We start from the raw sequence: 199,989 nt of genomic DNA on the forward strand, positions 1-199,989 counted from the left end.
GTGCGAAGGCCGCCAGAGCCCCGCGTAGCGCCGCGCGGCAGGCCACCAGCAGAGCCACCTGGTGGGCCTGCATGTCGCGGTAGGCCCGTGTGACGAACATCTCGGCGGACACCTGCCCCAACTGCCCGGCACCCAACAGCAGTCCCAAGGCTGCGCTGACGTCGACGCAGTCTTTAAGCGGATCGGGACTCTGGAGCGGTGTATGGGTAAGTGATAGATTCAACTCGCGTTTAAGCTCATTGCGAGTACTCAGGCTCTGTTGCAATCCCTCCGTCATTTGCCTGAGCAGCCCCGCCGCCTTTATCGCCAACACCTCTCTTCCTGGCTCATCAAGGGTGTCCAGATCGATACCCAGGGCCTGCGCAAACGCAGACCAAAATGGCTCTGAGCCTTGAGTTGGAAGTGGCGATGGAAGGCTCGGCCCCACCCTGCGGGCAGGCTCCACAAGTTCGGGAACCGTCAGATGATCCCGGTCTGCCGCTGCATGGTCCGTCCACCGCAATGCCTCGTGATTGGCCATGGTCAGCGCGGCCAAGTCTTGCGACTCGTCCTGAAGCTGTCGTTCGCCGGCCAGTGCCTGCACCGGATCCAGCTCAAGAAATGCATCATCGGGAATCAGCGTGGGCAATCCGTCATGTTCCGGCACCGTCGTCGGGCTGACCAGCCGTGCGCGAATACTCAGCGGCCCCAGCTGAAATATCATGCCGTCATCTACCGGATACTCCTGCCCCTCCCGCAGACGCTCGGCGCTGCCTGCCAGGCGGGTTCCATTACTGCTGATGTCCGTCAGGAAGTAACGGCCGTCGCGATAGCTGATCACCGCGTGACGACTGGAAACCTGGCGGCTGGCGTCAGGAAGGGCCCAGTCACAACTGGCCCCACGGCCTACGACGCCGCCAACGCCGTTAAAGGTTTTGCGCAGGGCCGGCGCCCGTCCTTGCCCTGCAGGGCATACCTCAAACACTAGTTGCATGTAGGGCTCCCCTGCGCTCACTGGCCACGACCGGTAGACTGGGGATCGCCCAGCGGGCGGTAGTCACCGTCGTCAAAGACATGGTTGGTGTTACAGCCACTCAGCAAAAACAACACAAGCATCAGGGCTTGCCACTGACTAACAGGCATCAGATATCTCCCGGAATTTAAGGGGCGCGTCATTCAGCACTCCCCCTTGACGTCGCCAAAAGGAATGTCCAGGCGTGCAAGGCGGTACAGCAGCGTGCGCCGGGCGACACCCAACTCACGGGCCGTGCGCGTTCGGTTGCCACGGTTTTTGCGCAGGCAGTCGATCAGGACAACCCGCTCGACCCGCTCCATGCGCTGGCGCAGCGTCGCGTCAACAGCCGGCGCAGTCAGGCCAGGCGACAGCGACAGGTGCGGCGGCAGGATGACTTCGTCGTCGCACAGCAGCACCGCCCGCTCCACCATGCATTTAAGCTCGCGCACATTGCCGGGGAAGCTGTGGCTGGACAGTTGATCCAGCGCCGCACTCGACCAGCCCACCGGCGCTCGACCCAGCATTGCGCAGGCCTTGTCTGCGAAATGCCGGGCCAGTTGCAGCACGTCACCCTCGCGCTGGCGTAGCGCTGGCAACTCGATAGGAAATTGCGCCAATCGGTAATAAAGGTCTTCGCGAAAGCTCCCTTCAGCCACCATGCGGGTGAGGTCCCGATGGGTCGCCGCGAGGATTCGTACGTCGACCCTGTGGGCCGTATTGGCACCCAATGGGCGAATCTCGCCTTCCTGCAGCACCCTTAACAACTTGGCTTGCAGTGACAGCGGCATGTCACCGATTTCGTCGAGCAGCAGCGTGCCGCCGTGGGCGGTGTCAAACAGACCGGCGTAGTCTCTTTCGGCCCCGGTGAACGCGCCTTTGCGGTAACCGAACAATTCACTTTCGAGCAAGCCCTCGGGAAACGCAGCGCAGTTTTGCACCACAAATGCTTTGTTGCTGCGCGGCCCGGCAGCATGAATGGCCCGGGCGACCACTTCTTTACCTGTGCCGGTCTCCCCTCGCAGCAATACGGTGTAGGGGCTATTCACAACCTTGCCGATCAGACGGCACGTCTCGTCCATCGCCGTGCTGTTTCCTATCAAGCCATAGGCACTGGTGCCGGGCGTGCTGCGAACCACTTTCAACGCACCGGGAGCCCTATGCATTCGCCGCAACATGGCCAACTGATTCAAGGCAAAACTACCCAATTGGCCCAGGGAGGGGCCGTAGCCAGCCAGTTCCGTCGTGCGTTGGCTGGCACACAACAGCATTCCGGACACCTGCTGGTGCTGCCCGAGCAGTGGCACGCACAGCAGTGATTGCCAGGGCGATGCGGCCGCCGGCAGAAATCCCGTGTCATACAGGCTGCCACGCAGCTCGGTGAGGTGGAGGACACGGTTGTGTTCCAGAACGTATTGCAACAGTTGCTCGCTCTTGAAGTCCGCTCCCGGGTTCGCAAGGTCACCGGCCGGCAATACACCCGGCAAGTGCTGGGCAACCAGATCGAGGCGGCCATTCGCTTGATCGAGCAGGTACAACTGGCTCAGCTCGCAACCGCTCAACAACGCGGTGCCTGCGGCAAGGTTTTCGGCCAATGTCGATTCGTCGCTATCAATACCTAATCGGGTGAACCACCCCAGCAAGGCCGCGGCGTAATCCAGCGGGTTCGGCAACTGGGTAAACAGGTTGTCCGCCATCAGCTGAACTCACAAACGACAGTGCCGCTGGGATCAAGCCTGGCATGAGCGAACTGCAGCGACTTGCCAACGGCCATCGCATTCAGCAACCGATCCACCACCTGCGGCAACAGGTTTGCCTCGATCCATTGATCGATAAACCTCGCGCCACTTTCGCCGTGGCTACAGCGCTCGGCCATGTGTGCGACCAGTTCCTCTGCGTGACTGAACGTCAGCTTGCGCTGAAGCAGGCGCGCACCCAGGCGCTGAAGTTTGTTTTCAATCAGTTGATGCAGCACCACGCCCGCCATCGGGTAATACGGGACCACGCGCATACGGGCCAGCAACGCCGGTTTGAAATGAGCGGTCAGCACCGGCCGGATAGCGGCGTGCAGGGTCTCGACCTCCGGTTGTTGCCCTTCGGCGCAGAGCTCAGTGATACGTTGGCCGCCCAGATTGGAAGTCATCAGGATCAGGGTGTTGCGAAAATCGATTTCACGCCCTTCGCCGTCATTGGCTACGCCTTTGTCGAACACTTGGTAAAACAGGTTCAAGACATCCGGGTCGGCCTTCTCGACCTCGTCGAGCAGCACCACGGAGTAGGGTTTTTGCCGCACGGCCTCCGTCAGCACGCCGCCCTCTCCATAGCCCACATAACCCGGCGGTGCTCCGATCAGTCGGGACAGGGAATGTTTCTCCTGGTACTCAGACATATTGATCGTGGTGACAAACCGCTCACCGCCGTACAACAAGTCAGCCAGGGCGTGGGCCGTTTCTGTCTTGCCTACGCCGCTGGGGCCTACCAGCAGGAATACACCTACGGGAGCATCCGGCCTGTTCACACCGGCGGCGACAGCGCGCAGGCAGCGATCCAGGACCTGCACGGCGCACTCCTGACCGAGGATGCGACCGCGTAAATCATCGGCAAAACTCAGGACCTTCGCACTGTGTTCACGGGCCAATTGTTCCAGTGGAACGCCGGTCCAGGCGCTGATCACCTGTGCCACCAGCCGTGGGCACACTTCAAAACTGACCAGCCGCTGCTGGTGCTGTATGGCCTGCAACGCTTGGTGGGCCTCAGCCAAAAGCCGTTCAATGGCTTCAATGTTTTCGCCGCTGTTACGAGCGTCGACCAGTTGCTGGCGCAGCGAGAGCATCTTGTGGGCCAGGTCGCATTGGCAGGTCCAGCGTTGTTCAAGCCGTGACTGTGCGACCTCGACTTCTTCCAGTCTCTGTGTGAGTCGTTGCAACGCCGGTTCATCGATGGCCAACCCCGCGTCGGCGTCCCGGCGCACGGCGAGTTGCTGACGCCTGCCCTCGGCCAGCTCGGCGCGCAGGCGCTGCAGTTCGTCTGGCGCCGTCACCAGGCTGATGCGCACCCGGGCACAAGCGGTGTCCAACACGTCCACGGCCTTGTCAGGCAACTGGCGTCCGGCCAGATAGCGAGCACTCAACTGCGCGGCGGCAACCACGGCATCATCGCGTACGTAGACGCCGTGACTGGCCTCATACACCGGGGCCAACCCACGCAAAATGGTCACCGCCTCCTCTACTGTCGGCTCGCGCACCAGCACCGGCTGGAAACGCCGCGCCAACGCAGGGTCTTTCTCGAAGTATTTCTTGTACTCCGACCAGGTCGTGGCAGCGATGGTCCGCAGCTCACCCCGCGCCAATGCCGGCTTGAGCAGGTTGGCAGCATCGGAGCTACCGGCCTGGCCGCCTGCGCCAACCAAGGTGTGGGCCTCGTCGATAAACAGAATGACCGGTTGCAGCGAGACGTTGACCTCGTCGATCAGGCCCTTCAGGCGCCGTTCAAACTCACCCTTGATGGTGGCACCGGCTTGCAGCAAGCCCATGTCCAAGACCAGCAGACGCACGTCCCTCAGCCCCTCTGGCACTTGCTCACTCACGATTCGCAGGGCCAGGCCCTCGACTATTGCGGTTTTTCCGACACCCGCCTCGCCCACGAGAATGGGGTTGTTCTTGCGCCGCCGCGCAAGGGTATCGATCATTTGGCGAATTTCGTGATCGCGACAGAGTACGGGGTCGAGCTTTCCGTCCCGAGCCTGGCGCGTCAGATCATGGGTAAAGCGCTCCAGTAATGAACGCCCCACTTCAGCGGGAGGCATCCGAGGGCTGTCACTCAAGAGAAAATCGAGCACGCGTTGCGCATCAAGCTTGCTCAACACCGCCTGATAACGGCTGCCCGCGTGCTGCAGCGGGTGGCGCAACAAAGCGAGCAACAAGGCACCGTGTTCCACTTCGCTTCGCCCAAGCTCCAGGTGGGCGACCAGCAAGGCTTGTTGCAACCATTGCACCAAGGCGGGTGAAAACACCGGATTACGGGAGGCGCTCTGGTCAGTCCTGGGTTGCAGCACTGCATGCAACTCGCCCACATCCACGCCCGCATCCTGCAGCGCACGCATCAGTACAGCCTCCGGATGCTCCAGGAGAGTCAACAGCAGGTCTTCCACCAAGACCTCGCCGCCGCCGCGAGTGACACAACGTTCGGCGCAGCGTTCCAGATCGCGCCGTGTGGACGCCGTCAATGCCTGGATAAGTTGTTGCAGGTCCACATTCATCATATTCATCAATCCCTAATGAGTTTTACTGGCCAAGGTGACCACACCGTCGGCTCGCTCATGCCCCAACCAACTGGTCCAGCCCAAGCGGCAGACGTTGTGCTCACCAATGTGCAACGGCCGAACCTCTCCCTCTGCCAACACCAATCGCACGTCGTACTCCAAGGGGTCCCGGACGGCGAAACGCACCAGCGCACACAGCGGTTCATAACCTGACCCGGTGGGCAAAAAATCATGAAACCGCTCCCACCCCAGTGCCAGCACATGGACCCTGAACATCCCGCTGCGATCGATAATCCGGTCGCCCAGCACCAGGTCAGAACCCAGCGTGCTATAGCTGCGACCAAGGTCATTACGCTGCTCTTGGCCGATTACCACCGTGCGCTTGACCCATTGCTCGATGACCAGCCGACTGTGCTTGAAGTAATAACGCAGCACGGTCTCGATCAGTGCGGCGGAGTGCGCACGCAGACTGAGCAGTCCCAGGTAGGGCAACAGACGCTTCCAGTTCAGTTGGGCGCCGCTGCGAATCGCGCTGCCACCCAGACCTACCAACGCGAACATCTGCTCGGAAAATGGATCGCAGGCGCCCGTTTGAAAGCTCGCCTGATAACGGTATTTCCGCCAGATCGGCACTATCAACCGGTGCAGGCGATGGTGAAAAAGATCCAGGAAATCACGCGTCGAATTACCGCCCACTGCGTCGGCAAAGGCTTGCTCACCATAGAACGCTGGCAGCGGTGACCCCGTACCAAACAGCCCCAGCACATTGAGACGAAGGCGTGCCCGCAAATGGCCGTGCTCGACAAAAAACTCCACGCGGTCAATATCGTTGCCGGGAAACCCGAAGCCAGGATTGGCCTGGAACTCCAGTTGGTCGTACAACGCTTCCTCGTCAAGCGAGGGGTGCGCCTCGCGCAAACGCTCGATGATCTGCGCGACCGCCTGAAACACCGAGTACTCGCGAATCATTCGGGACAGTGCGGTTAAAGCAGGGGCTGCTGGCCCATGCGAGGTGGCCATAGGTACACGTCTCCTTGTGTGCTGATCACTCGCAGTTCGTGATACGAGTTGAGGCTGGCGTAAAGTGCAAAGAACTCATTGAGTACCGAGGCAAAAACAAACACGTCGCCCTCCCCCAGGTAACCTTCTGGATCGATGGTGAGATCAACCCGCAACCCGCGAAATGGCAGGCCTCGGTGCAACCGGTCCACAGGCTGGTGACTGATCGACTGGAGTGCGCCCAACCGTCTCCGGCTGACCTTCTCAACCTGGCGGTCGTGATAACGCGGCAGGTCGTAGGTTTCGAGGATCACTCTCAAGGCGTTGATATCGGTCAATGACAAATAGTTGAGCGACATATTGCTGATCAGTCGCCACAGGAAGTCGCTGTCCAGAGGAGGCGAAAAACTGGGCGTTGCGGCTGTGAGGTTGCGAAACGTCAGAAACTCGGGCGTCTGCTCGCAGGCCTGGTTGATATCCCCCACCTGTAACAGGCGCGGCAGGTTGTGGTTGGTACAGGTCAGCTCAACCGACAGGGTTTCCTGATCATGCCCCTGGCGTTGGTCGAAACTCAGCCAGGTGTCCATTCCGGTATGTTGCAGTGAAGGTCGCAGGCGAACGCCATAGCTGGGCGACCCGCTGCCAAAATCATGTTCAAACGACTCGAACGGTACATATTCCTGATAACCCAGGCCTCCCGGCCGCCATCCTGTGACTTTGTCGATGGAAAATATGCCGCAGTTACCCCGGGTGTATTCGCCAGGCAACAGCAGGTATTCGTCCTGCCTGCCGTCCAGGCGTATTGGCACGCTATCGTGCTTGAACAGATTGACGATGGGCGTGCAATACAGCTTCACGTTGTCCAGGGTCGGCGTCAGTCGTTCAAGGCCGCGGCCACGCATGCTGAAGCGTAGCGCCAGGCCGTGCACCTGCTTGAGCAGGTCAACGGGCAACCCTTTGAGCACATCCAGACCACCTACATCGACAAACAGGTATTTGTCGGGGAAGGCGAAATACTCCTGCAAATGGCGATAGCCACGGAAGGTATTCAACGGGTAAGGGATCAGTCCCTCCTCTTCGGAAAAGCCGACTGGGCTGATCGCGTTACTGGACAGACGCAATGAGGTAGCCTCGCCATCAGCGCCGATAACCGGCTGCCCGTCGCGTCCCAAAGGCACTAACTCGAACCCGTCCAAATGACGCAAAAGCCCAAGGTAAAGCGCCTGGCTGAGGGGCTGCTCCCCCGCTAGATGCAGACGCAAGCAGTCCAGTGCCAACTCGCTGAAGTTACCCTCGGCCGTCATTTCCAGACGCAGGCACAGCAAAGCGCCCTCGCCCTGTACCGAGTACTCCAGGGCCGCCAGTTGCAGCGGTAAAACCTGCGTCGGGTAACAGGTACGAAAACGGCAACGCTCACCGTTGATGGCAATGCTTTCCACCGGTGTATCCCGCTCGACCCTGATGGCAGGCCCTGCCCGCTTGAGCGGGTCAAACTGCAGCATGCTGAACGCTGGCAGCGGCCGCATATAGTTGGGCCACAGCAAATGCATCAACGAGTGGCTCAACTCCGGCAACTGGTCATCAAGCTTCTGACGCAAGCGACCCGTGAGGAATGCAAAACCCTCGAGCAACCGCTCCACATCCGGATCCTGTCCGGCCTCCCCCAGAAACGGTGCGAGTGCCGGGTTACGCTCGCAGAAGCGTCGCCCCAACTGCCGCAGCGCACTCAGCTCTCCCTGGTAATAGCGATTAAACGACATCCGGTTTGACCTCAACCTGTGCGCCGTGAGCCAGGCTTGCGCAGAAAGCGACTGTTTGCGTCAAGCCGTCGACCTCCATTGCACCTTCGATGGAAAACGCCAGGGTCAACGGATCACGGTCCTGAGGTATTGCCCTGACACATACATCCTTCAGACGAGGTTCATAGGCCTGGATAGAGCGCTCAATCAGGAAACGGGCCTGGATCAACGCGTCATGCAGGCTGAGGCGCATGTCGTTCAGATCAGGCAACCCGTAGTCCGGGAGCGTCAGTACGCTGCCCACACGGGTGCTGAGCATTTTCGCCAAGTGGCTTGCCACGGACTCCACGGCACAGCCCTGCGGGCTGCGCCCCACGCCGGAATCCAGGCGTTCGAACAGGCTGCGGTTTTGGGTAATCACGTGGCTACGGCTCATTCTTTGTCGAGCTTGCCGACGAGAGACAATGTGAAGTCCGCCCCCATGTACTTGAAGTGCGGCCGAACGCTCAGGTTGACGCGGTACCAACCGGGCTCTCCGTCGACATCGCTGACTACGATACGTGCCGCCCGAAGCGGGCGGCGTCCACGCACTTCGGCGCTGGGGTTATCCTGATCGGCTACGTATTGGCGAATCCACTTGTTGAGTTCCAGTTCGAGGTCGGTGCGTTCCTTCCACGATCCCAGCTGTTCGCGCTGCAGTACCTTGAGGTAGTGGGCCAGTCGATTGACGATCATCATGTAAGGCAACTGGGTGCCAAGCCGGTAGTTCAGCTCCGCGACCTTGCCCTCGGCGCTGATTCCAAAGGACTTGGGTTTCTGCACCGAGCTGGCGGAAAAGAACGCCGCATTGTCGCTGCCCTTGCGCATGGTCAAGGCGATGAAGCCTTCTTGCGCCAGTTCGTATTCGCGTCGGTCGGATACCAGCACCTCGGTAGGAATCTTGGTTTCGATCTCACCCATGCTGTGAAAGTGATGCAGCGGCAAGTCCTCTACCGCGCCACCACTTTGCGGGCCGATAATGTTCGGGCACCAGCGAAACCGGGCGAAGCTGTCCGTCAAGCGGGTGGCGAAGGCATACGCCGTGTTACCCCACAGATAATGCTCGTGGCTGCTGGCCACATTTTCCTGGTAAGCGAAGGTCTTGACCGGGCAATCAATGGGATCGTATGGCGTCCTCAGCAGGAAGCGCGGAACGGTGAGGCCGATGTAACGGGCATCTTCGCTCTGGCGAAAGCTCTGCCATTTGGCAAACTGCGGCCCTTCGAAGTGGTCCTTCAGGTCCTTGAGGTTGGGCAGGCCGGTGAAGCTCTCCAGGCCAAAGAACCCTGGGCCGGCGGCCGCGATGAACGGTGCATGGGCCATGCAGGCAACGCTTGAAACGTACTGCATCAACCTGACGTCGGGCGCACTGGGCGAGAGGAAATAATTGGCGATGATTGCCCCTACGGGCTGACCGCCGAACTGACCGTATTCGGCACTGTAAATATGCTTGTAGAGGCCAGACTGGGTAACTTCCGGTGAGTCTTCGAAGTCATCCAGCAGGTCCTGGCGAGAGACGTTCAGCAGTTCGATCTTGATGTTTTCACGAAAATTGGTGCGCTCAATCAGCAATTGCAGGCCGCGCCAGGACGACTCCAGCGCCTGGAAATCGGGATGGTGGAGAATCTCATCCATTTGCTGGCTCAGCCGTGCGTCAATCTCGGCAATCATCCGGTCAACCAGGCGCTTCTTGACCGGTTCGCCCCGGTTCTGCGGCTTGATCAGTTCCTCGATAAATGCCGAGACCCCGCGCTTTGCGATGCCATAAGCCTCATCGTCGGCGCTGAGACGGGTTTGGGCAATGATGTCGTCGAGAATGCTGTATTCATCAGTTGCGGGAGCGTGCAACGGGCTTTGGCTGGTAGTCATAGTGTCAGTGTCCTTTTACTGAGTGAGTCATACGGCTGGGCTGCCCAGCCCCAATTCCGCCAATACCCGGGTGCGGGACTCGTCATCGGCGAGGGCGTTTTCAATGGCTTTTCGAAAGCTCGGTGTGTTGCCCAGCGGCCCCTTCAGCGCCACGAGTGCATCACGCAGTTCCATGAGCTTTTTCAGCTCGGGTATTTGCTCAACCAGATGCGCAGGGTTGAAGTCCTTCATGGAGTTGATCCTGACCTGGATCGCCAGCTCATCGGGTTCGGTAGAATCCTGGAGCCGATTGGGGACGCTTAAGGTCAAGCTCAAGGCTTGCTTGGCCAACACCTCGTCAAGGCTGTTCTTGTCGATGCCGACGGGCTTGCGGTCTTCGAGCTGGCGCGGGTCTTCGCGCTGGGTGAAGTCGCCAAGCACCAGCAGTTTCAACGGCAGCTCCACCTCTTCCTGCGCGTTGCCGACGGCGGGTTTGAACGTGATATTGACGCGTTCCTTGGGGGCTACCGAACCTTCTTTCGCCATGGTATTTCTCCTTTTTTTCGGGTGGCTCGAAAGCCTATTCAAGTACCGCTTCAAGATCGAAGTGGCATAGCCTGCGATGGACATCTTCCTTGCGCTCACGCACAGAATGGCTTTGCGGCAACACGTCACAACAGCCATGCAGGAGCTGAAGCACTTCAACCGCGAGTTCGGGCTCCCAGCGCTGCAAGCCTGATTGCTGCAGTTCGTGGTCCAGGTGCTCAAGCTGGACTTTGGCAAGGTCATGCTTGCCCGCCAGCACACATAACCTGGCCTGGCCTAGCCGCCAATGAAATCGGGCACGGTCGCCTGCGGCGCTTTGCAGGCCTTGCTTGAGCGACCGAACGGCCGCCTTGAAGCCATCCTTGCGCAGCACGGGCATGACGTCGTGTAATGCTTTGTCCCAAGGGGCAGCTTGGGCATCAAGTGCAGTCTTGGGTGACACCGGACCTTGCAGATGGCGGGTAACCTGCGTGTTGATCCAGCCCCGGGTGACGGAGTCGGCGAACGGTGTTCCATCGTGAAAGCGCAACTGCACGAGCCCAGGCAATCGTTGGAGCAACAAGGCGAAGTGCACTTCCAGCTCGGTCATGGCCAAATCGGCCTGAAGTGTCTGCAGGCACTCCCACACCCTATACAACCCGTCAAACCAGAAAGGAGCGCAAGCCAGGCTGACCTCAAGCTCCAACAACAGGTCGGCGTACTGCCCTTGGACAAAGCGCTCCTGGTAGCGCTTGAGCTTGTCCGGCGCCGGGCCTCGCAAAGGCGTGACCTGCTCGTTGTCACAGTCCGGGAGGCTGGTGATCGTCAGCCAGGTCAACGTTCGGTTCAGACGTAGCGCGCGCAGGTCGGTAGCATTCTGGCGCTGCCACCAGGCAGACAAAGGCCGGGCATTCTCCTGCAGCGTACGCAGCAGCTTATGGGCATCCCTTTCGTTATCCACGACCGGCTCGGGCGCCAGCAGTTGAGTCGCTACCTGTGTGATCTGGGCGATCCCTGCTGCGATAACACTCGGTGGATCGCTCTCGGTTGTCTGCTGCAACCCGTCCGAGAGCCGCCTGCGAATCGGTAGCAACAATGGCGCATCTCCGCAGAGATGTTGAGTCCATAACTCATCCAGCCGGGTCAGGTGTTCGAGCATGCAGTGGAATAAGGGCCGTTGGTCCTTGAACGAAAGATTTTGCGCAAGCATCTGATCGAGGCGAGGGACCAGCCAACCAAATGCTGCACTGCGGGTGCGCGGTTTGCTTGGGTATACGACCGCCCAATGATGCTCACAGAGGTAGCGCAACAATCCGAGGCCTGCGAGCAATCCGGGGAAGGATTCGCGCTGATGCAATGCCCAGGTCAACCAGACCGCGACTCGCAAGTCCTTGGACTGTTGGCGTAACAAGGCCTCACTTTTTTCCACGACCCATTGCCAGTCAGGCTGACTGTTACCGTGCATTGAATGCGCCTTGCCCAGTTCGGTTTCAAGTGCCTCGTACTCAGTAGAAAAACGCATATCGGCGCCCGCAAAACTCTCTGTCGAGTTGGGCGTCTGCGCAAGTTTCAGGTAGAAATCGGAAAGCCTGTCTGAATAAACCATTATGGGCCGCACTCTACTTCCCTGGACACATGAGTGAACTAACGGCAATTTAAGCAAACGTCAGAACACTGCTTTAAGTTCGTCTTCCCGGCGAGAAGAGTACGAACCTTATCCATGCAAAAGGCAATGTTCAAGCCACGAAGTAACGGTTAAGGAATTTCCTACAAAAATAAAAATTCGCCGGTGCGCAACAAGTTGCGCAACCCAAATAACGCGTACGACTATGTTTTATGTATCGCCCCGGCGAACAAGCCACGTATCAATACGGCGCAACTAACTGCACACCTCTGCGCAAACAAATACAACTAACTTCAGCTACAAACCAGCATCACGCCATAAAAGAAAACCAATAAAATCTTAACTCCCAGATTTCATTAGCTTTTGGACTTTCCGGCACGCTTCTTGATATCGAGTATTACCCAGTCGGCAAATCAGCCGACTGGGGCGACCTCATTTATCAGGCAAGGAAACCACTTATGCCAACACCCGCGTATCTATCCATCACCGGCGCCAAGCAAGGCTTCATTACGGCAGGCACGTTCACTAAGGACTCGGTCGGCAACATTTATCAGGAAGGCCACGAAAACCAGATTCTGGTGCAGGGGTTCCAGCACCAGGTGATCATTCCCCGTGATCCACAATCCGGCCAACCCACCGGGCAGCGCGTGCACAAGCCGCTGATGATCAGCAAGATATTCGATAAATCTTCGCCGCTACTGTTCAACGCATTGACCTCCGGGGAAATGGTCAAGTGCCGCCTTGACTTGTACCGCACCTGTTCAGTCGGCAACCAGGAGCACTACTTCACCATCGAGCTGGAGGACGCGATTCTGGTGGACATCCAGTCACGGATGCCCAACTGCCAGGACCCGACCAATGCGCACTTCACTCACTTGGAGGATGTGTATTTCACTTACCGAAAAATCCTATGGACCCATAAGGCATGCGGTACCACGGGCTCTGATGACTGGCGCAGCCCGGTAGCCGCCGGCTAAGCACCCACCGAAACAGACACGGCAACGCCATGGACGGCGCCGTTTCTGTCGGTTACTAAACCATCGCCAATGGGTGCTTGCGCTTCGGCGCACCAAAAACCCGGTCAATCGCATCCAGGTCGTGCTCATCCAGCACCAGCTTTGCCGCCGCGGCATTGAGCCGAACATGCTCGGGCGTCACGGCCTTGGGAATGGCGATCACACCGTCCTGGCGCAATACCCAGGCCAGGGAAACCTGGGCGGGTGTGACCTCATGGCGACGGGCAATTTGCTTAAGGGTTGGGCTGGCCAACAGCTCGCCACCCTGGGCAATGGGGCAGTAGGCCATCAATGGCAAATTATGCTGCTGCCACCAAGGCAGCAGATCGAACTCTATGCCGCGCTCTTCGATGTTGTAGAGCACCTGATTGGTGGCACAGACCGGGGACGCCAGTTCCTGCAGGTCGGCCACATCAAAGTTGGACACGCCCCAGCGACCGATCTTGCCCGCCTCACGCAAGCGCTCGAAGGCTTCCACCGTTTCTTCAAGGGGATATTGCCCACGCCAATGCAGCAGATACAGGTCGATGTAGTCGGTGCCGAGACGCCGGAGACTGGCTTCACAGGCTAGTGGAACGCCTTTGCGACTGGCATTGTGCGGGTACACCTTGCTGACCAGGAACACCTGGTCGCGCTTGCCGCGAATCGCTTCGCCGACGACGTCTTCGGCGCCGCCTTCGCCATACATTTCAGCGGTATCGATCAGGGTCATGCCCTCATCAATACCCAATTGCAACGCGGCGACCTCGGCGCTGCGTTGGCCGGGATTTTCGCCCATGCGCCAGGTCCCCTGGCCGATAACAGGGACGGGAACGCCGGCCAGATCAATCGTGCGCATGACAACCTCCTGATGAATTCGCGAATTAACAGTGTGGCACCGACTGGACAAAAGGGTTCAATCGAAGGATCGTGGCCCTTTCCATCCCAGCCAAACAAAGGACGCGCAATGCTGTTTGTGGTCATGCTTGGGGGCAAGCACCCCCGGGCGAAAATCGAAGTGCATGACGTAGTGTTTGCCGTGGCCGACACCCTGGAAGGCGCCTACCCGCAACTGCGCGAGGGCTGGTTTGGCAGCCCGAAAGGTGTGCATATCGATTCCTGGATGACGGTCGACGGCGTCGACGGCTGGAAAGTCCAGCTCAGCCACCTGGCGCCTAACGCCGGTGCGCCGCGCCTGTACTTCATCAATCTGGGCGGTTATGAATCGAACATCTTTGGCGAAGCCCACCACTACCTGCTGGTGGTTGCGCGCACGGCCAAGGAAGCTGCTGCCCAGGGCAAACGGCAGATGCTCCCGCACTGGACGCAATCTCATACCGACGGTGTGCTGGATATCGATGACTGCCTGCCCATCGACCTGGTAGACGGACGCTATATCCACCTGGAGCAAGGCGCTCACCGCCCGGTCGTCACGCGAAACGACTACATCGTACTGCCCTGACGCCTCCTACCCGAACGGGGTATGGCGCCCACCCGCTACCTGCCTGAAAGTGCAATCAGCCCCTCGGCCTGACAACAAGCACAATTTCAAGGTGGGTCCGCCATGCATAAAGCTGTTATCGCCCTGTTCAGCGCTGTCTTGCTTGCATTCACGTCCCTCAGCCAGGCCGCTGACGACCCGGGCAACACCTTGCGCATCTGCAACTGGGCCGATTACATCGGGGAACACACCCTCGCCGACTTTGAGAAAGCCACCGGCATCAAGTCGGTCTACGACACCTACGACTCCTACGAAACCGTGCAGGGCAAGCTGCTCTCGGGGCGCTCGGGTTATGACTTGGTGGTGCTCAACGCGTCACTGGTGCCGCTGCTGATCAAGGCCAAGGCCTTCCAGCCCCTCAACAAAACGCTGCTGCCCGACTGGAACAACCTAGACCCGCTAGTGCTGAAAAGCCTTGAAACCCATGATCCGGGCGTGACCTATTCGGCGCCCTACACCTGGGGCAGTAACGGCGTGACCTACAACATCGACAAGATCAAGGAACGCATGCCGGATGCGCCTATTGGCTCGCTGGCGATGATCTTCGACCCCAAGGTCATTTCGCGCTTTGCCGACTGTGGCATCACCTTCATGGACTCCCCTACTGACATGATCCCGCTGGCCCTGACCTACCTTGGCCTCGACCCCAACAGCGTGGCGCCCAAAGACCTCAAGGCTGCCCAGGATGTACTGATGGCCGTGCGCCCGTACATCCGCAAATTCGATTCCAGCGGCTTTATCAACGGCCTTGCCAACGGCGAGCTATGCATGGCCACTACCTGGTCGGGCGACTACGCCACTTCCCAGGCCCGGGCGGCGGAAGCCGGGGCCAAGGTCAACCTGGGTTACTTCATTCCCAAGGAAGGCTCGCTGATCTGGTTCGATAACTTCTACATCCCGGCCGACGCCCCGCACGTGGCGAATGCCCACACGTTCATCGAGTTCCTCCTGCAACCGCAGGTCATCGCCGGCGTCAGCAACACCATTCACTACGCCAACAGCAACCTGGCGTCCAAGCCCTTTGTAAATGCGGAGATACGCGACAACCCGGCCATCTACCCGGACGCGGCGACGATGCAGCGCTTGTTCACCCAGAAAAGCCAGTCCCAAGCCGCCGTGCGCCTGATCACCCGTACCTGGAACGCCGTGAAGACCGGCAAGTGAAACCCAGCCATTGAAGGTAAATGCCATGACTCTGCCAAATCCTGCTTTTTTCGCCCAGTTCGACCACGAGCAACTGGACGCCGCCGACAAGGCGCATTACATGCACGGCTTCCATATGTTCGATGAGCACCGTGAGCAAGGCTCGCTGAACATCGCGGCCGGTGACGGTGCCTACATCTACGACACCACCGGCAACCGTTACCTGGATGCCGTCGGCGGCATGTGGTGTACGAACATCGGCCTGGGCCGCGAAGAAATGGCCGACGCCATCGCCAACCAGGTGCGCCAGTTGGCCTACTCCAACCCGTTCTGCGACATGGCCAACGTCACCGCCATCGAACTGTGCGCCAAACTTGCCAGCCTGGCCCCCGGCGACCTCGACCATGTGTTCCTGACCACCGGCGGTTCCACGGCCGTCGATACCGCCTACCGCCTGGTGCAGTTCTATCAGAACAGCCGCGGCAAGCATGAGAAGAAACACATCATCTCGCGCTTCAGTGCGTACCACGGCTCGACATTCCTCACGATGTCCATCGGCAACAAGGCCGCCGACCGCGCCCCCGAATTCGACTTCATGAGCGACCTGTTCCACCACATCTCGTGCCCCAACTATTACCGGGCGCCGGAGGGCATGAGCGAAGCGCAGTTCCTCGATTTCCTGGTGGATGAGTTCGAAGACAAGATCCTGACCATCGGCGCCGATAAAGTCGCCGCGTTCTTTGCTGAACCCATCATGGGCTCGGGCGGCGTGATCATTCCGCCGAAGGGTTATCACCGGCGCATGTGGGAAATCTGCCAACGCTACGACCTGCTCTACGTGGCGGATGAAGTGGTGACGTCCTTCGGCCGGCTAGGAAAATTCTTCGCCTCCGAGGAGGTGTTCGACATGCAGCCGGACATCATCACCACCGCCAAGGGCCTGACGTCAGGCTACCTGCCGTTGGGCGCATGTATTTTCTCGGATCGCATCTGGCAAGTGATCGGCGAGCCGGGCAAGGGCCGTTGCTTTACCCACGGGTTCACCTACAGCGGCCACCCGGTGAGTTGCGTGGCGGCGCTGAAGAACATCGAGATCATCGAGCGGGAAAACCTGCTGGCGCACGTCGAGGATGTCGGCGTGTACCTCGAACAGCGCCTGCAAACCCTGGCCAGCCTGCCGTTGGTGGGCGACGTGCGCTGCCAGCGCTTGATGGCCTGCATTGAGTTTGTCGCCGACAAACATACCAAGGCGCTGCTGCCGGACGCGGTAAACATCGGCGAGAAGATCCACCTGCGGGCCCAGGCCAAAGGTTTGCTGGTGCGGCCCATCGGTCACCTGAATGTGATGTCGCCGCCGCTGATCATTACCCATGCCCAGGTGGATCAAGTGGTGGAAATCCTGCGCCAGTGCATCCTCGACACCGCCGAAGAGCTGCGCCAGAGCGGCGAGTATCAGGGCCGATGAGCCTGGGCGCCCCGGTGCTTTTGCCGGGGCCCTGGCCGGCGGGTAGACTGGCCGGCATGAACCAGAATGCCGATCACTGCCCTGCCCCGTCCTTCCAGGTGCTTGAAGCCTGGAATGGCGCGTTGGCCCACGCTTTCGTCAGCGTTGACGAAGCGACCTTCCTTGAACACCTGGCCCGCGCCCTCAGCGCCCTGACACCCATCGAATCGATGATGATCAGCCTGGAGCGCCAGGGCCAGGCGCCGCACTTGCTCTACCAGCAAGGCATCCCCCGGCCGCACTATGAAGAAATCATCAACCGCTACTTTTCCCGGGGCTACCTGCTGGACCCCTTCTGCCTGGCAGTAGACAAAGGCCTGGCCGAAGGTTTCTACCACTTGGCGCAAATCGCCCCGGACGATTTCTTCAACAGCGAGTACTACAAGACCTACTACCTGCGCAGCGGCGGCGCCCAAGAGAGCTATTACATCGTCGACCTGTGCCCCAACAGCAAGATTTCCCTGTGCATGTTCCAGGGGCTGAGTGCCGGCCAGTTCAGCGATGAACAATTGGCGCTGCAACGAACCGCCCAACCGATCGTGCGTGAACTGCTGCGACGCTTCGGCACCACCGGCGGGCTGTGCAAGGTGATCAGTGATGAGGCCTTCACCCAGACCCAGGTGCACCAGCAGATAGAAGCGGCGTTCATGCATTTTGGCAGCGGTGTATTGACCGTGCGCGAACGGGAGATCGCCCACCTGATATTGCGCGGGCACTCGGTGAAATCCACCGCCCAAGTGCTGGGCATTTCCCCGGAAACCGTGCGCATGCACCGCAAGCATTTATATACCAAGCTTGAGATCAACTCCCAGGCGGAGCTGTTTGCGCTGTTTATCGATTGGCTGACCCACAGCGGCGTAATGGCCCGCCACACCTGACCTACCATCACCCCCCGTAGCAGCTGTAGAGCCCCAGCGAGGCTGCGTTGGGAGCGACCCGGTCATGTGCCTGGCGCAACAGCGGCGGCGCGGCTGACGCAGCCTCGCTGGGGCTCGACAGCTGCTACGGGCGACGGCGCTCCTAAGGCTACGGTTCATTCTTGGGGAACTTTGCCAGGAAATAACCACCTGAATCCGGTACGCTCACCGTTTTTACCCAAGGAGTTATCCCTCATGGCCAAAGCCACCGCCCGTCACATCCTGGTTGCCACCGAAGACAAGTGCAACGAATTGAAAGCACAGATCGAAGGCGGCGCCGATTTCGCCGAAGTTGCCAAAGCCAACTCGTCCTGCCCGTCCAGCCGTCAAGGCGGCGACCTGGGTTCGTTCGGCCCGGGCCAGATGGTTAAAGAATTCGACACCGTCGTCTTCAGCGCCCCGGTCAACACCGTGCAAGGCCCAGTGAAAACCCAGTTCGGTTATCACCTGCTGGAAGTGACCAGCCGTCAGGACTGATTCGGTCCGCGCTAATGTTTAAAACAGCGGCCCGCCTTTTGGTGGGCCGTTGTGCATCTGTGACAGTGTGATAACTGGCGAGGCGCACGCGCATAGCGTACAAATCCCTTTACCTCTTCACCCGGCGCCCAAGGCTGATAATGCGAGTCGCTTTTTCTACCCTGTTTTGCTCCACCCTGGCCCTATTGCTGGCCAGCACCGCCGTGATCGCCGCGCCGCAGTCGGCGCTGACCGTATACGGCGAACCGGCCAAATACCAACCCGGCTTCACCCATTTCGACTACGCCAACCCCAATGCCCCCAAGGGCGGCAGCTTGCGGCGTTCGGCGATCGAAATCGGGCGCTACGACCATGTACTGCCCTATGGAGACAAAGGCATCGGCGTCAGCCAGGTCGACGGTTGGCTGTATTCGCCCCTGGCCCAGCGCTCCCTGGATGAGCCCTACACGGTCTACGGCCTGGTGGCGGAAAAAATGGAGCGGTCGGACGACGGTCTGTCCCTGCGTTTTTACCTGAACCCCAAGGCGCGCTTCGCCGATGGCCAGCCGATCACCGCCGAAGACGTGCGCTACACCTTCGACCTGCTGATGACCCAAGGCAGCCTGCGCTACCGCACGCTGTTCGCCGACGTCAAACACGTCGAAGTCGAAGGCCCGCGCCAGGTGCGCTTCGATTTCTCCAGCAACGAAAACCGCACCCTGCCCCTGGATGTCGCCACCCTGCCGGTATTCCCCGAACATTGGTGGAAAACCCGCAACTTCGCCGACGGCGGCGGCTACGAGATTCCCTTGGGCAGCGGCCCGTACACCATCAGCAAGGTCGATGCCGGCAACACCATCACCTTCAAGCGCGACCCGAACTGGTGGGGCAAAGACCTGCCCATCAGCCGCGGCCTGTACAACTTCGATCACCTGAGCCTGGAATATTTCGGCGACACCGAAGTGGCGCGCCAGGTCCTGCGGGGCGGTGCCTACGACTTCAACCGCGAATTCTCCGCCACCGGCTACTCCATCGGCTACAACGGCCCGGCCCTCGACGATGGTCGCCTGCAGCGCGCGCACCTGGCCAAAGAGGCGCCGCAACCGGCCCAGGGCTATGTGTTCAACGTGCAAAAGCCGATGTTCAAGGACCGCCGCGTGCGCCAGGCCCTGGCCATGTTGTGGGACTTCGAATGGGCTAACCGGCAGATGATGCGCAACATGTACATCCGCCAGCAGAGCTTCTTCTCCAACAGCCCGCTGGCGGCGACCCAACTGCCGGACGCCCAGGAGCTGGCGATTCTGGAACCCCTGCGCGGGCAGATTCCCGACGAAGTGTTCACCCAAATATTCAAGGCGCCGACCACCGACGGCAGCGGGATGATCCGCGACAAGCAACTGCAAGCCCTGGCGCTGCTGGAGCAGGCTGGCTGGAAACCCAACGGCGACAAGCTGGTGAATGCCGAGGGCGAGCCGCTGGAATTCACCTTCCTCAATGCCCAGAACGGCCTTGAGCGCTTGCTGTTGCCGTACAAACGCAACCTCGCGCAGATCGGCATCACCCTCAATATCCGCCGTATCGACTCCTCGCAATACGTCAACCGCCTGATGGCCCGGGACTACGACATGATCGTCACCGGCTTCCCGGTCACCACCTCGCCGGGGATGGAGCTGTACAACTACTTCGGTTCCGCCGCCGCGTTTGATACCGGCGCCAACAACTACATGGTGCTGAAAGACCCGGCCGTCGACAGCCTGATCAACGGTCTGGTCAAGGCCAACACCCAGGCGCAGATGCTCAGTTATGCCCACGCCCTGGACCGCGTGCTGCAATGGAATTACCTGTGGATTCCCAACTACTACCCGCCGGGCACCTCCGCCGCGTGGTGGAACCGCTTCGGCCGCCCGGCCGTGGAGGCCAAAACCGATGAGGCCTTGGAAACCTGGTGGGAAATCAGCCCCACGCCACTGACCAATGAACAGATGAAAGCCGAACTGACCAAACGCCCGGGAGCCCGCTGATGTTTGCTTATATCGTGCGGCGCTTGCTGCTGATCATTCCCACCCTGGTGATTATCCTGCTGGTGAACTTCGTTATCGTGCAGGCCGCGCCCGGTGGGCCGGTGGAACAGGCCATCGCCCACCTGCAAGGTATCGGCGGCGGTGGCGTCGGCGGTTCGTCTGCCGAAAGCCTCAGCAGCGGCTCACGGGCCAGCCGTGGCCTGGACCCGAAGCTGATCAAGGACATCGAAAAACAATACGGCTTCGACAAACCCGCGCCGGAACGCCTGTGGCTAATGCTCAAGAGCTACGCCCAGCTGGACTTCGGCAACAGTTTCTTCCGTGGCAAAAGCGTGACCGACCTGATCCTGGAAAAGATGCCGGTGACCATTTCCCTCGGTCTGTGGGCTACCTTGATCACCTACCTGGTGTCGATCCCGCTGGGGATTCGCAAGGCGGTGCGCCATGGCAGCAGCTTTGATGTGTGGAGCAGCACCGCGATCGTCATTGGCTATGCAATGCCGGCGTTCCTGTTTGCGATGTTCCTGATCGTGGTCTTCGCCGGTGGCACCTCGTTGAACTGGTTCCCGGTGCGCGGGCTGGTCTCGGAAAATTTCGACCAATTGAGCACCGTCGGCAAGATCGCCGATTACTTCTGGCACCTGGTGTTGCCGGTCAGCGCCCTGGTGATCGGCGGCTTTGCCACCTTGACCATCCTCACCAAAAACTCGTTCCTCAATGAAATCACCCGCCAGTACGTGGTCACCGCCCGGGCCAAAGGCTTGAGTGAACGCCGGGTTCTTTACGGGCATGTGTTCCGCAATGCCATGCTGTTGGTGATTTCGGGGATTCCCCAGGCGTTTATCGCGGTGTTCTTTGCAGGATCGCTGCTGATCGAGGTAATTTTCTCCCTCGACGGCCTGGGCCGCATGAGCTACGAAGCAGCGGTTTCACGGGACTATCCGGTGGTGTTCGGCTCGCTGTTTATCTTCACGCTGTTTGGCCTCTTGATAAAACTCATCGGTGACCTTTGCTACACCCTGGTGGACCCGCGTATCGACTTCGCCGCGAGGAACGCCTGATGCTCAAGCTCTCTCCCGTGGCCCGTCGGCGCTTTGAACGCTTCAAGAAAAACCGTCGCGGCTGGTGGTCGCTGTGGCTGTTTATCGGCCTGTTTATCCTGACCCTCGGCGGCGAGTTGATCGCCAATGACAAACCTTTGGTGCTCAGCTACCAGGACGAACTGTATTTCCCGGTGTTCAAGCGTTACACCGAGCAGGAGTTCGGCGGGCAACTGCCATTCCAGGCGGATTACCGCAGTGAGTACGTGCAGAACCTGATCAAGAAGGACGGCGGCTGGATGCTGTTCCCGCCGATCCCGTTCAGCGACGACACGCCCAACTATGAACTGACCCGCCCTGCCCCCAGCCCGCCATCGGGCGTGAACTGGCTGGGCACCGACGACCAATCCCGCGACGTACTGGCACGGGTGATCTTCGGCGCACGGGTGTCGATCCTGTTTGCCCTGGCCCTCACCGCCATCAGCGCCGCCATCGGCATCGCCGCCGGGGCCTTGCAGGGATACTACGGTGGTTGGGTCGATTTGCTTGGGCAACGAATATTGGAAGTGTGGTCCGGCCTGCCGGTGCTCTACTTGCTGATCATTCTGTCGGGGTTTGTCGAGCCGAATTTCTGGTGGTTGCTGGGGATCATGGCGCTGTTTTCGTGGCTGGCCCTCGTAGACGTGGTGCGCGCCGAGTTCCTGCGGGGGCGCAACCTGGAGTACGTCAAGGCCGCGCGGGCACTGGGCTTGGGGGACGGCAAGATCATCCGCCGGCATATCCTGCCAAACGCAATGACCGCCACATTGAGCTATTTGCCGTTCATTTTGACCGGAGCGATTTCTACCTTGAGTGCCCTGGATTTCCTCGGATTCGGCATGCCCGCCGGCAGCGCGTCACTGGGCGAGCTGATCGCCCAGGGCAAGCAAAACCTGCAAGCGCCATGGCTGGGGCTGACCGCGTTTTTCACCCTGGCGCTGATTCTGTCGTTGCTGGTGTTTATCGGCGAGGCGTTGCGTGACGCCTTCGACCCACGCTCATGAAGGCCGTTGAGATGACTGAAAACCTGATCGAGATTCGCGACCTGAGTGTCGCCTTCAACGGCCAGACCGTGGTGCGCAAGCTGTGCCTGGACGTGCGCCCCGGCGAGTGCCTGGCGCTGGTGGGCGAGTCGGGTTCGGGCAAGTCGGTGACCGCCCATTCGATCCTGCAACTGCTGCCCGAGGCCGGCACCGAAACCACCGGTTCGGTGCGTTATCGCGGCCAGGAACTGCTCGGCGCCTCGCCCGCCACCCTGCAAAAACTGCGGGGCAACCGGATCGCGATGATCTTCCAGGAGCCGATGACCTCCCTGAATCCGCTGCACAGCATCGAGAAGCAGATCGGCGAAACCCTGCTGTTGCACAAGGGCCTGGGCGGCAAGCAAGCCCAGGCGCGGATCCTTGAATTGCTGGAACTGGTGGGCATCCAGAAACCCCGGGAACGCCTCAAGGCCTACCCCCATCAACTCTCCGGCGGCCAGCGCCAGCGGGTGATGATCGCCATGGCCCTGGCCTGTGAGCCGGAACTGTTGATCGCCGACGAACCGACCACCGCGCTGGATGTGACGGTGCAGCGCAAGATCCTGCTGCTGCTCAAGTCCCTGCAACAACGGCTGGGCATGTCGCTGCTGCTGATCAGCCACGACCTCAACCTGGTGCGCAGCATTGCCCAGCGGGTGTGCGTGATGAAGGCAGGGGAAATTGTCGAACAGGCGGATTGCGAAACCCTGTTCTGCGCCCCCAAGCACCCTTACAGCCGCCTGCTGCTGGATGCTGAACCGGCAGGCATCGTCTTGAATCACGAGGCGCGGGAGACCGTGCTGCAGGTGGATAACCTGAGCGTGCAGTTCCCGCTGGGCGGCGGATTGTTCCGGCGCAAGCAGTACCTGCAAGCGGTGGACGGCATCAGCCTGACGGTGCAGCGCGGCAAGACGCTAGGGATTGTCGGCGAGTCCGGCTCGGGCAAATCCACCCTGGGCCAGGCGATTCTGCGGCTGCTGGATTCCAGCGGCGCGATTCGCTTCCAGGGCGAGGCCCTCGACGGCCTGACGCAAAAGCAGATGCAGCCGTGGCGCAAGCAGATGCAGGTGGTGTTCCAGGACCCGTTCGGCAGCCTCAGCCCGAGGATGTCGGTGGCGCAGATCATCAGCGAAGGCCTCGAAGTGCACGCCCCGTGCAGCCTCAAGGACCGCGAAGCGCAAGTGATCCGCGTGCTGGAAGATGTCGGCCTGGACCCGGCCAGCCGCCATCGCTACCCCCACGAATTCTCCGGCGGCCAGCGCCAACGCATCGCCATCGCCCGGGCTTTGGTACTCAAACCGGCGCTGATCCTGCTGGATGAACCCACCTCGGCGCTGGACCGTACCGTGCAGAAACAAGTGGTCGCCCTGCTGCTTGAGTTGCAGGAAAAGTACGGCCTGACCTACCTGTTTATCAGCCATGACCTGGCGGTGGTGCGGGCCCTGGCCCACGACATGATCGTAATCAAGGACGGCAAGGTGGTGGAGCGCGGGCCGAGCGATGAAGTGTTTGCCGCGCCTCAACATCCCTACACCCAGGAACTCCTCGCGGCGGCGCATCCATGAACACCACCGGCAGCCTCAAGGATTACCAATACGTTCGTGGCCTGGCGATCCAGTCGTTGTTCGAGATCATCGAGCAGTCCAGCGAAGGCACAGTGATTGTCGACGGTGACGCGAATATCGTCTGGATGAACGAGCGTTACGCCAAGCGCTTCGGCCTGAAAAGTGCCGACGAAGCCATCGGCCAACCGTGCGAGCAGGTGATTTCCAACAGCCTGCTGCGCCAGGTGGTACGCAACGACCAGCCGATTCTGCTGGATATCCAGGACACGCCCAAAGGCCCGCTGGTGGTGATGCGCCTGCCGATCCATGACGACGCGGGCAAGGTGATCGGTGCGATCGGGTTTGCGCTGTTTGATGAATTGCGCAACCTGTCGCCGCTGATCGAACGCTACCTGAGCATGCAGCAGGAATTGGCTTCCACTCGGTCGCTGCTAAGGTCGCGGCAGAGCAAGTACAACTTCGCGCACTTTATCGGCACCAGCGCGGCCAGCCTGGAAGTCAAACGCCGCGCCCGGCGCAGTGCGAGTGCGGAGTCCCCGGTGTTGCTGCTGGGGGAAACCGGGACCGGCAAGGAGTTGCTGGCCCAGGCGATTCACGGTGCATCGCCTCGGGCGCACAAAGCCTTTGTGAGCATCAACAGCGCGGCGATTCCCCATGATTTGCTGGAAGCCGAATTCTTTGGCACGGCACCGGGCGCGTTTACCGGCGCAGACCGCAAGGGCCGCCCCGGCAAGTTGCAGATTGCCCAGGGCGGCACGCTGTTTCTCGATGAGATCGGCGACATGCCCCTGCCGCTGCAAAGCAAATTGCTGCGGGTGTTGCAGGAGAAAGAGTTCGAGCCGGTGGGCTCCAATGAGATGATCCACAGTGATGTGCGGGTGATTGCCGCCACCTCCATGGATCTGGAAGCGGCGATCAAGCGCGGAGAGTTCCGCGCGGACCTGTATTACCGCCTGAATGTGCTGCCGATCCAGGTGCCGCCGTTGCGTGCGCGGCTGGATGATTTGCCGGCGTTGAGTGAGGCGATTCTGGAGGAATTGCGCAGCCAGCATGAACTGGACCGCGAGGCCTTGGCGTTGTTGGCGCAGCATGCGTGGCCGGGGAATATCCGCGAGCTGCGCAATGTGCTGGAGCGGGCGGCGTTGTTGAGTGATGACCTGGTGCTGGATGCCAGTGAAATTCGCGCGGCAATTGGTACGTTCAGTCCGGTAGAGCACAGCTCGGTAGAGACCGTTGAGGGCGAGAGTTTCAGCGCGGCCAGGGAACGGTTTGACCGGCAGGTGATTGGGGCGGCGTTGAAGGCGTGTGAGGGGAATGTGGTGGAGGCGGCGAAGCGGCTGGGGCTTGGCCGGTCGACTTTGTACAAGAAGATGGTCGCGCTGGGCATCGCCTAGTCTCCAAACAGAGACTAAATTCCTAAAATAAAGACAACCCTCTGTAGGAGCGAGCTTGCTCGCGAAAAACCTGAAGGCGCCGCGCTTATTCAGGATACCAGCGTCATCGTTACCCACCTTCGCGAGCAAGCTCGCTCCTACAAGGGGCCAATGCCAGTCTCAATAATGAGAACAACGCAGCAAAATTGATTTAAACCAAATAGAATATTTATATATTTCAACAAGTTAACCACTTGGCACACATCTCGCTATAGCCCTTCCCCACCGCCTCACCCCACAAAAATAACAATCAGATGGAGACACACCATGAGTGTGATCATTGCCCTCGCAGCCCTGGCGCTGCTGATGCTGGCCGCCTACCGTGGCTACAGCGTCATCCTGTTCGCCCCCATCGCCGCCCTCGGCGCTGTGCTGCTCACTGACCCTTCCGCCGTCGCTCCCGCCTTCACGGGGGTGTTCATGGAGAAGATGGTCGGCTTCCTCAAACTGTATTTCCCGGTATTCCTGCTCGGCGCGGTGTTCGGCAAGCTGATTGAAATCTCCGGCTTCTCGCGCTCCATCGTCGCCGCCGCGATCCGGTTGCTCGGCACCCGCCAGGCAATGCTGGTGATCGTGCTGGTGTGCGCCCTGCTGACTTACGGCGGCGTGTCGCTGTTTGTGGTGGTGTTCGCGGTGTACCCGTTTGCCGCCGAGATGTTCCGCCAGAGCGATATTCCCAAGCGCTTGCTGCCGGCGACCATCGCCCTCGGCGCGTTCTCGTTCACCATGGACGCCCTGCCCGGCACGCCGCAGATCCAGAACATCATCCCCAGTACCTTCTTCAACACCACCGCCTGGGCCGCACCGTGGCTGGGGCTGATCGGCACCATCTTCGTGTTCTGCGTCGGCATGCTGTACCTGGCCCGCCAGCGCAACAAGGCCCAGCGTGCGGGTGAAGGCTATGGCACCAACCTGCGCAACGAGCCGGAAACCGCCGAAGACATCAAGCTGCCGAACCCGTGGATCGCGCTGTCGCCGCTGCTGCTGGTGGGCATCATGAACCTGCTGTTCACTCACTGGATTCCGCTGTGGTACGGCAAGACCCACACCCTCAGCCTGCCGGGCATGAGCGTGCCGGTGCAGACCGAAGTCGCCAAGCTCACGGCGATCTGGGCGGTGCAGGCAGCGTTGCTGGTGGGGATCATCGTGGTGCTGGTGTTCGGCTTCTCGGCGATTCGCAGCAAGCTCGCCGAAGGCAGCAAGAGCGCAGTCAGCGGTGCACTGCTGGCGGCGATGAACACCGCTTCGGAATACGGTTTTGGTGCGGTGATCGCCTCGCTGCCGGGCTTCCTGGTGCTGGCGGACTGGCTCAAGGGCATTCCAAACCCGCTGGTCAACGAAGCGATTACCGTGACCCTGCTGGCCGGTATCACCGGTTCCGCCTCGGGCGGCATGAGCATTGCGCTGGCGGCCATGTCGGAGAGCTTTATTTCAGCGGCCCATGCGGCCAATATCCCCCTTGAAGTACTGCACCGGGTCGCGGCCATGGCCAGTGGCGGCATGGACACCCTGCCCCACAACGGCGCCGTGATCACGCTGCTGGCGGTCACCGGGCTGACCCACCGCGAAGCCTATAAAGATATTTTCGGCATCACGATCATCAAGACCCTCGCGGTGTTCGTGGTGATTGGTACTTTCTACGCCACCGGCATTGTGTGAGGTTGATATGACGACATTGAACGGCAAGACCGCCCTGGTCACCGGTTCCACCAGCGGCATCGGCTTGGGCATCTCCCTGAGCCTGGCCAAAGCCGGCGCCAACCTGATCCTCAACGGCTTCGGCGACGCCAGCGCGGTGATCGCCCAGGTGCAGGCCTTCGGTGGCAAGGTGGGGCATCACCCGGCGGATGTCAGCGACCCGGCACAGATCGCCGAGATGATCGCCTACGCGGAGCGCGAGTTTGGCGGCATCGACATCCTGGTGAACAACGCCGGGATTCAGCATGTGGCGCCGGTGGACGAGTTTCCGGTGGAGCGCTGGGACTCGATCATTGCGATCAACCTGTCGTCGGTGTTCCACAGCACGCGGTTGAGCCTGCCGGGCATGAAGGCCAAGGGCTGGGGGCGGATCGTCAACATTGCCTCGGTGCATGGGCTGGTGGGTTCGGTGGGCAAGGCGGCTTATGTGGCTGCCAAGCATGGGGTGATCGGGCTGACCAAGGTGGTGGGCCTGGAAACCGCCCAGAGCAATGTCACCTGCAACGCCATCTGCCCGGGCTGGGTGTTGACGCCGCTGGTACAGAAACAGATTGATGATCGCATCGCCACCGGGGTTGACCCACAGCAGGCGCAGCAGGATTTGCTGGCGGAGAAGCAGCCGTCCCTGGAGTTTGTGACGCCGCCGCAATTGGGGGAACTGGTGCTGTTCCTGTGCAGCGAAGCCGGCAGCCAGGTGCGGGGCGCGGCGTGGAATATCGACGGCGGCTGGCTGGCGCAGTAAACGACGATTCCCAAGACACCGGAGATCAAATGTGGGAGCGGGCTTGCTCGCGAATGCGGTGTATCAGTTAACACATCTGGAACTGACCCACCGTATTCGCGAGCAAGCCCGCTCCCACATTTTGAACGGTGTCGCTTGATAGATCAGATAATAAAAAAGAGATTTCCTTATGTCCGAAATACTCTGGCAACCCTCCCCCGAACGCATCCACAACACCCGGATGGATCAGTTCCGGCGCTTCATCAATGATCGCCATGCCTTGCAGATCAGCGACTACCCGGCCCTGCACCAGTGGAGCATCGACCAGCGCCCGGATTTCTGGCAGTCCATTGTCGAGTTTTTCGAGGTGCAGTTCCGCACGCCACCCAGCGCGGTACTGATCGAAGACGCCGAGATGCCCAGCGCCCAGTGGTTTCCCGGAGCCACTCTGAATTTTGCCGAGCACCTGCTGCGCCGTCGCGACGATCATCCCGCCGTGGTCGCCATCAGCGAAGACGGCCAGCGCGAACAACTGACCTACGCCGAACTGGCCCACCACGTCGCCGGCCTGCAACGCAGCCTGCGGGCGGCTGGTGTGGGCGTAGGTGACCGGGTCGCAGCGTGCATGCCCAATACCTGGCAAACTCTGGTGGGCATGCTCGCCACCACCAGCCTCGGCGCGATCTGGTCATGCTCCTCGCCCGACTTCGGCACCCAGGGCGTGATCGACCGCTTCGGCCAGATCGAACCCAAGGTGCTGATCACCTGCGCCGGTTATCGCTACGCCGGCAAGGTCATCGACCAAAGCAGCAAGCTCAATGAAATCCTCGAGCGGCTGCCGTCCCTGCAACAGCTGATCATCGTGCCGTACGCCCGCCCGCAAGCGCGTCCCGAGGATTATCAGACCCGGGCCAACGTTGCACTCTGGGACGACTTGTACACCCCCGGCGGCGAACCCGATTTCGTCGCCGTGCCCTTCGATCATCCGCTGTACATCCTCTATTCCAGCGGCACCACCGGCGTGCCCAAGTGCATCATCCACGGCACCGGCGGCGTGTTGCTCACCCACCTCAAGGAACACGGCCTGCACGCCGACCTGTCCCGGGATGACTGCCTGTTCTACTACACCACCTGCGGCTGGATGATGTGGAACTGGCTGGTGTCGGTGCTGGCCATCGGCGCCACGGCGGTGCTGTATGACGGCTCACCGTTTCACCCGGGGCCGGAACGCCTGATGGACCTGATCGACCAGGAAAAAATCAGCGTGTTCGGCACCAGCCCGAAGTTCCTCGCCACCCTGGAAAAGGCCGGGCTGCAACCGCGGCTGAGCCATGACCTGAGCAGCCTCAAGGGCTTGATCTCCACCGGCTCGCCGCTGTCGCCACAGAGCTACGACTACGTGTACCGCGAGATCAAGTCCGAGCTGTGCCTGTCGTCGATGTCTGGCGGTACCGATATCGTCTCCTGCTTCGTGATCGGCAACCCGGTGCTGCCGGTGCGGCGTGGCGAGATGCAGTGCAAGAGCCTGGCGATGGCCATCGAAGTCTGGGACGACCGGGGCCGCCCGCTGGTAGGCGAAAAAGGCGAACTGGTGTGCACCCGGCACTTCCCGGCGATGCCTATCGGCTTGTGGAATGACCCGCACCAGGAAAAACTGCGGGCTTCGTATTTCAGCCAGTTTCCCGGTGTATGGGCCCAGGGTGACTACGCCGAACAACGCCCCAATGGCAGCCTGCTGATTCATGGCCGTTCAGACGCCGTGCTCAACCCCGGCGGCGTGCGCATCGGCACCGCAGAGATTTATCGTCAGGTGGAAAAAGTGCCGCAGGTGCTGGAAAGCCTGGCCATCGGCCAACGCTGGCAGGATGACGTGCGGGTGGTGCTGTTTGTGCGGCTCAACGACGGCGTCGAACTGGATGACGCCCTGAAGCAACAGATCCGCGAGGTGATACGCGCCAACACCACACCGCGCCATGTGCCGGCGAAGATTCTGGCGGTGACGGACATCCCGCGCACCATCAGCGGCAAGATCGTCGAACTGGCGGTGCGCAACGTGGTGCATGGCGAAGTGGTGAAGAACACCGACGCCCTGGCCAACCCCGAAGCCCTGGAGCAGTTTCGTGATCGCCCGGAGCTGGCAGAAAGATGAAACGTTTTAGCGCTTAAGCACTCATTTGAAGACAAAACCCTCAAGCATGCTATTTTTCGAGGGTGGAAAGCCGATCTCTCCTCGCGGGATAATCGGCTTTTGTCATTATTCAAGCGTTACGCGCAGGGCATTTACATGAACGTATCACCCACCGGCAGCGAGGCCGCGGCACTGATTGCGCGGCTGGACTGGGCACGAAGCCCTCTCGGTGACGCCATTGATTGGCCGCAAAGCCTCCGTACAGCCGTCGACATCGTGATCCATTCACCCATGCCGATGCTGTTGCTGTGGGGCGCCGAACTCACTCAGATCTACAACGACGGCTTCGCCCTGCTGGCCGGCAACAAGCACCCTGGCGCCTTCGGCCAGCCTGCCGACTTGATCTGGCCGGAACTGAAGCCGTTTACCGATCCGATCTACAGCGCCGTCTTCGCGGGCCAGGTGCGCACGTTCACCGAGCAGCGTTTTGTGCTGCAACGCAACCACCGCGACACCGAGATCTGGCTGGACCTGACCTACAGCCCGATTCGCGATGAGCGCGGTGAGGTCGCCGGGATCCTGATCACCGCCATCGAAACCAACGAGCGCCGGCGCATCGCCCTGGAACTCCAGCAGCGCACCGAAAACAGCCTCAAGGCCCAGCGCAACACCGAGCAGCGCCTGCAACTGGCCCTGGCCGCCACCGACGCCGTGGGCACCTGGGACTGGGACATTGGCGAAGACCGGTTTATCGCCGACGCACATTTCGCCCAACTGCACGGGGTTGATCCCTGCGATGCCGGCCTGCTGCCCATCAGCGACTACCTGCAAGGCGTGCACCCCGAAGACCGTGGCATGGTGGCCCGCAGCATCAAGCATTGCATCACCCACGGCACCGAATACGCCGAGGAATATCGCCTGCTGCAAGCCGACGGCGAAGTGCGCTGGGTGTTTGCCCGGGGCCGTTGCTACAAGGACCATCATGGCCGACCGGCACGGTTTCTCGGTGCCGCCCTCGACCTGACCGAACGCAAGCACACCGAACAGGCCCTGCGCCAAAGCCAGACCGAGCTGCAACTAATCATCAACGCCATGCCGGTGCTGATTGGCTATGTCGACCACGAGCAGCGCTTTCGCCTGAACAACAGCGCCTACCTGGACTGGTACGGCATGACCCCGCAGGAGCTGTACGGCAAGACCATCCGCGAAGTCGTGGGCGACGAAATCTATGCCGGGCGCGTCGACAAGATCGAGGCGGCGCTCAAGGGCAAGGCCTGCAGTTTTGTCACCGTCACGCCACACCATGACGGCCGCCCCCGCCACGCGCTGATGAAGTACCTGCCGCGTTTCAGCGCTGACGGTTCAGTCAACGGTTTCTACATTTTTGTGATCGACGAGACCGAGCGCAAACTGACCGAAGAAGCCCTGCGTCACCTCAACGAAAACCTCGAAGAGCGCGTCAACCAACGCACCCAGGCCCTGGCCGAAGCCAACCAGCGCCTGCAAAACGAGATGTTCGAGCGCGAGCGCGCCGAAGACGCCCTGCGCCATGCCCAGAAGATGGAAGCGGTCGGCCAACTCACCGGCGGCATCGCCCATGACTTCAACAACATGCTCACCGGGATCATCGGCAGCCTGGACCTGATGCAACGCTACATCGCTGCCGGACGCAGCGACGAGATCGGCCGCTTCACCGACGCCGCCGTGTCCTCGGCCCATCGTGCCGCTGCGCTGACCCACCGCCTGCTGGCGTTCTCACGCCGCCAATCCCTGGACCCCAAGCCGGTAGATCCGAATCAGTTGGTGGCGTCCCTGGAAGACCTGTTCCGCCGCACCAAGGGCGCGCACATCGAACTCAAGGTGCAACTGGGCACCGACATCTGGCCGGTGAACACCGACGCCAGCCAGTTGGAAAACGCCCTGCTCAACCTGGTGATCAATGCCCGGGATGCCATGCCCGACGGCGGTCAATTGTGCATCGAGACCGCCAACAGTTACCTCGACGGCACCGACATCACCACCCTGGAGCCGGTCAAGGCCGGCGATTATGTGATGCTCGGCGTGAGCGATAACGGCGCCGGCATGACCGCGAAAATCCTCGCCAAGGCCTTCGACCCGTTCTTCACCACCAAGCCCATCGGCCAGGGCACCGGCCTTGGCTTGTCGATGATCTATGGGTTTGCCCAGCAGTCCGGCGGCCACGTGACCATTCAGAGCGAGCCGGGCCAGGGCACTTGCGTGCGCCTGTACTTGCCGCGCCTGCATGGCACCGCGCTGGAAAGGACGGTGCCCGCCAGTCAGGGCGAAGCCCCGGTAGCGCTGGAAGGCGAAGCTGTGGTGGTGGTCGAGGACGACCCGGCGGTGCGGATGCTGGTGGTGAATGTGCTGGATGAGCTGGGTTACACCGCGCACCAGGCGGCGGATGCACGGGCGGCGTTGCCGCTGCTGGAGTCCGACCTGCGGGTGGATTTGCTGGTGACCGATGTGGGCTTGCCGGGGATGAACGGCAGGCAACTGGCAGAAATCGCCCGGCAACACCGGCCGGAGCTCAAGGTATTGTTCATGACCGGATATGCCGAGAAAGCCGCCGAGCGCCAGGGGTTCCTGGAGGCAGGCATGGACATGGTAGCCAAGCCGTTTTCGATCGATCTGCTGGCTAACAAAATCCGTAGCATGATCAGCTCAGAGGCCTGACTTCAGGCATAATCGCGCGCCGTTTCACATCAGGACCGATCAATGAAAGCCCAAGCCCGTCACATTCTGGTGAAAACCAGTGAAGAAGCCGAACAGCTCAAGCAGCGTATTGCCAAGGGCGAAGCGTTTGACGTGTTGGCCAAGAAGTACTCCACCTGCCCTTCTGCCAAGCGCGGCGGTGATTTGGGTGAAGTGCGGCCGGGGCAGATGGTGGGGGTGATTGATGCGGTGATCTTCAAGAAGCCCGTGAAGGTGGTTCATGGGCCGATCAAGAGCAAGTTTGGGTATCACTTGGTGCAGGTGTTTTACCGGGATTGATGGCTTTTTTGTGGCGAGGGAGCTTGCTCCCGCTGGGCTGCGTAGCGGCCCCAAAAAAGCCGGGAGCGCTTCGCACTCCAGCGGGAGCAAGCTCCCTCGCCACAATAGATAGCGTTAGTCTCGGGGAATGAGTGCACCCGGCACCTGAATCACCCGGCTCGCCAGCCGATGCCCGGCCAAGGCTGCTTCCTGCGGCGAGCCGCCCTTGAGCCGACTGGCCAGGTAAGCCGCACTGAACGAGTCCCCCGCCGCAGTCGTATCGACCACCTTCTCCACCACCAACGCCGGCACGTCGAATCGCTCGCCTTCACAGCGAATCAAACACGCATCCGCGCCACGTTTCAGCACCACCTCGGCAATGCCCGGATACGCCGCAAACACCTGCTCGCTGTCCTCATAACCAAACAATGCGCGCTCGTCATCCTCGGTCAGCAAGGCAATATCCACCTCGGCCAATACCCGGTGATACGCCGTGCGCGCAGCTTCCACGCTGGCCCACAAGCGCGGCCGGTAGTTGTTGTCGAACACCACCTTGCCACCGCGCTGGCGGGTTTCGACCAGGGTTTCCAGCAGGCGTGCACGGCCGACTTCGCCCAATACCGCCAGGGTGATGCCGCTGAAATACACCACGTCGTATGCCGGCAGCGCCGCCAGGATCGGCTCGGCCGCCGGCGTGGTAAAGCAGTCGCGCACGGCGGCTTCGTTGCGCCAGTAGAGGAATTTTCGCTCGCCGTTGGCATCGGTCTGGATGCAGTACAACCCCGGCAGGCGATCAGGCAGGCGTTGGACCATGCTCAGGCCCAGGCCTTCTTCGGCCCAGTGCTTGCACATGGCGTCGCTGAAGCTGTCATCGCCCAGGGCGGTGACGTAGTCGACGGTGCTGGGTTCACCCAGTTCGCGGCGCAGGTAGACGGCGGCGTTCAGGGTGTCGCCGCCGAAGCTTTGTTGCAGGCTGCCGTCGGCGCGGTGTTGCAGTTCGATCATGCATTCGCCGATGAAGGCGATGCGCGGTTGTGTGTTCATGCCAAGGGGTCTCTCGATGTACTGGAGGGCCTCTTCGCGAGCAAGCCCGCTCCCACATTTGATTGCATTTCAACTGAAGGAACTCGGTCGAATGTGGGAGCGGGCTTGCTCGCGAAGGGCACGATTAGGTCTAGAAGCAGGTATGCAGGCTTTCGATCACCTGCAACTGCTCATCCACCAAATTACCCACTTGCCACTTGTCGAAGGTCAGGCACGGATGGGAAGTGCCGAAGGAGATGATGTCGCCAATGCGCAACTCAACCCCTGGCGCGACGACCATGAACGCATGCTGGTCCATCACGGCGGTGACCTTGCACGCGGTCACATCATCACCCTCGGCCGGAAGCACGCCCGCCTTGTAGCGCTTGAGCGGCACCGGCAGGCCGGCGTCGTAGGCAACGTCGCGCTTGCCCAGGGCGATCACCGCGAAGCCTGGCTCCGGCAGCGACTGCACGTGGGCCCAGACTTCCAGCGCCGGGCGCAGGCCTTCGTTGAGGTCGCTGCGACGGTCGAGTACGCAGCACTGCGCTTCTTTGTAGATGCCATGGTCGTGAGCCACGTAGCTACCCGGGCGCAATACGCTGAGGAAGCGGCCAGCGGCGTTCTGGGCTTCGAAGGATTCGGCGATCAGGTCGTACCAGGCGGAACCCGAGGCGGTGATGATCGGCTTGCCAAGGTCAAAGGCGCCGCTGTTTTGCAGGTCGACGGCAAGGCGTACCAGGGAGGCGGCGAATTCGCGGATGCCACTGATGGCGTGCTCGCCGTGGATCACTCCTTCGTAACCTTCGATGCCGGTGAGGGCGAGCGCCGGCTGGGCCTTGATTGCCTTGGCCAGGTCGAGCACCTGCTGTTCGGTGCGGCAACCGCAACGGCCGCCGACCACGCCGTATTCGATCATCACGTTCAGGCGCAAGCCGCGGGCGGCAAAGAACAACCCCAGGTCGGCCACATTGTCCGGGTGGTCGACCATGCAGTGGAAGTCGAATTCAGGGTCGGCCAGCAGGTCGGCGATCAGCGCCATGTTCGGCGCGCCCACCAGTTGGTTGGCCATCAACACCCGGCGAACCCCACCGGCGTACGCAGCGCGGGTCTGCACGGCGTTGGCCAGGGTGATGCCCCAGGCGCCCTGCTCGATCTGCCGCTGGAACAACGCCGGCATCATGCTGGTCTTGCCGTGGGGCGCCAGTTGCGCGCCGCTGTTGCTGACGAAATCCTGCATCCAGCGGATGTTGTGCTCCAGGGCATCGCGGTGCAGCACCAGGGCCGGCAGGCTGACGTCACGGACCAGGTGCGCACCGACCGGGGCGGCACCTTTTTCAACGGCATTGAAGGCAGACATAAGGGTTTCCTATTCGTTGATGCGACGGGCCAGGTTGTTCGCGCTGTCGATCAGCACCCGGCGATAGTCGTTGTAGTTTTTGATGGCATCGGCCCGTGGGGCGACGATGCACAGGGTCGCAATGCTGATGCCTTGGGCGTCCCGAACCGGGGCGGCAAAGCAATGGGTAAAGGTGTCGGCGACGCTGTCGAAGGAGAAGAATCCGTCGAGGGTGGCCTGGCGGATTTGCCCAAGGAAGGTTTCCAGAGGCAGGCGCTGACCGTCCGGGAGGATGAAGTCGTCGTTGTCGATCAGGTCGATGATTTGCTGGTCGCTCAGGTGGCCCAGCAGCAGGCGGCCGGAGGCGGTCCAGGGGATGGGCGCGTTCTCACCGATGTCTGAGGAAATGCGGAAATGCCGCTCGCCTTCGCGCATCAGGGCCACGGTGTATTTGCGGCCATTGAGCAGGCACATCTGGGCGGTTTCGTGGGTCTGGCTGACGATTTCCTGCAGGGCGTGGTCGGCTTCGCGGGTCAGGTCGAAATGGCGCAGGTGGGCCTGGCCGAGGAAGTACAGCTGACGGCCGAGGTAGACGTGACCGTCCTTGCCGACGGTTTCGAGGATGCGCCGTTCCAGCAGCGAGGCCACCAGTTCGTAGACCGTGGATTTGGGGCTGCCGATGCCGCTGGCGATATCATTCGGGCGCAGGGGTTGGCCGATTTCCTTGAGGAAATCGAGGATATCGAACGCCCGGTCGAGGCCTTTGGCGCGGCGTTTGATGGTGTCTTCGGTCATGGCAGTTTCGGGTCCCGTCAAAGGCTTAAAATTGCAGCAGATGCGTCCTCTGTGGCGAGGGAGCTTGCTCCCGCTGGAGTGCGAAGCGCTCCCTTTTTTTGGGGCCGCTACGCAGCCCAGCGGGAGCAAGCTCCCTCGCCACAAACGAGTTTCATCACTGCAAGTTGCGGTCGATCATTTAGCCTTTTTTCTTGTAGGCCACGCAATCAATCTCAACCTTGCAATCGACCATCATGTTCGCCTGCACACACGCCCGCGCCGGGGCATGTTCCGGGTTGAAGTATTCGCCGAACACTTTGTTGAAGCTCCAGAAGTCCCGTGGGTCTTCCAGCCATACACCCACGCGCACCACGTCTTCAAGGGCGTAGCCGGCTTCTTCGAGAATCGCTACTACGTTGCGCATGGTCTGGTGCGTCTGCTCGACGATGCCGCCGGTGATGATTTCACCGTCCACCGCCGGCACCTGGCCCGACACGTACAACCAGCCATCCGCTTCCACCGCGCGGGCGAAAGGACGAGGCTGGCCGCCGCCGGCCGTGGCGCCGGTGCCGTAACGAGTAATGCTCATAATGGTTCTCCTGAAGTGATGATTTAAAAACGAATGTTCTTGAGAAATTCCGCCAGTCGCGGCGATTGCGGGCGTTCGAAAATGTCTTTCGGCGGCCCTTGTTCTTCAATGCGGCCCTGGTTCATGAAGACGATCTTGTCCGAGACTTCATAGGCAAACCGCATTTCGTGGGTGACCAGCAACATGGTCATGCCCTCTTCCGCCAAACCTTTGATCACGCTGAGCACTTCGCCCACCAGTTCCGGGTCCAGGGCCGAGGTAACTTCGTCGAACAGCATCAGGCTCGGGTTCATCGCAATCGCCCGGGCAATCGCCACGCGCTGTTGCTGGCCGCCCGACAACTGGCCCGGAAAGTGATTGCGGCGCTCCAGCAGGCCGACACGGTCCAGCCATTTTTCCGCCAGCGCCACCGCCTCGTCCTTGCCCATCTTCTTGACCTTTAGCAGGCCCAGGGTGACGTTCTGCAAGGCGGTCAGGTGCGGGAACAGGTTGAACTGCTGGAATGCCATGCCGGTCATCGCGCGGTGCTGGGAAATCACGCGCTCCGGGTGGCGCACCCGCTTGCCGCCGACGTCGCTGTAGCCGATGGATTCACCGTCGAGGGTGATCTGGCCGCCCTGGAACTCTTCCAACAGGTTGACGCAGCGCAGCAGCGTGGTCTTGCCCGAGCCGCTGGAGCCGATCAACGTTACGACGTTGCCGCGCTGCATGCTCAGGTCGACGCCCTTGAGTACTTCCACCGGGCCGTACTGTTTACGCAGGCCGCTAATGTTCAGGAGTGGCTGGCTTTCTTTTGAGAGTTGGTTCATGGCAACGCCACCCGCTTTTCAATGTAACGCCCCAACAATTCGATGGCGTAGTTGATGACAAAAAACATAAAGCCTGCGAACAGGTAGAACTCCAGGGTCATGAAGGTCCGGGCGATGACCTGTTGGGTACTGAGCAGCAATTCAGCCACGCCGATCACCGACAGCAAGGTGGACGCCTTGACGATTTCCGTGGACGAATTGACCCAGGTCGGCAGGATCTGCCGCAGGGCCTGGGGCAACAGCACGTAGCCGAGGGATTGATAGAACGTCAGGCCGATGGCCTTGCCGGCTTCCAGTTGCCCCTTGGGAATCGCTTGCAACGCACCGCGCACGATTTCCGAAACGTGAGAGCCGCAGAACAGCGTCAAGCCCACGGCGCCGGCCTGGAACGCAGTGATCTGCCAACCCAGTGCCGGCAGCATGTAGAAGCATGCCAATACCAGCACAAACACCGGTGTACCGCGGATCAGGTCGACGTACAGGCGAAACGGCGCACGCATCCAGAATTTGCCGTAGGTCAGCACCAAGCCGGCGACGATGCCGATCAGAGTGCCGAAGATAATGGCCAGGGCCGAGCAGTAGACGCTGGTCTGGAACCCCGCCCAGAGGGTTTCCCGGGCGATCCACAACTCATGCAGCCAGCTGGGGGATTCGTACATGGGCGCTCCTTAGCGGCGAATCGCCAAACGCTGTTCCAGGTAACGGAGCAGCATGGCGATGAGGTAACAGGCAGCCACGTAGAGCGCGGTCGTGACCATCCAGGTTTCAATCACCCGGTAGCTTTCGACGTTGATCTTGCGGGCGTAATAGGTCAGCTCCGGCACCGCGATCGCGGCCGCCAGGGAGGTGTCCTTGAACAGCGAGATGAAGTTGTTCGACAGCGCCGGCAGCACGTTGCGCAGCATCACCGGCACGGTGATGTACGCGCGAATACGCCATTCGCCCAGGCCGATGGCCAGGCCCGCTTCACGCAACCCCTTGGGAATGTTCAAGAGGCCGGCGCGGAATACTTCGGTCAGGTAGGCACCGGCGTACAGCGACAGGGTGATGATGAACGAGGGGATCTTGTCCAGCCGGATCCCCAGGCTGGGCAAGGCGAAGTAGATCAACAGGATCAGCACCAGGATCGGGGTGTTACGGATCACCGTCACATACACCGAGGCCCCGATGCGCAGCGCACGGTGTTTGGACAGCATGGCAAACGCCATCAACAGGCCGATCACGCAACCGATGGCGATGGACAGTAGTGCCAGTTCAAGGCCGAGGCCGAGCCCCGCCAGCAAGCTGGGGAAGTCGCGCCACACAGCGGCAAAGTTCAACTGATAGTTCATGGTCAGCAGTACCTGATTGGGGCGCCGTCAGCGACGCCCCAGTGTTTACGGATTACTTGAACTCAACCGGGAAACCGATTGCAGGCTCTGGCAGATCCACACCGAACCATTGCTTGAACGAGGCCTTGTACATCGGGAACTCCACGCCGGTCATGGCTTCATGCAGCGCGGTGTTGACGAAGTTCAGCCAGTCCTGGTCGCCACGCTTGACGGCGCACGCGTAGGTTTGCGGGCTCCAGGCGTAGCTCGGGCTGCGGTAGCGGCCCGGGTTTTGCACCATCAGGTACTTGACCGAGGACTGGTCGGTGGCGGCGGTGTCGGCACGCCCGGAGTTCACGGCCTGGTACATCAGGTCGACGCTGTCGTACTGGTCGACCTTGGCTTTAGGCAAGGCCTGGTGCACCAGTTCTTCGGCGTAGACGTTCTGCAGCACGGCCACGGTGACGCTGTCGCCGGCGGCTTGCAGGTCTTCAATTTCCTTGTACTTGCTGTTGGCTGGCAGCAGCAGGCCCACGCCTTCGCGGTAGTACGGCAGGGTGAAGGCCACTTGCTGCGCGCGGCTGGCGGTGACGGTGATGAACTGGCAGCTCATGTCGACCTTGTCAGTCAGCAGGTTGGGAATTCGAGCGTCGGAGGACTGCACCACGTATTCGACTTTGCTCGGGTCGTTGAACAACCCTTTGGCCACGATGTGGCCGATGTCGATATCAAAACCTTGCAACTTGCCATCCGCTCCCTGGAAGTGCCACGGCGCATTGGTACTGCCTGTACCCACGATCAGGTGCCCACGCTTGAGCACTGTATCGAGCTTGCTGTCCGCCGCTTGCACTGCTGCTGCGAGGGAAGCCGATGCGGCGAAGAGAAAAACACACGCTTTGAACACGGAAGGTCGGTGATGCATGACAAGCACTCCAGGGGTTGTGTATTCCGCTATACCGGAACTTAGTATGTAACAACGGAATAGACAGCAGAAAGTGTGCCATACGCGGTAACAGAAAAATATTGCGGGATTAATTTCTTTTTAAATCAACGGGATAAATTTGTATCGGCGATGAGGCGCTGGGCCATCTGTTGAAATCAGGTTGCTACCGTTGGCTACACGGCGAGGTGACAGGCCACATTTGGGTGCGGGTGCGGTTCGTTACCGGGCACGAAAGCGGTGCGGTGCTGGATGGAAGAATCCTGTGGCTGGGCTAGGCTTGGCAGATGATCGGCCCTCCCCAAGGAATGCGTTCAGATGAAGATCAGCCTTGTCCTTATGTTGTTGTCGCTGGTGTTTGCCAGCACTGTGTTCGCCAAGGATGACCGTCGTGAATGCAAGGCCGAGTTGGCCAAGCTGAAGGCGGCGTTTGCGACCGACTATATGAGTCAAAACCATCACGGTTATCGCCGGGCCAAGGACGCCAAGGAGAACGGGGATTACAAGCAGTGCGTGGGGCTGGCGAAGAAGGCTCGGGAGCGGGCGGAGCGCTGAAAGCCTTGGGGCTGCTGCGCAGCCCAGCGGGAGCAAGCTCCCTCGCCACAATGGCCGGTTAGACTGCTTGGAGGTGGGTACCTGTTAGTTTTGACAGTAGACCGTTTTGATCGCCGGGCTTAGCGTGGGCCATGCCCTTTTGCCAAGGAGATCATTATGGGAATTGCAACGGCGGTGATTGCCGATGCCGAGGCGTATCAGCAGGTACTGAAGTCGCATGAAACGGTGTTCATGCTGTTTGTTTCGCAGCATTGCCCGGCCTGTGGGGAAGCCGGGCCACTGTTTGAACGCTTTGCCAGGAAATACGGTCGCACCGTGAAAAGCCTGGTGCTCGATACAGCCCAAACCCCGAGACACCCCGAGGTTACCGGCACTCCCACCCTCCTGGTTTTTCAGAATGGCAAGATGATCAATAAGCTGAAGGGCTTCGACGAAAAAACTCTGAGGAAGACGTTCGCCGAGACCAGAATCAGTCCTCCAACATCAACCGCGCCGTGCCGGAAACACGAATCGAGGCACCCTTCTCATCGGTGATCTGCGCCTGCAAACGCGAGCGGCTGCCCATGTCCTCGCCTTGAATGATGTTGATGCACCCGTTGTGCGGCCAGCCCAGATCCCGCAGATAGCCGGCAAATGCGGCCGTCGCGGAGCCTGTAGCCGGGTCTTCGTACACACCGCCCACCGCAAACGGGTTGCGGGTGTGGAACAGTGTCGGGCTTTCGGCAAACACCAGCACCACGGTGCCCAAACCGGCGTCGGTCATGTAGCGGCGACCGGCCTCCAGTTCATAGTGCATCTGGCTGAGCTTGGCGCGGCTGTCGAGGGCCAGCACCAGGTGGGAGAGACCAGCATGGACGATCGCCGGCGGAATGCTGGGGTCCAGGTCATTGCGGGTGTAGCCGAACAACGTCAGGCCCGCGTCCACCAGCGCATCGTTGGCCGGTGCGCTACGGGTTGGCGGGGATTGCAGCGCGGCTTCGATCAGGTCGCCTTCGCTGCGGCCACTGACGGAAATATCGCCGTTGTTCAAGGTCAGGTGGAATTCACCGTCGCCCAGCGCCAGGCTCAAGGCCGCGCCGAGCGCGATGGTGGCGTGCCCGCAAAACGCGACTTCGGACTCCGGCGCGAAGTAGCGCACACGCCAGCCGTCATCCTGCGGGCAGGCGAATACGGTTTCCGAAAACCCGACTTCGTGGGCGATACGCTGCATTTCTGCGGCTTCCGGCAGGTTGTCACCGATCCATACGCCTGCCGGGTTACCGCCCTGGTTACCGTCACAAAATGCAGAAATCTTAAGCACGTCCAAAGTCATTCGGGCAACCCTTACTTAACGGTTCAGTGAGCGGCGATGCTATCCAGCTAAAGCGGCGCCAGCAATACCTGCGTGACCCGCCGCTCTTCCACCGCCGCCACGGTCAGGCGCCAGCCTTCATGCTCCAGGCTGTCGCCCACCACCGGCAGGCGATCCAGCAGGCTCATCACCATACCGGCCAGAGTCTGGTAATCCTCCGTCGCCACCGCCTTGAAGCCGGTGCGCTGACTGATCAGGTTAAGGTTCAAGGCACCATTGACCCGGAAGCCACCCTCCTCCTCAACGATATCCGGCCCTTCGACTTCACTCGCATCCGGCAACTCACCGGCGATGGACTCAAGAATGTCGGTCATGCTCAACACCCCGATAAAGTCGCCGAATTCGTTGATCACGAAGGCAATGTGGGTGGATTCCTGGCGCATCTGCTCCAAGGCATTGAGGATCGAAAAACTCTCCAGCAGGTTGATCGCCCGGCGCGCCAAGTGCTCCAGATTTGGCTCGTTTCCGCCCAGGTATTCCTTTAGCAACTCCTTCTTGTGCACGAAACCCAATGGCTCGTCGACAGCACCGTTGCGGATCAAGGGCAGTCGCGAGTAAGACGAATGCATCAGTTTAAGGCGGATAGTGTCGGGATCGTCCGACAGATCAATATAGTCCACCTTCGCCCGAGGCGTCATCAGCGTGCGGATCGGACGTTCAGCCAGTTGCAGCACGCCACTGATCATCACGCGTTCACGCCGGTCGAACAGCGGCCCGCCGTTGGCATCGGGGTTATCCAGCAGGTCGGCGACCTCGTCACCGACCTCTTCCACCGCCAGGTTACGCCCGCCGAGCAAACGCATCACCGCATGGGCCGTACGCTCACGCACCGGCAGCGTGCCCTGTGCCGACTTCTTGCGGCGTGCCCGGGCGATCTGGTTGAACACCTCAATCAGGATCGAGAAACCAATGGCCGCATACAGATAGCCTTTAGGAATGTGGAAGCCCAGGCCTTCGGCGGTCAGGGCAAAACCGATCATCATCAGGAAGCCCAGACACAGCATGATCACCGTCGGATGGGCGTTGACGAAACGGGTCAGCGGCTTGCTGGCAACGATCATCAGGCCGATGGAAATGATCACCGCGATCATCATCACCGCCAGCTCATCCACCATGCCCACGGCGGTAATCACCGCATCGAGGGAGAACACCGCATCCAGCACCACAATCTGCGCAACGATCGGCCAGAACATCGCATAAGCCACGTTGCCAGTGCGCTGAGCCACATGCCCCTCAAGCCGCTCATGCAATTCCATGGTGGCCTTGAACAACAGGAACACACCACCAAACAGCATGATCAAGTCACGGCCCGAGAAACTCTTGTCGAACACCTCGAACAGCGGCTGCGTCAGGGTCACCAACCAGGAAATACTTGCCAGCAAGCCCAGGCGCATCAGCAATGCCAGGGACAAACCGATCAGACGCGCACGGTCACGCTGCTCCGGCGGCAGCTTGTCCGCCAGGATCGCGATAAACACCAGGTTGTCGATGCCCAGCACCAGCTCCAGCACAATCAAAGTCAACAGGCCGAGCCAGGCCGTTGGATCCGCTAACCATTCCATTTTTCAGTATCTCTTCAAGTTTTTCAGAATGCCGGGCACGGCAACGCACGGTCGAGGGACCGGGTAAGGGTAGGCAATCGGAAGACGGGATGCTTGGCCTGAAGGCAGGCGATCAGCGGGAACGGCGACAGTGCATGTCTTGGGGAAAGACGACTGGGAGGCTCCGAGAGGGTGTTCATGTAGGTCCTGTTGTGGAAAAAGGACTTGAATCGTACAGGCGAAATAAGAATTTCTTACAATCTAAAATTATTACAAGATCTGTAATAGATAGCGTGTCGACGATTGCCTTGCATGGGTTGAAGGGCAGCGCTTATAGTCCGCCGGTCGCCCGACATGGCGATCGGATTTGGCGATCCGTTGACCGTATGCGAAAGCGCTCTGCTTGATTGCAGGCACTTTCGCACCCGCAAAGCTGCTTTATGGCAGCTGTGCGCGGGAGACCTTCGGGTCTGCCGGAACTCGGTCCCGGTTCGCCAACCTGCGTACAGCTGTCACCCATTCGTTTGGCGACGATAGGTGACAGCCTCAATTAATTAGACCGAGGCTTTACCATGAATCGATACATGCCCCTTACAGGCAACGATTGCGACATCCCTTCCCTGCTCATCGACACCCAAGCGCCGCTCGACGTACTCCACCAGGCTGCCGCTTACCGCATCAACGCTGTGACCCAACTGCTGGAAAATATCGCCTTCCGCGAAGAAATCAGCAGTGACGCCGTCGTGCTTCACGACTTTGCACGCCTGCTCGCCATTCCTCTACGCGATGGCTGTGACCTGATGGACGTAATAGGCCGCCGGATCCAACCTAGCAACGCCTGAACAAAGCACACCCTGCTTCTGTAGGAGCAAGCTTGCTCGCGATGGACGTCAACGATAACTCGGGACGCCTGACACCCAACGGCGCTCTCAGGTTTTTCGCGAGCAAGCTCGCTCCTACAGTAAGCGGCCGTTCAGAACGGTCCTTTCGTCATCACCCGCTCATCAATAAAGCTACGCAACATCGCAATACGCTGCGTATAGGTTTTGCTCAGGCAACTGACTTGGGCACCGCACGTATGCCGTTGCTTGAGCCAGGCAGCCTGATCATCCATCAACGAACAGCGCCCTCCCATGGCCATGAAGTGCCGGTTGAGGTCATAGAGCAGCGCCATTGTCACATCCTGATCATTCAGGGAGCGCGTGGCACAGATGGTTTTCTCGTCAGCCGCCTTCGCCCGGTCACAGTCAAAACTGGCCGCCAGGCTTGCAGGGCTTAGCCACAACACGGAAAACCCGGCGAGCACTGCGAATACCGCCGGTTTAAACAAACGAACTGCCATGGAAATATCCTCCTGTTGATCGTCTGTCTGACACTCAGCGGCGTTCTCAGTTTCTTCGCGAGCGATCAGCACAGTGTCCGCTGCAGTGCTTTTCTCCATTCGCCATATCGCGCATCCATGGCGGCGTCCACAGCCGGCTCAAACCGCTCCCGCTGTCGCTCCAACCCCACCAACGCCGCATCACTGGCCCAGATGCCCAACGCCCGGCCTGCCAAATGCGCAGCCCCCAGCGCCGACACCTCCGGCGACAGGCTTCGCACCACCGGCCGCTGCAACAGGTCCGCCAAAAACTGCATCAGCCAGCGATTGCGCGTGGCGCCACCATCCACCCACAGCTCTTTCAACGGGCTGCCAATATCCTGCTGCATCGCCTCGAACACATCCCGAATCTGATAGCCGATGGACTCCAGCGAGGCCCGCAAAATATGTGCACCCGACGTGGCTTCAGTCAGGCCACAGATCAACCCACGTGCGTCGGCCTTCCAGTGCGGAGCACCCAACCCAGAAAGCGCCGGGACAAAGTACACGCCACCATTGTCGGGCAGTTGCGCCGCCTGTTCGGTCAACGCATCCAGTGACTCACCCGCTACCAACCGCGAAGCCCATTGCACCGCCGCACCGGTGTGCACGATGTTGCCTTCCATACCGTAGGTCGGTGCCGAACCGTCATGCCACGCCAATGTCGTCGACAAACCATGGGTGGACGCAATCGGCCCGCTCATGGGCGTCATTAATGAAGAACCCGTTCCGAGGGTGGCCTTGACCAGCCCCGGCGCAAACCCACCCTGCCCGTACAACGCGGCATGGGAATCACCCATCATCGACATCACCGGAATCCCGGCAGGCAAACGCCCGAAACCTTTGGTCTGTGCAAAGAACCCCGCACTGGGTTGGATTGGTGCCAGCGCCGCCGCCGGAATGGCAAACAGCGCCAGCAGCTCCGGGTCCCAGGCGCAGGTGTGCAGGTTGAACAGTTGCGTACGTGACGCGTTGGAGTAATCGGTGGCGAATACGCCGCTGAGCTTCCACAGCAACCAGCTATCGACCGTGCCCAGGCAGATTTCACCGGCAGCCGCCCGCGTATGGCCGTTTTCAAGGTTGTCCAGAATCCAGCGAAACTTACCCGCCGAAAACATCGGGTCCAGGGCCAGGCCGGTCTTGGCGAGGATGGTTGCTTCATGCCCCTGCTCGTGCAGTTGCGTACACAGCGCCGTGGAGCGCCGGCACTGCCAACTGATGCACGGCGACAGCGGCTCACCGGTGTGACGGTCCCAGGCCACCACCGATTCACGCTGGTTACTGATGGCCAAGGCCGTAATCGGCCGATCAACCTGGGCCAGGCACTCGTCAATCGCCGCCAGGGTATTCGTCCATATCTGCAACGGGTCCTGCTCGGAGAATCCGGCCTGGGGATGGCTGATGCTCAAGGCCCGCGAGCCTCGGGCAATAACCTGCCCACGTTCGTTGACCAGCACCGCCTTGGCGTTGCTGGTGCCTTCGTCTATCGCCAGGATCAGCGGAGTATTTTCAGTCATGTGATTCACCGCAACCGAGTGGCTGCCGCCACAATCCCAGCCGCGTCGATGTTATGCAAGGCACGGGTCGGTTCACGGGCGCCGGCAGCGGCGTATTCGCCATCGCCGATGCCCAGGCGGATCAGCGGGATGCCCAGTCCGGCCTCGGCCAGCACTTCGGCCACCAGGCTGCCGAGGCCGCCATTGATGTTGTGCTCTTCGACGGTGATCACACCGCCCGTCACACTGAGGGCACTGAGCAATGCATCACGCTGCAACGGCCGGATCGACGACAGGTTGATCACTTGCGCCTCAATCCCCTGCTCCGCCAAAACGCGGGCAGCGTCCACCGCTTCATGCACCACCGATCCCAACGCGACGATACTGACGTGCGCCCCGTGGCGCAGTACATCGACCTGCCCCGGCACAAAGCGATAATCATCGCCATGCACGTCCGGCAGGGCTTTGCCATCCAGGCGGATATACACCGGGCCGTGGTAACGCAGGGCATAATCGACAATCTGGCGGCATTCAATAGCGTCGGCCGGAGCAAAAATCTGCACGTTGCCAAAACCGCGCATCACCGAAATGTCATCCAGGCTGTGGTGAGTGCTGGCCAGCGGGCCATAGCTGGTGCCGGCATTCAGGCCGAACATCTTGACGTTGGCCTGGTTGTAGCAAACGTCCACCTTGATCTGCTCATTCGCCCGGGAGATCAAAAACGGCGCGGCGTTGCACGTCGCTGCGATCTTGCCGCCCAGCGCCAGCCCGGCCGCGACACTGACCAGTGACTGCTCGGCAATGCCCACGTTGATCAAGCGCTCGGGAAAACGTTGCACAAACGGCCCGATCTTGGCCGTGGAGGTGGAATCGCTGACCACCGGCACCACGTCGAGCCCGGCGTCGACCGCCGCAATGAAGGCTTCCACCATGACGCTCGCCAAATGTTCACTCGCCATGACTTAACTCCTCCAGTGCTGCGTTGATTTCATCACCCTTGGGCACGCGGTGGTGCCATTCGGGGCGGGCTTCGATAAAGGACACGCCTTTGCCTTTGATGGTGTGGGCAATCAGCACTTGAGGGGCGCCTGTGTGGGTCTGCATGGTTTCCAGGGCTTCGATCAGTTGGCCGACGTCATTGCCGTCGCACTCGCTGACGCCGAAACCGAACGCCGCCCATTTCACGTCCAGCGGGTCCAGCGGCATGATTTCCGCGGTCAACCCCGCCAGTTGCAGCTTGTTCTTGTCGACGATCACAAACAGGTTATCCAGGCCGTATTTGGCGGCAGCCATGGCCGCCTCCCAGTTGGAGCCTTCCGCCAGCTCGCCGTCGCCGGTGAGCACATAAATGCGTTTTTTACTGCCGGACATTTTTGCTGCCAGCGCCAACCCCACCGCCACGGGCAAGCCATGGCCCAAAGCACCTGTGTTGAGTTCGATACCGGGGGTTTTCTGCCGCACCGGGTGGCCCGGCAAGTGGGAGTTGAAGTGTTGGTAGGTGGCCAGCCATTCCTCTGGAATGTAGCCGGCTTGTGCCAGGCAGCAGTACAACCCGCCCACGCCATGGCCTTTGCTCTGGATGTAGATATCGCGCTCGGGGTCTTCGGTACGTTCCGGGCCCGTGTTGAGGATGCGAAAGTACAGGGTGGCGAGGATGTCGGTTTCCGAGAGGTCAGCACCGGTGTGGCCGCCCGCCGGTGAGTCGGCGTTCAGGCGGATAACGTGGCGCCGGATCAGGCGGGCCTGTTCTTTTATCTGGCGGGCGTCGTACTGGAAAGCATTCATGCAGCGGCTCCTTTGAGGCTGACCACGCGAGGTGAAAGTGTCCAAGGCTGCCTTATGAATATTTATTCAGCCATGACAATATATTTCTATTTAGACGCCGATCCGCCAGCAGGTCAAGGGAGCGAACGGCTGAAAAATGAAATAAAAGTCGCAAATACCCCTCGGACAGACGGCGAAAAACCTTCGCGCACTCGTCTATCGCGCTGGTTTCAGGGCGGCAAAAACGCAGGTTAGGGAGGACTCAAGAAAATTAAAGCGCTTGACTTTGACACCGTGTCACTAGAATCTGAATTAACAGTCAGGCATGCATAAATATTCACACCACCTGACGAACTCCAAAAAAAATAAGTCAGGAGAACAACGTGGACGCCAAAGCCTCTGTCCATCACCCGGCCGACCTCAAGCCGACCCGCCGCCCACGCCTGGTGAAACTGCTTCCCAGCAATATCGGCGGCCCGCTGATCGGCCTCGTGCTGCTGGTGCTGGTTTTCTCCTTCAGTTCCGAATTCTTCTTTTCCCTGCGTAACGGCCTGAACATTCTGGATCAGGTCACCGTGCTGGGCATTCTCGCCATCGGCATGACCGCCGTGATTGTGATCGGTGGGATCGACCTGTCAGTAGGCTCGGTGCTTGCCTTCTCCATGATGATGCTCGGCTGGTTATATCAGGACCAGGCCGTGCCGCTGGGCCTGGCGATTCCGATCTCGATCGGCACCGGCATGCTCGCAGGCCTGGTGTCGGGCGGGCTGATTACCTACGCCAAGCTGCCGCCGTTTATTGCCACGCTGACCATGATGTCGGTAGCTCGCGGCCTGGCGAACATCCTGACGGAAGGCCGGCAGATTGTCGGCTTCCCCGACTGGTTCACCAGCCTGGCCACCGTACGCCACTTCGGCTTTCTGTCGGCCACTGTCGGGTTGTTTTTGGTGATGCTGGTGGTGGCGTGGGTGTTCCTGCGCTTTCGCGCCGGCGGTCGCAACCTTTATGCGATTGGCGGCAGCCCGGAAGTGGCACGGCTGTCAGGCATCAAGGTGCGCGCGATTACCCTGTGGGTGTACGCCATCAGCGGTGCTCTCGCCGGCATCGCCGCCGTGACCCTGGCTGCCCGCCTCGACTCCTCGCAACCGAGTGCCGGCCTGAGCCTGGAGCTGGACGCCATCGCTGCGGTGGTGATCGGCGGTGCCAGCCTGAGCGGCGGCGTGGGCAGTATCGGCGGCACCCTGGTGGGTGTGCTGATCATTGGCGTGTTGCGCAATGGCCTGAACCTGCTGGGCGTCTCGCCCTTTATTCAACAAGTGGTGATCGGCGTGGTCATCGCCCTCGCCGTGACCATCGATACCCTGCGACGCCGCTCCAGCACTGCCCGTTAAACCTGTTCGACAGTTGACACCCTCCAACAATAAAACCAGGAGTCACCGACATGTTCAGCACCAAGAAACTGCTACTGGCTACCGCCCTCGCCGCCGCCACTTTAGCCACTGCCGGCACCACCTGGGCCAAGGACCTGACCATCGGCCTTGCCGTGGCCAACCTGCAGGCCGACTTCTTTAACCAGATCAAGCAATCGGTGGAAGCCGAAGGCAAGGCCAAGGGGATCAAGGTGATCACCGTGGATGCCCAGGGCAACTCCTCGACCCAGGTCAGCCAGATTGAAGACCTGATCACCCGCCAGATCGACGTGCTGATCTACATCCCGGCCGGCGCCACTGCCGCCGGTGTGCCGGTAAAAGCCGCCAAAGCTGCCGGCATTCCAGTGATCGCCGTAGACCGCAACGCCCCTGACGCCCCCGGCGATACCTTTATCGCCAGCGACAGCGTGGCTGGTGCCAAGGCCCTGGCCGAATACGTAGGCAAGGTCACCGACGGCAAGGGCCGCATCGCGGTGCTGCAAGGCCAATTGGGCACCACCCCGGAAAACGACCGGGCCAAAGGTTTTCAGGAAGGCCTTAAAGCCTTCCCCGGCCTGAAGATCGTTGCCGAACAACCGGCTGAATGGGCCCAGGATAAAGGCTTCGCCGTGGCCCAGGACCTGCTCCAGCGTGACCCGAACATTACCGTGTTCTTCGGGCGTGCCGATGCCATGGCGCTGGGTGCAGCCCAAGCGGTCAAGGTCGGTAACCTGGATCACAAGGTGGTCGTGGTGGGCTTCGACGGTGACGTCGCCGGTCTCAAGGCGGTGGAAAGCGGCGTGCTGAATGCAACCATGACCCAGCAGACCCAGAAGATGGGCCGCCTGGCCGTGGCATCGGCAATTGACTTGAAGGCCGGCAAAGACGTACCCAAGGAGCAACTGCTGCCTACCGTGCTGACCACCAAGGACAACGTCGCGCCTTTCCTGCAACAGCACCCGTAAGCCCCGGAGGTCTTCATGCAAGCAGCTCTGGATAGTCGCCAGGCACAACCGGAAGCGGTGCTGTGCCTGCGCAATATCGGCAAGGCTTATGGCCCGGTGCAGGTGCTGTCGCAGATCAACGTCGACATTCGCCCCGGCGAAGTGTTGGCGTTGCTCGGGGAGAACGGCGCGGGCAAGTCGACGCTGTCGTCGATCATTGCCGGCCTGGTGCAACCCGAGGCCGGAGGCAGCATGACCTGGCTCGGCGAACCTTACGCGCCGGCCTCTCCGGGTGCTGCATTGGGCGCAGGTATTGGCCTGATCCACCAGGAAATCCGCCTGCTGCCGCAACTGTCGATTGCCGAAAACATCTTCGTCGGACGCCTGCCCATGCGTCACGGGCGGGTCGACCGCGAGTACATCGAGGCCCAGGCGCAGAAGCAACTTGAGCGCCTGGGGTTGAAGGTCCCGGCGTCGCACAAGGTTGAAGGTTTGAGCGTCGCGGCCCAGCAACTGGTCGAAATTGCCAAGGCGCTGACCCTGAATGCACAACTGCTGATCCTCGACGAACCCACCGCGGCATTGGGTGGCGAGGAAACCGAGTTGCTGTTCCAGCAGGTCGAGCGGCTCAAGGCCGAAGGCGTGTCGTTCATCTACATCAGCCATCGCCTGGAAGAAATCGCACGCATCGCCGACCGGATCCTGGTGCTGCGCGACGGTCGCCAGATCGCCCTGCACGCCAGCGCCCAGGTGCCGGTGCGCGAGTTGGTGGAGCAAATGGTCGGGCGCAGCCTGGAGCGGATTTTTCCCGCCTTGCAGCCGCCACAAACGCGGGTGATGTTGCAGATCAAAGACCTCACTTGCCGTGAATTCGCCTTGCACGGAATCGACTTCAGCGTGCGCGCCGGTGAGGTGTTCGGCATCGCTGGCGTGGTGGGCGCAGGCCGTACCGAGCTGGTGCGCACCATCGCCGGTGCGGCGCAGGACATCAAGGGCCATATGCTGCTGGACGGTGAAATCCGCCGCCTGCGCTCCCCTTCCGAAGCGATCCAGGCCGGCGTGGTGCTGGTGCCCGAAGACCGCAAGCAACAAGGCGTGGTGGTCGAGCATCGCATCGAAGACAACATGATGTATGGCAATACCGACCTGCTGGACAAGCGTGGCTGGGTACTGCCCGGCCGCCTGCGGGAGTTTGCCCAGGCAGCCGCGACACGCCTGGGTGTGAAAGGTGCGCCGCAGCAACGCATCTCCAGCTTGTCCGGCGGCAATCAACAAAAAGTGATCATTGCCAAATGGCTCGCCCGTAACCCGAAAGTATTCATTCTGGATGAGCCGACCCGAGGCATCGACGTCGGCGCCCGCGCGGCGATTTATGAAGTGATCGCAGACCTGGCGGCCAATGGCATGGCGGTGATTGTGGTCAGCTCCGACCTGGATGAAGTGCTCGGCCTGTCGCACCGGGTGATGGTGATGAGCCGAGGGCGGCAGATGGGGATTCTGGAGCGCGGCGCGGCAACCCCGGTTTCAGTCATGGAAATGGCTACGGCTTAAACAATTCGACGTGGAGCAACCCATGCAACTTTTCAGTCTTAAAGATCAGGTCGCCTTCGTCACCGGCGCCGGCAGCGGCATCGGCCAGGCCATCGCCGTGGGCCTGGCCGAAGCCGGGGCCGATGTGGCCTGCTTCGACCTGCCCGGCAGCCCCGGTATCCGCAGCACCGTAGAACGCATCGAAGCCCTTGGCCGTCGCGGCCTGGCCCTGGCCGGTACCGTTACCGACCGCAATGCCCTCGACGCCGCCATCGCCCGCACTGAAAAAGTCCTGGGCGACCTCAGCGTGGCCGTCAACTGCGCCGGTATCGCCAATGCCCAGGCCGCCGAAGACCTCGAACTGCAACGCTGGCAAGCCACCCTCGACATCAACCTCACCGGGATTTTCCTGAGCTGCCAGGCCCAGGCGGCCGTGATGCTGCCCCGAGGCAAAGGGGCCATCGTCAACATCGCCTCGATGTCCGGCAGCATCGTCAACCGTGGCCTGCTGCAAGCTCATTACAACACCTCCAAGGCCGGGGTGATTCACCTGAGCAAAAGCCTGGCGATGGAATGGGCCGACAAAGGCCTGCGGGTCAATTGCATCAGCCCTGGCTACACCGCCACACCGATGAACTCGCGCCCGGAAGTGGCCGACCAGGTGAAGATTTTCGAACAAACCACGCCCATGGGGCGCATGGCAAGCGTTGAAGAAATGGTCGGCCCGGCGATTTTCCTGGTCAGCCAGGCGTCGTCTTTCTGCACCGGCGTCGACCTGTTGGTCGATGGCGGTTTTGTGTGCTGGTAACTCACTGGAGCCCTCCAAATGTCTCAACGATTCAGCGGTAAAACCGTAGTGATCACTGGCGCCTGCCGTGGCATCGGTGCCGGCATTGCCGAACGCTTCGCCCAGGAAGGCGCCAACCTGGTGATGGCCTCCAATGACCTGGAGCGCGTGACCTTCACCGCCGAGCATCTGGCCAAGGAATACGCGGTCAACGCCCTGGCTCTGGCCATTGACGTGACCAGTGAAAGCGATATCGAGAAGCTCTACAGTGAGGCGCACGCGCGCTTTGGCAGCATCGACGTATCGGTGCAAAACGCTGGCATCATCACCATTGACCACTTCGACAAAATGCCCCGCGCCGACTTCGACAAGGTGCTGCAAGTCAACACCACCGGCGTGTGGCTCGGCTGCCGGGAAGCCGCCAAATATATGGTCAAACAAGGCAGCGGGCGCCTGATCAACACCTCTTCCGGGCAGGGTCGCCAGGGTTTCATCTATACCCCGCACTACGCCGCCAGCAAAATGGGCGTGATCGGCATTACCCAAAGCCTGGCGCTGGAACTGGCGCGGCACAACATCACGGTCAACGCGTTCTGCCCCGGCATCATCGAAAGCGAAATGTGGGACTACAACGACCGGGTGTGGGGCGAAATCCTCAGCACCGACGAAAAACGCTACGGCAAGGGCGAGCTGATGGCCGAATGGGTCAAGAACATCCCCCTGCGCCGCGCCGGCAAGCCCTCGGACGTGGCGGGGCTGGTGGCGTTCCTGGCCTCGGACGACGCGGCTTACCTCACCGGGCAGGCGATCAATATCGACGGCGGCCTGATCATGTCGTAACGAGCGGCGCCGGTTTGGTATCCTCACCGGCTATTGATGTCATTGACTGAGACCGTCATGAGCCAGATCGAAGAACAACGGCTGATCACCAAGATCGCCAGCCTCTATTACGAAGAAGGTCTCAAGCAGTCCGAGATTTCCGAACAGCTGGATTTGTCCCAATCCTTTATCAGCCGCGCCCTGCGCCGGGCGCTGCAGGAAGGCGTGGTGAAGATCACCGTCATGCGCCTGCAGGGCCTGCACCTGGAGCTGGAAACCCAGTTGCAGCGCCGCTATGGCGTGCGCCGGGTGATCGTGGTCGAGGCCACCGAGCCGGGCGTTGATGAGAGCATCAAGCAAGCCATTGGCTCGGCCGCCGCGCACTATCTGGAGACCAGCCTCTCGCCCCAGGACCACATCGGCATCTCGTCGTGGAGCAGCACCATTCGCGCCATGGTCGGGCACCTGCACGCCCAGCCCGGCAAACAGGGCGCCCAGGAAGTCGTGCAACTGCTCGGCGGTGTCGGCAACAAGGGTGCGTTTGAAGCCACCCTACTGACCCAACGCCTGGCCACCCTGCTCAACTGCCCGGCATTCCTGCTGCCGTCCCAAAGCATCGAGCAATCGGTGGAGAGCAAGCAGCGCATCATCGAGATGGAAGAGGTCAAGGAAGTGCTGAACCGCTTTGACAGCATCACGTTGGCGATTGTCGGGATTGGCGACCTGGAGCCCTCGCAACTGCTGCGCAACAGCGGCAACTACTACACCGAAGACATGCTGCGCCTGCTGGCCGAGCGCGGCGCGGTGGGCGATATTTGCCTGCGCTACTTCGACGCCGAAGGGCGCCCGGTGCTCGAAGAGGACGAGGAATTCGTGGTGTCCGTGGCCTTGCCGAAACTGCGTTCGATCCAGCGGGTGCTGGGCCTGGCGGGGGGGCCAAGCAAGGTCCAGGCGATTCGCGGCGCGCTCAAGGGCGGTTATCTGGATGTTTTGATCACGGATCTGGACACTGCCCAGGCGTTAAATACACCTGGGTAATCTGATAACCAGCGGGGCCTTCACATTTTTCGCGAGCAAGCTCGCTCCTACAGAGGGGCGCGCGCCACGCCTTGCCCAAACCGATGAATCGCCAGGCAATACCCGATCAGCGCCACCGCCGCCAGCAACCCGCCCGCCGCGCCGATCCAGGCGAAGCCAAAGTGACTGCCCACCCAACTGCCCATCAACGCCCCGCCGCCGATGCCGATGTTGTAGATCCCGGAAAACATCGCCATGGCCACATCCGTCGCATCCGGCGCCAGCACCAGTACCTTCGATTGCAGCGCCAGGCCAAAGCCCATGATCGCCATGCCCCAGAACACACTCAGGGTCACCAGGTACGACACCTCGCCACTCAACGGCAGCAGCAACGCCAGGCACAGCGCGAGGATGGTCACGGCGGTGATCAGGAACCGATGCGGGTTAAAGCGGTGCACCAGGCTGAACAGCAGCGAACCGATGATGCCCGCGCCGCCGAACACCAGCAGGATCAGGGTCACGGTGTTGCCACTCATGCCCGCAACGCCTTCAACGAACGGTTCAACATAGCTGTAGGCCGTGAACTGCGCCGTCACCACCATCGCCGTCAGCACATACAACGCCACCAGCGCCGGGCGCTTGAACAGCAGTGGCAGGCTGCGCAACGAACCGGAGTTCTGGCTCGGCAGCAGCGGTAAGGTGCGCGCCAGCCAGAACACCAGCCCGGCGGCAAACGCGCCGATCACCAGGAAGGTGGTGCGCCAACCCATGGCTTCGCCCAGCAGGCGGCCCAGCGGAATACCCAGCACCATCGCCAGCGAAGTACCGGTAGCCAGCAAGCCGAGGGCCTGCACCTGCTTGCCCTCCGGCGCCAGACGCACCGCGAGCGAGGCCGTGATCGACCAGAACAACGCATGGGACAGCGCAATGCCCACCCGGCTGAGCATCAGGATGCCAAAGCTGGTGGCCACGCTGGACAGGATATGGCTGGCGATAAACATGCCGAACAGCACGATCAACAGCTTGCGCCGCTCGACGTTGCGGGTCAGCAGCATCACCGGCAACGAGGTCAGGGACACGATCCAGGCATAGATGGTCAGCATCAGGCCGACGCTGGCGATGGGCATGTCGAAGCTAGCGCCGATGGCACTCAGCAGGCCGACCGGCACAAATTCGGTGGTGTTGAACACAAAGGCGGCCAACGCGAGGGCGAAGACCGGTTGCCAGTTGGCTTGAGGTGTTGCGGCGGAAATGCTCATTTACAGGTCGTCGTACTCATGTGCGCGCGGATCTTGCCGGCCCGATGCCGGCCCTTGAGCCGCGCGCAAAAAATAGTAACACGACGGTTCAGGGATCGACTTGCCCCATCAGCTCGGGAATCGATTCCGGACGCTTGGCATAGCGCTGGGCCAATGCCGCGCAGACCATCAGCTGGATCTGGTGAAACAGCATCAATGGCAGGATCAGCACGCCCATGCTCGCCCCGGCAAACAGCACCTGGGCCATCGGCACGCCGGTGGCCAGGCTTTTCTTCGAGCCGCAGAACAGGATGGTGATCCGGTCTTCCTGGCTAAACCCGAAAGCCTTGCCCAACACCGTGGACGCCACCAGTATCAGGGCCAGCAACACACAGCAGGCCACCACCAGGCCACCCAGTTCCCACAGTGGAATCTGGTGCCAGATACCTTCGTTGACCGCTTCGCTGAACGCGCCGTAGACCACCAGCAGGATCGAACCCTGGTCGACGAACTTCAGCCAGGACTTGTTACGCCCTACCCACTCGCCGATCCAGCGCCGGGCGATTTGCCCGGCGATGAACGGTAGTAACAACTGCACGCTGATTTTCAGGATCGCATCGATCGTGGAGCCGCCGTCGCCATGCACATTAAGCAGCAAGGTCACCAGTAACGGCGTCAGGAAGATCCCGAACAGGCTCGACGCCGCCGCGCTGCAAATCGCCGCCGGGATATTGCCCCGGGCCAGGGAAGTAAAGGCAATCGCCGACTGCACGGTGGCGGGCAATGCACACAGATAGAGCATGCCCATGTACAGGTCTTTGCCGATCAGCGGCGACAACACCGGCTTGAGCGCCAGGCCCAGCAGCGGAAACAGCACGAAGGTCAGGCTGAACACCAGCAGGTGCAGACGCCAGTGCCCGGCACCGGTGACGATGGCCTGGCGCGACAGCTTGGCGCCATGCAGGAAAAACAGCAGCGCGATGGCCAGGTTGGTCACCCAGCCAAAGGCCACGGCGGTCTGGCCGCTGGCGGGCAGCAGCGACGCGAGGATCACCGTGGCCACCAGGGTCAGGGTGAAGTTGTCAGGTAAAAAGCGTGGGCGGGTCATAAGCCAATCTTCCGGGGGTTGCCAAGAGCATCATCGCGACTCTAACGTAACGGCTTGTTACCGACTAACGCCAATGAGCCAGTAAATGCCGCCTAAAGGACATGACAAAACCGTGCGCCGCAGCGTGCCCGGGCTTTCCAGGCTGCCGCGGCCGGTGTATGGCCGCACCGAATCCCTGCCCAACCGCGCACTGACCCGCCGCCACAGCCACCCGTGGGTGCAGTTGTCCTACGCGATTTCCGGGGTGCTGGAGATCCAGACCAGTGCAGGACGCTTCGTCGCGCCACCCCAGCGGGCCGTGTGGATCCCGGCCGGCATGCCGCACCGGGTGTTCAGTTCGCCCCATACCGAGATGCGCAGCTTGTACCTCGATTGCAGTGTGACCGGCTGGGCGGCCGAGCGCTGCCAGGTGCTGGCGGTGAGCAGCCTGTTGCGGGAGTTGATTCGCAGCTTCAGTGAATTGCCGGTTGAATATGCCGAGGACGGCCCGGATGGGCGGCTGGCCCAGGTTGTGCTGGACCAGTTGGCCGCCGCCCCCCAGGTCGACCTGATGTTGCCGCTGCCGGCCGACAGCCGGTTACGGCAGATTTACCGCAGCCTGAACCTGCACCCCGAGCAGCAAACCACCCTGGGGCAATGGAGCCAGAAACTGGCGGTGAGCGAAAAAACCCTCAGCCGGCTGTTCCTGAGCGACACCGGCCTGACCTTCCGCGCGTGGCGCCAGCGCCTGCGATTGTTGAGCGCCCTGCCCGCCCTGGAACAAGGTGAACGGGTGACGGATGTGGCATTAGCGTGTGGCTATGAATCCACCTCAGCTTTTATCAACGCGTTCCGCCAGCAGTTCGATGCCACACCGGGGGAGTTCTTTCGCTGATCATCAGACAACAAAGACCCAAAATGAGAACGGGATCCCCTGTGGGAGCGGGCTTGCTCGCGAATGCGGTGGATCAGTCGATACATGTGCTGGCTGACCCACCGCATTCGCGAGCAAGCCCGCTCCCACATTTTTGTGTGCGTTTCAATTCAGGATAGAGTCAGCTCCCGTCACCGCCGTGGGCCTCTTCAAAGAAGTAATCCTTCCAACTCCCCGCCTTGTTCTTCAGTACCCCCAACGCCTGCAATTTCTCCGCATAAATATAGGTACGCTGCGGCACGATGGTGAAGTCGATTTCCGGGTCCTGGACAATCTTCTCCACCAGCGCCAACGGCAGCTTCGATTGCTCGACACGAATATATGCCTGGGCCGCTGCCGGTTTGTCAGCCTTGATAATCTTCTCCGCCTCGGCCAACGCGTCATAGAACGCCTTGTAGGTCTTGGGGTTTTCGTCGTGGAATTTCTCGGTGGTGTACAGCACGTTGAACGTGGCCGGGCCGCCGAGGATATCGTAGGAACTCAGCACCTTGTGCACCTTGGGATTCAACAACTCCTGGTACTGGAACGGCGGGCTGGAAAAGTGCGCGTTGATCTCTGAACCGCCGGCAATCAACGCAGCAGTAGCGTCCGGATGCGCCAGGCTGATGGAGATGTCGTCGAACTTCTTGTAGTTGGCATCGCCGAATTGCTTGGCGGTTTCAATCTGCAAGGTGCGCGACTGGAAGCCCACGCCGGCAGCCGGCACGGCGATGCGGTCTTTCTCGCTGAAGTCCTTGAGGGTCTTCACGTCCGGGTTATTGGTCAGCAGGTAATTGGGCATCGACCCCAGCGAGGCAATAGCCTTGACGTTCTGCTTGCCCTTGGTACGGTCCCACAGCGTCAGCATCGGCGGCACACCCGCCGAGACCACGTCCAGCGCACCGGCCAGCAGCGACTCGTTCATCGCGGTGGCGCCGGAGATGCTGTTCCACTCCACCTTGATGTCCAGGCCCTGCTCCTTGCCGTGTTTCTCGATCAGGTTCTGGTCGCGAACCACGTCGAGGATCAAGTAGCCAATGCCGAATTGCTGGGCGATGCTGATTTTGCCTTCGGCGTGTACACCAAGGCTGAGGAGCACACTGGCTGCTGCCAGGAGGGTCAGGGTGGGTCGTTTTATTATCATGAGAACGCTGCCGCGACATAGAGAAGGGCTGCGAGCGTAGCGATCCGCGTACGGTGCGAAAAAGAATATCGAGATCTATGGATATACGAAAAACACTGCCCGCGGGCGCTTTCGGCTGGTATCGTCCCGCCCTTGAAAAAACCGCTGCGAGGAAATCGACCTTGAACACTGACGAAAAAATGACCGGGGACCTGTTCGAGGTGGACAAGCGCCTGTCACTCAGGCCCGTGGTGGACTTCAACAACTACCTGCGCGGCGCGTTCGGCGATGGCCCCTGCACCTGTATCCGCTGCGTCGCCAGCGAAGGCAGCGAGGCCGGTTACGAGTTCCAGCACACGTTCGATTTCGACGCCAAAAAAMCCCACCGCCGCTTCGCCTCCACCGCCGGCAGCGACGTGCTGCTGATGCTGAAAAAGGCCTGGCTGTCCTACACCAAGGCCGAGCTGCCGCTGAGTGGCGCGCTGGCACTGGACACGGTGAAAGAGTTTGTCGAGCCGCAGCTGCACAAACGCGTGGCACCGCTGTTTCTGGCCAGTGGGTTGGTCAAGGATGTGGAAGGCGAGTTGCGGATGCAGCCGCAGGTGGCAGGCTGATCGCGTAAGGGACACCCCCGTCATCAAACACCAGGGAATGAATTTGATGAATCAAGAAAGCATCACCCGTTACTGGCATGCCGTCGAATTGCTACAGCCCCAGTCGGCACCAAAAATCGAGAAGCGCGACAGCCTGCCGTCGTCATTTTTTCACGACATCAATGCCGGGCGGCCGGTGATGCCTTGGTCGGAACAAAGCCCGATCGCCCGGCAGCCGATTGCCGAGAACCGAATCTGGAGCCATACCCTCTTTGCTCATCTGTACGACAGCAAGCTTGTCGCAGAAAAGCTCAAGGCGCTTTACGGCGCCGACCAGGGTTACCGGGAACAACCCAAAAGCCGCGAGTCTGCACTGTTTGCGCTGAAGTTCACCGCGCAGGGGATGATGGTGCAAGACAGCCTGGTGCTGTCCAGCGAAGCCTGGTTCCTTGGAAAAGCGCTGACAGGGAAAGATTGGAAAAGAGGCTTCGACGAGGATCAGAACGCCCTGCGTGAAGACATCAAGCCGTTGATGGGCGGACAGGTCGACGCCGCTGCGTTGCTTGAGTTGACCACCAGGATTCGACGCTTTCTGGGCGTGGATGAGTTTTTCCAGGAATTGGCGCTGTTTCGGCACCGGTTTCGCTCCACTCCCGTCAAGGAGAAAAAGCCGGAACCGGAAGACGACCCGCTCAACAGCTTCCTGCTGTCAGACCTCGCCGATGTGTCAGACAGCCTCAGCAAAGGCTGTACCAGCAAGGCACTTGATCAATACCTCAAGCGGCACAGCCCCGAGAACCGCCTGCACGTCGATGAAGACGATGCCTCGGCGCAGTTGATCGAGCGTCTGACCCCGAAATATTACGCCCCAGGTTGCTGGCCCGCAGAGCGCCACCTGGGCCTGGTGCACTCGCAGCAGTTGGCGGTGAACACCATCATCGACACCCTGGCTGAGGGTGAGGGCCTGATTGGCGTCAACGGTCCTCCGGGAACAGGCAAGACCACCCTGCTGCGGGACCTGATCGCCGCCGTCGTCACCCGACGCGCCGATGTACTCGCCAGCCTGTCGCGCGCCTCCCAGGCCTTCGTCGAGGGCATGCCCGAAAAAGTCGGCGACGGGGCTGATTTTCAGAACATCCACAAGCTCGACCCGGCCCTTTTTGGCTTTGAAATCGTGATCGCGTCTTCGAATAACGGCGCCGTTGAAAACGTCACGATGGAGCTGCCTCAACGGAACAAAATCGACGAAAGCTGGCTGCCGGAGGCCGACTATTTCGGCGAACTGGGTGAGTTGGTCAGCGGACAACCGGCCTGGGGACTGATTTCCGCGGCACTTGGCAGCAAAGCTCGGCGCAAAGCCTTTGTCAGCCGTTATTTTTACGGCCAGGCACCCGAAAAACCCAAGGCTGGCAACAAGGCCGATGAGGCAACCGAATGGCTGCCCGCCCTGGATGCCGAAGAGCTGGATGACGAACCTGAGGCCGCCGACAGCGAATCCGGCGAATCGCCTGACGAAGACATCAGCACCCCGCGTGGCTTCCTCGGCTGGCTCAAGACACGCGCCGATACCACCCGAACAACAGCTCAGCGCCAGGACACCTGGCGGCAAGCTGTCGCTGCCTACAACGCAGCAAAAGCTCGCGTTGAGCAACTGAGTGCCGACGCCAACGGCATCAATGCGCAGCTCCTCGCGTTGAACGCCTTATCCCAACAGGTCACTGAGCAATCAGACGCTCTGCGGCAGTCAAGCCAAAACATAAAGGATGTTGAGGCGCAGCTGACGCAACTGGATGAGGTCGAGTTCAAGCCTGCCCGGCACCTGTTGCAAGAGTGCCTGCTGGAACTGCAACGCCTTCAGCAGAACAAACCCGGATTTTTGGCCAACCTGTTCAGCTTTTGGGGTGCCCATCGCAACTGGAGCACGCAGCGGCGACTGATCAGTGCCAGGCACCTGATCGCAGAAGAAGACTTCGAACGCATCAAACGCAGTACGCTTCGCCTGACCGCTGAACGCACACGGCTCGATGACCTCAGTCGCGCAGCACACCAAGCCCTGACGCTCCTCCAGGAACGCCAGCGTCAACACGTTGAACACGTCACACGCTTGGCGCAAACCGGCAAGGCCGAGCATCTCCTGGCCTGGCTGCGTCATGGGATCATTGGCCGTGGCGAGGCAATCGAGCTGGTTGAGCCCTGGGCCATTAAGGGTTGGCGAGAGGCACGGGCCCAGGTATTTATCCAGGCGCTCAAACTGCATCAATGCTTCTTTGAACTTGAAGCCAAACGGATTCGCGCCAATCTGTTCTTCATCAACAGTGTGCTGCAAGGCGGTCGATTCCAGGGTGTCTCACGGGATGCCATTCGCTCAAGCTGGGCCTCGCTGTTCATGCTCGTGCCTGTGTTGAGCAGCACCTTCGCCTCCTTTGCGCGGTCGTTCGGCTCCCTGGGTGTCGGTGAAATCGGCTGGCTGCTGGTGGATGAGGCCGGTCAGGCAACCCCACAAGCTGCCGTCGGTGCCCTTTGGCGTGCGCGTCGCGCTGTACTGGTAGGCGACCCCTTGCAACTCAAGCCCATCATTACCGTCTCCGATGCTGTACTCGAACACATGCGAACCCGCTATGCGGTTGACCCCCACTGGCTACCCAACCGCCAATCCGCCCAGACCCTGGCCGACGAAGCCACTCTTTGGGGGCGAATGATGGGGCCTGCCCAAGACAAGCGCTGGGTTGGCCTGCCCCTCGTGGTGCACCGACGTTGTGACCGGCCGATGTATGCCTTGGCTAACCGAATCGCCTATGACGGTGTCATGGTATTCGGCACCCTCAGCCCAAGCCCGGAGAAGGAAACCACTGCTGGCCTGCCGACCGGCTGGATTCAAGCGAGCGGAGCTTCCACCGGCAACTGGGTCGCCGCCGAGGGCGCCGCGCTGCAGTCCTTGCTGGGCAGGTTGCGTGACGAGGGGGTGAGCATTGCTGATATCTCGGTCATCACGCCGTTCCAGGCCGTCAGGGAACGCATCAAACAGCTGCTTCCGCGCAAGATGGTGTTTGGCACTATCCATACCATGCAAGGTAAAGAAGCCGCTGTGGTGATCATGGTGCTGGGCGGTAGCAGCGAGAACCCGGGCGCGCGCGACTGGGTAGTCTGCGAACCCAACTTGCTGAACGTCGCCGCGACACGCGCCAAGCGGCGGTTCTACGTGATTGGTGACCGCAACGACTGGCGCCATCGGTCGTTATTCTGTGATGTGATGGACTTACTGCCACTGCAACAGCTTGAGCTGCCCGTTTCGTCGTGAGCGGGAAAGGGTTGGCCTTGACGTAGCATAAACCGCACCGTCAAGGCCCTGCCCTTTGCTAAACCAGGGTTGCACCCTGCCCCTGGTACACCGGGGTCATTTCTTCCAGCGGCTCGGTCAAAGGCCGGTTATCCGCCCCGGGTAACAGGATCACCTTGCGGCAATCCTCTTCGCACTTATCAAACAGTTCATAACCGCGCGCCGCCTGTTCCAGGGACAGCCGATGGGTGACGATCGCCTCCGGGTTCAGGTGCCCCAGTTCGATATGCTCAAGCAGCTCGGGAAGAAAGCGCTGCACGTGAGTCTGGCCCATCTTGAACGTCAGGCCCTTGTCGAAAGCATCGCCGAACATAAAGCCATGGATAAACCCCGAGTACACCCCCGCCACGCTCACTGTCCCGCCCCGGCGCACCGCGGCGATGCATTGACGCAAGGCTTTGCCGCTGCTGCCTTCGAGCTTGAGGGTGGCGAGGATGGTTTCAGTCGTGCTGCCCTTGGCTTCGAACCCTACGGCGTCCACCACGCCATCCACACCGCGCATGCCCTTGGTCTGGCGAATGATGGTGTCGGCAGGGTCATCGTCGTCCTCAAAGTTAACCGGGATCACACCGTACATTTGCTGGGCGTACGCCAACCGGTAGGCGTGCTGGTCAACCATGAAAATCTGCTCGGCACCGAGCATGCGTGCACACGCAGCACTCAGCAGCCCCACGGGCCCGGCGCCGTAAATCGCGATGCTGGAACCTGCGCCGATACCCGCATTGGTCACCGCCTGCCAGGCGGTGGGCAAGATATCGGAAAGGAACAACACTTTGTCATCCGCCAAGGTGCCGGGCACTTTGAATGGCCCGGTATTGGCCTTTGGCACCCGCACCAGCTCAGCCTGGCCACCAGGAACGCCACCGTACAGACGGCTGTAGCCAAATAGCGCCGCACCCGGTGGAATGGCTTTTTTATTCAGGATCGCCCCGCGCCCATCGTTGGTGGTTTCGCAGGCAGCGAACTGTTGCAACTGGCAGAAGAAACAGTCGCCACAGGCAATTACGAACGGAATAACCACGCGGTCACCGCGTTGTACCTGGGTGACCGCCGGCCCGGTTTCCTCGACGATACCCATGAACTCGTGGCCGAAAATATCACCGTGCTCCACCGTTGGAATCTTGCCCCGGTACAAGTGCAAATCGGAGCCGCAGATAGCAGTGGCCGTCACTCGCAAAATGATGTCGTCGGGTTGTTCGATAATCGGATCGGGAACGGTATCGACCTGTACTTTGTGGGCGCCCTGGTAAGTCATCGCTCGCATGGCCTGCACTCCTGTTGTTGAGGTGATTACCTAATTAAGGGGTGCAAGCACGGCTGCGGTTCAGTTGAACAGCGACGCCAACCGATAAGTGGTCGGAGGGATGGAGTGGCTTACACGTCGATAATCGCGGTGCCCGCGATGGTTTCGGCAAACCCTACATCCAACACGCGCCCCGGCGTTGCGAACCCCGGTTGGCGTTCACCGGCCAACACCCGACGCGCGGCTTCCACCGCCGCCAAGGGCGGTATAGCTGTCGCGTCCGGTGTAGTCCGTGGCGCCATAGATCATTAAGGTTTTCATTGGCCGTGCTGCCAGTTCTTGTAGACAAATTCCAGGCTGTAGCCGTCGGGGTCCAGCACGTTGGCCGCGTAGTAGTTCGGGTCATAGTGCAAACGTGCACCCGGTGCGCCGTTGTCGACAGCACCGGCATTGATTGCCGCCAGGTAGGCCGCATCGACCTCGGCCCTGCTGCTGGCGACAAACCCCACATGCACCGCCCTGCCCTCGACCACACCCTCGCGCAACCAGAAGAATATCCGCCCATTGGCGCCAAACCCTTTGAGGTCCGGATGGCCGGGTGGGCCAGCCTTGCCGTCGTAGTCGTGGCGCGTGGTGATGCCCAGCGGGGCCAGTGCGGCCTGGTAGAAATCGATGGAACGTCGAACATCGCTGACCGACAAAAAGACATGATCCAGCATGCTGTAGCCTCGCTTTTCAGATGATGTAACCGCCCGCGACCTCGATCGTCTGGGCATTGATCCAGCGGCCTTCTTCAGACAGCAACATGGCGATCACGCGCGCCACGTCCTCAGGCTCGCCCACTCGGCCGAGGGCCGTTTGGGAAGCCAGCAGCGCTTCGAACTCGTCATTGAGCCCGCCGCCCAGTTCGGTGCGGATGGCTCCCGGAGAGACGGCATTCGCACGGATCTGCCGCTCGCCAAACTCCTTGGCCATGTAACGGGTGAGTACATCCAGCGCGCCCTTGAAGGCTGCGTAAGGCGCGACCCCGGCGGTTGCCACGCGAGTCGTGGCGCTGGTGAGGTTGACGATGCAGGCGTGGGCTCGCAGCAGCGGCAACGGGTTTGAGTCAGGAAAAACGGCCCTTTGAGGTGCACATTCAGCAGGCCGTCGAACTGGGCCTCGGTGACCGATTCCAGGGGATTGAACAGGCCATAACCGGCGTTATTCACCAGCCCACTCAGGCCGCTCACACCAGGTCGCCGATAACGCCCGTGTTACCGCCTCGGCAAAACCCTCGAAGGAGCTGACGTCAGCCACATCCAACGGCAGCGCCAGCGCCTTGCCGCCCGCCGCCTCAATCTTCTGCACTACTGCGTGTGCGGCCTCTGGATGGCGGTTGTAGGTCAGGATCACGCCCATGCCTTGCCGGGCACACAGCTCTGCAGTGCTGGCACCAATGCCACGGCTACCGCCGGTGATAAGGATAACGCCCATGTGTGGCTCCACTGCTTGCTCAAATGAGTCACCACAGTAGGCCAGCGCGCCTGCGCCGGCGCAGCGGTTCCTGCTCGAAACCTGCCTGTTTCTGCTTTTTGCTTGCACATGACACGCCTGGGCGCTCAGCATGCCCGGCATGAACACACAACTGATCGAACTGCGTGCCTTGGCCGCCAAGGCCGAAAACCGCCGCACTGAAACGGGTATCCCGCGGGTGGCCATGGTCCAGGGCGCGATTCCCGAGCATATGCTGGCCGCGGTGTATGACCCGATGATCAACCTGATCCTGCAGGGCAGCAAATCCATGACCGTGGGCGACCGCACCCTGCGGTACGACCCGGCGACGTATTTCGTGATGTCCATCGAGCTGCCCGCGGTGGGCACCGTGCACCCGGCGGCGACCGGTGAACCCTACCTGGCAGTCAGCCTGACACTGGACCCGACGGTGCTCGCGACGCTACTGAACGACTTGCCCGAACCTGCCGGGCGCTACGAACACGATGCCGGCTTTTCCGTGGCCGCCGTCACCCCGGAGTTGATGGACGCCTGGCTGCGCATGCTGCGGCTGATGGGCAACCCCGAGGCGATCGCCGCCCTCGCGCCGGTTTACGAGCGCGAGATTCTCTACCGCGTATTGCAAGGCCCCCACGGCTGGATGCTGCGTGAAATCGCCGCGCCGGACACCGCCATGGCCCGGGTGAGTCAGGCCATCCAATGGATTCGCCGGGACTTCGCCGAACCGATCCGGGTAGAAGCCCTGGCGCAGAAAGCCGCGATGAGCGTGTCGGCCTTCCACCGGCACTTCAAGGCCGTCACCAACCTGAGCCCGTTGCAGTATCAAAAACGCGTGCGCTTGCTGCAGGCCCGCACGTTGATGGTGGCCAGCGCCAAAAACGTCACCAGTGCCGCCTTCGAAGTCGGCTATGAAAGCGCCACCCAGTTCAGCCGCGATTACGCTCGGGCATTCGGCCTGCCACCGGCGCGGGATGCGGCGCGAATCCTGGGGGAATCCCGGGGCCCGAAGGCGAACTGACAACAACGTGCTAGCCTGCCATCCCACGCCCCACGACAAGGAGTTGCCGATGGCCGAGCCAAGCAAGAAGATGAGCCTGATGGGCCTGACCACCCTCGTGGCGATCAACATGATGGGCTCGGGCATCATCATGCTGCCCGCCAGCATGGCGCAGTTGGGCGCGATCTCGCTGTTGTCGTGGCTGATCACCGCCGTGGGCTCGATGGCGATCGCGTACTGCTTTGCCCAGTGCGGCCTCTTCTGCACCCGCACCGGCGGCATGTCGGCCTACACCGAAGAGGCCCACGGCAAGTCGGGGTTCTTCCTCTGTTCGTTCCTGTATTTCCTGTCGCTGATCATCGCCAATGTGGCGATTGCGATTTCGGCGGTGGGCTATCTGTCGTCCTTCATCCCGTGGCTGGGCAGCGGGCCGATCCCGTTGTTTATCGGCACCCTCGCGCTGATCTGGCTGACCACCGTGGCCAACTTCGGAGGCCCGCGCCTCACCGGCCGGATCGGCGTGGTCACCGTGTGGGGCGTGATCATTCCCGTGGCGGGCTTGAGCGTGTTCGGCTGGTTCTATTTCAAGGCCGAGGTGTTCAGCGACGCCTGGAACCCCAACCAGTTGCAACTATGGGACGCCATTGGCGCGAGTATCCCGCTGACCCTCTGGGCGTTCCTCGGCATGGAGTCCGCGGCCCAGGGCTATGACGCGGTGGAAGATCCCAAGCGCACCGTGCCGCTGGCCTGCCTGCTCGGCACCCTCGGCGCGGCGCTGGTGTATGTGCTGTCGACCACGGTGATTCAGGGCATCGTGCCCAATGCCGAACTGGCTGAGTCTTCAGCGCCGTTTGCCTTGGTGTATGCGCAGATTTTCACGCCGCTGGTGGGCGATATCATCATGGCGCTGGCGGTGGTGGCGTGTATCGGTTCGCTGCTGGGCTGGCAGTTCACCCTGGCGCAAACGGCCAAGATGTCGGCGGACCAGCGTCTGTTTCCGCGGTTCTTCAGCCGGGTGAGCCGCGCCCAGGCCCCCGTGTGGGGGCTGATTGCCTGTGCGGCGTTGCAGAGCCTGATTGCCTTGTCGACCATCTCGCCCACCGCCAGCGCCCAGTTCGGCAAGCTGGTGAACCTGGCGGTGGTGACCAATTTGATTCCCTACGTCACTGCGCTGACCGGGCTGCTGGTGATGATGCACAAGGCGCGGGTGGCGGCGGTGGTGTATGCACGCAATACCACGGTGTTGCTGATTGCCGTGGGGTATTCGCTGTATGCGATTTATGCGTGTGGTGAGGAGGCGGTGTTTGGTGCGACGCTGGTGTTGGCGTTTGGGTATCTGCTGTATGGGTTTTTGGCGCGGCGGTTTATCACGGCCGGTGGTGGGTGAATATCCGTTAATTGGGTGATGGCTTAGATTGGTTCCGCTCTTACAGCGGGTCACTTTTGAAAAGAGCCCAAAAGTAACCAAAAGGCTCTTGCCCCACCACTCGGCACCTCGCTAATGCTCGGTGTGCCCTCAGCTCCGGCAGCACGAAGCGGGCCGCCGCGACGGGGCGTCCCTGCCCCGTCGCGGCTAAACCGGCGTCCTGCCGGTTTACCCGCTCCGTACTGCCTGCGTTCGGCCAGCGTGGTTTAACGGGGCGCCTAAGATCAAGATCAAAAGCAGATCAAGAGCACAGCGGCCTCCCGGCCGGCTTGAGTGTTAAAAGCAAAGACCAGAGCGAAAGCAGACCTGCTTTTCTGTGGGAGCGGGCTTGCTCGCGAAAAACCTGAGACCGCCGCGTTCATCCAGAATGCCAACGTCATCGTTAACGACCTTCGCGAGCAAGCCCGCTCCCACATTTGGACCGTGCCCGCTTTAGCTTTTGCTTTTGCTCTTCAACACTCAAGCCGGCCGGGAGGCCGCTGTGCTCTTGCTGTTGATCTTGACTGACTGCCCCATTCAGCCCGAGGCCGAACGCAGGTATTGCGCAGCGGGTAAACCGGCAGGACGCCGATTTAGCCGCGCCGGGCCATGGATGGCCCGTCGCGGCGGCCCGCGGAATCGGGCCGGAGTGCGGGCATGCCGAGCCCAAGCGAGGCACCGAGTGGTGGGGCAAAGACCTTTTGGTTACTTTTGGGGCGTTTGCCAAAAGTGACCCGCTGTAAGAGCGGAACCCTAAGCCGCCGTTACCGCAGCAACGGATATGTACCCCATCAATCAAACCACTCCCCCCGCTCAAGAAACGTATTCCGAATCATCTCCACCACCCACCCCACCTCCTGCGGATGCCGCACCTCAGCACTCACCCCCATCCAAACCTGCCGCTGCATCCCCTCCAAAAACACCCCATCCAACGCCGTCAACCCACGATCAAAACAACTCATATACCGCGGCAACAACCCAATACACGCACTGCAGCGAATCATCTCCAGCATCAACGGATACGCCTGCACCTGCACCACCCCCGCCAACCGCTGCTCCACCAGACTGTTCCACGGCCGCAACGCCTCCACCTGCCGGTCCGGCTGCCACTGCACCAACATATAATCCGCCAGGTCCTCGATACTGTCGGGCCGCACCGCCAACCGCGAATACCGCTTGGCAATATGCGGCGAATAATCCAGCCGCGCCAACACCTCAGGCGCCCCAATGGCAAAGCTCGGCCCAGCCCCCGGCGACTCCATCCCCGACAACCACACCACCACATCCGCATCCAGCGCCTGCAACCCCAAATCGCTGTCGATGGAAATAATCTCCAACCGCACACTCGCATTGCGCCGCAGCAACGCAATCAGGTCGCGCCCCAAAATGTCATGCAGGATCGACTCAGCAACCGCCAGCCGAATCAACGGTTGCTCCAGCACCGGCACCCGTCGTTCATGGGCCAGAGCAATCAGTTGGGCCTGCAACTGCTGCCCATCACGACTCAGGGCCAGGACATTACCCTGATAGCTGAACAACGAACGCCGCAGTTGCTCTTCCAACTGCGCCAGGCGCTTGCGCAATTGCGTGGCCTTGATATTCAGGCTGCGGGCCGCCTGCATGAAACACCCACAGCGGGCGCTGATCAGGAAATACTGCGCCACCTCGGGTTCAATAGTGGCAGCCAGGGCCAGCCAGGCCTCGCGGGACTCAGTCAGCCCGCGATAGGGCGTGGTGCCGTGGGGTACAGCCGGGTCAAGAAATACCATGGGAGACTCCCTGTCTTGTGGGTACTGTGCATCCAATGCGGTGAGACGTTTTTTACTCGAGCACCTTGTTCAGCTCGGCACCGTCGATGCTCAAGGTGGCGGTATTCAGCATGCCTTCCAGGTAGGCCTTGGCGATTTGCTCCTGGCGTTGCGCACGCAGGGCTTCGGTCAGGCGGCCCCGCAGTTCATCCAGTGTGGCGGTGCGCGCCGGTTGTTGCCCGGTGAGCTTGAGCACGTGAAAACCCGCCGCACTTTGCACCGGCTCCGACACCGCGCCCGTCTTGAGCCGCGCCACCACACCGCGCATTTCGGGCACCAGTTGTTGCAATGGCTGCATCCCGGAATCGCCACCGCGCCGGGCGCTGTCGGGGTCCTGGGAATATTGGCTGGCCAGGGTGGCAAACTCGCCCGGCGAGGCCTGCGCCTTGCGGCTCAACTCCTGGGCTTGGCGCCGCACCGTGTCGACGGTTTGCGGGTCGGTCACGGCCAGGAAAATCTGGCTGACCTGGTACAACGGCGGCGTCACCCATTGCGCCTTGCCGCTGTCATAGGCTTGCTGCAATTCGGCGGCACTGGGGTAATCGGCCGGCACTTGGCTGACCGATAACATGTAGTCGCGAAACACGATTTGCTCGGTGGCGGCGCGGGTTTGCTGTTCCACTTCCGGGCGCTGGCGCCAGCCCTGGGCATCGGCCTGTTCAAGCACGGCCTTTTGCGCCAGGCGTGAACGCAGCCAGGTTTCCAGGGCGCCCCGGTTGCCACGCAGTTGCTCGCGGGTTTCCGCCGGCAAGGCGGCCAGCACCGACTTGAGTTCAAGCAGGTCGATCTGCTGATTGCCCAGGCGCGCCACCGCCGGCCCGTCCTTCACGGCCACCGACGCCGGCTGCTGGGCTGCGACCGGGTCACTGCCCGGTCGCAGGCTCAACCCCACCGCGACCGCCAGCACCACCAGGGCGCCGGCGCCGACCACCAGGGTTGGTTTCTTCACAGGGCAGGCGCCTCTTCACGGGCATCGACGGCAGGCGCGGCGTCGGCCTGGGCCTGAAGCTGAGCGGCCTGCTGGCTGTATTCACGCAGGTAGACGATGAATTCCTGCAGCAGGCGGTCCCACAATTCCAGCTGGTTGCGCAGGTACGGGGCGCCCACGCCGGCGGCCACCACGTCCATCTCCATCAGCAGGAACTCACCCTGCAACGACAAGCGGGCAAAACGCCGGGAAGCATTCCACACCTGGGCCAAACCCTCGGGCAACTCGCCCTGCACCCGCAACGCGCAGCTGTAGGTGAAATCCACGTAGCTGCCCTGCTCTGCCGCCGGGTTGCCGAAACGCACGGCAAAGCCGATGCCCTGGCTGGCGCTGAGCAATTGCACGATGCCGTTCTGCTCGGTCTGGTTGACCCGGTAGCCGGCTTCCTGCAGCAGCTCGGTCAGGGATGGCGGGGTCACGCTGGTGATCAGTTGTACGTCGCTCATAGTGGTCTCTTCCTTGTTGATCAATGATTAGTGACGGTCTGTGGGGCATCGAACCGATTAAGGTATAGACCATCACCAAAACCCTGGGCGAGTTCCTCGAACTTGACCCGGGTGCTGCTGGCGAACGGTTGGCGGATGCTCATCACGTCGGCCACGTCGATTTTTTCGTAGGCCGTCAGCAATTGCTGGGCCACGCCGTACATCTGTTGATTCTTGACTGAACATTGCTGCACTTGTGTGTCACGTTCCGTGAGTTGCGCCTGCAAACGCGCCCGCTCGGTTTCTTTGCCCCGGGCGATCACCAGCAAGTCTTCATAGGCTTTCTTGAACTTGCCCACCTGCTCGTTGCTGGCGGTCACCTGGGCCTGGGCCTGGCTGTGCAGGTTCTGTTGCTGGCCGACCAATTGCTCAGCCACGCCCCGGGTCTTTTCCAGCTCGGCGGTCAGTTGCTTGATCTGCGCCTGAGCCTGCTTGGCCTGGGTTTCGGCGGCGATACGCGCGGCACTGGCCTGGGCCTGCTCGCTTTGCAGCGCCTGCAACTGCTGGGTGGTGCTGCGCAGTTGGGTGCGCAGGCGCTCCTCCATGCCTTCAGCCGAAGCGCCGGTGGTGACGAGCAGCAAAAGCAGGCCGCAAATTCGCGTGTTCATGAGCTTTCTCCGGCGCATCAGAAGCGCGTGTTGAGTTCCAGTTGCATGACATCCACTTCAAACGGCGCGCCATACACTTCGGAGGCACTGAGCCAACGGGCACTGGCGTAGATGTTCTTGTCGAGGCCGTAGTTGGCGCCAATGAAATAGCCCTTGGCATTGGTGCCGCCAAGGTGGAACGAGGAGTCGTTAAAGCCGTCCGGCAAGGCATCCGGCTGGATGTATTTGTAGCCAGCCAACACGTTCCAGTCGCCCTTCCTGCGCATCTCCAGCGCACTGCCGAGGGTGAACTGCACCAGCAATGCATTGCCGCCGCTTTCAAACTGGCCGTCGCTGTTGATGTTGTTGACGATCTGGCCTTCGCTGCGTTTGAGCATCTCGCCCTTGTCGTAGGCCAGGTTGTGGATGAAGTTGGTCTGGCTACGCAGCTTGAGGTCTTCCGGCAGCTCGCTGTCCCACGCCAGGTTGAGGTCGAGCACGTTGAACTTGGATGCCAGGCCGACGAATTGCGGTTGCGGCGTCAGGCCAGGCGTCGCCGGATTGGGGGCGATGTCTCGCAGCAGGAACAGGCTGTTGCCCTTCTGCATGAAGGCCAGGCGCGTGCCGTCGGTGTCGCACGCCGGCTGGCCGGCCCACGGCGAGCAAGGGCTGGAGCGTTCGCCCTGGATGTCACCGAAGTGGTAGTAGGCCATCGAGCCTTTCAGGCTGTTGCTGCGGTTGATCTTCCAGTCGGCGCCGATCTGCCCGCCGAACATCCATTTGTTTTCACTCTCGTCCTTGTCGAAACCGTTGGTGGTGGCGGTGTCGGGGCTGTACTCCACCGGGAACGCGCCGAGGGTGCCGAACAGGCCCCAGTCGCTATTGAGTTTGTGGTTAAAGATCGCCGCCACGCCGTCGAAATTGAGGTCGCCGGAATACATCATGTCGGTGGAGTAGAACGGGTTGGCAAAGCGCCCGGCGGTCAGGGTCATGTAGTCGGTGGTCTTCCAGGTGAGGTAACCCTGGTCGAGCCAGATGTCTTTCTTGCCAAAGCCGCCGCCCAGGGTTTGGGTGGTGGACACGGGGTTGTTGTCGTTGCCGGTGCCGAGGCGAATGCCGGCGGTCCATTCGGGTGAGATCACGGCCTTCATGCCCAGGCGGGCGCGCAGACGGAACAGGTTCTCGCGGTCTTCGCGGGTGTTGAGCAACGGCGGCAGTTGGGTGTTGGTGTTCTTGTTGACGTCGTAGGGCCCGTTTTGATTGAGCTTGGCGTAATCGACGATTTCGTTGCTGTTGTTGCCCGAGAAATAGCGCGACTCATCCCGCAGGCGGATGTCGCCGTCGAAGCTGATACGCGAGACCCAGTCCGGAAAGGTGTTGGGCTGGGCCCAGTTTTCCTGCTTGGCGGTGGCCATGACCTCGGCCTTGACCTGGTCGCGAATCTGGTCGCGCACCGCTGCCGGCACGTACTGCACCCGCACATCGCCGGGGGCCGCCGCAGGGCCTGCCGCTACCGCCGTGGCGGTACTGCCCTGGCGTGCCTGCTGTGCTTCTTTTTCAGCCTGGGCGATCAACCCTTCGGCCTGTTCCTGCTTGAGCACACCTTGCTGCACCAGCAGGCGGATCAGGTTGATCGTGGCGTTTTCCGAAGGCGCGGCCGTGGCTGCCGTCGCCTGGCCGACCAGGGTCGCAATGACCATGCCGACCGCCAGGGTCAATCGATTCACGTGGGAAATCATCTGCACACAACTCCTGTAGAAAACTGCAAAAAAAGGGTTCGATCAATCCGGGCGCCGGCCCTTGAGGGACAGGCGTACCGGCAGGGTCAATGACGCGGGTGCGCGCTCCTTCAGGCGCGGTGTGGCGCGCAATGCGGCCAACACCTGAGCGTCGGTCTCGGCGTCGCCGCTGGACTTGGCCAACTCCACGCGGGTCACCTCGCCGTCGGCGCTCAGCCACAGGTCGGCCTGCACCGTGTAGGCCTTCTTGCGCAGCTCCGGGTCTTCCCGCAGCAGGCGCTGGAACACCCCGGCCAGGTACTGCTTGAACGTCCCGGTACCCAGGCCGCCACCGCCAGAACCGGCCATGCCGCCGCCCTTGCCGGCACCGATGTTGAAACCGTCATTGCCGGACTGCGTATCGCCGTCGATCTGCATCGGGTTGGCCAGGTCGTCCACCGGTGAAGGCGGCGCTTCCTCCTCGGGTTTGACTTCGTCGGGGGTTGGGGTGGGCTCCGGCTCGGGGACTTTCTCCTGCACCTCGGGCTCCGGCTCCTTGGGTTTTTCCGGCGGCGGTGGTGGCGGTGGCGGCAACGGAATAATCGTCGGCACCTTGGGCGCTTCACGGCGCACGCCACTCATGTCATTGGCCCACTGCCAGAGAAACCAGGCAGCCACGGCCGCCAGCAGCAGGCCAACGCCCCACTTCAGCGGGCGCAACGGCGGCTTGTTCTTGAGCGGCGTCGGCGTGATCGGCATCTGTGCGGTCATGGCTCAGCCCTGGCTCGGTTTGCCGGTGACCAGCCCGACCTGGGACAGCTCCAGGCGACGCAACAAGTCGAGCACTTCGATGACCTTCTGGTACTGCACCATGGCGTCGCCGCGCACGATTACCGGGAAGTCCGGGTTCAGCGCTTTCTCGATGCGCAGGCGTTCCTCCAGCTCCGGCAATGTCACCGGGTAAGCGTCGAGAAACACCTGGCCGCCATCGTTCACCGAGATGGCCTTGGTCTTGGCCTCGGACAACGACACCGAAGCGCTGGCCTTGGGCAGGTGGATCTGGATCCCCGAGACCTGGGCGGTGGCGGTGAGGATAAACATCACCAACACCACCATCAGCACGTCCACCAGGGGCGTGATGTTGATGCTGTCGACGGGTGCATCATCGTCATCGTCGTGGGAGGCATTCACGGAAGCCATGCTGATTCTCCTCAGGCCGGTACGTGGGCGTGGTGGTCGCGACGGTGCGCCGCTTCGCTGTGCTGGCTCTCGCCATGCATCTCCGCCAGGCGGGTGATGAACTCGTCAACGAACACGCGCATGTCGGCGCTGACTTCCTTGTTGCGGGTAATCAGGCGGTTGTAGCCAAACAGCGCCGGGATTGCGACAAACAGGCCCATGGCCGTGGCCAGCAAGGCCGCCGCCATGCCCGGGGCGATGGCGTTGATGTTCACGTCACCGGCCATTGCCGTGCCGAGGAACACCACCATGATCCCCAGCACCGTGCCGAGCAGGCCGATATACGGGCCACCGGCGATGGCGTTGGACAGGGTCGACAGCTTGGCGCCGAGCTGCTGGTTTTCCCGGGTGCGCACGCCGTCCATGGAGCAGCGGATGGCTTCGATGGTGGCTGCCGAGACCGACGAGGTGTCGGCGCCCTGGGCGCGGCGAGTGCGGATTTCCTTGACCGCTACCCGATACAGGCGCCACAGCGAGGAATGGGTCAGGCGCTCAGCCAGCACGGCATCGTCGTAGTACATCTCCAGGCGCGTACCGATCTGCGCGAATTGCTCACGGAAGATATCGTTGGCGGCACTCACGCGGCTGACCTGGCGGTTCTTGCGAATCATGATGAACCACGACTGAAACATCATCCCCACCAGCACCAGGATGATCACCCAGGCGTCCACCGGCACGGCCTTGAGCAGGAAGCCCAGGCTGCCGAAACCGAAGCCCGACTGTTCTTCATCCACGCCATACGCCACCAGTTTCGACTCGGCGCCCTGGGCTGTGGCATCGGCCAGTAACAGAGCTGCCGGGCGCGCCACTTTGGACAGGCGCAGCTCGTCCATGGCGCCGGTAAACGGCAGGTGACCGCTGGCGGCTTCCGGCAAATCGGCACCGATCGCCAGTTGCGAATTGAACGCCGGCATTGCCACTGCAAGGGTCGCGGTCTCGCGGCCATTGACGTACAGCGAGACCTTGTCGCCCTCGGCGGTGAATGCCAGGTGCTGCCATTGGCCCGGGTTCAGCGGCTGGGTCGAGACGGCGCGCTGGCCGTCGATTTCAATAAACGGCATGCCCTGGTTCAAGCCCAGCAACAGGCTATGGGTGCCCTCGCGACGGGCCATGACCAGTTGCTCGCCGCTGGCCTGGTCCAGGCGCAGCCAGGCGCTGAAGGTAAACGCACCGCCCGCTGCGTGTTGCAGCGACGGGCTCGCCGGCAGCAGCAACGGCTGGCCACTGAACTGCAGCGCGCGGCCGATCACCCCGTCGATGCTCGCACCGGTGGCGTTCACGGCGGTGTTGCCGTAGGCCGTGGTGTCCCGGGGCGGCGTGCCGTTGGCGCCGTCGAAGTGGTAGAGCGCGGTGTAGTTCGGGTCGAAGGTCAGTTGGCCGTTGGCAGTGGCCGGAGCCTTCTGGTTGCCGTAGTACATCCACAGGTCCTGGCGCTGGCCGCCTTCGACCTTGGGCACATCCACCCAGATCAGCGCCATGCCCATGAGCGGGTCGAAACTTTCGATCTGGTGGTTGAACACGGTCTTGTCATCGGCGCTGACAAAGCGCAGGTCGGCACCGTCGTCCTTGACCCCGTCAAAGGTGAAATTGCCGGTGTGCAGGCGCACCAGCAACGCGGTGCGGCCCAGGGCCTGGCTGATGGCCGCGCCCTGGGAGGGGGTGTCCACCGTGATCTGTTTACGGTAGTGCCAATCGTCCTGCCACCAGGCATGGGCGGTGGCCGGGAGCGCGAAGCCCAGGCAGATCAACAGGCTCAGAAATAGGCGTTGCATGTCAGCAGTCTCCGAAAAAAAGGGTCAGAAAGTCGCCTGCACACTGAAGTGCAGTCGCGAGTCCTGTTTCTGTGTGTTTGGGCCGTCGAGCAGCGGGTAGCCCCAATCCAGGCTGCCGGACAACCACTTGCTCAAACTGGCACGGGTGCCCAGGCCGACACTGGCCAGGCTGTATTCGTCTTCCTGCTCGGGCAGCGGGTCATGCAGGCGCAGGCGCGCACCTTCGGCAAACGCGTAGAAGCGCCACTCCTGCACATAACTGCCGAGGAACTTGGCCAGCGAAGGCGTACGCAGCTCTTGGGACAGCAGGTAACCTTCATCACCGGTGCGCTCGGCGGCGAGATAACCGCGTACCGACGTGGCGCCGCCGGCGGAATATTGCTCGTTGGACACCAGCGGCCCCGAAGCCAACTGGAAACCGGCCTTCGACGCCGACTGCCAGTCATTGCCGAAGGTGTAGGTGTAATTCAGGTCGCCCTTGAGCACCGCAAAGCTCGGGCTGGCCTGGTCGCGTTTGTACTGGAACTCTTCGGCGTCGCTGCCGTAGCCGAAAAACGCACGGGTGCCCACCACCAGGCTCAAGCCCAGCCCCAACTGCGATTGCTCGGTGTAGCGATAGCCGTTGTAGCCGAAGGTCAGCGGGGCGTACTTGAGCGGGATATCGTCCGTGCTGCCGCCAAACTTCATCTGTTCCTTGAAGTCCTTGAAGTCCACACCGGCCGAGAACGAGTTGGCCCAGTTGCCGCTGGCCGGCAGGCTGTAGATCGCCGATACACCGTAAGAATGGCCCTTGCCCAACACGTTGCTGCCGCCGATGGTGGCGATGTTGCTGTCGGACTGATAACCGGAAAATTGCAGGCTCCAGCGATCACTCAACGGCGCGGTGTAGGAGCCCGACCAGACCTTGGCGTTGTCGCTGTCCTGGGGCGCCGTGAAGTAGGTCAGGGAAATGCTGTGGCCCAGTTGCCAGAGGTTGTCGTAACCCAGGGTGGCAACGCTGCGCAGTTCCTTGGTGTCGGCGCTGTAGTCGTTGTTCAGGCCGAGGCTGGCGTGCCAGGGGTTCTGGTCTTCCACCTGCAGGTCGACGTCCATGGTGCCCGGGCGCTGGCCTTCGCGTACCAACGGCGTGACCTGGCGCCCTACACCACGATTGAGGCCGGCGAGTTGGGTTTGCACGCTGGCGAAATCCGGGACTGCGCCCTCCTTCAGGCCCGGCACTTCCTCGCGGATTTCCACCGGTGAATAGTGCTTGGCGCCTACCACGCGGACGCGGCCGACCTTGGTTTCGCTGACTTGCAGGTAGACGATACCGTCATCGACCTTCTGCTCCGGCAGCTCGACAAACACCGACTGGTAGCCGCGTTCCTGATAGATCTTCTGCAAGGCATCCCGGGCGCCTTCGATATCGGCGAGGGTCTTTTGCGGGCCGAGAAACGGGTACACCGCCTCTTCGATGGCGCGGGCATCGAGCACGGTATTGCCGCGCACGAAGTACTCGTTGACGTCCACCAGCCGCGCCGGAGTTTCGGGCTGTGCGCCCTGCTCTTCGGCCTGCACGGGTTGCGCCAGTGCGCCCAGCGTCAGCCAGCACAGCGCCAGCGTTGATTTGAACAGATGCTCCACACCGCCCCCTGGTTTACTAAGAATGAGTGCCGTCGCCGTTTGCCCGGCGTTTGGCCTGTTCAATTGCTGGATATCGAGGTGTTGCCGTGCCGGGCGAGCCAGGTGTGCAGCAGGGCGAAGTTCAGGGAGAACTCCGGCATGTGCAGCAAGGCGCCACAGAACACTTCACCGATGATTTTCTGGATCAGCTGCACCGCCTGCGGGTTATTCAGGAACGTGGCGATGTCGCGTTGCAGGAGGTTGATGCCCCAGACTTTCTGGTTCAGGTCGAGGCCGACGAACCAGCGGAACAGCAGGTTGTAGTTGAGTTGTTCGTGCAGTTGCTGTTCGTTGGGGACCGAGTACAGGAGTTGCAGCAGCAGGATCTGCAAGAGGGTCTGGGGGGCGATCTGGGTGCCGGGTTCGGCCTGAAGCAGGTCGCGGTGGTGGTCGAGGATTTCGTCGATCTGCGGGCGCAGCAGGACCAGTGAATGGCCTGCGGGAATGTAGCTGGAGACTTCCTTGAGGGCGCCTTGCCAGTCGTCCTGGGAGACGATCCATACCCACGGTGCGCCATAGCGGTAGACCGAGACCGGTTTTTTGCGCGCGGCTTCGACGATCTTTGACAGGCGCTGGTCGAGCTCCTGCATGCCGACTTTCGAGTAACGTTCCATAGTTCCCATTCGCCCCACTCCTGGCATCCTGCTTGCGGCTCTGAAATCGCCTGTTTGGCGGTGTTGAGCGCGTTACATAGCCAAGACTGGGGGCACCGGGGGCTACCGAACTTTTGTCATAAAAGCTTCTTTTTTGGGCGGGGGGGGGTTGGGGGTATATCCGTTGGTTTTGTTACGGCTACTATTGGTTCCGCTCTTACAGCGGGTCACTTTTGAAAGGAGCCCAAAAGTAACCAAAAGGCTCTTGCCCCACCACTCGGCACCTCGCTAATGCTCGGTGTGCCCTCAGCTCCGGCATTACTCCGCGGGCCGCCGCGACGGGGCGTCCCTGCCCCGTCGCGGCTAAACCGGCGTCCTGCCGGTTTACCCGCTCCGTACTGCCTACGTTCGGCCAGCGTGGTTTAACGGGGCGCCTGAGATCAAGATCAAAAGCAGATCAAGAGCACAGCGGCCTACAGGCCGGCTTGAGTGTGGTGAAGCAACAGCAACAGCAGAATCAAAAGCTAAAGCGGGCACGGTCCAAATGTGGGAGCGGGCTTGCTCGCGAAGGTCGTTAACGATGACGCTGGCATTCTGGATGAACGCGGCGGTCTCAGGTTTTTCGCGAGCAAGCTCGCTCCTACAGAGAAGCAAGCCGGCCGGGAGGCTTGAGTGTTGTAGAGCAACAGCAAAAGCGAACGCGGTTCAAATGTGGGAGCGGGCTTGCTCGCGAAGGTCGTTAACGATGACGTGGGCATCCTGATTCAACGCGGCGGTCTCAGGTTTTTCGCGAGCAAGCTCGCTCCTACAGAGAAGCAAGTCGGCCGGGAGGCTTGAGTGTTGTAGAGCAACAGCAAAAGCGAACGCGGTCCAAATGTGGGAGCGGGCTTGCTCGCGAAGGTCGTTAACGATGACGTGGGCATTCCGGATGAATGCGGCGCCCTCTGGTTTTTCGCGAGCAAGCCCGCTCCCACAGAAAAACAGCTCTGCATTCGCTCTGGCTTTTGATCTGGCTTTTAACACTCAAGCCGGCCGGTAGGCCGCTGTGCTCTGCTTTTGATCTGCTGTTGATCTTGATCTGACTGCCCCATTCAGCCCGAGGCCGAACGTAGGTATTGAGGAGCGGGTAAACCGGCAGGACGCCGGTTTAGCCGCGCCGGGCCATGGATGGCCCGTCGCGGCGGCCCGCGGAGCAATGCCGAAGTGAGGGAACGCCGAGCCTAAGCGAGGCGCCGACAGGCGGGGCAGAGCGTTTTGGTTACTTTTGCGCTTTTCAAAAGTGACCCGCTGTAAGAGCGGAACCATAGGTGGCCGTTACCTAAATAACGGATATACACCCGATCACAGCACCGACAAGGGCAACGGCAACTCATAAGACTTCTTAACCGTCCTGACCACCAAAGTAGACGAATAAGTACGAATCGGAATATCCCGATAAATGTCTAAAAACCGATAGATATAATCAGTGTACTCAGTGGCATCCCGAAACTTCGCCACCATCACAAAATCAAACTCCCCGGTCAGCAAATAACAGTCCTGGATCTCCGGATGACTCGCCAGGATATGCTGCATCTTGCGGTCGATATCATTACTGTCCCTATCAAGCTTAATCAAAAAGAACGCCGTCACCTGAATCCCAAGCTTGCGCTCATCCAGCACGGCCACTTTCGCCTTTATGATCCCGACACTCTCCAGCCGCCTGATACGCCGGTAACAACTGGTCGACGACAGCCCCACACTGTCACTCAACAACTCCAGACTCTGGCAGCAATCCCTTTGCAACTTCCCCAGAATCTTCAAATCCATGGCGTCTGTCATTTTTTCCATATCTTCCTTGAAAAAACTGCAATGAATCCACCGTAAACACCCGCCAATTTGCACAAATCCTGCGCAGCGGCGCACTAACATCAATCCAGCTTAGCAGCCCAGCCAAATCAGGCACTGGGGCGGCATGAGAGGGATCTTATGATAGTCGCGAAACCGACATGGGCCACCGACATCCACGGCCTCTTCAGCGCCCCATACTGGATACCGCCCGCCCAACGCGCCGCCGTCGCCGCCTCATGGGTGGGCTGCATGAACGCCTACTTCGTATTCCTCGAAGACCCCGCCTCGGTCAAGACCTGGTCCGAAACCATCTACCAGCACCTGGCCTCCCGCAGCATGCCGCTGACTCTCGACCAGCAGCAGTTCTGGCCCATCGACGCACTGGAAACCTTCAGGCTGTGGGTCAACCAGGGCTGGCGCCTGACCCCCAGCTCGCCGTTCGATGTCGCCGAGCGCATTCCCCCGCCCGACCTGCCCCACCCGGTCAAACGGGTACGTCAGGACATTCGCGCCCTGACACAGGAACAACTGAACCTGTACCGCTCGCGCCTGGATGATGTGATGCAAGTCGCCGACCCCGACAGCGGCTCGCCCTGGCAGCGCTACGCCTACATCCATACCAACTGGTGCCTGCATTACCAGGAAGCGTTTGCCCTGTGGCATCGGGCCTATCTGCTGTACCTCGAAGCGCTGATCGACTGCGCGATTCCCTATTGGGACTGGATGGCCGAAGACGCCAGTGTCGACGGCAGCCCCCAGGCCGGTTTGCCCCAGGCGTTTCTCGATGAAACCTACGTACACCCGCACACCGGTGAAGTGCGGCCGAACCCGCTGCGCTATGCGGCGGCCAAGGACGGCAGCTCGAAGGTGTGTGCCAGGGGTGATGTCAACGGCGTGGACTGCCGCTTCGTGCAGCGCAACCCGCTGTTCTATACCCAAGGCGAGCCTTTCCGCCGTGAGCGTACTGAGCTGTATGCCATGAGCCGGATTTTCCAGCAGCAAGTGGTCGATGCGCTGAAGTTCACCTCGTTCAGCCAGCCTCAAGGTGTACCGGGTTATCCATGGGCGAATATTCCGGTGTTTGACCCGCCGCAAAAAGACCACCTGTACCCCAACCGCGCCCTGAATTTCGATGGGCTCTACGAGCAGCCCCACGACAACTATCACGGCTGGATCGGCGGTGACATGGCCGACAACGCCTACACCGCATTCGACCCGGTGTTCAGTTCCTACCACGCCAATATCGACCGGATGCTGGAAGTGTGGATCCGTGCCAACCCGGCGGCGCAGTACACCACCCAGTGCCTGCTGCAGCCGTTTGCCGGGAGTGGGGCCAGCACCGTCACGTTCACCAGCGCGGATGCCTGGCGCTATACCACCTTGGGCGATATGGCCCAGGACAGCCGCCATATCGGCTACGACTACGGCACGCCCGTCGCCCCACAGTTTGGTGCGACCAAGGCCGCTGCGAAGGCGTGCTGCCCACACAGTTCGGTACCCGCCCCGGCCACCGGCAACGCGGCCGGGCTCGGGCCGTGGGTGGTGTTCGACCATGTGCGCTGCACCCACGACACCTACCTGATCGACGTATTCCTCAACCAGCCCGACGCCACACCGCAGCAGGTGAGTGCCGACAATCCGCACTATGTCGGGCGCTTCAGTCGCATCGGCATGGGCCTGGTGGATGACAAGGGCCGTTGCATCACCCACGGCGTGTCCCGCGCGTTGAATGCCGCGCGCAATGCCAGGGTGCTGAACCTTCTTCCCACCGACACTACCCAGTTGTCCGTGGTTGTAACCCATCTCGATAGTGCCCGGGTGTTGACGCCGCAAGAGTACGCGCCGCTGCCAGGCTTTATCGCCCAACTGGTGTGGGACGACCCGCGCCAGGCCATGACCGGCCCTGCCCCCAGTGCCGGTTGCTGCGCTGCTTCCACCCACACAACACCTGGAGAATCGCCATGAGCACGCCCTTCAAACAATTCACCTCCCCCGCCGGGCAGGCACCCAAGGACTACAACAAGCTGGGCCTGGAAAACCAGTTGCCGCAGTTTGAAACCGACTGGAACAACGACCTCACCGGCTGGACCCAGTCCGCGATCATCGGCAACCCGTGGTCGGGCCTGTATGACGCGCCGCGCTCGGGCTATTACAACCCGCTGGTGGAAGGCTACGGCCCCACCACCCTGCCGGCGATCACCTGGGCGCCCTTCCCCAACCGGCTATGGACGTTTTTCTACAACAACGGCACTGCGGTAATCCCGCAATTGGGCGGCAAGGCCATGACCCTGCAACAGGTGATGGAGCTGACCGACAACGGACAGATCACCCTCAACAACACCCTCTACACGCTCTACGATCCGAACAAGCAAGGCACCCTGTTGCAATTGCCCGCCACCCGTTGCCCCAGCATCGACTGGCAAGGCAAGTACAAGGATTTCTCGCCATCTGGCCCGCGTGGCTGGCTTGACGAATACTGCGAGTGGTCCATCGTGCGTGATGCCGACGGCAACATGCGCAAGATCACCTTCACCTGCGAAAACCCGGCGTATTTCCTGGCCATGTGGCGCATCGATCCGAATGCGGTACTGGGGCTGTATCGCGACTACATCGACCCGCAGGTGCAACTCGAAGACCTCTACCTGCGCTACACCGCCGACTGCCCGACCGGCAAAACCGGCGATCCGGTCATCGACCCCACCACCGGCCAACCGGCTTACGACACCGTCAACAAATGGAACGCCGGCACCGCCTGCGTACCTGGCCAATACGGCGGTGCGATGCACCTGACCTCCGGTCCCAACACCCTGAGTGCCGAGGTGTACCTGGCCGCCGCCGCGACCATTCTGCGGCCGGTAAGCAGCAGCCAGAATTCCCAGGCGTTGATCTGCTGCGCGCAATACGGGCAGAACTACCGCAACTCCGACCCGCATATCGGTTTCTCGGCCAACGGCGTGGCGGTGAATAACCGGCTGTCCCTGACCAATCCCATCGGCCTGTACCTGCAACAACCCACCGACTTCTCGGCGTGGAAAGGCCCGCAAGGCCAGGACGTCAGCCAGTACTGGAAGATTACCCGTGGTGCCGCCAAATCCGCCGTCAACGGCTCCGACCAGATCCTGCAAGCAGTGTTTGAAGTGCCGGTCAGCGCCGGGTTCTCGATCAACGACATCACCATCAGCGGCCAGTCGATCGACTATGTGTGGGTGATTGCCCAGCAGTTACTGGTGGGCCTGAGTGTGACCACCACGCCGATCAGCCCGACGCCGGATTCGTGCCCTTGCGTGACGGATCGGGTCAACGGCGTGCAACCCTGGCCGGTGCAACTGCTGCCGGTGGATCTGTTCTACGGGCAGTCGCCTACCGACTTGCCGGCCTGGCTCGCTCCCGGCACCAGCGGGCAGTTTGCCCTGGTGGTGCAAGGCGCCGACCTCAAGACCACCGCCGAGACGGCGCGGGTGCAGTTTTCCAATCCAGGGGTGACGGCGCAGGTCACCCAGTTCCTGCCGGATGCCTCGGCCATCCCCGGGCAAACCAACTCCGGTGGCACCCAGGGCTACCTGCTGACCATCACCGTAAGCCCCACTGCCGCACCGGGGCTGGTGACGGTGCGCGCGCTCAACCCGGGCGAAGCCGATAACCCAAGCGCAACGGAACACCCATGGGAATCCGGATTGGCGCTGGTGCCTGGCGCCTGACTGATACCGCCCATCAGCCGCCCCCCCAAGGGTGCGGCTTCACCTGCTTGCAAGGAACGCGATGATGTCCAGGTTACGCTTGAGTGTTTTATCGCTGCTGACCAGTGTGGTGCTGAGCCTGTTCGCCATGCAGGCCGCCTACGCATCCCCCACTTCCGACGCCGACGCCTGCGTGCAGCAACAGTTGGTGTTCAACCCGAAAAGCGGCGGATTCCTGCCGGTCAACAACTTCAACGCCACCGGTCAGAGCTTTATGAATTGCTTTGGCTGGCAGTTGTTCATTGCCCTGAACTGGCCGGTGAATCCCGGTTGGCCCGCCACGCCCGCCCTCGCGGGTGAGCCGGACATGAACAGTACCCCGGCGCAATTCGGTGTACCGCCCGCCTCCGGCCAGCCAATGAGCGTGGCGCCGGTATGGGCCAGCTACAAGGACGCCAACGATATCTTCCTGCCGGGCGCGCCCGCGCCCACCGGCTGGGGCGTGCAAACCCTGGTGCCGTCCAATTGCAGCACCCAGGGCAGCCTCAAGGCGATGTCGGTGGGTGCGCGCAAGTTCATGACCGCCACCTCCGAAAGTGCGATCAACGCCCGGCATGGTTTTCACTTGTCCAGCGGCACCCTCGCCTCGATTCCGGACCCGATCATGGAAGCCTCCGGCGGCTGGCTGACGGACCAGTCGCAGAACCTGGTGTTTTTTGAACGCAAGGTGGGCAAGGCCGAGTTCGACTACATCGTCAGCAAAGGCCTGTACGACGCAGCCAACCAGCTGACAGTGGCGCAGAACCTCAACAACCAGAACCCGGGCGGGCTTTCCCTGCCTATCGGTGAACCCATGCGCTCGCTGCCGACCAACCCGGTGCCGCAGGAGCAACTGGGGGCCTTGGAGGTCAAGGCGGCGTGGCGGATCCTCACTGGCAAACCCGAGCTTTACGGACGCTACCTGACCACCGTCGCCTGGCTGAAAAACCCGGCCACCTTGCAGTGCACCCAGCAAGTGGTGGGCCTGGTGGGCCTGCACATCATCAACAAGACCCAGGCCTCACCCAACTTCATCTGGACCACCTTCGAGCAGGTGGACAACGTGCCGGAACCCAACCAGGTGCCGCCACAACAGACGCCGCCCGACGGCTTTGCCTTCAACAACCCCAACTGCGGTACCGGCCCCGAATGCACGCCAAACGTGGCGCGTATCCAGTGCAAACAGCAGCATCCCGACCGCGACTGCACCGAGCCGTTTCCACGGGATGCGCCCGTGCAGACCACCCGGGAACATCCGCTGCCCACCGCACTGCAGGCCCTGAACGGCGCGGTGCAGGCCAACTTCGCCCAGCAGAGCCAGGGCAAGTCGGTGTTCCAGTACTACAAACTGATCAACGTACTCTGGACCCTCAGCCCCAACCCGCCCATCCAACCGGAACCGGGTGTCGGTGCGCCGGTGCCGCTGTCCTACGGGCCGTATATCAGCGAGGGCAACGTACCGGTGGCCAACACCACCCTGGAGACCTACGTCCAGGGCGATAACTGCAACGCCTGTCATCAGTACGCGACCATCGCCGGCAGCTCCACGCTGGCCTCGGACTTTTCGTTCCTGTTCAACAGCGCCGACTCGGCCAGCAAGAAAAGCCTGGTCAAGCGCGTGAAAGCCTTCCAGACCCTCAAGGACCAACCCTGAAGGCCTTCTGTAGGAGCGAGCTTGCTCGCGAAGGTCGTTAACGATGACGCTGGCATCCTGATTCAACGCGGCGCTCTCAGGTTTTTCGCGAGCAAGTTCGCTGCTGGGTGTATATCCGTTATTTGGGTGATGGCGGGTATTGGTTCCGCTCTTACAGCGGGTCACTTTTGGAAAAGAGCCCCAAAAGTAACCAAAAGGGCTCTTGCCCCACCACTCGGCACCTCGCTTGGGCTCGGTGTGCCCGAACGAAGGCTTTGGAGCCTGGTTTAACGGGGCGCCTAAGATCAAGATCACAAGCAGATCAAGGGCACAGCGGCCTACAGGCCGGCTTGAGTGTTTTAGAGCAAAAGCCAAATCAAAAGCGGGCACGGTCCAAATGTGGGAGCGGGCTTGCTCGCGAAGATCGTTAACGATGACACTGGCATCCTGATTCAACGCGGCGCTCTCAGGTTTTTCGCGAGCAAGCTCGCTCCTACAAAGACAGCCAATAAAAAAGGGGCGATCAATGATCGCCCCAAATACAACGAGAGGTCCGTTTCTAACACTACAAACTGATCTGCTGACGCTCCTCATCGGTCAACCGCGCCCGCGCCTGGTCACTCAATGGCCCGGCACCGAGCACCTGCACCGGGCTGTTGGGGTTGTAGCCCGAGGTCTTCTGCTGTTCCTGGGGCCCGCGCTGCACCGGCTCACTGCCAAAACTCAACACCTCCACCGTGACAATCGACGCCCGGCCCTGCTTGGCCGCCGCCTGCTGGCTGCGCGCCGCATCCTCCGCCGCCTGGGACGCCGCTGCGCCGGCCGCACTGGCGGAACTCATCGCCCCGGTATTCACCGCCGCCGACACCGGCACCCCGGATGACTTGCCCTGGGTCTGGATGTTCGCCGCGTTCACCACCCGCAACGCGGCGATGTTGATGTTGCCCGAGACCCGAATCCCCGCCTCGCCCGCATCGATGGTGCCCAGCGGCGCAATCAGGTCGATATCCCCCGCCGGCACTTCCGGGATCGGGTTCAACGTGGCAATCCCCGCCCCGGTACTCGGCACCGCCGGCGACAGGGTCACGTTGCCCCAGTTGTCATAGACACGCTTGGGCGGCGTGTACACCACGGTGGTCTTGGAACCGCGACCGGCGTTGATATCGCCCTCGCCGGACCAGCCCATGATCGAGCCGCCAAAGGTGGTCATGATGCGGCTTTGGCCCAGCAGGATGCTGCCCAGGGAATACAGCTGAATGTTGCCCGTGCCCTGGGTAATGACGCCCGCCGAAGCCGGCGGTGCCACGCCTTCGATACCGAAGGTCTGGCTACCGCCCGGGGTGAGCATCTGGATCGAACCACCGAAGTCGGTGTGTACACCCGCCCCGCCAAACAGGCGGATATCGCCCTGGTAGGTGATGGTGTTGCCGGCCACGTCCTTCTCCGGGAACAGTGCCGCAATCGCTGCCCGCCCCCGGGCATAACTGCCTTGCCGTACACCGCCACTCTCGTTGTACTCGCGCCCGCCCGCCTGCAGTTCGGCGAAGTACACCTCACGGGCAAACACGCGTTGCTGCTCGGCGGGCAATTGCATGAAGTACGCCAGGGCCTGCTCGCTGTCACCGGCAAAACCGAAGCGCTCGACCAGCCACGCCACCAGTTCGTTTTCGTAGGTCTTCGCCACCTTGCCGCCCGATGCCGACAGCGGTTCACCCACGGCAATCAGGTTCGCCGGGTTGAGGTAAGCCGCCACAAAGCGCCGGTAATCCGCACCGTTGGCACCTGCACCGGCCTGCATCACGATGCTTGCGCCCGGACGCACGTCGCCGGCGATGATCGGGCCGAGACTGGTCACGCTGACCTTGTCGTCCATCACGATGTTGCGCCCGGCCGTGATCTCCAGTGCGCCAGGCCCTGCGATGTTGAAGCTGCTGTAGATAATGTCGCGCCCGGCGGAAACGATGGAGAGGTCGGTCTTGTTGTTGTGGACGAACAGGTTGCCCGTGGCGAGCACACCCGGATTGATCTCGCCGTTGTCGTTGGGGTTGGCACCGCTGCTGACGATATCGCGCCCGGCCATCATCCACACCGGCCGGCTGCCTTCGTACCAGGTCTCGCCGGCATGGGGCAGATTCGCGTTATTGAAACCAATGATCCGGCCGCTGCTGACGCCAACCAGATCCCCGGTCAGGGCGTAGAAACGTGACGGATCAGCGGTGTTGCCCAACGGCTCAGACGCTGTACCCGGGCCGAAAGCGAACAGCGACAGCCCCTGATTGCCGTAGGTGTTGTAGTTGCCCGTGCTGGACGTATTGCCGTAGTTCTGCGTGCCGAGGGTGGCAACAATGGCTGGATTCCAGGGGGTGGCCATGCTGCTCGGTGCCGCACCGGATTGGGTGACGGTAAAACCACCGGCGTAAATCGAGTCCTGCGCCAGGAACTGCAATTGCCCGTTTTGGCCGGGGGCCAGGAGCAGCGGATAGCGATAACCGGCGACATCATTGAGCGTGGCGGCCTTGCCGTAGTAAAGGCTGCCACTGGCCGCAGTCGCCCTGACGATCGATGGATAGACCACCGCCAAATCCGTGTTGGTCACAGCGCCGACAAACGGCGTCAGGTTGCCGCCTTCGGCGTACAGATCGATGGCGGTGTTGGGGGTCCACAACGTGAACCAACTGCTGGAGCCGCCATTCACCCCGTCACGGCTGAAGGCCGAGCGGTTGTACTGGCGCACACGCCCGGCATCTTCAACCGTCTGCAGCACCAGGTCGTCCAGGGTATGCAAGCTGAACGTGGAATCGCCTGCCACCAGGGTCAGCCCACCTTGTGGCGTACTGCGGTTAGAGCGCAGAGGCTCAACCGCCCTTACCTCGCCGGGCACCTGGTTAGTGGTGCTGTACTGCAAGTCGATACGCCCGATGCTGGCGGCCTGCACTTGCACATTGCCGCGAGTATTCACCAGCACGCCGTTACGGCTGTCGGGAACCTCCAGGGTAGCGACAGGGTTGAGCGCACCTCTGACGCGCACCCGCATGTCACCGCCACCGGTCAGTTGCAGGGTGCCGTCGCTGCTTACCCGGCCGGTGCTGCCGACTGCCAGCACCAGGCCCTGGGTACGTTTGTTGGTGACGTCCCCCACAAAATTCGGGATTTTCAACGAGCCCGCATCGCCGCCCACGTTTACGTCCAGGTCGCCCCCGCCCAAGGTACCGAAACCGGTGAAGCCAATCAGGTTGTCAGCGGCGATGTTGGTGTAGGTGCCAAAGTTGATCCACCACGCCGTAGGCTGGGCCTGCCCGCCGGTTGCCAGATTGCCGCTGCCCTGGCGCCACAGCCAGTTGCCGACATCGGCCGTATTGCTGCCGCCGTCATAAGGGTCTGGGCGCGAAGGGACTGAGAGACCACCGGCATCCAGCTGGCCGGTCAGGTTGCCACCGACGTTCAGCGTCAGGTTACCGCCCGCCTCCGGGTACCAGGCGCGGTACAGGCTCTGGCTGCCACCGTTGACGAACTGTTCGAAGTAGCTGTTGGGATCCTTGAGTACCGTGGTGGTGCCCGCCAGGGCTCGCGGTTGGTTGAAAGGGTCACCCGCCTCAGTGGTGGTGGACGAGGTGCCCGCCGTGTACACACCGTAGGTCGAGTTCACACTCAGGTTGCCTGCGCTCAGCAGTTCCAGGTCACCGGTGCCGGTACGCACCACGCTGAACAGCGAGTTTGATGGGGTCGGCGCGTATTCCTTGGCGCTCAGGGCCACACAGAACGACGGTGTATCCAGGCAAAATTGCGCCACTGTCTGGCCTGTCATCTCCAGCATCCAGGCGTCATCCATCGCCGTTCCGGCCTTAACAATAATGTTTTGCTCAGCCAGCGCTGTTTCAGCCTCCTGACTCCACGCAAACCCCGCTTTGGCCGAGCAATATTCCGGGCTACTGCTACAGAAATCGGCAACCGAACCCAGGCCAAATTGATCGAGGATCGCTTGATCCACCGGGTCGCCTTCCTTGACTTCCACGCCGTTATTGGCAAGGTCTTCGACCGCAAAAGCGGTCCACACCAGCACGCCTTTGGGCGGTACTTCCTTGGCGAACATGCCGTAGTGGCTGTCGGCCAAGCGCAGCGTGCCGCTGCTCGGGTCAGGCTGGAGCAGGCGACTGTCCGCAGCCTCGGTGTCAGCCCCCGCCACCAGACGCAATGACCAGGATTGCGAACCTTCGGCCAGCATCGGCGCAATGGCCCAGAGTTTCCCCTGGCGCCCGGCCACTTCAGGGCGCAACTCGATCGAACCCACCCCGCCCACCAGCTTGACGTCGGTGCCCACCGGAATCAGCGCGCCACGCGCCAGGGCAATGTCGCCATCAAGGGTGACGACATTCTGGCCACCGTCCAGCGCCCCGCTCAACCCCGGCAACGGCACGCCTTTGGGCCAGGTCATGGCGCGCAGTTGGGTGGCCTGGGTCAGCAAGCTACCGGCTTCCAGTTGCACGCCCGCTTGCAGGGCATAGGGTTGGTTCAACAGCGTACCGGCCGCCAACAGCACATTGCCTGAAGCATCGAGGACCGCTGCCGCGAGCACGGTGCCTGCGGGCAAGGTCAGGTCCTGGGCCAGCGTTGCCCGTGTGGGCAGGCGAGTGCCGGCGACGACGGTCATGCCTTTGATCGGCAAGTCGTAGTTCAGCACCGAGCCGCCCAGGTAGGTGGTGCCATCGGCCAAGACCACACCATTGCCTGGCACGATGATCTCGCCGCCGGCAAAGTCCCGGCCCGTTAACAACAGCCAGCCCTTGTCATTCATCGTTTCCGGTGGCGGCGAGAAGCCGTCGTTGATGCTGCCATAGATGTTCAGGTCGCCGCCGGCCCGCAAGGTCAGGCTGCCGGACTCGCCCGAGCCGTACACCGAGGTTTTCTGTGTGTTGGGGTTGAGGCTGGCGTAGCGATAACCGGAAAGGTCGACATCACCCTGCACCACCAGGTCGCCGTCCGGGGTCTTGCTGATGATCTCCACGCCCGGGCGCAGGTGGAAAGCGTCGGCGTAAGTGGCGTTGTTCAAACCCGCCAGCTTGTTGCTCAGCAGGTTGGTGTTTTGCAACGCGGCGTTGATAAAAGCCGTGCTCAACACGTGCTTGGCATCCAGATACGCCTGGTCGATGACCTGGTACGGCCTGCCGCTGGCGGTCGGGTCGGTCATCAGCGGCGCGTCGTCGTAAGTCACCATGCCGTTGAGGGTGATCGCACGCGCGCCTTTGATCGTCAGGTTGCCTCGTGCATCAATGGCGATGTCATTGTTGTCGATGCGCGGCGCATTCAATTCCAGGGTGCCGCGATTGCGTCCGTCATTGCCTGCCGCGCCCGCCGTGCCGTGACGCAGGTCGATGGTCGCGCCATCGGCCAGGGTCAGTTGTCCGCTGCCGGAACCCAGTACCACCATCGCCCGGTTCGGTGAGTCGATGATCTTGCCGTAGCTGTCGACCCGCACTTGGCTGCCGTGGGCATCCAGCACCGCGCTGCCGTCCAGGGTCAGGCCGTTTTTGCCGGCCAGGTTGATGCTGCCGACCCGCTCACCGCTGGCGTCCACCCGCCCGCTGACGCGCAGGCTGCCGTTGTCTACCGAGACGTTGATGGTGTTGGCCTTGAGGCCGTTGCCGATGGTCAGGTCGCCTTGCTTGAGCTGGAAACTGCGCCCGCCGAACACGGCGCCCTCGTTCAGGCGCTGGTTGAGTGCGGCAAATGGCTGATCCAGCGAGCCACTGGCGCCCAGGCGCTGGGCCTGGATTTCCACAACCCCGCCTTGATACGGCACATAGGTGCCACCGGCGTTGTAGTAACCGCTGCTGCCTCCCAGGATCTTGCCTTGCAGGTCGACCAACCCGCCCGCCGCATTCACCGCCACGGCGCGCAATTTGCCGCCCTGGTTGTACCTGGCCGAGAGGTCGATGGTCGAGCCCGCCGCCTGGCGGATATTGCCGTTGCGGCTGTCCAGCAGCACATCGCCGCCTGCGCCATATTTCGTGATGTCGTTAAACACCTCCGCACGACCGGCCACGTCGAGCAACGCTGCATCGGTCAACACCAGATCGTCAGTGGCTTGCAGCGTGACCTTGCCGCTGGGCAATACCACGGCGGTCGCCAAGCGGACGGTTTGCCCTTTGAACGACAGTTCGCCGCCGTAGCCGGTGACCGCACCACGGGTGTCGGCAGCCCCTGCGACATCAAGCGTGCCGCCAGCGGTAATGCGGTTCAGCGAACCGCCTTCACCGGTCATCAGCGGCGTCACGATGTTGAGGTTACCGCCGCTGTAGGCAAAACCGCTGACCGGGTCATACGCGCCCTGGCGTTGATACACCGACAGGCTGCCTTTGTGGTTGGCCGTGATCCGCTCGCTGGCATTCAGGTTGACGTTGGTAAAGCCCAGTACCAAGCGATCAAAGACCGTGTTGGTATCGCGCTGGGCAAACGCCCCATAACCGAACTCGATACGCTCGGCCTTGATATCCAGGCGTCCGCTGCCATGACCGGCGCCGTCAGCAATCACTGCGCCCGGTGCGCCTTTGGCGCCTTGCCAGATCAGGTTGGCGGTGTGAATGGTCGCCACATCATCGGCATTGCCCGCCCCGTAGATCGCCGGCGTCGACAGCACCAGGTTGCTCAGCAACGACTTGCCGGTCACCGAATCGTAGGTATCAAGGGTAGTGGTGCCGTAGAAGTTGAACGCCTGGCCGGCCGACAGTTGCAGGGTTTCCAGGGCCGGGGCACCCGATTGGGTGTCACCGCGCAGCAAGCGTTCGAGCACTTGCTGGTTGAGGGTCAGGCCCGATGGCAGCACGTTGCGCGCGGCGGCATCGGCCAGCCCCGCCGCGCTGCCGACGTTGATATTGCTCAGGGCCAGCGCCAGGTGACGCGTGCCGTAGCGCACCTGGTCGTCCAACTGCAGCGCTGTATCGGTTGCAGCGACGATACTGCCCTCGGAATAGAGCGTGGTCTGGCCCGAGCAATTGCCGCTCGGGCACACACCGATCTTGATACCGCCCGAAGGATTGGCACCGGTGTTTACGTAAGGCAGCACATTGAGCAGGCCATTGGACACGGCCAACATGCTCGGCACACCCTGGTAAACATAACCGTCACGGGCGTCATAGATCGCCGCACCTCGCCCCAGCGTACTGATCGACGCGCCCTGCTCAACCACGATATCGCCGCGGCCCGATACCATGATCACTTCCGGTGCCGAGAGGGTTGCACCGCTGCGCAGGGTGACCCCATTGCCCGCGGCGTTGGCACCAAAGGGGAACTTGATGATATTGCCGTTACGCCCATATTCCACTTGGGGCAGGCCACCGATAACCAGGCGTTTGGCGCCCAGACTATTAAGGCTTTGGGCGGTGAGCGTGAGGCCCTCGTAGGCTGCCAAGGGATTATTGGCATCAACGATCTGGGTGCTTCGGCTCTCGACCGTATCACCGCCCAGGTTGATCACCCCCACGGTGCCGCCGTAGCCGCCTTTGGCGGCTTCAAAGTTGCCAATGCCCTGGAACGAGAACGTCTCTTTGCCCCCGCCGCCGTAAAACCCCAGCTTGAGGGTTTTGGCGTCCACTTCCAGCATCGGCCGTGGCACACCGAGCCTCGCGGCGTCGGCTATCGCGAACTGGGCGTAGCTGGTTTCGTTGTACTGCGAGTAGCGGCGCAAGGTGTCGGCCGAGGTCAGGATCACCTGGCTGTTGACGCTGTTGTGAATACCGGTGTTGATAATCGACAGTTGCCCGGCCATCGACCACGAACCGTTGCGCATCAGCGTGGTGCTGCCGTCACTGCCCTGGGCGGCGAGCCCGTTGATCTCAACCCGGAACGCCCCCGGCTTCAAGGCGTAGGTGGACGGCATCAAGGTGTAAGTGCCTGCCGGCAAGCCCGGAACGCCAGCACCGATGGTGATCTGCTGGCCCACCAGCGGCGTACTGGCGCCGGCTTCGCCAGTGGCGGGTGCATAGCCTGATTGAACCCCCGGCACGATGGCATAGACCGGGTTTGTACCCAGCCCCGGCAAGGTGAAACCACCCTTTGCCCCGAACTGCACCAGCGGGTTGAAACGCGCATCGGTAGAACCGCCGCGCCCGGAAATAAAGCCGGCCCCCAGCAATTCGCCGCCACCGGACAGGTCCAGCGTGGCGTCGGGCAATACGTCCACCGACTTGCCCCCCAGAATCACCCCGACCGACAGTTCTCCACCGTTGGTAGCGCCGATCCCGCCCTGCCCGGTGAAGACCACGGTCTTGCCGTTATAGCGATAAACCTGGCCATCCACGGTGCCGCCATACGGCAGGTCCAGGCCCTTGGCGCTGACCGAAGTCAGGCTGCCGGGCAGCAGTTCGACCTTGGTGCTGCCCAGGTTGCCGAGTTCGATCAACCCCAGCGGCGCACGCAATACACCGCCCTGCCTGATGGTGGCAGCGCCCAGTTGCAGGCGCCCGAATACCGAGTCCGGGGCAACGCCGTTGTCATCGCCGACCTTCTCGATCGTCAGGGTGCGAGTCGGGTCGAAGATCAGTTGATTGCCGTTGTTGCCGAGGCTGCCTACCAGCACTTGGGCCTTGATCTCGGAACCCGGGTAGATACGCGCGGCGCGCAGGGTCATGTCGCCTGCTGAACTCAGGACGGTGCTGAAACCACTGGGTGTATTGCCGCCATCGCGCCCGGCGAGAAAACGCAGGTCGCCGCTGCTGTTGAGCCGAACCCGATCGAAGCCCTGATCGGCACCAAAGGTGAAGCGGTCGCGGATGTCCAGCAAGTCGCTGTCGACGGTCAACAAGCCCTGGCTGCGAAACGTCGGCGAAGAATCGCCGATGTTCGCCCGGGTCCACGCTTCCATCCCGGACCTGTCCGGCTCAAGCAAGCCGCTGAGGAGCACGTGCGGCGCACTGAGATTAATCTGCGAGGTCGGGTTCGCGTCGCGGGTCAGGCCAATACCGCCGGAATACAGCTGCAGGCTTTGCCCCATGTGCAGCGAGGCAGCGCCGTCGAGATTCAGCGCCCCACGCACCAGCAGTGTCAGGTTGTCAAAACCACCGGCCTGGATCTGGTCGATACCGAGTGCGCCGTGCCCGTAGATCAATGAGTCTGCCGCCGCTTCTGCCGTGTCGGGCAACGCGGTGGCTTGATGCTGCTGGTTGATCACCAGTTCACGTAACAGCAGCACACGGTCTTTGACGTGCTGCTTCAAGTAAAACGGCGACTCGAGTGCCAGCGCCAGACGCCCGCCCGCCGCGCCGGCGCCACCGGCATTGGCCACGAAGTTGCCGTCCAGGTACAGGCCGTTGTTGGACGCGAACGCAAGAGTGCCGCCGTTGCTGGCCACCCGCGTGCGGCCCTGCCCCGGAACATCGAGCAGCGCCTGGCTGCCGGAGGCGTCCAGGCGTGCACCTTCGCGCACCACCACAAACAGGTCGCTGGCCTTGGCGATGCCGGTGGCCGGATCGATATCGCCACCGACGGTAATCTTGCCGCCATCGCGTACCTGGCCATACACGCCGCCACGATTGTCGACAGCGGTTACAGCCCGCGAGGCCACGTCAATCACCGCCTGTTCGCCGATCCAGATCGAACGGCCATGGCCGTTGCCCTCGACTTGTGAGGACTCAGTGTTGCTCAAGCCCGCGAGGCTCACAGTGCCGCCCCAGGCATTGAGCGTGCCGTCGACGGTCAATTGGCCGATGCTGCGCAGGTTGATCGCCTGGCCGGGGTCCACATTAATCACCGCGCCTTTGCCGACGTTCAGGGCGGTGGTCGCCGCCAGCGCGCCTGAAGCATTCGTCGTACCGGCGCTGAGGTTCAGGCTCGCGCCACGACGTTGAGTCAACACACCTTTGACGGCGTCCTGCTGATACAGCTCGGGTGTCCAGCGTTCCAGCGCCGTGGTCGGGTCGCTGCCGCTTGGGGTGGACAGCGCCTGTTCGCCCAATCGGTAGACCGGCATGGACACCTCGACCCGGGTGCCGTCAGTGACCAGCAGCCCTTCGTTGCCGGTAATGTCGTAAGCCGAGAAGCCTTTATTGAAGAAGTCCCCTGCCAGGTGCAGGGTGTCGTCGCCCGGCGAACTCGCGTTGTCGCCGATCTGCMCCTTGCGCGCCTGTATGGCCAGCGCGCCACCGCCGTTGACGCCGTAACCGCGAATCTCACTGCCCAGCTCAAGGGTGTTCAAGGCCGTCAGGGTCGCGCTGCCGCCCTTGCCGCCGGTGACCTTGCCGTCCAGGCCGATAGTGGCCCCGGAGGACACGTCCACCCCACTGCCTGCCGCCAGCTGCAGGTCGCCGGTGCTGCGCAGCGAGACCTTGCCGCCATTCAGATACGCCGCGCTGGCGTTGTTGACGCCGTCCTGCGCCAGGTTGCTCCAGCGCCCGGAAGCGTCCAGCTTGACCCCTTCGGCCACATTGACCCAGGCCTGATTGCCCGCCGTTGGCAGCAGGTACACATCGCCCACGGCCATGCCGCGATCCCTGTCGGGCTGGTTAAGCAGGTTGCCCGCATTGATGCTGCCACCGTTCGCCGTCAGATTGGCGCTGACCGTCACCCGCGGTGCAAACAGGGTGATGTCGCAGCCATCGGCCACTTTAAGCGCGCCGTTGACGTTGACCTGTTGTGTGGCGGCGACTTTGATCGCGCCCAGTTCGAAGCCGTTGAGCTGGTCACTGTCAAGAATCACCTTGCCCTGGCGGTCAGCGGGCAAGGCCGTGCCCAGGTCCAGGCCATCGGCGATTTTTTGCGCGCCGGATTCGAACAGAATTTCGCCGGTCACCGGGTTCAGGTTGTAGCGCAAGGTGCCGGTACTTTTATTGAACACTGGCGTGTAGCTGCCGATGATCAGTTGCGCGCGCTGTGCGGCTGCCTTCTGCGACTGCTGATAGCCGTCAATGTTGATAGTCGGGGTGTTGATCTGGCGATCGCCCTGGAACACGTCGCTGATCAAGCGGCCTTCAAGCACCGCACTGGTGGTGCCGATCACCAGCTTGCCCGCATCGCGGCCTACGGTGTAACCCGCCTCGTAGCGTTGTTGCGCGGCAATCAGCGGGTTGTAGTAATGGTCGGTACGGCCCCAGCGGGCGCTGGTGTCTTCAAAGCCTTTGTAGAAACCCGAGTAGAGAATGTCCCCCGGCGCCTTGGACAGTTCATACAGGCGGCCATCAGGGCCCTTGAGCCAGCTTTGCCGGATGTAGCCATCCTGCACATCAATCGTGCCGCCCGACAGATTGAACTGGGCGCCCTGCTCGGTCACCACCTCCTTGCCGGTAAACGTCAGCGTACCGCCCTGGGCCATCCATTCGCTGACGCTATGCCCTTGGGTGCCGAGGTAACCACCGACTTCCAGCAGGCCACCCGCGGTGTACCAACGATCGGTGGCGTAACCGTTGGTGCCCGCCGGCACAAACACCAGTTCACGCAGGTCAACCCACACATCGTTGTTGATCAACTGCCCGCCTTCACGGTTGACCGGCGCATCGCGCTGCTCGTTACCCTGGACGTTGATCTTGATGTTGTTGGATTCCATCGACACCTTGACGCCCACCGCGCCGGACACATCGATCATCGCCCCGTCACGTACCAGGCTGCGCTGGCCGGCCGTGACCGCGACCTGGCCGCCGGTGGCCAGGGTGATCGAGCCATCCTTGAACTCCACGCTGCCGCCGCTGACGATCTCGACCCGGGACTGGTCGATGCGGTCACTCACCGTGCTCAAGTTGTTGAACCGCCCGGTGGCCATATTGACCGGGTCTGGGCGACCGTCGAGGTTGATCAGGCCGTTGTCGCGCTGGCTGTTAAGCGCGGTGTTGCCGGTGTTATCGAGAAGGATGGCAGTGGTGCTGCCCTGCCCCAGGGTCACGCTGCCCGTGGTATCGGTGACCGAGTTCAACAGGTGGACGGTGCCTCGGGTGTCCACCGAAGTGCTGGCCAGGGCCACACCGTTTTGCTGCACCTGGTGCCCCGTCAAGGTGATATCACCCGTGGAGGCCAATATCAGCCCATTGTTGCTCACCTTGCCCGCACCGCCGCCCGGTTTGAGGCTGGTGGCCACTTCGTTGCCGCGGGTGGTGGAACCCTGGTTACCCGAGGTCCCTACGCCACGGCGAATGTAAAAGCTGTCACCGGCGGCCAGGGTGGTCTGGCCCTTGGCGGTGATGATGGTGCCGGCGTTCTCGACCTCGGAACCCAACAGCAAGGCGTAGCCGCCGGAGTCGGTGGACAGCGTCGGGGTGTGGGTCTGGATCAGCGCGCCACGCTGCACTTCAACCTTGCCGGCGGCATCGGTAAAGGTCGGCTGCGAGCCGTTGATGTCGACGTAGATCCCGCGCTGGGTGAACTGCTCATCGGTGATGTTGGCGGCGGCGGCCACCAGGTTGCGCACGTTGACCTGGCTGGTGCCGCTGAAGACCACGCCGTTACGGTTCATGATCATCACGGTACCGGCGCCGGTGATCTGGCCCTGGATCTCGCTGGGGCGTGCGTTGGGATCGTTGACCCGGTTGAGCAAGGCCCAGTTGGACTGCTGCTGGAAATCCACAGTGGTGTTGCGCCCGACGTTGAACGTCTCCCAGTTGAGGATCGCCTTGTCAGCGGTCTGCTCGATGCTCACCGTGGTCTTGCCGCCGGACTGGCTTTGGGTCGGGCCTTTGGCATTGACCCAGCCTTGGGTCAGGCTGTTGTCGACCTGCAGGCCACCTTTACCGAGGCCATCGGGAATCGTCGAGACCTGGCCAAGCGCGGCCTGCCGACCTGCCGCCTGGGCGGCCTGCTGGGCTGCAATCGCCGCCACGCTGTTGTTCAAGGTGCTGATGGACCGTGCCAGCTGCTGGTTGACCTTCGCTTGTTGATTCAACGCCGGAATCCCCGGGACCTGCCCGGCGCCAAGACGTGCCGCCGTGGCTGCCTGGGAAGCGCCCTTGTCGGCAAACCAGCCGGAACTGAACGCCGCCGAAGCGGCATGGGCGTTACCCGCCACCATCAACAAGGCAATGGCCTGGGCCAGCGGCTTGAGGCGCAGGACTGTCTGGGCACGTGGCGCCCGGGCATTCAGGTGAACTGGTGGTGTGCAGCGGACCATCAGGAAGCTTCCTTATTTGTAATCGCCCGGGGGCAAGACACGCTCATGTATGAGGGTTAGGCGGTTGGCGAGGGGCGCGACTGAACTTCTGTCATCGAAAGTTCACATGAGGCTGTTAACGCAAAAAAATCAGCAACGGCGCAGGCCGTTGCTGATCGGTGTTGCGAGGTGGTTGAACGCTTGGCTTACAGCGGACGACCAATGGCGTTGCAGATGTTGGCGTTGCCGATGCTCAGGTTGCTGCTGGCGGTGAGGAATGTGTCGTTGATCGCGGTTTTCCAGGTGGTTGGCAGTGGCACGAAGCGGTTGTTGCGGATGGCCGCATCGTTGCTGCTGAACGCGCTGGTGTTGTAGTGACGGGTGAAGAATGTACGGACCTGGGAGGTCTGGTTAGCGTCGGCGTAGCACTGGCTGAACACCACGTTGGTGAAGCCCAGGATTGGGTAACCGGTGCTTGGGTAGGCGACTACGCTTGGGTCGGTGGCGCTGGTGGTCGCCGCAAACACAGGGACCCAGTTGTTTGGCAGGGTACGGTTGGCGATGGCAGGTACCGCCACAGCACCGATGGCCGCCGACACGTTGGCTGGAGCAGGCGAAACACCGGCAACGGTGGCAACCTTGGTGGCGTCATCCAGACCGGCCAAGGTAGCTGCTGCGTAATCCGGGCTCATGTAAGTGACGCGGCCTTCAGCGGCATTCAGCGTGCTCATTACGCCAGCGCTGGTGTCAGTGAAAAAACCACCGGCCGGGTTGGCTTGTTGCAGTGGGTTGAGGGCGCCCGCCGGCAAACCGCCGGAGAAGCTGCTGCCGAAGGCCTGGGTCACGGCGAAGGTGCCGCCTTCCAGGGCCGGGCTGCACTTGGCGTTCAGGAAGCGCGTGAACAGTTCGGTGGTGCCGCTGTTCTCTTTGCGGTAGATAACGGTGATCGGGCCGGTGCGGCCGGAATTGGGAATCAGGTCCCAGGTGGTCAAGCGACCCGAGAACACACCGCACAGGTCATTGACGCTGAGGTTGACTTTCGTACCGGCTGTACCGGTTTTGTTGAACGGAATGGCAACCGAAGTGGCCACCGAAGGCACCTGAATCAGCGGGCCCCAGGCAGCGCCATGGGCAGACACATAGTTGCTCAGCTCGGCTGAGGACAGCTTGGAATCGCTACCTGCCCAGTGCACGTTCTTGCCGGTGACGGTGGCGTCCAGTTTGCTGTAGTCGTTGTTCAGAAAGGCAGCCTTGCCGTTGCCGCTGCCCACGCCGATGTAGGGAGCGAAACCGGCAGTCAATACGCCGGAGGTCTGGTACAGCGGTTGCGGCAAGGTGGCGCCGCCGCCGTTGACGTCAGCCATAGCCGCCTGGGCCGAGCACAGTGCAGCGAGGGTCATGGATACCGCGAGAACGTTGCGCTTAAACATGAAGAAGCTCCTTTCGTCGTGTTTGTACGTTGGGGTAGATGACGCTATGGCTTCGTTCCCGTGCCGTGGTTCGGGGGTAGCGAGGGGTGAGGCCATGGGTATGAAATCTCGCAGCATCCGATGACAGCAAAAGGAAAAAACCTCGGGAGGAACGGCTTGATTTTTAGAAAGATTCTCGGGTGTTTCGGTCATGCTTTTGAACGGTTTTGAGGTGAGGTGACAGCGAGGTTTCAGCCCGGATTTCGAGTACCGGGCTGGAGGCGTTACGGGCCGTGTGGCGGGGTTGGGCAGATGACAGAATGAGGAACCCGAGGTTGGGACCCGTGTGTCAGGCGCAAGAACATAGTGTTGAAGAAATGCGGTTCAAATGTGGGAGCGGGCTTGCTCGCGAAAGCGGTGTGTCAGTCAATACATGTGCCGACTGATCCACCGCTTTCGCGAGCAAGCCCGCTCCCACATTTTTTGACCGCGTTTCGTCAGCAGTCAGGTCACCAGTTGGTTGATTTCGATAATGGGCAGCAGGACGGCCATGACGATGACCAGCACAACGGCGCCCATCACCACGATCATCAAGGGTTCAAGCAAGGCCGTCATGCCCATCGCCCGACGCTCGATATCCCGGGACAATGTTTGCGCCGCACGCTCGAGCATCGGCGGCAGGGAACCGGTTTTTTCGCCGCTGGCGATCAGGTGGATCAGCACCGGCGGAAAGACCTTTTCCACCGCCAGCGCCGGCGCCAGGTTGACGCCCTCGCGAACCTTGGCAGTGGCGTCCGTGACGCACTGGCTCAGGCGGTCGTTGGACAGCGTCTGACGCGCTGCTTCCAGCGCCCGCAACAATGGCACACCCGCCCCGCCGAGAATGGCCAGGGTCGAGGCAAACCGTGCGGTATTGAGCCCCAGCACAAAACGCCCGATCAGCGGCAAGCGCAGCACCCGGCTGTGCCAGTTCAACCGCGCCACGGGGTTACGCAGGTACAGGCGCCAGCTCCAGAAACAACCCACGATCCCGGCAAAACACAGCCAGCCCCAGGCGCGGATAAAGTCACTGGCGTTGAGCATCGCCAGGGTCAGCCCTGGCAGGTCCTGGCGGGCCTGGGAAAATGCACTGACCACCTGCGGCACCACGTAACTGAGCAGGAAAATCACGATGCCGATGGACACCAGCCCCACCACGCCCGGGTAGATAAACGCCGTGAGGATCTTGCCCCGCAGGTTGTTGCGTTCCTCGATGTAATCGGCCAGGCGCTCCATGACTTGCGCCAGGTCGCCGGACTCCTCCCCCGCCGCGATCAGCGCCCGGTAGATCGAGGGGAAATCCCGGGGCCGCCCGGCCAATGCATCGGCCAGGCGCATGCCGCTGCGCACATCGGCGCGCACCGCACTCAAGGTCTGGGCGATGTGTTTTTTCTCGGCTTGCTCCACCGTGGCACTCAACGCCGCCTCCAGTGGCAAGCTCGCACCGAGCAGGCTCGCCAGCTGCCGCGTGGCCCAGGCCAGGTCGTTGTCCGAGAGCTTGGCACCGAACCGGCTGCCGCCGCCGGCTTGCGGGTTGTTGCTCTCGATCTGCACCCGCAAGGCCGTCAGGCCACGGCTGCGCAGGTGGGCAAAGGCGCCGCTCTGGCTGTCGGCCTCAAGGTGCCCGGACTCCAGTTTGCCGGTAGCGTCGGCGGCTTCGTAGCGGTATCGGTTCATCAGGCGTCCCGTGTTACGCGCAGGATTTCTTCGGGGGCAGTGGCGCCGCTGCGCACCCAGCGTTCGCCGTCTTCGCGCATGCTGAACATGCCGGCGCGGCGTGCGGCGGCTCTCAGGTCTTGTTCGCCGGCGCCCTGGTGAATCAGCCCGCGCAGCTCGTCATCGATGCAGAACAATTCATGGATGCCGGTACGCCCGCTGTAGCCTATCTGGTTGCACTGCGCACAGCCGACCGGTCGCCAGGTGCCGGGTGCGGCCGGGTCTTCCTGCTTGCAGTGCGGGCACAGCCGGCGCACCAGGCGCTGGGCCAATACGCCGAGCAGGGATGAGGCCAGCAGGAACGGTTCGACGCCCATGTCGATCAGGCGGTTGACCGCCGAGACGGCATCGTTGGTGTGCAGGGTGGCGAGTACCAGGTGGCCGGTGAGCGAGGCCTGAACGGCGATTTGCGCGGTCTCCAGGTCGCGGATTTCGCCGATCATGATGATGTCCGGGTCCTGGCGCAGGATCGCCCGCAGGGCCAGGGCGAAGGTCATGTCGATCTTGGCGTTGACTTGGATCTGGCTGATGCCCGGCAGGTCGTATTCCACCGGATCTTCGACGGTCAGGATATTGCTGGTGCTCGCGTCCAGCCTTGCCAGGGCGGCGTAGAGGCTGGTGGTTTTGCCGCTGCCGGTGGGGCCAGTGACCAGCACGATGCCGTGGGGTTGGCGGATCAGGCTGTCGAGTTTGCCGAGCACGGCGGGGTCCATGCCGAGGGTTTCCAGCTGCAGGCGGCCGGCTTGTTTGTCCAGCAGGCGCATCACCACGCGTTCGCCATGGCCGGTGGGCACGGTGGAGACGCGGATGTCGATGGGGCGACCGGCGACGCGCAGGGCGATGCGGCCGTCCTGGGGCAGGCGTTTTTCGGCGATGTCGAGTTGGGCCATGATCTTGATGCGTGAGACCAGGGCGCCGTGCAGGGCTTTGCGCGGGGACACGACATCGCGCAGGGTGCCGTCGACGCGGTAGCGCACCACGGAGTGGGTTTCGTAGGGTTCGATGTGGATGTCACTGGCTTCGTCGCGGGCGGCCTGGGTGAGCAAGGCATTGATCATGCGGATCACCGGGGCGCCGTCCTGGGTGTCGAGCAGGTCGGTGATTTCGGGGATGTCTTGCATGAGGCGGTCGAGGTCGACTTCGTTTTCGGCGGCGCCCACCACGGCGGCGGCGCTGCCGGTGTCGGCGTAGGCGCTGGCCAGGAGGCCGTCGAGTTCGTCGTCGCGCACCTGGATGAGGTGGGTTTGGCCGAACTGGCGGTGGACTTCGCTGATGGACCAGCCGGGGGTTGAGGGGCAGATGGTCAGCGTCGGGCCCTGGGTTCCCGGGTGGAGGAGGATGCGTTGGGATTTGGCCCAGGCGTAAGGCAGGAGGCTCATGCTTTTGGGCTTCGTTTGGCTGTGTACATATCCATTCCTTCGGTAACGGCTTCGATTGGTTCCGCTCTTACAGCGGCTCACTTTTGAAAAGCGCAAAAGTAAGCAAAACGCTCTTGCCCCACCACTCGGCACCTCGCTTGGGCTCGGTGTGCCCTCACTCCGGCTTTGGAGCGTGGGCCGCCGCGATGGGCCATCCTTGGCCCAGCGCGGCTAACCCGGCGTCCTGCCGGGTTACCCACGCTCCAAAGCCTGCGTTCGGCCAGCGTGGTTTAACGGGGCGCCTAAGATCAAAATCAAAAGCAAGAGCACAGCGGCCTACCGGCCGGCTTGAGTGTGGTGAAGCAACAGCAACAGCAAAATCAGAAGCTAAAGCGGGCAAGGTCCAAATGTGGGAGCGGGCTTGCTCGCGAAGGTCGTTAACGATGACGATGGCATCCTGATTCAACGCGGCGTTCTCAGGTTTTTCGCGAGCAAGCTCGCTCCTACAGAAAAGCGGCTCTGTTTTCGCTCTGGATCTTGCCTCTGCTTCTAACACTCAAGCCGGCCTGTAGGCCGCTGTGCTCTTGCTTTTGATCTGGCTGTTGATCTTGATCTGCGGGCCCCGTCAACCACGATGGCCGCAAGCAGGCACGGTGGAGCGGGTAAATCGGCAGGGAAGCCGATTTAGCCGCGCCGGGCCATGGATGGCCCGTCGCGGCGGCCCGCGGAATCGGGCCGGAGTGCGGGCATGCCGAGCCCAGGCGAGGCACCGAGTGGTGGGGCAAAGACCTTTTGGTTACTTTTGGGGCGTTTGCCAAAAGTGACCCGCTGTAAGAGCGGAACCCTAAGTGGCCGTTACCGCAGCAACGGATATACCCCCCATCCAAAACCCAAATCACCGCGGCACCACGCGAATCACCGCCCGAGGCCCCAAATCGGGAATCGCCTTATCCACCGAAGGCAACTGCGGCGCCTGCACATCCGGCATCGCCCAACTGCGCTCCGGCTGCAACCCACCCTGGGCCCTGCGCATAAACTCATAACGATTGAGCGTAATACTGCGCCCCGCCCCACTGTCGCGAATAATGTAAGGCCGCAAAAACACCATCAAATTCGTCTTCGTCACACCGCGCTTTTCATTCCGGAACAACGCCCCCAACCCGGGAATATCCGACAACCACGGCACCGCGTCATTGCTTTGGCTGTACCCATCCTGCAACAACCCGCCGAGCACCATGATCTGCCCGTCATCCAGCAAAATACTCGTATCAATCGCCCGCTTGTTCGTCACCGTCCCGGCATCCACCGAAGCCCGCGTGTCGACACTGCTGACCTCCTGATAAATATCCAGCTTCACCGTCCCACCCTCGGAAATCTGCGGCCGCACGTTCAACTTCAGCCCCACCTCCTCCCGCTGTACCGTCTGGAACGGGTTATTGCTGGTCCCGCCGCCACCAGTCACATAACTGCCAGTGACGAAAGGAATCGTCTGCCCCACAAAAATACTCGCCGCCTCGTTATCCAGAGTCAGCAGGTTCGGCGTCGACAACACATTGGTCCCGCCCTTGCTCTTCAACGCCCGGGCCAACACCTTGAGATCGAGCACCTTGCCAATCCCCGGAATATCCACCGTGCCGTCCACCAGCCCGATGTTCAAACCCTTGGGCAGCACATCAATGCTGGTCTTGCTGGTAGGCGTTCCATTCAAGCCGCTGCCACCCAGGTTCACTCCACCAAAGCCACCCTTCCCACCCAGATTCCCCGCCTGCCACTGCACCCCGAACTCGCTGGCATCGTCCTCGCTTACCTCGACGATCAAGCTCTCGATCACCACCTGGGCACGACGCTGGTCGAGCATGTCGATCACCTCACGCAGGTTGCGATACAGCGGGTCCGGCGCGGAGATCAGCAGGGTGTTGGTGGTAGCGTCCGCCTGGATCGTCACACCACCGGCGCTGAACGCGGTGTTCTGGTCGCTGGAGGACGAAGCACCGGCGGCACTGGTGTCTTGCCCATAACCGCTGGGCTGGGCAGTGCCGCTGCCGGTGGGGGTGCCGCTGCTGTTCTGGGTGCTGCCCTGGCCGGTCTGGGTGTTGCCGCCCATGCTGCTCAGTTTGCCCCGTGCATTGTCACTGGTACCGGTGTCGCTTTCGCCAGTGAGCAAGCCCCGCAGCGACTGCGCCAACTTGCCGGCCTGGGCGTTGCGCAGGTACACCACGTGCATATTGCTCGGGTTGCTCTGGGCATTGTCCAGCTTGTAGATCAGGTTGCGCGCCAGCTCGGTGCGCTCCGGGCTGCCGGCGCGGATGATGATGGAGTTGGAACGCGGATCACCGATCACGCTGATTTTCTGGGTCTGGTCGGCGCCCTGGGTTTCGAGGAGTTCCGAGACCATGGCGGCGATGTCCACGGCGATGCCGTTCTGCACTTTCACCACGTCGGTGTCGATGGCGCTCGGGGTGTCGATGCCGTCGATGATCTGCGCCACTCGCGCGAGGTTTTCCGCGTAGTCGGTGATGACGATGCTGTTGTTGCCGGGGTAGGCGTTGATCGGGTTGTTCGGCGACACGATGGGGCGCAGCACCGGGATCAGGTTTACCGCGTTTTCGTATTGCAGGCGGAAGGTGCGGGTCTGCATGCCCTGCCCGCCCGGGTTGGCGCCGCTGTAGATCGGCCCGCCCAACAGCTTCGCGTCTGCCTCCGGCACCACCTGGGCCACGCCACCCACGTCGACCACGCTGAAGCCCTGCATGCGCAGCGCCGCCAGCAGCATGTCGTAGGCCTGATGCGCTGGTACCTGACCCTCGCTGACCAGGGTCAGGTTGCCTTTCACCCGTGGGTCCACCAGGAATTGCTGGCCGGTGGCGCGGGACAAGGCGCGCACCACGGCCTGGATGTCGGCGTCGACGAAGTTCAGTTGCACCGGTTGATCACCCAGCGGGTTGCGCGCCTTGGCCGGGGCGGCGGCGTGGCTGCGGGCGCTGTTGGTCACCGGGTGTTGCACTCGGGGTGGCGGCACCGGTTCGCGCTGGCGGTCCAACGCTGTGTCGCCGCTGCGCCGGGTGTCGGCCAGGGGTTGGCCAAGTTCGCTGTCCACCAGCAGCGGCGTGGGCGATTGGGGATTGCTGCACGCTCCCAGCGCCAGCAACAGCAAAGGGGCGACCTTGCGATAAGGCGCAGCGTTGGGCAATGACCACTTCATGAAGCTTCCTTAGCGCCAGGCGCCTGATCCATGCGAACGGTCCCGGACAAAGTGCCGGCCGAGTTTGAAGGGGTGGCAGCGCCTGCGCGTTGCAGGCGGGCCTCGGAGACGTCCAGGGAGAACGGCCGGGGGTTGGCCAGCAGCCAGTCGATCACGGCATCCGCCGGGGCCTCCTCGAGGGTCAGGCTCCAACTGCCGGTGTCCTGCGCCTGCAATTGATAGCGGCCCTGCAAGCCGGCGTTGTCGAGGGACTGGTGCAAGGCGGTTTCCAGGTCACTGCTGCGCGGGGCTGCGGCGACACCCTGCAACAGCACCTGCAATGCCTCGGCCTGGCTGCGCAGTTTCGGGGTTTCGGCTTGCCAGTAATCGATCTTCTTCAGCGGTGGCTGGATCAGCAGCAACCAGGTCAACAGACCCGCCAGCACCAGGCCAGCGCCCACCAGCAGACGTTTTTCACGCACGGCCAGACCGTTCCAGAACACCTGGGCCCGGCTGCGCAGAAGCTGCCAGCGCTTATTCATCTTCGACCTCGTCGTCCGCATCGTCTGTATCGGCTTCAACGCGCTCGCCGAGCGGGCCGACGGTCCAGCCCTGGTCGTCGCGGGTGGCGCCGAACCCGGCCTGGGCCAGCAGCGCCTGCCCGTCAGCCGCCAGCGCCGGGCTGCGGGTGTCGGGCAGCAGGCTCACCTGCAGACGGCCTTTTTCGTATGTCAGGCTCTCGACGCCACCCGCCATGGACGGCAGGCTGCTGCCCGCCAGTGCGAGCAAGCCGGTGAAGCGTTGGCCAGGCTCGCTCGCGGCGCCATTTTGGCGGGCAGCCAATTGCTGACGGGCTTGTTGCAGCGGGTTGAGAATTACCGGCAGCTCGGGGAAGGCCTGGCGCACTTGCTGGTTCATCTGCGCCTTGAGGCGTTGGCCTTCGTCGACCTGGCGGGCGGCGTAGAGGTTCAGGCCCAGGGTCCAGATGGCGACCGCCAGCGCTGTGCACGCCGCCGCCCTGCCCCAGCCTCCGGTTGCCGCCTGCTGAAGCCGACCGTGCAAACCCCAGCCCGGCAATGGTCCACGCCAACGGGCATCGCCTGTCACTTGATGTACATCGACGCCGGTGGCCAGCAGATCATCCAGCGCGGGCTGTCCCAACGGATGCACCGCACCCTGCTGGACACTGAGGCGCAGCAGTAAATGCCCGTCGCTTAATGCCGCGCTCGGTTGCTCGCCGACCGGCAACGCATACGGCGCCGGGTACAGCCCGCGCACTTTGATTTTCAGCTGGGTGGTTATCCGGCCCAAGTGTTCAAGGCTGCTTTTGGGCAACCAGCCCACCTGCACCAGGCCGCTGCTTTCCCGGGGACCGTGGGCCACATGCATCAATTCCACCGGGCCAAGGATCAATGCCTGGGCCGCACAGGTCACCGCGTCGTCGACCTTGGCGGAGGGCAATTGCGGCAGCTCCAGGCTGGTCAGCAGGCTGTCCCGCGGGTGCAGGAAAAACGCCGCCGGGTTATTCGCCAGTTGCGCCAGGCTGCTCTCGCCTTGCTGACTGACCTGCCCGGCGCGGTCCAGCCAGGCGAACTGCACCGGGCTGTCGGTGGTGAGTTGATCCAGCGGCGGCAACGCAATGCGCAAACGCTTCATACGCCCACCCGCGACCAGACCACCTGGGGCTGACGGTCTTCGGGGCGATACAGCAACGCCTCCAGCGTCACCCGACGCTGCTCGCGACGGACCTGGCCCAGCACGCGAAACCACTCACTGGTGATGCCCACCTGCACCGTGTCCACCGCGACCTGTGGCATGCGCAACCGGTTGACGAAATCCCCGCGATTGATAAACCAGCGCCCGCCGTCACGCTCGGCCACCAGTGCCTGGGCCCGCGACAGGCTGAGCCCCGGCACCACGCTACTGAGCACCTCGGCGCTGGCGGTGTTGCCGTTGACCCAGGTATTGCCGGGCAGCACGCTGACGTAGCTCGCCATGCGTCGCAGCTGGCGCGGGTCGAGGCCTTCGATAGCGCTGAGGTCGGTGAGGCTGCGCAGCATCGGGTACTTGGCTGGAATCAATGGCGCCGCTGCACCGGGCGAGGTATCCCGGCTGCTGTTGAAACCACCGGTGAGTGAGGTGCTGACCTCGCGCTGGTCGTATGAGTCGATCACCCGCCGGCTGATGCGGCGGCTCACGGCCGGGTCGATGCCGATCAATTGGCACAGACGTTCGAAGCTCTGCAATTGCACGGCGTCCGGGTGTTGCTGGGTCACCAGGTTGCGCAGGTTGAACTTGCCCTGCTCGTCTTCAATCCGCCCCTCGAAAGCACCGCCGAGGGGGCGTGCCCACGGTTGATCGAGCCGGGTCAAGACGTCCTGGCGGCGTGCGTCCCAAAGGATCTGGCGACTGGTTTCCAGGCCGCCATTCAACAACCATTGCCCCTGGATACGCAGTTGTTCGGCTTCCAGGCTGCGGGTGAACACGGTCTGCCGGGTGAGCATGGCACCGGCAATCACCGCAACCACGGCCGCGATCAGCAAGGCGCTGATAATCGCCATGCCGCGCTGCTTCGCCGCTGGGGGCGAATGGCTGTTCATCGCCGGCCTTATAACTGCCAGGAGCCGATATCGGCATTCACGCCGTCGCCCTCGGGTTTCCCGTCGGCGCCGAGAGAGAACACATCCACTTCGCCGTTGGCCCCTGGGTTGAGGTAGTGATAAGGGTTGCCCCACGGGTCGTTGGGCAGGCGTTCGAGGTAGGCACGCCAGTTGCTGTTTTTCGCATCGGCCGGGCGCTCCACCAGCACCTTCAAGCCCTGGTTCATGCTGGGATACGAGCCGTGGTCGAGGCGGTAGAGTTTCAGGGCCTGCATCAGCCCGCCAATGTCCTGTTTGGCGGCCGTGGCCCGCGCCTGGTCCGGGCGATCGAGCACCTTGGGCACCACCAGCGCCGCCAGAATCCCCAGGATCACCACGACCACCATGATCTCGATCAAGGTGAAGCCACGCTGCCTGCGTGGGGAGGTGAAGTGTGCGATATCCATCTCGACATTCCTTGGCTTGAGTGCATTTCGTGGCGCAGTGTTGCAAGAACACATGTCAGTCATGTTGAAAATCCTCGGGAGCTTTGGTCGCCAATCGGTCAACTGCGGGGGCTAGTCTGCGGGCCTGATTCCCGGTTTTGAGTACGCCATGGGCGGCCCCCGCAACGAGCAAGGTTTCACCCTGATTGAAGTGTTGGTGGCACTGGCGATCATCGCCGTGGCCATGGCCGCAGCCGTGCGCGTGGCCGGGTTGATGACCACCAGCAACGGCCTGCTGCGGGACAAGTCGATGGCGCTGCTGGCGGCCCAGAGTCGCCTGGCGGAACTGCGCCTGGAAGGTCGGGTAAACCCCGGGCGCAAGACCTTCGATTGCGACCAGGGCCGGCTGAAACTGCGTTGCGAACAGACCATCAGCAACGGGCCGGATGGGCGCATGTTCCAGGTCAGCGTGCAAGTGCTGGACGCGACCCGTGAAGCGCCGCCCCTGGCGCGCCTGGAAACCTTGATGGGGCGCCCGCCGGTGAAGCGCCCGGTTACTGCCGAATGAGGCTTGGCAAGGCCGGGCCGTCGGGCAACTTGTCGAGGGGCACGCGGATTTTTTCAGTACCACGTTCGATCTCCACGCTATCGCCTTCAATGGCCGTCAACCGCACGCCGGGACTTAGCCGCTCACCCAACAAAAAGCTGCGGGGCGGCCCGTCGTTGAGACTGAGGATCGCCACCGCACCACCGGCCCCGGCGAGCACCCCGGAGACCTTGATCTGCATCACCGCCGGGGTATTCGAAAACCACTGCACGGCAGGGTTGTCACTGCGGGCGGCCAGTGCCTGGGGTGCGGCTTGCGGGGTGTGGGACTCGGCCGACGTGAGCAGCAACGGCGTCCAGGTCGCCACCCCTGCCAGCGCCGCTAACAACGCCAAAGCCTGGACGCCATGGGCGGGTGAAAAACGATGGGCGAATGCCATGGGCGGGACCTCCTGTTTGTCCGTTGCCTCAGGCTACAGGGCAATTCGCACCTTTTTATTTCAGCGGTTGATCAGGGAGCAAAAAATGAAACAGCAGGGCTTCACGTTGATCGAGTTGATGGTGGTGTTGGTGATCATCGGCATCGCCAGTGCGGCCATCAGCCTGAGCATCAAGCCTGATCCGCTGCACCTGCTGCGCAAGGACGCGGAACGCTTGAGCCAGTTGCTGCAGGTAGCCCAGGCCGAGGCTCGCGCGGATGGCCGGGCGATTACCTGGAAGGCGGATGCCAAGGGGTTTCGCTTCAGCCGCGTTACGGATGATGGGTTGGGGTTGGAGAACTTCAGTGGTGATCAGCAACTGCGTCCGCGGGCCTGGGACAGCACGCCGATGCAGGTGCGCATCGAGCCTGGGAAGAACCTGGTGCTGGATGCTGAATGGGTGAATCCGCCGATGCGGGTGGTGCTGTCGGATGGGCAGCACAGCCTGAGTCTGCAACGGGATGCAGCGGGGTTGTTGCGGGTGGTGAGTCATGAGTGATCAGAAGGGTTTTACGCTGATTGAGGTGATGGTGGCGATCATGTTGATGGCGGTGGTCAGTGTGATTGCCTGGCGCGGGCTGGACAGTGTGACCCGGGCTGACCAGCATTTGCAGGCCAGCAGTGAGCAGACTGAGACCTTGTTGCGGGCGCTGAACCAGATGCAGCTGGATCTGAGTTTGCGCGCGGGGGTTGAGTTGGGGCCGCCGGTTGGGGATGAGGCGCCGAAGCCTGGGGGGTTGGCGGCGGTGTCGGTGAGGAGTTCGGATAGCAAGGGGTTTCGGTTGGAGGTGATCCGGAGTGCTCCGGTTCCTGGGGATGGGTTGCAGCGGGTGCGGTGGTGGCTCAAGGGGGACACGCTGTATCGGGCGGCGGCACCGGCGCGGGATCGGTATCCGCTGCCGGCGCCCAGGGATGCGGTGGCGGTGCTTGGGCAGGTCAGGGATTTGCAGGTGCGGGTTTGGGATAAGGGGTGGCGGCAGTTGAGTGGGAATCGGCGGGATGAACCGCTGGGGATCGAGGTGGTTTTGGTGCGGGAGACGGGTCAGGGGGTGGAGCGGTATCGGCAGGTTTGGGGGGCCCTGCGGTAGGGCTTTTTTGGGGGGTGTACATATCCGTTATTTGGGTGATGGCTGGTATTGGTTCCGCCCTTACGGCGGGTCACTTTTGGAAAAGAGCCCCAAAAGTAACCAAAAGGGCTCTTGCCCCACCACTCGGCTCCTCGCCTAGGCTCGGTGTGCCCGCACTCCGGCAGCACGAAGCGGGCCGCCGCGACGGGGCGTCCCTGCCCCGTCGCGGCTAAACCGGCGTCCTGCCGGTTTACCCGCTCCGTACTGCCTGCGTTCGGCCAGCGTGGTTTAACGGGGCGCCTAAGATCAAGATCAAAAGCAGATCAAGGGCACAGCGGCCTACAGGCCGGCTTGAGTGTGGTGAAGCAACAGCAAGATCAGAAGCTAAAGCGGGCACGGTCCAAATGTGGGAGCGGGCTTGCTCGCGAAGGTCGTTAACGATGACGCTGGCATTCTGGATGAACGCGGCGGTCTCAGGTTTTTCGCGAGCAAGCCCGCTCCCACATAAAAGCAGCTTTGCTTTTGCCTTTAACACTCAAGCCGGCCGGTAGGCCGCTGTGCTCTTGCTTTTGATCTGCTTTTGATCTGGCTGCCCCATTCAGCCCGAGGCCGAACGCAGGTATTGCGGAGCGGGTAAACCGGCAGGACGCCGGTTTAGCCGCGCCGGGCCATGGATGGCCCGTCGCGGCGGCCCGCGGAGCAATACCGGAGTGAGGGAACACCGAGCCTAGGCGAGGTGCCGACAGGCGGGGCAGAGCGTTTTGGTTACTTTTGCGCTTTTCAAAAGTGACCCGCTGTAAGAGCCAGCCCTTTCAAGGTCTTTGGAAAAAGCCTAAAAACATGATCATTTTTTGACCAAAAGAGATGCTGACTGAACCAAATTCAACTCGTTTTTTTCTTAATTTCAGCCTGGAATAGGCGTAGGACGCGATTTAGGCAAAGACCTTGAAAGGGCTGGCTGTAAGAGCGGAACCCTAAGTGGCCGTTACCTAAATAACGGATATACACACCAAACTAACTCAACAAAACCACCCCCCCAGGCAACTCCGTACACTTAGCCCCATACGCATCGCGAATCAAAAGTGCCACCCCCGCCAACTGATGCAAACTAAACCGCGCCTGCACCCGCCGCTTGCCCAACTGCGCATTCATCAGCAGCAACATCCCCGGCCGATAGCGATTAATCTCATCCACCACCGTCGCCAACGTCGCGTTATCAAACACCAACACCTGCTCCCGCCAGGCCACCACCGCCTGCACATCCACCGCCACCGGCTCACCCACACCGCCAGCGTCATAAGTCAGTTGCCGCCCACCCTCTAACCGAACCGTACGCCCACCCACAGCCACCGACACCGCCCCATCAATGCACGTCACACACACACTGTGATCCGTATTGCGCACATTGAACCGCGCCCGAGCCGCACTCAACCACCCTCCACCGGCCTGAACCTGAAGCGGCATCGCAGCATTGGCAACCACCTCAACCTCCCCCTCCACCAACTCAATCCCACCTTCACGTCGGCTGATCCGCGTCTGGGTATTGAGCTCCAGCCGAACACCCTCACTCAACTCCACCCGCCGCTGCTCGCCGACCTCGGTGCGGTAATCCGCCGTCAACCCGGCAAATCCACCCGGCACGGTAAACCGCACCATAAACACCGCCGCCGACGCCGCAATCGCCCCACCCAAAAACGCCCGTCGCCCAAAATGCCGTGGCCGGGAAAACTGCTCGGCGGCCGGTGCCAATTGCTGCCATAACACCTTGGCCTGCTCGAACGCCCGGGCATGTTCCGGGCTCTGGGCGCACCACTGGCGCAACGCTTTGGCATCCGCAACGGTGGCCCTGCCCGAAGTCAACAGCACCAGCCAATCACGCGCTTCATCGTGCAGGGGGTTGTCTGGCACATTCCGGGCAGCGGAGAAGTTAAAAATGTTCAAGCGCGCAGGTACTCAACGGATTATCAGGGACTCAATCACTAAGACGGTTTTCCGGCCCCGGGACCGAACCGCTGGATCACTTTTCTTTCAAGGCGCTGCGCGCAGTGGCCCAGCCCGGCCTTGATTTCCTTTTCGACCATGCGCGTGGAAATCCCGAAACGCTTGGAGATTTCCAGATGCGGCGCCTCTTCCAGGCGCGCAGCGATAAGGATCTGACGCCGCCGCGCCGGCAGCTCGTAGAGGGCCTTGAGCAAGGACTGGATTTCCCGCTGGCCACCCACCACCCGCGAAGGGTCCTGGGCTTCATCGACGGTCTGCAGCAGCTCTTCGACTTCGCTACCGGTCAACAGCCGCGCATCCGCCTGGCGCCGGTCGGCGGCGATGTTCAGGGCCATGCGGTACAGGTAGGCATTGGGTTGCGCCAGGTTCGGCGGCACCTCCATGCGGTCGACCCGCAGGTAGGTTTCGTGCAGCACGTCGTTGGCCAGGTCCTCGGACCCGAGGCGCTTGCGCAGGCGTACCTTGAAGTCCTCGTAGGACGCCAGGAACAGGCTGACCATCGTGCTGTGGCCGGTGTCTTTCATGCCCCGGAAACTCCTTCCCCTGCTGTGCATTCCATGCGTGTTCCTGTTGAATCGGGCATCAAAAGTAAGGTCACCGGCAAGCGCAGTGAACTGGGCGCCGGGCGTTCGACACGGGTGGAGCCCAGGCCGCGTACCAGCGCTTCGTCACGCTGCAGGTCGCCGGTGGAACTGACCAGGCGGCTGTGTTCGATCACCCCGTCACCGTTGACCCACACCTGTACCAGCGCCCGAAAACTGCCGGGACGGGTCAGAGGCGAACGGCACAAACTGCGCTCGATCGCCTGCTGCAAGGCCGTGGCGTAGCTGTTGTTGATCCGTGCTGCATGGCCGGCCTTCAGCCCTCGGGTGGTTGCCGGCTGGCTGACCTCGGGGACTTGCAAGGTGAACGCATCGCTGCGGGCATAACGCGCCATCAAGCCACTCCCTGTCAGCAGCAGGCCCAGGGCTTGCTGCGCGCTGTAGCGGCCATGTACACCGATGGAACGCCGGCCCCGGGTCAATTCACGGTCCACCAGCACCGCCATGCCGGTGGCACGGCTGAACGCTTGGAGGGCGTTGTCCAGGTTCTGGGCAGGCAGGTCCAGGATCACTTCGGCGCGCACGCTTTGCGCCAGCCCCAACAGCAGAGCCAGGCAGCAGCCCGCGCGCCTCCAAGCCCCCCTGCTCAGCATCGCAACACGTCCGACATAGCCTACAAAACCGTCATCCTGAGGCCCGTTTATGAACCTGATGTTACGGTGCCAGCAAAAAAAACATCACGGTGACGGCCAGCCCGCTGCACTACACTTTTGCCCCATACCCGCCCATTTCCCAGGGCGCGCCAGGAGGCACTGATGAACCTGTTCCCGACCCTCGCCCGCCTGTTGCTGTGTGCAACCCTGCCGCTGATGGCCCACGCCGAAGACGCTCCCAGTGGCTGCGCCGAGGTCAATGTGGATGGCTACAAGGCGCCGGACTATGGCTGCCTGAGCCAGCAAATGGGTAATAACCCGGACGCCGCAAAAGCCACGCAAAAGAACCAGGAAGCGCAGCAGGTGCCCATCGAAAAGCGCAAGCCGAACCAGATCGGGCTCTCTACGCCAGCGGCGACCAGTGTCCGTATGGGCAATACCTTCGGCACATCGGTGAAACCCCAGCGGCCTTGATCGTCGCTTGTCCCCCTCCTGCGTACCCGCTCGAAAAAAAGCCATTGTGTTATCGCGATTGCCGATGTTATGTTTCTAACAGACATCAAAATCATGAAATCTGAGTAACATCAATGACCGGTCTCCGCGAAAACGTCATGGATAAAAACAGCTTCCAGCGCACGCTGGAACAGCAGTTCCCGACGCTCACGCCCACCGGCAAGCGCATCGCTACTTACCTGCTGGGCAACCTGCAGCAATTACCGTTCGAAACCGCCGACAGCATTGCGCAACAGGCCGGTACCACCGGGATTTCGGTGGGACGTTTTTTGCGAACCCTGGGTTATCGCAACCTCGATGACGTCAAGCAAGGCCTGCGTGGCGACCCGCAAGCGTCCTGGCTGATCACCGACCGCCTGGGTGCCTTTCGCCAGGAGAACGATCAGGAAGACGCCCTCGACCGCTCCCTCAACCGCGAGATCGAAGCCATCCAGCACGTCTACGGCCTGGCCCGCAGCCAAGGTTTTGCCGATATCGTGCAGCACATCGTGGACGCCGACGCCGTGTTTATCCTCGGTATCCAGTCCACCCGGGGCATCCTCAACGCGTTCCACAGTCACCTGGAATACATTCGCCCCAAGGTCTATTACGTCGACGGCCTGTCGGGAATCTACGCCGAGACCCTGAACTCCGGCTTTGAAAAACCCTACGCCATCACGGCGGACTTCCGCGCTTATTCCAGCATCACCCCCACGTTCTGCGAGACCGCGAATGCCCAGGGTCTACCCTTGGCGCTGATCACCGATTTGCAATGCCCCTGGGCCCGGGACTACGACCTGGACCTGCTGCAACTGAAAACCGATGTTGGCCAGTTCTGGGACTCCATGGCGCCCCTGACGTGCCTGTTCAACCTGATGGTATCTGCCGTCGCTGACCGCTACGGCGAGCGCCTGGACGCACGCCTGGCGAAAAACCGCGCCCTGCAACAGGCCTTCGGCCAGTTCGAATCCTGACCCTGGAAAGGAAATCTTTGAGTGAATACCAGCCCATTGGTAGAAATCGCCCCACCGGAGTACCCGGTACAGGTCGACCTGATCTACGCCAGTGCCGACAACCTGGCAGGCACCGTGATCTACCGCAACGCCCGCTGCCTGCTGCACACCGAAGCGGCGGCCTGCCTGCGCAAGGCGAGCCTGTTGGCACGCCAGGCCGGCATGACCCTGCTGATCTACGACGCCTATCGGCCGGCCTATGCCCAGCAACTGCTGTGGCAAGCCCTGCCCAACCCGGACTACGTGCGCGATCCGCGCCTGGGCTCGCACCACACCCGCGGCGTGGCCGTCGACCTGACACTGATTGATGAACACGGCACACCCCTGGACATGGGCACGGCGTTTGATGCCATGGAGCCCAAGTCCCACCAGTTCTACCCCGACTTGCCGCCGCAGGTGCAGCGCAACCGCCTGCTGTTGTTGGGCATCATGCTCGGCGCCGGCTTCAAGGCGATTGCCACCGAGTGGTGGCATTACGAATTGCCGGACGCCGAACTTTTCCCATTAATTGAGGAGTCACACTGATCACAAGGAACGTACCATCACAATAATTAGCAGCACCCTTTAGCTCCAACTGCCCGGTTATAGATTTCATAAAAATAAACCAACCCGCTTTTTCCTCTAAATAATCAAGGAAACCGGCATGACCCCAAGTAACCGCAAGACCCTCGCACTCTCCCTGCTGTGCGCCGCCCTGAGCCTGGGCGCGTGGCAATCGGCAAGTGCGGCCGCGCCCAAAGACACCCTGATGATCGGCAAGGCCGCCGACCCGCAAACCCTCGACCCGGCCGTGACCATCGACAATAACGATTGGGCGGTGACGTACCCGGCGTACCAGAAACTGGTGGCCTACAAAGTCGAAAACGGCAAGGGCAGCACCGACGTCAAGGGCGACCTCGCCGACAGCTGGACCACCTCGGCCGACGGCCTGGTGTGGGACTTCAAACTCAAGCCCGGCAACAAGTTCGATGACGGCGCCGAGGTCGATGCCAATGCGGTGAAGTTCTCCTTCGACCGCGTGATGCAGCTCAAGCAAGGCCCGTCGGGCGCGTTCCCGGATGACATGAAAGTCACCGTGGTCGACCCGCTGACCGTGCGCTTCACCCTGACCAAACCCTACGCGCCCTTCCTCTACACCCTCGCCCACAACGGCGCCGGCATCATCAACCCGGACGTGGTGAAACAGGGCGACGTCAACGCCTACCTCTCCACCCACACCGCCGGTTCCGGCGCGTTCCGCCTGACCAACTGGCAGAAGGGCCAGAGCCTGACCCTGGAACCCAACACCTACTACGCCGGCGCCAAGCCCGCGCTGAACAAGGTGGTGATCAAGATCATCAGCGAAGCCTCGGTACGCCGCCTGCAACTGGAACGCGGTGATCTGGACATTGCCGAAGACATGCCTCAGGACCAACTCACCAACCTGGCCAAAAAGAAAGACGTGGTGATCAAGGAATTCCCGTCGCTGCGGGTGACCTACCTGTACCTGAACAACCAGAAAGCCCCGCTGAACAACCAGAACGCCCGCCAGGCAATCGTTGATGCGGTGGACTACAAAGGCATTGTCGACGGCATTCTCAAGGGCCAGGCCAAGTTGATGAACGGGCCGATTCCCGCCGGCATGTGGGCCAATGACCCGAGCCTGCCATTGATGAAACAGGACCTGGACAGCGCCGGCGCCAACCTGAAGAAGCTCCCGACAAAAATCACCAACCTGAACTACATGTACTCCGACAAGGACCCGGACTGGGAATCCATCGGCCTGACCCTGCAAGCCAGCCTGGCGCCGCTGGGGATCAACCTGAAGATGGAAAAACTGGCCAACGCCACCATGCGCGAGCGCCTGGGCAAGGGTGACTTCGACGTGTCCATCGGCTCGTGGGCGCCGGACTTCTCCGATCCCTACATGTACATGAACTTCTGGTTCGACTCCTCCCTGCAAGGGCTGCCGGGCAACCGCTCGTTCTACAGCAACCCGGTGGTGGACAAGCTGATTCGCGATGCGGCGGCCAACAACGACACGGCCAAGCGCACCGAGCTGTACCAGGAAGCCCAGAAGATCGTGCTCAAGGATAGCGTGTACGCCTACCTGTATCAGAAGAACTACACCCTGCCGATGCGTGAGTCGGTGAAGGGTTATGTGTTCCATCCGATGCTGGAGCAGGTGTTCAACGTGGCTGAGATCAGTAAGTAACTGCCGCTTGATCTCGATACCCCTGTAGGAGCGAGCTTGCTCGCGAAGAACCCGAGAGCGCCGCATTCATTCAGGATCAGCGCGCCATCATTGACGACCTTCGCGAGCAAGCTCGCTCCTACAGTTGAACGCTGCCCGTCCTGTGTTACCGAGGAGCCCTCATGGCCTTCCTGAATATGTTGCGCAAACGCCTGTTCGGCCTGATTTTGGTCGTCGTCGGCGTTTCGCTGATTACCTTTTGCATCTCCCACCTGATCCCGGGTGACCCCGCGCGCCTGATTGCCGGCGACCGGGCCAGCGACGCTATCGTCGAGAACATCCGTCATCAACTGGGCCTCGATCTGCCGCTGTACCAGCAATATGGCCGCTACATGAGCGACCTGCTGCACGGCGACCTCGGCACGTCGATCCGCACCAGCCGCCCGGTGCTGGAAGACCTGAAAGCCTTCTTCCCCGCGACCCTGGAACTGGCGGTTGCCGCCCTGTTGCTCTCGGTATTGGTAGGCGTACCGCTTGGCGTGTTGTCAGCGGTGTATCACAACCGCGCCATCGACCAGATCGCCCGAACGCTGGCGGTCACCGGCATTTCCACGCCGGCCTTCTGGCTTGGCCTGGGCCTGATCGTGTTGTTCTACGGCCAACTCGGCTGGCTGCCCGGCAGCGGTCGGCTGGATGAAGGCCTGGAACCACCCCGCACCATTACCGGCTTCTACCTGATCGACTCGCTGCTGGCCGGCGATATCCCGCTGTTCCTGAATGCCCTGGAGCACCTGATCCTGCCCGCCGTCACCCTGGGTTTCGTCAACCTCGGCGTGGTCGCCCGGCAGATCCGTTCGGCGATGCTCGACCAGTTGGGCGAGGACTACATCCGCACCGCCCGTGCCTACGGCCTGTCGCGCTGGGCAGTGATCCTGCGCCACGCCCTGCCCAATGCGCTGATCCCGTCGATCACCGTGCTCGGCCTGACCCTCGGTGACCTGCTGTACGGCGCCGTGCTCACCGAAACCGTGTTCGCCTGGCCGGGCATGGGCGCCTATGTGGTGAAGTCGATCCAGTCCCTGGATTTCCCGGCAGTGATGGGCTTCGCGATCATGGTGTCGTTTATTTATGTGCTGCTGAACATGCTGATCGACCTGCTCTACCGGGTGGTCGACCCACGCATCGGCGAGGTGAATTGAGATGACCGCACCCGTGACCATGCCCGTACCGGTACCCTTGGAGCAGCGCCCCACCTGGCGCGCGCGAATGGAGTACCTGGGCTATCAAATACGCCGCAGCCCGCTGACCATCGCCGGCCTGACCATCACCTTGATCGTGCTGATCTGCATGGCCTTCGCCCCTTGGTTGGCCAGCCATGATCCCAACGCTTTGAACCTGGCCCAACGCCTGGCCGAACCTTCCGCCGAGCATTGGTTCGGCACTGATGAAGTCGGCCGCGACCTGTTCAGCCGGGTGCTGTACGGCAGCCGCCAGTCGGTGGGCGTCGGCCTGTTCGTGGCGTTTTCATCCTGCCTGGTGGGCGGCTTGCTGGGTTGCCTGTCGGGGATTATCGGCGGGCGTTTCGACAGCCTGATCATGCGCCTGATGGACATCATGCTGTCGGTGCCGTCCCTGGTGCTGATCATGGCCCTGGCCGCAGCCCTGGGCCCGAGCCTGTTCAACGCGATGCTGGCGATCACCGTGGTGCGTATTCCGTTCTACGTGCGCCTGGCCCGCGGCCAAGCCCTGAGCATTCGCCAGATGGGCTACGTCAAGGCGTCCCAGACCTTCGGCGCCGGGCGCTGGCACATCGTGTCGTGGCACGTGGGCCGCAACGCCATGCCGCCGTTGCTGGTGCAACTGAGCCTGGACATCGGCAGCGCGATCCTGATGGCCTCGGCCCTGGGTTTCATCGGCCTGGGTGCACAGCAGCCCACCGCCGAATGGGGCGCGATGGTTGCTACCGGGCGCAATTTCATTCTCGACAACTGGTGGTACTCGACCTTTCCGGGGCTGGCGATCCTGGTCACCGCGACCGGTTTCAACCTGCTGGGTGACGGTGTTCGTGACCTGCTCGACCCACGGCAACAGGGGAAATGACCATGTCCAGTCCGGCAGTCCTTGCCATCGATAACCTGAGCCTGGAGTTCCCGGCTTACCGCAACAACGTCCAGGCACTCAACGGCGTGTCGTTACACGTCAACCCCGGCGAAGTGGTCGGCGTGGTGGGTGAGTCCGGCTCCGGTAAATCCGTGACCGCCATGCTCAGCCTGCGCCTGCTGCCGGAACGCAGTTACCGGATCACCGCCGGCAGCTTGCAGATGCTTGGCCGCGACATGTTGGCTGCCAGCGAGAAGGAGCTGTTGCAGATCCGCGGACGGGACGCGGCGATGATCTTCCAGGAACCGATGACCGCGCTGAACCCGACCCGGCGCATTGGCCGGCAGATGCTCGACGTGATCATTCACCACCAGCGCCTGAGCAAAGCTGCCGCTCGCGCCAAGGCCATTGCCCTGTTGCGGGACATGCACATCGCCGACCCCGAGCAAGTGCTCGACAGTTACCCTTTCGAACTCTCCGGCGGCATGCGCCAGCGGGTGATGATCGCCCTGGCGTTTTCCTGCGACCCACAGTTGCTGATCGCCGACGAGCCCACCACTGCCCTCGACGTCACCGTGCAACGCCAGGTGCTGTTGCTGCTGCGGGAAAAAGCCCGGGCACGCGGTACCGCGATTTTGCTGATTACCCACGACATGGCGGTGGTCTCGCAGTTCTGCGACCGGGTCTACGTGATGTACACCGGCGCGGTGGTGGAAGAAGGCCCGACCGCCCAAGTGATGAGCGACCCGCGCCATCCCTACACCCAGGGCCTGCTCAGCGGTTTGCCGGAACAGGTAAAGCCCGGCGACGACCTGCTGACCATCCCCGGCCAGGTGCCCAACCTCGCCGCCCTGCCCTCAGGCTGCACCTTCCGCGAACGCTGCCCCCAGGCCATGAGCCAGTGCATCGAGCGCCCGCGCCTGGATCTGATCAACCCTGCCGGCACCCGCAAAAGCGCGTGCTGGCTGACTGCCGGGGAGTCGGTGCAATGACAGTGCCTCAAGATTCACTGCTGGCTCTGCGGGATGTACGGGTCAAGTTCCCGGTGAAAACCGACTGGCTGGGCCGCCCGCGCGGTTATGCCCACGCCCTGAACGGCATCGACTTGCAGGTTCGCCGCGGGGAAACCCTGGGGATTGTCGGCGAATCCGGCTGTGGTAAAAGCACCCTCGCTCAACTGTTGATGGGCCTGGTCAAGCCCAGCGACGGCGAAGTGGACTGGGTCTATGAAAGCGCCCGGGAACGCCATCGCCATGTGCAGATCGTATTCCAGGATCCGCAATCGTCCCTCGACCCGCGCCTGCCCATCTGGAAAATCATCACCGAGCCGTTGTTCGCCCTCGGCGACACGCCCAAGGGTGAAATGCGCACCATCGCCGCCAAGGTCGCCGCCCAAGTGGGCATCCGCGCCGAATACCTGGACCGCTACCCGCACCAGTTCTCCGGTGGCCAGCGCCAACGCATCGCCATTGCCCGCGCGCTCGCCTCCAATCCGAGCATCCTGGTACTGGACGAGCCGACCTCGGCCCTGGACATCTCGGTCCAGGCACAAATCCTCAACCTGCTCGCCGAGCTGCAACGCCGACTGGGGCTGACCTACATCCTGATCTCCCACAACGTGTCCGTGGTGCGGCACATGGCCGACCGGGTGGCGGTGATGTACCTGGGGCAGATCGTGGAGCTGGGGTGTGCCGAGCAAGTGCTGGAGCAGCCGAAGCATCCGTATACCCAACTGCTGCTGGAGGCCGTGCCCAAGCTGGGGGTGGCGCTGGATGATGCGTATGTCAGTGCGCCCACCGAGTTGCCGGGGAACCGGGTGTTGCCGGGCGGGTGCTTTTTCCTTGATCGCTGCCCGCGCCGCACCCAAGGGTGCGAGCGGCCGCAGCGGTTGACCGGCGGGATGAGTCAGCAGGTACGGTGTCATCTGGAGCATCCGTGAGGCACGGTTAACAAAATTTTCATGTAGCCAAGGCTATGATCCGCCACCTCGTTGGGGAGTAGCCTGCTTCGGATTCTCGAAGCGTTCGTATCAACATTCTCGGCAACATGCCGTGGTGCGAACACCATTTTGGTTGGTGAGACCAGCGACACATCCATGCCTGAAGTCGGGCGTGTGGTTGTGTCGTTGACTCATATAGCCCGACTGGAAGTCTTACCGTGAACCCCATTTCCCTCATCCTTCTCGCCCTTGCCATGTCCACGGACGCCTTTGCGGCGGCCATCGGTAAAGGTTCCAGCCTGCACAAACCGCGTTTGACCGAAGCCCTGCGGGCCGGCCTGATCTTTGGTGTGATCGAAGCCATCACGCCGATTATCGGCTGGGCTATTGGCCAGGCTGCCACCCGCTGGGTGCAGGACTGGGACCATTGGATCGCCTTTACCTTGCTGGTCGGCCTGGGCCTGCACATGATCTACAACGGCATGAAAGCCGATGATCCAGAGGAAGAGAAACCGAGCCAGCACTCGTTCATGATTCTTGCCGTGACGGCGTTTGCCACCAGCATTGATGCACTGGCGGTCGGTGTGGGCCTGGCGTTTGTCGACGTGAATATCCTGGTGGCGGCAGCGGCTATTGGTTTTGCGACGATGACCATGGTGACCATCGGCATGATGCTCGGCCGGGTGTTGGGGACCGTGGTGGGCAAGCGCGCCGAGATGGTCGGCGGCGTGGTGCTGATGCTGGTGGGTGCGACGATTTTGTATGAGCACCTGTCGGTCTAGACAATAGCGAAGATCAAAATGTGGGAGCGGGCTTGCTCGCGAAGGCGGTGGTTCAGCCAGCATATTGAGCGACTGACACACCGCTTTCGCGAGCAAGCCCGCTCCCCCACAAGCCTGCTCCCACAGAGGTTCTGCGGTGATTAATCAGGCCGCGTGCTTTTCTTTCTTCAAGCTCTCGATATCGATCACAAACCGATACTTCACATCCCCCTTGAGCATCCGCTCGTAGGCTTCATTGATGCTCTGGATGTCGATCATCTCGACGTCCGAGACAATCCCGTGCCTGGCGCAGAAATCCAGCATGTCCTGGGTTTCCTGGATGCCGCCGATCAACGATCCGGCCAGGCTGCGGCGCTTGAAGATCAGGTTGAACACGGTCGGCGACGGGTGTGGGCTGTCCGGGGCGCCTACCAGGGTCATGGTGCCGTCGCGCTTGAGCAGGTTGAGGAAGGCATCGAGGTTGTGAGACGCAGCCACGGTGTTGAGGATGAAGTCCAGGGAGTTGGCAACCTTGGCCATTTCATCCGGGTTCTTCGACACCACCACTTCGTCGGCACCCAAGCGCAGGCCGTCTTCGCGCTTGTTCGGCGAGGTGGTGAACAGCACCACGTAGGCGCCCATGGCGTGGGCGATTTTCACCGCCATATGCCCCAGGCCACCCAGGCCGACGACGCCAACGCGCTTGCCCGGCCCGACGTTCCAGTGGTGCAGCGGTGAGTAGGTGGTGATGCCTGCACACAGCAGCGGCGCGACCGCCGCCAGGTTGCTCTCGTCGTGGGAGATGCGCAGGACGAACTTCTCCTTCACCACGATATTGTCCGAGTAGCCGCCGAACGTGTTTTCGCCGCCAAACACCGGGCCGTTGTAGGTGCCGGTGAAGCCGTTTTCGCAGTACTGCTCTTCGCCCTCGGCGCAGGATTCGCAGTGCTGACAACTGTCGACCATGCAGCCGACGCCGGCCAGGTCGCCCACCTTGAATTTGCTGACATTGGCGCCCACCGCCGTCACCCGGCCAACGATTTCATGGCCCGGCACCGACGGGTACAAGGTGTTGTGCCATTCGTTGCGCACGGTATGCAGGTCCGAGTGGCAGACGCCGCAGTAGAGGATGTCGATTTGCACGTCGTCGGCCCCGGGGGCGCGCCGTTCGAATGTGAAGGGTTTGAGTGAGTCCTTGGAGTCACGAGCGGCATAGCTGTAAGTCTTGGCCATTTCGTTCACCTGCGTAATCAGACGTTGAAGTCAGTTGACCAGCATAGACGCTGAACCGTTCAACCGAGCACGTCCATACAATCCGCCGGGCGGCCCGGTCCCTAAGCTGACGGCTTTCGATCACGCTAAAGAGTGCTGGAGAGTGGGCATGCGCAAGAAAGTAATGACGATACCGCTGGCCTTGACGTTGTTGGCCGCACAGATGATGGGCAGCGCGTTTGCCGCAACCCCGAACGTAGCCGTGGCGCCGCAATACGACACCAGCCACGTTTATGTCGCCCCGGCTGACGTGGACCGCTTTGCCCAGAGTTTTCTCGCCACGTTCGGCGGCAAAAGCACGGCCCAGGTGGTGGTGAATGTACTGCCGGTGCCCAGCAGCACCACTTCGCAACTCTTGCAGACGCCGGCCGGCACGGTGTCGTTGTTTGGCTTCACCACACCTGTCCCGCATCCGTTCGGCCAGGAGCGTAACGGCTACCTGGTCAAGGACATGGACCTTGCACTCAAGGCTGCCCGGGAAAACGGCGCGGCGGTGATTGTCAGTGATTTTCCCGACCCCATCGGCCGTGATGCGGTGATCCAGTGGCCGGGCGGTGTGAATATGCAGCTCTACTGGCACACCAAGGCCCCGGATTACGCGGCGTTCCAGACCGTTCCGGAGAACCGCGTGTATGTCTCCAGCGACCGTGCCGACACGTTCATCAAATCCTTCATCGGGTTTTCCCACGGCAAAGTCCTGGCCGATGACAAGCATGCCCCGGCGGTCGAAATCGGCCAGGCCAGCGGCAGCTATCGCCGCGTCGACATCGAGTCGCCGTTCGGGCGCATGGCGGTGCTGGTCACCAACGGCCAACTGCCCTACCCCTTCGGCCATGAAACCACCGGCTACCAGGTGGCCGACCTGACCGACACGCTGGGCAAAGCCACGGGCTCCGGTGCCAAGGTGCTGGTCCCGGCGTTTGACAGTAAGGGCCGGCGCAGCGCGCTGGTGGAATTCCCGGGCGGTTACGTCGCGGAGATTCACCAGCTCAGCGGGGCAAAATGATCCGCACCACAGGCTGGGGCCTGGCGGTGCTGTGGCCGCTGCTGGCAGGCAGCGCCCACGCTGACGATCAACCGGCACGGCCAGCGATCAAGGCCAACCGCTGGCAGGAAGACTGGTCCGTGCTCAAGGACCCAACGCTGCGCACCCAACCCCTGGACAGCCTGAAGTACATCCCGCTGTCCAGTGCCAACCCGCTCACTTACCTGTCCCTGGGCGCGACCTTGCGCGAGCGCTTCGAGATGAATGACGCGGGCGGCTTCGGCGTGAAGAACGTAGCCCGTGACCGCTACCTGATCCAGCGATTTCAGGTGCATGCCGACCTGCACCTGAATGAAAACTGGCGGGTGTTCACCCAGCTGGAAGACGCCCGGGCCTATGACAAGACCTCAATCGGCGGCGCCGACCAAAACCGCGTCGACCTGCGCCTGGCCTTTGCCGAATACATCAACACCTTCAGTACCGGCACGTTCAAGGGTCGCGTCGGCCGGCAGGACTTTGCCTTCGACTTGCAGCGTTTCATCTCGTCACGGGATGGGCCGAATGTGCGCCAGTCCTTTGATGCGCTGTGGGCTGACTGGGAAACCTCGAACTGGCGTTTTATCGGGATCGCCAGCCACCCGGTGCAGTACCAGGACGAGCGGCACTTCGACGATAAATCCAACGCTGACGCGCAGTTTCACATGCTGCGGGTCGAGCGGTTGGTGGGTGGCAAAAATGAGCTGTCGGCCTATTACGGGGTGTATGAACGCAGCGATGCCCACTACCTGGACGGCGACGGCGATGAAAAACGCCAACTGTTCGACGCGCGGTTGGGCGGCGCGGCCCTGGGCTTTGACTGGGACATTGAAGCCATGCTGCAAGGTGGCTCGGTGGGGCACAAGGATATCCGTGCCTGGGGTGGCGGCAGCCGCGTGGGCTACACCTTCGACAGCCTGGCCTGGACACCGCGCCTGGGGCTGCAGATGGATATCGCCTCGGGCGACCGCCACGCCGGTGACGGCACAGTGGGGACGTTCAACCCGCTGTTCCCCAATGGCTACTACTTTTCCCTGGCGGGTTATACGGGCTACAGCAACCTGATTCACGTCAAGCCGTCGATCACCGTCAAGCCCATCGCCAAGCTCAGCGTTCAGACCGCCGTGGGCCTGCTCTGGCGGCAAACCACCGCAGACGCGGTCTACACTCAGCCCAACCTGCCGGTGGCCGGAACCGCAGGCCAGGGTGAACGCTGGACCGGCGCCTATGCTCAAGTTCGTACCGACTACGGGTTTACCCCCAACCTCACCGGCGCCGTCGAAGCCGTGCACTACGCGGTCGGCCAGACGCTGCGGGATGCCGGCGGGCATGACAGCAATTACCTGGGGGTCGAGCTCAAGTTCAGTTGGTAAACCCAACCAAGCACACCCGTACAAGCGCTGCCAGCGCCTGTTCGACAATAGTCAGCCTTTGCCTTCGTACTCACCCAAGGAGTTTCCATGAGCACTTTACTCACCAAAGACGGCACCGAAATCTACTTCAAGGACTGGGGCAGCGGCAAACCGGTGCTGTTCAGCCACGGCTGGCCGCTGGACGCGGACATGTGGGAATACCAGATGGAGTACCTGAGCAGCCGCGGCTACCGCACCATCGCGTTCGACCGCCGTGGTTTTGGCCGCTCGGACCAACCCTGGACCGGTAACGACTACGACACCTTCGCCGACGATATCGCCGAACTGATCAACCACCTGGACCTGAAAGACGTGACGCTGGTGGGCTTCTCCATGGGCGGTGGCGACGTCGCCCGCTATATCGCGCGCCATGGCAGCGCGCGCGTTGCCGGCCTGGTGTTGCTGGGGGCGGTGACGCCGCTGTTCGGCCAGAAACCCGACTACCCGCAAGGTGTTCCCAAGGATGTGTTCGACGGCATCAAGGCCGGCCTGCTGAAGGACCGCGCGCAGTTCATTTCCGACTTCAACACACCGTTCTTCGGCATCAACAAGGGCCAGAAAGTCTCCGAGGGCGTACTGACCCAGACCTTGCAGATCGCCCTGCTCGCCTCGCTCAAGTCCACCGTGGATTGCGTCACCGCGTTCTCGGAAACCGACTTCCGCCCGGACATGGCCACTATCGACGTGCCAACGCTGGTGATCCACGGTGATGGCGATCAGATCGTACCGTTCGAAACCACCGGCAAGGTGGCCGCCGAGATGATCAAGGGCGCCGAATTGAAGGTGTACAAGGATGCGCCACACGGCTTCGCGGTCACCCATGCCGAAGCCTTGAACGCCGACCTGCTGGCGTTCCTGAAGCGCTGAAGCAATTGCATCACCCTGCTCCACTCCTTTTGGCCGGGTTTGCACCCGGCCTTTTTTATTCAGGCGTAACGCAGCGCGCCGACCCACCGCTGGTTGAACGCTATTCGCCCGGGCCCGGCAATCAGGATGCTGGTGAAAATGATCAACAGCAGCCAGCCAAACTGCCCTTCGAGCAGTGTCCATTGCGGATGCACCACCAGCATGGCAATCAACAGCACACTCAGGATCGGCAAGCAGGCCAGGCGCACCAGCACCCCGGCAATGATCAACAGTGGGCACAGTACTTCGGCGAAAATCGCCAGCAGCAGTGTCACGCTCGCCCCAAGGTGAAAAGGATCCTCGATCACCTTCAACTGTTCGCCATAGTCCAGCAGCTTGGGCAGGCCATGGACCCACAGCAGGAACAAGCCCCCGCTGACCCGCAAAAACAGCAGCCCTGAATCCCGTGCCCATTCTTCCCGTTGTGATGCGTTCATAAGCGACCTGTTCCCGTGACGTTCACCGACTTTTTTACGCCGGAACCGGAGCCGATTGTGCGGCCACGGACGCCTCGGAAATTGCAGCGATGTGCTGACCTGGGACCTTACTCACCCGTGTCGGCAAACCCGGCGACGATCTCATCGATCACCACCCGCACCCGCGCGGTGTGCCGCAAGTCCGCGTGGGTCACCAGCCACACATCGTAGGGCAACGGCCGCGTACGCTCCGGCCACAGCCGCACCAGACCTTCCCGTTCGCCGGTAATCAGCGGAATTTCACCGATGCCCAGGCCCGCAGCGATGGACCGGCGCACCAGCAGGCTGGAGCTCAAGGCAGCGACGATGCGCCCACGGCCCAGGGGCTCGGAGACCAGGGTCATGTCTTTCTGGCTTTGCAGGTGCGGCTCGTACACCACCAGGTCGTGCCCTTCGAACACGCTACCCGGCTCCGGTACGCCGTGACGGTCGATATACGCCTGCGAGGCAAATAGCCCCACCGGCCAGCGGGCGATGCGCCGGGCGATCAGGTCGGGGTTGTCCGGGCGGGTGTTGCGCACGGCGATGTCAGCTTCACGCTTGGCCAGGCTCAGGATCTGGGTCGAAGCGTCCATCTGCACGCGCACGTCAGGGTGCGTGTCGTGCAGCCGGGCGATGGCCGGGATCAGGAAGTCGATGGCCAGGGAGTCGGTGGTGGTCACCCGTACGGTGCCGGTCAGGCGGTCGTCCAGGCCCTGGACCTGACGTTCCAGTTCAATGGCCGAACGCTCCATTTTCTCCACTGATTGCAAGGCGGCCTCACCCACGGCCGTCAGCGCATAGCCTTCGGAGGTGCGCAGAAACAACGTCGCGTTCAAGGATTTTTCCAGGGCATTGACCCGCCGCCCTACGGTGGCCTGATCCACCCCCAGCACCCGCGCGGCACCGCGCGAAGTGGACTCGCGGCACACCGCGAGAAATACCCGGGCATCGTCCCAGTTCATGGCTTCTCCCTTCGATGCAGTTTTGCATCATTGTGACGTGTAATCGCAGCATTATTGCATCACTCATCAGGACTATGCTGGGCACCAGAAAAAATACCCAGGATCGCCAGCAGGCTGAACCGCTCGGTAACGGGCGCGGTCCCAACCCACACGTTCATTGCTACAGGTGCACTCAAATGACTCTGCCCCACGAAATGACCCTGATCGAAATCACCAGCCCCGGCGGCCCCGAAGTCCTGCAACCACGCCAGGAGCCGGTACCTGTCGCCGGCCCCGGCGAAGTGCTGATCCGCGTACACGCCGCCGGCGTCAATCGCCCGGACGCCCTGCAGCGCGCCGGCACGTATCCGATGAAACCCGGCATGAGCCCGATTCCCGGGCTGGAAGTGGCCGGTGTGGTGGTCGCCCTGGGCGAAGGCGTCAGCGAGTTTGCGTTGGGCGACAAGGTCTGCGCCCTGACCAATGGCGGCGGGTATGCGCAGTACTGCGCGGTGCCCGCCAGCCAGACCTTGCCGGTTCCCGATGGCCTGGAGTGGATTCAGGCGGCAGCGATCCCGGAAACCTTCTTCACCGTGTGGGCCAACCTGTTCGGCATCGGCGGCGCGCACAAAGGCCAGCGCGTGCTGATCCACGGCGGCACCAGCGGCATCGGCACCACCGCGCTGATGCTCTGCCGCGAGTTCGGTATCCAAGCGTTCGCCACCGCCGGCAGCGCAGAAAAATGCGCCGCCATCCGCGAGCTGGGGGCCGAGCCGATCAACTACCGGGAACAGAATTTCGCAGAGGTCATCGCCGACAAAACCGCTGGCAAGGGCGTGAATGTAATCCTCGACATCATGGGTGGCTCCTACCTGAACGACAACATCAGCGCCCTGGCCATGGAAGGTCGACTGGTGATGCTGGGCTTCCTGGGCGGCGCACGCGCCAAGGACATCGACCTGCTGGCAATTCTCGGCAAACGCGCGATCGTTACCGGCTCGTTGTTGCGCTCACGCACCCGGGAAGAAAAAGCTGCGATTGCCGCACAACTGCGTGAACACGTGTGGCCGGTGCTGTCGGCCGGGCGCTGCCTGCCGATGATCGATGAGGTGTATGCCTACACCGACGCCGCGAAGGCCCATGCGCGGATGGAAGGCGGTGATCACATAGGCAAGATCGTGCTGCGGGTGGATTGAGAAAACGCTGCGGGTCAGGCCTGGGTTTTCAGCAGGGCCTGATACGCTTGCGCCTCGGCGAACAACCACTCGGAAAACTCCCGCTGCTTGTTCGCCGCACGCTCCCGTGGCGGCCACACCAGCCAATACGGATAAGGGTACGGTGCGGTGATCTCACTCAACTGCACCAACTCACCTCGCCCAATGGCGTCCTGCACCAGGCTGCGCCGATCCAGCGCGATGCCCTGCCCCAGCCGCACCGCCTCCAGCACCAGGTTCGAATCGTTGCTGCACAGGCCCTGACGCTCAACCGCCATGTCCACACCGGCCGCCTGGCACCAGGGCAGCCAGGATTCGGTGCTGTGAATTATCCGGCTCTCGATGATCTGCGCGGGCGTGCACGGCAGGTGCCCGCCGTTGAAGTGTGGCGCCGCGACCACCACCAGTTCGTCATGAAACAGTAACGTCTGCTCCACGCCCTCCCAGTCGCCCTTGCCCATGCGAATGCCGATATCCACCGACTCCTGATGCAGGTTGGAAACCGTCAGGCTGGCTTGCAGGCGGATGTTGATGTCCGGGTAACGCTGCTGAAACGCCGGCAGCCTGGGGATCAACCAGGCGCGGGCAAACGAGGGGATGACGGCCACCACCAGCTCGCCCATTTTCGGCTGGGCCTGGATCGTCAGGGTAGCGTGCTCAATGTCCGCCAGCGCCTGGCGGATTTGCAGCGCGTACAAGCGGCCATCCTCGCTGACACGCAGCCCGCGACCTTCACGCACAAACAGGGTAAGGCCGACCATCTCCTCCAGCGCCTTGATCTGCTGGCTGATCGCCTAGTGGGTGACGTGCAATTCCTTGGCGGCCAGGGTCACGCTCCCAAGCCTGGAGGTGGCTTCGAAACTGCGCAGTGCGGTCAAGGGCGGGAAAGCGTTCATGTAAGCGTGACTAACCTTTGGTGATAAAAAAGATCAATATTGCAGGGTTGAATCCGCCGATAAAGTAATCTGAATTTAACACCGCGGTAAATGGAGGCTTCATGAAACTGGTCGGCATGCTGGACTCGCCCTACGTGCGCCGCGTGGCAATTTCCCTGGAGCTGTACGGTGTCGCGTTTGAACACCAGGCACTGTCGGTGTTCAGCACCTTCGATGAGTTTTCCAGGATCAACCCGGTGGTCAAGGCACCGACACTGGTGCTCGACGACGGGACGGTGCTGATGGATTCCGGCCTGATCCTCGAATACCTGGAAGCCCTGGCGCCGGCTGACAAAAAGCTGTTGCCCCAGCAAACAGTGACACTTGCCCGGGATCTGCAAGTGATCGGCCTGGCGCTGGCCGCGTGCGAAAAAACCGTGCAGATCGTCTACGAACACCACCTGCGGCCCGCCGAAAAACTGCACCAACCGTGGATCGACCGCGTGACCGGGCAACTGCTGGAGGCTTATTCGTTATTGGAGGCGTTGGTGGCGGCGCGCGACAGCAACGCGCCGCTGACCCAGGCGAGCCTGACCGTGGCGGTCGCCTGGTCCTTCACCCAGCTCAAAATAGCCGACGTCGTGAAGGCCGATGCGTTCCCGCACTTGCAGCGCCATGCGGCACGTGCGGAACAGCATTCGGCGTTCCGCAAGTACCCGACCGAGTAGCCGCGTTTACCCGGCGTACACCGGGTAATCGGTAAAGCCCACTTCCGTGCCGCCATACAGGCCGGCAGCGTTCAACGGGTTCAGCGGCCAACCGTTGAGCAGGCGCTGGGGCAAGTCGGGGTTGGCAATGTATGGCCGGCCAAATGCAATCAGATCCGCCAGCCCCGCCTCCACCAGCCGCACACCGCGCTCTGCGGTGTAGCGGCCGGCGTAGATGATCCGACCGGTGAAGGTGTCGCGCACCGCCTGGCGGAACGACTCGGGCAATTCCGGCGCGTTGTCCCAGTCAGCCTCGGCGATGGACACGTAGGCAATGCCGGCCGCCTCAAGCACCTTGATCGCCTCAATGTAGGTGTGATGCGGATCTTCCTCGACCAGGCCAATGTAAACCCGATCCTGATCAGTGCCGCTGAACAACGGCGCAAAGCGCACACCCAGGCGTTCCGGGCCGACCACTTCGGCCACCGCCTCGACGATTTCCCGCAAAAAACGCAGGCGATTGTGCAGCGAGCCACCGTATTCATCTTCGCGCTGGTTGGAATGCGCCGAGATGAACTGGTTGACCAGGTAGCCGTTGGCCGAATGAATCTCCACGCCATCAAAGCCGGCGGCCAGTGCGTTTTTTGCAGCCTGGGCATACAGCCCCACCAGTTCCTTGACCTCGGCAGTAGCCAAGGCGCGGGGCTCTGGCGGCTGCACCAACTCACCGGTGCCGGGCCCGGTTGCAACGAATGCCTTGGCTTGCTGCGGCTGGATCGCCGACGGCGCGACGGGTGCTGCGCCGTCGGGTTGCAGATCGTGATGGGACACGCGGCCGACGTGCCAAAGCTGGGCGAAGATCACGCCGCCTTCGGCATGCACGGCATCGGTCACGGTACGCCAGCCGTCGATCTGCTCCGGCGTGTAGATGCCCGGGGTCCAGGCATAACCCTGGCCGCGGGGCTCGATCTGCGTGCCCTCGCTGACCATGAAGCCGGCGGTGGCGCGCTGGCGGTAATAGAGCGCCATCAGGTCCGTGGCGATATCACCGGGCTGGGCACTTCTCTGGCGGGTCAGTGGCGGCAGGACAATGCGGTTTTTCAGGGTGTGGTGCCCCAGTTTGATCGGGGTACCTAAAGCGCTGTTACTCATGATGGGGGTCCAGAGACGAATTTTGGGCGTGCAGAAGTGGCCGGCTCCCGGTCAGGGGAGCCGCCAATCACTTACTTTTGGGGGATTTAGCGGGTTACGCGGTCAGCTTCAACAGCGCTTTGGCGACGTCACTGGAACTGGCAGGATTCTGCCCCGTGACCAGCAGGCCATCTTCAATCACAAAGGACTGCCAGTCGGCACCCTTCTCGTACTTGCCGCCCAGTGCCTTGAAATCATCCTCGATCAGGAACGGCACCACGTCGGTCAGGCCAACCGCGGCTTCTTCGGAGTTGGAGAAGCCGGTGACGCGTCGGCCCTTGACCAGCGGCTCGCCGTTGACGGCCTTGACGTGACGCAAGGCGCCCGGGGCGTGGCACACAAAGCCAATCGGCTTACCGGCACGCTCGAAGGCTTCGATCAGGGAAATGGAGGTTTTCGACTCTGCCAGGTCCCACAGCGGGCCGTGGCCGCCTGGGTAGAAAACGGTGTCGAAGTCGCCGGCGTTCACCGACTCCAGCTTCAGCGTGGTGGCCAAGGCCTGCTGTGCCGCCGGGTCGGTGGCGAAGCGGCGGGTCTGGTCGGTTTGCGAATCCGGCAGGTCGCTGACCGGATCCAGCGGCGGTTGCCCACCGGCTGGCGAGGCCAGGGTCACATCGGCCCCGGCGTCCTTGAACGCGTAGTAGGGAGCAGCAAATTCTTCGAGCCAGAAGCCGGTCTTGCGGCCGGTGTCGCCAAGCTGGTCGTGAGAAGTCAAAACCATCAATACTTTCATGTGCCAGTGCCTCGGGGTGATATGGGTTGGAATGGAATGAAGCTTAGGAGCCTGGCCAAAACCGCACAATGTCATGTCCGCAAGGATTCCGGACATTGTGCCAAGCCGGTTGCCGTTTACCGGTTACACGCCGACAATCACCGCTCCGCGCCCCTTGGAGAGATGAGATGCACAGCATTGCGCTGATGGTTTACCCGAACTTTCAATCCCTCAGCCTTAGCCTGGGCTCGGTGTTCGAGTGCGCGAATCTGCTGCGGGGCGAGCAGGCGTATGAGTTTCACCTGGTGTCGGAGAGTGGCGGCCCGATCATGACGTCCCAAGGGTTCTCGGTGAACAGCACACCGATCCGGCCCGAGGGTTATGACACATTGATCGTCAGCGGCTACCTGGAGTTCCAACTGCCTGATGCCAACCTGCTGAAGCTGGTCCAGGCGGCCTCCAAGCAGTCCCGACGGATTGCTTCGCTGTGCATGGGCATCTTCGTGCTGGCCGAAGCCGGGTTGCTCGAGGGCAAGCGCGCCACCACCCACTGGCTGCATGCGCCGGCGTTCGCCAAGCGTTATCCGCAGATTCGCCTGGAGGAAGACAAACTGTTTGTTGTCGACGGCCAGATCTGGACCGGCGCCGGCATGAGCGCCGGGGTGGACCTGGCGCTGGCGATGGTGGAGAACGACCTGGGCAGCGACCTCGCCCGCCGCATCGCGCGCAAGCTGGTGATTGCCCAGCGGCGTGGCAGCGAACAGTCGCAACTGTCGGCGCTGCTGGAACTGGACCCCAAATCCGACCGTGTGCAGTTGGCCCTGGCCTATGCCCGGGAGAATCTGACTCACGACCTTTCGGTCGAAGCGCTGGCGGCCGTGGCGCGGCTCAGCCCGCGCCAGTTCAGCCGGGTCTTTCGCGAGGAGACCGGGCAAACCCCGGCCAAGGCCATCGAGTCCCTGCGAGTAGAAGCCGCGCGAGCGATGATGGAGACCAGCCGCCATCCGGTGGAAGTGGTCGCCCGCGAGACCGGGTTCGGCGATCGCGAGCGCATGCGCCAGGCGTTCCTGCGCGCATTCGGGCAACCGCCTCAGGCGATGCAGGCGGCGCTGTTCAGTGCAGGGGCTGGCGCAGCGTTCAGCTGATGCCTCAGTGCAACGCCGCCCGGGTCACGAGGAAGCTCAGCAGGTTCGGTTCATCATCCAACTCAATGGCCTGCACCGGACGGGGCAGGTTATCCAATACCGTGCGCCAGAACGCCTGGCTCACTTCATCCTGATCATAGAAACGCACCAGCCAGTTCGCCTCGCCACTGCTCAAGACCTGAGTGGCGATGGCGCGGCCAATTCCTTTGCGGCGATAGCGTTTCAAGATGAACAGGTCTGCCAGTTCCAGCGCGTCGATCCCGGGGAGTTCGCTGCCTTCGATCAGCAGAAAGCCGGCGATAAAGCCGTCGACCAGCAATAGGTTGGCGCTCCACTGCGGGTCTTCCCAGTAGCGGGCCAGGTGCTCCTCATGGATGTAGAAACGCCCGTCCACCTCGACGTCTTCCTGTTCCCAGTCCGAGGACTCGTAGGCGTAGAACTGGTAAAGGTTGGCGATCAGCGCGGCGTGTTCCGGGCCGGTTTCGATCAATTCGACGGTGGTATCGGGGATTGCAGGCATGGGCATCTCGGCAAAAAAACAGGGCGCCATTGTCAACAAAGCCACAGGCAATGCCAATACACCGGCAAAGCTTTCTGTTGGCTGAACAGATCACAGTTTTCTCTTGTCAACTACAAAATCATTACAAAGTTAGACTAAACTCCGCGCCACTTCCCTCCCTTCGTTTTCAGGATAAGTACTTTGACAAACGTCTGCACCAGCGGCCTCGATGTCGGCTTTGCGTCCCTGGATTACCTGCAAATCGGCATTCTGGGCATCATTCAGGGCATCACCGAATTACTGCCCGTGTCTTCCACCGCCCACATGCGCATCGTGCCCGCCCTGCTCGGCTGGCCGGATCCCGGCTCGGCGTTTTCCGCGGCCATGCAGTTGGCTGCCTTGGCGGCAGTGGTCAGTTACTTCTGGAAGGATGTGCGCCAGGTCACCGTGGGCAGCATCAGCGCGGTGCGCCAGGGCGACTACAACAACCAGTGGTTCAAGCTGGCGGTGGCGATTGTGCTGGCGACGATTCCGATTGGTATCGCCGGAATTGCCTTGTCGTCGACGCTCAACTCGTGCAACTCGCCGTTGCGCGGGCTGATGGTGATCGGAATTTCCTGCCTGGTGATGGCCGTGCTGCTGGCCGCGGCCGAACTCAGCGCGAGGCATAAGCGCACGGTGGGCGAAATGCGCCTGCGGGATGCGCTGATTGTCGGCATTGCGCAGATCGGCGCGCTGATTCCCGGGGTTTCCCGCTCGGGCTCGACCCTGACCGCCGCACTGTTCCTCAATTTCAAGCGTGAAGAAGCGGCGCGGTTTTCGTTCCTGCTGGGCTTGCCGGCAATCGCGTTGGCGGGGCTGAAGGAGCTGTGGGTGCTGTTCCACGCCGACCTGCCCGCCCATGCCTGGCCGCATTTGATCTTTGGCCTGGTGGTTGCCAGTGTCTCGGCGTTCTTCGCGATCTGGGGCCTGATGAAGTTCCTGGAGCGGTTTTCCACCTGGCCGTTCGTGATCTACCGTGCGGTGCTGGGGGTGTTCCTGATTGTGGCGGTGAGCACCGGGTTCCTGTAGGAGCGAGCTTGCTCGCGATGGTCGTTAACGATGACGCGTCCAGCCTGAATAAACACGGTGCCTGGGCGTTTTTCGCGAGCAAGCTCGCTCCTACAGTACGCGGTCGGCCAGACTACAGCGCCCGGCATTCAATCTTCAGCAATTGATGGCCTTGCTCGTAGCTCTCAATCACCACCGGCAAAAACCGCTGGATCACCGCCATGTTGCTCTGCAGGTGCTCGGTCATCCGCAGCGTGGTGAAACTGCCGCCGCCGGCAAGTGCCATCGGCAGCAATAGCTGGTCGGCCAGATGCTCGGCGACCACCGCTTCGCTGGCAAGCCACTCTAGCGCTTGCTCGATGGCCTGATCGGCCACCGCCTCTGCGCGCAACCTGGCCTGGCCAAATGCGCTGAACACTTCGGTGACGTGCGCATGTGCATATTCCACCAACAGGACATTGCCTGGCCCGTGCTCCGCGTCAAGGTTCACCGCGTGCAACTGCTCCTGCTTGATCGCCAGCCGCTGACGCACACGTTCCAGCTCGCGCTCGGCGACATGAACAGGCAACCCGGCACTCAGCGTGGTTGCTCGCGAGCCCTGCAATTCACCCCGCTCGGTGAGGTGCAACGGCATCAATGTGCTCGGATGTATAAACGCCACAAGCTCGCCACCACCCGCTGGGACAAAGCCGTGACGCACCAGCGTCAACTCGACTCTGGCGCCCATCCGCCGCAATTGCGGCAACCAGGCGCGCTCAAGAAAATCCAGCGGAGGCGCCATCGGATTGTGGGTGCCTCCGCAAATACTGACGCGACTGGCTTGCGGGGCCAGCAGCAACGCCGGCAACACTGTCTGCAATACCAGGGTGCAACTGCCGGCTGTGCCGATAGAAAATTTATAGTCCCCGCCCTGGATAAGGCCAGGCTCGAACAGCAACGCCTGGGAACCCAGCTCGGCGCCTTCGACCCGGGCGCCACATACCTGGGCAGCGGCCAGAACCGCCGTCAGGTGCTGACGCAGCAACCCTGGCCGACTGCGCCTGGCACGAATATTTTTAATCCGCAGCGTGCGCCCCGCCACCATCGACAGGCTCAAGCCACTGCGCAACACCTGGCCGCCGCCGATGGCGCCGTCCAGCTCGATCAGATCCTGGTTCATATCCATTCCTTATGCGTAGTGCTTTACCGTTTCCCTCAGGTAGTGGTCCAGCAAATGAGTGTGTTCCTGGGTACGTGGCAACTTGGGCGCCTCGCGCTCCAGCTCTGCCGAGATAAACCGATGCAACGCCGGGCGCCTGGGTCCATACGCGGCTTCCCCGGCATTACGTTTCAGGGCCAGCAGCGTCGCCACTTCATCCAGCAAGAGCGGATCCGTGACCGTCGACAACAGGTCGGCAAAGGTCATCGGTGGCCGTCCGAGCCCAAGGTCGATCCAGCGCACCGCCAGCAACGGCCGCAGCACATAGAAGTACTTTTTGAAGCGCACCGTGTCGCCTTGCAGGTACCCACGAAAGTTCTTCCTGGCCATCGACAAATAGTGACTGCGGGCCGCAGGCGGGCTGTAGAACGCTTCCGCCAGGGCCTGCAGGCGCGCGGTCGCAGGCGTTTCGCTGCGATACACCAGCGGCGAATCGAGCCACTCCAGCAGCGTCGGGTTGGATTTACGCAGCAGCCCGAGGGTCTTGCGCAACTCCCAGCCGCTGATATCCAGCTCGTCGTCCAGCGGACGTTCGATCACGTCCCGTGGCGTATCCACCTGGACAAACCAGTCCGGCTTTTCCACGTAGACAAAACGCACGTCGTAATCACTGTCGGTGGAAGCAAAGCCCCAGGCGCGACTGCCGGATTCACAGGCATACAGCACCGTGACGTTTCGCTCGCGCTCTATGCGCTCCAGCTCAAGCAAGACCCGTTCGCGCATGGCGAGACTGAGGGGGTGAAGGTCGTCTTGTTCCCTATTCATTTTGAATGCTCCTGTACAACCATCAAATTCCAGACTTTATCCCTTCACGCACACCACCTGACGCAAGGTGTGCAGCACTTCCACCAGCTCGCGCTGGGCGTGCATGACTTGGTCGATATCCTTGTAGGCCATCGGAATCTCGTCGATTACCGCAGCATCTTTACGGCATTCCACGTGGGCCGTTGCGCGCACCTGGTCGGCCACCGTGAAGGTGTTTTTGGCCTTGGTGCGGCTCATGATCCGGCCGGCGCCATGGCTGCAGGAGCAGAACGACTCTTCGTTACCCAGCCCGCGCACGATGAAACTTTTCGCGCCCATCGAACCGGGAATAATTCCCAGCTCACCCTTCTTTGCCGACACCGCACCTTTGCGAGTGACCAGAATTTCCTCACCGAAATGCCGCTCTTTTTGCACATAGTTGTGGTGGCAGTTCACCGCTTCCAGCGCCACTTCAAACGGTTTGTGGATCACCTTGCGCGTCGCCTCAACCACCGCCCGCATCATCATCTCGCGGTTCTGACGGGCAAAATCCTGGGCCCAGCCGACCGCCTCCACATAGTCATCGAAGTGCTGGCTACCGTCCTCGAAGTAAGCCAGGTCGCGATCCGGCAGGTTGGCGATGTGCTGACGCATGTCCTGTTGAGCCAATTGAATAAACAGGTTACCGATGGCATTGCCGACGCCACGGGAACCGCTGTGCAACATGAACCAGACCCGGTTGGCTTCATCCAGGCAGACTTCGACAAAGTGGTTACCCGAACCCAGCGTCCCCAAGTGTTGGCGGTTGTTGGTGTTCTTCAGTTTCGGGTACTTGTCGGTGATCGTTTTGAAGCGTGGCTGCAACGCCGCCCACACCTGGTCGGCCTGCTGCGGAACAGTGTCCCAGGCACCCTTGTCACGCCCGTTACGTCCGCTGGTGCGACCATGGGGCACCGCCGCCTCGATCGCGCAGCGCAGGCCGTGGAGGTTATCCGGCAGGTCGGCGGCAGTCAGCGAGGTGCGCGCGGCAATCATGCCGCAGCCGATATCCACGCCAACAGCGGCCGGGATAATCGCGCCCACGGTGGGAATCACGCTGCCAATGGTCGAGCCCTTGCCCAGATGCACATCCGGCATCACCGCGAGGTGTTTGAAAATGAACGGCATCTTCGCCGTGTTCATCAGTTGCTGGCGAGCCTCTGGCTCAACCGGTACCCCTTGGGTCCAGAGCTTGATGGGCTTGCCGTTGGCAACTTCCAGCAGTTGGTAGGTCTTCTCTTGCATGATCTCGATTCTTTTTGTATGTGCCGCAGGCGCGGCGTTTCAAGTAAACAGACGGCGACAAAAGAGGGGTGAAACATGCGGCACGCTCTGCCGCTGAGCTACAGTCTTGCGACTGGCGGGACTCGAACCCGCGACCATTCCGTACTGTAGTTTCACCGGCATTCGCCGAGGCAATCGTAATAAGGTGGCACGACAAAAAGTGTGACTGAGCGCCGGAACATACCGGCTTACCATAGATGTACAGCCACAGGCATTCGTGCCTTCACTGGCGCTGACAAGGGTCTGACGAGACGTCTTGGATGTAGTCCCGTCGGCATTCAGCGCCGGTGAAATCAAACTTCTATTGCTTCAATCGCCTGCACCCAATGTTGCGCACCGTAGCGCCCTTCGGCGAACTGCGCGACCACATCAAATACCGCATCACTGAAGCCTCCCACATTCAAAATGTCCTGGCGGTCTGCCGCCTGCGTGGTGGCACCCGGCTGCATATCGATACACACCAGCCGCGCTTGCGGGTTGACCTGCTTGATCAACTCCCACTGACGCATGGTTTCGGTACCGCGCTGACGCCTGGCGTCAATCCACGACTCGTTGTCAGACACCAGGATTACCGTATCCACTTTCATTTTGGCCCCGGCAATTTTCGCCAGCGGCGCCGAGCAGTTAGTCCCGCCTCCGCCGATGGCGGCCAGCTTCTGCGCATTGCTCATCACACTGTCACGCGGGTTGAGCCGGATATCCACCACATGGTTTTCAAACGGCATCAAGCGTGCGTCTGGCTGCTTGCGCAAGATCGCCGCGCCGATCAAGGCCGCCACATCGATGCAACGTACAGCGCTCGTGGCGCCCTCGCGATACCCGGTGACCGGGTTGTGCATCGAGCCCGACACATCAGGGCAAACCACCACCGAACCTTGCAACACCGGCACGTTGGCCAGGGACAACTCAAGAGTGTCCTGCAGGGCTTCACGCACGCAGGCCGGTACGTCATCCCCCGCCATGCGATACGCCGCCAGCAACTGGTACGGGTAAACCCGCGCCTTGGCGATCGCCTCTGCATCAGCCAACCGCGCCGCTACTTGCCATGCGAACCCTGGCACCTCGAACGCGCCTTGGCGTGCAAAGGTATTAAGGTTCATGCGCAGGGCCTGCCAACCCATGTTATCGGCCTGGGCAGCCCATTGTTCTTTGCTGAGCTTCTCGTTTCCAAGCAACTGGAACGGTACCGCCGGCACCTCAGTGGTCGAACCACTACGAAAGGCGAGCAAGGCCCGAGTCAGCTCCGGCAAGGCTTGCACATCCACCGGCCGCCCGATCAACCAGGCGAAGAACGCTTCACGCCATGGTTCAGTGGGCTTGGGGTGAACCATTTTCACCACATCCGCCAACGATGGCTGATTACCGACTGACGCCTGCAAAAGCTGACGCTCCGTCGCAGTGTTCAACCAGTTCTGCACCAGGCGCTTGGGCTGCGAGCCCAGGGACTTGCGCCCCGTCACACCGCTGCGCAGGATTTGCACGAAGTTGCGCAACATCTTGCCGCTGTCCACCACCTGTTCGAACACCTGCGGCACCATCACCGAACGTTGGGCCACCAATGCGGCCAACAGCAATGCCGGCATGTCTTTCATGTGGCCTTGGCGGCGGGCGTAGCACGCAACCTTGGCGATATAGCGGCTGTCCAGCTCGCCGGCCAACTGCAACACGCTCTCCAGCTGGCTTTCGGCCGAGGCGTGGAAGGTCTGGTTCAGGCAACCGGTGACTGCCAACTGGGCCAGCTTGTGCTTGGCGCTGTAGGCATAAGCCGGTACCTGTGTAGCGTTCAAGGTGTCGCATGCAGGCAGTTTCGCCTGCTGGGTGTTGAAGATCTGGGAGTTGGCCATCGTGGCGTCTCGCTCTGTTGTGTGTTCCGTTGCGAGAGTTATTGCAGCTGCCATGCCAGGTTTTTGTTTTCGCCGATAAATATTCTTATCTATTTGTTTTATATGAATATTTTTATATTTAGATAACTAATCAGCTCGACTGCAATGACAATTCCTTCAGAAATTACTTATCCTTACATATCGTCATCTATATTTTGGTATCGCCATGATTCAAAAGCGCACGGTCGCCATTGGTTTTATCGGTTCAACCCTGGACCGGGTCGGCAAAGGTGGCAATCGCTGGAACCATTGGCGGCCCAGCGTCGGCCTTTGCCAGCAGCAGGAAGTATTGATTGATCGCCTGGAGCTGATTCACGGTGTCGACGCACGAGACATCAGCCTCGCTCAGCGGGTACGCGACGACATCCAGCAGGTATCGCCGGAAACCGAGGTGCGGCTGCACCCCATGCACCTGAAGAACCCTTGGGATTTCGAGGAGGTGTACGGCGCACTGCACGACTTCACCACCGGCTACCGCTTCGACACCGACCACGAGGATTACCTGGTCCATATCACGACCGGCACCCACGTTGCGCAAATCTGCTGGTTCCTGCTGACAGAAGCGCGCTATCTGCCAGCCCGCTTGATCCAGACGTCTCCGGCTCGCCGCCGCAACGAAGAGGAACGCGCCACCGGCACTCATGCACTGATCGACCTCGACCTGTCGCGCTACGACCGCATCGCATCACGCTTCGCCCACAAACGCCTGGAAAGCCTGGCCTTCCTCAAATCCGGAATCGCCACACGCAACCCGGCCTTCAACCGCTCCATCGAACAGATCGAACGCGTGGCCGTGCGCTCCAAGGCACCGATGCTGCTGATCGGCCCCACCGGTGCCGGCAAGTCATTCCTCGCGCGGCGCATCTACGAACTCAAGCGCAGCCGGCATCAGGTCCAGGGACGTTTTGTTGAAGTGAACTGCGCCACCTTACGCGGCGATGGCGCGATGTCGGCGCTGTTTGGCCATATCAAAGGCGCCTTCACCGGCGCCCAGAACGCCCGCGATGGTCTGCTCCGCGCAGCAGACGGCGGCATGTTGTTCCTGGATGAGATCGGCGAACTGGGGCTCGACGAACAGGCGATGCTGCTCAAGGCGGTCGAAGAAAAGCGCTTCTTCCCTCTCGGCGGCGACCAGGAAGTCACCAGCGACTTCCTGATCATCGCCGGCACCCACCGCGACCTGCGCGGCCGCGTCGCGGAAGGGCTGTTCCGCGAAGACTTGTACGCCCGGATCAACCTTTGGACATTCGACCTGCCGGGCCTGGCCGGGCGCCGTGAAGACATCGAACCGAACATCGACTTCGAACTGGAACGCCACGCCCGCGAACAGGGCCAAGTGGTGCGCTTCAACCTCGAAGCCCGGCGGCGCTACCTCGCCTTTGCCTGCTCCAGCGAAGCGGCCTGGCTGGGTAACTTTCGCGAACTGTCCGCCTCCATCACACGCATGGCCACCCTGGCGGACAGCGGGCGCATCGACGAAAGCCAGACCCAGGAAGAAATCGACCGACTGCGTTACGCCTGGGGCCTGGAGTCGCCGCAAAACGATTGGCTGTCACGCCTGGGCGTCGATACCGAACTGGACCTGTTCGACCAACTGCAACTTAACGCCGTGATCGAGACGTGCCTCCAGTCCGACAGCATTTCCGATGCCGGACGACGCTTGTTCGGCGTTTCCCGACAAGCCAAGGCGCAGCCGAACGATGCCGACCGACTACGCAAATACCTGGCGCGATTTTCGATTGAGTGGAAACAGTTGGCGGAGTTGAAGGGCTGACGGATACCTAAAGTGCCGCTGCCTGGCCTTGTGCCGCCTGAAACAACGCGTCGGCAGTCTCCTGAATCTCTTCACGCTGCCACAACTTGCCCAACCACTCGATCGAAATACCCTGCACACCGTAATACGCACCCGCCAGTTGACCCACGATCGCTGCCGTAGTGTCGGCGTCATCCCCCAGGTTTGCCGCGGCCAGCACGGCCTCGGCAAAGCTGTCGGTGTGATGAAAACACCATAGCGCCGCCTCAAGCGAAGCCACCGCGTAACCAGAACCAACGATGTCGCTGCGCGCCTTATCGAGGTAGTGCCCATCAGCAATGTCCACAACTTTGGGTTCGCTCAAGTCCAGATAGTCAACCTTTAGTACCTGCGCTTTCGAATCCCCGCGCAGCGCATTGGAAATACACTCCGCCAGCACCAGGCAGCACTCAATCGCCTCCAACGCGCCATGGGTCGTACGGGAACTGTCGACGGTAAACTCACGCAGGCGCTCGGCATCCGGGAAATAGAACAGCACCACTGGCGCCAGGCGCATCATCGACCCGTTACCCGCCGAGTATGGATCGGTGGAGCCCGCGAACGGGTCACCGGTGTACTGATACTCCGCCAATGCCTCACGAACCGTCGTGCCAATATCGAAACACTCCCCCGTAGAACTCGGGTAACCCAACTTCCACCAGTTCAAATAGCGCCCCATCTGATCGCCAGCGTCGAAACCATTCTTGCGCAGCAGGCTTTCGGCCAGACACAGCGCCATGGATGTGTCATCCGTCCACTGGCCAGGCAAAAGCTGGAACGGCCCACCACCCACCATATCGGTGACCGGGGCAAACGAACCTCGGCGCATGAACTCAACCGTGGTCCCTACTGCATCACCACAGGCCAGCCCAAGCAGGCTGCCGCGGTAACGGTCTGAAAGCATCATCAACACCACTCCTTTGCACAAATAACACCCTAACCGCAGAACCATACCGGAGCTTTCTGTTCTGTGGGTCATCGCGCATTTCTATGGGAAATTTCCTACTCAAGCACTCCCCTCCCCCAGCCTCCCGATGGTAGTGTGTGAAATTGTTTCTGACCTTATGATCAGACATTTCTCACTCACTCCCTGCAAAGGAATGCCCTCAGCAATGGATTTTTCCCTCAAGCAACTGGCCGTAGCCACCCTGATGGCCGCCAGCCTTTCGGTGTTCACCACCCAAGCTCAAGCCAACCTCACCCCGCAACAGAATGCGATCATCCTGAAAACCTTCAGTGACGCGTCGGTCAAGGATTTCAGGCAGTTTCTCGGTAGCCTGGCCAAGAGTGACGTGGCCAAGAGCGACAACCTCGGCCCGGCTATCAGCGCGTTCCTCGACAACAAGGGCCTGACCGCCGACCAGCAGAACGAAATCCATCGCCTGCTCGGCCTGTATGCGCGAGTGAAGTACGGCGCTGCCGCCACTGAAACCCTGCGCGAACTGGTGGAGATCCCGACGTTCCAGGTGGCCGGCGTGGCCCAGCACGACAACCCCGAGTTCATCAAGATCGCCGCCAGGATCAAGAGTCTGGCCGAGTCGTTCAACCTGAACTTCCGCAACATCGACAATCGCGTCTATGAGATCTCCCTGGAAGGCAGCGGCGATGAAGTCGTCGGCATTCATGCTCACGCCGACGTGGTACCGGTAACCCCGGAAAACTGGGTGCTCAAGGACGGCACCAAGCTCGATCCGTTCAAGGTCACGCTGATCGGCGACCGCATGTATGGCCGCGGCACCGAGGATGACAAGAACGGCATCGTGGTGGCGATGTACGCGATGAAGGTGATCAAGGAAGAGAAGCTGCCGCTGGCACGCAATTTCAAGCTGCTGGTGGACACCACCGAGGAAACCTCCGGCGACGCGATCCCGTACTACTTCGAACACAACCCAACGCCCAACTACAACCTGGCGCTGGATGGCGGCTACCCGGTGGTGATCGCCGAGAAAGGCTACGGCACGGTCATGGCCAAGTTCCCCAAGCGCAAGGCTGAAGGCAAAGGCGCAGAAATCATCTCGATGACCGGCGGCAAGGCCACCAACCAGATCCCGTCGGCGTCGGTGGTGACACTGTTGAGCGACAAGCCCGCCGAACTGGCCGCCAGCCTGCAAAAGGCCGGTAGCGAATACGCCAAACGCAATGGCGGTGACTTCGAAGTGGCAGCCAAGGTCGACGGCAAGGACGTCAAGCTGATCGTCACTGGCGTGTCCGCTCACTCCTCCGAGCCAGAATCCGGTGTGAACCCGGTGGCTCGCATGCTCGACTTCCTCAACAGCCTCGACGGCAAGGTGGCGCTCAAGCACAACCAGTTCACCGATGCCGCGCGTTATGCCGCCACCAACTGGGGCCTGGATTACCTGGGCGGCAAACTGGGTGTGGGCTTCTCCGATGCGTTCATGGGGCCGCTGACCACGTCGCTGACCTATGTGGGTGAGGATGACGGTACCTTCAAGCTGGCGGTCAACCTGCGTGTGCCTAAGGGCAAGTCGCCGGAAGCGCTCAAGGCTGAAATCGCCGACAAGCTGGCCGCCTGGACCAAGCAGAACCACGTGGCCGTAAGCTTCGACTACTCGATCGCCGAGCCGATGTACCGCAACCCTGAAGGCGAGTGGGTCAAGGCGCTGTTGGCCGTGGCCAGCGAGAACCTGGGCATGGAGCACAAGTACGGGACTTCGGCCGGCGCTACCTCGGTGCATGAGTTGCCGAATGGCGTGCAATTCGGCCTGGCACGGCCAGAGGTCAAGTACACCGGCCATACCGACAACGAGTTCAAGACCGTGGACCAGTTCCTGCTGGACCTGCAGATCGTCACTGAAATGATGGGCCGCATCGGGCAACTGCCGAAGCTCTAACCTGCTCTTCGGACCCGCCTTCCTGGCGGGTCCACTAGGCGATACGCCACCCCTTCGACGCCCTCCGTTGCGCCAGGAACCGGGCATAACGCCCCTGCCGAGCCGTCAGTTGTTCTGGCGTGCCGTGCTCTACGATCCGGCCCTCATCAAGCACCACAATCTGGTCGGCCATCACCACCGTCGACAACTGATGCGCGATCACGATCAACGTGCACTTGCCGCGCAAGCGTGCCAGGGTTTCGGCGATGACTGCCTGGTTCTCGGCGTCCAGTGCAGCAGTGGCTTCATCCACCAGCAGGATCGGCGCGCCCTTGATCAACGCACGGGCGATCGCGATACGCTGGCGCTCGCCGCCGGACAGGCGTGCCCCGCCCTCGCCGACACTGGTCGACAGCCCCATGGGCAGACGCTCGATAATCGACTGCACACCGGCCTGCCGCGCGGCCTCCAGCACTTGCGCATCGCTGGCGTCAGGCTTGCCCAGGCGAATGTTGTCGGCGACGCTGCCCTGAAACAGGTAGGTGTCCTGGAAGATCTGGCTGATCCGCGCGTTAAGCTGCTCGCCAGACATCTGTCGCACATCCACGCCACCGATACACACATGGCCTTGGCTGACCTCGAAAAACCGCGCAACCAGTCTCAGCAGCGTGGTCTTGCCCGAGCCGGAAGCGCCCACCAGCGCGGTCATGCTGCCGGGTTCAATTCGCAGGTTCAAGCCGCGCAGCACGTCCCGAGGACCACCCGGGTGACGAAAACTCACGTCGCACAATTCCACTGAGGCATCCCGTGGGGATTGCGGGGCGCTCGGCTCTTTCAGCGGCGATGCGGCCAGGATCTCGCGCACCGCCTCAAGTTGCATCCCGGCGCCGCGCAACGTCTCTCCATAACCGGCCACCTCCAGCAGCGGGTCAATGAAGCGGCTGACCAGCAACAGCGACACCATCACCGCGATCACCGAGCCTACGTGCAAGGGATTACCCAGGTACGCGTCGAGCCACAATGCGGCGGCGATCAACAAGGCGGCGAACGCCACCTGCACCAGCCACGTATTCAGCAGCACCGAGGTTGCGGACAACAGGATCAGGCGAGCCCCTGTCGCGTGTTGCTGCTCAATCGCCCGTTGCAGGAACACCGAGCTACCGCCGCCACTGAACGCACGCAACACCGACTGCGACTGGGCGAACTCCAGCATGCGCTGGCTGGTGTCAGCCGAGCTGCGTTGGAACGCCCGGTCGGCACGCCGGCCAAGCCGTGCGCTGAGCCAGAATGCGGCACCGAGAATCGGCAACGCCAACAAGGCGATCAGGCCCATTTTCCAGTGCAGCACGAACAGCGCCAACACCAGCACCAACGGCGTCATCATGCCGCTGAGCACCGGGGTAAACACATGGGCCGGGAGCTGGGCCACGGCCATCATGCCTTGGGTCACCACCTGATTGAGCCGCGCGGTGTTATCCGGGGTAAACCAGCCGACAGGCAGCCCGGCCACGTGGTCGCCGATCCGCTGGCGACCGCCTTGCAGCACCGCCACGCCCACCGCGACGCCGGCCTTTTCAACTTCCCGTCGCGTAGCCCAACACGTCGCCACCGCTGCCAGGAACACCGCCAGCCACAGCGCCGCTTCGGCAAGATCACCGTTGAGCATATCGGTCAGTACCGGCACCAGCGCAGCAATGGTCAGCCCGCACAGCGCGCCGTAGAACACCACGTTTCTCACATAGCGATGCAACACCGGCGCGTCGTCGCCCAACAGTTCGATAAAGGTTTTCAGCATGTCGGCAGCGCCTGTTCGCGGGTCTGTTTGTAACCGCCCGACGCCCACAGGCGCGCATAGCGGCCGCCCTGTGCGATCAGTCGAGGGTGGTTGCCCTGTTCAACGATGCGGCCGTTTTCCAGCACGATGATGTGGTCGGCGTGCATCACGGTGTCGAGGCGATGGGCGATCACCAACAGCGTGCGCCCTTGGGCAAAGCGCGACAGCGCGTCCTGGATCGCCACCTCGTTCCCGGCATCTGCGGCGGCTGTGGGCTCATCCAGCACCAGCACCGGCGGCGCCAGCAATACCGCGCGGGCGATGCTGATGCGCTGCTGTTCGCCACCGGACAACTGCGCATCCTCGCCGATCACCGAGGCGTAGCCCCGTGGCAAGCCGATGATGCACTCATGGATATTCGCGGCCCGTGCGGCCGCCTCGATTTCCTTGCGACTGGCGCTGGGCCGGCCGAGGGCGATGTTTTCGGCAAAGCTGGCGTGGACCAGGCGTACCTCTTGCAGCACAAACCCGATCAGGTTGTAGAGCTGCGAAGTCTCGACCTGCCGCAGGTCGACGCCGCCCAGGGTGATACGCCCTTCGGTCGGATCGAAAAAGCGCAGCAGCAGGCGCGCCAGGGTCGACTTGCCCGAGCCCGAAGCGCCGACGATGGCGGTGACGGTACCGGGCTTGAGGGTGAAGCTGATGTTCGACAGTACCGGGTTCTGTGGGTCGTAGGCATACCCGAGGTTTTCCACGCGCACCTCGGCGTCCTTGGGCAAGCGTTCGGAGCCCGGCTCCGCCTGCGCCAGTACCGGCGTCGCCAGCAGTGCCTGTACACGCTCGGCGGCGCCAACGGCGTTGTTCAGGTCGTGAGTGATGTAACTCAGCAGCATCAGCGGCGCGCAAATACCCGGCGCGACAATGGCGAACGGCAGTACCTCCACGGCGCTGATCCAGCCCAGACTGACAAACACCAGGCCGAACGTCAGCACGGTTGCGAGCACCGTCACCGGGGCGATCATTGCGTTGGCGTTGGCCATCGTCCCCACCAGCGGCCGGGTGAACTCAACGAAGGCTTCGCTGAAATCATCCACCGCCTTGCGGTAGCCCGCGTGGGCCTTGCCGATGGCACCGAAAGCCTTGACCACCGGAATGCCGTTGACGAACTCGACGACTGCGTTATTGACCCGGGTCATGCGTTCGACAAAGGACTGCATCGCGCTGCCGCTGGCTTTCATCGCATGATTGAAGAACAGGAAAAACCCCGGAAACGGCAACAGCGATACCAGCGCCATGCGCCAGTCGACCGTGAACAGATAGGCCGCCGACAACAGTACGGCCCCGGCACAACGCCCCGCGGTGGTATAGAAATGCGCAGTCAGGCTGTGCAGGGTGCCGATATCGTCTTGCATCGCCTGCTTGACCTCGCCCGACGCCCGCTCGGTGAACCAGCCCAGCGGCACCTGGCTCAGTCGCTGAGCGATTGCCAGGCGCAGGTGACGAGTGAGGTGGTTGTCGGCCAGGTGCGCGACCGTCTCTGCAACCGTCATCAACAGCAAGCCCACGAACAGGCTCGCCAGGCTGACACTGATGGTCAACCACAGCTCGACCGATGTCTGGGCCATCGACGGCCCGCCGAGGGCGATCCTGGCGATATGCACAACGCCCCCCAGCGGCACCAACGTCAGCATACTGCCCACACCGGCCAGCAGTGCCGCAACGATCAGTCGCCCGCGCACCGGCCGCAACACTTGCGAGACCGCGCCCCGCCCCCTGGGTTTGGCCGCAGCCACATCCTTGTTACTCATGAAGTCTCCCTGACTGAATGAGCCTTTGCTCGCCCTTACCTTATCTTCCGAACGAGCAGCCAAAACCCTCAATCAAATCTCAAGGTTTTTTCAGGCAGGGGCACTTACCGTCACCCAATAGCGGGTGCGCTTCACCACTTGTATCGGCAACGCGGCGGCCAGATTGTCCAGGGCCAGGTCGGTGTTTTCCAGATGCAACACGCCGCTGACCCGCAGCATCGCCACCTCCGGCGCACAGCGCAGTACACCGGGGCGGTAGCGCGCCAGTTCGGTGATCAGCTCGTCGAGCCGGGTGCCATCGGCCAACAACAGCCCCTTGACCCAGGCGATGCTGCGATCGGTCACCGCCGCAGTCGGTTGCGCCTTGTCCCTGGAAACCGTGGCACCCTGCCCCGCTTCCACTCGCGCGACTGCGCCCTGCTCAGGCTGCACCTGCACGGCGCCCTCAAGCACTGCCAACTGGCAGCTGTCGTCGCACTGTCGCAGGCTGAAGCGCGTGCCCAGCGCCTGAAACAGGCCCTGGTGACTCTGCACCCGAAACGGCAGGGATGAAGGCGCAGTGGTGATGAACACCTCACCGGCCCGCAGCAGCACCAGGCGTTGGTGGTCGTCGAATTGCACGTCAATCGCCGAGGCGGAGCCCAACACCAGGCGAGTGCCGTCGGGCAATACGACTTCGCGAATTTCGCCAGTGCGGGTGCTATGGCCGGCACTCGCCAGTTGCCAGGCGTCGGTGCGGCGCACGCCGTAGGTGAGGCCACCGGCTGCGACCAACAGGCCGAGCAGGCGCAGGGTGCTGCGGCGATTGAGGGAGTCGGGGGCTTCGGGTTCGGCCAGGCTGTGCTTGGCTACTGCGGCAGGAACGCTGTTGAGTTTTTGCTCGAAGCCCAGCAGGCGTGTCCAGGCCAGCTCGTGATGGGGGTGTTCGGCACGCCAACGCAGGCAGTTGGCGTGGTCATCGGCACTGGCGTCATCGGCCCACAGGCGGGCCATCCAGGCGGTGGCGCGCTCGATGATATCGGGGGCGATTGGCTGTTCGGTCGACATCGCCGCGGGTCAGCCGTGCAGGGTTTGGTAGCAGGCCAGCAGGCCGGCGGCGATGTATTTTTCCACCGATGAGACGGAGACTTGCAGCTCGGCGGCGATCTCGCGGTAGCTCAGGCCATCGAGTTTGCACAGCAACAGGGCCTGGCGGGCCTTGGGTGGCAGGCTGTGCAGGGCGGCGTCGATTTCGATCAGGGCCTCGATGGCCAGGGCGCGGGTTTCTTCATCGGCCGCGCAGGGTTCGGGCAAGAGGGTCAGGGCTTGCAGGTAAGCGGTTTCGATCTGGCGACGGCGGTAGAGGTCGATGACCAGGCCGTTGGCGATTTGGGTCAGGTGGCGGCGGGATTCGCCGGTGGGCGGGAGTTGGCCTTTGCGCATGAGTTGCAGGTAGACGTCGTGGGCCAGGTCGGCGGCGTCGAATGCGTTGCCCAGCTTGCGCCGCAGTACGGTGCGCAGCCAGCTGTTGTGGTCGACGTATAGAGTTTCAACCTGGCGTTGAAAGGCGAACTGTCCGATGTTCACAAACCTCTCCTTTTACCCAATGGGCTCGAGGGGATTGGGTTTTTGGTAATGGTTTGCAAGACTATCGGCTCTGGGGCGTGGGTGCAATGTGGGGGGCGCTGGGCGGGGTGATGTGTGCATATCCATTGTTTAGGTAACGGCGGCTATTGGGGCGCCTAAGATCAAAAGCAGATCAAGAGCACAGCGGCCTCCCGGCCGGCTTGAGTGTTGTAAATCAAAAGCTAAAGCGGGCACGGTCCAAATGTGGGAGCGGGCTTGCTCGCGAAGGTCGTTAACGATGACGCGGGCATTCTGGATGAACGCGGCGCCCTCAGGTTTTCGCGAGCAAGCCCGCTCCCACATAAAAGCAGCTCTGTTTTCACTCCCCACACGCTGCGTGGGAGCGATCATGGGTCCACTTGATTGATTTTTTGCCGTGTAAGACACACCTTAGAGAATCGTTTTTCTTAAAGGTGACGCCGCCAGTGTCCGAATTCCCCATCGTCAAAACCGAACGCCTGACCCTCAGGGAGCTGAGACAGCAGGACGCGGCGGCGTTGTTTGCGATTCATGGCGACGCAGAGGCAATGAAGTGGTTCGGCACCGATCCGCTGACCGAGCCTCTCCAAGCGGAGCAATTGATTGAGGTATTTGCCAGTTGGCGTACGTCGCCCAACCCAGGCATTCGCTGGGGGATTGAGGACACCGCCACGGCAGAGCTGATCGGCACCTGTGGTTTCTTTAAATGGAATCGTGGGTGGCGAAGCTGTGCGATCAGCTTTGAGATGGCGCAATCGGCACAAGGCCGCGGGCTGATGAAGGAGGCGGTTTACGCCGCCGTTCGATGGGCGTTCCAGCACATGGAACTCAACAGGATCGAGGCGCTGGTTCATCCCGACAATGCCCGCTCACTGAACCTGCTTGAAAAAGCCGGGTTCGTGCGTGAAGGAACGCTGAGGCAGGCGGGTTACTGGAACGGGGCTCATCAGGACTTGGTTCAGCTATCGCTGCTACGGGCGGAGTGTGAGTACCTCTAGGGTCAGCGTGCGACCCGACGGTAAACCAGTGTATCGCGTACCCCGAAGTACTCGCAGCGCCGCGCGCCTTGAAGGGTTTCCACCCATTCAAACCCCGCTGCCTCAGCCAGTCGTTGGCTGGATAAGTTCGCCGAAGAGGTGGTCAGGCGTAGTGTGTGCCCGCTCAACTGTGAAACCAGAACAGTCAATGCCTCCCTCATCAGCCCAAGACCGGTGTGAGCCTGATTACCCCAATAGCCGATTTCGAAGCTGTGAACCTCATCGGCAAGCGGCAGCAGGCCGATACAGCCCACCAATGCCTGGGGCTCATCACGAGATAACAGAAAGTACCTTTTCTCCCCGGCAGGTGCATCGAAGTCTTTTATCGCGCGCTGGAGGCTTTCCTGCGTGTCCTCCAGCGTCCAGTGCGGCTTGCTCCACTCGAGAAACTGGCGGTGCAGTGCGTAGCTGGCGTTCAAGGCATCGGCGAGTTCTTCTGCGAGCGCCACATCAGGCGCAACCAGGGTCATCCGGGCAGTTTGCAGGGTTGTGGGCAGCGGCGCCTGTTGTTCAATGGTCTGTACCCACACAAATCCTTCATCTTCACTGGGTGGCTCAAGCATGCTGAACACGCTTTTCAGCGCGTCCTCTGGCACTCTTTTGTCAGCATTGCGTTGGGCATTTCGCGACAGCGCCAACGCCAGCGGTGCACTCACCAGAATGCCGATCACCGGGATTGCATATTCCCTCGCGATGGAAAGCAGCTCCTCCCGATGACGCCGCGCCGGCAGGGCAGCATCGAAGACGATCGCCCCGCGACCCAATCGGTCAAGGTTTTCCGCCACCCAGCGAGACTTGCCAGCGCCCTGCACGCCCATGACCACGTAGACATGAGAGCCCTCGACCGCTTGTGACAGCACTTCCTTCAAGCGTGCATACGCGAGCTGCCATGCCTGTCGATTGCGCTCAGGCGTGTACTCCCGGCCGAACTCGGTTTCCAGATAGTCGTCCGGGTTGATCACCAAAGGCAGGTCCATCGCCTGATTCTCCATCAAAAAGGCACATCCCCCAAAATCGTCGCGCGATGCATGACCCGTCTATTGGGACGGTAATCATCAATCGCGTAATGCTGGGTAATGCGGTTATCCCAGAACGCTACATCATTCGCCTTCCATCGCCAACGCACGGTGAATTCCGGGCGGCTCACGTGGCTGAACAACAGCCGCAGCAGCGCATCACTTTCCGCCGCCTCCAGCTCATTGATTCGCGTGGTAAAGCCTTCATTCACGAACAGCGCCTTATGGCCCGTGGCGGGATGCGTCCTGACCACCGGGTGTGACAGCGGCGGATGATCCTTCCTGGCTTTTTCATAGCGCTCCAGTGCTTCGGGCGTGCTGCCGAAGCGCTCGGTGGGAAAGGACTTGATCAATTCGTGGGTAGCGGTCAGGCCGTCGAGCAGGCGCCGGATGGGGGCCGATAACGCCTCGAACGCGGCCACGCCGTTGGCCCACAATGTATCGCCACCGAAAGCCGGCACCTGCCTGGCCGCCAGCACGGAGCCCATTGCCGGCGCGGCGAGAAACGTCACGTCGGTGTGCCAGATGGCGTTGTCGCGTACGTCGGTCACCGCGGTGTCGATCAGCAGCAACTCAGGGTGCTGGTCCACATGGGGATAGATCGGATGCCGGTGCAAATCTCCGAAACACGCGGCAAACGCCACGTGTTCGGCAGGTGTAATTGCCTGATTACGGAAGAACAGCACCTGGTGCTGCAGCAGCGCTTGCTCCACCCAGTGCTGCTGCTGATCGCTCAGAGGCCGGGACATGTCCAGCCCCTCGACCTCGGCGCCGATGGTTGGGCCGAGAGGACGAAGCGTAAGGCCCATGGTTACTCTCCGACAAACTTGTCGCTGACAAAGGCGGAGTAGTCAGGCAGGACTTTTTCGATTTTCCCCTGCTCTTTCAGAAATTCGGCGGTTTTGCCGATTTCCCTGGCGGTGCCGCCGGCGAGGTATTGGGCGCTTTTTTGTTCGGCGGCGCTCGGGAACGATGAGCCTTCGAGCAGCTCGGGAATATCCGCAGCGTTGGCGCCTGTGAGTCGGGCGATGCTTTTTACAGGTGCGGAATCAGCGGTCCAGTCCTTTTTATGCGCAGCGTAATCGGCAATCGCTGCCAGGCTGACCTTGGCAAAATCGGCTACCACTTTCGGGTTATTTTCTGCGAAGTCCTTGCGTGCCACCCATACTTCAAAGGTCGGTGCTCCCCAATTCGAAACCTCGGCAGCATCGGTCAGAATCTTGCCGGTCTTGCGAATTTCACCCAGGGCAGGCGACCAGGTAAACGCCCCGTCGATATCGCCACGGCTCCAGGCGGCGGTGATTTGCGCCGGGGTGAGGTTGACGATGTTGACCTTGCGCGGGTCCAGGTTCCAATGCTTCAGCGCGCCCAGCAGGCTGTAATGGGAGGTCGACACAAACGGCACGGCGATGGTTTTGCCGATCAGGTCTTCAGGGATTCTGATCCCGCTGCCATCGCGTACCACCAGCGCCTCGGAGCTGCGAATCTGCGCGCTGACAATGAACGCCACCAGCGGCATGTTTCGCGACGCCGCCGCGGCAAGCGGGCTGGAACCCAGGTTGCCGATCTGCACATCGCCTGAAGCCATGGCGGCAAGGACGGCCGGGCCGGCGTCGAACTTTCGCCAATCGATTTTCTGGCCGATGCCTTTTTCATATTCGCCGTCGGCGATGGCGCGTTTGAGGGGGTCGATGCCGTTGATGTAGCCGATGGTAAGGTCGGCGGAGTGGGCGCTTAGGGAAAGGACAGCGAGGCCCACGGCCGAAATGAGATTCCGGGCCAGTTTCAGCGTTTTCATTTTTATAGATTCCTGAGCGGATAAGGCTTGAGCAGCGCCAGTCCCGGCGCACCAAGGGTCAACTCAGTTAGAGGATATTGTTCTATAAAAAATAAAATAAATAATTTTATGGAATTAGCTTAGACAAGGACGGTGACGCCCGGGCGCGGTGAATCACCACCGCGCCAACACCATTGGTCAGGCCGCCACTGTCACTCTTGGACATCCATGAACTCTTTGGCCCAGTTCACATACGTATCGGGGAACGTGTAGGTGTGGGTCAGTTCGCTGGCGGTCAGGTTCGATGTGCTGCGCGTGAGGTTGCGCTGTTCACGAAGGCTGTCGTAGGTGGCCTTGATCGAGGCGAAGTAGGCGCCGTGGCCGGCAACCACAATACGCACACCCAGCTTGGCCAGGCGTTCGTTGTCATTGAGGTTCGGGTTGGCGTAGGTCACCAGCATCAGCGGAACCGTCAGGCCTTCGGCGATCTGCTCAAGGTGGTCGAAGTCACGGATGCCCACCATGCAGATGCCATCTGCGCCGGCTTCTTGATATGCCTTGGTGCGATGGATGACGTCTTCCACTGGCAGCACGGCGGCGTTGGTCCGCGCGATGATCGAAAGCTGCGGATCGACCCGCGCTTCCAGGGCTGCCTTGACCTTGCCCACGCCCTCTTCCGTGCTGATGAGGTCGGTGGATTTGCGCCCGAACTGCGCGGGCAGCAAGGTATCTTCAATGGTCAGCGCTGAAACGCCCGCACGCTCCAGTTCCTGGACCGTGCGCATCACGTTGAGGGCATTACCGTAGCCGTGGTCGGCGTCGGCGATCACCGGAAGCTGCGCCACCCGGCCGATGCGGGTGGCCTGCTCGACGAACTCACTCAGGGTAATCAGCGCAAAGTCCGGCGCAGCCAGAACCTGCAGCGACGCCACCGAGCCACCCAGGATGCCGACTTCGAAGCCCAGGTCTGCAGCGATCCTGGCAGACATCGGGTCGAACACCGAGGCGGTGTGAAAGCAGTGCTGGGAGGCCAGCAGCTCGCGAAACGAGCGCCGCAGATCATGGTGGGAAATTTTCGACATGTTCACTCCTCACTGTCGCCGTATACGCGGGAACGACCAGTGCCAATTCAAAAGTGAGGCTAGCGTATCACGCCGGAAAAAGATGGTTGATGACGTTTGAGAAACTTATACATCACGTTTAGCAGCGGCGTTTGATGGCGCTGTGTTCGAGGACTGAGACCACCAGCCCCCACCGGTAAACCGTTCTTTCGGCCTCAAGTGAGCGCCCCCGCAGTCGATACACAGAGGGTACGCATGGCCACACTCGCCTTCAAAACAACACATGCGACGTTCGACGCTACTGTTTTCTCCTTGCCAAAACTATAAATACCCGCAGGTGAAGTCATGAATATCAAGCAGAAGCTGACCTGGGCCTTTGCGGCCATCGCGTGTCTGCCAGTCATCCTGGTGGCCATTCTGGTGGTGCTGAATGTACGCGAGGGGGCCATGGCCAATTTCCTCGACAGCAGCGGCCGCGAAATCCGTCAGATCGACAACGGCATGAAGCAGTTTTTCGACGGCATCAGCCAAAACGTCGAATATGTGGCCAAGGACCCGCGCGTTGTCGCGGCCAGGGACCTCAAGAGTTATGCCGGCGCCGACGCTGCGCAAATTCCGCTGACTGCGACCAACAAGGACCTTCTGGGGATTTTCGACCAGTTCGCCAAAAGCCATCCCAGCACCGCCTACCTGTCCCTGGGACTGAGCGACGGCGGTTACGCCAGTTGGCCTGACGACACCAAACTGAACAACTACGACCCGCGCGTGCGCCCCTGGTACCAGGCGGCCATCGCCGCGCCAGGCAAGACCGTGCGTACCGGCGCGTACTATTGGGCGCCAGACGATGTGTCGCTGATCGGCACCGTGCACACCGTCACCGACGATACGGGCAAGATCCTTGGCGTCGTCGGCCTGGACGTGTCACTCAAGCAACTCACCGAACTGGTGCGCAACATCAAGCTCGGCGACAGCGGCTACCTGATGCTGGTGGAAGCCAACGGCAACGTGCTGGTAGACCCCAGCGACGCCAAGCACAACTTCAAACCGATGGCCGACCTGGGCGCTAATTATGCCGAGCTGGCCAAGCGCGGCGACGGCGTGACCCAGGTCGACATCGAGGGTGTGACCTACATGGCCAACGTGGTCAGTTCCAAAGATCTGGGCTGGCGTTTTATCGGCCTGATCAAGCGCGACGAAGTGATGGCCGGCGCCACTCGCCTGACTTGGCTGATCGCCGCCATCGCCGCCGCACTGGCCGTGGTGTTCGCGATTGTCGGCGCCAGCTTTGCCAGCGTGATCGTGCGCCCGATTCGCGGGGTGGCCGACGGCCTGCAAGAGATTGCCGAAGGTGAAGGCGACCTCACCCGCCAGCTCAAGGTGCAGGGCAAGGACGAAACCGCCAGCCTGGCGGGCTGGTTCAACCAGTTCCTGAGCATGATCGCCCAGTTGGTGCAGCGCATCGGCAATGCCTCTTCCGACCTGCAAGCCGCCGCCGCCGACACCCGCGACGTCGCCCACAACATGAACCAGGCGGCAGGCCGCCAACGTGAGGCCGTGGAGCTGGTCAGCACCGCCTTCAACGAAATGGTGGCTACCGCCAACGAAGTCGCCCGCTCCTGCAGCGCCGCCGCATCGAGTGCCGACGAAGGCTACCGCGATGTACACGACGGCCAGCAGCATATCGGCGAAGCCACTGGCAGCGTGCTCAAGCTCAGCGAAGACCTGCAGCGCTCCACCCAGACGATGCAACAACTGGAGCAGGACAGCAAAAACATCAACACGATCCTCGACACCATCCGCTCGATTGCCGAACAGACCAACCTGCTGGCGCTTAACGCCGCCATCGAAGCCGCACGTGCCGGTGACCAGGGCCGCGGGTTCGCTGTGGTCGCCGACGAGGTGCGTGCGCTGGCCCGACGCACCGCCGACTCCACCGGCGAAATCGACAGCCTGCTGGGCAACCTCGCCCGCCGCACTCAGGAAGTCACCCAACAGATGCAGGGCAGCCTGCTGGTGTCCCACACCAGCGTGGAACGCATCCAGCAGGCTCGCGACAGCTTCGACAAGATCCGCGGCTCGGTCGACTCGATTCGCGACCAGAACACCCAGATCGCCACCGCCGCCGAGGAGCAGCACCAGGTGGCCGAAGAGATCAACCGGCACATCGCGCAGATCCATGCCGACGCGCAGTTGGTGGAAGGCTTTGCGCATTCGGCACAGACCGGGTCCGGACGGTTGACGGATATTTCCGGTCAGCTCAAGGGCCTGGTGGGGCGCTTCAAGTTCTAGGCATTTCGCTGAGGGTAATGCCTGAACCGCTTACAGCGCGGGCAAAAAAAAGCGCCACTCAATGAGTGGCGCTTTTTCTATTCCCTGTTCGACGTCAAGACCCAGGCGCAGCTTGAACCTCTACCCCACCCAGCTGATGGCGGTCTTTGGAATCACTTCGGATTCATCGAGCTTGGAAGCGAACATGCTCACAGCCTCGACCGCGTCGCTGGTGCCGTTGCGAATCTGCAAAATCACCGAACCGGCTTGATCGGCCAGCGTAACGCCGCGCTGCGCACCTTCCTGGGTGGCATTCATGCTGACGACCGCGTCCCGTGTCTCGGCGAGAATCTTGCTGATCATCTCGGCGATTTCCGCCGTGGAGCGGCTGGTGCGCCCCGCCAGTTGCCTCACCTCGTCGGCGACCACGGCAAACCCTCGCCCCTGATCCCCTGCCCGGGCGGCCTCGATGGCGGCATTGAGCGCCAGCAGGTTGGTCTGGTCGGCAATCCCGCGAATGGTATTGACGATCGCGGTGATCTGCTCGGAGCGATCGCCCAGTTGCCCCACCAGTCGCGCAGACGCCCCGATGTTTTCGGCAATGCGGCGCATCTCACTGGCGGTCTCTTGAATGACCTGAGTGCCCTGCTCGGCAAACTTCTCCGTCTCGGCAGAAATATGGTAAGCCCGGGAAGCACCGCGGGAGTCGGCCTCGAATTTCTCGACCCGCTCGGTGATGTCACTGGCGAATTTGACGATCTTGGTTAACTTGCCGTCGGCGTCATACACCGGGTTATAGCTTGCCTCCAGCCACACGACGCGACCGTGCTTGCCCAGGCGTTTAAATTGCCCGCTGAAAAACTCGCCCGCATTCAGGCGACGCCAGAAGTCGGTGTACTCATTGCTGTTAACCAGGCCGGGTTCGCAAAACAGGCGGTGATGCTTACCCTTGAGTTCCGCCAGCCCATAACCCATGACATTCAGAAAGTTTTCGTTGGCGACCAGCACATTGCCGCTCAGGTCGAACTCGATCACCGCCATGGCCCGGTCCAGCGCCACGAGCTTGCTGCGGGTGGCGGCCTCCTGGGCCACTTTGTCGGTGACGACAAGCGCATACTTGACGACCTTCAACACCTGGCCACGTTCGTCCAGCACCGGGTTATAACTGGCCTCCAGCCAGACCGTCTGCCCGTCTTTATTGACCCTCTGAAAGGTGCCGGAAACGAATTTGCCGGCCCGAAGCGCGGCCCAGAATTCGCCGTACGCCGCGCTGTTCGTCAATGCAGGCAAGCAAAAGTCCCGATGTGACGTTGCACTCAATTCATCCGGGCGGTATCCCAACGCCTGCAAGAAGTTATCGTTGGCGCGAAGCACCTTGCCGTTCAAGTCGAACTCGACCACGGCCATCGAGCGCTCAAGCGCAGCCACCAATCCTTTGTACCCTGCAACATCGGCCGTCCTGGCCGCCAGTTCTGTTCTCAACGTTTTATTGAACATGACGTACCCCTTCAGAGCAATGGACTCTAAAGGCGCTATCGGCTGTCCGGTACGGAACTAAACACAGCCCGGCAGCCTTTTTATTTGACGTCAATTTAGTGCGCTTTGCCGGGTGCCACCCGAGCCTGCGCGACGCTCACACCGCCAATGTTAAAATATGTTATTTGAAAAAATTACTTCACATAATCTGATCACTGGTGGATTATCAGCCCAACACGTATCACCCCCTGACCACAAAACAGGAACCCCCATGAATAATAAGAACGTAGGCGTTATTGGACTTGGCGCGATGGGCCTGGGCATTGCCCGCTCGTTGCTGCGCAACGGTTTCAATGTGCATGCCTGTGACGTGCGTGAAGCCGTCACACAACAGTTCGCCAGCGAAGGCGGCGTAGCCTGCAGCTCACCGGCACAGATGGCGGGTGAATGCGATGTGATCATCACCGTGGTGGTGAATGCCGAACAGACCGAGACCGTCCTGTTTGGTGAGCACTCGGCGGCCGCCGCATTGCGCCCGGGAAGCCTGGTGATTGGCTGTGCCACGGTGGCGCCGACCTATGCGGTGGAGCTGGGCCAGCGCCTGGCAGAAGCCGGGTTGTTGTACCTGGACGCGCCGATCTCCGGCGGCGCCGCCAAGGCCGCGGCCGGCGAAATGACCATGATGACTTCCGGCCCGTCCGAAGCCTATGCCAAGGCGGATGCGGTGCTCGCGGGCATGGCCGGCAAGGTCTATCGACTGGGGGACGTGCATGGCCTGGGCTCCAAGGTCAAGATCATTAATCAGTTGCTGGCGGGCGTGCACATTGCCGCCTCCGCCGAAGCGATGGCGCTGGGGCTGCGCGAAGGGGTCGACGCCGATGCCTTGTACGAGGTGATCACCCACAGTGCCGGCAATTCCTGGATGTTCGAGAACCGCGTGCCGCATATTCTCAAGGCCGATTACACGCCGTTGTCCGCCGTGGATATTTTCGTCAAGGACCTGGGCCTGGTGCTGGATACCGCACGGGCCAGCAAGTTTCCGCTGCCGCTGTCGGCCACCGCGCACCAGATGTTCATGCAGGCCTCCAGCGCCGGTTTCGGGCGTGAGGACGATTCGGCGGTGATCAAGATTTTCCCTGGCATCGAACTGCCGACCGCCAAGCCTGACTCCGTATAAGGACCGCGCCATGAACCTACCTGCCGCACGCCCTTTGCTGGGCTGCATTGCCGACGATTTCACCGGAGCCACCGACCTCGCCAATATGCTGGTGCGCGGCGGAATGCGTACGGTGCAGAGCATTGGCATTCCGAGCGACGAAGTCGCGGCCGGGCTGGACGCAGACGCCATCGTCATTGCCCTGAAATCTCGCACCCTGCCCGCTGCCGAAGCCATCGCCGACTCCCTGGCCGCCCTGGAGTGGCTGCGCGCACAGGGTTGCGAGCAGATTTTCTTCAAGTACTGCTCCACGTTCGACTCGACGTCCGCCGGCAATATCGGCCAGGTCAGCGAAGCGCTGCTCAAGGCGCTGGGCAGTGACTTCACCCTCGCCTGCCCGGCGTTTCCGGAGAACGGCCGGACGATCTTCCGTGGCCATCTGTTCGTGCAAGACCAGTTACTCAATGAGTCGGGCATGCAGCACCATCCGCTGACCCCCATGACCGATGCCAACCTGGTCCGTGTGTTGCAGTCGCAAACCTCATACAAGGTTGGGCTGCTGCGCTACGACAGCATCGCCCAGGGCGTTGCGCAGGTGCGCGAGAAGATCGCCGAACTGCGCGCCCAAGGTGTGGGCATGGCGGTTGCCGATGCGCTGTCCGACCAGGACCTTTATACCCTCGGCGCCGCCTGCGCCGACTTGCCGCTGTTGACGGGTGGTTCGGGCCTGGCCCTGGGGCTTCCGGAAAACTTCCGCCGTGCCGGCAAGCTGCGCGACTTCGATCCGGCCTCGCTGCCAACGGTGGAAGGCGGCGAAGTGGTGCTGGCCGGCAGCGCGTCGATCGCCACCAACGGCCAGGTTGCCGCCTGGATCGAGGCCGGGCGGCCAGCGCTGCGCATCGACCCGCTGGCCCTGGCGGCCGGTGAACCGGTGGTGGCAAACGCCGTGGCTTTTGCACGCAACCAGCCACACACCGTCTTGATCTACGCCACCAGTACTCCGGACGAAGTCAAAGCGGTCCAGCAGCAACTGGGCGCCGAGCATGCGGGCGAGCTGGTGGAGAACGCCTTGGGCGCCATCGCCCAGGCCCTTCGCGAGAGCGGCGTGCGGCGCTTCGTTGTCGCGGGCGGTGAAACCTCCGGTGCGGTAGTCAAGGCCCTCGGCGTACACCTGTTGCAGATTGGCGCGCAGATCGACCCCGGCGTACCGGCCACCGTCAGCAACACGGTTGAGCCGCTGGCGCTGGCTCTCAAGTCCGGCAACTTCGGCGGCCGGGACTTTTTCGACAAGGCCCTGAAGCAATTGGCCGGAGGTGCGCAATGAGCCGCGAAAACGCACTGCGCGAGGAGATTTGCACAGTTGGGCACAGCCTCTACCAGCGCGGGTTTACGGTGGGCAGCGCCGGCAACATCAGCGCCCGGCTCGATGACGGCTGGCTGATCACCCCCACCGACGCCTGCCTTGGGCGCCTGGATCCTGCGGCCATTGCCAAGGTCGATCTGGCGGGCAAATGGGTGTCGGGCGACAAGCCGTCGAAGACCCTGGCCCTGCATCGCCAGGTCTACGATCGCAACCCTGGCGTGGGCGGTGTGGTGCATACCCATTCCACGCACCTGGTGGCCTTGACCCTGGCCGGGGTGTGGAGCCAGGACGACATCTTGCCGCCGCTGACGCCGTATCAGGTGATGAAGGTGGGCCATATCCCGTTGATCAACTATCAACGCCCTGGCGCCCCCAATGTCGCCGAACAGGTGGCGCAACTGGCCAACCGCGTACGCGGCGTGATGCTCGAACGACTGGGGCCGGTGGTCTGGGAAAGCTCCGTGTCCAAGGCCAGTTATGCCCTGGAAGAACTCGAAGAAACCGCACGGCTTTGGCTGATGAGCAACCCGCGCCCGGCGCCACTGGACCAGGCCGCACTGGACGAACTGCGGGAGACGTTCGGCGCCCAGTGGTAGGTCTCCGGTTTTATCCGCAACGCCTCTGATGCACGCCTTCGCGACGAGGCAGCCACGCTGTCGCGACTGCGTGCCTGAACAATAAAAACAACAGGACATTCCAGCATGATCAAGCCCTACTGCAGTGTTGACCCTTTCAGTGGCACTTACCTTCCGGACGTTCAGCGCGAAGGGTGGATGCTATGAGCCCGCTTATTCTGATGGCAACCGCCGGCCTTGGGATCGCGCTGCTGCTGTTTCTGGTCCTCAAGTACAAGTTCCAGCCGTTTGTGGCGCTGATGCTGGTGAGCATCCTGGTGGCGTTGGTCGCCGGGGTGAAACCGGCCGACCTGGTCGCCACCATCGAAGGCGGGATGGGCAAGACCCTCGGCCATATCGCAATCATCATCGCCCTGGGCGCCATGATCGGTCGCATCATCGAGTTGTCCGGTGGCGCCGAGGCGCTGGCGAAAACCCTGATCGAACGCTTCGGTAACCGACGCACGCCACTGGCGTTGACGGTGGCCGGCTTCATCATCGGTGTGCCGGTATTCTTCGAAGTCGGGGTGATCATCCTGATGCCGCTGGCCTATGGCGTTGCCCGCCGTGCCCGCAAACCGCTGCTGATGTTTGCCTTGCCGATGTGCGCGGCGCTGCTCACCGTGCACGCCTTCCTGCCTCCGCATCCAGGTGCCGTCGCGGCCGCCAGCCAACTGGGCGCCGACCTGGGCCGGGTGCTGATGTTCGGACTGCCGCTCACGGCCTTCCTGTGCTACGTCGGCTACCGCGTGGCCGGACGCATGACCCGCCGCTTCTACCCGATGTCCGATGATATCCGTGCCGAAGTCTACGGCCCTCACGTGACCAACGATGACCTGCGCGCCTGGCATAACGGCAACGCCCAGAACGTCGAACAGGGTGCTGGCGCCATCGCGCACATGGGTCTCGAAGAATCCACCAGCAGTCTCGTTGCCAAGCTGCCGCCCGCTCCGGCGCCGGGGTTCGGGCTGATCGTCAGCCTGATCCTGTTGCCCATCATCCTGATTCTGCTGGGCACCCTGGCGACGTCGCTGCTGCCCATCGAGTCGACGTTGCGGGCGATCATGACGGTCCTCGGCGCTCCGTTGGTGGCACTGCTGCTCGACACCTTGCTGTGTGCCTGGCTGTTGGGCTCCCGTCGCGGCTGGAGCCGTACCCAGGTGTCCGATGTGATCGGCTCGGCATTGCCTGGCGTGGCCATGGTGATCCTGATCGCCGGTGCCGGCGGCGTGTTCGGCAAGGTGCTGGTGGACACCGGGATCGGTGCGGTGGTCTCTGACTTGCTGCGCACCACCGGGCTGCCGGTGCTGGCGCTGGGCTTTTTGCTGACCATGCTGCTGCGCGCGGTGCAGGGTTCGACCACCGTGGCACTGGTGACGACTGCGGGTATCATCAGCCCGTTGATTGCCACGCTCAACCTGACGCCCAACCATATGGCCCTGCTGTGCCTGGCCATGGGCGGTGGCGGGCTGGCGATGTCGCACATCAACGATGCCGGCTACTGGATTTTCACTAAACTGGCCGGCCTTAATGTGGCCGACGGCCTGCGCACCTGGACGGTGATCACCACCCTCCTGGGTACCCTGGGTTTCCTTGTCACCCTGTTGATCTGGCCTTTTGTCTGAAGGAGTTCACATGCCTCGCTTTGCTGCCAACCTGAGCATGCTCTACCCCGAACGTCCGTTTCTAGAGCGCTTCGCCGCTGCTGCCGCCGACGGATTCGAAGCGGTGGAGTATCTGTTTCCCTATGAGTACAGTCCGCAGGAACTTCAGCAACGCCTGAGCGACAACGGCTTGGTGCAAGCCCTGTTCAACGCGCCGCCAGGTGACTGGGCGGCGGGCGAGCGCGGCATCGCGACCTTACCGGGTCGCGAGGACGAGTTTCGCGCCGGCTTCGACCGGGCGCTGGAGTACGCCGCCGTGCTGGGCAATACCCGCATCCATGTGATGGCCGGCTTGCTGCCGTCGCAAAGCGACCGAGCGCAGCACCATGGCGTGTACCTGGAAAACCTTGCCTACGCTGCCGCCCAAGCGGCGCAGGCCGGCGTTACAGTGCTGCTGGAACCGATCAACACTCGAGACATGCCGGGGTTTTTCCTCAACCGCCAGGATCAGGCACAGGCCATCTGCAAGGAGGTCGGGGCCCGCAACCTGAAGGTCCAGTTCGACTGCTATCACTGCCAGATCGTCGAGGGCGACCTGGCCGTGAAGCTGCGCCGCGACATGGGTGGCATTGGCCATATCCAGATTGCCGGCGTGCCTGACCGGCATGAACCGGACCTCGGGGAGCTGAATTACCCTTATCTGTTTGAGCTGATCGATGAACTGGGGTATGACGGCTGGATGGGCTGCGAATACCGACCGCGGGGCGACACCTCGGCCGGCCTGCAATGGTTGCGGGACTGGAAGGCACGCTAAACAACGCTACCCTGCCCTGCGCAGCGCTCGCAGCAGACCGAAAAGACCCGTCAGGCAGGCGTGAGGTCGGACGGCAACATCAGTTCGACGCCTTGCTTGCGTATGCCGTCCGCTGCGGCGGGGGCCAACGCAGCGTCGCTGATGACGATATCGAACTGCTCCAAGCCAGCGATCTTGTACATGCTGAAGGTGCCGCACTTGGAACTGCTGGCCACCAGCACCACTTGCGACGCCGACTGCATGGCCACCTGCTTGACCTCCACCTTCAACGCCGAGGGGGTGGTTATCCCGCGTCGCAGGTCCCAGGAACTGGTGGAGATAAAGGCGATGTCGGTGACCACCTGGCGCAGGGTGGCCACTGCAAGCCCGCCGACACACGAATGGTTGGAGTGATCCAACTGCCCGCCCGTGTGAATCACCGTCACCTGCGGGGCGTCCATCAGCGCCTGTACCACGCCGAAGTCGTTGGTCACCACGGTCATGCCGGCGAGTGCCTTGATGTAAGGCACGATCTCCAGCGTACTGGTGCCTGCGTCCAGGTAAACCGTCATGTCCGCACGCAGCAAGCGCGCGGCAAGCCTGGCCATGGCCTGTTTCTGCGGCAACTCCACCACGGCCTTGAGCTGATGGCTCGGCTCGCTGTGAAGCTGGCTGGCAATGCGTACCCCGCCGGTGACCGAATACGCCCGGCCTTCCTGCTCCAGCAACGCAATGTCGCGCCGCACGGTCATGTGCGAGCAATCGAACATCTCCATCAACTGATGAACACTCAGCACTTGGTGCTTGCGCAGTTGACGCAGTATCAGCTCACGGCGCTGATCAGGAATCATCGGTGCGCCGCTCTCGGCGGTGATGTCCTTCTGGCTTGGCATTCGAGGCTCCAACGGGTACGGCGGACGGGGTTCGGGTGAACCACATAGTAGCGAATCCATCGCTGCCCGCGCGAGCCTGACAAAAAAAGCCGAGTTCAAGATGACTGACCGCCAAACGACCCGCTGGCGAACGAAGCACGTGCGCAGGTCAATACTGGGCAAAGCGTGACGGCACGATGGCCCGCCTCGCGTGTCTTTGTTTTATGAGAACCGGAAAACTTCATGGAGACGCCTGTGAGCATCAGAGACAACGCCGAGGACTACCAGGCACTCAAGCGGGCCGTCGGCCTGCTGGAGTCACCCTCCCTGACAGCGAGGCTGTCCGGCATGATCGGCTCACCGATTGAAAGCGCGGTGAAGGCATTGCCGGGGGTGGTTTCAAAAAGGATCAACGGCGCCGTGGCGGCGGCGCTGCACTCCTCCGCCGGCGCGGCGCTGAAGAGCCTGGAGAACAGCCCGAAAAAACCGGCCTCGACCCGGCTGCACAAAGCCTTCGCGGCGACCTCGGGCGCTATCGGTGGGGCCTTCGGTTTTGCGGCGCTGTTTGTCGAACTGCCGATCTCCACCACCATCATGATGCGCGCGGTCGCCGATGTGGCGCGCAGCGAAGGTTTTGACCTGGGGGACTTTGCGACCAAGCAGGCGTGTATTGAGGTGTTTGCCATGGGCGGCAACCGCCAGGCCGACGATGCGACGGAGACGGGTTACTACATGACCCGCAGCTTCACTACCCAGGCCATGCAACAACTGTCGAAGGAACTGGCGGGGATCGCCGCCAAGCAGGGTTCCAAGGCCATCAGCACCTTGTCCCCGGGGCAAGCTGGCAAATGGCTGGCGATCCTGATCGATAAGGTCGCGACCCAGTTTGGCTTTACCATTTCCAGCAAGTTCGCGGCGCAGGCCGTTCCCGTGATGGGCGCCTTTACCGGGGCGACCATCAATACGCTGTTCACCCACTTCTATCAGGACATGGCGCGGGGGCACTTCATCGTCAAACGGCTTGAAGAGAAATATGGTTTTGAGGCGGTCAAGGATGAGTACATGGCCATCAAGGCAGCCCCCCGGGTGAACTAGACGCGGGGAAATGCCTGGCACCACGATGCCCTGGGAACAGGTTTGCCGGGAGTGGCCGCCCGGATGCATACGTTTGCGCTATCTGGTGCATAGAAAAAATAACATCATAATGATGGCACTGTCTGATACTTTGTTGTACGAACTTAGCCGCTCCGAGGATTGTCATGGGCGAAGGCGCTCCTATTCCGCCGAATGAAGTTGAACGGCTAAAAGAGGTCGCGAAATTTTGTCCACCCGACAGCGACTACGATGACGTCTTTGAAAAAATCGTCGAGATGGCGTCTGCCTACTTCAATGCCCCCATCGCACTGATTTCAATTGTCGATAAACACCGGCAATGGTTCAAAGCACGCGTGGGACTGACAGAAACGCAGACACCGCGAGAAGTCTCTTTTTGCGCCTACTCTACGCTGGACAATTCCCTGCTGGAGGTGATGGACGCGACGCTGGATGCCCGTTTCAAACACAACCCCCTGGTAACAGGGCCGCCGCATATTCGTTATTACGCGGGCGCGCCGTTGACCACGGAGGATGGTTTTACACTGGGAAGTCTCTGCATCATTGACACCGTCTCCCGCCCCCCCATGAATGAGCGTGACAGTGCGATGCTCAACGGCTTCGCCGAGCTGGTGATGATGCGCATACAGGGCATGCGGTCTCGCAACTTTATAGACCAACCCACGGGGCTGTTTAATCGACTCAGGCTTGAAGAGGATATACGTCAAGCGCTGAAGCTTAAAAAACCGTGCCGTGTGTATGCAGTTGACATTACCTCGCCAAAGTTCCTCAACGATATCGTAAAGGCCCTGGGATATAGCTTTGCGGGAGACCTGGTCCTGGCGATCAAATCTCGCCTGCAAACACTCTTACCCACGCGGTGCCTGCTTTACAAAATAAGCCCGACCCGGTTTGGCTTCATCCTTGAGGAGGAACAAACCACCGAGCACATCTGCACAAGTATTCTGACGGACTTCAAAAAGCCGGTTGAATGCCACGGCATCCCCATACTCATGCAAGTGGGGATTGGCGTCCTGCCTATTCATGGCTCAGGGCAGCAAGACTGGCTGCGCCTGCTGGTCAGCGCAGCAGATGAGGCGCGTGACCGCAAGCTGGGATGGTCTCTCTATAAACCTCATTTTGATGCCGCTCAACAACGCGCTTTCATGTTGTTGAGTTCTTTGCCGGAGGCGGTCAAGTCCGACAAACAGTTCAGCCTGGTGTATCAACCCAAAATCAAACTGCCTTCCGGAAGCTGTCATTCGGTAGAGGCATTGTTACGGTGGACCCATCCGTTGCTTGGCCCCATCAGCCCTGCTGAATTCATACCCTTGGCTGAAAAAACCGCCCTGATACCCTCCGTTGGATTATGGGTGCTCAACGCAATCATCCGGCAAACGGTTGTTTGGAAAGCGCAAGGTCTGCTCCTGCGGATAGCGATGAATATCACTGTCAGCGATCTGGAGAGTTCAGAGTTCGTAGACGCGATGATTCATGAAATTCAAACGTACGGCCTGGACCCGGCCAGCTTTGAACTTGAGTTTACCGAAAGCATGCTGATGACCAACCCTGAAGAAGTCATTCGGCAGCTGGAACGGGTTCGTAAGTTTGGCGTAGAGGTTGCCGTTGATGATTTCGGCACGGGCTACAGTAACTGGGCGTATTTGAAGGAACTACCGGCCACTAGCGTCAAGCTTGATCAATCACTGATCAGCGGACTGGGCACCAATCAAAATGACAAGCAACTGGTTAAAACCCTGATAGGCCTGGCGAAGGGGCTCGGCTACCGCGTCGTTGCCGAAGGCGTAGAAAACCAGGAAATCCTCGACCTCTTAATACAGTGGGGGTGTTCCGAAGCGCAGGGCTACCTGATAGCAAAGCCTATGAGCGCAGCGGACCTGGAAACCTGGATAGGAGTGTGCTCTGGCGACCCTTCATTAGACGGTACCCAAAACCATACTTAAACGTACCGGATCGCCCTGGATTTAAGTAGTTTTGCGCAGAAACGAAAAAAGACGCCGAAGCGTCTATTCCTTAAATCACAGGCAAAAAAAAGCCACTCGTTAGAGTGGCTTTTTCTTTGTGTTTGGAGCGGGAAACGAGACTCGAACTCGCGACCCCGACCTTGGCAAGGTCGTGCTCTACCAACTGAGCTATTCCCGCGTCTTGGTGATGCGCATTCTATAGAATCCTCATCACCCGTCAACCCCTTGATTCAAAAAAGTTTTATTTCTTTTCAACCTCGGTGCGCAGATGCGGCCAAGCAGCGCGTAAATATTGCAGCATGGACCACAAGGTCAGGCCTGCGGCGACCAGCAGCAAGGCATAGCCCAGCAATACCCAGATGGAGAAGTCCGACGGGTTGGCCAGCAGGATCACCAGGGCAAGCATCTGCGCCGCAGTTTTCCATTTGCCCATGTTGGACACGGCCACATGGGCACGAGCGCCGATTTCGGCCATCCATTCCCGCAGCGCGGATACGACGATCTCGCGACCGATGATCACGGCCGCCGGCAAGGTCAGCCAGAGGTTACCGTGCTCCTGCACCAGCAGCACCAGGGCCACCGCCACCATCAGCTTGTCGGCCACCGGGTCGAGGAACGCGCCAAACGGCGTGCTCTGCTCCAGGCGGCGGGCCAGGTAGCCGTCCAGCCAGTCGGTGGCAGCCGCAAAGGCGAAGACCGAACTGGATGCCATGTAACTCCATTCGTACGGCAGGTAAAACAGCAAAATGAAAATCGGAATGAGCAGGACGCGTAGAACGGTGATCAGATTAGGGATATTCATCGGCACAACTGGCTACGAGGTGAGAAGGCATTCTACTCGCTGTGCAGATTTGCATAAATCAACTCTGCGAGCTTTTTACTGATACCGGGAGCTTTGGCTATTTCTTCGATGCTGGCACGGGACAGCTCCTGCAAGCCACCAAAATGTTTTAACAAGTCCCGCCGCCGTGTTGGCCCGACCCCCGCCACCCCTTCCAGGGTTGAGGTACGCCGGGTTTTTCCACGTCGGGCGCGGTGGCCGGTGATGGCGAAACGGTGGGCTTCGTCGCGGATCTGCTGGATTAGATGCAGCGCCGGGGAGTCACCCTTCAAAGTGAACTCATGGGCTGCATCATTCAAGTACAAGGTTTCAAAACCGGCCTTGCGGGTGGCACCCTTGGCCACGCCGAGCAGGATCAGGTCGGGCACCGCCAGTTCGTTGAGCACGTCGCGGGCCATGGACAGCTGGCCCTTGCCACCGTCCACCAGCAGGATGTCCGGCAGTTTGCCCTCGCCGTCCTTCAGTTTGCTGAAGCGCCGGGTCAGGGCCTGATGCATGGCGGCATAGTCATCGCCCGGGGTGACGCCTTCGATGTTGTAGCGCCGGTAATCGGACTTGATCGGCCCTTCCGGCCCGAACACCACGCAGGAGGCCACGGTGGCTTCGCCGCTGGAGTGGCTGATGTCGTAGCACTCGAGGCGCTGGGGCGGCTCGTCGAGGTTAAGCACTTCGGCCAAGGCGTCAAACCGTGCGGCGACGTGCTGGCGGTTGGCCAAGCGTGCACCCAAGGCCTGTTCGGCGTTGGTCACGGCCAGTTGCTGCCAGCGGGCACGGGTGCCGCGCACGCGGTGGCTGATGTCCAGCTCGCGGCCGCGCAGTCCGTGAATCGCTTCGATCAGTGCCGGGAAGTCCTCGTGCACCACGTTGACGATCAGCTCACTCGGCAGGTCGCGCTCAGGGCTGCTGACGTAGTACTGGCCGAGGAACGCCGCCATGACTTCGGCGACCTCCTCTTCTATACCGGTCTGGGGGAAGAAGTTCTTGCTGCCCAGCACCCGGCCGCCGCGCACGCTGATCAGGTGCACGCAGGCGCCGCCCGGGTTGACGAAGGCCGCGATGACGTCGACGTCGCCGGTGCCGCCTTCCATACTTTGCTGGTCCTGCACGCGGCGCAGCAGGGAGATCTGGTCGCGCAGTTCGGCGGCGCGCTCGAAATCCAGGGTGCTCGCCGCTTGCTCCATGGCGCCGGACAGTTCATCGGCCAGGGCGTTGCTGCGGCCTTCTAGGAACATCACCGAGTGACGCACGTCCTCGGCGTATTCCGCAGGCTCGACAAGACCCACGCACGGCGCCTTGCAACGCTTGATCTGGTACTGCAGGCACGGGCGGTTGCGGTTCTTGTAGAAACTGTCTTCGCACTGGCGCACGAAAAACGCCTTTTGCAGCAGGCTCAGGCTTTCGCGAATGGCGCCAGCACTGGGATAAGGCCCGAAATACTTGCCCTTCTGCTTCTTGGCACCGCGATGGATGCTCAGGCGCGGAAAGTCGCCGTCCGAGAGAAACACGTACGGGTAGGACTTATCGTCACGCAGCAGGATGTTGTAGGGCGGCCGCCATTCCTTGATCAGCGTCTGCTCAAGCAGCAGCGCCTCGGTTTCATTGGCGGTGATGGTGGTTTCCACCTGGGCGATACGCGCCACCAGTGCCGCCGTCTTAGTTGCCAGGCCGGTCTTGCGGAAGTAACTCGCCAGGCGGCTCTTCAGGTTCTTGGCTTTACCGACATAGAGCAGGCGCGCTTCGCTGTCAAACATGCGATACACGCCGGGACGGCCACTGCAGGTTGCAAGGAACGCACTCGGATCGAATTGGACCTTTATTTCAGGAGCTGTCATTTCAGGCGCTGGCATCTACCATGCCGTGGCGGACCGCCAGCAAGGTCAATTCAACATCGCTGCTGATGGAAAGCTTTTCGAAAATCCGATAACGGTAGGTGTTCACGGTTTTCGGCGACAGGCACAGCTTGTCGGAGATCGACTGGACTTTTTGACAGCCGACAATCATCAAGGCGATCTGGATTTCCCGCTCCGACAGCGCATCGAACGGCGAGTCACTGGTAGGCTGGAACGACTTGATCGCCAACTGCTGGGCAATCTGCGGGCTGATGTAGCGTTGGCCGGCAAACACCAGGCGAATGGCCTGGACCATTTCCGCCAAGCCCGCGCCTTTTGTCAGATAGCCGGCAGCGCCCGCTTGTAGCAGCCGTGTAGGAAACGGATCTTCCTCACACACGGTAACTACCACGACTTTGATATCCGGATGGCTGCGCAATAACTTTGTAGTGGCGCCAAGACCGCCGATCCCGGGCATCTTGACGTCCATCAAAACCACGTCGGGCTTCAACTCCCGGGCCTTGATCAGGGACTCCTCCCCTGACTCGGCCTGGCCGACTACTTGCAGGCCATCGATGTCAGCCAGCATTCGTGTAATGCCTGTACGAACGAGATCATGGTCATCGACTACTAGCACCCTAATCAAGCAGACACCTCGCGATATGGTCTTATAGGTTGCTGAACACCTTAGCAAAAAACCAAGGCGCAGACCTAGCTGCAAGCGTCATATATATAGAGTTTCAATGCACAACGGGCCGCCGCCGAATGGCGGGCGGCTCAATTTCCTGGGTAAAAGGTCAGGAATCCGGGGCGGATGACCTGTTTTTTCCATTAGTGGAGATTGAAAGCTCGGCCAGGGTTGAAGTCAGGCGATGGATTGCATCCTGGTCTTCCTTGAACATCGCACGGTAGTTGCCCAGTACTTTTTCTTCGACTTGGCTCAGATTTTCCATTTGGGTCGGCGTCGGAGTACCGGTCAACACGTAGAGGATATCGACACCTCTTTCTGCCACGCGGGACAAGTAATCAGCCTTGGGCGCGCGTCCGCCATTTTCATATTTACCCTGTGCGTTAGCCTCTACACCTCCTATTTCACCAAAAGTTTTCTGCGACAGGCCAAGTCGCTCTCTTTCTTGCCTTAACCGGAAACCGATTCCACTCATTTGGATGTATGATCCTATTTGGCACACCCCTAGAGGTGACACACTCATCTCGTTTTACACAAACTTGAACGGTTTTGAACTATGCCCGGTATTCGCACTGCTGCACAAGCCAAGGCTTGGCTGGAACATCAAGGTAAGTCTGTTCAAGCGTTCGCCCGGGAAAATGGCGTGGACCCGGCAACCACTTATCAAGTGCTCGCTGGGCGCAAAAAGGGACGACGGGGAGAAGCCCACAAGGTGGCGGTCCTGTTGGGCATGAAGGACGGGATCATTCCGGTTGAGGACGAAACCGCGAGGCAAGATCAGGAACTCACCTCTTGAAGTCAGTATGCGCTTATTAAAACCAAGTGCCTGTTTTCCTCAAATTGACAGTACTCACGCCTGATCACGTCCGGCAATTGCGCTCCATGCGCCAGAAGCTATCCTCCGCGCCAACGATTTCCAGGCCCTTGCGCTGGTAAAGCCTTCGCGCCGGGTTGGTCTTGAAAACGGTCAACCGTAAAAGACCCAGACCTTCCGCGCGCGCCTTGTACACCATCTGCTCGATAACCCAGCCGCCCGCTCCTTGATGACGAAACGGCTCAAGAATGTGCAGTTCGCGGATATACAGCGCCTTCGGGTCACGACTAAGGCTGATAAAACCCATCACCTCGCTATCGCGACAGATCAGCCAGTTTTCCCGACCCGCCCAGGCGGTATCGAACCCGGCATCGGACCACGACAAGTCGTATTGGCGATAATAGCTGCCCATGGCCTGATGGGTCAGGGTTCGGGCGAATGCCAAGTGTCGGCTGGTTGCGGCCTGTAGTTGAAACGCCATGTGCCTGCGCTCCCTAAATCGCCACCTGGTCCCCGGACCACTGGCCAGCGGTGCTGCGACGTGCAATCACCAGCGAATCGCCCACACCCGGGGCGGCTGCGATCAAGCCGCCGTCAGCGCCCCAGATGGCGCTACGTCCGGCGCAGGTCCAGCCACCGGTTGGGCCGCCGTGGTTGGCCATCAGTACCAGCATTTGGTGCTCGGCGGCGTAGCCCTGAAGCAACGTCGTATCAGGCGCGTAGCCGTCCTCGCTGATCAGCACACCCGCAGCGTAGATATTCGCCCCGGCCTCGGCTGCCTGCCGTGGATGGCTGGCGTGGGAGAAGTCTGCGCATACCGCCAGGGCAATCCGGTCGTCACCCCACTCAAGGGCCGCCCCGCCCTGCCCCGCAACAAAGGCCGCTTCTTCACCGGGATGCAAATGCTGCTTGGTATAGACCGACACCGAGCCACCCGGCTCCAGTACCAGCGCGCCGATCAACACCTCTTTCGCCGCGCCCAGACGAATCGGCATGCCCACCACTGCTGTAATGCGCAACTCACGAGCCATCTCCCGCAGCGGCGCCAGTACTTCATCGTCCGGCGCAATCGCCAGCCCGGCGGCCAGGGAGGGTTCATATCCCGTCAGGGACAGTTCCGGAAACACCAGCAACTGCACAGCGTGCTCCGCCGCAACACGCATGAAGGCCAGATGACGAGCGATATTGCCGGGCACATCGCCTGCAATGGAAATGGATTGGGCAGCAGCAATCGTCAAGGCAGTCATGGTCGCATCCAGGCAATCATCGTTAAGTCGGTGCAGCATATCGGCACTTGGGTCATAGCCGTAAGTACCCAAGCTCCATAGAAATTACTGATTGAATCCACCCGCTCGCCTCAGTTAAGCTCCCCCCATCATTTGGAGACACACCATGTTGCAACTCACCCACACTCAGGTTTGCCCTGCTGCCAGCGCCCAGCGCTCGGTCGTGGCTGCTCGTGTGAGCGGTTTGAGCGCACTGGTCAGCTTTTATTTTGGGTATTGGTTTAGCCACTGGCGCGCCTGATACCTGAAATCGGCGCCCACTACTCAAGGGGTCGCCTACCAGAGAAATCTAACCCCCGGTCGGCTCCCCGACCGGGGGTTTTGTTTTTTCAGCCCTTAATTATTTTTGCCACACACCGAACACTTAAAGGACTCACGACATGAACTACGCCACCTATTACCGCTACGACACCTCCACCGCCTGGCGATTTAGCAAGCTCCGTTCGGGACAGCCTGCCGCCTCCGATCGGTCACCTATTGGTGGCAAGCCAACACACGTAGCCAATACGGCCAATTGTCGAACACCCCAGTAGGGCAAAGCGCGCGGGAACAGCCCGCCGCTTGCCCAGGAAGCCCGAATATGAACTCCTCGATCGCCGCTCTGCCTGTTTCTACCTTGTCCTGCGCCAATGAAGCGCTGACCCAGCGTTTGCCCAGTGCCCTGGAGCTCAAGCACCAACTGCCCCTGAGCCCGTTCCTCAACGAACAGATCCACGCCCATCGCCAAGCCGTGCGCGCCATTCTCAAGGGCGAAGACTCACGCCTGCTGGTGATCGTCGGCCCGTGCTCGATCCACGACCCGGAATCGGCCATGGAATACGCCCGCAACCTGAAAAAACTGGCCCATGAAGTCAGTGACCAGATGCTGCTGGTGATCCGCGCCTACGTCGAAAAACCCCGCACCACCATCGGCTGGAAAGGCCTGGCCTACGACCCACGCCTGGATGGCAGCGACGACATGGCCGCGGGCCTGAGCCTGTCTCGGGAGCTGATGCGTGAAATGCTGCGCCTGGGCCTGCCGGTGGCCACCGAGCTGCTGCAACCGATGGCTGCCGGCTACTTCGATGACCTGCTGAGCTGGGTCGCCATTGGCGCGCGCACCACCGAATCGCAGATCCACCGCGAAATGGCCAGCGGCCTCGGCATGCCCGTGGGCTTCAAGAACGGCACCGACGGCGGCGTCGCCATCGCCTGTGATGCCATGCGTTCCGCCGCTCACCCGCACCGCCACTTCGGGGTCGACAGCCAAGGTCATCCGGCCATCATCCAGACCCCGGGCAACCCCGATACCCATCTGGTATTGCGCGGCGGCCACCGTGGGCCGAACTACGATCGCCAGAGCGTGGCCCAGGTGCATGCCGACCTGGCCAAGAGCAAAGTCGCGCCGCGGATCATGGTCGACTGCAGCCACGCCAACAGCGGCAAAGACCCGCTGCGCCAACCGGCGGTGTTCAACGACGTGCTGGAGCAGCGCTTGCAGGGCGACACGTCGCTGATCGGCATGATGATCGAAAGCCACCTGTTCGAAGGCTGCCAGCCGTTGAGCCCGTCGATGAAGTACGGCGTGTCGATCACCGACGGCTGCCTGGGCTGGGACGGGACGGAACAGCTGCTACGCAGCGCCGCCGAGCGGCTGCGGGCACAGAATCCCGCCTGACAATGAAGATCAAATGTGGGAGCGGGCTTGCTCGCGAATGCGGTGGTTCAGCCAGCATATGCATCAACTGGCACACCGCTTTCGCGAGCAAGCCCGCTCCCACACTGGATCTTCATTCACTTGACTAAAGTGGGTACAGCGCCTCATCAAACTGCTCGAGTTTGGGAAACACCAACGGCTGGTCATCCGCCAGCCCTTCCAATCGCTGCTGGTAACTGCGCAGAAACCCCTGCCGAGCCTCGGCGCTGATATACGGCACATGCCACGCCACAAACGGCTCGAGCACTTCAAACCCGACATACGCCAGCGTGCCACGCAGAATCGGCCGCAACATGTCCTCCAAAGGCCCATGAATCGCCCCTTCGCCAAACATATGCTCGCGCCCGCCGAGGGTCACCGTGACCAGCGCTTTCTTGCCCGCGAGCCCACCCTGATCATAAAACCGCTTGCCGCCGTAACACACGCCCGACACCAGCACCCGGTCAATCCAGCCCTTGAGCATCGCGGGCGCCGAGAACCAGAAGATCGGGAAGTTGAGGATCAGCAGATCAGCCCACAGCAGCTTGTCCAACTCCTGCTGGATATCCGCCGCAATGGACTGGCTTTTCACCCCCAGTCGCTGCTCCAGGGCATACACCAGGTACTCGGGGTTCTCCCGCGAGGTGAAGTCCGAGGCGCTGGCTACGGGATTCCAGTGCATCGCGTAAAGATCGCTGACCTGCACCTCATGCCCCTGCGCTTGCAGGGTAGCGATCGCCTGGTCACGCAAAGCCGCGGTAAACGACTGCGGCTCAGGATGGGCATGGACAATCAACACCTTCATAAAAACTCCTCAAGAAGTAAGCGCGGCCCGTTCGGCCAGCAAGTGGTCGAGCCAGTCGGGGTCCATTTCCGGCTCCGATGAAAACAGCAGGCCGGTGTAGTCCTGATACGGCGGGGTGAAGATCGCGCTGCGGCTGCCTTGGTCCACCACCCTGCCCCGCTGCATCACCACCACTTCGTCGGCGATGGCGCGCACCGTGGCAACGTCGTGGGTGATGAACAGGTAGGCCACGCCCAACTGCTGCTGGATGCGGTTGAGCAGCTGCAGCACGCCCTCGGCCACCAACTGGTCCAGGGCCGAGGTCACTTCGTCGCAGATGATCAGTTGTGGGTCAGCCGCCAGGGCGCGGGCGATGCAGATTCGCTGCTTCTGGCCACCGGACAGTTCACGGGGCTGACGCTCCATGAATATGGCCGGATCCAGCTCGATCATCTCCAGCAACTCGGCGACCCGGGCACGCATGGCCTTGCCCTTGAGGCCGAGGTAGAAGGTCAGCGGCCGGCCGATGATGTCGACGATGCGTTGGCGTGGGTTCAGCGCAGTATCGGGAATCTGGTAGATCATCTGGATCCGCCGCAACTGCTCCTTGCTGCGTCGACGAAAGTCCGCCGGCAACGCTTCGCCGTCATACAGCACCTGCCCCGCCGTACTCGGCAGGAGCCCGGTAATCAGGCGCGCCGTGGAGCTTTTGCCGCTGCCGGACTCGCCGATCACCGCCAGCGTCTGGCCGCGATACAGGCTCATCGACACGTCGTGCAGCACCGGTTGATGCCCGTAGCTGGCGCACACCTGGCGTACTTCCAGCAACGGCACCTGCTGCTGCGGACAGGCCTTGGGTTCGGTGCGAAAGCTGCGTACCGCCCACAGGGATTTGGTGTAGTCCTGCTGCGGTGCGCTGAGCATGGTCCGGGTCTCGGCCTCCTCCACCCGCTTGCCGTGGCGCAGCACCATGATGCGGTCGGCCATCTGTGCGACCACCGCTAGGTCATGGCTGATATACAGCGCGGCACTGCCGAAGGTTTTGACCGCATTGCGAATCGCCGCCAGCACTTCGATCTGGGTGGTGACGTCGAGGGCGGTGGTAGGTTCGTCGAAGATGATCAGGTCGGGATGGCTGGCCATCGCCATGGCAGTCATCACCCGTTGCAATTGCCCACCGGAGACCTGATGAGGGTAACGCTGGCCAATGGTTTCCGGATTGGGCAGGCGCAGCACGCGATACAACTCCACCGCCTCGCGTTCAGCCTGGGCGCGGCTGATGCCGCCGTTGATCACCGCGGTTTCCACGTGCTGGTCAATCAGCCGATGAGCCGGGTTGAACGACGCGGCAGCGCTTTGCGCGACGTAGGCAATGCGCAATCCTCGCAGCTTGCGCAGCGCTTCAGGCTTGGCCTGCAACAGCTGAATGCCGTCAAAGCACACCGAGCCACCGGTGATGCGGCAACCGTCGCGGGCAAATCCCATCGCCGCCAGGCCCAACGTTGATTTACCCGCGCCGGACTCCCCAATCAACCCCAGCACCTCGCCCCGTTGCAACGTCAGGTCGATGCCCTTGATCAACGGATGCCAGGCATCTTCGTAATGCCCTTCAATCTGCAGGTTGCGGATTTCCAGCAATGGCTTGTCCATCCTCAACACTCCTTCAGGCCGCTGGATTTATGCAGCATCCAGTCGACGACAAAATTCACGCTGACGGTGATCAACGCCACCGCCAGGGCCGGCAGCAACGGGCTGATGTCGCCAAAGGTAATCAGCACCGCATTGTCGCGGACCATGCTGCCCCAATCGGCGGTGGGCGGTTGAATGCCCAGGCCAAGGAACGACAGCGCGCTGATAAACAAAAACACGAAGCAAAAGCGCAGGCCGAATTCGGCAATCAACGGAGCAGCAGCGTTGGGTAGCACTTCTCGGGTGACCAGCCACCAGAGCCCTTCCCCGCGCAGCCGCGCGGCTTCGACAAAATCCTGCACCACCACGGTCATCGCCACGGCCCGGGACAGGCGAAACACCCGGGTCGAGTCCAGCAGTGCAATCACCAATACCAGCGAGGTGGCATTGGTGCCGACAACGCTAAGAATCAGCAAGGCGAAGATCAACTGCGGGATCGCCATCAGGATGTCCACCAGTCGCGACAAAACCTGATCCACCCAGCCGCCCTTGATCGCCGCAATCAGGCCGCTCAAGCCACCCAGCAAAAACGCCAGTACCGTCGTCAGGAACGCAATGCCCAGGGTATTGCGCGCGCCATATACCAGGCGGCTGAACATATCCCGCCCGAGGTTATCGGTGCCCAGCAGGAACTGACCGCTCCAGGGCGCAAACCCGTCGCCCACCACCTGGGTTTCGCCATAGGGCGCGAGCACCGGTGCAAACAACGCCACCAGCACGTACAGCACGATAATCAGCAGGCCGAACTTCGCGCTCAATGGCGCCCTGGCCAGTTGTGTGAGAAGGCTCATGGTCTACCCCTTGGGATGCATCAGGCGTGGGTTGCTGGCGATGGACAGCACATCGGCGCCGGTGTTGAGCAGGATGTAGGTGGCGGCAAAGATCAGGCTGCACGCCTGCACCACCGGGATATCGCGCTTGGACACCGAGTCCACCAGCAACTGGCCCAAACCCGGGTAGACAAACACCACTTCGACCACCACCACGCCCACCACCAGGTAAGCGAGGTTGAGCGCGATCACATTGACGATCGGCGCCAAGGCATTGGGCAAGGCGTGGCGCCAGATAATCCGCGACTGGCTGATGCCCTTGAGCCGGGCCATTTCGATGTACGGACTGGCCAGCAGGTTGATTAGCGAGGCGCGGGTCATGCGCATCATCTGCGCGATCACCACCAGGCTCAGGGTGACCACCGGCAGCACCGAGCGTTCGAGGATGGTGCCGAATGACGCGTCCGGCGCCAGGTTGGACAGGCTGGGAAACCAGCCGAGCTTGACCGAAAACACCAGGATCAGCAGGTAGGCGACGAAAAACTCGGGGAACGACACCGCGCTCAGGGCCGAGGTGTTGAGCAGGCGGTCGAACCAGCTGTTGCGGTACAGCGCGGCGAGCATGCCCAGCACCAGCGCCAGGGGCACCGAAACCAGCGCGGCGAGTGCCGCCAGGCGCAAGGTGTTGCCCAGGCGTGCGCCGATCAGTTCGGCGATGGGCCGCTGGTTGGCCAGGGACGCACCGAGGTCGCCGTGCAGCAGGCGCAGCAGCCATTGCACGAACCGGCTCAGGGGCGGCAGGTCGAGGCCCAGTTGGGCGCGAAACGCGGCGATGGTTTCCGGCGTGGCGGACTGGCCAAGCATGGCCTGGGCGATATCGCCGGGAAGCATGCCGACGGCCAGGAAGATGATCACCGAGACGGCGAACAAAGACAGCAGGCCGAGAGCCAGGCGTTGGAGCACCAGTTTGAATAGGCTATTCATGTTCGGTTCTCATGAGTTGGCATGCGCTCGAAGGCGACACAGGACCAATGTGGGAGCGGGCTTGCTCGCGAAAGCGGTGGATCAGCCTGCATCTGTGTTGACTGACACACCGTATTCGCGAGCAAGCCCGCTCCCACAGTTGATTTGTGGCGTTTCTGAAATCTTCACGCCTGCCACCACCGCTCGATCAGCCGCAACCCATCCAGTTCCCCATACGGCGCCGTCAGCGGTCCATGGCTGACACGGTTCGAGCGTGCTGCCACAGAGCTGGCAAACAACGGCACAATCGCCCCGCCATCGTCCCGGCACAGGCTCTGCATTTCGTTGTACATCTCCTGGCGCAGCGGCGCGTTCATCTCGCCCCGCGCCGCGTTGAGCAACTGGTTGAAGCGCGGGTTATCCCAATGGGTTTCGTTCCACGCCGCGCCCTTGGCGTAGCCGATGCTGAACATGCGGTCGGCGGTCAGGCTGCTGTACCAGAACGAGGTGGTGAATGGCTGTTTCATCCAGATGTTGGAGAAGTACCCATCCGCCGGCTCGCGCACCACGTCGATATCAATCCCGGCCTGGCGCGCCTGTTCCTTGAACAGCACCGAGGCGTCCACTGCGCCGGTGTAGGCGGCATCGGAAGCTTGCAGGCGCACCTTGAGCGACTCGACACCGGCCTTGCGCAGGTAGAAGCGCGACTTGTCCGGATCGTAGGTACGCTGCTCCAGCGCCGCGTTGATAAAGCGGCTACCAGGCTGGATCGGATGGTCGTTGCCCACCAGGCCATAGCCATGCAGCACCGAGGCCAGCAGGGTTTCGCGGTTGATCGCATGCTTCATCGCCATGCGAATGTCGTTGTTCTTGAACTCGTTGCTGTCGCACAGCATCGGGAAGGTGTAGTGCTGGGCGCCCTTGGTTTCTTCGATGACCAGCGTGGGATTGCGCTTGAGCAGGGCCACGGTTTTCAGGTCGACCTTGTTGATCACGTCCACCTGCCCGGTGACCAGCGCATTGACCCGCGCTGCGCCGTCGGCAATCGCCAACAGCTCGGCGCTGGCGAAGTGCGCCCGGCCTGGCTTCCAGTAATCCGGGTTGCGCTCCAGGTCCATGCGAACGCCGGGCTCGAAACTTTTCAGGCGATAACCGCTGGTGCCGATCCCGGCCTGCCAGTCGGCGGCGCCGTCCTTGGCGGGCATGATCACCAAGTGGTAATCGGCGACCACATAGGCGAAATCGGCATTGCCCGAGTGCAGTTCGAACACTACCGCGTCATGGCCCTTGGCGCTGACGCTGGCCACATCACCGAGCACCGTCTTGGCCGCCGAGGTGGATTTAGCGTCCAGGTGGTGGTTGATCGAGGCCACCACGTCTTCAGCGGTAAGGCCTTTGCCGTTATGGAAGGTCACGCCTTGACGCAGTTTGAAAGTCCAGATGCGCGCGTCGGGCGTCGACTCAAAACTTTCGGCCAGTTCGGGGATGGCGGAACCGTCCACCGCGATTTCGGTGAGGGTGTTGTACACCGCCGAAAAGCCGACGAAGGTGAAGGTGTCGACCCAGGAGCCAGGGTCGCGGGAGTCGGTGGTGCTGCCGCCGGCCAGCCCCATGCGCAGCACGCCGCCCGGCTTGGGCGTGGCCTCTTCGGCAAAGGCCTGCAGCGGCAGGCCCATGGAAAACGCGGCGGCCACGGCACCGGCTACAGCGCTGTGTTTGAGGAAATCCCGTCGGTGCATCGCTTGAGTCATTTTGTTGTTGTTTTCGCTCATGGTGTTGCTCCTCTAAAGGTTCACACAGGCATGCTTCAACTCGATCAAGGTCACGCCGTTGCGCTTGAAACCGTTACGCAAATCCGTCTGCAGCTCATCCAGGTTCTGTGGCTCGCTGACCGTGCAGCCGAACGCCCGCGCCAGCGCGGCGAAGTCCGGGTTGCGCGGCAGTACGCCGATGGGTTCGATGTCCAGGTTCAGCATGTCGTCGCGAATTTGCCCGAGGGCGTCGTTGTTCCACAGCAATACCACCAGCGGGCTGTCCAGTTCTTCCACCGCTGTGGCCAGTTCCTGGGCGGTGTAGAGAAAGCCGCCGTCGCCCACCAGCACCAGGCCAGGCCGTTCAGGCGCGCCGAACTTGGCGCCGATACCGGCCGGCAGGCCATAGCCCAAAGTGCCGTAGCCGGTGGGATGCAGCCAACTGCGGGTGGCGTTGCTGGGGAAGGCGTAGTTACCGGTGTAGGCCAGTTGGGTCATGTCACTGCTGATGAAAGCATTGGCGGGCAGCTCGGCGGCGACGCGGTCGAGAATCGCCTGGTGAATCCGTTGCAACGGGCCATGGCCGCTGCTGACTGCCTGGCGTAACGTCGCGACCGCAACAGTGGCGGCGTCCGCGTTGCGCGGCGTGGCTGGCAAGCGCCCCAGCAAAGCCAGCGTCGTTTGCCGGGCGTCACCGTGCAACGCGACGGCGCAAGGATAGAAATCGTTGAACTTGCGCGGGTCGATATCCACTCGCAGCAGCTCGCCGTTAATCGGCAGGCGCTCACGCCAAAAATCGGTGTCGGCCATTTCGGTGCCGATGGCCAACACCACGTCCGCCTCAGCGATCAGCTGCCAGCCGGGTTCGACGCACAAGGTCGAACCGGCATTCAGCGGATGCGCCACTGGCAACAAGCCCTTGCCGGCAACACTGCTGAAAAACGGCGCCGCCAGTTGTGTGCTCAAGCGCTGCAAGGCCTCGGCCGCCAACAGTGCGCCGCCACCGGCAATGATCATCGGCCGCTTGGCCGCAACCAGTTTCGCCACGGCCTGATCGAGGCTTTCAGCCGATGGCAGACCTCGCCCGGGACGGCGCACCACGTCATTGCTCCAGTCGCGCTTGATCGGCGCCGACAGCACATCCAGCGGCACCGAAATATGCACCGGCCGTGGCCGCTCACTGTCGAATACCGCGTAGGCCCGCGCGATCAACTCCGGCAAATCCTCGGCACTCAAGGCCACCGTCGAAAACGCGGTGATGGGCGCGGTCATCGCGCGCTGGTCCTGGGTTTCATGCAGGCAGCCCCAGCCCTTACCGAGGCTGGCGGTGTGGTTGACGCTGGAAATCACCAGCAGCGGAATCGAGTCGGCATACGCCTGTCCGATCGCCGTGGCGGCGTTGGTCACCCCCGGCCCGGTGATGATGAAACACACGCCTGGCTTGCCGCTGACCCGCGCATAACCGTCGGCCATAAAACCGGCGCCCTGCTCATGGCGCGTCAGAACGTGACGAATGCCGCTGCCGGGCAAACCGCGGTACAGCTCCAACGTGTGCACGCCGGGAATCCCGAACACCGTGTCGACGCCATAGTTGGCCAGCAATCGCACCAGGGCCTGGCCGCCCGTCAAGGTTTTGCTTTGCATCGTCATCTCCTTCACGCCTGGGCGAGACGGATCAATGCATCGACCGCCGTGGCGCCCCGGGCATTGACCAGCAATGGGTTTACATCGAGTTCCAGCAACTGCCCGGCGTTGGCGCAGGCGTAGTCGGCCACCGCACGAATCGCTGCCACCAGCGCCTCCATGTCAGCCACTTCCCGCCCGCGAAAGCCTTGCAGCAATGCCGCGCTGCGCAGGCTGAGCAAGGCATTGCGGATCGCATCGTCGGTGGTCGGCAGCAACAGGCTGCGACTGTCCTTGAGCAACTCCACGAGGATTCCACCGGCGCCAATCACCAGCGCCAGGCCGAAATCGTTTTCGCGCTTGATGCCCACAATCAGCTCGGCCAACGGCGGCGTGGCCATGGATTCCAATAGCAGGTGATCGAACGGTACATCCGGCGCATAGGCAGCCATCTGCTCACGCATATGGGCCAGGGCCGCAGTCAAGGCGAAGCCGTCCCGCAGGTTGAGCGCCACGGCGCCGGCTTCGGTTTTATGCGGGAGGTCGGCACTCACGGCCTTGAGTACCAGTGGGTAGCCCAGCACTTTGGCATCGGCGATGGCCCGCGCTGGCGTACTCAAGACGCCGGCCGGCGTGGTCAGGCCGAAAGCACGCAAAGCCTGCTTGGAATCCCACTCGTTAAGCGACTGTCCGAGTGCTTCCAGCGCTTGCGGGCACAACGGCACCAATACCGATTCACCACGGGCCAGCAGCGCCCGGCGATTGTTTTGGTAGTCGGCAATCCGGCCCCAGGCCGCCAGCGCGTCTTCCACGCCTTGCAACGCGGCAACACCTTGAGCATGCAGACGCTCGCGAGCGTGAGCCGGCAACAATTCGGGGAATGCCGAGGTCACAAACCCGGTCTTGCCATGGCGAGTCAGCGCACTGCAAAACAGCTCCAGCAGCAGGTCGCATTCCTTGCGCTCACCGGTAAATTCCGCCGGGTAGTCGAGCACCAGCATCGCCGCATCCGCGTCGGTCCGCAGTGCCGTATCGAGCATGATATTGAGGGCTTCGCTGTTGCCCCAGATGGCCGTGGTGAAATCCAGCGGATTGACCAGGTTAGCGTAGCTCGGCAGTACCTGCGTCAGTTCCGAACGCTGGCCCTCATCGAGTTTGGGCAGGCTTAAATCGTTGCGCTCGGCGTAGTCGGCAATCAACCCGGCATCGCCACCGGAACAGGCCAGGGCAATCAGGCTGTTGCCCGCCGGCAAGTTACCGCAGGCCGCGGCTTTCAGGGTCTCGACAAAACTCACCGGGCCGCTGACCCGGATCACGCCCAGGCGCGCAAACAGGCTGTCGTACAACGCGTCTGAACCCGACAACGAACTGGTATGACTCAAGGCCAACTCGGCGCCGATCTGCGACACGCCGGTTTTCAGGGCGATGATCGGAATGCCTTTTTCCAGCGCCTTATGGGCCGCACGGGCGAACCCCGGCACATTCTTCAAGCCTTCCAGGTGCAAGCCGATGGCCGTGACGCGCGGCTCGTCGAGCAGCACATCCATCAGTTCAGCAACGCCCAATTGCGCCTGGTTGCCCACCGACGCCATATAGGCCACCGGCAGCGAACGGTCGCTCATGGACAGGTTGTAGGCGAAGTTGCCGCTCTGGGTCAGCACCGCAACGCCCTTCTCTACCGGCTTGCCGCCATGGGCCACCGGCCATAACGCCGAGCTGTGGAGGTAATCCAGCAGGCCATAGCAATTGGGGCCGAGCAGCGCCATCTCGCCGGCCGCCTTGAGCAGTTGTTGCTGCAAGGCCAGGCCCTCGGCGCCGGTTTCGGCAAACCCGGAGGCGTAGCAGATGGCGCCACCGGTGCCGATGGCCGCCAGTTCGGCAACGCAGGTCAAAGTCAGCTCGCGGTTGGTGGCGATAAACACTGCGTCCGGGCCGCATGGCAGATCCGCTACGCGGCGTACGCAGGGAATACCGTCGAGGCTGTCATGCTGCGGGTTGACCAGCCACATCTGGCCGGCAAAACCACCCTCGGCACAGCGCTTGAGGGCGCGGGCCATGTTGCGCCCACCGACGAATGCCAGGTGACGGGGCGCCAGCAGGCGCTTGAGATTGTCGCGAATAGCCTGGGACATAAGCGTTCTCCGACCCGATCAGCGCAACAGCGGCCGCAACAGCTCGCGGGCAATAATATGGCGCTGGATTTCCGAAGTGCCTTCCCAGATCCGTTCGATCCGCGCGTTGCGCCAGATGCGCTCCACCGGCCCTTCGTCCATCAAGCCCATGCCGCCGTAAATCTGCACGGCCTCGTCAGCGACCTTGCCCAGCACCTCGCTCGCAAACAGCTTGGCCATGCCGGCCTCGCCGTCGGTCATGGTGCCCTGGTCCATTTTCCAGGCGGTGTTCAGGGTCAGCAGTTCGGCCGCGCGAATTTGCGTGGCCATGTCGGCGAGCTTGAACGAGATGCCTTGATAGGTGCCGATGGGCTGGCCGAACTGTTTGCGGTCTGCGGCCCATTGCAGCGACACATCCAGCGCTCGCTGGGCCTGGCCGACGCAGTTGGCGGCCACCATCACGCGGCCTGCGGTCAGCCAGGCGTTGGCGACCTCCCAGCCTTTGCCGACTTCGCCGAGGACTTTTGAGGCCGGCACGCGGCAGTCGTCGAAGAACATTTCATAGGTGTGGTAGCCGCGGTTGCTGACGCACTTGGGGCCCCGGCGAATGGTCATGCCCGGCGTGCCACGGTCCACCAGGAACGAGGTCACGGCGTTGCGCTGGCGGCCGTTGTGTTCGTAGGTGTCGGTGACGGCAAACACGATGGCGAAATCCGCCTGGCCGGCATGGCTGATGAAATGCTTGCTGCCGTTGAGCACAAAGTCATCGCCGCTGCGCACGGCGCGGGTCTTGATCGCATTGGCGTCGGAACCGGCGCCCGGTTCGGTCAAGGCAAAACAGTCGATCTTCTTGCCCTGCACGCACGGCAACAGGTACTCGCCAATCTGCGCGCCAGTGCAGGCCATGAGAATTTTCGACGGCCGGGCGACAAACACATGCAGCGCCCAGGAGACTTTCGACAACTCGCGCTCGATCAACGCCTGGGACAGGTAATCCAGGCCGCCACCGCCGACCTCTTCCGGCATGTTGAAGGCATAGAACCCGGCGGCAATCGCCTTGTCCCGGATCTGCGCGGCGAGCTCTGGCGAGACTTCATCGGCGCGGTCCACCGCCTCCTCGTGGGGCAACAATTCCTTGGCAACAAAACTGCGTACCGCGTCCACCAACATGTCTTGTTCTTGGCTGGGCTGGAAATTCATGGCGCTACCTGTCGATCGTTCGAGGGGTGTTTTGAGGAGGAATCAGTTGCCGGAGAAATTCGGGGGACGCTTTTCCATCGACGCGCGCAGGGCTTCAGCACCGTCGGCGCTGCGGCCGCACAGCAAGCCGGCGGCGAGTTCGGCCTGGAGCTGCTCGGGCAGGCTGCGCCCGGCGCCTTCACGGATCAGGGTTTTGGTCTGGGCGAAGGCGAAGGTCGGGCCGTTGGCCAGGCGCGTGGCCAGCTCAGTGACATGAGCATGCAGTTGCTCATCGGCGACCACTTCGCCCACCAGGCCGGCGGCCAGGGCGCGGTCGGCACTCCACAATTCGTCGAGGAATAGCAGGCGCTTGGCCTGTTCGCTGCCGATCAGGCGCGGCAGATGCCAGCTGGCACCGGCGTCCGGCGAGTAGGCCATGCTGGTGTAGCCAGCCTTGAAACGTGCCGATTGCGCGGCTACACGCAGGTCACAGCACAGCGTCAGGTCCATGCCGGCGCCGACCGCAGTACCGTTGATGGCAGCGAGGGTAGGTTTGTCGAGGGTGTGCAGGCGGGTCATCAAGGCGTGGGCGGTTTCGGTCCAGCCGTAGGTTTCGAGGGCGCCACGGGCTTCGGCGTCGGCCCATTCGGCGAGGTCTGCACCGGCGCAGAAGCTGCGACCAGTGCCGGTCAACACCACCACGCGCACAGCCGGGTCGCTGTTGAAACCGTCCAGCAATGCATGCAGGTGCTTGAGGGTCGGGATGTCCAGGGCGTTGCGCTGGGCGCCGCGATTGAGGGTGATCCAGGCAACGCCTGCTTGCACTTGAGTGAGCACGGACGGATCTGTAGTCATGGAATCCTCGAATTATTTTAATTGGCTTGAGGGGTGCGACATGGGGCGATACTAAACGAGTGTTCAGTAAGGAGGCAATCGGGTAACTGCAAATATTTTTCGAGGGGGAATGCCGGCCTGGACGTGGCGTCCAGGCAGCGAGAAATCGTCAGTTCAGGGTTTGATCTGGAAGCGCTTGCGGCCGCCGGACTGCAAGCCATCGACCCAGGCTTCGCAGATCTGGATGCCCTGCTCCGGGGTGAACGTGCCGGGGTTGAGCCCCGATTCCAGCCACAAACCGTCGAGCAAGGCGCTCAAGGCGATGGCTGCCAGGTCGGCGTCAAAGCGCTCCCATGCTTCTTCAGCGGCCATGTCTGCCAAGGCTGAACGCATGATGGTGCGGTACTCGCCATAGGAATGCTCGTGAGCCTGGTTGATCGCCGGCGCAGTCTTGACCGCGCCCCAGAATGCCAGCCACGCATCCAGCAGTTGCGGGTCCAGCAACTCGGGCGAGAACGAGCCGCGAAAGAACGCCGACAGCCGCTCCCGCGGGCTGGGCGGCGCCTTGGCCATGGCATCGCGCAGCAAGTCCATGACCTGCCCGGTGATCGACCGATAAGCCTCCGCCACCAGTTCATCCTTGCCCGAGTAGTGATGACTGATCAGCCCCACCGACACCCCGGCCTCGGCGCTGATCTTGCGAATCGAGGCCCCCTGGAAACCGTGGCGCTTGAGGCACACCAGCGTCGCCTGGACCAGATTGGCCTTGCGCAACTCCGGCTCCATACGGGAGAAACGGGATTCCTGGGTCATGAGGCGGTGTCCTTGGGTAGAGTCGGCTGGACGACTCTACCTCACTCCCGGAAACCCGGCGACACCCGATCCAGCAACCGCAGCAAAGCCGCCCACGCCAGTTGCATGGCGTCCAGGTCTGCCAGTTCGCCCTCTTCCAATGACCGGCCAGGCTCATTGAACTGCCGCTCGGTGTATTCACACACGTCTGCAGGCGGCAGGATCAGCTTGCCGCACGCCTGGGCGGCAAGCTGGATATCACAGGCCTTCTCCAGGTAGTACATGCGCAGGAAGGCCTGGCTGACCGTCTCCCCCACCGTCAACAAACCATGGTTACGCAACATCAGCACCGGCTTGTCGCCGAGGTCGCGAACCAGTCGTTGTTGCTCGTCCATGTCCAGCGCCACGCCTTCGTAGTCGTGGTAGGCGACCTTGCCGTAGAACTCCATGGAAATCTGGTTCACCGGCAACAGCCCGCACTCCAGCGCCGCCACCGCACACCCGGCGCGGGTGTGAGTGTGCAGCACGCACTGAGCGTCTTCGCGGGCGCCGTGAATCGCGCTGTGAATCACGAACCCCGCCGGGTTGACCCCATGGGCCGACGCCTCGACCGCACGTCCGTCCAGGCCGATCTTCACCAGGCTGGACGCGGTGATCTCCTCGAACATCAGCCCATAGGGGTTGATCAAAAAGTGGTGTTCAGGCCCGGGAATGCGCACCGAGATATGGGTGAAGATCAGGTCGCTCATGCGAAAGTGCGCGATCAGCCGGTAGCAGGCGGCAAGCTCTTCACGCAGCTGTCGTTCGGTGGCCCCAGTCATTTTTTATTCTCCAGGCGGGTGGGTGATGTGGCTGACGCTAATCCAGTCGCCAGTAAAAAAACAAGTTGATTTTTTACTGAGGCTGACCTCCTATAGAAAAATAATAACAACAGCGCCTGGAGTATCCGCACCATGTCGCCCCATGCCTTTCCGCATCTTTTTGAACCGTTGACGCTGCGCGGCAAACGCCTGAAAAACCGCATCATGTCCAGCGGGCACGACACCTCGATGCCCACCGACAACCGGGTCAACGAGCAGTTGATCGCCTACCACCGGGCACGCGCCGAGGGCGGTGTGGGGCTGATTGTGTTGCAGGTCGCCGGGGTGCATGACAGCGCCCGCTACACCTCCCATGTGCTGATGGCCACCGATGACAGCTGCATCGACGGCTACCGCCAACTGGCCGAAACCTGTCATGCCCACGGCACCCTGGTGCTGTCGCAGATTTTCCATCCGGGGCGGGAAATCATGGAGTCGGCCGATGGCTTGCTGACGGTGGCTTACTCGGCTTCCGGGGTACCCAACGAGCGGTTCCGGGTGATGCCGCGCGCCCTTGACCAGGCAATGATCGACGAGATCATCGCGGGCTACGGCGCAGCGGCGAGGCGTCTGTACCAGGCCGGGATTGACGGTGTGGAGGTGGTCGCCAGCCATGGTTATCTGCCGGCGCAATTTCTCAACCCGCGGGTGAATCGCCGTACCGACGGCTACAACGGTGAGCTGGAACAACGCCTGCGTTTTCTGCGGGAGATCATCGCCTCTGTGCGTGCCGAAACCGACGAGCATTTCATCATCGGTTTGCGCATCTCTGCGGATGAGCGCGACCCCGAAGGCCTGACAGAAGATGACTCCCTGGCCGCCGTGCAACAGCTGCAATCACAGCTGGATTATGTGCACATCGTCGCCGGCACCTCGGCCTCCCTCGGCGGCGCAATCCATATCGTGCCGCCCATGGCCATTGCCCCCGCGTACCTGGCGGCAGAAGCGGCGACGTTCAAGGCCGGCCTGTCGATTCCGCTGTTCGTCACCGGGCGCATCAACCAGCCTCAGGAAGCCGAGTTGATGCTGCAGCGCGGCCAGGCCGACGTGTGCGGCATGACCCGCGCGCTGATCTGCGACCCGCGAATGCCGGCCAAAACCTCAAGCGGCCATGCCGAGGATATACGGGCGTGCATCGCCTGCAATCAGGCCTGCATCGGACACTTCCACAAAGGCTTGCCGATCTCCTGCATCCAGCACCCCGAGACCGGCCGCGAATTGCAGTTTGGCCAGTTGCAACCGGCACTGCGACGCAAGCGGATTATGGTCGCCGGCGGTGGCCCGGCAGGAATGAAAGCCGCGGCCGTGGCGGCGCAACGCGGGCACGAAGTGACCTTGTATGAAGCCAGCGCCCAACTGGGCGGCCAGGTGCTCCTCGCACAGTTGCTGCCACGACGCAGCGAGTTCGGCGGCGCCAGTACCAACCTGCAGCGCGAGATGGAACTGGCCGGGGTTCGCGTAGTGCGCAACACCCGCGTCGACCGCGCATTGGTGGAACGCGAACAACCTGACCTGGTGATCATCGCCACCGGCGCCGAGCCCTATTGGCCGGCCTTCGAACGCGGCGGCGAGCTACAGGTGGTGGACGCCTGGCAAGTACTGCGCGACGAGGTGCCGCTGGGCCGTTCGGTGGTCGTGGTGGATTGGCGTTGCGACTGGATCGGCCCGGGCATTGCCGAGCGCCTCACCCGCGCCGGCCATCAGGTGCAACTGGCGGTGAACGGCACCCATTGCGGGGAAAACCTGCCGTTATACGTGCGTGATCAACTGGCCGGCGAACTGCACCGGCTGGGCATTCCGATCATCCCTTACGCCCGTTTGTACGGCTGCGACGACACCACCGTCTACCTGCAACACACCGCCAGCGGCGAGCCGATGTTGCTGGAAAATATCGACACTCTGGTGTTGTGCCAGGGCCACCAGCCGGTGGACACTCTGGGCGCGGAACTGGAAGGCCTGGTGGCGTTCAGACGCATCGGCGATTGCCTGGCGCCGCGTACCGCTGAAGAGGCGATTTACGAAGGATTGAAGGTAGCGTGGGACATTTGAACAACCAACCGCCACAGCTGTTTCTCGGCACCCGCATCCGCGGCTTGCGCAAGGCCCGGGGCATGACGCTTACCGAATTGGCGCAGATGAGCGAATTGACGGCCGGCTATATCAGCCAACTGGAACGCAACCTCGCCTACCCGTCGATCCCGGCCCTGTTCAATATCGCCCGCAGCCTGGGGGTGACGATCCAGTGGTTTTTTGCCAGCGAGACCACGCCGGCAGCGGAGGATGAAGGTTTTGTGGTGCGCAAGAACAATCGCCAGAGCATTCATTATGAAGACGGGATCGTCGACCAGTTGCTGACGCCCCTGCCCAATCATCAGTTGGAGATGCTGCATTCGCGTTTTCCGCCGGGCACCTACAGCCAGCAGAGCTATAGCCATGAGGGTGAAGAAGCGGGTTATGTGTTGAGTGGAACGTTTGAGTTGTGGGTGGGCGAGCGGCATTTTCAGCTGGCTGAAGGCGACAGTTTCAGCTTCCCCAGCAGTGAGCCTCATCGGTACGGCAACCCCGGGAAGGTGGATGCGGTGGTGATTTGGGTGATTACGCCGCCGACGTTTTAGACCGTTGGAGCAACTGAGGACGTTTCCTACGATACGCGGGGAGTTCTGGATGGGGGCCATCAGTAGTCGGTAAAAACCGCTCTTGCTATAAAACCGACTACTTTTTTTCGAGGGTGCCGGTCATGTTTGAGTCGTTTGCGTGGTTCAAGAAACCCACTGAGGAAGATCTGGAAAATATCAGGGCTATCAAGCGGTACAAAACCATGAGGATAGTGGGTGAGTGGGGTATTTCTGTCGACCCGGCGGAAATCGCCAACTCACCCGAGTTCAAGGAACACAAGCGCAAGATACGTGAACTGATATTCAAATAACCCATGGGGCTACTACTGATACTGCCGTTACTGGTGAGTGGCTATTTGGTGTGTTTGAAACACCCCGGCCATTACTGCCGCCTCCACCGCTTTGAGGGCCAGTTACTCTATCTACAGGTCGCAAGATTAGGCTGGACCTGCCTCGTACTGTCGTTCGTACTGACCACCTTGATTCTTTGCCTGTCCAAACAGCCGCTGCAACTGGCTGGCCAGACAATCCCCATTGATTACAGTGCTTATCTGGGCAAGCTGCTGATAGAGCTGGATATTGCCACCGAGAGAAATCATGGCCTCTGGGTATTTTTGCTCCAGGTCGGCCTGACAGCCATGATCATTCCCTACTGCTGGGCGCGATTATTTGTGCGTTGGCGTCGACGACGACTGCAACTTGCTTCAGAGGAGGAACTGAACCAGCAATTGATGCTCGAGCTTCTAACGGGGCGCCCCCTCAGGACCCTGCTCAGGGAATCCATTGCGCGCGGCTCTCAATGCATGTTCACGCTGAACGATCGGAATGTTTATGTGGGCGTCGTTTCATCCATCTGCGAGCCGAATGAGTCCGAAGGTATAGATCACGCCTTCAGTCTGATTCCGACCTGCAGCGGCTATCGCGACAAGGACACCCTGGAAATCATCCTCGATACTGAATACCCGGATGCGTCAGACGCCATTTCCATCATGCTGCTCCAGGAAGCGGTGGTATCAGCCACCCGCTTTGACCCTGCGACGTGGATGTCTTTCCAATCCCGCACACGGGCAAAACCCCAGCCTACCCGGAGCTATCGTCGTCCGTCGGCACGCAAGAAAAAGACGCCAGGCGCATGCGCCTGAGGTCCGCCTGCCGCACAGTAAACCTTCCAGCCATATCCCACATCTACCCGTCGGTTTCAGTGCACACAAAAACGCAACACTGAACTGCACCGATTGTGATGGCCGCGTCACACTGGGGTTTATATAGTCGTCCCTACTGCAACCCGCCATGAGCCAGCCGGCCCATCACAAGGAAGCGTTCGATGACTGACCTGCACACCCTTACGGCTGCCGAACTGCTGGCGCAATTTGCCAGCCGGCAACTCGCGCCCATCGACTACTACGACCAGCTCCTGGCCCATATCGACCGTTGGGAGCCGCAGATCAACGCGCTCTATGCCTTCGACCCGCAACAGGTGCGCCAGCAGGCCCAGGCCTCCACCGAACGCTGGAACAAGGGCCAACCCAACGGTGCCCTCGACGGTGTACCGGTGACCCTCAAGGAATTGATCGCCACCGAGGGCGTGCCCATTCCCCTCGGCAGCGCCGCCACCCGCCTGACCCCGGCCCTCAAGGACGCACCGCCCGCAGCCCGTATGCGTGAAGCAGGCGCGATTATCCTGGCCAAGACCACCAACCCGGATTTCGGCATGCTGTCTTCCGGCCTGTCGAGCTTCCACGGCATCACCCGCAACCCGTGGAATACCGCCAACAACACTGGCGGTTCCAGCTCCGGTGCCGCCGCTGCAGCCGCCGCTGGTTACGGCCCGCTGCACGTGGGCACCGACATCGGCGGCTCGGTGCGCCTGCCCGCCGCCTGGTGCGGCCTGGTGGGATTCAAGCCGACCCTGGGACGCATCCCCATCGACCCGTATTACACCGGCCGCGCCGCCGGGCCCATGACCCGCACCGTCGACGACTGCGTGCTGCTGATGCAACACCTGGCACGCCCCGATGCCCGTGACGCCACCAGCCTGCCGCCACTCACCACCCAATGGAGCAACCAGCCGTTGTCGGTCAAGGGGCTGCGGGTCGGCCTGATGCTCGAGCCCGGCGTAGGCATGCAGCCTGAAGGCTTCGTGTGTGAAGCAGTGGAGCAAGCCGCGCGGCTGTTCGAAGCCCACGGCGCCAAGGTCACGCTGATCCCGCCGATCATGGACCGCGCCCAACTCGATGGCCTCGACCATTTCTGGCGCGCCCGCCAGTGGGGTGACTTGTCCGCGTTGAGCAGCGAGCAGTTCGACAAGGTCTTGCCGTACATCCGCGACTGGGCTGCGCCGGGCGCCGAGATCAGCGGCGTACAGGCCGTTAAAGGCTTCAACCAGACCTTCGAAATGCGCCGCCGCGCCGCGCAGGTGTTCACCGAACTCGACCTGGTGCTGTCCCCCACCAACCAGGTCAACGCCTTCCCGGCCGAGTGGCCGTCACCCAGCAACAACCCGCAACTGCCGTTCGAACACATTGTGTTCACTGTGCCCTGGAACATGGGCGAACAACCGGCGCTGTCGATCAACTGCGGTTTCGCTGCCGATGGCATGCCCATCGGCCTGCAGATGATCGCCCCACGCTTTGCCGATCAATGGCTGCTGCAAATCGCTAAAACCTACGAGAGCTGGCGTGGCGCAATCCACCACTGGCCGAATCCTTCCTGACTTTGACGCTGTAAGAACTGCCCACCCACACGCCAGCTCCGGGCCTACTCGGCCAGGAGCTCGGACGACCTATAACTAAAATCGAGGGGCTGGTATGCACACTGAGCAATTGACACGATCCGATCCTGATCACGCACCCGAAACACCGTCCCCGGACGCCGGCAAAAAGAGCATCTTCGCCGTGGTCCTGGGTAACGCCGTGGAGTTTTTCGACTTTGGTGTGTACGCAACCTTTGCGGTGATGATCGGCCACACGTTTTTTCCGTCCGACAGCGCCTTCGTCAGCTTGATGCTGTCGGTTACCGCGTTCGGTATCGGCTTTATCGTCCGGCCGCTGGGCGCGGTGCTGATCGGCGCCTATGCCGACCGCGTCGGGCGCAAACCGGCGATGCTGTTGACCCTGGTGATGATGGCCGTGGGCACCGGCAGCATCGCGATATTGCCGGGCTACGAGACCATCGGCATCGCGGCGCCGATCCTGCTGGTAGTCACCCGCATGATCCAGGGCCTGGCCTGGGGCGGTGAAGCCGGCCCCGCCACCACCTACATTCTCGAAGCGGCACCGCCCCACAAACGCGGGACGTACGCCTGCTGGCAAGTGGTTGCCCAGGGCGTCGCAGCCATGGTGGCCGGGCTGGTGGGTTTTACCCTGACCAAAGTCATGTCCCCCGAAGACCTCAACAGCTGGGGCTGGCGCGTACCGTTTGTGTTCGGCCTGCTGGTATTGCCGATCGGCATCTACATCCGTCGCAACCTCGCCGAAACCTTCCACGGCCACGGCGAGCAGACCAGCACCGGCGACCTGGTGCGGGAAGTCTGCGGCAAGCACCGACGGGCGCTGGTGCTGGGGCTGCTGATCCTTTCCGGCAGCACCATCACCCAGTACTTCCTCAACTACATGACCACCTTCGCCCTCACCGAGCTGAAGCTGCCCACCAGCATCTCCATGCTCTCGACCCTGGTGGCGGGCGCCGCCATGGCCGTGTGTGCGGTGGCCGGCGGAATGCTCTGCGACCGCTTCGGGCGCCGGGTGATCCTGATGACACCGCGGGTGGTGTTGCTGTTGATCCTGTTCCCGGCCCTGCAACTGATGACCGAGCACCCGAGCCCGGCGACCTTCCTGCTGACCCTCGCGGTACTTTCGGGCCTGCACGGCATGAGCGGCGCAGCGTTGATCGTATTGCTGGTGGAAAGCTTTCCGAAATCCGTGCGCTCCACCGGTTTCTCCATCGTCTACGCCTTCGGTGTGGCGGCGTTTGGCGGCACCGCGCAGATCATCATTACCTGGCTGATCGGCACCACCGGCGATCCAATGTCGCCGGTCTGGTACCTGCTGATCGCCAACCTGGTGTGCCTCACCGCCGCCTGGTTCGCCAAGGAAACTCGCCCGTCGCTGCCCGGCAGCCCGGCCCGCGAAACCCGGCTCACAGAAGCCCCGGTTCGCTGAATACCTTTTCCCACTGTCCCGCGTCTTTTCGCCACCGACCGGCAGCGCCCAAGGGCCTGCCGGGACGGTCGCCTTACGTCTGATTTGTATGGGGATTTACCATGTATCCACGTCTTTTGCTGGCCGTCACCCTGGCTTCCAGCACCCAGGCTTTCGCCCAAGAGAACGCTCAAGCCAGCGCACCGGGCTTCCTCGAAGGCAGCACCCTGGACCTGAACCTGCGGCACTACTATTCCAACCAGCACACCAAACGCACCACCCACTTGAGCATCAAGAAACCCGGCGGCATCGAGCCCACCCGCGTGCGTGAAACCTGGGTGCAGACCAGCATGCTCAAGTACAGCTCCGGCTACACCCAGGGCCTGATCGGCGTGGGTGTGGACGCGGGGATCTTCAGTGCGGTCAACCTGGAGCGTGGCCACGGCAAGGTGGCCAATGGTGGCGACCGAGTACTGGTGGACGGCGACGGCGATGCGATTCCCACTTGGAGCCGCCTGGGCGTGGGCGACGTGCGTTTGCGCCTGTCCAGCACCGAGATCAAGGCGGGCCGGCTGATGACCGACAACCCGATCCTGCGCTACAAGGACAACCGTGCCCTGCCCTCCAGCTTCCAGGGCGTGGGCCTGTTCAGCAACGAATTCGACTGGTTGTCGGTGCAGGGCGGCAGCTTCGAGCGGGCGATCCCGCGCACCGGCACTGGCGCCGAAAAGCTCACCACCACCTTCGGCAACCGCGCCTACAGCGGCGCACGCATCAGCTACCTGGGGGCCACCGTCAAACCGGGTTACGGGCTGGAGGCCAGCGTCTACGCCTCGCGTTTCGAAGACATGTGGGACCAGACCTACGTCGGCCTGACTCACCGCATCGGCGACAAAAGCGACATCGCCTTGAAGACCGCCTTCAACTACTACCACACCAGCGATTCGGGGGACAAAAACCTCGGCTACATCGACAACAACGCCGCCAGCCTGGCCTTCACCGCCACGCACCTGGCCCACAGCCTGACCCTGGCCTGGCAGCAGGTGTTCGGCAATGAATACTTCGACTACGTGTGGGAGTCCACCGGCAACTACATGGCCAACTCGCTGTACTCGGACTACAACGGCCCCAACGAAAAATCCTGGCAACTGCGCTACGACCTGGACTTCGCCGCCTACGGCGTGCCCGGCCTCACCGCCAGCCTGTGGCACGCCAAGGGTTGGGACATCGACGGCACCCATTACGGCGGCGACCGCAACGGCCACAACACCGGCTACAACGTGCGCAGCCTGGATGGCGCCAAGCACAACGAAAACGGTTTGATGGTGGCCTACGTGATCCAGTCCGGCACCCTCAAAAACACCGTACTGCGCACCATCGTCTACAACCACCGCGCCAGCGGCGGGCAGATCGACGGCAGCTACGACGAGTTCCGCCTCGTCGCCAATGTGCCGATCAACATCTTCTGAGGCTCAGGCTCAGTTCAGCGAACAACGCTGCATCGCCCCCGCCAGCATCTCCTGGCACTTGAGCACCGCCACCGAACGGGGGCGGTTGCGGTAGACGCACAAGTCGATGCGGATGCGGCCGAGGTCTTCATCGGCGATCGGCACGGCGACCAGGCCGTCGCCCAAGTCCCGCACGTCTGCCTCTACCTGGGGCAAAATCAGCACCGCTGCCCGTTGCCGGGCCAGGCTTTTCTGCACTTCCAGGGAGCTGGTGGTGAACACCGGTTCGAGGGTGACTCCACGTTTTTTTGCGGCCACTTCCAGGGCCTGGCGCACGCCGTAGGCCGAGTCGGGAATCGCCAGGGGTTGGCCTTGCAGTTCGCTCAATTCGATGCTTTCGCGCTGGGCGAAGGGGTGTTCGGCGCTGACCAGCACCCGGTGCCATAACTGGCAGTGGGCGGTGACTTCGACGTCGGCGCGCTCTTGCAGGTAGAAGGCCAGGCCCAGGTCTGCCTCGCCGCTGCACAGGGCGTCGAGGGTCGCCGATGCGCTGGCGATCACGATGTTGAAGGTGACCTTGGGGTGGGCGCGGTAGAAGGTGGCGAGTACCGGGGCGAGTACGGTGGAAACGATACTTTCTGACACATGGATGCTGATGTTACCGGCTACCTGGCTTTGGCGGCTGGCGATGACTTCGCGCACCTGGTCGAGGCCGCGCAGGGTTGATGTGACTTGTTCGGCCAGGCATTCGCCCTCGGCGGTGAGGCGGATGCCGCGGGGGCCGCGTTCAATCAGGGCGGCGCCGAAGAAGTGTTCAAGGTGTTCGATCTGGCGGCTGACGGCGGTTGGGGTGACGTAAAGACGTTCGGCGGCCTTACGCAGGGAGGCGCAGCGGGCGACCTCATGGAAATATCGCAAGGCGCGTAGTTGCATGGGGGGCTCCTTTTTTTGGGGGGTTGGGGTTGGGGGGGACGCAATTACTGCGCCATTCATGTGTACATATCCGTTGCTGCGGTAACGGCCGCGTATGGTTCCGCTCTTACAGCGGGTCACTTTTGGCAAACGCGGTACGTGTCAATGTATCTGTCGCCTTACTACTGTTTTAGCAAGCCATTGCGGCCCTAGCATCCGGTCGCTCCGGGTTCAGATAAACAGCTTCTGCAAGCTGCCAGTTACGTGTGTTCCCGCTCCAGCGGCTGGGATTAGCCGCTTTAGCGGACTCGTACAGATCCTTGCGGGCTAGCAGCAAGGCCAGCGCCTTACCCTCGTGGCGCT

Annotated in this window: 164 protein-coding genes, 1 tRNA gene, 7 pseudogenes and 1 riboswitch (1 of these 173 cut by a window edge); of the genes and pseudogenes, 74 read left to right on the forward strand and 98 right to left on the reverse strand. The window is 61.7% G+C overall.

Annotated elements, in window-relative coordinates:
* The 10 genes in view from tagH to tssA are tightly spaced (at most 34 nt apart) and all read right to left on the reverse strand, a layout consistent with a single transcriptional unit that may run on beyond the window.
* On the reverse strand, window positions 1-973 hold the 5' portion of the coding sequence (gene tagH / locus AU074_RS20645) for a type VI secretion system-associated FHA domain protein TagH (RefSeq protein ID WP_076016294.1). It extends 206 nt beyond the left edge of the window; the window shows 973 of its 1,179 coding nt (coding positions 1-973); the start codon lies at window positions 971-973; the stop codon falls past the left edge of the window.
* 17 nt (window positions 974-990) lie between these two features.
* Window positions 991-1,122, reverse strand: a complete 132-nt coding sequence (locus tag AU074_RS20650; protein WP_076016295.1) for a type VI secretion protein TagU — start codon at window positions 1,120-1,122, stop codon at window positions 991-993.
* Window positions 1,123-1,155: 33 nt separating this feature from the next.
* Complete coding sequence (locus AU074_RS20655) at window positions 1,156-2,688, reverse strand: sigma-54-dependent Fis family transcriptional regulator (RefSeq protein WP_076016296.1); 1,533 nt, start codon at window positions 2,686-2,688, stop codon at window positions 1,156-1,158.
* On the reverse strand, window positions 2,688-5,252 hold the full coding sequence (tssH, locus tag AU074_RS20660; RefSeq protein WP_076016297.1) for a type VI secretion system ATPase TssH: 2,565 nt from the start codon (window positions 5,250-5,252) through the stop codon (window positions 2,688-2,690). The genes AU074_RS20655 and tssH overlap by 1 nt, the downstream gene beginning before the upstream one ends.
* 12 nt (window positions 5,253-5,264) lie before the next feature.
* A complete protein-coding gene (tssG, locus tag AU074_RS20665) occupies window positions 5,265-6,272 on the reverse strand; it encodes a type VI secretion system baseplate subunit TssG (RefSeq protein WP_076016298.1) in 1,008 nt (335 codons plus the stop codon).
* Window positions 6,236-8,011 carry a type VI secretion system baseplate subunit TssF gene (gene tssF, locus AU074_RS20670; RefSeq protein ID WP_076016299.1) on the reverse strand — a complete coding sequence of 592 codons (1,776 nt, stop codon included), beginning with the start codon at window positions 8,009-8,011 and terminating at the stop codon, window positions 6,236-6,238. The genes tssG and tssF overlap by 37 nt, the downstream gene beginning before the upstream one ends.
* Window positions 8,001-8,426 carry a type VI secretion system baseplate subunit TssE gene (tssE, locus tag AU074_RS20675; protein ID WP_076016300.1) on the reverse strand — a complete coding sequence of 142 codons (426 nt, stop codon included), beginning with the start codon at window positions 8,424-8,426 and terminating at the stop codon, window positions 8,001-8,003. The genes tssF and tssE overlap by 11 nt, the downstream gene beginning before the upstream one ends.
* On the reverse strand, window positions 8,423-9,898 hold the full coding sequence (tssC, locus tag AU074_RS20680) for a type VI secretion system contractile sheath large subunit (RefSeq protein ID WP_076016301.1): 1,476 nt from the start codon (window positions 9,896-9,898) through the stop codon (window positions 8,423-8,425). The genes tssE and tssC overlap by 4 nt, the downstream gene beginning before the upstream one ends.
* Before the next feature lie 27 nt (window positions 9,899-9,925).
* Complete coding sequence (gene tssB, locus AU074_RS20685) at window positions 9,926-10,423, reverse strand: type VI secretion system contractile sheath small subunit (protein ID WP_076016302.1); 498 nt, start codon at window positions 10,421-10,423, stop codon at window positions 9,926-9,928.
* A 34-nt stretch (window positions 10,424-10,457) separates the two neighbouring features.
* Window positions 10,458-12,008, reverse strand: coding sequence for a type VI secretion system protein TssA (tssA, locus tag AU074_RS20690; protein ID WP_076016303.1), 1,551 nt, complete (start codon window positions 12,006-12,008; stop codon window positions 10,458-10,460).
* A gap of 476 nt (window positions 12,009-12,484) precedes the next feature.
* Between tssA and AU074_RS20695 the strand changes: the two genes are divergently transcribed.
* The gene (locus AU074_RS20695; protein WP_076016304.1) at window positions 12,485-13,003 is read left to right on the forward strand and encodes an Hcp family type VI secretion system effector; all 519 of its coding nucleotides are present in this window, start codon (window positions 12,485-12,487) and stop codon (window positions 13,001-13,003) included.
* Window positions 13,004-13,058: 55 nt separating this feature from the next.
* On the opposite strand, the gene AU074_RS20700 is transcribed toward AU074_RS20695, so the two are convergent.
* The gene (locus AU074_RS20700) at window positions 13,059-13,880 is read right to left on the reverse strand and encodes an aldo/keto reductase (protein ID WP_076016305.1); all 822 of its coding nucleotides are present in this window, start codon (window positions 13,878-13,880) and stop codon (window positions 13,059-13,061) included.
* A gap of 108 nt (window positions 13,881-13,988) precedes the next feature.
* Here AU074_RS20700 and AU074_RS20705 point away from each other — a divergent pair, with 108 nt between their 5' ends.
* The 15 genes and pseudogenes from AU074_RS20705 to AU074_RS20775 all read left to right on the forward strand — a co-directional run.
* Entirely contained in the window at window positions 13,989-14,483 is a 495-nt protein-coding gene (locus AU074_RS20705) for a DUF1543 domain-containing protein (protein ID WP_076016306.1), read from the forward strand.
* A 102-nt stretch (window positions 14,484-14,585) separates the two neighbouring features.
* Window positions 14,586-15,686, forward strand: coding sequence for a polyamine ABC transporter substrate-binding protein (locus tag AU074_RS20710; protein WP_076016307.1), 1,101 nt, complete (start codon window positions 14,586-14,588; stop codon window positions 15,684-15,686).
* A 25-nt stretch (window positions 15,687-15,711) separates the two neighbouring features.
* A complete protein-coding gene (locus AU074_RS20715; protein ID WP_076016308.1) occupies window positions 15,712-17,130 on the forward strand; it encodes an aminotransferase in 1,419 nt (472 codons plus the stop codon).
* Window positions 17,131-17,186: 56 nt separating this feature from the next.
* Window positions 17,187-18,047, forward strand: a complete 861-nt coding sequence (locus tag AU074_RS20720; protein ID WP_076016438.1) for a response regulator transcription factor — start codon at window positions 17,187-17,189, stop codon at window positions 18,045-18,047.
* A gap of 234 nt (window positions 18,048-18,281) precedes the next feature.
* Entirely contained in the window at window positions 18,282-18,563 is a 282-nt protein-coding gene (locus tag AU074_RS20725; protein WP_003208024.1) for a peptidylprolyl isomerase, read from the forward strand.
* Window positions 18,564-18,703: 140 nt separating this feature from the next.
* Entirely contained in the window at window positions 18,704-20,563 is a 1,860-nt protein-coding gene (locus AU074_RS20730; RefSeq protein WP_076016309.1) for an extracellular solute-binding protein, read from the forward strand.
* Window positions 20,563-21,624 (forward strand): microcin C ABC transporter permease YejB, encoded by a 1,062-nt coding sequence (locus AU074_RS20735; protein WP_003208021.1) that lies wholly within the window; start codon window positions 20,563-20,565, stop codon window positions 21,622-21,624. Before AU074_RS20730 ends, AU074_RS20735 begins: the two co-directional genes overlap by 1 nt.
* Window positions 21,624-22,646: an ABC transporter permease gene (locus tag AU074_RS20740; protein ID WP_076016310.1), complete on the forward strand. Its 1,023-nt coding sequence runs from the start codon at window positions 21,624-21,626 to the stop codon at window positions 22,644-22,646. The genes AU074_RS20735 and AU074_RS20740 overlap by 1 nt, the downstream gene beginning before the upstream one ends.
* An 11-nt stretch (window positions 22,647-22,657) precedes the next feature.
* Entirely contained in the window at window positions 22,658-24,229 is a 1,572-nt protein-coding gene (locus AU074_RS20745; RefSeq protein ID WP_076016311.1) for an ABC transporter ATP-binding protein, read from the forward strand.
* Complete coding sequence (locus AU074_RS20750; protein ID WP_076016312.1) at window positions 24,226-25,623, forward strand: sigma-54-dependent Fis family transcriptional regulator; 1,398 nt, start codon at window positions 24,226-24,228, stop codon at window positions 25,621-25,623. Before AU074_RS20745 ends, AU074_RS20750 begins: the two co-directional genes overlap by 4 nt.
* 306 nt (window positions 25,624-25,929) lie before the next feature.
* Window positions 25,930-27,321: a GntP family permease gene (locus tag AU074_RS20755; RefSeq protein ID WP_076016313.1), complete on the forward strand. Its 1,392-nt coding sequence runs from the start codon at window positions 25,930-25,932 to the stop codon at window positions 27,319-27,321.
* Window positions 27,322-27,328: 7 nt separating this feature from the next.
* Window positions 27,329-28,102 carry a 3-hydroxybutyrate dehydrogenase gene (locus tag AU074_RS20760; protein WP_076016314.1) on the forward strand — a complete coding sequence of 258 codons (774 nt, stop codon included), beginning with the start codon at window positions 27,329-27,331 and terminating at the stop codon, window positions 28,100-28,102.
* A gap of 169 nt (window positions 28,103-28,271) precedes the next feature.
* The gene (locus AU074_RS20765) at window positions 28,272-30,230 is read left to right on the forward strand and encodes an acetoacetate--CoA ligase (RefSeq protein WP_076016315.1); all 1,959 of its coding nucleotides are present in this window, start codon (window positions 28,272-28,274) and stop codon (window positions 30,228-30,230) included.
* Between the two features lie 135 nt (window positions 30,231-30,365).
* Window positions 30,366-32,903: a PAS domain-containing protein gene (locus AU074_RS20770; protein WP_076016439.1), complete on the forward strand. Its 2,538-nt coding sequence runs from the start codon at window positions 30,366-30,368 to the stop codon at window positions 32,901-32,903.
* A 27-nt stretch (window positions 32,904-32,930) separates the two neighbouring features.
* Window positions 32,931-33,221: pseudogene (locus AU074_RS20775) on the forward strand (peptidylprolyl isomerase); the annotation flags it as partial.
* 114 nt (window positions 33,222-33,335) lie between these two features.
* On the opposite strand, the gene AU074_RS20780 reads toward AU074_RS20775, so the two are convergent.
* The 8 genes from AU074_RS20780 to AU074_RS20815 all read right to left on the reverse strand — a co-directional run bounded on the left by AU074_RS20780 (window position 33,336) and on the right by AU074_RS20815 (window position 39,966).
* On the reverse strand, window positions 33,336-34,244 hold the full coding sequence (locus AU074_RS20780; RefSeq protein WP_076016316.1) for a sugar kinase: 909 nt from the start codon (window positions 34,242-34,244) through the stop codon (window positions 33,336-33,338).
* 130 nt (window positions 34,245-34,374) lie between these two features.
* The gene (locus tag AU074_RS20785) at window positions 34,375-35,583 is read right to left on the reverse strand and encodes an amino acid deaminase (RefSeq protein ID WP_076016317.1); all 1,209 of its coding nucleotides are present in this window, start codon (window positions 35,581-35,583) and stop codon (window positions 34,375-34,377) included.
* A gap of 9 nt (window positions 35,584-35,592) precedes the next feature.
* Window positions 35,593-36,357, reverse strand: coding sequence for an IclR family transcriptional regulator (locus AU074_RS20790; protein ID WP_076016318.1), 765 nt, complete (start codon window positions 36,355-36,357; stop codon window positions 35,593-35,595).
* Between the two features lie 178 nt (window positions 36,358-36,535).
* Window positions 36,536-36,925, reverse strand: a complete 390-nt coding sequence (locus AU074_RS20795) for a RidA family protein (RefSeq protein WP_003208000.1) — start codon at window positions 36,923-36,925, stop codon at window positions 36,536-36,538.
* Window positions 36,926-36,948: 23 nt separating this feature from the next.
* The gene (locus AU074_RS20800) at window positions 36,949-37,734 is read right to left on the reverse strand and encodes an amino acid ABC transporter ATP-binding protein (RefSeq protein WP_076016319.1); all 786 of its coding nucleotides are present in this window, start codon (window positions 37,732-37,734) and stop codon (window positions 36,949-36,951) included.
* On the reverse strand, window positions 37,731-38,393 hold the full coding sequence (locus AU074_RS20805; RefSeq protein ID WP_003207996.1) for an amino acid ABC transporter permease: 663 nt from the start codon (window positions 38,391-38,393) through the stop codon (window positions 37,731-37,733). Before AU074_RS20805 ends, AU074_RS20800 begins: the two co-directional genes overlap by 4 nt.
* Window positions 38,394-38,402: 9 nt before the next feature.
* Window positions 38,403-39,065 (reverse strand): amino acid ABC transporter permease, encoded by a 663-nt coding sequence (locus tag AU074_RS20810; protein WP_076016320.1) that lies wholly within the window; start codon window positions 39,063-39,065, stop codon window positions 38,403-38,405.
* A 52-nt stretch (window positions 39,066-39,117) separates the two neighbouring features.
* The gene (locus AU074_RS20815) at window positions 39,118-39,966 is read right to left on the reverse strand and encodes a transporter substrate-binding domain-containing protein (protein ID WP_076016321.1); all 849 of its coding nucleotides are present in this window, start codon (window positions 39,964-39,966) and stop codon (window positions 39,118-39,120) included.
* 336 nt (window positions 39,967-40,302) lie between these two features.
* On the opposite strand from AU074_RS20815, the gene AU074_RS20820 reads away from it, so the two are divergent.
* Window positions 40,303-40,539 carry a hypothetical protein gene (locus AU074_RS20820; protein ID WP_076016322.1) on the forward strand — a complete coding sequence of 79 codons (237 nt, stop codon included), beginning with the start codon at window positions 40,303-40,305 and terminating at the stop codon, window positions 40,537-40,539.
* A gap of 156 nt (window positions 40,540-40,695) precedes the next feature.
* Window positions 40,696-41,073 carry a co-chaperone YbbN gene (locus AU074_RS20825; protein ID WP_076016323.1) on the forward strand — a complete coding sequence of 126 codons (378 nt, stop codon included), beginning with the start codon at window positions 40,696-40,698 and terminating at the stop codon, window positions 41,071-41,073.
* Here AU074_RS20825 and AU074_RS20830 read toward each other — a convergent pair.
* Window positions 41,009-41,851 carry a PhzF family phenazine biosynthesis protein gene (locus AU074_RS20830; protein WP_076016324.1) on the reverse strand — a complete coding sequence of 281 codons (843 nt, stop codon included), beginning with the start codon at window positions 41,849-41,851 and terminating at the stop codon, window positions 41,009-41,011. The two genes, AU074_RS20825 and AU074_RS20830, sit on opposite strands and share 65 nt — an antisense overlap.
* A gap of 47 nt (window positions 41,852-41,898) precedes the next feature.
* On the reverse strand, window positions 41,899-43,452 hold the full coding sequence (locus AU074_RS20835; protein WP_076016325.1) for a TerC family protein: 1,554 nt from the start codon (window positions 43,450-43,452) through the stop codon (window positions 41,899-41,901).
* Between the two features lie 563 nt (window positions 43,453-44,015).
* Between AU074_RS20835 and AU074_RS20840 the strand changes: the two genes are divergently transcribed.
* A complete protein-coding gene (locus tag AU074_RS20840; protein ID WP_076016326.1) occupies window positions 44,016-44,273 on the forward strand; it encodes a hypothetical protein in 258 nt (85 codons plus the stop codon).
* A 41-nt stretch (window positions 44,274-44,314) separates the two neighbouring features.
* Window positions 44,315-44,395: pseudogene (locus tag AU074_RS34920) on the forward strand (outer membrane lipoprotein carrier protein LolA); the annotation flags it as partial.
* A gap of 9 nt (window positions 44,396-44,404) precedes the next feature.
* On the opposite strand, the gene AU074_RS20845 reads toward AU074_RS34920, so the two are convergent.
* From AU074_RS20845 to AU074_RS20860, 4 genes are read right to left on the reverse strand one after another with little or no spacing between them, the layout of a single operon-like run.
* Window positions 44,405-44,872, reverse strand: a complete 468-nt coding sequence (locus AU074_RS20845; RefSeq protein ID WP_371916640.1) for a lysozyme inhibitor LprI family protein — start codon at window positions 44,870-44,872, stop codon at window positions 44,405-44,407.
* Window positions 44,839-46,308 (reverse strand): FGGY family carbohydrate kinase, encoded by a 1,470-nt coding sequence (locus tag AU074_RS20850; protein ID WP_076016327.1) that lies wholly within the window; start codon window positions 46,306-46,308, stop codon window positions 44,839-44,841. The genes AU074_RS20845 and AU074_RS20850 overlap by 34 nt, the downstream gene beginning before the upstream one ends.
* A gap of 5 nt (window positions 46,309-46,313) precedes the next feature.
* Window positions 46,314-47,246, reverse strand: a complete 933-nt coding sequence (locus tag AU074_RS20855) for a transketolase family protein (RefSeq protein WP_076016328.1) — start codon at window positions 47,244-47,246, stop codon at window positions 46,314-46,316.
* Window positions 47,236-48,072: a transketolase gene (locus tag AU074_RS20860; protein WP_076016329.1), complete on the reverse strand. Its 837-nt coding sequence runs from the start codon at window positions 48,070-48,072 to the stop codon at window positions 47,236-47,238. Before AU074_RS20860 ends, AU074_RS20855 begins: the two co-directional genes overlap by 11 nt.
* A 362-nt stretch (window positions 48,073-48,434) precedes the next feature.
* Between AU074_RS20860 and AU074_RS20865 the strand changes: the two genes are divergently transcribed.
* From AU074_RS20865 to AU074_RS20890, 6 genes are read left to right on the forward strand one after another with little or no spacing between them, the layout of a single operon-like run.
* Window positions 48,435-49,442 (forward strand): ABC transporter permease, encoded by a 1,008-nt coding sequence (locus tag AU074_RS20865; RefSeq protein ID WP_076016330.1) that lies wholly within the window; start codon window positions 48,435-48,437, stop codon window positions 49,440-49,442.
* Between the two features lie 50 nt (window positions 49,443-49,492).
* The gene (locus AU074_RS20870; protein ID WP_076016331.1) at window positions 49,493-50,425 is read left to right on the forward strand and encodes a sugar ABC transporter substrate-binding protein; all 933 of its coding nucleotides are present in this window, start codon (window positions 49,493-49,495) and stop codon (window positions 50,423-50,425) included.
* Between the two features lie 15 nt (window positions 50,426-50,440).
* Entirely contained in the window at window positions 50,441-51,955 is a 1,515-nt protein-coding gene (locus AU074_RS20875) for a sugar ABC transporter ATP-binding protein (RefSeq protein ID WP_076016332.1), read from the forward strand.
* 22 nt (window positions 51,956-51,977) lie between these two features.
* Window positions 51,978-52,742: an SDR family oxidoreductase gene (locus AU074_RS20880; RefSeq protein WP_076016333.1), complete on the forward strand. Its 765-nt coding sequence runs from the start codon at window positions 51,978-51,980 to the stop codon at window positions 52,740-52,742.
* Between the two features lie 18 nt (window positions 52,743-52,760).
* Window positions 52,761-53,561: a glucose 1-dehydrogenase gene (locus tag AU074_RS20885; protein WP_076016334.1), complete on the forward strand. Its 801-nt coding sequence runs from the start codon at window positions 52,761-52,763 to the stop codon at window positions 53,559-53,561.
* 57 nt (window positions 53,562-53,618) lie between these two features.
* Complete coding sequence (locus tag AU074_RS20890; protein WP_076016335.1) at window positions 53,619-54,578, forward strand: sugar-binding transcriptional regulator; 960 nt, start codon at window positions 53,619-53,621, stop codon at window positions 54,576-54,578.
* Between the two features lie 47 nt (window positions 54,579-54,625).
* On the opposite strand, the gene AU074_RS20895 is transcribed toward AU074_RS20890, so the two are convergent.
* Window positions 54,626-55,816, reverse strand: a complete 1,191-nt coding sequence (locus AU074_RS20895) for a sugar transporter (protein WP_076016336.1) — start codon at window positions 55,814-55,816, stop codon at window positions 54,626-54,628.
* An 88-nt stretch (window positions 55,817-55,904) separates the two neighbouring features.
* Complete coding sequence (locus tag AU074_RS20900; RefSeq protein WP_076016337.1) at window positions 55,905-56,903, reverse strand: bile acid:sodium symporter family protein; 999 nt, start codon at window positions 56,901-56,903, stop codon at window positions 55,905-55,907.
* Between the two features lie 85 nt (window positions 56,904-56,988).
* Here AU074_RS20900 and AU074_RS20905 point away from each other — a divergent pair, with 85 nt between their 5' ends.
* A complete protein-coding gene (locus AU074_RS20905) occupies window positions 56,989-57,777 on the forward strand; it encodes a helix-turn-helix domain-containing protein (RefSeq protein ID WP_076016338.1) in 789 nt (262 codons plus the stop codon).
* A 160-nt stretch (window positions 57,778-57,937) separates the two neighbouring features.
* On the opposite strand, the gene AU074_RS20910 is transcribed toward AU074_RS20905, so the two are convergent.
* The gene (locus AU074_RS20910) at window positions 57,938-58,939 is read right to left on the reverse strand and encodes an ABC transporter substrate-binding protein (RefSeq protein WP_076016339.1); all 1,002 of its coding nucleotides are present in this window, start codon (window positions 58,937-58,939) and stop codon (window positions 57,938-57,940) included.
* 161 nt (window positions 58,940-59,100) lie between these two features.
* On the opposite strand from AU074_RS20910, the gene AU074_RS20915 reads away from it, so the two are divergent.
* Both AU074_RS20915 and AU074_RS20920 read left to right on the forward strand, forming a co-directional pair.
* The gene (locus AU074_RS20915) at window positions 59,101-59,532 is read left to right on the forward strand and encodes a hypothetical protein (protein ID WP_076016340.1); all 432 of its coding nucleotides are present in this window, start codon (window positions 59,101-59,103) and stop codon (window positions 59,530-59,532) included.
* Between the two features lie 46 nt (window positions 59,533-59,578).
* Entirely contained in the window at window positions 59,579-62,809 is a 3,231-nt protein-coding gene (locus AU074_RS20920; protein WP_076016341.1) for an ATP-binding protein, read from the forward strand.
* Window positions 62,810-62,867: 58 nt separating this feature from the next.
* Here AU074_RS20920 and AU074_RS20925 read toward each other — a convergent pair whose 3' ends face one another.
* The 4 genes and pseudogenes from AU074_RS20925 to AU074_RS20935 all read right to left on the reverse strand — a co-directional run bounded on the left by AU074_RS20925 (window position 62,868) and on the right by AU074_RS20935 (window position 65,792).
* On the reverse strand, window positions 62,868-64,112 hold the full coding sequence (locus tag AU074_RS20925) for a zinc-dependent alcohol dehydrogenase (protein ID WP_076016342.1): 1,245 nt from the start codon (window positions 64,110-64,112) through the stop codon (window positions 62,868-62,870).
* A 110-nt stretch (window positions 64,113-64,222) separates the two neighbouring features.
* The gene (locus AU074_RS34075; protein ID WP_159442638.1) at window positions 64,223-64,393 is read right to left on the reverse strand and encodes a hypothetical protein; all 171 of its coding nucleotides are present in this window, start codon (window positions 64,391-64,393) and stop codon (window positions 64,223-64,225) included.
* Between the two features lie 15 nt (window positions 64,394-64,408).
* Complete coding sequence (locus AU074_RS20930; RefSeq protein WP_076016343.1) at window positions 64,409-64,810, reverse strand: VOC family protein; 402 nt, start codon at window positions 64,808-64,810, stop codon at window positions 64,409-64,411.
* Window positions 64,811-64,826: 16 nt separating this feature from the next.
* A pseudogene (locus AU074_RS20935) lies at window positions 64,827-65,792 on the reverse strand (SDR family NAD(P)-dependent oxidoreductase).
* Here AU074_RS20935 and AU074_RS20940 point away from each other — a divergent pair.
* Window positions 65,707-66,603, forward strand: a complete 897-nt coding sequence (locus tag AU074_RS20940; protein ID WP_173860395.1) for an AraC family transcriptional regulator — start codon at window positions 65,707-65,709, stop codon at window positions 66,601-66,603. The pseudogene AU074_RS20935 and the gene AU074_RS20940 sit on opposite strands and share 86 nt — an antisense overlap.
* Before the next feature lie 49 nt (window positions 66,604-66,652).
* Window positions 66,653-67,969, forward strand: coding sequence for a putrescine-ornithine antiporter (gene potE, locus AU074_RS20945; RefSeq protein ID WP_076016344.1), 1,317 nt, complete (start codon window positions 66,653-66,655; stop codon window positions 67,967-67,969).
* A gap of 809 nt (window positions 67,970-68,778) precedes the next feature.
* On the opposite strand, the gene AU074_RS20955 is transcribed toward potE, so the two are convergent.
* The 11 genes from AU074_RS20955 to AU074_RS21005 form a co-directional block, all read right to left on the reverse strand.
* The gene (locus AU074_RS20955) at window positions 68,779-69,756 is read right to left on the reverse strand and encodes a LysR family transcriptional regulator (RefSeq protein ID WP_076016345.1); all 978 of its coding nucleotides are present in this window, start codon (window positions 69,754-69,756) and stop codon (window positions 68,779-68,781) included.
* Window positions 69,757-69,808: 52 nt separating this feature from the next.
* Window positions 69,809-70,744 carry a peptidylprolyl isomerase gene (locus AU074_RS20960; protein ID WP_076016346.1) on the reverse strand — a complete coding sequence of 312 codons (936 nt, stop codon included), beginning with the start codon at window positions 70,742-70,744 and terminating at the stop codon, window positions 69,809-69,811.
* The gene (locus AU074_RS20965) at window positions 70,741-71,229 is read right to left on the reverse strand and encodes a YbjN domain-containing protein (RefSeq protein WP_076016347.1); all 489 of its coding nucleotides are present in this window, start codon (window positions 71,227-71,229) and stop codon (window positions 70,741-70,743) included. The genes AU074_RS20960 and AU074_RS20965 overlap by 4 nt, the downstream gene beginning before the upstream one ends.
* Window positions 71,230-71,249: 20 nt before the next feature.
* Window positions 71,250-71,876 carry a DNA repair protein gene (locus tag AU074_RS20970; RefSeq protein WP_076016348.1) on the reverse strand — a complete coding sequence of 209 codons (627 nt, stop codon included), beginning with the start codon at window positions 71,874-71,876 and terminating at the stop codon, window positions 71,250-71,252.
* Between the two features lie 17 nt (window positions 71,877-71,893).
* Window positions 71,894-73,594 (reverse strand): putative porin, encoded by a 1,701-nt coding sequence (locus AU074_RS20975; protein ID WP_076016349.1) that lies wholly within the window; start codon window positions 73,592-73,594, stop codon window positions 71,894-71,896.
* A gap of 42 nt (window positions 73,595-73,636) precedes the next feature.
* Window positions 73,637-74,344, reverse strand: coding sequence for an energy transducer TonB (locus AU074_RS20980; protein WP_076016350.1), 708 nt, complete (start codon window positions 74,342-74,344; stop codon window positions 73,637-73,639).
* A 3-nt stretch (window positions 74,345-74,347) separates the two neighbouring features.
* Complete coding sequence (locus AU074_RS20985) at window positions 74,348-74,773, reverse strand: biopolymer transporter ExbD (protein WP_003211540.1); 426 nt, start codon at window positions 74,771-74,773, stop codon at window positions 74,348-74,350.
* A gap of 11 nt (window positions 74,774-74,784) precedes the next feature.
* Window positions 74,785-76,584: a DUF2341 domain-containing protein gene (locus AU074_RS20990; RefSeq protein ID WP_076016351.1), complete on the reverse strand. Its 1,800-nt coding sequence runs from the start codon at window positions 76,582-76,584 to the stop codon at window positions 74,785-74,787.
* Window positions 76,585-76,608: 24 nt separating this feature from the next.
* Window positions 76,609-78,153, reverse strand: coding sequence for a ShlB/FhaC/HecB family hemolysin secretion/activation protein (locus AU074_RS20995; protein ID WP_371916639.1), 1,545 nt, complete (start codon window positions 78,151-78,153; stop codon window positions 76,609-76,611).
* Window positions 78,154-78,266: 113 nt separating this feature from the next.
* The gene (locus AU074_RS21000) at window positions 78,267-78,860 is read right to left on the reverse strand and encodes a transposase (RefSeq protein ID WP_076016353.1); all 594 of its coding nucleotides are present in this window, start codon (window positions 78,858-78,860) and stop codon (window positions 78,267-78,269) included.
* Window positions 78,861-80,180: 1,320 nt separating this feature from the next.
* Window positions 80,181-80,666: an Lrp/AsnC family transcriptional regulator gene (locus AU074_RS21005; protein ID WP_173860396.1), complete on the reverse strand. Its 486-nt coding sequence runs from the start codon at window positions 80,664-80,666 to the stop codon at window positions 80,181-80,183.
* A gap of 138 nt (window positions 80,667-80,804) precedes the next feature.
* On the opposite strand from AU074_RS21005, the gene AU074_RS21010 reads away from it, so the two are divergent.
* From AU074_RS21010 to AU074_RS21020, 3 genes are all read left to right on the forward strand, one after another.
* On the forward strand, window positions 80,805-82,631 hold the full coding sequence (locus tag AU074_RS21010; RefSeq protein WP_076016354.1) for a tyrosinase family protein: 1,827 nt from the start codon (window positions 80,805-80,807) through the stop codon (window positions 82,629-82,631).
* On the forward strand, window positions 82,628-84,364 hold the full coding sequence (locus AU074_RS21015; RefSeq protein ID WP_076016355.1) for a hypothetical protein: 1,737 nt from the start codon (window positions 82,628-82,630) through the stop codon (window positions 84,362-84,364). The genes AU074_RS21010 and AU074_RS21015 overlap by 4 nt, the downstream gene beginning before the upstream one ends.
* Before the next feature lie 64 nt (window positions 84,365-84,428).
* On the forward strand, window positions 84,429-86,036 hold the full coding sequence (locus tag AU074_RS21020; RefSeq protein WP_076016356.1) for a hypothetical protein: 1,608 nt from the start codon (window positions 84,429-84,431) through the stop codon (window positions 86,034-86,036).
* 544 nt (window positions 86,037-86,580) lie between these two features.
* Here the strand turns inward: AU074_RS21020 and AU074_RS21030 are convergent.
* The 9 genes from AU074_RS21030 to gspG all read right to left on the reverse strand — a co-directional run bounded on the left by AU074_RS21030 (window position 86,581) and on the right by gspG (window position 109,824).
* Window positions 86,581-99,096 (reverse strand): filamentous haemagglutinin family protein, encoded by a 12,516-nt coding sequence (locus AU074_RS21030; RefSeq protein ID WP_076016358.1) that lies wholly within the window; start codon window positions 99,094-99,096, stop codon window positions 86,581-86,583.
* A gap of 185 nt (window positions 99,097-99,281) precedes the next feature.
* Window positions 99,282-100,505, reverse strand: coding sequence for a substrate-binding domain-containing protein (locus AU074_RS21035; RefSeq protein WP_076016359.1), 1,224 nt, complete (start codon window positions 100,503-100,505; stop codon window positions 99,282-99,284).
* Between the two features lie 483 nt (window positions 100,506-100,988).
* The gene (gspF, locus tag AU074_RS21040) at window positions 100,989-102,200 is read right to left on the reverse strand and encodes a type II secretion system inner membrane protein GspF (RefSeq protein ID WP_076016360.1); all 1,212 of its coding nucleotides are present in this window, start codon (window positions 102,198-102,200) and stop codon (window positions 100,989-100,991) included.
* Window positions 102,200-103,618, reverse strand: a complete 1,419-nt coding sequence (gene gspE, locus AU074_RS21045; protein ID WP_076016361.1) for a type II secretion system ATPase GspE — start codon at window positions 103,616-103,618, stop codon at window positions 102,200-102,202. The genes gspF and gspE overlap by 1 nt, the downstream gene beginning before the upstream one ends.
* A gap of 874 nt (window positions 103,619-104,492) precedes the next feature.
* Window positions 104,493-106,799 (reverse strand): type II secretion system secretin GspD, encoded by a 2,307-nt coding sequence (gspD, locus tag AU074_RS21055; protein ID WP_076016362.1) that lies wholly within the window; start codon window positions 106,797-106,799, stop codon window positions 104,493-104,495.
* The gene (gspM, locus tag AU074_RS21060; RefSeq protein ID WP_076016363.1) at window positions 106,796-107,320 is read right to left on the reverse strand and encodes a type II secretion system protein GspM; all 525 of its coding nucleotides are present in this window, start codon (window positions 107,318-107,320) and stop codon (window positions 106,796-106,798) included. Before gspM ends, gspD begins: the two co-directional genes overlap by 4 nt.
* On the reverse strand, window positions 107,313-108,434 hold the full coding sequence (gspL, locus tag AU074_RS21065; RefSeq protein ID WP_076016364.1) for a type II secretion system protein GspL: 1,122 nt from the start codon (window positions 108,432-108,434) through the stop codon (window positions 107,313-107,315). The genes gspM and gspL overlap by 8 nt, the downstream gene beginning before the upstream one ends.
* Window positions 108,431-109,378 carry a type II secretion system minor pseudopilin GspK gene (gspK, locus tag AU074_RS21070; RefSeq protein WP_159442639.1) on the reverse strand — a complete coding sequence of 316 codons (948 nt, stop codon included), beginning with the start codon at window positions 109,376-109,378 and terminating at the stop codon, window positions 108,431-108,433. The genes gspL and gspK overlap by 4 nt, the downstream gene beginning before the upstream one ends.
* Window positions 109,379-109,386: 8 nt before the next feature.
* Window positions 109,387-109,824 (reverse strand): type II secretion system major pseudopilin GspG, encoded by a 438-nt coding sequence (gspG, locus tag AU074_RS21075; RefSeq protein ID WP_076016365.1) that lies wholly within the window; start codon window positions 109,822-109,824, stop codon window positions 109,387-109,389.
* Between the two features lie 148 nt (window positions 109,825-109,972).
* Here gspG and gspI point away from each other — a divergent pair, with 148 nt between their 5' ends.
* On the forward strand, window positions 109,973-110,371 hold the full coding sequence (gene gspI, locus AU074_RS21080; RefSeq protein ID WP_076016366.1) for a type II secretion system minor pseudopilin GspI: 399 nt from the start codon (window positions 109,973-109,975) through the stop codon (window positions 110,369-110,371).
* Here gspI and AU074_RS21085 read toward each other — a convergent pair.
* The gene (locus tag AU074_RS21085) at window positions 110,358-110,789 is read right to left on the reverse strand and encodes a type II secretion system protein N (protein ID WP_076016367.1); all 432 of its coding nucleotides are present in this window, start codon (window positions 110,787-110,789) and stop codon (window positions 110,358-110,360) included. The two genes, gspI and AU074_RS21085, sit on opposite strands and share 14 nt — an antisense overlap.
* Before the next feature lie 85 nt (window positions 110,790-110,874).
* Between AU074_RS21085 and gspH the strand changes: the two genes are divergently transcribed.
* Window positions 110,875-111,327, forward strand: coding sequence for a type II secretion system minor pseudopilin GspH (gene gspH / locus AU074_RS21090; RefSeq protein ID WP_076016368.1), 453 nt, complete (start codon window positions 110,875-110,877; stop codon window positions 111,325-111,327).
* A complete protein-coding gene (locus AU074_RS21095; protein WP_076016369.1) occupies window positions 111,320-111,916 on the forward strand; it encodes a type II secretion system protein GspJ in 597 nt (198 codons plus the stop codon). Before gspH ends, AU074_RS21095 begins: the two co-directional genes overlap by 8 nt.
* Before the next feature lie 993 nt (window positions 111,917-112,909).
* On the opposite strand, the gene AU074_RS21100 is transcribed toward AU074_RS21095, so the two are convergent.
* From AU074_RS21100 to AU074_RS21110, 3 genes are read right to left on the reverse strand one after another with little or no spacing between them, the layout of a single operon-like run.
* Window positions 112,910-113,836, reverse strand: a complete 927-nt coding sequence (locus AU074_RS21100; protein WP_076016370.1) for a DUF4880 domain-containing protein — start codon at window positions 113,834-113,836, stop codon at window positions 112,910-112,912.
* A gap of 38 nt (window positions 113,837-113,874) precedes the next feature.
* A complete protein-coding gene (locus AU074_RS21105; RefSeq protein ID WP_076016371.1) occupies window positions 113,875-114,420 on the reverse strand; it encodes an RNA polymerase sigma factor in 546 nt (181 codons plus the stop codon).
* Window positions 114,417-115,091 carry a secretin and TonB N-terminal domain-containing protein gene (locus tag AU074_RS21110; RefSeq protein WP_076016372.1) on the reverse strand — a complete coding sequence of 225 codons (675 nt, stop codon included), beginning with the start codon at window positions 115,089-115,091 and terminating at the stop codon, window positions 114,417-114,419. Before AU074_RS21110 ends, AU074_RS21105 begins: the two co-directional genes overlap by 4 nt.
* A 162-nt stretch (window positions 115,092-115,253) precedes the next feature.
* On the opposite strand from AU074_RS21110, the gene AU074_RS21115 reads away from it, so the two are divergent.
* The 9 genes from AU074_RS21115 (at window position 115,254) to mntP (ending at window position 123,590) form a co-directional block, all read left to right on the forward strand.
* A complete protein-coding gene (locus AU074_RS21115) occupies window positions 115,254-115,565 on the forward strand; it encodes a hypothetical protein (RefSeq protein WP_076016373.1) in 312 nt (103 codons plus the stop codon).
* 137 nt (window positions 115,566-115,702) lie between these two features.
* A complete protein-coding gene (locus AU074_RS21120; RefSeq protein WP_032898755.1) occupies window positions 115,703-116,557 on the forward strand; it encodes a MurR/RpiR family transcriptional regulator in 855 nt (284 codons plus the stop codon).
* A 21-nt stretch (window positions 116,558-116,578) separates the two neighbouring features.
* Window positions 116,579-117,121, forward strand: a complete 543-nt coding sequence (ddpX, locus tag AU074_RS21125) for a D-alanyl-D-alanine dipeptidase (RefSeq protein WP_063029126.1) — start codon at window positions 116,579-116,581, stop codon at window positions 117,119-117,121.
* A gap of 118 nt (window positions 117,122-117,239) precedes the next feature.
* Window positions 117,240-118,790, forward strand: coding sequence for an ABC transporter substrate-binding protein (locus AU074_RS21130; RefSeq protein WP_076016374.1), 1,551 nt, complete (start codon window positions 117,240-117,242; stop codon window positions 118,788-118,790).
* Between the two features lie 161 nt (window positions 118,791-118,951).
* The gene (locus AU074_RS21135; protein ID WP_017475340.1) at window positions 118,952-119,968 is read left to right on the forward strand and encodes an ABC transporter permease; all 1,017 of its coding nucleotides are present in this window, start codon (window positions 118,952-118,954) and stop codon (window positions 119,966-119,968) included.
* Window positions 119,969-119,987: 19 nt separating this feature from the next.
* Complete coding sequence (gene ddpC, locus AU074_RS21140; protein ID WP_032868129.1) at window positions 119,988-120,869, forward strand: D,D-dipeptide ABC transporter permease; 882 nt, start codon at window positions 119,988-119,990, stop codon at window positions 120,867-120,869.
* Window positions 120,866-121,861: an ABC transporter ATP-binding protein gene (locus AU074_RS21145; RefSeq protein ID WP_076016375.1), complete on the forward strand. Its 996-nt coding sequence runs from the start codon at window positions 120,866-120,868 to the stop codon at window positions 121,859-121,861. Before ddpC ends, AU074_RS21145 begins: the two co-directional genes overlap by 4 nt.
* Window positions 121,858-122,808 carry an oligopeptide/dipeptide ABC transporter ATP-binding protein gene (locus AU074_RS21150; RefSeq protein WP_017475343.1) on the forward strand — a complete coding sequence of 317 codons (951 nt, stop codon included), beginning with the start codon at window positions 121,858-121,860 and terminating at the stop codon, window positions 122,806-122,808. Before AU074_RS21145 ends, AU074_RS21150 begins: the two co-directional genes overlap by 4 nt.
* Before the next feature lie 41 nt (window positions 122,809-122,849).
* A riboswitch (yybP-ykoY riboswitch) is annotated at window positions 122,850-123,016 on the forward strand.
* Between the two features lie 10 nt (window positions 123,017-123,026).
* Entirely contained in the window at window positions 123,027-123,590 is a 564-nt protein-coding gene (mntP, locus tag AU074_RS21155) for a manganese efflux pump MntP (protein WP_076016376.1), read from the forward strand.
* Between the two features lie 144 nt (window positions 123,591-123,734).
* On the opposite strand, the gene AU074_RS21160 is transcribed toward mntP, so the two are convergent.
* Window positions 123,735-124,802: an NAD(P)-dependent alcohol dehydrogenase gene (locus AU074_RS21160; RefSeq protein WP_076016377.1), complete on the reverse strand. Its 1,068-nt coding sequence runs from the start codon at window positions 124,800-124,802 to the stop codon at window positions 123,735-123,737.
* A 148-nt stretch (window positions 124,803-124,950) separates the two neighbouring features.
* Between AU074_RS21160 and AU074_RS21165 the strand changes: the two genes are divergently transcribed.
* From AU074_RS21165 to AU074_RS21175, 3 genes are all read left to right on the forward strand, one after another.
* Entirely contained in the window at window positions 124,951-125,847 is an 897-nt protein-coding gene (locus AU074_RS21165; protein ID WP_076016378.1) for a glyoxalase, read from the forward strand.
* Window positions 125,844-127,235 (forward strand): alginate export family protein, encoded by a 1,392-nt coding sequence (locus tag AU074_RS21170; protein ID WP_076016379.1) that lies wholly within the window; start codon window positions 125,844-125,846, stop codon window positions 127,233-127,235. Before AU074_RS21165 ends, AU074_RS21170 begins: the two co-directional genes overlap by 4 nt.
* A gap of 87 nt (window positions 127,236-127,322) precedes the next feature.
* Window positions 127,323-128,141 carry an alpha/beta fold hydrolase gene (locus AU074_RS21175; RefSeq protein ID WP_076016380.1) on the forward strand — a complete coding sequence of 273 codons (819 nt, stop codon included), beginning with the start codon at window positions 127,323-127,325 and terminating at the stop codon, window positions 128,139-128,141.
* Between the two features lie 59 nt (window positions 128,142-128,200).
* Here the strand turns inward: AU074_RS21175 and AU074_RS21180 are convergent, their stop codons facing one another.
* Both AU074_RS21180 and AU074_RS21185 read right to left on the reverse strand, forming a co-directional pair.
* Window positions 128,201-128,617, reverse strand: a complete 417-nt coding sequence (locus AU074_RS21180; RefSeq protein WP_076016381.1) for a DoxX family protein — start codon at window positions 128,615-128,617, stop codon at window positions 128,201-128,203.
* A gap of 107 nt (window positions 128,618-128,724) precedes the next feature.
* Window positions 128,725-129,600 (reverse strand): LysR family transcriptional regulator, encoded by an 876-nt coding sequence (locus AU074_RS21185; RefSeq protein WP_076016382.1) that lies wholly within the window; start codon window positions 129,598-129,600, stop codon window positions 128,725-128,727.
* Between the two features lie 176 nt (window positions 129,601-129,776).
* Here AU074_RS21185 and AU074_RS21190 point away from each other — a divergent pair, with 176 nt between their 5' ends.
* Window positions 129,777-130,775, forward strand: a complete 999-nt coding sequence (locus tag AU074_RS21190) for an NAD(P)H-quinone oxidoreductase (protein WP_076016383.1) — start codon at window positions 129,777-129,779, stop codon at window positions 130,773-130,775.
* Window positions 130,776-130,789: 14 nt separating this feature from the next.
* Here AU074_RS21190 and AU074_RS21195 read toward each other — a convergent pair.
* Window positions 130,790-131,689: pseudogene (locus tag AU074_RS21195) on the reverse strand (LysR substrate-binding domain-containing protein).
* Between the two features lie 101 nt (window positions 131,690-131,790).
* Between AU074_RS21195 and AU074_RS21200 the strand changes: the two are divergent.
* Entirely contained in the window at window positions 131,791-132,396 is a 606-nt protein-coding gene (locus tag AU074_RS21200) for a glutathione S-transferase (RefSeq protein WP_076016384.1), read from the forward strand.
* Between the two features lie 6 nt (window positions 132,397-132,402).
* Here the strand turns inward: AU074_RS21200 and AU074_RS21205 are convergent, their stop codons facing one another.
* Both AU074_RS21205 and AU074_RS21210 read right to left on the reverse strand, forming a co-directional pair.
* On the reverse strand, window positions 132,403-133,527 hold the full coding sequence (locus AU074_RS21205; protein WP_076016385.1) for an alkene reductase: 1,125 nt from the start codon (window positions 133,525-133,527) through the stop codon (window positions 132,403-132,405).
* A 94-nt stretch (window positions 133,528-133,621) separates the two neighbouring features.
* Window positions 133,622-134,299, reverse strand: coding sequence for a type 1 glutamine amidotransferase domain-containing protein (locus AU074_RS21210; protein WP_076016386.1), 678 nt, complete (start codon window positions 134,297-134,299; stop codon window positions 133,622-133,624).
* Between the two features lie 167 nt (window positions 134,300-134,466).
* On the opposite strand from AU074_RS21210, the gene AU074_RS21215 reads away from it, so the two are divergent.
* Window positions 134,467-135,423, forward strand: coding sequence for a GlxA family transcriptional regulator (locus AU074_RS21215; RefSeq protein ID WP_076016387.1), 957 nt, complete (start codon window positions 134,467-134,469; stop codon window positions 135,421-135,423).
* Window positions 135,424-135,427: 4 nt separating this feature from the next.
* On the opposite strand, the gene AU074_RS21220 is transcribed toward AU074_RS21215, so the two are convergent.
* Complete coding sequence (locus AU074_RS21220) at window positions 135,428-135,934, reverse strand: GNAT family N-acetyltransferase (RefSeq protein WP_029616027.1); 507 nt, start codon at window positions 135,932-135,934, stop codon at window positions 135,428-135,430.
* Between the two features lie 189 nt (window positions 135,935-136,123).
* On the opposite strand from AU074_RS21220, the gene AU074_RS21225 reads away from it, so the two are divergent.
* A complete protein-coding gene (locus AU074_RS21225) occupies window positions 136,124-136,993 on the forward strand; it encodes an undecaprenyl-diphosphate phosphatase (protein ID WP_017475366.1) in 870 nt (289 codons plus the stop codon).
* 112 nt (window positions 136,994-137,105) lie between these two features.
* Here AU074_RS21225 and rtcA read toward each other — a convergent pair whose 3' ends face one another.
* From rtcA to AU074_RS21245, 4 genes are all read right to left on the reverse strand, one after another.
* Complete coding sequence (gene rtcA, locus AU074_RS21230) at window positions 137,106-138,131, reverse strand: RNA 3'-terminal phosphate cyclase (RefSeq protein WP_076016388.1); 1,026 nt, start codon at window positions 138,129-138,131, stop codon at window positions 137,106-137,108.
* Between the two features lie 9 nt (window positions 138,132-138,140).
* Window positions 138,141-138,935 carry a nucleotidyltransferase domain-containing protein gene (locus tag AU074_RS21235; protein WP_076016389.1) on the reverse strand — a complete coding sequence of 265 codons (795 nt, stop codon included), beginning with the start codon at window positions 138,933-138,935 and terminating at the stop codon, window positions 138,141-138,143.
* A gap of 36 nt (window positions 138,936-138,971) precedes the next feature.
* Window positions 138,972-140,198, reverse strand: a complete 1,227-nt coding sequence (locus tag AU074_RS21240; protein WP_076016390.1) for an RtcB family protein — start codon at window positions 140,196-140,198, stop codon at window positions 138,972-138,974.
* Between the two features lie 332 nt (window positions 140,199-140,530).
* Window positions 140,531-142,081 (reverse strand): TROVE domain-containing protein, encoded by a 1,551-nt coding sequence (locus AU074_RS21245; protein ID WP_076016391.1) that lies wholly within the window; start codon window positions 142,079-142,081, stop codon window positions 140,531-140,533.
* A gap of 205 nt (window positions 142,082-142,286) precedes the next feature.
* Between AU074_RS21245 and rtcR the strand changes: the two genes are divergently transcribed.
* Window positions 142,287-143,894 (forward strand): RNA repair transcriptional activator RtcR, encoded by a 1,608-nt coding sequence (gene rtcR, locus AU074_RS21250; RefSeq protein WP_076016392.1) that lies wholly within the window; start codon window positions 142,287-142,289, stop codon window positions 143,892-143,894.
* 7 nt (window positions 143,895-143,901) lie between these two features.
* Here rtcR and AU074_RS21255 read toward each other — a convergent pair whose 3' ends face one another.
* The gene (locus tag AU074_RS21255; RefSeq protein WP_076016393.1) at window positions 143,902-144,819 is read right to left on the reverse strand and encodes an ADP-ribosylglycohydrolase family protein; all 918 of its coding nucleotides are present in this window, start codon (window positions 144,817-144,819) and stop codon (window positions 143,902-143,904) included.
* A 205-nt stretch (window positions 144,820-145,024) separates the two neighbouring features.
* Between AU074_RS21255 and AU074_RS21260 the strand changes: the two genes are divergently transcribed.
* Complete coding sequence (locus tag AU074_RS21260) at window positions 145,025-146,764, forward strand: dipeptidase (RefSeq protein ID WP_076016394.1); 1,740 nt, start codon at window positions 145,025-145,027, stop codon at window positions 146,762-146,764.
* Between the two features lie 34 nt (window positions 146,765-146,798).
* Here AU074_RS21260 and AU074_RS21265 read toward each other — a convergent pair whose 3' ends face one another.
* The 4 genes from AU074_RS21265 to AU074_RS21280 all read right to left on the reverse strand — a co-directional run bounded on the left by AU074_RS21265 (window position 146,799) and on the right by AU074_RS21280 (window position 151,891).
* Complete coding sequence (locus AU074_RS21265; protein ID WP_076016395.1) at window positions 146,799-148,538, reverse strand: ABC transporter ATP-binding protein; 1,740 nt, start codon at window positions 148,536-148,538, stop codon at window positions 146,799-146,801.
* Window positions 148,532-150,325 carry an ABC transporter ATP-binding protein gene (locus AU074_RS21270; protein WP_076016396.1) on the reverse strand — a complete coding sequence of 598 codons (1,794 nt, stop codon included), beginning with the start codon at window positions 150,323-150,325 and terminating at the stop codon, window positions 148,532-148,534. The genes AU074_RS21265 and AU074_RS21270 overlap by 7 nt, the downstream gene beginning before the upstream one ends.
* A 90-nt stretch (window positions 150,326-150,415) precedes the next feature.
* The gene (locus AU074_RS21275; protein WP_076016397.1) at window positions 150,416-151,372 is read right to left on the reverse strand and encodes a FecR domain-containing protein; all 957 of its coding nucleotides are present in this window, start codon (window positions 151,370-151,372) and stop codon (window positions 150,416-150,418) included.
* Window positions 151,373-151,381: 9 nt separating this feature from the next.
* Window positions 151,382-151,891 carry a sigma-70 family RNA polymerase sigma factor gene (locus tag AU074_RS21280; protein WP_076016398.1) on the reverse strand — a complete coding sequence of 170 codons (510 nt, stop codon included), beginning with the start codon at window positions 151,889-151,891 and terminating at the stop codon, window positions 151,382-151,384.
* Window positions 151,892-152,355: 464 nt separating this feature from the next.
* On the opposite strand from AU074_RS21280, the gene AU074_RS21285 reads away from it, so the two are divergent.
* Entirely contained in the window at window positions 152,356-152,907 is a 552-nt protein-coding gene (locus AU074_RS21285; RefSeq protein WP_076016399.1) for a GNAT family N-acetyltransferase, read from the forward strand.
* 2 nt (window positions 152,908-152,909) lie between these two features.
* Here AU074_RS21285 and AU074_RS21290 read toward each other — a convergent pair whose 3' ends face one another.
* The 4 genes from AU074_RS21290 to AU074_RS21305 all read right to left on the reverse strand — a co-directional run bounded on the left by AU074_RS21290 (window position 152,910) and on the right by AU074_RS21305 (window position 156,821).
* On the reverse strand, window positions 152,910-153,923 hold the full coding sequence (locus AU074_RS21290; protein WP_076016400.1) for a GNAT family N-acetyltransferase: 1,014 nt from the start codon (window positions 153,921-153,923) through the stop codon (window positions 152,910-152,912).
* Window positions 153,924-153,937: 14 nt separating this feature from the next.
* Window positions 153,938-154,771: a taurine dioxygenase gene (gene tauD / locus AU074_RS21295; protein ID WP_076016401.1), complete on the reverse strand. Its 834-nt coding sequence runs from the start codon at window positions 154,769-154,771 to the stop codon at window positions 153,938-153,940.
* 2 nt (window positions 154,772-154,773) lie between these two features.
* Entirely contained in the window at window positions 154,774-155,760 is a 987-nt protein-coding gene (gene tauA, locus AU074_RS21300) for a taurine ABC transporter substrate-binding protein (protein ID WP_076016402.1), read from the reverse strand.
* A 191-nt stretch (window positions 155,761-155,951) separates the two neighbouring features.
* Window positions 155,952-156,821, reverse strand: a complete 870-nt coding sequence (locus AU074_RS21305; RefSeq protein ID WP_076016403.1) for an oxaloacetate decarboxylase — start codon at window positions 156,819-156,821, stop codon at window positions 155,952-155,954.
* 426 nt (window positions 156,822-157,247) lie between these two features.
* On the opposite strand from AU074_RS21305, the pseudogene AU074_RS34925 reads away from it, so the two are divergent.
* Together AU074_RS34925 and AU074_RS34930 are read left to right on the forward strand one after the other, a co-directional pair.
* Window positions 157,248-158,225: pseudogene (locus tag AU074_RS34925) on the forward strand (cache domain-containing protein); the annotation flags it as partial.
* Window positions 158,226-158,546: 321 nt separating this feature from the next.
* Window positions 158,547-159,089 (forward strand): annotated as a pseudogene (locus tag AU074_RS34930) (methyl-accepting chemotaxis protein); the annotation flags it as partial.
* A 120-nt stretch (window positions 159,090-159,209) separates the two neighbouring features.
* On the opposite strand, the gene AU074_RS34935 reads toward AU074_RS34930, so the two are convergent.
* Both AU074_RS34935 and AU074_RS34940 read right to left on the reverse strand, forming a co-directional pair.
* The gene (locus AU074_RS34935; protein WP_371103561.1) at window positions 159,210-159,827 is read right to left on the reverse strand and encodes a methyl-accepting chemotaxis protein; all 618 of its coding nucleotides are present in this window, start codon (window positions 159,825-159,827) and stop codon (window positions 159,210-159,212) included.
* A pseudogene (locus AU074_RS34940) lies at window positions 159,801-160,565 on the reverse strand (PAS domain-containing protein); the annotation flags it as partial. The gene AU074_RS34935 and the pseudogene AU074_RS34940, both read right to left, overlap by 27 nt.
* 157 nt (window positions 160,566-160,722) lie before the next feature.
* On the opposite strand from AU074_RS34940, the gene ltnD reads away from it, so the two are divergent.
* The 5 genes from ltnD to otnI all read left to right on the forward strand — a co-directional run bounded on the left by ltnD (window position 160,723) and on the right by otnI (window position 166,095).
* Window positions 160,723-161,721, forward strand: coding sequence for an L-threonate dehydrogenase (ltnD, locus tag AU074_RS21320; RefSeq protein WP_083676702.1), 999 nt, complete (start codon window positions 160,723-160,725; stop codon window positions 161,719-161,721).
* A 10-nt stretch (window positions 161,722-161,731) separates the two neighbouring features.
* The gene (gene otnK, locus AU074_RS21325; protein ID WP_076016407.1) at window positions 161,732-163,024 is read left to right on the forward strand and encodes a 3-oxo-tetronate kinase; all 1,293 of its coding nucleotides are present in this window, start codon (window positions 161,732-161,734) and stop codon (window positions 163,022-163,024) included.
* Window positions 163,021-163,659, forward strand: coding sequence for an aldolase (locus tag AU074_RS21330; protein ID WP_017475391.1), 639 nt, complete (start codon window positions 163,021-163,023; stop codon window positions 163,657-163,659). Before otnK ends, AU074_RS21330 begins: the two co-directional genes overlap by 4 nt.
* Window positions 163,660-163,841: 182 nt before the next feature.
* On the forward strand, window positions 163,842-165,302 hold the full coding sequence (locus AU074_RS21335; RefSeq protein ID WP_076016408.1) for an SLC13 family permease: 1,461 nt from the start codon (window positions 163,842-163,844) through the stop codon (window positions 165,300-165,302).
* 10 nt (window positions 165,303-165,312) lie between these two features.
* Entirely contained in the window at window positions 165,313-166,095 is a 783-nt protein-coding gene (otnI, locus tag AU074_RS21340) for a 2-oxo-tetronate isomerase (protein ID WP_076016409.1), read from the forward strand.
* A gap of 50 nt (window positions 166,096-166,145) precedes the next feature.
* Here otnI and AU074_RS21345 read toward each other — a convergent pair whose 3' ends face one another.
* Window positions 166,146-166,967 carry a DeoR/GlpR family DNA-binding transcription regulator gene (locus tag AU074_RS21345; protein WP_076016410.1) on the reverse strand — a complete coding sequence of 274 codons (822 nt, stop codon included), beginning with the start codon at window positions 166,965-166,967 and terminating at the stop codon, window positions 166,146-166,148.
* A 222-nt stretch (window positions 166,968-167,189) separates the two neighbouring features.
* Here AU074_RS21345 and AU074_RS21350 point away from each other — a divergent pair, with 222 nt between their 5' ends.
* Both AU074_RS21350 and AU074_RS21355 read left to right on the forward strand, forming a co-directional pair.
* On the forward strand, window positions 167,190-168,041 hold the full coding sequence (locus AU074_RS21350; RefSeq protein ID WP_076016411.1) for an EcsC family protein: 852 nt from the start codon (window positions 167,190-167,192) through the stop codon (window positions 168,039-168,041).
* Window positions 168,042-168,205: 164 nt separating this feature from the next.
* Complete coding sequence (locus AU074_RS21355) at window positions 168,206-170,002, forward strand: GGDEF domain-containing phosphodiesterase (protein WP_076016412.1); 1,797 nt, start codon at window positions 168,206-168,208, stop codon at window positions 170,000-170,002.
* 123 nt (window positions 170,003-170,125) lie between these two features.
* Here AU074_RS21355 and AU074_RS21360 read toward each other — a convergent pair.
* From AU074_RS21360 to AU074_RS21380, 5 genes are all read right to left on the reverse strand, one after another.
* Window positions 170,126-170,201, reverse strand: a tRNA-Gly gene (locus AU074_RS21360).
* Window positions 170,202-170,264: 63 nt separating this feature from the next.
* Window positions 170,265-170,825, reverse strand: coding sequence for a CDP-diacylglycerol--glycerol-3-phosphate 3-phosphatidyltransferase (gene pgsA / locus AU074_RS21365; protein WP_076016413.1), 561 nt, complete (start codon window positions 170,823-170,825; stop codon window positions 170,265-170,267).
* 32 nt (window positions 170,826-170,857) lie between these two features.
* The gene (uvrC, locus tag AU074_RS21370; RefSeq protein ID WP_076016414.1) at window positions 170,858-172,696 is read right to left on the reverse strand and encodes an excinuclease ABC subunit UvrC; all 1,839 of its coding nucleotides are present in this window, start codon (window positions 172,694-172,696) and stop codon (window positions 170,858-170,860) included.
* 1 nt (window position 172,697) lies between these two features.
* Complete coding sequence (gene uvrY / locus AU074_RS21375; RefSeq protein WP_008436066.1) at window positions 172,698-173,339, reverse strand: UvrY/SirA/GacA family response regulator transcription factor; 642 nt, start codon at window positions 173,337-173,339, stop codon at window positions 172,698-172,700.
* Window positions 173,340-173,490: 151 nt separating this feature from the next.
* Window positions 173,491-173,856, reverse strand: coding sequence for a helix-turn-helix domain-containing protein (locus AU074_RS21380; protein WP_076016415.1), 366 nt, complete (start codon window positions 173,854-173,856; stop codon window positions 173,491-173,493).
* Between the two features lie 81 nt (window positions 173,857-173,937).
* Between AU074_RS21380 and AU074_RS21385 the strand changes: the two genes are divergently transcribed.
* Window positions 173,938-174,177 carry a DNA-binding protein gene (locus tag AU074_RS21385; protein ID WP_076016416.1) on the forward strand — a complete coding sequence of 80 codons (240 nt, stop codon included), beginning with the start codon at window positions 173,938-173,940 and terminating at the stop codon, window positions 174,175-174,177.
* 64 nt (window positions 174,178-174,241) lie between these two features.
* Here the strand turns inward: AU074_RS21385 and AU074_RS21390 are convergent, their stop codons facing one another.
* Window positions 174,242-174,676, reverse strand: coding sequence for a GNAT family N-acetyltransferase (locus AU074_RS21390; protein ID WP_076016417.1), 435 nt, complete (start codon window positions 174,674-174,676; stop codon window positions 174,242-174,244).
* 13 nt (window positions 174,677-174,689) lie between these two features.
* Window positions 174,690-175,442 carry a carbon-nitrogen hydrolase family protein gene (locus AU074_RS21395; RefSeq protein WP_076016445.1) on the reverse strand — a complete coding sequence of 251 codons (753 nt, stop codon included), beginning with the start codon at window positions 175,440-175,442 and terminating at the stop codon, window positions 174,690-174,692.
* A gap of 619 nt (window positions 175,443-176,061) precedes the next feature.
* On the opposite strand from AU074_RS21395, the gene AU074_RS21400 reads away from it, so the two are divergent.
* Window positions 176,062-177,138: a 3-deoxy-7-phosphoheptulonate synthase gene (locus AU074_RS21400; RefSeq protein WP_076016418.1), complete on the forward strand. Its 1,077-nt coding sequence runs from the start codon at window positions 176,062-176,064 to the stop codon at window positions 177,136-177,138.
* 124 nt (window positions 177,139-177,262) lie between these two features.
* On the opposite strand, the gene AU074_RS21405 is transcribed toward AU074_RS21400, so the two are convergent.
* From AU074_RS21405 to AU074_RS21450, 11 genes are all read right to left on the reverse strand, one after another.
* Window positions 177,263-177,961, reverse strand: a complete 699-nt coding sequence (locus AU074_RS21405) for an NAD(P)H-dependent oxidoreductase (RefSeq protein ID WP_076016419.1) — start codon at window positions 177,959-177,961, stop codon at window positions 177,263-177,265.
* 9 nt (window positions 177,962-177,970) lie between these two features.
* Window positions 177,971-179,590: an ABC transporter ATP-binding protein gene (locus AU074_RS21410; protein ID WP_076016420.1), complete on the reverse strand. Its 1,620-nt coding sequence runs from the start codon at window positions 179,588-179,590 to the stop codon at window positions 177,971-177,973.
* 2 nt (window positions 179,591-179,592) lie between these two features.
* Window positions 179,593-180,420 (reverse strand): ABC transporter permease, encoded by an 828-nt coding sequence (locus AU074_RS33575; RefSeq protein WP_143503625.1) that lies wholly within the window; start codon window positions 180,418-180,420, stop codon window positions 179,593-179,595.
* Between the two features lie 3 nt (window positions 180,421-180,423).
* Window positions 180,424-181,383, reverse strand: a complete 960-nt coding sequence (locus AU074_RS33580) for an ABC transporter permease (protein ID WP_143503627.1) — start codon at window positions 181,381-181,383, stop codon at window positions 180,424-180,426.
* A 164-nt stretch (window positions 181,384-181,547) separates the two neighbouring features.
* Window positions 181,548-183,134: an ABC transporter substrate-binding protein gene (locus AU074_RS21420; protein WP_076016421.1), complete on the reverse strand. Its 1,587-nt coding sequence runs from the start codon at window positions 183,132-183,134 to the stop codon at window positions 181,548-181,550.
* A gap of 12 nt (window positions 183,135-183,146) precedes the next feature.
* Window positions 183,147-184,757, reverse strand: a complete 1,611-nt coding sequence (locus tag AU074_RS21425) for a 5-guanidino-2-oxopentanoate decarboxylase (protein WP_076016422.1) — start codon at window positions 184,755-184,757, stop codon at window positions 183,147-183,149.
* Window positions 184,758-184,768: 11 nt separating this feature from the next.
* Window positions 184,769-186,868, reverse strand: coding sequence for an acetate--CoA ligase family protein (locus AU074_RS21430; protein WP_076016423.1), 2,100 nt, complete (start codon window positions 186,866-186,868; stop codon window positions 184,769-184,771).
* A gap of 18 nt (window positions 186,869-186,886) precedes the next feature.
* Window positions 186,887-188,047 carry an acyl-CoA dehydrogenase family protein gene (locus AU074_RS21435; protein ID WP_076016424.1) on the reverse strand — a complete coding sequence of 387 codons (1,161 nt, stop codon included), beginning with the start codon at window positions 188,045-188,047 and terminating at the stop codon, window positions 186,887-186,889.
* A 42-nt stretch (window positions 188,048-188,089) separates the two neighbouring features.
* Window positions 188,090-188,881 (reverse strand): enoyl-CoA hydratase/isomerase family protein, encoded by a 792-nt coding sequence (locus AU074_RS21440; RefSeq protein WP_076016425.1) that lies wholly within the window; start codon window positions 188,879-188,881, stop codon window positions 188,090-188,092.
* Between the two features lie 153 nt (window positions 188,882-189,034).
* On the reverse strand, window positions 189,035-189,673 hold the full coding sequence (locus AU074_RS21445) for a TetR family transcriptional regulator C-terminal domain-containing protein (RefSeq protein ID WP_076016426.1): 639 nt from the start codon (window positions 189,671-189,673) through the stop codon (window positions 189,035-189,037).
* 41 nt (window positions 189,674-189,714) lie between these two features.
* Window positions 189,715-190,473: a class II aldolase/adducin family protein gene (locus AU074_RS21450; RefSeq protein ID WP_076016427.1), complete on the reverse strand. Its 759-nt coding sequence runs from the start codon at window positions 190,471-190,473 to the stop codon at window positions 189,715-189,717.
* Window positions 190,474-190,605: 132 nt separating this feature from the next.
* Here AU074_RS21450 and AU074_RS21455 point away from each other — a divergent pair, with 132 nt between their 5' ends.
* The 7 genes from AU074_RS21455 (at window position 190,606) to AU074_RS21485 (ending at window position 198,735) form a co-directional block, all read left to right on the forward strand.
* A complete protein-coding gene (locus tag AU074_RS21455) occupies window positions 190,606-192,561 on the forward strand; it encodes an FAD-dependent oxidoreductase (protein ID WP_076016428.1) in 1,956 nt (651 codons plus the stop codon).
* Window positions 192,558-193,127 carry a helix-turn-helix domain-containing protein gene (locus AU074_RS21460; protein ID WP_076016429.1) on the forward strand — a complete coding sequence of 190 codons (570 nt, stop codon included), beginning with the start codon at window positions 192,558-192,560 and terminating at the stop codon, window positions 193,125-193,127. The genes AU074_RS21455 and AU074_RS21460 overlap by 4 nt, the downstream gene beginning before the upstream one ends.
* A gap of 122 nt (window positions 193,128-193,249) precedes the next feature.
* Complete coding sequence (locus tag AU074_RS21465; RefSeq protein ID WP_003208968.1) at window positions 193,250-193,438, forward strand: hypothetical protein; 189 nt, start codon at window positions 193,250-193,252, stop codon at window positions 193,436-193,438.
* A gap of 3 nt (window positions 193,439-193,441) precedes the next feature.
* Entirely contained in the window at window positions 193,442-194,269 is an 828-nt protein-coding gene (locus tag AU074_RS21470; RefSeq protein ID WP_076016430.1) for a hypothetical protein, read from the forward strand.
* A 182-nt stretch (window positions 194,270-194,451) separates the two neighbouring features.
* Window positions 194,452-195,840, forward strand: a complete 1,389-nt coding sequence (locus AU074_RS21475) for an amidase (protein ID WP_076016431.1) — start codon at window positions 194,452-194,454, stop codon at window positions 195,838-195,840.
* A gap of 94 nt (window positions 195,841-195,934) precedes the next feature.
* Complete coding sequence (locus tag AU074_RS21480; RefSeq protein WP_076016432.1) at window positions 195,935-197,287, forward strand: citrate-proton symporter; 1,353 nt, start codon at window positions 195,935-195,937, stop codon at window positions 197,285-197,287.
* Between the two features lie 101 nt (window positions 197,288-197,388).
* Window positions 197,389-198,735: an OprD family outer membrane porin gene (locus AU074_RS21485; protein WP_076016433.1), complete on the forward strand. Its 1,347-nt coding sequence runs from the start codon at window positions 197,389-197,391 to the stop codon at window positions 198,733-198,735.
* Between the two features lie 9 nt (window positions 198,736-198,744).
* On the opposite strand, the gene AU074_RS21490 is transcribed toward AU074_RS21485, so the two are convergent.
* Window positions 198,745-199,647 (reverse strand): LysR family transcriptional regulator, encoded by a 903-nt coding sequence (locus AU074_RS21490; RefSeq protein ID WP_063028932.1) that lies wholly within the window; start codon window positions 199,645-199,647, stop codon window positions 198,745-198,747.
* Window positions 199,648-199,989 lie beyond the last annotated feature (342 nt).

Origin of the sequence: Pseudomonas sp. ATCC PTA-122608 (assembly GCF_001952855.1) — a bacterium.
Classification (GTDB): Bacteria; Pseudomonadota; Gammaproteobacteria; order Pseudomonadales; family Pseudomonadaceae; genus Aquipseudomonas.

Bases quoted from the DNA above. Each gene is read 5' to 3' on its own strand.
- AU074_RS20980 (WP_076016350.1), bottom strand. From the start codon at position 74,344: ATGACCGCACAGATGCCGATCACGCCGACGCCGCTCAAGAACAAGCCG.
- AU074_RS21255 (WP_076016393.1), bottom strand. From the start codon at position 144,819: ATGATGCTTTCAGACCGTTACCGCGGCAGCCTGCTTGGGCTGGCCTGT.
- AU074_RS21305 (WP_076016403.1), bottom strand. From the start codon at position 156,821: ATGTCGAAAATTTCCCACCATGATCTGCGGCGCTCGTTTCGCGAGCTG.
- AU074_RS20765 (WP_076016315.1), top strand. From the start codon at position 28,272: ATGTCCGAAATACTCTGGCAACCCTCCCCCGAACGCATCCACAACACC.
- AU074_RS21005 (WP_173860396.1), bottom strand. From the start codon at position 80,666: ATGGAAAAAATGACAGACGCCATGGATTTGAAGATTCTGGGGAAGTTG.
- AU074_RS21265 (WP_076016395.1), bottom strand. From the start codon at position 148,538: ATGCTGAAAACCTTTATCGAACTGTTGGGCGACGACGCGCCGGTGTTG.
- AU074_RS21475 (WP_076016431.1), top strand. From the start codon at position 194,452: ATGACTGACCTGCACACCCTTACGGCTGCCGAACTGCTGGCGCAATTT.
- AU074_RS21135 (WP_017475340.1), top strand. From the start codon at position 118,952: ATGGCCTTCCTGAATATGTTGCGCAAACGCCTGTTCGGCCTGATTTTG.
- AU074_RS21260 (WP_076016394.1), top strand. From the start codon at position 145,025: ATGGATTTTTCCCTCAAGCAACTGGCCGTAGCCACCCTGATGGCCGCC.
- AU074_RS20780 (WP_076016316.1), bottom strand. From the start codon at position 34,244: ATGAACACACAACCGCGCATCGCCTTCATCGGCGAATGCATGATCGAA.
- AU074_RS20800 (WP_076016319.1), bottom strand. From the start codon at position 37,734: ATGAACCAACTCTCAAAAGAAAGCCAGCCACTCCTGAACATTAGCGGC.
- AU074_RS21110 (WP_076016372.1), bottom strand. From the start codon at position 115,091: ATGCTGAGCAGGGGGGCTTGGAGGCGCGCGGGCTGCTGCCTGGCTCTG.
- ddpC (WP_032868129.1), top strand. From the start codon at position 119,988: ATGCCCGTACCGGTACCCTTGGAGCAGCGCCCCACCTGGCGCGCGCGA.
- potE (WP_076016344.1), top strand. From the start codon at position 66,653: ATGGCCGAGCCAAGCAAGAAGATGAGCCTGATGGGCCTGACCACCCTC.
- tssE (WP_076016300.1), bottom strand. From the start codon at position 8,426: ATGAGCCGTAGCCACGTGATTACCCAAAACCGCAGCCTGTTCGAACGC.
- pgsA (WP_076016413.1), bottom strand. From the start codon at position 170,825: ATGAATATCCCTAATCTGATCACCGTTCTACGCGTCCTGCTCATTCCG.
- tssC (WP_076016301.1), bottom strand. From the start codon at position 9,898: ATGACTACCAGCCAAAGCCCGTTGCACGCTCCCGCAACTGATGAATAC.
- AU074_RS20695 (WP_076016304.1), top strand. From the start codon at position 12,485: ATGCCAACACCCGCGTATCTATCCATCACCGGCGCCAAGCAAGGCTTC.
- AU074_RS20655 (WP_076016296.1), bottom strand. From the start codon at position 2,688: ATGGCGGACAACCTGTTTACCCAGTTGCCGAACCCGCTGGATTACGCC.
- AU074_RS20990 (WP_076016351.1), bottom strand. From the start codon at position 76,584: ATGCAACGCCTATTTCTGAGCCTGTTGATCTGCCTGGGCTTCGCGCTC.
- AU074_RS20965 (WP_076016347.1), bottom strand. From the start codon at position 71,229: ATGAGCGACGTACAACTGATCACCAGCGTGACCCCGCCATCCCTGACC.
- gspE (WP_076016361.1), bottom strand. From the start codon at position 103,618: ATGAGCCTCCTGCCTTACGCCTGGGCCAAATCCCAACGCATCCTCCTC.
- tssH (WP_076016297.1), bottom strand. From the start codon at position 5,252: ATGATGAATGTGGACCTGCAACAACTTATCCAGGCATTGACGGCGTCC.
- AU074_RS20770 (WP_076016439.1), top strand. From the start codon at position 30,366: ATGAACGTATCACCCACCGGCAGCGAGGCCGCGGCACTGATTGCGCGG.
- AU074_RS21425 (WP_076016422.1), bottom strand. From the start codon at position 184,757: ATGCAAAGCAAAACCTTGACGGGCGGCCAGGCCCTGGTGCGATTGCTG.
- AU074_RS21185 (WP_076016382.1), bottom strand. From the start codon at position 129,600: ATGAACTGGGACGATGCCCGGGTATTTCTCGCGGTGTGCCGCGAGTCC.
- AU074_RS33580 (WP_143503627.1), bottom strand. From the start codon at position 181,383: ATGAATAGCCTATTCAAACTGGTGCTCCAACGCCTGGCTCTCGGCCTG.
- gspL (WP_076016364.1), bottom strand. From the start codon at position 108,434: ATGAAGCGTTTGCGCATTGCGTTGCCGCCGCTGGATCAACTCACCACC.
- AU074_RS21035 (WP_076016359.1), bottom strand. From the start codon at position 100,505: ATGTTTAAGCGCAACGTTCTCGCGGTATCCATGACCCTCGCTGCACTG.
- AU074_RS21215 (WP_076016387.1), top strand. From the start codon at position 134,467: ATGCACAGCATTGCGCTGATGGTTTACCCGAACTTTCAATCCCTCAGC.
- AU074_RS21200 (WP_076016384.1), top strand. From the start codon at position 131,791: ATGAAACTGGTCGGCATGCTGGACTCGCCCTACGTGCGCCGCGTGGCA.
- AU074_RS21010 (WP_076016354.1), top strand. From the start codon at position 80,805: ATGATAGTCGCGAAACCGACATGGGCCACCGACATCCACGGCCTCTTC.
- AU074_RS34075 (WP_159442638.1), bottom strand. From the start codon at position 64,393: ATGGCGCCACGGACTACACCGGACGCGACAGCTATACCGCCCTTGGCG.
- gspH (WP_076016368.1), top strand. From the start codon at position 110,875: ATGAAACAGCAGGGCTTCACGTTGATCGAGTTGATGGTGGTGTTGGTG.
- AU074_RS20860 (WP_076016329.1), bottom strand. From the start codon at position 48,072: ATGAATGCTTTCCAGTACGACGCCCGCCAGATAAAAGAACAGGCCCGC.
- AU074_RS20835 (WP_076016325.1), bottom strand. From the start codon at position 43,452: ATGGAATGGTTAGCGGATCCAACGGCCTGGCTCGGCCTGTTGACTTTG.
- gspK (WP_159442639.1), bottom strand. From the start codon at position 109,378: ATGAACAGCCATTCGCCCCCAGCGGCGAAGCAGCGCGGCATGGCGATT.
- AU074_RS21095 (WP_076016369.1), top strand. From the start codon at position 111,320: ATGAGTGATCAGAAGGGTTTTACGCTGATTGAGGTGATGGTGGCGATC.
- gspD (WP_076016362.1), bottom strand. From the start codon at position 106,799: ATGAAGTGGTCATTGCCCAACGCTGCGCCTTATCGCAAGGTCGCCCCT.
- AU074_RS21420 (WP_076016421.1), bottom strand. From the start codon at position 183,134: ATGAGCGAAAACAACAACAAAATGACTCAAGCGATGCACCGACGGGAT.
- AU074_RS20830 (WP_076016324.1), bottom strand. From the start codon at position 41,851: ATGACTTTGGACGTGCTTAAGATTTCTGCATTTTGTGACGGTAACCAG.
- AU074_RS21180 (WP_076016381.1), bottom strand. From the start codon at position 128,617: ATGAACGCATCACAACGGGAAGAATGGGCACGGGATTCAGGGCTGCTG.
- AU074_RS21350 (WP_076016411.1), top strand. From the start codon at position 167,190: ATGGAGACGCCTGTGAGCATCAGAGACAACGCCGAGGACTACCAGGCA.
- rtcA (WP_076016388.1), bottom strand. From the start codon at position 138,131: ATGAACCAGGATCTGATCGAGCTGGACGGCGCCATCGGCGGCGGCCAG.
- AU074_RS20890 (WP_076016335.1), top strand. From the start codon at position 53,619: ATGAGCCAGATCGAAGAACAACGGCTGATCACCAAGATCGCCAGCCTC.
- AU074_RS20970 (WP_076016348.1), bottom strand. From the start codon at position 71,876: ATGAACACGCGAATTTGCGGCCTGCTTTTGCTGCTCGTCACCACCGGC.
- AU074_RS21395 (WP_076016445.1), bottom strand. From the start codon at position 175,442: ATGACTGCCTTGACGATTGCTGCTGCCCAATCCATTTCCATTGCAGGC.
- AU074_RS21115 (WP_076016373.1), top strand. From the start codon at position 115,254: ATGAACCTGTTCCCGACCCTCGCCCGCCTGTTGCTGTGTGCAACCCTG.
- AU074_RS21385 (WP_076016416.1), top strand. From the start codon at position 173,938: ATGCCCGGTATTCGCACTGCTGCACAAGCCAAGGCTTGGCTGGAACAT.
- AU074_RS21085 (WP_076016367.1), bottom strand. From the start codon at position 110,789: ATGGCATTCGCCCATCGTTTTTCACCCGCCCATGGCGTCCAGGCTTTG.
- AU074_RS20740 (WP_076016310.1), top strand. From the start codon at position 21,624: ATGCTCAAGCTCTCTCCCGTGGCCCGTCGGCGCTTTGAACGCTTCAAG.
- AU074_RS21380 (WP_076016415.1), bottom strand. From the start codon at position 173,856: ATGAGTGGAATCGGTTTCCGGTTAAGGCAAGAAAGAGAGCGACTTGGC.
- AU074_RS21175 (WP_076016380.1), top strand. From the start codon at position 127,323: ATGAGCACTTTACTCACCAAAGACGGCACCGAAATCTACTTCAAGGAC.
- AU074_RS20985 (WP_003211540.1), bottom strand. From the start codon at position 74,773: ATGGCTTCCGTGAATGCCTCCCACGACGATGACGATGATGCACCCGTC.
- AU074_RS20845 (WP_371916640.1), bottom strand. From the start codon at position 44,872: ATGGAGAAAAGCACTGCAGCGGACACTGTGCTGATCGCTCGCGAAGAA.
- AU074_RS21410 (WP_076016420.1), bottom strand. From the start codon at position 179,590: ATGGACAAGCCATTGCTGGAAATCCGCAACCTGCAGATTGAAGGGCAT.
- AU074_RS21400 (WP_076016418.1), top strand. From the start codon at position 176,062: ATGAACTCCTCGATCGCCGCTCTGCCTGTTTCTACCTTGTCCTGCGCC.
- AU074_RS20760 (WP_076016314.1), top strand. From the start codon at position 27,329: ATGACGACATTGAACGGCAAGACCGCCCTGGTCACCGGTTCCACCAGC.
- AU074_RS21160 (WP_076016377.1), bottom strand. From the start codon at position 124,802: ATGGCCAAGACTTACAGCTATGCCGCTCGTGACTCCAAGGACTCACTC.
- AU074_RS21490 (WP_063028932.1), bottom strand. From the start codon at position 199,647: ATGCAACTACGCGCCTTGCGATATTTCCATGAGGTCGCCCGCTGCGCC.
- AU074_RS21205 (WP_076016385.1), bottom strand. From the start codon at position 133,527: ATGAGTAACAGCGCTTTAGGTACCCCGATCAAACTGGGGCACCACACC.
- AU074_RS21435 (WP_076016424.1), bottom strand. From the start codon at position 188,047: ATGAATTTCCAGCCCAGCCAAGAACAAGACATGTTGGTGGACGCGGTA.
- AU074_RS21465 (WP_003208968.1), top strand. From the start codon at position 193,250: ATGTTTGAGTCGTTTGCGTGGTTCAAGAAACCCACTGAGGAAGATCTG.
- tauA (WP_076016402.1), bottom strand. From the start codon at position 155,760: ATGAAAACGCTGAAACTGGCCCGGAATCTCATTTCGGCCGTGGGCCTC.
- ltnD (WP_083676702.1), top strand. From the start codon at position 160,723: ATGTTATTTGAAAAAATTACTTCACATAATCTGATCACTGGTGGATTA.
- gspI (WP_076016366.1), top strand. From the start codon at position 109,973: ATGGGCGGCCCCCGCAACGAGCAAGGTTTCACCCTGATTGAAGTGTTG.
- AU074_RS21485 (WP_076016433.1), top strand. From the start codon at position 197,389: ATGTATCCACGTCTTTTGCTGGCCGTCACCCTGGCTTCCAGCACCCAG.
- AU074_RS20725 (WP_003208024.1), top strand. From the start codon at position 18,282: ATGGCCAAAGCCACCGCCCGTCACATCCTGGTTGCCACCGAAGACAAG.
- AU074_RS21105 (WP_076016371.1), bottom strand. From the start codon at position 114,420: ATGAAAGACACCGGCCACAGCACGATGGTCAGCCTGTTCCTGGCGTCC.
- AU074_RS20805 (WP_003207996.1), bottom strand. From the start codon at position 38,393: ATGTACGAATCCCCCAGCTGGCTGCATGAGTTGTGGATCGCCCGGGAA.
- gspF (WP_076016360.1), bottom strand. From the start codon at position 102,200: ATGAACCGATACCGCTACGAAGCCGCCGACGCTACCGGCAAACTGGAG.
- AU074_RS21275 (WP_076016397.1), bottom strand. From the start codon at position 151,372: ATGTCGACCGAACAGCCAATCGCCCCCGATATCATCGAGCGCGCCACC.
- AU074_RS20930 (WP_076016343.1), bottom strand. From the start codon at position 64,810: ATGCTGGATCATGTCTTTTTGTCGGTCAGCGATGTTCGACGTTCCATC.
- AU074_RS20885 (WP_076016334.1), top strand. From the start codon at position 52,761: ATGTCTCAACGATTCAGCGGTAAAACCGTAGTGATCACTGGCGCCTGC.
- AU074_RS21355 (WP_076016412.1), top strand. From the start codon at position 168,206: ATGGGCGAAGGCGCTCCTATTCCGCCGAATGAAGTTGAACGGCTAAAA.
- AU074_RS21480 (WP_076016432.1), top strand. From the start codon at position 195,935: ATGCACACTGAGCAATTGACACGATCCGATCCTGATCACGCACCCGAA.
- AU074_RS20820 (WP_076016322.1), top strand. From the start codon at position 40,303: ATGAAGATCAGCCTTGTCCTTATGTTGTTGTCGCTGGTGTTTGCCAGC.
- AU074_RS20910 (WP_076016339.1), bottom strand. From the start codon at position 58,939: ATGATAATAAAACGACCCACCCTGACCCTCCTGGCAGCAGCCAGTGTG.
- AU074_RS21335 (WP_076016408.1), top strand. From the start codon at position 163,842: ATGAGCCCGCTTATTCTGATGGCAACCGCCGGCCTTGGGATCGCGCTG.
- tssB (WP_076016302.1), bottom strand. From the start codon at position 10,423: ATGGCGAAAGAAGGTTCGGTAGCCCCCAAGGAACGCGTCAATATCACG.
- AU074_RS20700 (WP_076016305.1), bottom strand. From the start codon at position 13,880: ATGCGCACGATTGATCTGGCCGGCGTTCCCGTCCCTGTTATCGGCCAG.
- AU074_RS20840 (WP_076016326.1), top strand. From the start codon at position 44,016: ATGCCCCTTACAGGCAACGATTGCGACATCCCTTCCCTGCTCATCGAC.
- AU074_RS21015 (WP_076016355.1), top strand. From the start codon at position 82,628: ATGAGCACGCCCTTCAAACAATTCACCTCCCCCGCCGGGCAGGCACCC.
- AU074_RS21430 (WP_076016423.1), bottom strand. From the start codon at position 186,868: ATGTCCCAGGCTATTCGCGACAATCTCAAGCGCCTGCTGGCGCCCCGT.
- AU074_RS20870 (WP_076016331.1), top strand. From the start codon at position 49,493: ATGTTCAGCACCAAGAAACTGCTACTGGCTACCGCCCTCGCCGCCGCC.
- AU074_RS21165 (WP_076016378.1), top strand. From the start codon at position 124,951: ATGCGCAAGAAAGTAATGACGATACCGCTGGCCTTGACGTTGTTGGCC.
- AU074_RS20745 (WP_076016311.1), top strand. From the start codon at position 22,658: ATGACTGAAAACCTGATCGAGATTCGCGACCTGAGTGTCGCCTTCAAC.
- tssA (WP_076016303.1), bottom strand. From the start codon at position 12,008: ATGGTTTATTCAGACAGGCTTTCCGATTTCTACCTGAAACTTGCGCAG.
- tauD (WP_076016401.1), bottom strand. From the start codon at position 154,771: ATGGGCCTTACGCTTCGTCCTCTCGGCCCAACCATCGGCGCCGAGGTC.
- AU074_RS20825 (WP_076016323.1), top strand. From the start codon at position 40,696: ATGGGAATTGCAACGGCGGTGATTGCCGATGCCGAGGCGTATCAGCAG.
- AU074_RS21000 (WP_076016353.1), bottom strand. From the start codon at position 78,860: ATGGAACGTTACTCGAAAGTCGGCATGCAGGAGCTCGACCAGCGCCTG.
- AU074_RS21450 (WP_076016427.1), bottom strand. From the start codon at position 190,473: ATGACTGGGGCCACCGAACGACAGCTGCGTGAAGAGCTTGCCGCCTGC.
- AU074_RS20900 (WP_076016337.1), bottom strand. From the start codon at position 56,903: ATGACCCGCCCACGCTTTTTACCTGACAACTTCACCCTGACCCTGGTG.
- otnK (WP_076016407.1), top strand. From the start codon at position 161,732: ATGAACCTACCTGCCGCACGCCCTTTGCTGGGCTGCATTGCCGACGAT.
- AU074_RS20905 (WP_076016338.1), top strand. From the start codon at position 56,989: ATGCCGCCTAAAGGACATGACAAAACCGTGCGCCGCAGCGTGCCCGGG.
- AU074_RS20750 (WP_076016312.1), top strand. From the start codon at position 24,226: ATGAACACCACCGGCAGCCTCAAGGATTACCAATACGTTCGTGGCCTG.
- AU074_RS20790 (WP_076016318.1), bottom strand. From the start codon at position 36,357: ATGACCGAAGACACCATCAAACGCCGCGCCAAAGGCCTCGACCGGGCG.
- AU074_RS21235 (WP_076016389.1), bottom strand. From the start codon at position 138,935: ATGAATAGGGAACAAGACGACCTTCACCCCCTCAGTCTCGCCATGCGC.
- otnI (WP_076016409.1), top strand. From the start codon at position 165,313: ATGCCTCGCTTTGCTGCCAACCTGAGCATGCTCTACCCCGAACGTCCG.
- AU074_RS20855 (WP_076016328.1), bottom strand. From the start codon at position 47,246: ATGGCGAGTGAACATTTGGCGAGCGTCATGGTGGAAGCCTTCATTGCG.
- tssG (WP_076016298.1), bottom strand. From the start codon at position 6,272: ATGGCCACCTCGCATGGGCCAGCAGCCCCTGCTTTAACCGCACTGTCC.
- AU074_RS20755 (WP_076016313.1), top strand. From the start codon at position 25,930: ATGAGTGTGATCATTGCCCTCGCAGCCCTGGCGCTGCTGATGCTGGCC.
- AU074_RS21440 (WP_076016425.1), bottom strand. From the start codon at position 188,881: ATGACTACAGATCCGTCCGTGCTCACTCAAGTGCAAGCAGGCGTTGCC.
- AU074_RS21210 (WP_076016386.1), bottom strand. From the start codon at position 134,299: ATGAAAGTATTGATGGTTTTGACTTCTCACGACCAGCTTGGCGACACC.
- AU074_RS21120 (WP_032898755.1), top strand. From the start codon at position 115,703: ATGGATAAAAACAGCTTCCAGCGCACGCTGGAACAGCAGTTCCCGACG.
- AU074_RS20720 (WP_076016438.1), top strand. From the start codon at position 17,187: ATGAACCAGAATGCCGATCACTGCCCTGCCCCGTCCTTCCAGGTGCTT.
- AU074_RS20705 (WP_076016306.1), top strand. From the start codon at position 13,989: ATGCTGTTTGTGGTCATGCTTGGGGGCAAGCACCCCCGGGCGAAAATC.
- AU074_RS20735 (WP_003208021.1), top strand. From the start codon at position 20,563: ATGTTTGCTTATATCGTGCGGCGCTTGCTGCTGATCATTCCCACCCTG.
- gspG (WP_076016365.1), bottom strand. From the start codon at position 109,824: ATGGATATCGCACACTTCACCTCCCCACGCAGGCAGCGTGGCTTCACC.
- AU074_RS20785 (WP_076016317.1), bottom strand. From the start codon at position 35,583: ATGTCTGCCTTCAATGCCGTTGAAAAAGGTGCCGCCCCGGTCGGTGCG.
- AU074_RS21390 (WP_076016417.1), bottom strand. From the start codon at position 174,676: ATGGCGTTTCAACTACAGGCCGCAACCAGCCGACACTTGGCATTCGCC.
- AU074_RS21245 (WP_076016391.1), bottom strand. From the start codon at position 142,081: ATGGCCAACTCCCAGATCTTCAACACCCAGCAGGCGAAACTGCCTGCA.
- AU074_RS20920 (WP_076016341.1), top strand. From the start codon at position 59,579: ATGAATCAAGAAAGCATCACCCGTTACTGGCATGCCGTCGAATTGCTA.
- AU074_RS20850 (WP_076016327.1), bottom strand. From the start codon at position 46,308: ATGACTGAAAATACTCCGCTGATCCTGGCGATAGACGAAGGCACCAGC.
- AU074_RS20730 (WP_076016309.1), top strand. From the start codon at position 18,704: ATGCGAGTCGCTTTTTCTACCCTGTTTTGCTCCACCCTGGCCCTATTG.
- AU074_RS21145 (WP_076016375.1), top strand. From the start codon at position 120,866: ATGACCATGTCCAGTCCGGCAGTCCTTGCCATCGATAACCTGAGCCTG.
- AU074_RS20975 (WP_076016349.1), bottom strand. From the start codon at position 73,594: ATGATTTCCCACGTGAATCGATTGACCCTGGCGGTCGGCATGGTCATT.
- AU074_RS21470 (WP_076016430.1), top strand. From the start codon at position 193,442: ATGGGGCTACTACTGATACTGCCGTTACTGGTGAGTGGCTATTTGGTG.
- AU074_RS20650 (WP_076016295.1), bottom strand. From the start codon at position 1,122: ATGCCTGTTAGTCAGTGGCAAGCCCTGATGCTTGTGTTGTTTTTGCTG.
- AU074_RS21240 (WP_076016390.1), bottom strand. From the start codon at position 140,198: ATGCAAGAGAAGACCTACCAACTGCTGGAAGTTGCCAACGGCAAGCCC.
- AU074_RS33575 (WP_143503625.1), bottom strand. From the start codon at position 180,420: ATGAGCCTTCTCACACAACTGGCCAGGGCGCCATTGAGCGCGAAGTTC.
- AU074_RS21270 (WP_076016396.1), bottom strand. From the start codon at position 150,325: ATGAGTAACAAGGATGTGGCTGCGGCCAAACCCAGGGGGCGGGGCGCG.
- AU074_RS21190 (WP_076016383.1), top strand. From the start codon at position 129,777: ATGACTCTGCCCCACGAAATGACCCTGATCGAAATCACCAGCCCCGGC.
- AU074_RS21330 (WP_017475391.1), top strand. From the start codon at position 163,021: ATGAGCCGCGAAAACGCACTGCGCGAGGAGATTTGCACAGTTGGGCAC.
- AU074_RS21170 (WP_076016379.1), top strand. From the start codon at position 125,844: ATGATCCGCACCACAGGCTGGGGCCTGGCGGTGCTGTGGCCGCTGCTG.
- AU074_RS21020 (WP_076016356.1), top strand. From the start codon at position 84,429: ATGTCCAGGTTACGCTTGAGTGTTTTATCGCTGCTGACCAGTGTGGTG.
- AU074_RS20895 (WP_076016336.1), bottom strand. From the start codon at position 55,816: ATGAGCATTTCCGCCGCAACACCTCAAGCCAACTGGCAACCGGTCTTC.
- AU074_RS20710 (WP_076016307.1), top strand. From the start codon at position 14,586: ATGCATAAAGCTGTTATCGCCCTGTTCAGCGCTGTCTTGCTTGCATTC.
- AU074_RS21150 (WP_017475343.1), top strand. From the start codon at position 121,858: ATGACAGTGCCTCAAGATTCACTGCTGGCTCTGCGGGATGTACGGGTC.
- AU074_RS20955 (WP_076016345.1), bottom strand. From the start codon at position 69,756: ATGGTATTTCTTGACCCGGCTGTACCCCACGGCACCACGCCCTATCGC.
- AU074_RS21130 (WP_076016374.1), top strand. From the start codon at position 117,240: ATGACCCCAAGTAACCGCAAGACCCTCGCACTCTCCCTGCTGTGCGCC.
- rtcR (WP_076016392.1), top strand. From the start codon at position 142,287: ATGATTCAAAAGCGCACGGTCGCCATTGGTTTTATCGGTTCAACCCTG.
- uvrC (WP_076016414.1), bottom strand. From the start codon at position 172,696: ATGACAGCTCCTGAAATAAAGGTCCAATTCGATCCGAGTGCGTTCCTT.
- AU074_RS20880 (WP_076016333.1), top strand. From the start codon at position 51,978: ATGCAACTTTTCAGTCTTAAAGATCAGGTCGCCTTCGTCACCGGCGCC.
- AU074_RS20815 (WP_076016321.1), bottom strand. From the start codon at position 39,966: ATGCATCACCGACCTTCCGTGTTCAAAGCGTGTGTTTTTCTCTTCGCC.
- AU074_RS20940 (WP_173860395.1), top strand. From the start codon at position 65,707: ATGAACACACAACTGATCGAACTGCGTGCCTTGGCCGCCAAGGCCGAA.
- AU074_RS21345 (WP_076016410.1), bottom strand. From the start codon at position 166,967: ATGCCAAGCCAGAAGGACATCACCGCCGAGAGCGGCGCACCGATGATT.
- AU074_RS21455 (WP_076016428.1), top strand. From the start codon at position 190,606: ATGTCGCCCCATGCCTTTCCGCATCTTTTTGAACCGTTGACGCTGCGC.
- AU074_RS21405 (WP_076016419.1), bottom strand. From the start codon at position 177,961: ATGAAGGTGTTGATTGTCCATGCCCATCCTGAGCCGCAGTCGTTTACC.
- AU074_RS21445 (WP_076016426.1), bottom strand. From the start codon at position 189,673: ATGACCCAGGAATCCCGTTTCTCCCGTATGGAGCCGGAGTTGCGCAAG.
- AU074_RS20795 (WP_003208000.1), bottom strand. From the start codon at position 36,925: ATGAGCATTACTCGTTACGGCACCGGCGCCACGGCCGGCGGCGGCCAG.
- gspM (WP_076016363.1), bottom strand. From the start codon at position 107,320: ATGAATAAGCGCTGGCAGCTTCTGCGCAGCCGGGCCCAGGTGTTCTGG.
- AU074_RS20925 (WP_076016342.1), bottom strand. From the start codon at position 64,112: ATGCGAGCGATGACTTACCAGGGCGCCCACAAAGTACAGGTCGATACC.
- tssF (WP_076016299.1), bottom strand. From the start codon at position 8,011: ATGTCGTTTAATCGCTATTACCAGGGAGAGCTGAGTGCGCTGCGGCAG.
- AU074_RS20875 (WP_076016332.1), top strand. From the start codon at position 50,441: ATGCAAGCAGCTCTGGATAGTCGCCAGGCACAACCGGAAGCGGTGCTG.
- AU074_RS20810 (WP_076016320.1), bottom strand. From the start codon at position 39,065: ATGAACTATCAGTTGAACTTTGCCGCTGTGTGGCGCGACTTCCCCAGC.
- AU074_RS21290 (WP_076016400.1), bottom strand. From the start codon at position 153,923: ATGGACCTGCCTTTGGTGATCAACCCGGACGACTATCTGGAAACCGAG.
- AU074_RS20715 (WP_076016308.1), top strand. From the start codon at position 15,712: ATGACTCTGCCAAATCCTGCTTTTTTCGCCCAGTTCGACCACGAGCAA.